Annotated in this window: 169 protein-coding genes, 6 tRNA genes and 1 pseudogene; 67 read left to right on the plus strand and 109 right to left on the minus strand. The window is 69.7% G+C overall.

The window, feature by feature from the left end:
- On the plus strand, nt 1–1,240 hold a 1,240-nt coding region (locus OV207_RS28170), incomplete at its 5' end, for a fibronectin type III domain-containing protein (RefSeq protein ID WP_267558156.1).
- Between the two features lie 372 nt (nt 1,241–1,612).
- On the opposite strand, the gene OV207_RS28175 is transcribed toward OV207_RS28170, so the two are convergent.
- Nucleotides 1,613–2,572 (minus strand): DUF4394 domain-containing protein, encoded by a 960-nt coding sequence (locus OV207_RS28175; protein WP_267558157.1) that lies wholly within the window; start codon nt 2,570–2,572, stop codon nt 1,613–1,615.
- A gap of 553 nt (nt 2,573–3,125) precedes the next feature.
- On the opposite strand from OV207_RS28175, the gene OV207_RS28180 reads away from it, so the two are divergent.
- On the plus strand, nt 3,126–4,298 hold the full coding sequence (locus OV207_RS28180) for a hypothetical protein (RefSeq protein WP_267558158.1): 1,173 nt from the start codon (nt 3,126–3,128) through the stop codon (nt 4,296–4,298).
- 115 nt (nt 4,299–4,413) lie between these two features.
- Entirely contained in the window at nt 4,414–4,893 is a 480-nt protein-coding gene (locus OV207_RS28185; RefSeq protein WP_267558159.1) for an STAS/SEC14 domain-containing protein, read from the plus strand.
- A gap of 105 nt (nt 4,894–4,998) precedes the next feature.
- On the opposite strand, the gene OV207_RS28190 is transcribed toward OV207_RS28185, so the two are convergent.
- The 6 genes from OV207_RS28190 to OV207_RS28215 all read right to left on the minus strand — a co-directional run bounded on the left by OV207_RS28190 (nt 4,999) and on the right by OV207_RS28215 (nt 9,206).
- Nucleotides 4,999–5,259 (minus strand): hypothetical protein, encoded by a 261-nt coding sequence (locus tag OV207_RS28190; RefSeq protein ID WP_193428602.1) that lies wholly within the window; start codon nt 5,257–5,259, stop codon nt 4,999–5,001.
- 163 nt (nt 5,260–5,422) lie between these two features.
- Complete coding sequence (locus OV207_RS28195) at nt 5,423–6,022, minus strand: DMT family transporter (RefSeq protein ID WP_267558160.1); 600 nt, start codon at nt 6,020–6,022, stop codon at nt 5,423–5,425.
- Complete coding sequence (locus OV207_RS28200; RefSeq protein WP_267558161.1) at nt 5,952–6,296, minus strand: hypothetical protein; 345 nt, start codon at nt 6,294–6,296, stop codon at nt 5,952–5,954. Before OV207_RS28200 ends, OV207_RS28195 begins: the two co-directional genes overlap by 71 nt.
- 508 nt (nt 6,297–6,804) lie before the next feature.
- Nucleotides 6,805–7,341 (minus strand): DUF4833 domain-containing protein, encoded by a 537-nt coding sequence (locus OV207_RS28205; protein WP_267558162.1) that lies wholly within the window; start codon nt 7,339–7,341, stop codon nt 6,805–6,807.
- A 288-nt stretch (nt 7,342–7,629) separates the two neighbouring features.
- On the minus strand, nt 7,630–8,436 hold the full coding sequence (locus OV207_RS28210) for a hypothetical protein (protein WP_267558163.1): 807 nt from the start codon (nt 8,434–8,436) through the stop codon (nt 7,630–7,632).
- Between the two features lie 71 nt (nt 8,437–8,507).
- Nucleotides 8,508–9,206, minus strand: coding sequence for a hypothetical protein (locus OV207_RS28215; protein ID WP_267558164.1), 699 nt, complete (start codon nt 9,204–9,206; stop codon nt 8,508–8,510).
- A gap of 335 nt (nt 9,207–9,541) precedes the next feature.
- Here OV207_RS28215 and OV207_RS28220 point away from each other — a divergent pair, with 335 nt between their 5' ends.
- Nucleotides 9,542–10,948 carry a serine hydrolase domain-containing protein gene (locus tag OV207_RS28220; RefSeq protein WP_267558165.1) on the plus strand — a complete coding sequence of 469 codons (1,407 nt, stop codon included), beginning with the start codon at nt 9,542–9,544 and terminating at the stop codon, nt 10,946–10,948.
- 76 nt (nt 10,949–11,024) lie between these two features.
- Here the strand turns inward: OV207_RS28220 and OV207_RS28225 are convergent, their stop codons facing one another.
- From OV207_RS28225 to OV207_RS28255, 7 genes are all read right to left on the minus strand, one after another.
- The gene (locus OV207_RS28225; protein WP_267558166.1) at nt 11,025–13,406 is read right to left on the minus strand and encodes an RCC1 domain-containing protein; all 2,382 of its coding nucleotides are present in this window, start codon (nt 13,404–13,406) and stop codon (nt 11,025–11,027) included.
- Nucleotides 13,407–13,633: 227 nt separating this feature from the next.
- Entirely contained in the window at nt 13,634–14,038 is a 405-nt protein-coding gene (locus OV207_RS28230) for a hypothetical protein (protein ID WP_267558167.1), read from the minus strand.
- 82 nt (nt 14,039–14,120) lie between these two features.
- Entirely contained in the window at nt 14,121–14,855 is a 735-nt protein-coding gene (locus OV207_RS28235) for an SDR family oxidoreductase (protein ID WP_267558168.1), read from the minus strand.
- Nucleotides 14,852–15,454, minus strand: coding sequence for an antibiotic biosynthesis monooxygenase family protein (locus OV207_RS28240; protein WP_267558169.1), 603 nt, complete (start codon nt 15,452–15,454; stop codon nt 14,852–14,854). The genes OV207_RS28235 and OV207_RS28240 overlap by 4 nt, the downstream gene beginning before the upstream one ends.
- Nucleotides 15,451–16,101 (minus strand): antibiotic biosynthesis monooxygenase family protein, encoded by a 651-nt coding sequence (locus OV207_RS28245; protein ID WP_267558170.1) that lies wholly within the window; start codon nt 16,099–16,101, stop codon nt 15,451–15,453. The genes OV207_RS28240 and OV207_RS28245 overlap by 4 nt, the downstream gene beginning before the upstream one ends.
- Nucleotides 16,101–16,712 (minus strand): antibiotic biosynthesis monooxygenase family protein, encoded by a 612-nt coding sequence (locus OV207_RS28250; protein ID WP_267558171.1) that lies wholly within the window; start codon nt 16,710–16,712, stop codon nt 16,101–16,103. The genes OV207_RS28245 and OV207_RS28250 overlap by 1 nt, the downstream gene beginning before the upstream one ends.
- A complete protein-coding gene (locus OV207_RS28255; RefSeq protein ID WP_267558172.1) occupies nt 16,696–17,319 on the minus strand; it encodes an antibiotic biosynthesis monooxygenase family protein in 624 nt (207 codons plus the stop codon). The genes OV207_RS28250 and OV207_RS28255 overlap by 17 nt, the downstream gene beginning before the upstream one ends.
- A gap of 256 nt (nt 17,320–17,575) precedes the next feature.
- Between OV207_RS28255 and OV207_RS28260 the strand changes: the two genes are divergently transcribed.
- The 8 genes from OV207_RS28260 (at nt 17,576) to OV207_RS28295 (ending at nt 25,503) form a co-directional block, all read left to right on the plus strand.
- Nucleotides 17,576–19,717 (plus strand): sensor histidine kinase, encoded by a 2,142-nt coding sequence (locus tag OV207_RS28260; protein WP_267558173.1) that lies wholly within the window; start codon nt 17,576–17,578, stop codon nt 19,715–19,717.
- Nucleotides 19,714–20,331, plus strand: coding sequence for a response regulator transcription factor (locus OV207_RS28265; protein WP_267558174.1), 618 nt, complete (start codon nt 19,714–19,716; stop codon nt 20,329–20,331). Before OV207_RS28260 ends, OV207_RS28265 begins: the two co-directional genes overlap by 4 nt.
- Before the next feature lie 152 nt (nt 20,332–20,483).
- Nucleotides 20,484–21,443 carry an aromatase/cyclase gene (locus tag OV207_RS28270; RefSeq protein WP_267558175.1) on the plus strand — a complete coding sequence of 320 codons (960 nt, stop codon included), beginning with the start codon at nt 20,484–20,486 and terminating at the stop codon, nt 21,441–21,443.
- A gap of 47 nt (nt 21,444–21,490) precedes the next feature.
- On the plus strand, nt 21,491–22,282 hold the full coding sequence (locus OV207_RS28275) for an SDR family NAD(P)-dependent oxidoreductase (protein WP_267558176.1): 792 nt from the start codon (nt 21,491–21,493) through the stop codon (nt 22,280–22,282).
- Nucleotides 22,282–23,577, plus strand: a complete 1,296-nt coding sequence (locus OV207_RS28280) for a beta-ketoacyl-[acyl-carrier-protein] synthase family protein (RefSeq protein WP_267558177.1) — start codon at nt 22,282–22,284, stop codon at nt 23,575–23,577. Before OV207_RS28275 ends, OV207_RS28280 begins: the two co-directional genes overlap by 1 nt.
- Nucleotides 23,574–24,824 carry a beta-ketoacyl-[acyl-carrier-protein] synthase family protein gene (locus tag OV207_RS28285; RefSeq protein WP_267558178.1) on the plus strand — a complete coding sequence of 417 codons (1,251 nt, stop codon included), beginning with the start codon at nt 23,574–23,576 and terminating at the stop codon, nt 24,822–24,824. The genes OV207_RS28280 and OV207_RS28285 overlap by 4 nt, the downstream gene beginning before the upstream one ends.
- 37 nt (nt 24,825–24,861) lie before the next feature.
- A complete protein-coding gene (locus OV207_RS28290) occupies nt 24,862–25,098 on the plus strand; it encodes an acyl carrier protein (protein ID WP_267558179.1) in 237 nt (78 codons plus the stop codon).
- A gap of 12 nt (nt 25,099–25,110) precedes the next feature.
- Complete coding sequence (locus OV207_RS28295; protein ID WP_267558180.1) at nt 25,111–25,503, plus strand: holo-ACP synthase; 393 nt, start codon at nt 25,111–25,113, stop codon at nt 25,501–25,503.
- A 64-nt stretch (nt 25,504–25,567) separates the two neighbouring features.
- Here OV207_RS28295 and OV207_RS28300 read toward each other — a convergent pair whose 3' ends face one another.
- Complete coding sequence (locus OV207_RS28300; protein ID WP_267558181.1) at nt 25,568–26,455, minus strand: PhzF family phenazine biosynthesis protein; 888 nt, start codon at nt 26,453–26,455, stop codon at nt 25,568–25,570.
- A gap of 104 nt (nt 26,456–26,559) precedes the next feature.
- The gene (locus OV207_RS28305) at nt 26,560–27,258 is read right to left on the minus strand and encodes an Hsp20/alpha crystallin family protein (protein ID WP_267558182.1); all 699 of its coding nucleotides are present in this window, start codon (nt 27,256–27,258) and stop codon (nt 26,560–26,562) included.
- Nucleotides 27,259–27,518: 260 nt separating this feature from the next.
- Between OV207_RS28305 and OV207_RS28310 the strand changes: the two genes are divergently transcribed.
- Nucleotides 27,519–28,295, plus strand: coding sequence for a DUF481 domain-containing protein (locus OV207_RS28310; protein ID WP_267558183.1), 777 nt, complete (start codon nt 27,519–27,521; stop codon nt 28,293–28,295).
- Here OV207_RS28310 and OV207_RS28315 read toward each other — a convergent pair.
- Complete coding sequence (locus OV207_RS28315) at nt 28,292–28,978, minus strand: ArsR/SmtB family transcription factor (RefSeq protein ID WP_267558184.1); 687 nt, start codon at nt 28,976–28,978, stop codon at nt 28,292–28,294. The two genes, OV207_RS28310 and OV207_RS28315, sit on opposite strands and share 4 nt — an antisense overlap.
- A 62-nt stretch (nt 28,979–29,040) precedes the next feature.
- On the opposite strand from OV207_RS28315, the gene OV207_RS28320 reads away from it, so the two are divergent.
- The 5 genes from OV207_RS28320 to OV207_RS28340 all read left to right on the plus strand — a co-directional run bounded on the left by OV207_RS28320 (nt 29,041) and on the right by OV207_RS28340 (nt 32,039).
- Nucleotides 29,041–30,186 carry a cytochrome P450 gene (locus OV207_RS28320; RefSeq protein ID WP_267558185.1) on the plus strand — a complete coding sequence of 382 codons (1,146 nt, stop codon included), beginning with the start codon at nt 29,041–29,043 and terminating at the stop codon, nt 30,184–30,186.
- A complete protein-coding gene (locus OV207_RS28325; RefSeq protein WP_267558186.1) occupies nt 30,183–30,452 on the plus strand; it encodes an antibiotic biosynthesis monooxygenase family protein in 270 nt (89 codons plus the stop codon). The genes OV207_RS28320 and OV207_RS28325 overlap by 4 nt, the downstream gene beginning before the upstream one ends.
- 221 nt (nt 30,453–30,673) lie before the next feature.
- Nucleotides 30,674–30,934 carry a hypothetical protein gene (locus OV207_RS28330; RefSeq protein ID WP_227027679.1) on the plus strand — a complete coding sequence of 87 codons (261 nt, stop codon included), beginning with the start codon at nt 30,674–30,676 and terminating at the stop codon, nt 30,932–30,934.
- A 150-nt stretch (nt 30,935–31,084) separates the two neighbouring features.
- Complete coding sequence (locus OV207_RS28335) at nt 31,085–31,558, plus strand: ArsR/SmtB family transcription factor (protein ID WP_267558187.1); 474 nt, start codon at nt 31,085–31,087, stop codon at nt 31,556–31,558.
- Nucleotides 31,559–31,562: 4 nt separating this feature from the next.
- A complete protein-coding gene (locus tag OV207_RS28340) occupies nt 31,563–32,039 on the plus strand; it encodes an SRPBCC family protein (protein ID WP_267558188.1) in 477 nt (158 codons plus the stop codon).
- Nucleotides 32,040–32,175: 136 nt separating this feature from the next.
- On the opposite strand, the gene OV207_RS28345 is transcribed toward OV207_RS28340, so the two are convergent.
- A complete protein-coding gene (locus OV207_RS28345) occupies nt 32,176–34,860 on the minus strand; it encodes a M1 family metallopeptidase (protein WP_267558189.1) in 2,685 nt (894 codons plus the stop codon).
- A 252-nt stretch (nt 34,861–35,112) separates the two neighbouring features.
- On the opposite strand from OV207_RS28345, the gene OV207_RS28350 reads away from it, so the two are divergent.
- From OV207_RS28350 to OV207_RS28365, 4 genes are all read left to right on the plus strand, one after another.
- The gene (locus OV207_RS28350) at nt 35,113–35,313 is read left to right on the plus strand and encodes a hypothetical protein (protein ID WP_267558190.1); all 201 of its coding nucleotides are present in this window, start codon (nt 35,113–35,115) and stop codon (nt 35,311–35,313) included.
- A gap of 112 nt (nt 35,314–35,425) precedes the next feature.
- Nucleotides 35,426–36,247: an SDR family oxidoreductase gene (locus OV207_RS28355; RefSeq protein WP_267558191.1), complete on the plus strand. Its 822-nt coding sequence runs from the start codon at nt 35,426–35,428 to the stop codon at nt 36,245–36,247.
- Nucleotides 36,248–36,296: 49 nt separating this feature from the next.
- Nucleotides 36,297–37,217, plus strand: coding sequence for a LysR family transcriptional regulator (locus tag OV207_RS28360; RefSeq protein WP_267558192.1), 921 nt, complete (start codon nt 36,297–36,299; stop codon nt 37,215–37,217).
- 92 nt (nt 37,218–37,309) lie between these two features.
- Nucleotides 37,310–38,905 (plus strand): aromatic amino acid hydroxylase, encoded by a 1,596-nt coding sequence (locus tag OV207_RS28365; RefSeq protein WP_267558193.1) that lies wholly within the window; start codon nt 37,310–37,312, stop codon nt 38,903–38,905.
- 147 nt (nt 38,906–39,052) lie between these two features.
- On the opposite strand, the gene OV207_RS28370 is transcribed toward OV207_RS28365, so the two are convergent.
- From OV207_RS28370 to rdgC, 6 genes are all read right to left on the minus strand, one after another.
- The gene (locus OV207_RS28370; RefSeq protein WP_267558194.1) at nt 39,053–40,666 is read right to left on the minus strand and encodes an MXAN_6640 family putative metalloprotease; all 1,614 of its coding nucleotides are present in this window, start codon (nt 40,664–40,666) and stop codon (nt 39,053–39,055) included.
- Nucleotides 40,666–41,709: an HmuY family protein gene (locus tag OV207_RS28375; protein ID WP_267558195.1), complete on the minus strand. Its 1,044-nt coding sequence runs from the start codon at nt 41,707–41,709 to the stop codon at nt 40,666–40,668. Before OV207_RS28375 ends, OV207_RS28370 begins: the two co-directional genes overlap by 1 nt.
- A 104-nt stretch (nt 41,710–41,813) precedes the next feature.
- Nucleotides 41,814–44,096, minus strand: a complete 2,283-nt coding sequence (locus OV207_RS28380; RefSeq protein ID WP_267558196.1) for a hypothetical protein — start codon at nt 44,094–44,096, stop codon at nt 41,814–41,816.
- 158 nt (nt 44,097–44,254) lie between these two features.
- Nucleotides 44,255–45,166: an SGNH/GDSL hydrolase family protein gene (locus OV207_RS28385; protein ID WP_267558197.1), complete on the minus strand. Its 912-nt coding sequence runs from the start codon at nt 45,164–45,166 to the stop codon at nt 44,255–44,257.
- A 110-nt stretch (nt 45,167–45,276) separates the two neighbouring features.
- Nucleotides 45,277–45,966: a hypothetical protein gene (locus tag OV207_RS28390; protein ID WP_267558198.1), complete on the minus strand. Its 690-nt coding sequence runs from the start codon at nt 45,964–45,966 to the stop codon at nt 45,277–45,279.
- The gene (gene rdgC / locus OV207_RS28395) at nt 45,953–46,603 is read right to left on the minus strand and encodes a recombination-associated protein RdgC (protein ID WP_267558199.1); all 651 of its coding nucleotides are present in this window, start codon (nt 46,601–46,603) and stop codon (nt 45,953–45,955) included. Before rdgC ends, OV207_RS28390 begins: the two co-directional genes overlap by 14 nt.
- 204 nt (nt 46,604–46,807) lie before the next feature.
- Between rdgC and dacB the strand changes: the two genes are divergently transcribed.
- The 7 genes from dacB to OV207_RS28430 all read left to right on the plus strand — a co-directional run bounded on the left by dacB (nt 46,808) and on the right by OV207_RS28430 (nt 53,156).
- Nucleotides 46,808–48,301: a D-alanyl-D-alanine carboxypeptidase/D-alanyl-D-alanine-endopeptidase gene (dacB, locus tag OV207_RS28400; protein WP_267558200.1), complete on the plus strand. Its 1,494-nt coding sequence runs from the start codon at nt 46,808–46,810 to the stop codon at nt 48,299–48,301.
- 43 nt (nt 48,302–48,344) lie between these two features.
- Nucleotides 48,345–50,525 (plus strand): prolyl oligopeptidase family serine peptidase, encoded by a 2,181-nt coding sequence (locus OV207_RS28405; RefSeq protein WP_267558201.1) that lies wholly within the window; start codon nt 48,345–48,347, stop codon nt 50,523–50,525.
- 79 nt (nt 50,526–50,604) lie between these two features.
- Nucleotides 50,605–51,027 (plus strand): hypothetical protein, encoded by a 423-nt coding sequence (locus tag OV207_RS28410; RefSeq protein WP_267558202.1) that lies wholly within the window; start codon nt 50,605–50,607, stop codon nt 51,025–51,027.
- A gap of 55 nt (nt 51,028–51,082) precedes the next feature.
- A complete protein-coding gene (locus OV207_RS28415; RefSeq protein ID WP_267558203.1) occupies nt 51,083–51,502 on the plus strand; it encodes a DUF488 domain-containing protein in 420 nt (139 codons plus the stop codon).
- Nucleotides 51,499–51,627, plus strand: coding sequence for a hypothetical protein (locus OV207_RS28420; RefSeq protein WP_267558204.1), 129 nt, complete (start codon nt 51,499–51,501; stop codon nt 51,625–51,627). The genes OV207_RS28415 and OV207_RS28420 overlap by 4 nt, the downstream gene beginning before the upstream one ends.
- Nucleotides 51,628–51,705: 78 nt before the next feature.
- Nucleotides 51,706–51,981 carry a hypothetical protein gene (locus OV207_RS28425; protein WP_267558205.1) on the plus strand — a complete coding sequence of 92 codons (276 nt, stop codon included), beginning with the start codon at nt 51,706–51,708 and terminating at the stop codon, nt 51,979–51,981.
- A 95-nt stretch (nt 51,982–52,076) separates the two neighbouring features.
- Nucleotides 52,077–53,156 carry an alanine racemase gene (locus OV207_RS28430; protein WP_267558206.1) on the plus strand — a complete coding sequence of 360 codons (1,080 nt, stop codon included), beginning with the start codon at nt 52,077–52,079 and terminating at the stop codon, nt 53,154–53,156.
- Nucleotides 53,157–53,158: 2 nt separating this feature from the next.
- On the opposite strand, the gene OV207_RS28435 is transcribed toward OV207_RS28430, so the two are convergent.
- Both OV207_RS28435 and OV207_RS28440 read right to left on the minus strand, forming a co-directional pair.
- A complete protein-coding gene (locus OV207_RS28435) occupies nt 53,159–54,175 on the minus strand; it encodes a hypothetical protein (protein WP_267558207.1) in 1,017 nt (338 codons plus the stop codon).
- Between the two features lie 126 nt (nt 54,176–54,301).
- Nucleotides 54,302–55,297, minus strand: a complete 996-nt coding sequence (locus OV207_RS28440) for a hypothetical protein (protein ID WP_267558208.1) — start codon at nt 55,295–55,297, stop codon at nt 54,302–54,304.
- A gap of 249 nt (nt 55,298–55,546) precedes the next feature.
- On the opposite strand from OV207_RS28440, the gene OV207_RS28445 reads away from it, so the two are divergent.
- Nucleotides 55,547–56,440 carry a cyclic nucleotide-binding domain-containing protein gene (locus OV207_RS28445; protein ID WP_267558209.1) on the plus strand — a complete coding sequence of 298 codons (894 nt, stop codon included), beginning with the start codon at nt 55,547–55,549 and terminating at the stop codon, nt 56,438–56,440.
- On the opposite strand, the gene OV207_RS28450 is transcribed toward OV207_RS28445, so the two are convergent.
- Entirely contained in the window at nt 56,441–57,022 is a 582-nt protein-coding gene (locus OV207_RS28450; RefSeq protein WP_267558210.1) for a YdeI/OmpD-associated family protein, read from the minus strand.
- A gap of 109 nt (nt 57,023–57,131) precedes the next feature.
- Here OV207_RS28450 and OV207_RS28455 point away from each other — a divergent pair, with 109 nt between their 5' ends.
- Nucleotides 57,132–57,866 (plus strand): hypothetical protein, encoded by a 735-nt coding sequence (locus OV207_RS28455; RefSeq protein WP_267558212.1) that lies wholly within the window; start codon nt 57,132–57,134, stop codon nt 57,864–57,866.
- 18 nt (nt 57,867–57,884) lie between these two features.
- Here the strand turns inward: OV207_RS28455 and OV207_RS28460 are convergent, their stop codons facing one another.
- Nucleotides 57,885–58,892 carry a DUF4105 domain-containing protein gene (locus tag OV207_RS28460; RefSeq protein WP_267558213.1) on the minus strand — a complete coding sequence of 336 codons (1,008 nt, stop codon included), beginning with the start codon at nt 58,890–58,892 and terminating at the stop codon, nt 57,885–57,887.
- Nucleotides 58,893–59,072: 180 nt separating this feature from the next.
- Between OV207_RS28460 and OV207_RS28465 the strand changes: the two genes are divergently transcribed.
- The gene (locus OV207_RS28465; protein ID WP_193428563.1) at nt 59,073–59,294 is read left to right on the plus strand and encodes an MbtH family protein; all 222 of its coding nucleotides are present in this window, start codon (nt 59,073–59,075) and stop codon (nt 59,292–59,294) included.
- A gap of 74 nt (nt 59,295–59,368) precedes the next feature.
- On the opposite strand, the gene fruA is transcribed toward OV207_RS28465, so the two are convergent.
- On the minus strand, nt 59,369–60,055 hold the full coding sequence (gene fruA / locus OV207_RS28470; protein ID WP_120537371.1) for a response regulator transcription factor FruA: 687 nt from the start codon (nt 60,053–60,055) through the stop codon (nt 59,369–59,371).
- Between the two features lie 481 nt (nt 60,056–60,536).
- On the opposite strand from fruA, the gene OV207_RS28475 reads away from it, so the two are divergent.
- On the plus strand, nt 60,537–61,310 hold the full coding sequence (locus tag OV207_RS28475; protein WP_193428562.1) for an RDD family protein: 774 nt from the start codon (nt 60,537–60,539) through the stop codon (nt 61,308–61,310).
- Nucleotide 61,311: 1 nt separating this feature from the next.
- A complete protein-coding gene (locus OV207_RS28480) occupies nt 61,312–62,322 on the plus strand; it encodes a stage II sporulation protein M (RefSeq protein ID WP_267558214.1) in 1,011 nt (336 codons plus the stop codon).
- Here OV207_RS28480 and OV207_RS28485 read toward each other — a convergent pair.
- The gene (locus tag OV207_RS28485; RefSeq protein WP_193428560.1) at nt 62,238–62,753 is read right to left on the minus strand and encodes a J domain-containing protein; all 516 of its coding nucleotides are present in this window, start codon (nt 62,751–62,753) and stop codon (nt 62,238–62,240) included. The genes OV207_RS28480 and OV207_RS28485 overlap by 85 nt on opposite strands.
- A 147-nt stretch (nt 62,754–62,900) precedes the next feature.
- On the opposite strand from OV207_RS28485, the gene OV207_RS28490 reads away from it, so the two are divergent.
- From OV207_RS28490 to OV207_RS28510, 5 genes are all read left to right on the plus strand, one after another.
- Entirely contained in the window at nt 62,901–63,485 is a 585-nt protein-coding gene (locus tag OV207_RS28490; RefSeq protein WP_193428559.1) for a HEAT repeat domain-containing protein, read from the plus strand.
- A gap of 81 nt (nt 63,486–63,566) precedes the next feature.
- Nucleotides 63,567–64,094: a DivIVA domain-containing protein gene (locus tag OV207_RS28495; RefSeq protein WP_193428558.1), complete on the plus strand. Its 528-nt coding sequence runs from the start codon at nt 63,567–63,569 to the stop codon at nt 64,092–64,094.
- A 6-nt stretch (nt 64,095–64,100) separates the two neighbouring features.
- On the plus strand, nt 64,101–64,400 hold the full coding sequence (locus OV207_RS28500) for a DUF167 domain-containing protein (protein WP_193428557.1): 300 nt from the start codon (nt 64,101–64,103) through the stop codon (nt 64,398–64,400).
- Nucleotides 64,401–64,408: 8 nt separating this feature from the next.
- Nucleotides 64,409–65,683, plus strand: coding sequence for a peptidase MA family metallohydrolase (locus tag OV207_RS28505; protein WP_267558215.1), 1,275 nt, complete (start codon nt 64,409–64,411; stop codon nt 65,681–65,683).
- Nucleotides 65,684–65,867: 184 nt separating this feature from the next.
- Entirely contained in the window at nt 65,868–66,410 is a 543-nt protein-coding gene (locus OV207_RS28510) for a hypothetical protein (protein ID WP_267558216.1), read from the plus strand.
- A 325-nt stretch (nt 66,411–66,735) separates the two neighbouring features.
- Here the strand turns inward: OV207_RS28510 and polA are convergent, their stop codons facing one another.
- The 42 genes from polA to OV207_RS28720 all read right to left on the minus strand — a co-directional run bounded on the left by polA (nt 66,736) and on the right by OV207_RS28720 (nt 113,340).
- Complete coding sequence (gene polA / locus OV207_RS28515; protein WP_267558217.1) at nt 66,736–69,438, minus strand: DNA polymerase I; 2,703 nt, start codon at nt 69,436–69,438, stop codon at nt 66,736–66,738.
- A gap of 59 nt (nt 69,439–69,497) precedes the next feature.
- A complete protein-coding gene (locus tag OV207_RS28520; protein ID WP_267558218.1) occupies nt 69,498–71,702 on the minus strand; it encodes an FHA domain-containing protein in 2,205 nt (734 codons plus the stop codon).
- Nucleotides 71,703–71,709: 7 nt separating this feature from the next.
- On the minus strand, nt 71,710–73,479 hold the full coding sequence (locus tag OV207_RS28525) for an ATPase, T2SS/T4P/T4SS family (protein ID WP_267558219.1): 1,770 nt from the start codon (nt 73,477–73,479) through the stop codon (nt 71,710–71,712).
- A 165-nt stretch (nt 73,480–73,644) separates the two neighbouring features.
- A complete protein-coding gene (locus OV207_RS28530) occupies nt 73,645–75,093 on the minus strand; it encodes a type II and III secretion system protein family protein (RefSeq protein ID WP_193428551.1) in 1,449 nt (482 codons plus the stop codon).
- Between the two features lie 45 nt (nt 75,094–75,138).
- Nucleotides 75,139–75,675: an A24 family peptidase gene (locus OV207_RS28535; protein ID WP_193428550.1), complete on the minus strand. Its 537-nt coding sequence runs from the start codon at nt 75,673–75,675 to the stop codon at nt 75,139–75,141.
- A gap of 104 nt (nt 75,676–75,779) precedes the next feature.
- Nucleotides 75,780–76,637, minus strand: a complete 858-nt coding sequence (locus tag OV207_RS28540; protein WP_193428549.1) for an FHA domain-containing protein — start codon at nt 76,635–76,637, stop codon at nt 75,780–75,782.
- Nucleotides 76,638–76,700: 63 nt separating this feature from the next.
- Nucleotides 76,701–78,860 carry a hypothetical protein gene (locus tag OV207_RS28545; RefSeq protein ID WP_267558220.1) on the minus strand — a complete coding sequence of 720 codons (2,160 nt, stop codon included), beginning with the start codon at nt 78,858–78,860 and terminating at the stop codon, nt 76,701–76,703.
- Nucleotides 78,857–80,392: a hypothetical protein gene (locus OV207_RS28550; RefSeq protein WP_193428547.1), complete on the minus strand. Its 1,536-nt coding sequence runs from the start codon at nt 80,390–80,392 to the stop codon at nt 78,857–78,859. The genes OV207_RS28545 and OV207_RS28550 overlap by 4 nt, the downstream gene beginning before the upstream one ends.
- 170 nt (nt 80,393–80,562) lie before the next feature.
- Nucleotides 80,563–82,671, minus strand: coding sequence for a glycine--tRNA ligase subunit beta (gene glyS / locus OV207_RS28555; RefSeq protein WP_267558221.1), 2,109 nt, complete (start codon nt 82,669–82,671; stop codon nt 80,563–80,565).
- Nucleotides 82,661–83,653, minus strand: a complete 993-nt coding sequence (gene glyQ, locus OV207_RS28560) for a glycine--tRNA ligase subunit alpha (RefSeq protein ID WP_227027676.1) — start codon at nt 83,651–83,653, stop codon at nt 82,661–82,663. Before glyQ ends, glyS begins: the two co-directional genes overlap by 11 nt.
- Before the next feature lie 84 nt (nt 83,654–83,737).
- Nucleotides 83,738–86,002 carry a protein kinase domain-containing protein gene (locus tag OV207_RS28565; RefSeq protein WP_267558223.1) on the minus strand — a complete coding sequence of 755 codons (2,265 nt, stop codon included), beginning with the start codon at nt 86,000–86,002 and terminating at the stop codon, nt 83,738–83,740.
- 104 nt (nt 86,003–86,106) lie between these two features.
- Nucleotides 86,107–86,895: a DNA polymerase beta superfamily protein gene (locus OV207_RS28570; protein WP_267558225.1), complete on the minus strand. Its 789-nt coding sequence runs from the start codon at nt 86,893–86,895 to the stop codon at nt 86,107–86,109.
- Nucleotides 86,892–88,184 carry a DNA polymerase beta superfamily protein gene (locus tag OV207_RS28575; protein ID WP_267558226.1) on the minus strand — a complete coding sequence of 431 codons (1,293 nt, stop codon included), beginning with the start codon at nt 88,182–88,184 and terminating at the stop codon, nt 86,892–86,894. The genes OV207_RS28570 and OV207_RS28575 overlap by 4 nt, the downstream gene beginning before the upstream one ends.
- An 87-nt stretch (nt 88,185–88,271) precedes the next feature.
- Nucleotides 88,272–89,282, minus strand: a complete 1,011-nt coding sequence (locus OV207_RS28580) for a carbohydrate kinase family protein (protein ID WP_267558227.1) — start codon at nt 89,280–89,282, stop codon at nt 88,272–88,274.
- Nucleotides 89,283–89,317: 35 nt separating this feature from the next.
- Nucleotides 89,318–90,052: a DNA repair protein RecO gene (gene recO / locus OV207_RS28585; protein ID WP_193428541.1), complete on the minus strand. Its 735-nt coding sequence runs from the start codon at nt 90,050–90,052 to the stop codon at nt 89,318–89,320.
- Nucleotides 90,053–90,061: 9 nt separating this feature from the next.
- Nucleotides 90,062–90,448, minus strand: a complete 387-nt coding sequence (locus OV207_RS28590) for a helix-turn-helix domain-containing protein (RefSeq protein ID WP_193428540.1) — start codon at nt 90,446–90,448, stop codon at nt 90,062–90,064.
- Nucleotides 90,449–90,466: 18 nt separating this feature from the next.
- Nucleotides 90,467–91,225: a social motility TPR repeat lipoprotein Tgl gene (gene tgl / locus OV207_RS28595; RefSeq protein ID WP_193428539.1), complete on the minus strand. Its 759-nt coding sequence runs from the start codon at nt 91,223–91,225 to the stop codon at nt 90,467–90,469.
- A gap of 23 nt (nt 91,226–91,248) precedes the next feature.
- The gene (locus OV207_RS28600) at nt 91,249–91,713 is read right to left on the minus strand and encodes a social motility and stimulation tgl protein (RefSeq protein ID WP_267558228.1); all 465 of its coding nucleotides are present in this window, start codon (nt 91,711–91,713) and stop codon (nt 91,249–91,251) included.
- Nucleotides 91,714–91,743: 30 nt separating this feature from the next.
- A complete protein-coding gene (locus OV207_RS28605; RefSeq protein WP_267558229.1) occupies nt 91,744–92,433 on the minus strand; it encodes a hypothetical protein in 690 nt (229 codons plus the stop codon).
- 145 nt (nt 92,434–92,578) lie between these two features.
- A complete protein-coding gene (locus OV207_RS28610) occupies nt 92,579–93,340 on the minus strand; it encodes a lytic transglycosylase domain-containing protein (RefSeq protein WP_267558230.1) in 762 nt (253 codons plus the stop codon).
- Complete coding sequence (locus OV207_RS28615; RefSeq protein WP_193428535.1) at nt 93,337–93,687, minus strand: phasin family protein; 351 nt, start codon at nt 93,685–93,687, stop codon at nt 93,337–93,339. Before OV207_RS28615 ends, OV207_RS28610 begins: the two co-directional genes overlap by 4 nt.
- A gap of 103 nt (nt 93,688–93,790) precedes the next feature.
- Entirely contained in the window at nt 93,791–94,246 is a 456-nt protein-coding gene (locus tag OV207_RS28620; protein WP_193428534.1) for a hypothetical protein, read from the minus strand.
- A gap of 178 nt (nt 94,247–94,424) precedes the next feature.
- On the minus strand, nt 94,425–98,633 hold the full coding sequence (gene rpoC / locus OV207_RS28625; protein WP_193428533.1) for a DNA-directed RNA polymerase subunit beta': 4,209 nt from the start codon (nt 98,631–98,633) through the stop codon (nt 94,425–94,427).
- Nucleotides 98,634–98,765: 132 nt separating this feature from the next.
- A complete protein-coding gene (gene rpoB / locus OV207_RS28630; protein ID WP_193428532.1) occupies nt 98,766–102,992 on the minus strand; it encodes a DNA-directed RNA polymerase subunit beta in 4,227 nt (1,408 codons plus the stop codon).
- A 180-nt stretch (nt 102,993–103,172) separates the two neighbouring features.
- Nucleotides 103,173–103,541 (minus strand): 50S ribosomal protein L7/L12, encoded by a 369-nt coding sequence (gene rplL / locus OV207_RS28635; RefSeq protein ID WP_193428531.1) that lies wholly within the window; start codon nt 103,539–103,541, stop codon nt 103,173–103,175.
- A gap of 92 nt (nt 103,542–103,633) precedes the next feature.
- Nucleotides 103,634–104,155, minus strand: a complete 522-nt coding sequence (gene rplJ, locus OV207_RS28640) for a 50S ribosomal protein L10 (protein ID WP_193428530.1) — start codon at nt 104,153–104,155, stop codon at nt 103,634–103,636.
- Nucleotides 104,156–104,553: 398 nt separating this feature from the next.
- Nucleotides 104,554–105,267 carry a 50S ribosomal protein L1 gene (rplA, locus tag OV207_RS28645; RefSeq protein WP_120533437.1) on the minus strand — a complete coding sequence of 238 codons (714 nt, stop codon included), beginning with the start codon at nt 105,265–105,267 and terminating at the stop codon, nt 104,554–104,556.
- Nucleotides 105,268–105,296: 29 nt separating this feature from the next.
- Complete coding sequence (gene rplK / locus OV207_RS28650) at nt 105,297–105,743, minus strand: 50S ribosomal protein L11 (RefSeq protein ID WP_120533438.1); 447 nt, start codon at nt 105,741–105,743, stop codon at nt 105,297–105,299.
- A 103-nt stretch (nt 105,744–105,846) separates the two neighbouring features.
- Entirely contained in the window at nt 105,847–106,395 is a 549-nt protein-coding gene (nusG, locus tag OV207_RS28655) for a transcription termination/antitermination protein NusG (protein WP_120540998.1), read from the minus strand.
- Nucleotides 106,395–106,838, minus strand: coding sequence for a preprotein translocase subunit SecE (gene secE, locus OV207_RS28660; protein ID WP_267558233.1), 444 nt, complete (start codon nt 106,836–106,838; stop codon nt 106,395–106,397). The genes nusG and secE overlap by 1 nt, the downstream gene beginning before the upstream one ends.
- Nucleotides 106,839–106,926: 88 nt before the next feature.
- Nucleotides 106,927–107,002, minus strand: a tRNA-Trp gene (locus tag OV207_RS28665).
- Nucleotides 107,003–107,024: 22 nt separating this feature from the next.
- Nucleotides 107,025–107,189: a 50S ribosomal protein L33 gene (rpmG, locus tag OV207_RS28670; protein ID WP_002617522.1), complete on the minus strand. Its 165-nt coding sequence runs from the start codon at nt 107,187–107,189 to the stop codon at nt 107,025–107,027.
- A gap of 94 nt (nt 107,190–107,283) precedes the next feature.
- Nucleotides 107,284–108,474 carry an elongation factor Tu gene (tuf, locus tag OV207_RS28675; RefSeq protein ID WP_267555691.1) on the minus strand — a complete coding sequence of 397 codons (1,191 nt, stop codon included), beginning with the start codon at nt 108,472–108,474 and terminating at the stop codon, nt 107,284–107,286.
- Between the two features lie 16 nt (nt 108,475–108,490).
- Nucleotides 108,491–108,566: transfer RNA gene (locus OV207_RS28680), tRNA-Thr, on the minus strand.
- Between the two features lie 21 nt (nt 108,567–108,587).
- Nucleotides 108,588–108,663 (minus strand) — tRNA-Gly (locus OV207_RS28685).
- A gap of 9 nt (nt 108,664–108,672) precedes the next feature.
- Nucleotides 108,673–108,756 (minus strand) — tRNA-Tyr (locus OV207_RS28690).
- A 93-nt stretch (nt 108,757–108,849) separates the two neighbouring features.
- Nucleotides 108,850–108,922 (minus strand) — tRNA-Thr (locus OV207_RS28695).
- 126 nt (nt 108,923–109,048) lie between these two features.
- Entirely contained in the window at nt 109,049–109,852 is an 804-nt protein-coding gene (gene rlmB / locus OV207_RS28700) for a 23S rRNA (guanosine(2251)-2'-O)-methyltransferase RlmB (protein ID WP_193429265.1), read from the minus strand.
- 5 nt (nt 109,853–109,857) lie between these two features.
- Entirely contained in the window at nt 109,858–110,304 is a 447-nt protein-coding gene (locus OV207_RS28705) for a hypothetical protein (protein ID WP_267558236.1), read from the minus strand.
- 66 nt (nt 110,305–110,370) lie between these two features.
- Complete coding sequence (locus OV207_RS28710) at nt 110,371–111,348, minus strand: ATP-grasp domain-containing protein (protein WP_193429263.1); 978 nt, start codon at nt 111,346–111,348, stop codon at nt 110,371–110,373.
- Between the two features lie 76 nt (nt 111,349–111,424).
- Complete coding sequence (gene cglB, locus OV207_RS28715) at nt 111,425–112,735, minus strand: adventurous gliding motility lipoprotein CglB (protein ID WP_267558237.1); 1,311 nt, start codon at nt 112,733–112,735, stop codon at nt 111,425–111,427.
- 212 nt (nt 112,736–112,947) lie between these two features.
- Nucleotides 112,948–113,340, minus strand: coding sequence for a DsrE family protein (locus OV207_RS28720; protein ID WP_193429261.1), 393 nt, complete (start codon nt 113,338–113,340; stop codon nt 112,948–112,950).
- Between the two features lie 281 nt (nt 113,341–113,621).
- Here OV207_RS28720 and OV207_RS28725 point away from each other — a divergent pair, with 281 nt between their 5' ends.
- The 4 genes from OV207_RS28725 (at nt 113,622) to hrpB (ending at nt 118,696) form a co-directional block, all read left to right on the plus strand.
- Nucleotides 113,622–114,080: a HEAT repeat domain-containing protein gene (locus OV207_RS28725; protein WP_267558240.1), complete on the plus strand. Its 459-nt coding sequence runs from the start codon at nt 113,622–113,624 to the stop codon at nt 114,078–114,080.
- 61 nt (nt 114,081–114,141) lie between these two features.
- Nucleotides 114,142–114,837, plus strand: coding sequence for an HAD family hydrolase (locus OV207_RS28730; protein WP_267558243.1), 696 nt, complete (start codon nt 114,142–114,144; stop codon nt 114,835–114,837).
- Between the two features lie 40 nt (nt 114,838–114,877).
- Entirely contained in the window at nt 114,878–116,086 is a 1,209-nt protein-coding gene (locus tag OV207_RS28735) for a hypothetical protein (RefSeq protein ID WP_267558245.1), read from the plus strand.
- 45 nt (nt 116,087–116,131) lie between these two features.
- A complete protein-coding gene (gene hrpB, locus OV207_RS28740; protein ID WP_267558246.1) occupies nt 116,132–118,696 on the plus strand; it encodes an ATP-dependent helicase HrpB in 2,565 nt (854 codons plus the stop codon).
- 12 nt (nt 118,697–118,708) lie between these two features.
- Here hrpB and OV207_RS28745 read toward each other — a convergent pair whose 3' ends face one another.
- Nucleotides 118,709–119,188: a GNAT family N-acetyltransferase gene (locus OV207_RS28745; protein WP_267558247.1), complete on the minus strand. Its 480-nt coding sequence runs from the start codon at nt 119,186–119,188 to the stop codon at nt 118,709–118,711.
- A gap of 297 nt (nt 119,189–119,485) precedes the next feature.
- Here OV207_RS28745 and OV207_RS28750 point away from each other — a divergent pair, with 297 nt between their 5' ends.
- Together OV207_RS28750 and OV207_RS28755 are read left to right on the plus strand one after the other, a co-directional pair.
- Nucleotides 119,486–120,538: a hypothetical protein gene (locus OV207_RS28750; protein ID WP_267558248.1), complete on the plus strand. Its 1,053-nt coding sequence runs from the start codon at nt 119,486–119,488 to the stop codon at nt 120,536–120,538.
- A 145-nt stretch (nt 120,539–120,683) separates the two neighbouring features.
- Nucleotides 120,684–121,502: a hypothetical protein gene (locus tag OV207_RS28755; RefSeq protein WP_267558250.1), complete on the plus strand. Its 819-nt coding sequence runs from the start codon at nt 120,684–120,686 to the stop codon at nt 121,500–121,502.
- 102 nt (nt 121,503–121,604) lie between these two features.
- Here OV207_RS28755 and fdxA read toward each other — a convergent pair whose 3' ends face one another.
- The 4 genes from fdxA to OV207_RS28775 form a co-directional block, all read right to left on the minus strand.
- The gene (gene fdxA / locus OV207_RS28760; RefSeq protein WP_193429253.1) at nt 121,605–121,946 is read right to left on the minus strand and encodes a ferredoxin FdxA; all 342 of its coding nucleotides are present in this window, start codon (nt 121,944–121,946) and stop codon (nt 121,605–121,607) included.
- 108 nt (nt 121,947–122,054) lie between these two features.
- Nucleotides 122,055–123,143 carry an aspartate-semialdehyde dehydrogenase gene (gene asd, locus OV207_RS28765; protein ID WP_267558251.1) on the minus strand — a complete coding sequence of 363 codons (1,089 nt, stop codon included), beginning with the start codon at nt 123,141–123,143 and terminating at the stop codon, nt 122,055–122,057.
- A gap of 69 nt (nt 123,144–123,212) precedes the next feature.
- Nucleotides 123,213–123,563, minus strand: coding sequence for a rhodanese-like domain-containing protein (locus OV207_RS28770; RefSeq protein WP_267558252.1), 351 nt, complete (start codon nt 123,561–123,563; stop codon nt 123,213–123,215).
- Nucleotides 123,564–123,675: 112 nt separating this feature from the next.
- Nucleotides 123,676–124,827, minus strand: coding sequence for an acyl-CoA dehydrogenase family protein (locus tag OV207_RS28775; RefSeq protein ID WP_267558253.1), 1,152 nt, complete (start codon nt 124,825–124,827; stop codon nt 123,676–123,678).
- 154 nt (nt 124,828–124,981) lie between these two features.
- On the opposite strand from OV207_RS28775, the gene OV207_RS28780 reads away from it, so the two are divergent.
- Nucleotides 124,982–125,053 (plus strand) — tRNA-Cys (locus OV207_RS28780).
- A gap of 82 nt (nt 125,054–125,135) precedes the next feature.
- On the opposite strand, the gene OV207_RS28785 is transcribed toward OV207_RS28780, so the two are convergent.
- Nucleotides 125,136–126,806, minus strand: a complete 1,671-nt coding sequence (locus OV207_RS28785; protein ID WP_420715270.1) for a right-handed parallel beta-helix repeat-containing protein — start codon at nt 126,804–126,806, stop codon at nt 125,136–125,138.
- Between OV207_RS28785 and OV207_RS28790 the strand changes: the two genes are divergently transcribed.
- From OV207_RS28790 to OV207_RS28800, 3 genes are all read left to right on the plus strand, one after another.
- Nucleotides 126,805–128,679 (plus strand): SpoIID/LytB domain-containing protein, encoded by a 1,875-nt coding sequence (locus OV207_RS28790; RefSeq protein ID WP_267558256.1) that lies wholly within the window; start codon nt 126,805–126,807, stop codon nt 128,677–128,679. The two genes, OV207_RS28785 and OV207_RS28790, sit on opposite strands and share 2 nt — an antisense overlap.
- Before the next feature lie 119 nt (nt 128,680–128,798).
- Entirely contained in the window at nt 128,799–130,037 is a 1,239-nt protein-coding gene (locus OV207_RS28795) for an energy transducer TonB family protein (RefSeq protein ID WP_267558257.1), read from the plus strand.
- Nucleotides 130,038–130,099: 62 nt separating this feature from the next.
- Entirely contained in the window at nt 130,100–130,999 is a 900-nt protein-coding gene (locus tag OV207_RS28800) for a cation diffusion facilitator family transporter (RefSeq protein WP_267558258.1), read from the plus strand.
- Between the two features lie 107 nt (nt 131,000–131,106).
- Here OV207_RS28800 and gcvP read toward each other — a convergent pair whose 3' ends face one another.
- From gcvP to gcvT, 3 genes are all read right to left on the minus strand, one after another.
- On the minus strand, nt 131,107–134,013 hold the full coding sequence (gcvP, locus tag OV207_RS28805) for an aminomethyl-transferring glycine dehydrogenase (RefSeq protein ID WP_267558260.1): 2,907 nt from the start codon (nt 134,011–134,013) through the stop codon (nt 131,107–131,109).
- Nucleotides 134,014–134,120: 107 nt separating this feature from the next.
- On the minus strand, nt 134,121–134,504 hold the full coding sequence (gene gcvH / locus OV207_RS28810) for a glycine cleavage system protein GcvH (RefSeq protein ID WP_193429244.1): 384 nt from the start codon (nt 134,502–134,504) through the stop codon (nt 134,121–134,123).
- Nucleotides 134,505–134,545: 41 nt separating this feature from the next.
- A complete protein-coding gene (gene gcvT, locus OV207_RS28815; protein ID WP_193429243.1) occupies nt 134,546–135,631 on the minus strand; it encodes a glycine cleavage system aminomethyltransferase GcvT in 1,086 nt (361 codons plus the stop codon).
- Between the two features lie 107 nt (nt 135,632–135,738).
- Here gcvT and metF point away from each other — a divergent pair, with 107 nt between their 5' ends.
- The 3 genes from metF to OV207_RS28830 are packed head-to-tail and all read left to right on the plus strand — an operon-like array spanning nt 135,739 to nt 138,082.
- A complete protein-coding gene (gene metF, locus OV207_RS28820) occupies nt 135,739–136,611 on the plus strand; it encodes a methylenetetrahydrofolate reductase [NAD(P)H] (RefSeq protein ID WP_193429242.1) in 873 nt (290 codons plus the stop codon).
- Complete coding sequence (locus tag OV207_RS28825; RefSeq protein WP_267558261.1) at nt 136,608–137,030, plus strand: hypothetical protein; 423 nt, start codon at nt 136,608–136,610, stop codon at nt 137,028–137,030. The genes metF and OV207_RS28825 overlap by 4 nt, the downstream gene beginning before the upstream one ends.
- Nucleotides 137,027–138,082 carry a hypothetical protein gene (locus OV207_RS28830; protein WP_267558262.1) on the plus strand — a complete coding sequence of 352 codons (1,056 nt, stop codon included), beginning with the start codon at nt 137,027–137,029 and terminating at the stop codon, nt 138,080–138,082. The genes OV207_RS28825 and OV207_RS28830 overlap by 4 nt, the downstream gene beginning before the upstream one ends.
- A gap of 9 nt (nt 138,083–138,091) precedes the next feature.
- On the opposite strand, the pseudogene OV207_RS28835 reads toward OV207_RS28830, so the two are convergent.
- Nucleotides 138,092–139,027 (minus strand): annotated as a pseudogene (locus OV207_RS28835) (ADP-ribosylglycohydrolase family protein).
- A gap of 315 nt (nt 139,028–139,342) precedes the next feature.
- On the opposite strand from OV207_RS28835, the gene OV207_RS28840 reads away from it, so the two are divergent.
- Nucleotides 139,343–139,864 (plus strand): hypothetical protein, encoded by a 522-nt coding sequence (locus OV207_RS28840; protein ID WP_267558263.1) that lies wholly within the window; start codon nt 139,343–139,345, stop codon nt 139,862–139,864.
- A gap of 142 nt (nt 139,865–140,006) precedes the next feature.
- Here the strand turns inward: OV207_RS28840 and folD are convergent, their stop codons facing one another.
- Entirely contained in the window at nt 140,007–140,858 is an 852-nt protein-coding gene (gene folD, locus OV207_RS28845; RefSeq protein ID WP_267558264.1) for a bifunctional methylenetetrahydrofolate dehydrogenase/methenyltetrahydrofolate cyclohydrolase FolD, read from the minus strand.
- Between the two features lie 90 nt (nt 140,859–140,948).
- Between folD and OV207_RS28850 the strand changes: the two genes are divergently transcribed.
- The 6 genes from OV207_RS28850 (at nt 140,949) to OV207_RS28875 (ending at nt 147,384) form a co-directional block, all read left to right on the plus strand.
- A complete protein-coding gene (locus OV207_RS28850) occupies nt 140,949–141,743 on the plus strand; it encodes a TerB family tellurite resistance protein (protein ID WP_324291574.1) in 795 nt (264 codons plus the stop codon).
- Between the two features lie 24 nt (nt 141,744–141,767).
- On the plus strand, nt 141,768–142,469 hold the full coding sequence (locus tag OV207_RS28855; protein ID WP_267558265.1) for a Smr/MutS family protein: 702 nt from the start codon (nt 141,768–141,770) through the stop codon (nt 142,467–142,469).
- A gap of 36 nt (nt 142,470–142,505) precedes the next feature.
- Complete coding sequence (gene add / locus OV207_RS28860; protein WP_193429234.1) at nt 142,506–143,498, plus strand: adenosine deaminase; 993 nt, start codon at nt 142,506–142,508, stop codon at nt 143,496–143,498.
- A gap of 5 nt (nt 143,499–143,503) precedes the next feature.
- Nucleotides 143,504–144,604, plus strand: a complete 1,101-nt coding sequence (locus OV207_RS28865) for a quinone-dependent dihydroorotate dehydrogenase (RefSeq protein ID WP_267558266.1) — start codon at nt 143,504–143,506, stop codon at nt 144,602–144,604.
- Between the two features lie 174 nt (nt 144,605–144,778).
- The gene (locus OV207_RS28870; protein ID WP_267558267.1) at nt 144,779–146,275 is read left to right on the plus strand and encodes a hypothetical protein; all 1,497 of its coding nucleotides are present in this window, start codon (nt 144,779–144,781) and stop codon (nt 146,273–146,275) included.
- Nucleotides 146,276–146,421: 146 nt separating this feature from the next.
- On the plus strand, nt 146,422–147,384 hold the full coding sequence (locus OV207_RS28875; RefSeq protein ID WP_267558268.1) for an ornithine cyclodeaminase family protein: 963 nt from the start codon (nt 146,422–146,424) through the stop codon (nt 147,382–147,384).
- A 541-nt stretch (nt 147,385–147,925) separates the two neighbouring features.
- On the opposite strand, the gene OV207_RS28880 is transcribed toward OV207_RS28875, so the two are convergent.
- From OV207_RS28880 to OV207_RS28900, 5 genes are all read right to left on the minus strand, one after another.
- The gene (locus OV207_RS28880; RefSeq protein WP_267558269.1) at nt 147,926–149,077 is read right to left on the minus strand and encodes a glycosyltransferase; all 1,152 of its coding nucleotides are present in this window, start codon (nt 149,075–149,077) and stop codon (nt 147,926–147,928) included.
- The gene (locus OV207_RS28885) at nt 149,067–150,350 is read right to left on the minus strand and encodes an O-antigen ligase family protein (RefSeq protein ID WP_193429280.1); all 1,284 of its coding nucleotides are present in this window, start codon (nt 150,348–150,350) and stop codon (nt 149,067–149,069) included. The genes OV207_RS28880 and OV207_RS28885 overlap by 11 nt, the downstream gene beginning before the upstream one ends.
- Nucleotides 150,351–150,596: 246 nt before the next feature.
- Entirely contained in the window at nt 150,597–152,258 is a 1,662-nt protein-coding gene (locus tag OV207_RS28890; RefSeq protein ID WP_267558270.1) for a DUF6178 family protein, read from the minus strand.
- Nucleotides 152,259–152,297: 39 nt separating this feature from the next.
- Entirely contained in the window at nt 152,298–152,918 is a 621-nt protein-coding gene (yihA, locus tag OV207_RS28895; protein ID WP_193429228.1) for a ribosome biogenesis GTP-binding protein YihA/YsxC, read from the minus strand.
- A 7-nt stretch (nt 152,919–152,925) separates the two neighbouring features.
- Nucleotides 152,926–153,309, minus strand: a complete 384-nt coding sequence (locus OV207_RS28900) for a multiheme c-type cytochrome (protein ID WP_255525149.1) — start codon at nt 153,307–153,309, stop codon at nt 152,926–152,928.
- Nucleotides 153,310–153,573: 264 nt separating this feature from the next.
- Between OV207_RS28900 and OV207_RS28905 the strand changes: the two genes are divergently transcribed.
- From OV207_RS28905 to OV207_RS28930, 6 genes are all read left to right on the plus strand, one after another.
- Nucleotides 153,574–154,056 carry a hypothetical protein gene (locus OV207_RS28905; RefSeq protein ID WP_267558271.1) on the plus strand — a complete coding sequence of 161 codons (483 nt, stop codon included), beginning with the start codon at nt 153,574–153,576 and terminating at the stop codon, nt 154,054–154,056.
- A gap of 8 nt (nt 154,057–154,064) precedes the next feature.
- Nucleotides 154,065–154,661, plus strand: coding sequence for a dephospho-CoA kinase (coaE, locus tag OV207_RS28910; RefSeq protein WP_193429225.1), 597 nt, complete (start codon nt 154,065–154,067; stop codon nt 154,659–154,661).
- 26 nt (nt 154,662–154,687) lie between these two features.
- The gene (locus OV207_RS28915; RefSeq protein WP_267558273.1) at nt 154,688–155,851 is read left to right on the plus strand and encodes an SDR family oxidoreductase; all 1,164 of its coding nucleotides are present in this window, start codon (nt 154,688–154,690) and stop codon (nt 155,849–155,851) included.
- 560 nt (nt 155,852–156,411) lie between these two features.
- The gene (locus tag OV207_RS28920) at nt 156,412–161,571 is read left to right on the plus strand and encodes a myxosortase-dependent M36 family metallopeptidase (RefSeq protein WP_267558275.1); all 5,160 of its coding nucleotides are present in this window, start codon (nt 156,412–156,414) and stop codon (nt 161,569–161,571) included.
- 126 nt (nt 161,572–161,697) lie between these two features.
- Nucleotides 161,698–162,093: a MaoC family dehydratase gene (locus tag OV207_RS28925; RefSeq protein WP_193429222.1), complete on the plus strand. Its 396-nt coding sequence runs from the start codon at nt 161,698–161,700 to the stop codon at nt 162,091–162,093.
- Between the two features lie 2 nt (nt 162,094–162,095).
- Complete coding sequence (locus tag OV207_RS28930; protein WP_267558276.1) at nt 162,096–162,578, plus strand: FAS1-like dehydratase domain-containing protein; 483 nt, start codon at nt 162,096–162,098, stop codon at nt 162,576–162,578.
- Here the strand turns inward: OV207_RS28930 and OV207_RS28935 are convergent.
- The 11 genes from OV207_RS28935 to trmFO form a co-directional block, all read right to left on the minus strand.
- Nucleotides 162,562–163,347: a hypothetical protein gene (locus tag OV207_RS28935; protein ID WP_193429220.1), complete on the minus strand. Its 786-nt coding sequence runs from the start codon at nt 163,345–163,347 to the stop codon at nt 162,562–162,564. The genes OV207_RS28930 and OV207_RS28935 overlap by 17 nt on opposite strands.
- A 74-nt stretch (nt 163,348–163,421) precedes the next feature.
- Nucleotides 163,422–165,266 carry a molecular chaperone DnaK gene (dnaK, locus tag OV207_RS28940; protein ID WP_193429219.1) on the minus strand — a complete coding sequence of 615 codons (1,845 nt, stop codon included), beginning with the start codon at nt 165,264–165,266 and terminating at the stop codon, nt 163,422–163,424.
- Between the two features lie 15 nt (nt 165,267–165,281).
- Complete coding sequence (locus tag OV207_RS28945) at nt 165,282–166,595, minus strand: DnaJ domain-containing protein (RefSeq protein ID WP_267558278.1); 1,314 nt, start codon at nt 166,593–166,595, stop codon at nt 165,282–165,284.
- 78 nt (nt 166,596–166,673) lie between these two features.
- Entirely contained in the window at nt 166,674–167,852 is a 1,179-nt protein-coding gene (locus OV207_RS28950; protein ID WP_267558300.1) for an aspartate aminotransferase family protein, read from the minus strand.
- A 110-nt stretch (nt 167,853–167,962) separates the two neighbouring features.
- The gene (gene hslU, locus OV207_RS28955) at nt 167,963–169,360 is read right to left on the minus strand and encodes an ATP-dependent protease ATPase subunit HslU (protein ID WP_267558279.1); all 1,398 of its coding nucleotides are present in this window, start codon (nt 169,358–169,360) and stop codon (nt 167,963–167,965) included.
- Nucleotides 169,361–169,372: 12 nt separating this feature from the next.
- Nucleotides 169,373–169,900 carry an ATP-dependent protease subunit HslV gene (gene hslV, locus OV207_RS28960; RefSeq protein ID WP_120536022.1) on the minus strand — a complete coding sequence of 176 codons (528 nt, stop codon included), beginning with the start codon at nt 169,898–169,900 and terminating at the stop codon, nt 169,373–169,375.
- Nucleotides 169,901–169,981: 81 nt separating this feature from the next.
- The gene (locus OV207_RS28965; RefSeq protein WP_267558281.1) at nt 169,982–170,371 is read right to left on the minus strand and encodes a DUF1801 domain-containing protein; all 390 of its coding nucleotides are present in this window, start codon (nt 170,369–170,371) and stop codon (nt 169,982–169,984) included.
- 21 nt (nt 170,372–170,392) lie between these two features.
- Entirely contained in the window at nt 170,393–171,295 is a 903-nt protein-coding gene (locus OV207_RS28970; RefSeq protein ID WP_267558283.1) for a tyrosine recombinase XerC, read from the minus strand.
- A gap of 71 nt (nt 171,296–171,366) precedes the next feature.
- Nucleotides 171,367–173,631, minus strand: coding sequence for a kinesin (locus OV207_RS28975; protein WP_267558285.1), 2,265 nt, complete (start codon nt 173,629–173,631; stop codon nt 171,367–171,369).
- 107 nt (nt 173,632–173,738) lie between these two features.
- Nucleotides 173,739–175,364: a gliding motility protein gene (locus OV207_RS28980; RefSeq protein ID WP_193429212.1), complete on the minus strand. Its 1,626-nt coding sequence runs from the start codon at nt 175,362–175,364 to the stop codon at nt 173,739–173,741.
- Nucleotides 175,361–176,737, minus strand: a complete 1,377-nt coding sequence (trmFO, locus tag OV207_RS28985) for a methylenetetrahydrofolate--tRNA-(uracil(54)-C(5))-methyltransferase (FADH(2)-oxidizing) TrmFO (RefSeq protein WP_193429211.1) — start codon at nt 176,735–176,737, stop codon at nt 175,361–175,363. The genes OV207_RS28980 and trmFO overlap by 4 nt, the downstream gene beginning before the upstream one ends.
- Nucleotides 176,738–177,033: 296 nt before the next feature.
- On the opposite strand from trmFO, the gene OV207_RS28990 reads away from it, so the two are divergent.
- On the plus strand, nt 177,034–177,426 hold the full coding sequence (locus OV207_RS28990) for a TraR/DksA family transcriptional regulator (RefSeq protein WP_193429210.1): 393 nt from the start codon (nt 177,034–177,036) through the stop codon (nt 177,424–177,426).
- A gap of 69 nt (nt 177,427–177,495) precedes the next feature.
- Here the strand turns inward: OV207_RS28990 and OV207_RS28995 are convergent, their stop codons facing one another.
- From OV207_RS28995 to pgeF, 8 genes are all read right to left on the minus strand, one after another.
- A complete protein-coding gene (locus tag OV207_RS28995) occupies nt 177,496–178,080 on the minus strand; it encodes an ExbD/TolR family protein (protein ID WP_267558287.1) in 585 nt (194 codons plus the stop codon).
- Between the two features lie 2 nt (nt 178,081–178,082).
- Nucleotides 178,083–178,613 carry an ExbD/TolR family protein gene (locus OV207_RS29000; RefSeq protein WP_267558288.1) on the minus strand — a complete coding sequence of 177 codons (531 nt, stop codon included), beginning with the start codon at nt 178,611–178,613 and terminating at the stop codon, nt 178,083–178,085.
- Nucleotides 178,614–178,638: 25 nt separating this feature from the next.
- Nucleotides 178,639–179,391, minus strand: coding sequence for a MotA/TolQ/ExbB proton channel family protein (locus tag OV207_RS29005; protein ID WP_193429207.1), 753 nt, complete (start codon nt 179,389–179,391; stop codon nt 178,639–178,641).
- 164 nt (nt 179,392–179,555) lie between these two features.
- Complete coding sequence (topA, locus tag OV207_RS29015; RefSeq protein WP_420715271.1) at nt 179,556–182,198, minus strand: type I DNA topoisomerase; 2,643 nt, start codon at nt 182,196–182,198, stop codon at nt 179,556–179,558.
- A 23-nt stretch (nt 182,199–182,221) separates the two neighbouring features.
- Nucleotides 182,222–183,346: a DNA-processing protein DprA gene (locus OV207_RS29020; RefSeq protein WP_267558291.1), complete on the minus strand. Its 1,125-nt coding sequence runs from the start codon at nt 183,344–183,346 to the stop codon at nt 182,222–182,224.
- A gap of 143 nt (nt 183,347–183,489) precedes the next feature.
- Nucleotides 183,490–184,713 carry a LysM peptidoglycan-binding domain-containing protein gene (locus OV207_RS29025; RefSeq protein WP_267558293.1) on the minus strand — a complete coding sequence of 408 codons (1,224 nt, stop codon included), beginning with the start codon at nt 184,711–184,713 and terminating at the stop codon, nt 183,490–183,492.
- A gap of 27 nt (nt 184,714–184,740) precedes the next feature.
- Nucleotides 184,741–185,583, minus strand: coding sequence for a tetratricopeptide repeat protein (locus OV207_RS29030; protein ID WP_420715272.1), 843 nt, complete (start codon nt 185,581–185,583; stop codon nt 184,741–184,743).
- 54 nt (nt 185,584–185,637) lie between these two features.
- On the minus strand, nt 185,638–186,426 hold the full coding sequence (gene pgeF / locus OV207_RS29035) for a peptidoglycan editing factor PgeF (RefSeq protein ID WP_267558296.1): 789 nt from the start codon (nt 186,424–186,426) through the stop codon (nt 185,638–185,640).
- A gap of 192 nt (nt 186,427–186,618) precedes the next feature.
- Here pgeF and OV207_RS29040 point away from each other — a divergent pair, with 192 nt between their 5' ends.
- On the plus strand, nt 186,619–188,544 hold the full coding sequence (locus OV207_RS29040) for a sensor domain-containing diguanylate cyclase (protein WP_193429201.1): 1,926 nt from the start codon (nt 186,619–186,621) through the stop codon (nt 188,542–188,544).
- An 18-nt stretch (nt 188,545–188,562) separates the two neighbouring features.
- Here the strand turns inward: OV207_RS29040 and OV207_RS29045 are convergent, their stop codons facing one another.
- Nucleotides 188,563–189,156 carry an SGNH/GDSL hydrolase family protein gene (locus OV207_RS29045; RefSeq protein ID WP_193429200.1) on the minus strand — a complete coding sequence of 198 codons (594 nt, stop codon included), beginning with the start codon at nt 189,154–189,156 and terminating at the stop codon, nt 188,563–188,565.
- 52 nt (nt 189,157–189,208) lie between these two features.
- On the minus strand, nt 189,209–189,607 hold a 399-nt coding region (locus OV207_RS29050), incomplete at its 5' end, for a PDZ domain-containing protein (protein WP_267558299.1).

Genomic DNA, 189,607 nt, shown 5'->3' on the forward strand with positions numbered 1-189,607 from the left:
CCACCTCCGCGCGACCTACGATGATGGGCAACCCGTCGCGGATGCCGCCGTGAAGCTGAACGGGACCGACGCGGGCCGGACGGACTCCGCGGGCGAGCTGACCCTTGAACTCGCCCTGGGGCAGCACCAGCTCGAGCTTCAGCTGGGCTCGGGTGACGGCACGTTCTCCCGGCTCGTGCAGACCCTGGAGAAGAGCACGGACGCCCAGGAGGTAACGGTCCGCCTGCCGAGGCCGGTCCGCATGCTCGAGCCGCGCGAGGTGACGACATCGAGTGTCCACCTCGCCTGGGAGAGGAGCAACGACAGGAAGTTCCGGGAGTACAAGGTCTACGCCAGCCACACCTCGCCCGCCTTCGACGAGACGAACGGCCTGCTCATCCATGTGGGAACCGAGGCCTCCCAGACGGACTTTGAGTTGACGGGCTGGTACCTCGGGGGCGGCCCGCTCGTCTCGGCCGACACCGACCTCTACTTTCGCGTCTTCGTCCTCGGGGAGGACGGCACGCTCGCTGGGAGCAACGTCCTGCATGTCAGGACGCCCAGGTGGGCCAACGAAGCCCACTTCACGCGCTCCTACCAGCTGACCCCCGAGCGCGAATTCGCGGGCGCCTGGCCCATCTTCGGAATGGCCTACGACGGCAGCTCGCTCTGGTTCCTGTATCGGGAGGAGGTGGGGGGCTACTACGACCCTGACACGCTCACGCTGGTGCAGCACGCGCCCGACACCCTGGCGGTGCTCAATGAATTCGTCTTCGAGGACCACCGGGTGCCCACGGGCGTGACCTGGGACGGCGCCTCGCTCTGGGTGAGCCTTGGCGGTAGCAACAACCGACAGCTCGTGAGCATCAACCCCACCACGGGGGTTCGCGAGCAGGCCTTCGTGACGACGGAGGGAACGGAATCCCTGGCCTGGACGGGCAGCCACCTCTTGCAGAGCAAGGGCTACATCAACGGGCCCATCGAGCGCGTCGACCTGGCAACGGGTGGAGTCCTGGGGACCTTCGTCAATCCCATCACCCAGCGGAGAGTGCACCGCGCGGCTGGCATTGCCTACCGGCCCGGGGAGATCTGGGGGAGCGACAGGTTCAAACCCGATCTCGTCATCCTCGATGACACCGGGGTGCATATCGGGGTCGTGGCCAGCGCCTTCCTCTACAAGCACATGACCTTCATGGGTGACAGGCTGGTGGGCGTCACCGGCGACGCCCAGGTCCATGTCCTGAAGGTCGAGCCGCGGTAGCGGACGGACGCCAGGGCCTGGGCCTGGGCCGTGCTCGGGATCCGTTATCGCGGCTCCGCCAACCCGGTTGGTGACAAACGGGCCCAACACCCGGGCTCACTCCTGGGAGTCATTGCCCCTCTCGCGAAGGCCTGCCCGTGCGCGCGTCACGCGCCACCACGGAGGGCGTCACCCCGAGGACCCGCCGCATCTGTGCAAGGAGCGCGGGATCCACCGCGCGGTGCCCGAAGCCTTTGATCAGCTCTTCCAGGCAGCCATCCGGACGGGGAATGGCCAGGATGACTTCGCCGCGCTGACACGGTTCATGCGCTGAGCCGTGCGGGGGATGCTGGCCGGGTCCAGAGCTTCGGACCCGACCGGGAGCCTCCTGGCTCAGTAGACGATGGCGATGTCGCACAGCTCGGGGCCGGAGGCGCCCCCGATGGAGGCCATCTCCGCCGTGGTCGCGGTCCGCGGGAAGAACGTGGCCGCGCCGGTCAGCAGGTTCACCTGGTACAGGACATGGGGCCCGCTGTTCGCCGTGCGTCCCGCCACCAGCGGCAGGCCATTGTCACCGCCAGCGATGTCGAAGCCCGCCGCGCCGACGAACGTCACGCCCAGCGCGCCCACGTTGACCAGCGTGCCGTTGTTGGGCGGGTCCTGCCGGGCCAGCACGTTGCTGTTGCGCTCCAGGTCGAACAGCGCCGTCGCGGTGGTGCCCATCACGCTGTTCGTGTACGCCGCGCCGAAGACGACCGGGGCCGGCGAGCGGTTGATGGCGCCGTCCGTGGTGGTGGCGCCGCTGTCGACGTTGATGCGCAGGTTCTGCCCGGTGTCGCTCACCACGCGCAGGCGATCCGCCACCGGATTGAAGTCCACGGCGAAGTCGGTGCCCGACAGCGCGGTGAACGGGTTGTCGTCTCCCGCCATGGCGACCAGGGTGGACTTCACGGTGGCGACACCGGTGTCCGGCGCCAGCGTGACGATGCGCCCCGCGCTCGTGAGGCCATAGAGCTGCGAGTCCGCGGGGCGGTAGTCGATGCCCAGCAGCGACTCGCCCGAGTCCAGGCCCGTCACGTCGACGGAGCCCACCAAGGTGCCAGGCGTCGCGCGTTCAAAGGACACGAGCTTGTTCGAAGCGGTCAGGGCGATGACCTCACCCACCATGACCGGAGTCGACCCGCCGTCCGTGCCGGCGTCGGCGCTGGTGCCCGCGTCGGTGCCGGCGTCCATGCCGGTGCCCGCGTCCGGGCGGGGCGTGGGGTTGTCATCGTCGTCGTCTCCGCAGGCCGTGAGCATGAGGGCGGTGGCGAGCGCGGCGAAGATTCTGCTCTGATTCCTGATGAGCGACATGGGCCCCCTTGTGGCTGTATCGAATCGGCGTTCCCGATGCCTTACGCGGGGGCTCCGGAACTGGATTCAATCGCTTGTCGAAGCGCCTCCAAGCTCCCCCAAAGGGACCCCATCCGTTCAATTCCCTAAAGGTGTTCACGCTCGGCGGCTGACTTGGTGCAGGTGAACGCCTGCGGCCTGCCGGACTTCCCACCCACGGGCGACCCCAAGCCCAGACGGCGCAGTATCAACTCCGCGGCGGCTGCTTCAGCAACACGAGCTGCAGCGGTACGGCCGCCTACGTCCTCTACTGACCGGCGACCGGAGCGGGCTGGCCGAGAGACGTCAGCCCCCGGAGGACAACCGGCGCGGGCGCCATGGTGACTGGCGCCATCCTCCTGGTGACCGCGGTCATCAGCCCCCCTCACCGCCCCCACGAGCCCCGGCCCGCCAACCGCCTGAAACCACAGGCGGGCATGGGCCACACCGCGCCACATGGGCATGGCATGTCGGATGCAATCGGAGGGGACATCGCTGTTCAGTCCCCTTCGCTGTACCTCCTGAGGCGCCTCCCATGCCTGTTCGCCGCGTTGGTTCGACCCTTCCCCGCTCCTCCACCCTGCCGACCTCCACGGTGTCCCAGCCCAAGCCGCCGGCGCGCGCATCGACGCTGCCCGCCGCGACGTCGGCCGTGAAGCCCGCGGTGACGACGCCCGCCGCGACGGCCAACAAGCCCACGGCCACGACATTGCCCGCCGCGAGCACGCCGACGGCCGTGGAGCCCAAGCCGGTGAAGCACGCGGGCGCGCCGGAGGGGGCGCCTTCCTACAGCCCCTGGGAGCGGACCACGGGCCAGGCTTCGGACGTGGCGGTGAGCGGTGGTGACAACAAGCTCACGGCGCCCCCGACCGCGAAGCAGAACATGTTCGTCGACAAGCCGGGCCGCCCCTTCCAGAAGGACACCTTCGGCGGTGGCCGGCTGAGCGGCAACGTGGGCTCGATGCAGGCCTCCACCACCAGCCACAGCGGCAATGGCGTGCACCACTACTCGGCCCAGGCCGAGGTGCAGGGGCCCCACGCCTCCTACGAGCTGCAGAAGACGCACGCGGGCCGCTTCGGCGTGTCGAGCGCCCAGCTCACCGGCGAGGCCAACACCTTCAAGGGCCAGGCCCAGGCCGGGGTGTCGCTCGACAGGAACGAGCACGCATACACCGCCGCGTTGACGGCCAAGGCGGAGACGGGCGTGGGCGTCACGGCGAGCGCGAACCATGACTTCAACCGGCACGTGGGCGGCTACGTGAAGGGTGAAGCGAAGGCCTCCGCCTCCGCCTTCGCGGAGGGCGTCGCCACCCTGGACCCGAAGACGGCCACGGCGATGCTCTCAGGGCAGGTGGGCGCGGGCGCCACGGCGGGGGCGTACGCCACGGCGGGCGGGCACGTGGGCCGGCTGCACGGCTCGGTCACCGCGGGCGCGGTGGCGGGCGCGGCGGCCCAGGCGGGCGGCAAGGTGGGCCTGGAGAACGGCTTCCTCAAGCACTCCGCGGACGTGAACACCGCCCTGGGCGTGGGCACCCACGTGAAGTCCGACGTGGCGCTCGACCTGCGTCACCACGTCAAGCCGGGCATCGCGTCGGGTCTGCGTCCCGCACTCTCCGGCGCCATGGGCGCGCCCGCACCGTCGCTCGCCATCGAGCCCGAGAAGTCAGGCGTCGAGAAGTTCTTCGCCAAGGCCTTCCACAGGTCGTGACGTGCATGCCCCGGGCGGCGGCGGCTTTGATTCCCGCCGCTCGCGCATTCACTGACGCGGAGGCGCACTGGCGGTGAGTGGTGACACTCGCGGCTTCCAGGTGAGCATTCCCCGCATGACCCCATCTCCTGGGCCGGGTGACTCCGTGGCGGCGCTCCGCGCGCCGGATGTGCAGGGCGCCTTCAAGGGCCGCACGATGGGCACGGCCATGGTGGGCACCGTGCTGGTGGTGGCGCACAACTCGCTGCCTCCCGCCCAGGACGAGTGGGAGCACTACTGCGCGCTCATCGCCGCCTTCCAGGACACCGGCACCGCGCAGCTCGTGCTGGCGGAGGGGCCCGGCCCCAATGCCGCCCAGCGCCAGCAGGCGCTCAACAAGGTGCCCAAGGGCTTCGCCATTCCGCCCACGGCCGTGTTCACCCGCTCGGCCCTGGTGCGTGGCATCGTCACCCTCTTCAACTGGTTCACCCCGCGCTCCATGCGCGCCTTTCCGCCCGAGGACGTCGCCGTCGCGGCCGTGCACCTGAAGATGACGGAGGCGCAGCTCCAGCACGTCCTGGACGTTGCCCGTGCGCTGCTGCCGCCGGACCCGTAGGCCCCGCGGATGCCCAACCCCCTCCGGTGGCACTGCGGCAGGGAGGCGGGCGACACGCCGCCTCTCACAGGGCATTCCCAGCCAGGGGCGGTTGCCGCGGGGACCTCAGTTGCTCAAGCAGACCCACTTGTTGGCGGGGATCTCCTGGCAGAAGCACTCGCCATAGGTGCCATTGGCCCACTGGCAGCCCGTCTCCGCCCCGGGGCTACAGCGGCGCGTCTGGAGCGTCTCACAGCTGTTGGCGAGCTCCGCGGAGACCTGACCGGGCTGCACACCGCTCTCGGCACCGTCCGTCACCTCAGCGCCACCACAGCCCATTCCAAAGACAGAGACGACGGCGAACATCGCGATCCCACGAAGAGACATATGACACTCCTTTTCGCTGGTGAGGCACTGATGCAACAGCGGACGAGGGTGCCGGTCAAGGCTTACCTGGGAAACCGCGATGTCACTGAAAATCTCCGTATGGAGCGGTCTCAGCGTTTGAGATCAGGGCCACTGCCGGGCCCAGCCAAGGCTGGCGTGCCCGTCAGCGTTTCGCCGGAGCAGGACGCTGCTTCGCACGCAGGCTCAGCAGAACGCCCGCGAGCAGCGCGGCGCCCCCCAGGAGCAACCGCTGGGTGAGGGGCTCTCCGAGCAGCAGCACCGCGCCCACCGCCGCGATGACCGGGACGCACAGCTGCACCACCGCCGCGCGCGCGCTGCTCAGGTGGGGCAGCGCTGCGTACCAGAGGCTGTAGCCCACGCCCGAGGCGAGCGCGCCTGACGCAACCGCGAGCAGCAGCCCCTTCGACGACGGGTGTGGGGCCACGTCCAGAGCGCGGGCCAACATCACGAGCGCCAGGGCCAGCGGAACGCTGCGCACGAAGTTGCCGGCCGTCGCCGCGAGGGGGTCCGTGCTCCCACGCCCCCGCAGGCTGTAGATGCCCCACGCCACGCCCGCCACGGCCATGAGCCCCGCGCCGAGCGCATCCGGCGCGCTCGCTCCAGGGAGCGTGAGCCCCGTGAGCCCCACGAGCGCCACCGCGAGCCCTACCCATTCAAGCGTGCTCGGCCGCTCACCGCGCGCGAGCCCTGCCGCGAGCATGGTGAGCTGCACGCAGCCGAAGAGCAGCAGGGCGCCCCACACCCGCCCCGATGCGCACGTACGCGAAGCTGAAGCCGGCCGCATACGCGAAGAGCGCGAGCGCCGAGGCCCAGCTCCCGTGCCCCGTCGCCCCGCGGCCGCCCCGTCGGAGCCGCAGCAGCAGCGCGAGCACCAGCGCTCCCGACGCAAGCCGCACCAGCGTGAACGAACCCGCGTCGATGCTGCGCGCCGCGCCACCCGAGAGGGCCGCGCGGCACAGCAGCGAGTTCGCGGCGAAGCCCAGGAGGGCCAGCAGGGTGAGGAGGGGGGTGCTCACGCGGCAGGGACTCTGCGGGCCGCGCGACGCGCGTCACGTCCCCCGGGCATCACAACGCGCTGCAGGCCCAGGTGCCAAGGGGCGTACAGAAGCAATTGGGATTGGGGTGGCCCGTCAGACAGCAACTCCGCGTCGCGCCAACGGGCGAACACGGGGTCCCCGAGATCTTGCTGCAGCGATTGTTCAGCCCACAGATGGGGGTGGATGGGAGACAGATCCTGTAGAAGCCATCGCACTCGACGGAGTTCGACTGCACCGAACAGGTGTTCCCCTCACAAGACACGGTCGAGCCATTCGGACAGGTCTGTGAGCACGTGACGAGGGCGCTCGACTGCTGCTCCAGCTCCGGCGCCTCGACAGGCTCCAATCCACCACAGGCCACCAGCACCGGGACCACGAGCACCGTCAGCACACCCAGGAAGCTCTTCATGACGTGTCTCTCCTTGAGGAGTTGAGCGGCATCGAATCACAAGACGGGCTCGGTTCGCCATGGGCGGGGAACCTCACATTACTCGCGAATCAGCTCCTGGACTGGCTGCCCTTCCGGTCCCACACCATCCAACCGCACGAAATCGACCGAGAAGGGCCAGGACGTCTTCACGAAGACGTGCTCCAGTCGGCAGACGCTGTTGCCCAGCTTCGTCCACGCCTGGACCTGACAATTGCCGCCGACGCGCGCGGTGGTGATGTCGATGGGGCGCGAGGGAAAGGCCCGCAGGCGCACCCGCACCCGCCAGCCCTCCGCGGTGGCTTCGACCGGCTGCGGGTCCTCCAGCCCATACACGGGTTGCTCGACCCCCAGCAGCTCCTCCACCTCCGACGTCCCGCGCTCCAACATCCGCCAGTACACCTGCACGGGACGCGTCCCCACGGGGCGGCAGTCCTCGTCCAGGCGCAGGGCGTAGTGGACCTGGTTCCGGTTCTCGCTGCGGGACAGGAAGAAGGCGGACTGCGATGGGAGGGGTGCCCCGGCCGCGGAGGCCAGGGTCGCGACGGTCGTCAGCGCGACGGCAGCGAGGCTGCCGAGCCCGGATTGAGGAAACATGGGGGGTCGCCCTTTCATGGCGGAGTGACGGCGGTCGCCCGCGGGGCCTTATCGGAAGGACGAACACCCCTGCCACCTGAAACTGTCACTCGCCCTGCACCCTTTTCACCAAAAACGACGCAGGCGGCTCCGGGCACCTCCACCTGGACGCCTACAACGTCAGCACAACATGACCACGCCCCATGAAGGCACGCTCGACTGGAGCGAGGTCCTGGAGGACGTGAAGGCCCCTCCTCCATCTACAAACCGAGGCGCGGTCCCCCACATGCCGCTGAAGGCCGGCCCGGGCTACTTCACGCCCTGCTGCTGCTTGCTCTTCTCCACCAGCTCCGCGGCCTTGGCGTGGATGTTGTCGAACTGGGCGCGATACACGTCCGAGTGGCTCTTGCCCGTCTTGGTATCCTTGTCGTTCTGGCGCTTCCAGTAGCTGTCGAAGCTGGGGTCCGCGCCCTCCAGCCGCTTGCCGAACCGGTCCATCTCCTTGGGCCAGCCCTGGTTCTGGATGCCGTCCTTCATCACCTCGTGGTGGCGCTGGATGCCGTTGTATTCAATGCGCTCCATGCTCTTGGCGAAGTTCTCCCGCCGGGCGTTCAGGTCACCGCCCACGACGTTCTTTCCCAGCGCCGCGTTGATCTCCGTCTGGAAGGCATCCTCCCTCACCTTCTTGAACTTGCTCTGCTGGGCGACGTTGGTCAGCTCGAAGGCCATGACGCTGGCGCGCTTGGGGCCCGTGAAGTCCGGTCGCAATCCTACCTGCCCCTTCCCTGGATAGAACATACCGCCCTGGACCTGGGTCATCGTGCTGACGTTGACGGGCTTGTCCTGGGCCGCGGCCGCGTCATCCGCCAGTTGCTTGTACTTGGGATTCTTCAGCATCTCCTCGTGCGCCATCTTGTCGTAGGCGGCATGCATCGAGGGATCCGTGGGCGGCTTCTGCACGGTGGGCTGCGGCCCGGCGGCGGGCCCCTGGGTGCGCTGCTTCTTTTGCGCGGGCCCCTCCTGCACGGGGCCCGGCGTGGAAGGGGTGATGCTGTCGTGCTTGCGCTTGGGCGGAAGCGAAGGACCCGAACCGGCTCGGAAGATGCTCTTGGGCATGGGGGCTCCTGTGGGATGGCGAAGCAGGATAGCGCTCTGCCGGAAAGAACACCCGGGGGCGCCGGTCTGCATCACTTCGCGGGGGGGCGGGCGTCACGAAGGGCACGCTCCAGCAGCGCCCAGGGCACCGTCTTCCGGGGGCCGGCCTCTTCCCCGTCGACGGGTTCGAGCAGCAAACCCTCCCGCGTCACCTCTCGCGGCAGGTACGCATCAGGGTCGAACGTGTCCGTGCGTTCCAGGCCCAGATGCCACGCGGCCCCCGACTCCAGGTCGATGGCCAACAGGGAGAAGCCCGGGTCCATGAAGACGGGCACATTCAGCCAGGCCCGGCCCCGGTGCATTCCCAGCAGCTTCAGGCCACTCCCGGACGCCGCGAGCCATGCCGAGCGGTGGCGCTTCGGCTGCTCCAGCACCACGTGCGCGAGTGCTGGAGCGCTGGCGGACTGATGCTCAGGCTTCTTCGGATCGAGTCGGGCCCCGCCCAGCCATGACAGCAGCAGTTCGCGCTCCGGGTTCGTGGGCGGCTGGCCCGGACGGTGGATGAACATGGCCGAGCAATCCGGGTTGCCCCCCGCGCACTCCATCTGGAGCGCCACGGTCCGACACGTCTTCGGGACGATGAGCCACAGCCGCTGCGTCACGTACTTGCCGGAGCCCGAGGGACCATGCGTCTCGCGGAGGCGGACGGCCCGGCCGGCGGGGGTCTCCACGAGCTCCGCCGTCGTCCCAGAGGCTTCCTCCAGGAAGGAAGGCAGCGTGCACGAGGCCACCGCCGCGCGAGCTTCGGCCCCGGACGTTGCTCCTGCGTCCGGCGCTGACACGACGACTGAGACCGCAAGGAAGAGAAAGAGGCCCATCCCCCGGCCTAGCGCCCCGGATGTCGACGCGTCAATCCTCCGACCAGACCGTGCGGCAGGTGAACCGCACCGGATTGTCGAGCCCCCAGATGGGTCGTGTTCGAACCGCTTGCTTCAGCACCGCCGTTTGCCCTCAGCCCGAGAACGAAGAACGGACGGATTGTCTCGTATTGCCTTCACGCGGTGGGGACCAGGGTGCTCTCCTGGGGGCGCCGTGGACAATGGCTGTCCAGGCGCTAGGAGTCCTCATGCGCGGTTCCCTGCAATCCTTTTCATTGCTGGCGGTCTTCATCCTGGGCCTGCTCACGGGTCGTCCCGCCGTGGCGCACGACTCGCTCCGAGACAAAATCGACTCCTACGTCCGCGCGGAGCAGAAGCGGCAGGGCGTGCCCGGTCTCGCCGTGGGCGTCGTGCACCGCGGCCGGGTCGTGCTGGTGAAGGGGTACGGTTCCGCGAACCTGGAGCATCAGGTCCCTGCCGGGACGGACACCCTCTTCCAGGCGGGCTCCCTGGGGAAGATGTTCACCGCGACGGCGGTGATGCTCCAGGTGGAGGCGGGCCGTGTGTCGCTGTCCGACAGCATCACGAAGTACTTCCCCGACGCGCCCGCCACCTGGGCTCCCATCACGGTGCGCCACCTGCTGACGCACACGTCGGGCATCCAGGACCTGGACGGACAGATCGACAACCGGAAGGACTACTCGGACGACGATTTCGCGAAGTTCATCTACGGCCTGCCGCTGGAATTCCCCGCGGGCCTGCGGTTCAGCTACAGCAACTCCGGCTACGTGCTGCTGGGCATCCTGGCGAACCGTGTCACCCACTCCACGTATCAGGAGGTCCTGGGCCGTCAGGTGTTCAAGCCCGCGGGCATGAAGACGGCGCGTGGCATCAGCGAGGAGGACGTCATCCCGAACCGCGCGGCCGGCTACCAGATGATCGGCGGCGTGGTGAAGAACCAGTGGTGGGTTTCGCCTTCGCTCAACACGACGGGGGACGGGTCGCTCTACTTCTCCGTGAAGGACCTGCTGGCCTGGGAGGAGGTCGTGGATGAGCGAGCCATCCTGACGCGAGCGAGCTGGAGGGAGATGCTGTCACCCGCGAAGCTCAACAGCGGGGCCTCGTACCCCTATGGCTTCGGGTGGGAGGTGAAGGAGCGAAACGGCAAGCCGATGCATGCGCACACGGGAGCGTGGCAGGGCTTCAAGTCGGCCTACTCCCGGTTCCTGGGCGATGAGCTGTCCATCATCGTGCTGGCCAACCTGAGCCAGGCAAACCCCGGGGCCGTCGTGGAAGGCATCGCGAAGATCGTCAATCCCGCGCTCGCCGTGCCACCGCTGAAGCCCATTCCGGACCTGGAGCCGCAGGTCACCGCGCGGCTGACGACGCTGCTCGAGCAGACCCGGGCCGGAGCGTGGGATCCGACCATGTTCGCGTACGTCCCCTGGTGGTTCGTGGCGGAGGCCGGGCCGTACTACCAGGGCATCCTGCAAAGCCTGGGACCGGCGGGACCGCTGGTGCTGGCGAAGCGGGAGATGCGAGGCGATGACCGCTACTACACGTACCTGGTGCCGTTCGGTTCCGCGACCTGGCGCTACACGGTGGCATTCGTGCCGGATGGCCGCGTGTCCGCGTTCAGCCTGGCTGAGAACTGACCCTGGGCTCGTGTGATGGCTGATTGAAGCCTTCGACAGGCCGGGCGCCTGTCTTCCACAGGCGCCCGGCGGTACGTCAGTTCCCCAATCCCTTCACCTGGACCGGCGTGGATCGACCCGTCTTGGTCCCGTCTCCGAGCTGGCCGTTGCCGTTGGAGCCCCAGGCCCACAAGGTGCCATCCTGCTTCGAGGCGAACATGCCGTAGCCCCCTGAAGTCAGGGGCGTGAGGCCCTGCAATCCCAGCAGCCGCACGGGCGTGAGCCGGTTCGTGGTGGTGCCATCCCCGAGCTGGCCCTGGCTGTTGGAGCCCCAGGCCCACACGGAGCCGTCCTGCGCCAGGGCGAGCGTGTGATTCAGGCCCGTGAAGATGGCGGTCACCCCGGTCAATCCCGGGACCTGACCCGGGATGAGCCGATCCGTGGTGGTCCCGTCCCCGAGCTGCCCGAAATCGTTGCGGCCCCAGGTCCACACGGTGCCGTCTTCCTTCAAGGCGAGCGAGTGCTCGTAGCCGCCGCCGAGGGCCTTGACCCCAGCCAATCCCGGAACCTGCACCGGCGCGAAGCGCAGGGTCGTCGTCCCATCCCCGAGTTGACCATGCGCATTGCGGCCCCAGGTCCACACGGTGCCGTCCTGTTTCAGGGCGAGTGAGTGGAACTGGCCCGCCGCGAGAGCCGCGCCCCCCGTCAGGCCCTGGACCCGCACCGGGAATAGGCTGTTCGTCCTCGGCCCCTCGCCAAGCTGGCCGTACTCATTATGGCCCCAGGACCACACGGTGCCGTCCTGCTTCAAGGCCAGCGAGTGGAGCCCCCCCGCGACGATGGCCGTCACTCCCGTCAGGGCATTCAAGTGAATCGGCGTGAGCGCGTTCGTGCCATGCCCGCTCGTCCCGTTCCCCATCTGCCTCGCGTAGTTTCCGCCCCAGCCCCACACGGTGCCGTCCTGCTTCAGGGCGAGCGCGTGATCTTCGCCAATGGCAAGGCCCACCACCCCCGACAGGCCATGCACCGGCCCTGGCGTGAGGCGTTCGGTGGTCGTCCCATCACCAACCTGGCCGTAGTAGTTGCGGCCCCAGGACAACACGGTGCCGTCCTCCCTCAGGGCCACGGTGCAGAACGAGCCCGCGGCGATCCGCGCGAGGTGCCCCGCAGCGCAGGCCGTGCCGCCCTGCAGGCTCAAGGAGGCACGGGTGGACAGGCCCAACGCGTTGGTGACGTGCACGGTCACCACGGGCGGAGCACCGGAGGGCAGGCACAGAGGCGCCGTCCAGAGGACCTCGCTCGTCACCGCTCCACGGTTGGCCGTCCCCAACGCCCCCACGTTGGACTCCCACGCGAAGGAGAGCGCGCTGCCCTGTGGGTCACGCGCCCTCACCCGGAAGGTGACGGCGTCGCCCGGCGCGGGCACGCTGGCGATGGACTGGAACGTCTCCACGACCTCCGGCGGGAAGCGCGCCGTGGCCGCCGTGCCCACGCAGATGCCCAGCGCTCCTGTCGTCTGCCCTCCCCTGCCATCGGTCACCACCACCGACAGCCGGCACCGGGCGCACGGGTTGCCCGAGGGAGGCTGAGCGCTTGGCGTGAAGCTCGCGTCGGCTGACGCGGCGTCGGTCCAGGTTCCCTGGCAATCCGCCGACCACTGGTAGCCCAGACCGTCCCCGTCGGCGTCGCTCGCCAGGGCCGTCACCTCGGTGGTCTGCCCTACCGCCACGGTGGAAGGCATGGCCGTCATCACCGCCACCCGAGGCCACGTATTCATCACCACATTGACGGCCGCGCTCCCCGTTCCATGCGTCACCGTGATGGAGACGCTGATGACGACCGAGGCCCCCTTCGTGTCCGTGACCGTCAACGTCAGCACCACCACGCCGGGCGAGGAGGGAGCCACCCACGTCGTGTCGGGACTGCCGGGAGCACCGAAGAGGCCCGCGTCCGCGGTCCAGGCGTAGGTGAGGCCATCCCCCGCGTCCGCATCCTCCGCGCTCGCCAGGAGCGCCACCTCTCCCCCCGGTCCCACCGTCGAAGGACTGGCCACCAGCGAGGTGATGACGGGCGCCGCGTTGTCGAAGGGCGCGGGCGCGTTCACCTCCTGGAGCACCAGCGCGACCGCGGTCGTCTGTCCCGCGTGGATGCTGACGCTCGTCGCATCCCCCACGTAGCGCAGCGTGCCTTGCGCGTCGAAGGCCTCTCCGTGGAAGGTCCGGCCCGTGCCCTCGGGAAGCTTGCCCAGCACCCCACCCCACCGCCCGCCTGTCTTGACCAGCGCGTCGGTGCGGGAGGTCATCCCCTCCCCGCTCACCGTCAGGTCGACTCGCACCACGTCGCTGGCACTCAACCCCTGCGGCAACATCACCACCGCCTGCACGGCGCCAGCGGCGCTCTCGTCGGCGCGACACCCGACCAGCGCGACCACCAGGCCGATGGCCAGGCAGAACAACCTGCTGCTTCTCTTCTGATGCATGGATTCTCCACCAGCGGGAAGCCGTCGCCCGGTCCGGCGGCCTCTCTGGGGCACGCGTGCTGAATCCAGACACGACAGCAAGGGTGCGCCACTTTACGGGAATGGCGCCTGCGTCCGCGCCTGAGTCGGACGGACACCATGGAGGTCGGCATGGACCGTGCCACCGTAGGACTCCCAAACATGACCGCGGAGCCCGTGCGCATCCACGTCGACCGTGGAACGAGGGCTCATGCCCCGGCCGGCTTGAATCGACCCGAAAGCCGGAGGCCATCGCGCACCATGAGGCCCAGAAGAAAGAGGTTCATCGCGCCCGCGGCGAACTCAATCCCCTGGAGCGTCATGAACAGAGCGCCGAACGAACCGGCGCTCGCGAGCCGGTGGAGTCCGAGCGCGCAGGGAACCAGAACGAGCAGGCCATTCGCGGCGATGAACTTCATCCGCCGCCGCTTCCCATCCACCAGCTCCCCGCCGCGTGCCGTGCCCATCACATTGCCTGTCCCTCCTGCGATGGCCATCGCAGGGACCAGCACGCCAAGTCCGTACGCGATGATCCGTTTCACGGACAGGACGGCGCCATGGCTTCCCATCCCCTCCACGAGCAAGGTGGAGGTGAGGAAGGTGGCCACTGTCATGAACGCGATCACACCTGTGACAGCATGGATCCTCCGCGTGAGACTACCTGCCCTTGTCGGGGTCATCATGGGTTCACGCCGCCTATCCCTCCGCACGCACGGTGCCGAGCACCGGTTTGCACCCGATCACCAGGGATTCGACGAACGCCGCCGGGGACAATGCCAGGATGAACTCGACGGCCCGCCCGACATCCCCGGGAGCGATCATCTGGTCCTGCCGCAGGCCTGAACCCGCGGACATGCCGGTGTCGACCACGTCCGGACAGAGCGCGGTGACCTTGATGCCCCGGGGCTGGAGTTCGCGCGCCAGGGACCGGGTGTAGCCGACCAGGGCGTGCTTGCTGGTCGCATAGCCTCCGACGGCGGCGAAGGGCTCCACGCCGGTGATCGAAGCGATGTTGAAGACGTGCGCGGAACCCGCCGCCTCCAGTGAATCCATGCAGGCCGCGCAGACGTTGTGGATCGCCTTCACGTTGATCGTCAGGAGCGCATCGAGGTCCTCCAGGCTCATCGCGCTGGTGCCGAACCGGAAGATGCCCGCCGAGTTCACCAGTACTTCCAGGCGCCCCCAGGGCCGGAGCGCGGCCTGGATGGCGACGCGAGCTTCGGAGAAGTCTTGAACGTCGACCACGACACAGCTCGCCTGGACGCCAAACTCCCGGCGGAGCTCCGCCGCGTTCTCCTCAAGCTTCTCCGCGTCCCGGGCGACAAGGATGAGATGGAAACCAAGCCGCGCAAGACTCCGGCTGATTTCACGGCCAATGCCACGGCTGGCCCCGGTCACGAGCGCGACCCGGAACGCATGCGCTTCTGTCATTCGAACCTCAAGCCGTGCACCTGCACGCACAGCGATGGATGAAGCCGGTAGTTCATGGAGCGTTCGCGGTGCCGGTCGTACGCCTTGTCTCCCAGGGACTTCTTGAAGTCCTCCGCACCGCGCCACTGCGCCACGTTGAAAAGGTTGTATTTGTTCGACGGCGATGTCGCCCGGAACAACCGAGCGTTGAGGAAGCCGTCGCTCGCCGCCATGTGGTCCCTGGCCCGACCCCACATGTCGAGCACCCCGGGAATCTCCTGCTCGGAGATCTCGAAGGGGTTGATCAGCCAGGCATGACCCGGAAGCGTTGGCGTCAACTCCGACAGCGCGACCTCCAGGTGGCACACCGTGCGCTCAACCCCACCCACCGCCACGATGCGCGCAGACGCGGAGCCTGGCACCGCTTCAATGGTGGCGGCGCTGTCGAAGCCATGAACCGACAGCAGGGCATAGGTCACGTCGCGAATCGGCTCCGTGACCCTGAACAATTCGGCCGTGCGCAGCGCACCATCCACCGCGAGCCTGCGCACCTCGTCCCGCCAGCGGGCGGCATAGTCTGACGCCGCATCGGCGTCGACGACGTCAATCACGTACTTCATCTCGTGGCCGCCTCCAGCGCACGGACCGGCGCCGGGGTGCGCAAGAGGATGCGGCGGGTCAGAAACAGGGAGAAGTCGGTCTTGAACGCGTCGACAATCTCCATGAAACGGTCGGTGTGAACCGCGTGGAAGAGGGCTTCGGCGCTCTCCCACTCCGCGATGTTGATGAACTGGATGGAGTCCGCGAGGTGGGTGTTCTGGAACAGACTCGCGTTGAGGTAGCCGGGCTGCTGGGCCATGTGGCGCGCCGCCTCGGCCCACATGGCGGCGTAGGCCGCCATCCGCTCCTCCGGCAGGTAGATGATGTCCAGCAGGACCATGCGATCAGAGGACGGGGCGAAGCGGTACTCGGCACCATCGACGAGGTTCATCTTGAACCCCGTGAACCGGGTCCCCGCCGCATTCAGCCGGGAGACGAGGTCGGGCTGGCTCCGGACCGCCGCGCGGGCACGCTCCCAGTCCTCCGCCGAGTCCCACGCGCACAGGCTCGCGAGCTTCCAGTCCGTGCGAGGCATGAGCGTCTGGAAGGTCTCTACGAGTTGACCGCCCCGGAAGCCGGGCTGCGTGGACAGGAAGGCACAGACGGCCTCCCAGGAGCTGGTGGCGAGGGCGCGGTCCGACGTTTCGAGAAGATCGATGACCATCATCAGGGTGTGTCCTTCTTCGTGATCTCTTCGATCACGTTCGAAAAGCAGATCTGGAAGGTCCCCGAAAAGGGGGAGACGATCTGCTGGTAGTCCCTGCCTTCGAACTGCGTCATGAAGGCCGCCTCCGTCTCCCACTCCGCGCGACTCACGAAATAGAAGGTGTCTTCACCGGGGTGGAAGGTCTGGAAGAGCTCCGCGCCAATGAAGCCTTCGCGCCGCGCCATGAGCCTCCGGGTCGCGTTCCACATCCGCGCGTTATCGGCCGCCTGGGGACGCCGGATGCGGTAGGGATTGAGGATCACCAGATTCGAATCCCGGGCGGGTTGCGAGATGAAATCGCTCTGATCGACACACCCGTAGAGGTTGATGCCGCGTACGCCCTCGACAGGGAGCGTTGCGCCGGTCGCCTCGGCGGAATGGTAGGCGGCGAGATCGTTCCACCGGGCAATGCTGACCAGATCGTACCCGGTGGCGTTCATGCGCCTGTAGACACGGTGGATGCGCGTGCTCAAGAACCCTGGTTGGGCTGCCAGCTCCCGGGAGGCCCTCACCCAGGCGCGCTCCAGGGAAGTGACTTCCGCGGATTCGGCGATATCAATCCGTGCAATCATGCGACCTCGCGTCGTGCGTGCAGCCCTGGAGACGGGCGACCAGGATCTGACTTCTCGGCTGGAAGCCGCCGGTGATGAGTTGTTGGAAGGCGGTGCTCGCGAACGCGGCCTGGAACGCGGGGGCGTCCTGCCAACGTGCGACGTTCACGAAAGCGCAGCCACTGTCAGAGGCCATGGATTCAAACAGGTGCGCGCGGATGAACCCCCGCTGCATCTCCATGAACCGCGCGGCCCGGATGAACTGCGCCAGGAAACGCTCGCGCTCCCCAGCAGCCAGCGCGCACATGGTGATGAGCAGGATGCCGCCCGGGAGCACCGGACCCCGCTTTCGGCGACGCGCGCGAAAGACAGTCCGCGTGTCGAGGACGAGGCCGGTGCCTGACAGGGGGGCATTGACACTTCGATGTCCGGGGCGCCGCTCGGGGATCGTCGAAACTTCCATCCGCGTGTAACCGGCCTGCCCGTAGCCGGCGCGGTCCAGTTCATCCTGCGCGATGGCGACGGAAAAGCGGACGCGCCCCCTTCCGAAGCGCTGGAAGAGTACGCCCGCTGTGTCGTCGCAAGTCTCCTGCGGAGACTGCGCGGAGAAATCGAACCGGATGATCATGACGACGTCTCAATAGCCATTCATCCCCAAGCGACACCATGAGCTCTTTGTTGAATTGACACAGAGGCCGGACTGTGACCGAGCCCCCACGAATGGATTCTCAAACGGAGGGACAGTGGACTAGAACGCCCTCAAGGATGAACAGGGGGCCGACGGGCTTGCCTTGACTCCATGGCCCTGCCGTATGCGCGTTCTCGCCTTCCTCCTCGTCTGGCTCCTGGCCTTCCCCCTCTGGGCCGCTGAACGAGAAAAGCGCTTGCTCGTCTTCGTCCCGGAGAGCACCACGGTGCCGGCCATCGCTGACTTCACCCAGAGCCTCCGGCGGACGGTGCTGGCCGAGCAACACGGCGGGGTCACCGTCGACGTCGAGTCCCTGGACATGGCTTGGTTCGGCGGAGCCGAGTACGAGCGCGCGCTGCGCGACTTCTACCTCGTCAAATACCGCCAGCAGCGGCCTGATGCCCTGGTCTCCTTCGTGGACGCGACGCCCTTCGCGGCATACCTCCAACAACAACTGTGGCCTGACATGCCCCTGCTCTGCGTCTTCAATGACGACTTCCTTATCGCGACGGTGACCCAGGGCCCCTACCTCCGGGCGAACTGGGCGGACCTCGACGTGACTGGCACCGTCCAGCTGGCGCTGCGGCTGTTGCCGGACACGCGCCACGTGGCGCTCATCGTCGGATCCAGCCAGCGAGAGCTGGCCGCCTGGTCCTTCCTGTCGCGGGAGGTCCGCGCCGCGGCGCCGGGACGCGACTTCATCAACCTGACCAACCTGACGCTGGAGCAGTTGCGACAGCGTGTCCGCACCCTTCCCGAGGACACCGTCGTCATCATCGTGGGCTACATGCAGGACGCTGCGGGCCGGAGCCTCATCACCCGGGACGTCACTCACTTGCTGCACACCGAAGGGAGCCCGCCCCTCTTCAGCGTCCACAAGACCATGCTGGGCAGCGGCATCGTTGGCGGAATGCTCCTGGACTACGAACTGCTGGGGCAGAAGGTCGCGCGACGCGCCCTGCGACTGCTCGAAGGGGAGCGAGCCTCGGACCTGCCTCCAGGCGATCTCAAGGCCAACGTGGCCGCCTTCGACGAGCGGGAGTTGAAGCGCTGGAGCATTCCCGAAAGCAGACTTCCTGCCGGCAGCAGGGTGATGTTCCACGAACCCGGGCTCTGGGAGCGCTACCGCTGGCAGATGACTTCCATCCTGGCAGCGGGCCTGATGAAGGGGGCACTCATCATCGTGCTACTGCTGGAGCGCAGACGACGGTGGAAGGCCCAGAGACTGAACTTGGCCGTGCTGGACTCGCTTCCAGGTGCCGTCGCCATCCTCGACCCGAGCGGGGTGGTGCTCCGGAGCAATCCCCTTCCTGGTCCCGGCAGGGAGCCCGGCGGCCTCCCCGCGCACAAGCTGCTGGCCGCGGGTGGGTCCTATGTGGCCGCACTCCGGGAAGCGGCGCGCGAGGGCCCCCCGGAGATGAAGGGTGCGGTGTCACTGCTCCAGGAGGTGCTCTCGAAGCGCTCCTGGGAAGGCGTCGCGGAGTCCCGGGGGCTCGCCCCCGGCACATGGTTCGAGCTGCGCGCCCACCAGTTGGAGCTGCCTGAAGGCGGCGCCTTCGTGTCACTGGTGGACGTCACGCCCCGCAGACGCGCGGAGTTGGAGGCCCGGCAGGCCAGGGACGAACGGGCGCACCTGGAGCGGGTGGCCGCCGTGGGAGAGCTGGGGGTTTCCATCGCCCATGAATTGAACCAGCCGCTGGCCGCCATCCTCACCAACGCGGAGACAGCTCAGCGGCTCCTGCGGCGCACGCCCACGGACCTCTCACTGCTGGCGGAAGTCCTCCAGGACATCGTCGCCGACGACAAGCGCGCTGGAGGCATCATCCGTCACATGCGCGCGCTGCTGAAGAAGGGCGAGGCGCGACACGCCAACCACGATCTCAACGAACTGGTGCGCGAGGTGCTTCGACTGGTGGCCTCCGATGCCCTGGTGCGCGGAGCCGAATTGTTCCTCCATCTCGCCGAGGCCCACCTGCCCGTCCATGGCGACAGCGTGCAGTTGCAGCAGGTGGTGCTCAACCTGACCCTCAACGCACTGGACGCGGTCAGCCACCAACCCGCCGGCCTGCGTCAAGTTTGGGTCCACACGCGAAGATTGGAGGGACACGTGGAGTTGGTAGTAGAGGACACGGGCGTGGGCATGACGGATGAAACGCTCCAGCGCCTGTTCGAACCCTTCTTCACCACCAAACGCGAGGGACTGGGCATGGGCCTGTCCATCAGCCTCTCCATCCTCGAAGTCCACCAGGGCAGACTCCAGGCCGAGCGCCGCGAGGGAGGGGGCAGCCTCCTGCGCTGCCTCCTGCCGGTGAGTCCCTCCCAGGAAGGCGATTCATGAAGACGGATTCCCCCACGGTTTTCGTCGTGGACGATGACCCTTCGGTCCTGCGCAGCCTGGAGCGCATGTTCCAGACGGAAGGCTACAAGGTCCAGGGGTTCGCCCACCCCCGGCAGATGCTGGAGCGCGAGCCCTGGCCGGGTCCGGGCTGCGTGGTCATGGACCTGCGCATGCCGGAGTTCAACGGACTGGAGCTCCAGGAGCGGCTGGGACAGGCGGGTTGGACCCACCCCATCGTCTTCATCAGCGGGCACGGCGACGTCACCACCGCCGTGCGAGCCATGAAGGCCGGGGCGCTGGACTTCCTGCCCAAACCCTTCAGCTCGGAGGACCTGCTGGCAGCCGTGACCCAGGCGCTCGCGAAGGATCAAGCGGCCCGGGCCCACGAGGCGGACCATGCGCTGTTGCAGGCCCGCTTCGCCACGCTGTCCCCTCGTGAGTGGGAGGTTTGCCGAGGGGTGGCGCGAGGACTGCTCAGCAAGCAGATCGCGGCGGAGTTGGGCACCGCCGAGCAGACCGTACGTCTTCAGCGGGGCCGGGTGATGGCCAAGCTGTCCGTGGGCTCCGTGGCGGAATTGGTCCGACTGCTGGAGCGGCTGGATTCAAAGCCCTGAAACAGGCGCACCACACATCTCACTGGATGTGTCAATTCAACAAAGAGCTGAATAGGCCCTCCCCGGATTCATGGCTATAGGGAATGGACAACGCGCCAACGCGGCCGGATGCCGCTTGGTTGCCCTTGTCCAGGCCCACCGGGGAGACCTCCATGCAGCTGATGGAACATCACATTGAAGTCGACGCCGACGTCGCAGCCGCCTACCAGGTGTGTTTCGACGTCGAGCGTTGGCCGCGAATCTTCCCACCCTGTCAAGCGGCCAGGGTCCTGGAGCAGGACGGGCAATCCCAGCTCATTGAAGTCACCGCCCTGGCCAATGGCCAGTCCCTGCACTGGCGCTCCCATCGGGAGTTCTTCCCCGAGGCGCACGTCATCACCTTCCGGCAGGTCCAGCCCTCCCCGCTGCTGAAATGGATGGAGGGCGTCTGGCGCTTCTTTCCCTTGCGCCAGGGCACCCTGGTGGTGCTGGAGCACCGCTTCGACATCAAGGAGCGGATCACCGACGACCACGGCGTGCAGGGCGTCACCACACCCCTCCAGGCCCTGGAGTTCATGAAGCGCTCGGTGGACACCAACAGCCAGCGCGAACTGGCCGCCCTCAAGGAGTACCTCGAAGGCGGCGCGACCCGGAGCGCTCCTTCCGAGTGGCGGCGGCGGTTCGAGGAGCAACTTGTCATCGCCGCCCGCCCCGAGGCCGTCTTCGAGCTGTTGAAGCGGGCGGACCGGTGGCCCGGGCTGCTGCCCCACTGCCACGCGGTCGAGATGGTCTACGACGATGATCACCACCAGGAGTTCGTCATGACGGTGTCCACCCAGGCGGGCGTGGAGCGCATCCGCACCGTCCGCCAGTGCACCGCGGCGTCCCGCGTCTCCTACTTCCAGTCCGAACCCCCTCCCCTCATCCGCATCCACACCGGGGAGTGGCTCTTGGAGCCCACCTCCGGCGGCGTGCGCGTCACGTCCCGTCACGAGGTCGAGCTCAAGCCCGACAAGGTGAAACAACTCTGGGGAGACGTCTCCCCCGACGAGGCGATGGGACGCGTCGAGCAAGCCATCAACGCCAACAGTCGAGGAACCCTCCAGGCCCTCCAGCAAAGGCTCGCGGTCTGATTGGCCTCGTCGCAAGCACAACACCTTTCCAAGGAACAAAAGCCTTCATGCCACAGCAGGATGAGAACAAGGCCCCCCCCCGGAAGCGGGCGCTGGTGACAGGGGCGAGCCGAGGCATTGGCCGCGCGACGGCATTGCGGCTCGCGAAGGACGGCTTCGACGTCGCCATTACGGCGCGGACGCGCGAGCCGCTGGACGCGGTGGCTTGCGAACTTCGACAGCTTGGGGCGCGGTCGTTCGTCGCCCTGTGCGACGTGCGCTCACCGGACTCCATCCACGCGATGGTGAACGACGTGGTCTCCGCGATGGGCGGTGTCGAGGTGCTCGTCAACAACGCGGGCCGCCCGGGTGGTGGAGTCACCCGGGAGGTGGAGGACGAACAGTGGCGGGAGGTCATCGAGACCAACCTCCACAGCGTCTTCTACGCCACCAAGGCGATGCTCAAGATCAGCCCCATGCTCCAGAGCATCATCAACATCGCCTCCACGGGCGGAAAACAGGGGGTGCTGCACGGGGCGCCCTACAGTGCCTCGAAGCACGGCGTGGTGGGCTTCACGAAGTCGCTCGGCCTGGAGCTGGCGGGCCAGGGCATCACGGTCAACGCGGTGTGTCCGGGATTCGTGGAGACGGGCATGGCCGAGAAGGTCCGTGGCAACTACGCGCGCATCTGGGGCGTGCCCGTGGAGGACGCCAAGAAGCGCATCGAACAGCGCGTGCCCATCGGCCGCTACATCTCGCCCGACGAGGTGGCCGACATGGTGGCCTACCTCGCCTCGGAGCGCGCCCGGGGAATTACCGCGCAGGCCCTCAACGTCTGCGGCGGTCTGGGGAACTACTGATGAAGACCCACAAGTCCAGGGAGCGGCGTGTCGTCGTGACGGGAATGGGGATCGTCGCGCCCAACGGCGTGGGCCTGAAGGACTTCTGGCGAAACACGCTGGAAGGTCGCTCCGGCATCTTCGAGGTGGATCGCTTCCGGCTCGATGGCCTGAAGGCACGGATCGCCGGGCTGGTGAAGGACTTCCGCCCCCGGGAGCTGGGGCTGCGTGAGGAGCAGGTGCGACGCCTGGACCGCTACGCCCAGTTCGCGCTGGCGGCGGCGCGCATGGCCACGGAGGACGCGAGGTTCAACCTTCCCGGGATGGCACCCGAGCGGCTGGGCGTGTGCGTGGCCAATGCCATCTGCGGCACCCGCTTCATGGAGGAGGAGTTCCTGGCCCTGACCGAACGGGGCACCGTGCCCCTGGAAGGGGCGTGGGTCCAGCGATGGCTCTACCAGGGCGCGACCTTCAACACCGCCTCGGCGGAGCTGGCGCGGGAGTACAGGGCCTTGGGTCCCTGCTTCACCGTGAGCACCGGCTGCACCGCCGGGCTGGATGCCATCGGGTTCGCCCTGGACCGGATCCGCTCGAACGAGGCGGACGTGATGATCTGCGGCGCCTCCGAGGCCCCCATCACCCCCATCGCCATGGGCGCCTTCGACGTTGTCGGCGCGCTCTCCAGCAAACGCAACCACGCGCCGCACCAGGCCTCGCGCCCATTCGACGCCGACCGTGACGGCTTCGTGCTCGGAGAGGGGGCCGGCATCCTCGTCCTGGAGGAGCTCCAGCACGCGCGGCGGCGCGGCGTCCCCATCTACGCCGAGGTGCGGGGGTTTGGCTCCTGCAACAACGCCTTCCACATGACCGACCTTCCACCGGACGGCCATGACCTGGCGCGGGCCCTGAAGGCCGCGCTCCACGACGCGAGCGTCCGCCCCGAGGAGGTCCACTACGTCTCCGCGCACGGAAGCTCTACCCGCCAGAATGACGTCAACGAGACGACGGCCCTCAAGGAGATCCTGGGCGCGCACGCCTACTCGGTGCCGGTCAGCTCCCTGAAGTCCATGGTCGGCCACCCCCTGGCCGCGGCCAACGCGCTCGAAAGCATCTCCGCCCTGCTCGCGCTGCATACCGGAACGCTGCCTCCGACGATCAACTACGAGACGCCCGACCCGGCCTGCGACCTGAACTACGTGCCCAACACGAGCGTCGCACGGAAGATCGACGTCGTCCTCAAGGAGGCCAGCGGCTTCTCCGGCATTCACAGCGCCCTGATCTTCTCCCATCCCGAGTTCGTAGGAGTTCTGCGATGAGCCGCCGCGTCGTCATGACGGGCCTGGGGATGATCACCCCGGGCGGGTTGGGTAAACGTGACACATGGGCCAGCACCCTGGCCGCGAAGCCGTGCATCCGGCCCCTCACCGGCCATCCGTTGACGGAGCGCTCGGGTTGGCAGGGAGGCACGCTGGAGGGCTTCACCCCTGCGGACTTCATGCCCAAGCGGCTTGCCCGCAAGCTCGACCCATACACCCAATACGCCGTGGCAGCGTCGCGGCTCGCCCTGGAGGATGGCGCCATCGACCTGGAGAAGGTCGACCGGGAGCGCTTTGGCGTCTTCGTGGGCAACTGTCTGGGAGGCTGGGATTACACCGACCGGGAGCTGCGCAAGCTGCACACCCAGGGCTACAAGGCGCTCAGCCCGTTCCAGGCGACGGCCTGGTTTCCCGCCGCGCCCCAGGGACAGATCTCCATCCTCTTCGGGCTCCGGGGCCACAGCAAGACGCTGGTCTGCGACCGCGCCAGCGGGCTGGTGAGCCTGGGGTATGCGGCGCGCACCATTGCCCAGGGAACAGCGGACCTCATCCTCGCGGGTGGCGCGGAGGCCCCGCTCACGCCCTTCGCCTACCTGGCCTGCACGACTGAGGGCGTGGTCGCAGAAGGGCATGCCTCGGGCGCGGAGCCCCGGGCCTACCGTCCGTTTGACAGCTCACGAACGGGGCTGCTGCCAGGGGAAGGCGCTGTCTTCGTCGTGCTCGAGGAGCGCGAACACGCCTTGCGGCGGGGCGCCCATGTCTACGCGGAGGTGGACGGCTTCGCGCTGTCGAGCGACGCCTGCCATCCCGCCACACTCCCCCCGGAAGAGGGGGGACTGTCACGCGCCATGAACGGAGCGATGAGCGATGCCGGGCTCACCCCCCGTGACATCCACCTGTTGCTGGCGGATGGGCTCGCCACACCGGAGGGAGATCGGCAGGAGGCCATTGCCATCCAGAAGGTGTTTGGTGACCACGGCCCGCGCCTGCCGGTGACGGCGCCCAAGTCCATGACCGGGCACCTGTACGGTGCGGCCGGGGCACTGGATGCGGCCTGGGGCGCCCTCGCCATCGAGCACCGCCAGCTTCCTCCGACGGTGGGGATCCAGCACCTGGATCCAGCGCTGGGGCTGGCCGTGGTGACCCGAACCGAACCAGCCCGTCAGCTGGAGACCGTCCTGATCAACTCACGGGGGGCCGGCGGCATGAATGCGTCGCTGGTGCTCCGGCGAGACCCGGGCTGCTAGCCCGCCCCCCATCCCACGACCCATCGAGTCCATCACCATGCATCCAGAGAACGAATTGAAGCTCAAGACGATCCTCTCCGACCTGTTGGAGCGAAAGGCCGACGAACTCAAGGCCACGAGCCTCCTCAAGGAGGACCTCGGCGTGGACTCGACCGAGATGGTCGAGCTCTGCGGGGCGCTGGAGAAGGCGTTTGGCATCCAGATCGATGACGCGGTCGAGAAGCGGCTGAAGACCGTGGGCGATCTCTACTCGCTCCTGTCGGCGAAGGCCTGACAGGAGCGCTCCATGGTCATTGGCATCGGGGTCGATCTCTGTGAGATCGACCGCCTGTCCAGGGCACTGCAGCGGGATGAGGGCCGCTTCGAGGCGCGCGTCTTCACCCCGGCGGAGCGCGCCTATTGCCGCAAGCATGCCCAGCCCGGTCAACACTTCGCGGCACGCTTCGCGGCGAAGGAGGCGGTCATCAAGGCGCTGGGGGCCCCCGAAGGGCTGCGCTGGCATGAGATGGAGGTGCTCAACAGCACCGAAGGCAAACCCGAGCTCAAGCTGTCCGGGGCCACCCATCTGCTCGCGGCACGTCTTGGCATCCGGTGTTTCCACGTCAGCCTGAGCCACACTGCGGGATTCGCTATCGCGATGGTGGTCGCCGAGGATGTGCTGCCGACTGCGGGGGCATGACGCCTGCTGTCCCTCCTGAACGCAGAACACCGGCAGTGCTTTGCTGGCGCGCCCAGCCTCCGCCCTACGCGATGATCGTGGCGTCCATCACGGTGAGGGCCACGCCGCCGACACGGGCCCGCACGATGTGGCCCGGCCTGCCGGTGACTTCGATGTCGATGCGGCCCGGCTTGCCCAGGGTGTCTCCCTGTTCGATGCGACCACTCACCGTGCCGCCCTGCTCCGGCAGGCGCAGGACGCCGTGCTCGGCGAGCCAGGCCGCGAGCGGGCCCGCCGCGGAGCCCGTCACCGGATCCTCCAGGATGCCGAAGCCCGGGACGAAGTAGCGCGCCTGCGCCACGCTGCCCTGCTCCTTCGCGTCCAGCGTGAAGAGGTACACGCCCCGCACGCCGTGCGGCATCAGCAGGGCATTCATCACCGCGCCTCGCGGGACCAGCGACTCCAGGTCCTCCCGCCGCTTCAAGGGAACCACCAGGCGATGCCCCTGGCGGATCACCGGCAACGCCGGATCCACCTGCTCCACCCTGCCCCCCAGCGTGGGCATCAGCGCCTCCAGCGTCACGGGGCTTTGCTGCGTCTCCGGTTGGGGCGTGGCGATCCAGACCTGCGTCCCCTGCGCGCCCCGCGACTCCAGTTCGACGTCGAACGTGCCTGCGGGGCACTCCAGGCGGTAGGTGCCCGGGCTTCGCAGGAGTCCCTTCTCCGCGAGCAGGTGGAAGGTGGCGACGGTGGCGTGGCCACAGAAGGGAATCTCATCCACGGGCGTGAAGTAGCGCAGGCGCACCGCCGGGGCCTCCGGCCGGGACAGGACGAAGGCCGTCTCGGAGGCGCCCACCACCGCGGCAACCCGCTGCATCGTGGGCGCATCGAGCGAGGACGCGTCGAGCATCACGCCCGCCCGGTTGCCCGCGCCGGGGCTCCGGGTGAACGCGTCGATGATCCGAACCTGCATGGAGGACTCCGGACGAAGGGGTGGCTGAAGGGCACAGCCATGCTCCGCCCTTCAGCCACCGTCAAGCACCGGAGTCTGCCTTTGAACAGCGAGCGAGTGGTCCGTCAGTGGATGGGCTTCTTCGGGGTGCCCGTGGCGGCCTTCTCACTGGCGCCGCCCTTCACCTCGATGCGGCGGCCCTGGGACTTCGTTTGCGGCAGCTTCATGGAGACCTCCAGGACGCCGTTCTCGAACCGGGCCTGGGCGTTGTCCGTGTCGATGCCCTCCGGGAGCGGAATGGCTCGCTGGAAAGAGCCGGAGCCGCGCTCCAGCCGCCAGATGCCGCCGCGCTCCTCCTCGTGCTCGAAGTTCCGCTCGCCTTCGAGGATGAGCAGGTCCTCCAGCACCTCGACGCGGATGTCCTCCTGTTTCATTCCCGGCAGGTCGGCCCGCACCACGAGGTTGCCGTCCTGCTCCAGCACGTCCACCTGCGGCGACCAGGGCACGGCCTCAACGTCTCCGCCGCTCCGGAGCAGGCCCCCCATGGAGGGGAAGCCGCGTCCCGGACCGAAGTCCATGAAGAGCTGATCCATGTCCTCCATCATGCGGCGCATCAGACCGAACGGGCTCTGGATGGCCCCGCCTCGCTGGAAGGCTGGAACCTGGCTTTCACGGCGCGAGATGCCCGAGCCCCTGGAGGTCTCCTGGCGTGTGGCCACGTCCTTCTGGGTCTCCGCCTGCCTGGACGACTCCGGCTCCTTGTTCACCCCCGGTGCGGTGGATGAGGCTCCCAGTCCCCCTGCGTTCACTTTCTCCGTTGCCATGACGTCCTCCCCGGGAGCCGTCCGGCCGGCGCACGGCCCGTCGGGCAGCCCCCTCAAGTCGAAGCGGGACGAAGCCCGTCCCACGCTGAAAGCTGGCGGTGGGCACCGGCCCCATCAAGTGACTGTCGCGGGCACACCGGCCCGGCGTGGGCACGGACGTGCTGTCGCAGGGACCTTCACCGTCGGGCACTGAAGGTCCCTCGCACGCTCATGCACAACGGGGTTGAACAGGAGCGCCCGAGCAGGCACAGCAGGAGGGCATGGGTTCTTCGAAACGCTACGGGTGGGTGGTGCTGGCGGTGTTGCTCCAGGCGGGCAGCGCGTCAGCGCAGATCGTCAATGTGCAGGCGCTCTTCGACGAGAAGGCGGAGCCGGGGCCCGCCGCCGCGATCGAGCTGGGGGGTGACTGGCGCACGGGCAGTACGGAGCTCTTCTCCGTGCGCGGGTCGCTGGTGGGGCAGCTGCGCTCCGAGCGCAACCTGTGGCTGGGGGTCATCCGGGGTGAGTACTCGTTCGCCAGCGGCGAGCGCATCGTGAGCCAGGTGCTGGAGCACGTCCGCTACCGTCGGCGCTTCACCGACCGCGTGTCCGGCGAGGTGTTCCTCCAGCACGAGTACAACGAGTTCCGTCGGCTCCAGCTGCGAGCCCTCCTGGGCGCCGGCCCACGCTTCGTGCTGTTCAACGAGGAGGCCACGGGGCTCACGTTCGGCGTCGCGCTGATGGTGGAGCACGAGCGGCTGCGCAAGGACGGCGAGGCGGACGCGGGAGACCGCTACACGGATCCGCGCATGTCCAGCTACCTGCTGGGCCGGGTGAAGCTGATGGAGAACATCCAGCTCGTGGAGACGGTGTACTTCCAGCCGCGCGTCACCCGCCCGTCCGACCTGCGCGTGCTCAACGAGACCCTGTTCGCGGTGACGCCCAACCCCCGCGTCACCGTGGGCATCGGCTTCAACATCACCTACGACAGCGCGCCGCCCGCGACAGTGCCGGCCCTGGACACGCAGCTGCGCACCACCGTGGGCGTGAAGCTCTAGGGCGTGATGCCGAAGTGACGGCGCAGGCCGCGCTGGCCCGAGGGCGTGACCCGGAGCCCGCGCGAGTCGGGTTGACGTTCGACCCAGCCCAGCGAGAACACGCGTGAGGCGAGCGCGGCCCCCAGCGCTCCGGCGAGGTGGTCGCGCCGCTCGCTCCAGTCGAGGCAGCGGTGCGCGAACTGGCGACGCTGGTCCCGCAAGGGGGCCAGCTCGATGCCGAAGGCCTCGAACCAACCCTCACCGCTCGGCGTCAGCGCGAAGGCACGGCGCCGGAGGGCGAGGTGCCCGTCGCGCACGAGCGCATCGGTGATGCCCATGCCGAGCCTTCCCGCCAGGTGGTCGTAGCAGTAGCGGGCGGCCCGGAGGGGCTCGGGTGTGGCCGAGGCGCGGGGTCCCCGCACCGCCACCGTCATCAGCGCCTCCACCATGCGCACGACGGTGGGCGTGGCGAGCCGGAACACCTTGTTGCGTCCCTGGCGGGTGGAGCGGATCAACCGGGCCTGCTCCAGGCGCTTGAGGTGCACCGTGGCCGTCGCGGGGCTGACGCCCGTGCCGAAGGCCAGCTCCTTGGCGACGAGCGACCGGCCCTCCATGAGCAACTCCAGCATGCGGATCCGCGTGGCATCCCCCACGGCGCCCGCCAGCGTGGCGAGGTCCGGCCCTGCATCCACCGTTCGTTCCATGACGAACCATTTCCTAGCACAGGCGGGGGCCTGGAGGAGGAGAGTGCCCGGAGCGAGGAACGATGACACCGCCCACCGACCCGTATCAGGCCGTCACCCACCCCGACCCCTACCCGTACTACGCCGGCCTGTGCGCGCGGGGAGGTCTGCAACGCATCCCGGGGTTCGAGCCGTGGGTGGCGGCGGATGCCGCCACGGTGCAGGCCGTCCTCGCCCATGGGCAGCTTCGGGTGCGGCCCCAGGCGGAGCCCGTCCCATCGCACCTGGTGGGCTCCGCCGCGGGGGCCCTCTTCGGGCGGCTCGTGCGGATGAACGATGCGGCGCCCTACCCCCTCGTGAAGCAGGCGCTGTCCGACACGCTCCCCTTGCTGGTGCAGGCAGTGCATGTGGCAAGCCGCCTCCAGGCGGCACGGCTCTTTTCAGGGCTTCGGCTGTCACGCCTGCCAGAGACGGCGCTCCAGTTCCCCGTGTTCGTGCTCGGGTCCCTCCTCGGCCTTCCCGAGACGTCCCTGGAGGAGAGCGTGCGGGACGTGGAGGCCTATGTCCGCTCCGTTGCCCATCCGGCATCAAGCCCGGAGGGCGCTGCGGGGGCCGCACGTCTGGTCGAACGCATGGCCACATGCCTTCACTCAAGCCCTCGCCTCCCGGACGTGTTGGCGGCCTTCGCGGCGAGGCTGCGACACGGCGGAGCCCCCGAGGAGGCGCTGATTCCCAACGCCGTGGGGCTGATCACACAAGCCTACGAGGCCACTGCGGGCCTTGTCGGCGCGTCACTGCTCGCCATCGCGCGGATGCCCCAGTTGCGGGAGGAGGTGGCCCGGGGCGAATGCACCCTGGAGGACATCATCCACGAGGCCGCCCGTCACGACGCTCCGGTCCAGAACACCCGACGCTTCCTGCATGCACGCGCGACGCTGGGGGAGCAGGAGCTGGAGGCGGGCGCGACCGTGGTCGTCGTGCTCGCGGCCGCGAACCGCGATCCCCGGGTGAACCCCCAGCCCGAGCGCTTCCTCCCGCATCGCCACGACCGACGGACCTTCACCTTCGGAGCGGGAGCCCATGCATGTCCAGGGCAGACGCTCGCGGTGACGATGGCCACCGCGGCGGTGGAGCAGGTGCTCGCGAGCGACCTGGACCTCACCCCGCTGTCACGCTCCGTCACCTGGCGCCCGTCCACCAACGCTCGCATCCTGGGAGGTTTTTCATGATCGCCGTCATCTTCGAAGTCCAGCCCCACGAAGAGCACCGTCAGCGGTATCTGGATCTCGCCGCGACGTTGCGGCCCCTCTTGGCGGACATTGATGGCTTCATCTCCATCGAGCGGTTCCAGAGCCTCGCGGAGCCGGGCAGTGAGGGACTACGGCATGAAGGACCGGGCAGCCGTGCCCGCCGACAGTCGCACCGTGCACGGCTGAGCCAGGGCGCGGACGCCAGGCTCCCGAAAGCCCCTTCTCCCGAACGTCCCCGCGTGTGACCGCGCCTCCAGTCACATGCCGGCAATGACTCCCCACCTTCTTTCAGGGGTGCATGATGAAGAGTGGGTTCTGGAATGCACGGCTCCTATTGCAGGGAACAGGAGCCTTGGGGCTGGCTGCCCTGTTGCTTGGATTTCCCGCACGGGGACAGACAAGGGAGTTTCTCGAAGGGTCGCCGCAGTATTCCTGCTTCGAGGCGACCCGCGCGGGAGGCGGCGCGGTGAGCGAAACCCTGGCGGCCCAGCTCTGCCAGGGCGCCCGCTCCGACGCACCGGCGCAATGTTTCCGCCGCGTCCAGGCCGGAGGCTTCCTGTCGGATCCCCAGGCGCTCCAGCTCTGTCAGTACGCCATGCCGTCGGATGATCCGGCGTCATGCTTTCTCAAGGCACGGACGTCCTCATTCCTGGATGAGTCACAGCTCGTCCAGCTTTGCCGTCCGCCCATCGCGGAGATGCTGAAGATGTGTCCCTACGGGCCCTGATTCGCCCACGGGTCACGGAAGCTGAGTGCTCCAAGGCCAGCCGGCTGGAAGGACTTCCATGCGCCGTCGAACCTTGTTGGAAGCTCGCGTACCGTCGCGTCCGGCTTCTGAGCCACCAGCCGCCTGAGCGCGGGGGCCACCTTGCCCCGAATGGGCGAGAAGGCGCCGCCGCCTTGGGGCCACGGCACGACGTCCCCTGTCCCCAGAGAAGATCAAGCCTCGACGATCGCGCCAAATCGCGCGACAATACTGCACCACATGGTTCAGCATTCAGGTGCCCGCCTCAATGCCTCGTTCGCCGCGCTCTCGGACGCGACCCGACGCGGCATCCTGGAGCAGCTCGGACGTTCAGACGCTTCGATCACGGACCTCGCCGAGAAGTTCCGCATGACCCTCACGGGCATGAAGAAGCACGTCGGCGTCTTGGAGCAGGCCGGGCTCGTCGTCACCCAGAAGGTCGGGCGCGTGCGGACCTGCAAGCTCGGGCCACTCCAACTGGAAGAAGAGACGGCGTGGCTCGAGAGGTACCGCCAGCTCTGGGCCTCACGCTTCGATGAGTTGGACAAAATTGTCGAGGAACTGAAACAAAAGGAGAAGGTCAATGGACGCAAGAAGAGAGAGTGAACCCGTGAAGAACGTCACAACGGCGGAACGGAAATCCGAGCGCGAGTTCGTCGTCACGCGAACCGTCAACGGCCCGGCGCGCATCATTTTCGAGGCGTGGACCAAGCCCGAGCTGCTCAAGCGGTGGTGGGCACCGAAGTCGTTTGGGATTTCCTTCATCTCCTGCGAGGCCGATGTTCGTGTCGGGGGCACGTACCGCTTCGTGTTCGGCCACCCTGCCTCGGAGCAGCCGATGGCGTTCTTCGGTAGGTACATCGAAGTGACGCCGCACTCGCGCCTCGCCTGGACGAATGAGGAAAGTGCTGAGGGGGCCGTCACCACGGTGACCTTCGAAGAGAATGGCGGCAAGACGCGGGTCGTCGTGCACGACCTCTATCCCTCGAAGGAAGCTCTCGACGGCGCCATCGCCTCCGGGAGCACCTGTGGGATGGGCGAGACGCTCGATCAGTTGGACGAGCTACTCGTGGCCCTGGGCGTCTAACGCCGGGATCAGTTGAGTTGAAGGAAGGAGAGGCAGTGGCGGAACCAGGCCGCGAGCTTCGCGAGCGGAGTGGCCGCACGTAACTGCCTCACCGTCCGCGGAACCTGTCAACGTGAGGGCCCTGGGTTGATCTGTCTCACCGGGCCCGGAGGAAGTCCCGGACGCTCTGCTGCTGGAGCTTCGCGGATTCGATGCACAGCCGGATGGACTCCACCGCCCGGGCCAGCGCGCGCGGTCCTCCCTCCACGCGCGTCACCCGGGGCGTGAGGAAGGACTCCGCCTCCGCGAGCTGGCGCTCATCACAGAGATTGCCCACCTGGTTGATGAGCCCGCCCTGCTCATCCGAGCGCAGGCGCTGGGTGAGCACGTCGAACCGCGCGCGGTAGAACTCCCAGGCCAGGGCCTGCGTCTCCGGCATGTTCAGCGACGTCTTGAGGATGATCAGCGCATCCCGCGTGTCGAAGTCCGGCCCCACCACCAGTTCCAGCGCCCGCCGCGTCAGCTCCGGCGTCCGGAAGTAGCCCAGCGCCGACAACAGCCGGGCGCGTTCGTTGCGGTCCTGCTCCTTCTTCGCCGCCTCCAGCAACGCGTTGAACAGGTCCGCGTCGCCATGCGCCGCCGCGCGGGGCAGTGCGCTGCTCAGCGCCTCCGGGTCCACGGACTTGCGGTCCGCGAGCCACGCGCGCACCAGCGGCCCGGCGTCCTTCACCAGCGCCGGGTCCTCGCCCAGCCCGGCGGCGAGCCGCAGGAACAGCGACCGGGATTGCTTCACGCCATCGTCATCGCCGGCCTTCGACACCCAGCCCAGGGCCCGCGCGCGCGGTGCGTAGAGCGACGCCACCCAGGCGCGAAAGCGCTTGCGCTCCTCCGCGGAGAGCCTGTCCAACCGCACCTGTGAAAGCAGCGCGGCCCCGCTCTCCACCACCAGCCGCTCCGGTGAACGCACCGAGGCCGGAACGGCCTTCAAGGCCTCCCCGAGCGGCAGGTCCCCGCGCTCCACCGCCGCGTCCACGTCCGCCCAGAGGGCCACCTGCTCGCCCGTCGTGAAGGCCGAAGGCGGAGTCGCCAGCAGCGCCGTGAGCTGTTCGCGCGTGTAGCCGCCACGGTAGTAGCCCGTGCCCCCCGCGTTGAGCAGCACCCACGCCGGGCACTGCTTCGTGGGCAGCGCCACCTCCGCCGTGGGGCCCTTCAGCATCGAGCACACCCGGGACGACTTCGTCCCCGTCCCCGCGAGAAGACAGACAGGCACCTGCCACTCCTGCCGCGCGTTCGCCCGGGAGCCCGCGGGCAGGTAGCGCTCCTGCGACAGCTTCACCGTCGGCACGCCCCCCGCCGGGCACGTCACCCGCGCGGACACCCGGGGCGCCCCGCCCTTTTCGATGAAGCCCTTGAAGGAGTTCGCCACCTCCGGCCCCGCCGCCTGGGACACCTCCGCCAGGAAGTCCTCCGTCGTCGCCACGCCCCACGCGTGCTTGCGGACATAGCCTCGCATCACATCGCGGAAGCGCTCCGCGCCCAGCCACGCTTCGAACATGGCGATGACGGAGGAGCCCTTGTCATACGTCGTCCCATTGTCGAACGAGCCCACGATGTCGTCGTTGCTCGCCACCGGCTTGCGCACCGGCAACGCGGCCTCCAACGCATCCGACGACAGCGCCGAGCGCGTCGCATACATGGCCCGCTCCTGCTGGTAGTCCCACGACGGCTCCAGCCGGTCCACCGTCTGCCGGTCCAGCCACGCCGTGAAGGACTCGTTCAGCCAGATGTCGTTCCACCAGGCGTTGGTGACGACGGCGCTGAACCAGTAGTGCCCCAGCTCGTGATTGGCGATGACCGCATAGTGCTTGCGCCGGGCCAGCGTCTCCTCTGCCGGGGGGATGAGGGTCAGCGGCTGCCCGAGCGCCACGAGGCCCGGGTGCTCCATCGTGCCCCAGTAGCGGGGCACCACCGCCACATCCAGCTTCTCGTAGGGGTACGTCTGGTCGAAGAAGTCCTCCAGGCCCTTCACGATGCGCGGCGTGACACTGGCGGCGTAGCGCGTCTCCCCTCCCCGCCCCTTCGGAACGATGAAGCGCAGCGGCACGCTGGCGCGCCCCACGGTGCCCGCCTCCACCACGTCGAACGGGCCCACGATGAAGGCCACGAGGTAGCTGGGCATGGGCTTGCTCTGCGCGAACGTGACGCGCTCCAGCCCGCCCGCCAGGGACTCCCGTGAGACCTCCGGGTGGTTGGCCAGGGCCACGTGCCCCGCCTTCACCGTCAAGCGCAGCCGCCAGGGCACCTTGAAGGTCGGCTCGTCGAAGCACGGGAAGGCGCGCCGCGCGTCGATGGGCTCGAAGAACGTGTAGAGGTAGGACTCGCCGCCCTCCGCCTGTCCATAGAGGCCCTGGCTGCGCTCGCGGTCCACCTTGCCGGTGAAGTCCAGGGTGAGCGTCGCCGTGCCCACGGGCAGCTCCTCCGGCAACAGCAATCCCAGGCGCCCCTCGCTTTCGGAGACGGGCTTCGCGTCGAAGGTGCGGCCTCCCACCGTCACCGTGGCGCGCTTCACCTCCAGGTCCTGGCCATGCAGCCACACCTGACGCACCGGCTTGAGCACCTCCACGTCGATGCTGACGCTGCCCGGGTAGGTGGCCTCCGCGGGCAGCAGCTTCAGGTCCAACGCATAGCGGAGCGGACGCACCGTGTCCGGCAGCCGCAGCGCGGGCGGCTGGGGCTCCGGCCACGCGACGGCGGCGGGCGCGACGGCCTGCGTCACGGCCTCCGGCGAATGGGCACAGCGGACGGTCACCGCGACGACGAGCAACAGGAGGAGGCGGTTCATGGGTGCTGGAGCGTAGCGCCCCCCCACCCGACGTCCAGGGTAATCACCGACCCTGAAAGGGTTTGGACAGACTCCGAAAGCTGGCGGACCCATCTACAAACATCTCAGCATTCTGATAAACTCATCATCCACTCCCAACCCCTTTCCTGAATCCTCGCTTCAGTCCCCAGGCCTCGGCTGGCGACGAAGTGAGCCGGGTGACCGTCACGTTGACCGCCAGTGGCGTTCCGACCTCCACCACGGTGCTGACTGATGATGGTCGCGGGGACGCTCATCGCCGTCCATGACCCGGCGCTCAATGTGCAGACCCCGCTGGGCGCCTTCACCCATGCGCGCAGCTCCGCATCCCTCATCCAGCTGCCTTCAGGCAAGCTCCTGGTGACGGGCGGGTCGTCGAGCATCGGTTTGACGGCCGAACTCTTCGTGAACGCGGCGCTCCTCTACACGCCCTGATGGCGGCACCACGCCAGCGCGCCAGCCTTGCGCGCGGACGTGGTTGTCCGGTGGTCCCACGCCAGCGACGACGGGCATTGCGGCCTGCCTCGAATCAGCGAGGATGCGGCCCATGTCCACCCTCAAAGGCAAGACCCTCTTCATCTCCGGCGCCAGCCGCGGCATCGGCCTGGCCATCGCGCTGCGCGCGGCCCGGGACGGCGCCAACATCATCATCGCGGCGAAGACCACCGACCCGCACCCCAAGCTGCCCGGCACCATCTACACGGCCGCGAAGGAGATTGAAGCGGCCGGCGGCAAGGCGCTGCCCTGCGTGGTGGACATCCGCGACGAGGCGCAGATCCACGCGGCCGTGGCCAAGGCGGTGGAGACCTTCGGCGGCATCGACATCCTGGTGAACAACGCCAGCGCCATCAGCCTCACCGGCACGCTGGAGACGCCGCTCAAGCGCTTCGACCTGATGCACGGCATCAACACGCGCGGCACCTTCGCGTGCTCGCAGGCGTGCCTGCCGTACCTCAAGAAGTCCTCCAACCCGCACATCCTCAACAACTCGCCGCCGCTCAACATGGAGGCGCGCTGGTTCGGCCCGCACGTCGCCTACACCATGGCGAAGTTCGGCATGAGCATGTGCGTGCTCGGCATGGCGGAGGAGTTCAAGGACGAGGGCATCGCCGTCAACGCCCTCTGGCCCCGCACCGTCATCGCCACCGCCGCCGTGCAGAACCTGCTGGGCGGCGATGAGACCATCAAGGGCAGCCGCTCGCCGGAGATCATGGCGGACGCGGCCCACGCCATCCTCACCAAGCCCAGCCGCTCCTTCACCGGCAACTTCTGCATCGACGAGGACGTGCTGCGCGGCGTGGGCGTCACGAACTTCGACAAGTACCAGTCCGTGCCCGGCGCGGAGCTGTTCCCCGACTACTTCATCTGACCGTCGGACCCACCCCGGGGCGCATGGGTGCGCCAGGAACAAGGCCCTCATGCCCCCGCGCAAGCTGCTGCGACACCTGGTCTGGCTGGAGTCCTTCACCGCCGCCGTGGAGGCGGGCAGCATCGACGCCGCCGCGGAGCACCTGGGCGTCGCCCGCTCCGTGGTGAGCGAACACATCCGCGCCCTGGAGGAGGCCCTGGCGGATGGCGCCGCCCTGCTGGAGCGCGGCCCGGGGCGCAGGCTGCAACTGTCCGCGCGCGGCGAGCGCCTCTACGCGGGCACCCAGACGCCGCTGCACCAGTTGGACATGAAGCGGCTCATGGACCTGGCCCGCGTGGAGCCCACCCTGCGCCTGGGGCTCAACCCCACCCTGTCCATGTCGCTGCTGGGCGGCATCGCGCAGGACGCGGCCGCCACCGACCTCAAGCTGGTGGTGGGCTTCGGCGGCTCGCACGAGCTGGTGCGGCAGGTGCAGACGCGGCAGCAGGACCTGGTGCTGGACTTCACCCCCCTGCCCCCGCACGACGGCGTGGATTCAGAATCCCTGCTGCGCATGTCCTTCGTGGTGCTGGCCGGCCCGGACTCCGCGCTGGTGCGCGAACAGGCGTCCCGGCGCGCGCTGGATGTGAAGGACCTGCAGGGTCAACGCTTCGTGGACTGGTTGCGAGACGACCCGTACGGCGGCGCCAACAGCGCGCGCTTCGCCGCCCAGGGGGTCAAGGTGGACGAGGTGGGTCGCGTGGAGAGCTTCCTCCACCTCTACGAGTTGCTGCGCGCCTACCGCGCCTGCGCCATCGCCCCCGACGTACGCCCCACCCAGCCGTTCCCCTCCGACATCCACGTCTGGCCCCTGCGCGAGGCGGAACCCCAGGTCGTGGAGGTGGTCGCCCTGTGGCCCTCCGGTGGCCTCAGCCCCGGCGCCCACACCGTCCTGGACGGCCTGCGACGTCGCCTCCGCAAACGACGATAATCCGTCGAAGACGTCGATTTCTGCCGGATTTCCGTCCGCCGCTGACGTGGGTATCTTCCAGGTGTCCTGTTTCTCTTGAAGGAGCCTCCGAGATGACCCCCACGGAACGGACGATTGCCCGCCTGCCCGCCCACCTGCGCCGCTACGTGGTGTCGCAGGACTACGCGGCCTACACGCCCCGCGACCAGGCGGTGTGGCGGCACATCCTGGGGCAGCTCCGGGACCACCTGCGGGACAAGGCGCACCCCGTGTACCTGGAGGGCCTGGAGGCCACGGGCATCGGCGCGGAGGCCATCCCCAGCCTGGATGAGATGAACGAGAAGCTGTCGAAGCTGGGCTGGTCCTGCGTGGCGGTGCGCGGCTTCATCCCCCCGGCGGTCTTCACGGAGCTGCAGGCGCTGGGCGTGCTGGCCATCGCGGCGGACATCCGCACGCACGAGCACATCCAGTACACGCCCGCGCCGGACATCGTCCATGAGAGCGCGGGGCACGCGCCCATCATCGCGAACCGCCGGTACGCGGAGTACCTCAAGGCGGTGGGGCTGGTGGGGTTCAAGGCCATCGCGAGCGTGGAGGACCAGGCCGTCTTCGAGGCCATCCGCAACCTGTCGGTGGTGAAGGAGGACCCCACGGCGAGCGAGGAGGAGATCGCGCACGCCCAGGCCCGCCTGGAGGCCGCCAACGCCAGCCACCGCTACATCAGCGAGAGCACCCGCGCGAGCCGCCTGTACTGGTGGACGGCGGAGTACGGGCTCGTGGGTGACCTGGAGCGTCCGCGCATCTACGGCGCGGGCCTGCTGTCCAGCATCGGCGAGGCGAAGCACTGCCTGACGTCCGCGGTGCACAAGCTGCCCCTGGGCGTGGCGTGCGCGGACATGGACTACGACATCACCCGCATGCAGCCGCAGCTCTTCGTGGCGCGCGACTTCGAGCACCTGTTCGAGGTGCTGGCGGAGTTCGAGTCCACGCTCGCGTGGAAGCGCGGCGGGGACCTGGGCCTGAACGAGGCGCTGCGCGCGCGCACGGTGAACCACCTGGTGCTCGCGGACGGTCGCGAGGTGACGGGCAAGGTGGTGGAGCTGCTGCCGGCCGCCGGCGAGGTGGCCCCCGGGCTGTCCACCGCGTTGGCGCGGCTGGAGGGCCCCATCCTCACGTCGCGTGACGGGCAGGCGCTGGACAAGCCGTTCAGCGGCGCGGCGCTGGTGGCCTTTGGGAAGGGCGCCCTGCCGGAGCGCGGGAACTTCCGGCTGGCCCTGGACAGCGGGCTGGTGCTGGAGGGCTTCGCGGTGGGCGGCGGTGAGGTGATTGCCCTGAGCGGGACGCTCGCGGGCCAGCCGCTGGAGCTGCCGTCGATGGCGCGGCTGTACCTGACGGAGCGGCTGCCGTCGGTGGCGGGCGGCCCCGCGGATCCGGGCGCGTGGGACAAGTGGTTCGGGGAGATGAATGCCTTCACCGCAGGCGACGGCGAGGCGCAGGCCCGCGAGCGCAAGGCGCAGGCGCTGCATCCGTCCCTGGCGGCGCTCTACACGGAGGTGCGCCGCCTCCGTGAGACGGGGCAGCTCGCGGCGGAGCGGCTGGAGCAGATTGCTCGCGCGTCCTCCGACTTCCCGTCGGACTGGCTCCTGCGCGCGGAGGTGGCGGAGCTGCGCGGGGAAGCACCTTCACCGCGCAACGCGGCCCACGCGTAGAGGGCCCTGCTCTCCCACTTCATGGAAGGGCCCGGTGCGGCCCTGGGCTGAAGGTGCGTGCCCTGCTCACGAACCCTTCGCAGGACGGCGCACCTTCGCGAGCCTATTGGACAGTCGGACAGGTTCGCGGGCTCTTGAAAGGGAGCGCTACATCAGCCGCGGGCTGGGCCGCGACCGGCGCCGCCCTCGAAGCGCCCGCCCCAGCAACAGCGCGATGAGCGCACCCGACAAAGGCCCCCCCGCCGCCTGACATCCGCCATCCGACTCTGACGGTTCCTGCGGCTCATCAATGGGCTCCTGGGGCCTTCCGGCATCGCAGGAACCTGCGTCCACGGTGCCCGCGTCTTGCGTCCCGGCGTCCACGGTGCCGGCGTCCTGCGTCCCGGCGTCCGTGCCGGCATCGGGTGGTGGAGGCAGCACGGGCGCACAGGCAGCGTCCTGGCCGGTGGCCGCGATGCACAATTGGCCATAGCGCCCCAGGCCCTGGGGCCTTCCGTCCACGACGGCGACCAGGACCCGCGTCGCGTCGTGCGCGGCCACCTGTGCCTTCAGGGGCTCCGGACCTGTTACCTGGACCACCCTCAGCACCGCGTCATCCGTGACGGCCGCCACGAGCAGCGACAGCGCCGCGAGGTCCGTGGCGGTCTCGGGCTCGAACGTGGCGGAGACGAAGGACGCGCCCCCCGCGACCTCGAAGATGCGTGACGACGCTCCGGCCACCCGCATGGAGGCGAGCGACGCGGGCAAGCCCGTGGCGGTCGTCACCAGCGGTGCATATCCCTCCGCTCGCGCGTAGCCGTAACCGGGCGTCGCGCGCGCGCCGGTGCCCAGGTTCCACGCGGAGAACTGTGCGAAGGCCGCGTCGAAGGACGACGCGAAGTCACGGCGCAGAACCGTATCCAGCAACAGGGGCCAGCGCGCCTCTGGCTGCCGCACGGACTCCTCCAGCAGCGCGACCAGGAGGGCGTCCCCGTAGCGCTCGCCCGCGAACTGGAAGAAGAGCCCCGCGCCGTAGCTGAAGCCCACGCTGGGGCCGCTTGGATCCGTCAGCAGGCCGCGATCCGGGCTCTCCAGGTAGTAGCGGGTGAAGCCCTCCAGATCATCGAGCGCGGGCTCGAAGCGCTCCGTGGCCCAGACGGCGGTGCCCTCGGATGCAATGCCGCCCAGGTTCGGCCGGTAGGCGGCCTGCACCGCGTGGAAGAACTCGTGGCTCGCCAGGATCTCCACGGCCTCCTGGTCGGACGGGTAGCCGTAGCCCGCGAAGTCGTTCTCCTGGAGCATGTAGCCCGTGCAGCGCGTGGCGCCGTCCAGACACGTCTCCATCCGGAAGGCGCCGTCGCCTCGGCGGGCGAAGTCCACCAGGTACACGTCGAAGCGACCATCGCCGCCGTTGTCTCCAGGCGTGGTCGCGTCGTCGGGCGGCAGGCGGAAGCCCAGGTCCACGTAGAACGTGGCCACCCGTTCGTAGGTGCGCCCGACAAGCTCCACCAAGTCGGGCACGCCATTGCCATCCACGTCCGCCAGCGGCACCGCGTTCGGCCCCTGGCGGGTGAAGTGGACGCGGAAGCGATGGCCCTCGGAGACGGCGGACTCCACCGTCTCCGTCGGCTCGAAGCGTGGCGCGGGCGCGGTGGCCGAGGTGGGCCGCCCGGACTCGGCGACCACCCCCGGCACGGGCGCCACCGCCTCCTCGTGGAGGAGGCGGTGCGGAGTCCCCGCGCCGGTCAGCAGCAGGAGCAGCGCGGGAACCCCGGGGGCCATCACGGCAGGTACGCCCACTTGATGCGGTACTGGCCCGAGCCGGTCACCGCCGGCAGCGTACCGGAGGCGTTGCACTGCGCCTGTGCGGCGGGCTCGTAGTACGACACCACCTGCAACTTCACGTGACGTCCGTCCGCCAGTTGCAACACGAAGACCTTGTCGGTCATCACGAGGCAGTTGTTGTATCTCCAGAACGTGGACAATGCCGTGCCCGGGGAGTTGATGCCCGAGCCGTCCAGGATGAGCTCGCAGGTGTTGGGGGTGAAGTACGCCTCCGCGAGGAAGGTCGCGGTCGGCTCCACTTGGGTGACCGCGTCGAACGTGGAGCCCTCGGCCGTCTGGGCCACCGTCACGCAGGACGGCCCGGACACGCCGCTGTTCACGCGGATGACGCTGCGGCGCACCGCGATGTCCCACGCCGTCGACGCGAGCGCGGACTGATCATCAATGTCCACCTTCACCAGCCCCGTCGGCGTGAAGCGCGCATAGGTGTACGACTGCGTCGCGGACAAGCCACCGGCCCGCCCATCCATGTACGTGAAGAACTGCCCCGACGTGGTGCCCTCCTCCACGAGGGTGCCCGTCGCGATGTTCGTGCGCAGGGTCAGCTCCTCGATGCTCTGCTCACGGCACGCCACCGGGCCACCGCACACCTGCGTGCCGCCGTCCGTCTCGGTGCCCGCGTCCGTCGTCGTACCGGCGTCCGTCTCGGTGCCTGCATCCGTCGTCGTACCGGCGTCCGTCCCGGTGCCGGCATCCGTCCCGGTGCCTGCATCCGTCGTCGAGCCACCATCCGTCCCGGTGCCGGCGTCCGTCGTACCGGCATCCGTCGTCGTGCCCGCGTCCTCCTCGGGCTCCGGGGTCAGCGCGCGCAGCTCGCACGTCTTGTCAGCGGTGCAGACATACGCCTGCCCCTCCGGCGCCGCGCCCTGATCACGGCAATCGAACGCATCGACGCACTCATCGCCGCTGCATCCCGGCGCCACCAGCGCCAGCGCGAGGACCACCAGGCCGTACCGACCTGCACCACGCGTCCGGACCACCCCTCCAGGAAAGCCCATCGTCGTCACCTTTCGATGCGGAACACCGCCATCCGCGAAGGCGCCGATCCATATCGATAACGATTCTCATTTTCAATATCGTTTTCTCACCTCCCTGCGGAGGTGTCGTCGGGCTTGGGGGCATTGAGGGTGGACAGGCGGGGCGCGCTGCCCGGCCCCAGGAGGCCCTGCATGGCGTCGAAGAGGTTGAGGTTGGAGCCGGTGGGGAGGAAGACGACCTTCTCCAGGCCTCCCACGACGGCGGCCTGGGCCTGCGCCGCGACGACGCGGACGAAGTTCTCTCCTCCGCCCAGGGCCTCCACGCGCTGGCGGAACTGCGAGGCCTCCACCTCCGCGAGCCGGGACTGGCGCTCCACCTCCAGGTCGTTGAGGCGCTGCTGGCGCTCCAGGGCCATCTGGACGGTGAGCCGTTCGCGCTCCAGCTCCGCCTCGGAGCGGATGCGGGAGGCGCGGGCGTCGGACTCGGCGCGGGCCAGGGCCTCCTCGCTCTCCACGCGGGCCTTCTCCAGCTGCGCCTCCGCCTCCACCTTCGCGCGGCTGAGCGTTTCGAGCTGGTGGTTGCGGTTCTGCAATTCGATGAGCGACTGGCGCTCCGCCTCCGACTTGCGGTGGCTGGAGATGTCCGCCAGCTGCTTCTCCTCCTCACTGCGGATGCGCTTCAGCTCCGCGGCGGCCTGCGCTTCCTGGCGCGAGGCGTCCAGTTGGATCTGGATGTTGGTGTCGATGGCCTCGCGCAGCTTCAGGGCCGTCTTCTCGTCGACGGGGGCGATGTCCTTGATGTCGATGTCGATGATGCGCAGCTGGTTCTCGGAGAAGAGCCGGTCCTTGCGCGCGCGGCCCGCGTCGTCCATGCCGAAGATGGCCCGGCGGATGAGCACGCTGGCGTTCTTGTGGAACGTCTCGAACTCGTTCTCCGCGGCCACCTGGCGGATGCGTGACGCGAGGTTCTCACACACGTAGCCGATGAAGTCGTTCACCCGGAAGATGGCCTTGTCCTTCTCCGGGTCGCCCTGCACGTCGAACTGCCACTTGTAGGAGAGCTTGATGCGCAGCCGCGCGTGGTCGCGGGTGGCCACCTCGAACAGGTCCGTGGCGAAGTCCGGCCCCAGCCGCAGCATCAGCACCTTGAGCTGCCGGGGGCGCTTGGGCGTGCTGCCGGACAAGTCCAGCACGGTGACGTCCTCGTACGGGCGCAGCATCACCTTCGCCGGGCCGAACTCCACCCGCGCGTGGTTGCTCTCGAAGTCGTTGATGAGCACCGCCGTGTTGTCCTCGATGCGCAGCACGATGGCGCGCGTACGGTCCCCCTTCTCCGGCGCCGACGTGGGGCGCGGCGCGCGGGCGTCCTTCGTCTCCCCGGACGCGGACGGCGGGGCCAGCCCCAGCAGGGACTCGGCCTCCGGCGACAGGCGCTTCTCGTGCAGCTCCTGGTGCGCCTCCGGCATGAACTGGCAGGGCCCCTGCACGAGCGTCACCTTGCCGGAGCGCAGGTCCCTCACGTAGAGGCCCTCCCCCTGCCCCAGCGACAGCGCGGCAATCTCCTTGTGGATGAGGACCTTCTCGCTGGGCACGTAGGTGCGAGGCCCCCGGACGATCCACGTATCGCCGGCCTTGCGCAGGCGGGGCTCCCCACCCTCCTCCTCGGTGAGGTCGTCCAGGGCCTGGAGCTTCAGTCCCTGGAGCTCCGACAGGACGTGCTTGCGGCGCACGTCGCCCTCCAGCGCTTCCCCGGGCTCCAGGAAGAAGACGTCCGGGCCGGAGACGACCTTGCGGCGGCCCTCCTGGATGCGGCCGGTGGCGCGGTCCACCGGGTTGAGGATGACGCAGTACTCGGTCTCCTTGAGGACGCGGGCCTTCTCCAGCGACTCGACGGACACGGCCTCGCCGGGCACGTAGCGGCCGGGGCCGCGCATCAGCCACTCGTCACCGGCCTCGCGGCGGCGGGGCGCGTCCTTCGCGCGGTCGTCCGTGAAGGCGGTGAGCGCGCGCAGGCGCAGCGCCTCCGACACGCCCAGCACGTACTCCGGGACGATGTCGCCCTCCAGCTCCTCGCCGGGGTACAGCGGGAACACCTTGGGTCCCACGCGGACCTCGCGGTCGCCCACCGCCACCCGCGCCTGGCCGAAGTCGTCCAGCGCCACCTGGCCGGCCTCGCGCACCACGGGGTTGCGCACGACGCACCAGCTGCCGGCGCCCACTTCAATCATCCGCTCCTTGGCGACGAGCGTGAGGTGCGCCTCCAGGGTCAGCACCCGGGGCCCCACCTCCATCAGCACCACGCCCCGGTTGGCGTCCTCGATGTAGGCGTACTCGCGGTTCTTCAGGGAGATGCGCTGGATGGCTTCGGTGCTGGGGAGGGCGGAAGGCACGGGACACCTGCTCACGAAGGTGGAGGGTTCGCCCGTGTGTCATTGCCAGCCGCGTGCCGCCCCTCCCTGCCCCGGAACGGCTCTGCCAACGCACCAACCTGGAGCAACCGCCCGCTCCAATGCGGCGCGGGCGGCGGTCCAGACTGGGGCGGTGCGGCCTACAGCGACTGCGACTGCGACTCCGCGCCCCACGCCTCCACGGTCCACTCGTCGGCGGAGAGGCCGGCGCTGAAGCCGAAGGCGTCGGAGACGAGGTCGTAGCCGTAGTCCGCGAAGATGCGGTGGGCGTAGCTCGTGGGGTGGATCTCATCCCAGAACAGGTACTTGTCCGGGTTGACCGCCTTGCCCTTGGCGGTGCCGGTGACGTTCGTCAGGGAATAGGCGGAGGGCGCCGCGATGATGGCGTTGAACTGGTTGAAGGCGTTCATCCCGATGAAGGTGACGGACGGGAAGTCCCTGCGCAGCTGCGTCAGGTGCGAGCTCCACAGCGTGTTGAACTGGGTGACGGGGGGCGCGAGCACCGTGTTGCCAAGGCCGCCCGGCACGGACAGCGCCGCCGGCGTCTTGTTCAGGGGCGGCATGTTGACCCACAGGATGCGCTTCGCGCCGGCGGCGACGAGCTTGCGGACCTGCGCGTTGATGTTGTTCGCGGCCGTCGTGGCGGCGGCCTTGATGCCCGCCGAGTCGAACGGGTTCGCCTGGGCCTTGTAGTTGATGTCATTGCCGCCGCCCCAGAGGACGTACAGCGCGGTGGCGGACGCCGTCGGGTGGGCGGCCAGGTAGTTGTTCACCTGGGCGGACATGCCGCTGGTGACGGCGCCACCCCGGGCGTAGTTCGTGCCGCCATTGTCGGAGGCCGTCAGGGGCAGGCCCAGTTGGTTCGCGAGCTGCTTCACCCAGGTGCCGGCAATCTGGCTGGAGGGGTTCGTCGTGGGGCCACTGGTGGCGGTGCCGTTGTTGCCGTTGTCACTCAGGCTGTCGCCAAACGCGACGATGCTGCTCTGGGCGCTGGCATGCAGCGGAAGGAGGAAGGCCAGCGCGGCCACCAACGACAGGAAGGGATGCTTCATCGAAAGAACTCCAGGAGGGGGACAAACCGCTTTTCACAGCGTGTCACCCCTCCCAGAGATTTCAAAGAGTCCAACTCTTCCCTGTTTTAATCCAGATGTTTCAAGCCGCGTCAGCCGCGAGCGGCCCGGGCGTCGCGGCCCTTGGCGCGGGCGGCCTTGGAGAGCAGGTCGGAGCCCTTCTCCTCGCCCTTCATCCACGCCTTCATGGCGGGGACCACGCTCTTGCTCCAGGCCATGCCGCCGCGCACGACGAGGAAGTCGTTCACCAGCGCGTCCACCAGGGTGGAGAGCTGCTCGGTCAGCTCCAGGCGCTCGGAGAGCTGATCATCCTCCTCCTCGGTCATGAGGGCGGGCAGCTTGGCGGCGCGGATGTCCAGGAACTCCGCATCCAGGGTGAGCTCGAACTCGCGCTCGCCGTGGGAGATGCGCAGCCGTGCCTGGGACACGAGCAGGCCCCGGTCCAGCGAGTGCCGCACGTTCTCCGAATACGGCGCCAGCGTGCCGCGCGCGCTCAGCTCCGTGACGTCGCCCGCCACGCCGCGCAGCACCACCTTGCCCAGGTAGAGGGCCGTGATGCCCGCGCCGTCGTGCTCCACCAGCGGGTCGCCGGACTCCGAGCGCCACAGCAGCCACGTCAGGAACTCGCGGCCCAGGTAGGCCCGGCCGCGCAGCAATTGCTCGCGCGCCTTGCCCTGCTCAATCTCCGCCTCGTCCTTCACCTCTTCGGTGGAGGCCCCGTCAATGCCCACGTCGCCCCGGGCGAACGCCGCCTCGATCCGCGCCTGCTCACCCTTCGCCATGGCTGTCCTCCACCGAAGCCGTCGCCGGCAGGTCCATTCCGATGAGCTCCGCCGTGGGGCCCAGGGCCTTGTCGTCGATGCCCGCGCGCTGCGCCATCGACGCGGGCGTGATGCCAATCACCTTCACCGCCAGGGCGCCCTCCAGCGCGACGGAGATCTCATCCACCGTCTTGCGGGACGCGGCCCAGATCTGCACCTGCTGCGTCTTCAGGTTCCACGTCACGTCCAGCACGCTGGTGCGGGGCACGGCGCGCTGACGCAAGAGCTGCTTCAGCTCCAGCTTCTGCTTGTTCTTCTCCGCGCGCGCGGGCGGGCGGCCGTTCTCCTTGGTGAAGGCGGACGTCCACTTGTCCAGCTCCGCCTTCATCATCGACCCGGGCACCTTCAGCGTGTCGATGCGGAAGGAGAACAGGGCGTACTCGCCATAGAAGAGGTTGCTGGTGGAGAAGTCGGAGGCCTCCGCGTTCTCCAGCTCCACGAAACCGGCCGCGCGCTCATCTTCGGAGCGACGGTCGATGGGTTCGAACGCATGGGACTTGAGTCCCTTGGTCAGCCAGCGCTTGACGTCGGACGGAGCTTCCTTGGAAGGCTCGGTCCGGAAGCGCGAAAAGGTCACGGCACCACGTAGGACAGGCATGGGGCGCGGCAGGATGGGCGTCCGGTGCCGTGGCGTCAAGGCACTCGGCGTGGCTGGACGAAGCGCGCCGGGAATAGCCGGCCACCCCGGCCGTTGCGCGCCCCGGGCTCCCCTGCCGGGCGTCCACCCGTGCACGCCTCCGCCCTTCCCCGCCGGCCGGAAACGATGACACTCCCAGGAGCGCGACATACGGTGGCCGCCCCCATGCGCCGCGCCCTCCTGTTCGCCAGCGTCTCCACCGCCTCCGTCCTCCTGTCCGCCTGCGCCCACGGGCCGCCCACGCCGGAGGCCTCCCCGGGCAACACCCTGGGCGGGGTGACGAAGGCCCTGCTACAGACCCTGGAGGCCGACGGGGCGCTCGCGGGCGCGTACGTGGTGGACGCGCGCACCGGCGAGCCGCTCTTCACGCACCGGGAGAACGTGCGGCTCTTGCCCGCGTCCACGATGAAGGTGGTGTCCACGTCCGCGGTGCTGTCCGCGCTGGGGGCGGACTTCCGCTTCGTGACGCCGGTGTCCCTGGAGGGCTCGCAGGTGGGGGGCCTGTTCCTGGGCGACGTGGTGGCGCAGGCGTCCGGCGACCCGTCCCTGGGCTCCTGGCGCTTCCCGGAGACGGCGCTCGCGTGCGACCGCATCGCGGAGGCCTTCCAGGCGCGCGGCATCCACCAGTGGCGCGGCAGCGTGCGCATCGCCGGCACGGACGGCGTGGACGGCCTGATGGGGCCCGGGTGGGCGTGGGACGACGCCGCGTATGCCTACAGCGCGGCGCCCACCCCCTTCGTCTTCCGTGAGAACGTGGTGGACCTGGCCCTCACGCGCGCGCCCGGCGCCGCCTGCGCGGACGCGCCCACCGTGCAGCTCACCCCCACCTTCGCCACGCTGGCCGCGGTGGTGCGCGTGGACGCCAACGCGGAGCGCACGAACCTCTCCTGCATGCGCGGAGGCGGCGGGGTGCGCTGCACCTGGCGCTCGCCCCAGGGCGGCCCCTGCCCCCAGTCCGCCGGCGTGAAGCTGTCCGTGGACGCGCCGCAGGAGCTCTTCGCCGCGTGCGTGGACGACGCGCTGGCCCGCAAGGGCGTGACGCGCCTGCCGCTCACGCTGGAGGCCCCCACGTCCCCCATGCCACCCGTGCCGCTGCCCCTGGTGGAGCTGACGAGCCCGCCCCTGTCGGAGCTGGTGCGCGTGACGAACAAGGAGAGCCTCAACCTGTACGCGGAGCGGCTGGGCATGCGCTTCGCGCGCGAGCGCACCGGCCAGGAGGGCTTCGCCGCGCTGCGCACGGCCCTGGCCGCGGAGCTGGTGCGCCGGGGCGTGCCCTCCAAGGACCTGCGGCCGGTGGATGGCAGCGGCCTGTCCCGCTACAACCTGGCCACTCCCCGGGGCATGGCGCGGGTCATCCTCACCAGCCTCCAGGAGCCGTATGGCCCGGCGCTGGTGGACAGCCTGCCGGTGCTGGGCGTGGACGGGACGCTGGCGGGACGGCCCACCACGCAGGCCACCGCGGGCCGCGTCCGCGCGAAGACGGGCACGCTGACGGGCCAGAAGTGCTTCGTGGGCGTGGCCGAGCGCCCCCACGACGCGGAGCACCCGCGCGTCGTCTTCGCGCTGATGCTCGGCAACATGGACGAGGGCACGAAGCCCAGCGCCAACGAAACCTTCGATCTCTTCTCCACCGCCCTGGTGGAGCTGCCCCTGCGATGAGCCGGCAGGGCGCTTTGCCAGGGCACAACATGCGAGGTGAACCGTGAAGCTGAAGACCGCAGTCGCCACCGCCGCGCTGCTCCTGCCGCTCGTGTCCGGAGCCGCGGGCAAGCCGCCCCCGAAGCCCGCCGCCACGCAGAAGCAGCCCGTGGAGACCACCTACCACGGCACCACGGTGGTGGATCCCTACCAGTGGATGGAGTCCGCCACCGACCCCAAGGTGCAGCAGTGGACCGACACCCAGAACGCGTACACCCGCGCGACGCTGGACAAGCTGCCGGGACGCGAGGGCCTGCGCCAGCGCATCACCGAGCTGCTGTCGTGGAAGTCCCCCGCGTACGGGGGCCTGGAGGAGAAGGGCGGCGTCATCCTGGCGATGAAGTTCCAGCCGCCGAAGCAGCAGCCGACGCTCGTCGTCCTGGGCTCGCTGGACGACACGTCGAAGGAGCGCGTGCTGTTGGATCCCACGCAGGTGGACCCGTCCGGCAAGACGACCATCGACTGGTTCCAGCTCACGCACGACGGCAAGAAGGTGGCGGTGTCGCTGTCCAAGAGCGGCACGGAGAGCGGTGACGTGTCGGTGTACGACGTGGCCACGGCGAAGGCGCTGGGCAACGACGTCGTCCCGCGCGTCAACGGCGGCACGGCGGGCGGCAGCCTCGCGTGGAACGCGCAGGGCACGGGCTTCTTCTACACGCGCTACCCGCGCGGCGAGGAGCGTCCCGCCATCGACCGCGAGGTGTACCAGCAGGTGTACTTCCACGCGCTGGGCACGCCCACGGAGAAGGACGCGTACGCGCTGGGCAAGGACTTCCCGCGCATCGCGATGACGGACCTGGAGGCCAGCGACGACGGCAAGTACACGTTCGCGCGCGTGGCCAACGGGGACGGCGGCGAGTTCGAGCTGTACCTGCACGGCCCCACCGGCAAGTGGGCGCAGGTGGCGAAGTTCACGGACAAGGTGGTGTCGGCGCGCTTCGGCAGCGACGGCGCGGCGTACCTGCTCAGCCGCAAGGACGCCTCCCGGGGCAAGGTGCTGCGCCTGCCGCTGGCCACGCCGACGCTGGACAAGGCGACGGTCATCGTCCCGGAGGGCGAGGCCACGGTGCAGTCCATCCTCCCCACGAAGAGCCGGCTGTACCTGATGGAGCAGCTGGGCGGGCCGTCGCAGATGCGCATCGTGGACCTGGCGGGCAAGCCGCTGGGGCTGGTGCCCACGCTGCCGGTGTCGTCGGTGGGCGGCGCGGTGCGCCAGGGCGCGGACGACGTGCTGTTCGCCAACACCAGCTTCACGACGCCGGCCGCGTGGTACCGCTACTCCGCGGCGGACGGCAAGGTGACGAAGACGGCGCTGGCGCGCACGGCGGCCATCGACATGAGCGACGTGGAGGTGGTGCGCACGGAGGCCACGTCCAAGGACGGCACCAAGGTGCCGCTGACCATCCTGAAGAAGAAGGGCACGAAGCTGAACGGGAAGAACCCGGCGTGGCTCACGGGCTACGGCGGCTTCAACATCTCCATCGCGCCCGGCTACAACCCCATGGCGGGGCTGTGGCTGGAGCAGGGCGGCGTGTACGCGGTGGCGAACCTGCGCGGCGGCTCGGAGTTCGGTGAGGCCTGGCACCAGGCCGGCTCGCTCACGAAGAAGCAGAACGTGTTCGACGACTTCTACGCGTGCGCGAAGCTGCTGGTGGACCAGAAGTACACGCAGCCGAAGAAGCTGGCCATCCAGGGCGGCAGCAACGGCGGCCTGCTGATGGGCGCGGCCGTGACGCAGCACCCGGAGCAGTACGGCGCGGTGGTGGCGCGCGTGGGCATCTACGACATGCTGCGCACGGAGCTGACGCCCAACGGCCAGTTCAACGTGACGGAGTACGGCAGCGTGAAGGACCCGGAGCAGTTCAAGGCGTTGTATGCCTATTCGCCGGTGCACCAGGTGAAGGACGGCACGAAGTACCCGTCCGTGCTCTTCACCTCCGGGGCCAATGACCCGCGCGTGGATCCGTTCCACTCGCGCAAGATGGTGGCCCGGATGCAGGCGGCCACCAGCGCCCCGAAGCCCATCCTCCTGCGGGCCAACGCGGAGACGGGCCACGGCGCCGGCACGCCGCTGAACGCGCGCATCGAGGAGGAGGTGGACGTCTACTCCTTCGTCTTCAACGAGCTGGGCATGACGTACAAGCCCAACGCGACGAAGAAGCCCACCGCGCCCGCGCCGCAGTAGTCGGATTCATCCGCCCGTCCTTCCCCGAGTGGAAGGACGGGCATCTTCTTTCCTGCTTTTCGTGGCACCCTGCCGCCCCATGAACCAGCTCATCCCCTTCCTCATCCTCTCGCCCATCCTCGCGGGCGGCCTTGCCTGGTTCACGCTCACCCGCCTGGGGAAGCGGCGGAATGAACGCGCGAAGGGGTCGCTGGACGCGGTGGTGGCGAAGCTGCGCGGGCAGAAGGTGCTGGGCGCGGTGGACCTGTTCGTCCAGGACGTGTCCTGGTCCGGGGAGACGGAGCTGTCGCCGCAGAACTGTCAGGTCCGCGTGGTGATGGGCGGCCAGGAAGCCAACTCCATTCCGGCCCGCTTCGAGGTGGAGAGCGCGCCGGGTGCGCCCCGTCCCCCGGCGGCGGTGCTGGCGGCGCTGCGAGAGCTGGATGCGCAGGCGATGGCCACGCTGAAGGCGGGCGGCTGGGCATGGCAGCGCCCGCGCATCAGCTTCGAGCGGGCGGCGTAGCGTTTCAGCAGCGGGCGGCTTGGGCGAAGCTCGTGACCCGCGATACGAAGAAGGCATGACGGCGCCCGCACTCTTCACCCTCGGCTACGCGGGCCTCACGCTCCTCGCCGATGTTCGCCGCAACCCGTTCAGCCGCGAGAAGGGATTCTCGCAGAACATGCTGGCCCAGAGCCGCGCGGTCGTCGGCATCCGTGACGAGCACCTGCCCGGGCTCGGCATCGCCTCCGTGAAGCGGAAGGGGCTCGCCACGCAGGCCGACGTCAACGCACGCTTCGCGAAGACCGAAGCCTTCTTGGGCTGTCGCTGCACCGGGCCCGAGCTGCCGTTCGGGGGAAGCTGCTCCCGAACGCCGCGCCATCCGAACCCGTACGCTGGAAGCGGGATGGCTTCGCAAGTCGCGAAGGTCTCTGCGCCGGAGCAGGCGAAAGCTGATGCGCCGCGGAGGCCTCAGCGGCCACGGGGAGCGCGGAAGTGATTGAGTCCCTCTTCGCCCGCGTGGGCTTCTCGCCGAACGACAACCCGCGCCAGGCCATCGAGCACCTCGACGGCCCGCTCTTCCTCGTCGCTGGTCCAGGCTCGGGCAAGCCGCGCGGCGTCTGATGCGCGATCAAAAGCGCGGCGCTCACGCTCCACACCGTCGAGTTTGGCCTCTACCACCTGCTGGACTCAGCCCACCTCGTGCGCTCCATCTGGCGCGGTCGTCGTGCGCCGCACTATCGTTGGTGGATGGCGATCTTCTGGTACTTGGTGGTCACGCTGCTCGGCGCGCTGGGAACCCTCGCTTCGCTGCGCGTGCTCGAGCGGCTCGTGTACGGCGGTGGCAGCGGCTCTCTCCTCCTGCAGGCCGGCATGGGGCTCGGCCTCCTGATGCTGGCGAACAAGGCTCTGGGCAAGGCGCGCGCGCAGGGACGCTCGGCCCCGCCCACCGGGAGCAGTAAGCCAAATCCTTCCTAGAGCGGGGCGGACCGGTAGCATCCCGGCTCACGCTTCCTGGCTCGCCCGCCGCAGGATGCTGGAGGGCATCCGCGCCCGGTGCCAACATGGGCCGCATGCCCTCCTTCGACTCGCTCGACACGCCCGCCGCCCTCGTCGACCTGGACCGCGTCGAGCGGAACCTCCAGCGCGTCGCGACCTATGCGCGCGAGCACGGGCTGCGCTGGCGGCCCCACACGAAGACCCACAAGACGGCGGAGCTGGGCGCGCTCCAGGTGGCGGCCGGAGCGTCGGGCGTCACGGTGTCCACGGTCCTGGAAGCCGAGGTCATGGCGGCGGTGTCCGACGACGTGCTGCTCGCGTACCCGCCCGTGGGGGCCCGCCGCCTCGCGCGGTTGCTGGCCCTCCCCTCCCACGTGCGCATCACCGTGGCGCTCGACGCCGTGGAGGTGCTGGACGGACTGGCGCGTGCGGCCCGGGACGCGGGGCGCACCGTGGGCGTGCTGGTGGAGCTGGACCTGGGCATGCGCCGGGTGGGGCTGAAGACGCCTGACGAGGCCGTCGCCCTGGCCCGCGCGGCGGCCTCCACGCCCGGCGTGTCCTTTCGCGGGGTGACGTTCTATTCCGGCCACCTCCGGATGCCCCAGGCGGAGCTGCCCGCCGCGATGCAGGCGCAATCCCAGACACTGGCGTCGTTCGTGGACGCACTGCGCGGCGCGGGCCTGCCTCCCGAGGTCGTGAGCGGCGGCTCCACCCCCACCCTCTGGCAATCCCACACGGTGCAAGGGCTCACGGAGATCCGCCCGGGCCTCAACGCGCTGAATGATCGCAACAGCACCGTCATTGGCGCCAACGACTGGACGGAGTGCGCCTATTCGGTCCTGGCCACCGTGGTGAGCACCGCCGTGGCCGGGCAGGTGGTCATCGACGCGGGGGCCAAGGCGCTCGCCAAGGAGGAGGGGCTGGCCCCGGGGTACGGCGTCCTCCTGGAGCGGCCGGAGATCGTGGTGAAGAACCTGTCGGAGGAGCACGGCCTGCTGGACGTGTCCGCGACGACGTGGCGGCCGCGCATCGGGGACCGGGTGCGCGTGGTGCCGAACCATGTCTGTGTTTCCGTCCCCCTGCACCCGCGCCTGCACGTCGTCCGTGAAGATCAGGGCGTGGCCACCTGGGAGGTCACGGCGCGCGGCTGGTAGGGCTACATGCTCAGCCGCGGATCCCTCGCCTCGCCCCAGTCCTTCACGCCCACCTGTGCCATCGCGGAGGCGAGCTCCTCCGCGAGCTTCGGCTTCGTCTTGCGGACGGCCTTGATGTCCTCGAAGTCGAGCTTCGGGTAGATGAGGCCCGCGAACACGTAATCCGTCACGTTGATGTCCAGGCCTCCCAGGATGGGGTGACCATCGCGGGTGATGGAGCTGGGCAACTGGTAGCACATGATGGACGTCTGGTCGGCCGGGGTGGCGAAGATGGACTGGTCATCCAGCGGCGTGAGCACCTGCTGGTCCACCGTGGTCTTGTCCCAGCCCTGCGTCGCGAGGAAGTACGCGTAGGCCTTGTCGGGATCGATTCGCGCCACCAGCTCGCGCCGCATGTGCTCGTGCGGGAAGCCGAGCGTGTGCCCTGCCTCATGCCGGATGACGCGGCTGTATTCGGACTCCGGGGTGCGCATCGTGAACCCTTCCAGGTTCATCGTCGGCTCGTCGGTGGGGATGAGCTTGACGTCCGTCCCCAGGTACGACCAGTAGCCGCCCGGCTCGCGGGAGATCCTCACCACGCCCGTCCCGCTCGTTTCGACGAAGGAGACACCGGAGCTCATCGCCCAGGCGTTCAGGTGCTCCACGATGCGGGCGCGGAGGTCGGAGGGTGCGGACTCCATGAAGCTGACGGTCAACTGGCGGGTGGCCGGCCCCCAGTACTTCGACGTCAGGAGCGCGATGCGCATCGGATCCAACGGGAACTCCGCGCCCACGGCGGCCATGGGACCCGGCAGCGGCGCATTGACCGGGTTGATCCTCCTGGCCACCTCCGCCGCCTTCACCAGCAGGCGGCTGGGGAGGAGCTTCAGCGTGCAGCCGCCCTGGCTCGCGGGCGTGAGCTGCGCGCGTCCGTGACCATTCCCGTGCTCATGCGCTGTTGGACTGTCTTCCTGTGTCGCCTTGTGGACCACGTCGGCAATCCGTAGCAAGGCTTCACGGTATTTCTCTGCGTCACTCATGGCTCCTCCTCCACCCGTCCCTGGGGCACTCGTCCCAAAGGGAAAGGTGGAGACGGCCCCTGCGGCAACAAGGCCGCGAGGAGGCTTCAGGCCTTGCGTCCACCGGAGCGTTCCCGTGGACGGGTGTCAGAGGAGCCGCTGAAGTTCCAGGGTGAGCACCTCTTCCAGGTGCCGGATGTTGCGATAGACGAGGCAGCGGTAGCTGGACACGTCGAAGCGCAGCTCCCGCACGTCCCGCACCAGCAGGAGCGTGGGCTTGCCCCGCCCCCAGGCGTAGCCCACTTCCAGATACACGTTGGGGTTTGCCAGGGACAGGTCCGCGATGACGACCTTCGCGGTGTCGATGCGGTCCCGGATGCGCTGGATGATGGGGCCGTCGAAGGTGGCCTGATCCACCCGCTCGCAGAGCAGCCCGGCGGCCTTCACCGGCCCCAGGATGCCGTAGTGGTAGGTGTCCTCCAGCTCCTGGGCGAAGGGCATGGCCACGAAGGCATGGGGCTTCTCGTTGGAGTTCGCGCCCGCGCTGGCCATGGGGGCCGCCGCGACGAACCGGGGCGTGCGCCGGACGCGGAACCCCATGCCGCCGGGCAGTGGCTCCACCCCCGCGGTGGCGCCCAGGCCTGTCGCCAGGGCCTTGCGCATCCGCTCCATGCGCTTGGGGTTGAGCTCCACCACCGTGACGCGCTCCAGGTCGCGCGGCCCCACGCCCCGCTGGAAGGCCTCCACGAAGCCGCCCACCAGGGCCAGCACGGCCTCGTCCTCGTCCAGCCCGTAGTTGGGGCCGTGCACCGTGCACGCGAGGTGGCGGAGGGTTGGTCGGGGCTCCAGGAGCTGGAGCGCGCGGACGGAGAACTGGCGGATCTCGTGGTAGCCGAACTGGCGCAGGCGCACCGTGCCCAGGAAGAGCACCCAGGGCGAACCCAGGCCCCCACGGGTCTCGATGAGGCGGTGGTCGCCGGGGAGCACCGTGAGGGTGTCCGTGGCGATGCCCACCCCCTCCAGCCGCCGGGCCACCGCGCCGTCCGCCCCGTGGAAGCCCTGCGCGTACTTCAGCAGCACGGCGTCCGCGGCCGTCTCCCCCACGTCCCCCAGGTCCACGACGACGTCCAGCGTGTCTCCCATGGGGACGCAACTGTAGTCAGTCAGCCCGTCCGGCTCCAGCCGCGGGGATGCGTTCTCCTGGCCGCAGCCACCCCCTGGAAACAGCTCCACAATGCCTTTCAGGCTCCGGGGCCCAACACGACACGCAAGATTTCCGCAAGGCTTTGCAGGAACCTGCCCACCCGCCCGGCAGGCTTTTCGGCCCCCCGCCAGATGGGTGTGAACCATTTCACAGTTTCCGCCAGACCCAGTCGCTAGCGTCGCGGTACCATGTCCCTGTTCGCGCGCCTCCAGGCCCTGCTGTCCGCCCACCCCGCCGCCCCGGAAGCTCGCGCCGGACAGGCGCCCGCGACCGCCGCCTCACCCTCCGCCCCCACGGCGGCGACGGAGGCGGAAGCGGCGGCCCCCGCGCCCCCCGTCTGCACGCGCTACCTCCAGGCGGGCCAGGTGGTGGTGCGCGAGGGCGACCCCGGCCACTCGATGTTCGTCGTGCTGGAGGGCCGCGTCGCCGTGCTGCGCGGCAACGACGGCGCCGCGAACACGGAGGTGGGCCGCCTGGGCGCGGGGGAGTTCTTCGGGGAGCTGGCGCTGCTCACCGGCACCAAGCGCACCGCCACGGTGGTGACGGTGGAGGACGTGGTGCTGCTGGAGCTGACCCAGGCCGGCGTCCGGGAGCTGGGCAAGGACTACGGCGTGAAGGGCGACGAGATGCAGCTGGCCGCGAAGGAGCGCCTGCTCGCGGACACCCTGCGCAGCAACCCGCTCATCGCCGCCCTGCCCCAGGAGGTGCAGCACGAGCTGGGGGATGCCTTCGTGCCCTGCACCGTCCCCGCGGGCACGACCCTGCTCACCCGGGGCCAACCGGGCGACGCGCTCTACGTCCTGCTGCGGGGCAGGTGCGAGGTCTTCCACACGCACGGCGATGGACGCCAGTCGCCCTACCCGCTGCTGGAGGAAGGCGCCCTCTTCGGGGAGATCTCCCTGCTGCGCAGCCGGCTGGCCACCGCCACCGTGCGCACGGTGACGCCGTGCACGCTGCTCAAGCTGGAGCGCGAGGTGTTCCGCAAGGCGTTCCTGGGCCAGCCCGACCTGCGGGGCGCCCTGGTGCGCCTGGGCCTGGAGCGGCTCAAGAACACCATCGAGGTCATGGGCGACGCGAAGTAGTCAGCCGTGGAGCGTCTCGCCGGCTTCGAGCATGGCGACGAACTTCTCCAGCCGGCGCACGCGGGTCTCCGGCTTCTTCGCGCCGTGGAGCCGGTACAGGATGGCGTAGCGGTTGGCGCTCTTGAGCGTGGCGAAGAACGCCTTCGCCTTGGGGTTCGCGTCCAGCGCGCGCAGGAGGTCCTCCGGGACGACGATGTCCTTCGCCCCCGCGTACGCCGCCTCCCACCGGCCATCCGCCCGGGCCGCCTCCACCTCGCGCAGGCCCGCGGACCGCATCCGCCCGGCGGCGACGAGCACGTCCACCTTGCCGCAGTTGATCTTCGACCACCGGCTCCGGGGACCCCGGGGCGTGAAGCGCTGGAGCCAGTACTGCGCGTCGAACGCGTCCTTCTGCCCGTCGATCCAGCCGTAGCAGAGCGCCACGTCCAGGGCCTGGGCATACGTCACGGACGCGATGCCCGAGTCCACCTTCGCGAGCTTCATCCACAGCCCGGGCGCGTCAGTGTGGTGCTTCTCCAGCCACGTCTCCCACGCCTGCTGCGACGCGAACGGTACGACGGGCAGCTCCTGCTTCGCCTTCATCCGGCCATCCCTCCACGGGGCGGGGTTCAGGACACTCCCGCCGACAAAAGCCTGCCCGGCACTCTACCGGCGGAAGGCAGCCGGAGCGGAAGCGGTTATGAACAGCGCCATGGCCGACTCCACCTCCCGTGCCCCGCCCCCGCCGAACGCCGTGCCGCCCTCGCTCGCCCGCGTGGCCTTCCACGCCGTGGCGGCCGGCCTCACGCCGCTCATCCCCGTGCCCTTCCTGGACGACTACGCCCTGCGCCAGGTGCGCGAGCAGGCCGTGCGCGACCAGCTCAAGGAGCGGGGCCTCAAGGCCCCGGACAAGACCGTGGAGCTGCTGGCCGGCTCCAACGAGGCCCGCGGCCTGGGCGGACGGCTCATGTCCTATCTGAAAGCCGTGGCCCTGTTCCCGGTGCGCAAGGTGTTCCGCAAGGTCTTCTTCGTCCTCTGGGTGAAGGACTGCGTGGACCTCACCTCCGCGTGCCTGCACCACGGCTACCTGCTGCACCACGCCCTGGAGCGCGGCGACCTGGACGCCACCTCCCTCCAGGGGGACGCGCCCCGGAAGGTGCAGGCCGCCATCCTCGCCGCCTGCCAGCAGGTGGATGCCCGCCCCATCAACCAGGCCCTGCGCCGCCTCTTCCGCAGCAGCCGGCTGCTGATGGCCGAGGCCACCCGCGCCCTGCTGGATCCGAAGAAGGGCCCCCGCGTGCCCGACCGCGAGGGCGAGAGCGCGGAGGTGAAGTCCCTCACCGACCGGCTCCTCCAGGAGCTGTGGGAGGAGCGCGGCTACTTCACCGCGCTGGAGGGCCACTACGAGCGCTTCCTCCAGAGCAACCTGAAGACCACCGGCACCTGAGACGGCGGGCCCGCGCCCTCACGGCGCCGGGCCGGTGGCGGTGGCCAGGGGCGCGCGGATGCGCTGGGAGAAGTCGTCCTGCCCCTGCGCCGCCAGGGCGCGCGCGTTGATGTGGTAGCGCGCGCGGACCTGCTCCAGCGGCACGTCCGTGTCGATGATGCCCAGCTCGTACGCGAGCGCGTCCGCGAACGCGGGCATCAGCGTGCGGTGATCATACGGCACGTCCTTCGTGGCCACCTTCTCGAAGTGGCGCACCAGGTTGGTGGTGCAGTTGCTGGTGAGCGTGTCGTAGAACTCCGGCGCCGCGTGCAGCCCGTTCATCCGCTGCACCATGTCCAGGAAGAACGCGGTGATGCGCTCCTTCGACGCCTGCACCGGGTACAGGTACACGTCGTCGTGGCGGAAGTTGGAGCGCAGTTGGATGAGGTCCCGCTCGTCGCCCACGACGTAGGCCAGCTCGAAGCGGCGGAACAGGCCACCCACCGCGGAGAACGTCTCCCCCTTCTCCCGGCGCACCTCCACGGAGAACACCACGTGGCGGCCGTCCTGGAAGCTGAAGGACACCATGGTGTGCGCCGCACCGTAGAACCCGGAGAAGGGCTCCACGATGAACGACGCCCCCGTGAGCGCCTCCGTGTCGTAGGTGGCCGTGTACCAGGCGGGGTCCCAGTCCGTGGTGCTGCGGTAGCGGAAGTCGCGCACCTCGTGGAGCGTCACCCGCGAGCCCGCGATTTCCGCCCACGGCGCCCGCGCCAGGTCCGGGGCCCAGTCCCGCGTGTTGGAGGGCTGCTCCATGCGCACCCAGCCATACACGGCCGCGCAGCCCGCCAGCACCACCGCCACGCCCCAGCGCCGCGAACGCCACCACCAGGCGGCCACCCCAGCGCCCACCAGGGCCACGGCCAGGAGGGCCCGGAGCGGGTGGGCCCCTTCCGGTCCCGCCCCCGTGAGGGCCAGCGCCAGCGCGGCCCAGGCGCCTCCGACGAGGAGCAGGACACCGGCGATACCGTTCTTCATGAAGCGCATGTGGCCGAGTATCCGTGCCACCCACCCCATGTGTCACGGCCCCGGATTCCGGGCGGGCCCCCGGCGGGCGGGCGGGCACGCCCCCCCTCCCCGGGAGGTCGTGTGAAACATGACCTCGCCCGACCTTGACCGCTTTTCCCCGGGTGTGCGACGAAAGGGGTCCCCTGGAGGAGTCACCCCATGAGCGACGAGCGCGAAGACACGACCGTTTACAAGGTCGTCGTGAACCACGAAGAGCAGTACTCCATCTGGCCGGCCGACCGCGAGAACGCGCTGGGCTGGAAGGACGCCGGCAAGCAGGGCCTCAAGGCCGAGTGCCTGGAGTACATCAAGGAGGTCTGGACGGACATGCGTCCGCTGAGCCTCCGCAAGAAGATGGAAGAAGCGGCCCGCAAGAACTGAAGGCCGCCCCTGTCCGACCGCCGTACTCCCTCCCCGTTGTGTCGGGGAGGGTGGGCCGTCCCTCTGTCTGAAGCCTAGAGGTCCGGCGGAGGCCTGACGCCCAGGTGGCAGGCGCGCAGGGCAAGCTGGGTGCGATTCTCCGCCCCGAGTTTGCGGTAGAGCTGCGTGACGTGTGACTTCACGGTGCGTTCGGCGATCTGCAGGTGCGCGGCGATCTTCAGGTTGTCCGCGCCTCCCGCCACGTACGCGAGCACCTCGCGCTCCCGCTGCGTGAGCAGCAGCAGCACGCTCGCCGTGGGTGACGTCACCGGCGGATGCTCGAAGTCATTGCGCAGCAGTTGCACGGGGAAGAGGCGCTCGCCCCTCACCAGCGACTGGACCGCGGAAGAGACGGCATTGACGCCCAGACCCGCGCGGAAGAGGTAGCCCGAGGCCCCCTCGTCGAAGCACTGGGAGATGACCTCCGGCGTGCTCACCGCGGACAGGAGCAGCATGCGGACTTCCAGTCTGCGCTTGCGGGCTTCGCGCAGCAGGTTGAGCCCTTCCGTCACGGAGCAGCCGATGGCGGCTTCGCCATCACTCTCCACGTCCAGAATGGCCACCTGCGGCGGATCCGTACCAAGCCCGTCCAGGAAGCCGCGCACGTCGCGCGTCACCGAAGTGGAATGACCCTCACCTCGAAGCCCATCGGAAAGGCCCTGCCAGGCCGCCCAAGGTCCTTCGAGAATCGAAATACGAACTGCGGATTGATTCGCTGCCATGCGATGGCCCCCCAGCCGTCGTGGCGAATTGCTTTCAAGACTACCTGTCGACTGCAACCTGCCCCGGAGTCGGTGGAACCGCGGCGGAACTTCCGCCAGTGCTGAGCGTGCGAGAACCGCGCTTCAACTCCATCCGGGGGTCTTGTCCGTGCTGCACTGCGGACTGCGCTTGCGACTGTCGAACGGGCCCCGTGGGGCCGTTCCTCCTTTTTCACTTCAGGCAATTCCAGCCAACCAAGACCCTAACACCATCCGCCGTCACATGCGAACCGGCTTTGTCGGGACTGTCAATTGCGCACGAGTTGAACCGAAATCCAGGGCCTCGTCCGTCAGGTCGTGATCGCTGTCCTCTCCGGGACAGGCCCTTGCGTCCACCATTTGATGTTTCGCGCGCTGTTTTGGCTCCGGGACGTTGGCGGAACACATCGCGACGAGGACACGACCTGGACGCAGATGCGCGTATGCTGTGCGTCCCACGCGCATGACTCCCTCCGCTCCCGCACCCCATGTCGACGTCGCCACGCCTGAACGGGTGGCCCTCTCCCTGCCCGTGGCCGGCATCGGCTACCGCTGCCTGGCGTGGGCGGTGGACGCCAGTCTGCTGTTCTTCTTCTGGGTGGCGCTCTACTTCGTCGTCACGCTGCTCGTCTCCGACGTGCTGGGCGCGTTCCAGGCCCTGTCGGGGCTGGTGCAGACGCTGCTGGCGGTGGGCCTCTTCGCCACGCAATGGCTGTATTGGACGCTGGCGGAGGTCTTCTTCCATGGACAGACACCGGGCAAACGCGCGCTGCGGATCCGCGTGGTGCGCGAGGATGGCTCGCCGGTGGGCTTCTTTGAAAGCGCCGTGCGCAACCTGTGCCGGGCCGTGGACTTCCTGCCGGTGATGTATGCGACCGGGTGCATCACCATGCTGCTGGACGCGCGGCACCGCCGGCTGGGGGACCTGCTCGCGGGCACCGTGCTGGTGCGCGAGGAGGCCATCGACCTGGACAAGTACACGCAGGGCCCCGGGCCCGCCGGACCCGCGCGGGAGCCCGCCTCCGTGCAGCGCCCGCTGGGCGCGGAGGACGTTGAGCTGGTGCTGGCCTTCCTGGCGCGCGCGCCCGGGCTGGAGAAGGACGTGCGCCAGCGGCTGGGGGCGCGGCTGGTGGACCGGGTGGGCGCCGCGCTGACGGAGGAGGAGCGCGCGCGGGTGCTTGAGTCCCCCGAGGCCACGGAGGCCTTCCTGCGCCACCGCGCCCAGGCGGCCCACTGACATGGCCAGCCCCCTGCCCGCCTTCGTCTCCCGCCGCCGTCCGGACTGGGACGCGCTCCAGGCCCTGCTGACGCGCCAGCGCTCAGGCCGGCTGCGGCTGGAGGAGCTGCGGCGGTTGGACACGCTGTACCGGCGCGCGGCGGCGGACCTGGCGCAGGCGCAGACGTTCTACCCGGGCACGGACGCGCACCGCTTCCTCAACCAGCTCTGCGGGCAGGCCTACGGCGCCATCTACCAGCCGCCCCGCGAGCGCTGGGCCTCCACGCGCGACTTCTTCCGGCGCGACTTCCCGGCCACCCTGCGCAGGGAGGCGCGCTTCGTGGGGGTGAGCGCGGGGCTGCTGGTGCTGGGGCTGGTGCTGGGCGCGCTGGTGGTGCTGCTGGAGCCGCGCGGCGCGGAGCTGCTGGTGCCGGAGGGCGTGCGGCGCTACGTGGCGCAGGGGCGCATGTGGACGGACGACCTGTTGTCGGTGGCGCCGCCCAACGCGGTGGCCTCCGGCATCGCGACCAACAACCTCACCGTCACGCTGTTCGCGTTCGCGTCCGGCATCCTGCTGGGCGTGGGGCCCGTCTTCACGCTCGTGAACAACGGGGTGCTCATTGGCGCGGTGGGCGCGCTGTGCTTCCGCGAGGGCATGGCGGTGGGCTTCCTGGACTTCATCGCCGCGCACGGGCCCGTGGAGCTGTCCATCATCGTCATCTCCGGCGGAGCGGGCCTGATGGTGGGCCAGGCGCTCATCGACCCGGGAGAGCTGCCGCGCACGCAGGCGCTCCAGATGCGGGGGCGCGAGGCGGTGAAGCTGGTGGTGGGCTGCGCGCCCTTCCTCGCCGGCATCGGCGTGGTGGAGGGCTTCATCTCCCCGGGCGACTTCTTCCCCACCTGGGCCAAGGTGGGGCTGGGCCTCTCACTGGGAGCGCTCTTCTGGCTCTACCTGCTGCGCGCGGGCAGGACGGACGTGGGGGCCGCGCGCGTGGACGTGCCCGACGACAGCGCCTCCAGCCGCTTGCGCTGACGGTGCTTGAGGATGCGCTCGTAGGCCGCGTTGAGCTCCCGCATCTGCTCCGCGGAGCCGCCCCGGTCCGGGTGCCGCTCCAGGGCCAGCGCGTGGAAGCGCGCGCGCACCACGTCCGGCGGATCCAACGGCGAGACGCCCATCGTCTGGTACGGGCACTGCTCCTGGACGGCGCTGAGCCACTTGTCCAGGCGGTCCTTCACCTCCACGAAGCGCGCGTCCGCGTCCGCGGTGTCCTTCACCGGGTGCGTGCGCATCTTCGCGTCCGCGCGGAACACCTCGCTGTAGGTGCTGGACACCCAGCGGTGGCATGAGCCGCACCGGAAGTACTTCACCCGGTTGCCCGGCTGAAGGGTCATCATGACGCCGCAGTGGGTGCACTCCACTTCGACATTCTCCAGCGTCTGCCAGCTCGCGACCGCCGCACCCATGATGTCTTCGCTCTCCGTTTCGCAACACGCCTGTAGCAGCGGCAACCTCCCACGTCCGGCGATCCCGTCAAGAAAATGTCGCCGCCGACCCAGGGGGGGGGCGCCGCCGCGCTGCCGGGATGTCGGGATTCGGGTAGAACACGGGCCATGCGTCCGCTCCTCGCCGCCGCCGCCCTGCTGCTGCTGCCCCCCGTCGCGCATGCCCAGGCCCCGTCCCGGGCGCCCCTGAAACAGGGCTCGGAGAAGCAAGGCTCGGAGAAGCAGGGCGTGGAGAAGCCCGCGTCCGCCCGGCCCGCTCCGGCGTCCGCGAACGCGAGCCCCGCCGACGCCGCCCTCCTGCGGGGACTGCTGTGGGCCGCGGAGCCGGCGCCGGAGGAGCTCAGGACGCTCGCCATCGAGGACTTGGCGCTCCTGGGAGATGCGCGCGCCCTGGATCCGCTGGCCGCGCTCATCTGGGACCCCAACCCCCGCATCCAGCAGGCGGCGCTGCGCGCGGTGGCGCTCTTCCAGCACCGCCGCGCGGAGGAGATCCTGGGCAACGTCGTGCGCCACCCGCGCCTGCCGGATGCGCTGAAGATCCAGGCGCTGGGGGGACTGCTCTACCAGCGCACCCCCACCGCCCGGCGCGCCGTGCAGGACGTGGCCGCCGACAGCCGCGTGGGCTACGCGGTGCAGAACGCCGCGCGCTCCGTGGCGTCGCAGTGGGAAGCCCCCGCGGCCGCGACGCCCTGAGACACGCCTGCCTGCTCGCCTGCCCTCCCACGGGCGGGCCGATTCCTGGAGTGCGCGCGTGTATGGGTTAGACTGGCGCGCATGAAGATCACCCCGCTCGACATCCGGCAGAAGCGCTTCGAGACGGTGATGCGCGGCTTCGCGCGTCCCGAAGTGAGCGCGTACCTGGAATTGATTGCCGGTGAGTTCGAGGAGGTGGTGAAGGAGAACATCGCGCTCAAGGAGGAGCTGAAGCGCACGCAACACAAGCTCGAGCAGCACCAGGAGCGCGAGCGCACCCTCCAGGAGACGATGGTCACCGCGCAGCGCATCAGCGAGGACCTGAAGGACGCCGCGAAGAAGGAAGCGGAGATCGTCATCGCGGACGCGGAGCACCAGGCGGAGAAGATCGTCCACGGTGCCCACCAGCGGCTGGTGCAGGTGGTGGAGGACATCAACGAGCTCAAGCGCCAGCGCACCCAGTTCGAATCCCAGGTGCGCTCCGTGGTGGAGGCCCACCGCAAGCTGCTGGAGACGTTCGCCGCGCCCTCCTTCGCGGACCGCGACTACGCGCGCGTCGAGGACAACGTCGCGTTCCTGACCCAGAAGAAGGCCACCTCCAACGACTAGCCCTCCGTGACCGCCCCCTGGTTGAAAACCATACCGGAGGGCGTGGAGCTGACGGTGCTCGTCCAACCCCGTGCATCGCGCACGAAGGTGGTGGGCGAACACGACGGCCAGTTGAAGATCCAGCTCGCGGCCCCCCCGGTGGATGGCGAAGCAAATGCCGCCCTGTTGGAATTCATCGCCAAGAAGCTGGGTGTGCCCAAGCGGCAGGTGACCCTCACGGCCGGTGACACGTCGCGCCGTAAGCGATTGAAGGTGCAGGGGGTTGATGCGCCGGCGGTGGAGGCTGTTATCTCTGGTGGACCGTGAGGCCACGCATGCTCCGCCTGTTCGCTGTCCTGATGATGCTGCTGGCCTCGCCCCAGGCGCTCGCGCAAGGAGAGGGTCCGCGCGGAATCCACACCCAGGAGGCCGTCGTCACCGACGCCGCGCTCGTGCCCCATGCCCGGCCCGCGCTGGCCACCGGGGAGCTGCGCACGAAGCGCTTCGTCATCGTGCACACGGAGAAGGCGGCGGGCGCGGCCCGGGCGCTGGCCCAGCAGATTGAGGGCGTGCGGGACGGCTTCGGCGCGATGCTCGGGCGCGACTGGCCGGGCACCACGGAGATCCGCCTGGGCGTGGGCCGCCAGGAGTTCGAGGCCCTGGCCCTCCCCGGCGGAAAGCCCCCGGGCTGGGCGGTGGCGCTCGCCTACCCCGGCCATCAAATCATCCTCCTGGACGCGCTCAGCCTGAGCGACACGCAGGGCCCCACCACGCTGCGGCACGAGCTGGCGCACGTGGCGCTGGGGCAACTGGCGAAGGAGTGGCCCCGCTGGTTCCAGGAGGGCGTGGCGCAGAACCTCACCGACGAGCGCTACTCCGTCGCCCACTACACCGCCCTCTTCCGCGCCGTGACGCAGGAGCGCGTCTTCCACTTCGAGGACCTGGCCGAGGACTGGCCGGACGTGCCCGCGGACGTGGAGATCGCCTACGCGCAGAGCGCCGCCTTCGTGGCCTACCTCACCGGGAAGCACGGCCCCCAGGCCATGGGCCTGCTGGTGGACGGCGTGCGCGCGGGTGAGCCCTTCGAGCAGGCCTTCGGCAAGGCCTTCCGCACGTCGCTGCTGCTGGAGGAGCAGGACTGGCGTGAAGGCCTGGCGGCCCGGTACGGCTGGCTGCCGCTCACCACCAGCTCCGCGCTCCTGTGGCTGGCCGCCTCCGCCCTGTGCGTGGCCGCCTTCGCGCGCCGGATGTGGCAGAAGTCCGCGCGGATGACGGAGCTGGCCGCGGAGGACGCCGCCGAGGACGCCGCGCTGCGCCTGCTCGCCGCCGCCCGCGCCGCCGGGCCGGTGTCCCCGGACGGCAGCGAGCCCGGCTCCCCCTCCGCCCTCACCTGGCCGGAGTGGCCCGGCGCCACGCCCAACCCGGCCGCCCCCTCCTCCCGCCCCGAAGCCCTGGAAGGTGCCCCGGAGGCGCTGGAGTCCAGCACCGGCGCGCCGGAGGTGTCCGAGTCCTTCGAACCCGGCGACGAGGAGCCGGAGTCCGCCAGCGGCGAGCAGGAAGTGGACGCCGAGCACCTGGCAGGCCGCCCCCCCAAGCCGACGCTCCACTGACGGGCGCCCCCCTGCCCAGGCTGGGAAGGAACTTCCCCTGGCCCCCCTGCTTTCAACACCCGCCCCGTAGGATTTACGCCCTCGGGCCTCCCTTCAGGGCAGGGGCATTGCCCAAGTGGCTGGATTCATTGGCCACTGGCCCACGTCTGGCGTTGGCAAAGCGCTTGCTATGTCTCCGTTCGCGATGCGGACGACAACGGACATGGCGGCGGAGCGGGGACGGAAGAAGGCCGGAGCAGCCCGGGTCTTCAGCAGGCAGCCGGAGCGCATCGCGGCGTTGTGGCGCCGGATGCGGCTGGCGGCGCACGAGGGCCAGGGCGTGCCGGGCCCCAGCCTGCTGGACGGACTGGTGGAGCCCTTCGTCCGGGAGCTGGGGCTGACGCTGGAGGGCGCGGAGACGAGCCCCTGGAGTCGCACCCGCGCGGTGCTGCGCCTGGCGCCGGAGCGCGGCGCGCGGGCCCTGCACGACGAGTTCGCACTGCTGCGGCGGTGCCTGGTGGATGCCCTGGAAGTCCTGGGCGGTGGCGACGCGGAGCGCCTGCGCATCAACCGTGCCCTGGACGAGGCCGTGGACAGCGCGGTGGCGCTGCTGCAGCGGCTGGCGGACCCCAAGGCGGACGGTCCGCGGGTGCCCTTCGGTGGGTTGGTGGTGGAGTACTTCGAGCGGCCGTCCCACGCGAAGCGGGCCCCGGTGGGCCGTCGCGACGAGCGGTCCGCCATGCACTGAGCCGAAGCGGGCTCTGACTTTTTGCAGCAACGGTTTGCCGATCCGTCCGGCTTGACGCTTCTCCCCACAAGGGAGGGTCCGGGGGCTGGCGGGAGGGTGCGCTGTCGTGGATGGGGGTCCGCGACGCGCCTTGGGGAGCGTGTTCCTGCTCGGGGGAGCGGTGAGCGCGCACACAGGTTCGAACGCCGGAACGCGTGGATGGGGGTCCGCGCGCTCCGCCGGTCGGACGGATCGGCATGTTTTGTCGGGGGCAGTGGGACGGGGCAGACGCGGGAGGGCGCCTACGGGGGTGGGCGCTCTCCCGCATTTTTTTTGTCCGGAAGGCCTAGTGCGCGTCCGCCCAGCTCGTGCCGGCGCCCACGTCCACCTTGAGCGGCACCTTCAGCTCCGCGACGGAGGCCATGCACCGCACGGCCAGGGCCTTCACCGCCTCCACCTCCGCGTCCGGCGCTTCGATGAGCAGTTCGTCGTGCACCTGCAACAGCACGCGGGCCTTCAGCTTCTGCTCCCGCAGCGCCGCGTCCACGGACAGCATCGCCTTCTTCATCAGGTCCGCGGCGGTGCCCTGGATGGGCATGTTGATGGCGGCGCGCTCGGCGGCCTGGGCCACGCCCCGGTTCTTGGAGAGCAGGTCGCCCATCAGGCGGCGGCGGCCGTAGAGCGTCTCCACGTAGCCCACCTTGCGCGCCTTCTCCACGGTGTCCTCCAGGTACTGGCGGATGCCCGCGTACCGGGTGAAGTACCGCTCGATGACGTCGCGGGCGCTCTCCTGGGAGATGCCCAGCCGCGTGGACAGGCCGTGCGCGGACAGGCCGTACGCGATGCCGAAGTTCACCGTCTTCGCCACGCGGCGCTGCTCGCGGTCCACGGTCTTCGGATCCACGCTGAAGATCTCCGCCGCCGTGCGGCTGTGGATGTCCTCGTCGTCCAGGAACGCCTGGATGAGGACCGGGTCCTCCGCGATGTGGGCCAGGAGGCGCAGCTCCACCTGCGAGTAGTCCGCGCTCACCAGCTGGTGCCCCGCGTCCGCCACGAAGGCGCGGCGGATCTCCCGGCCCAGCTCCGTGCGGATGGGGATGTTCTGGAGGTTCGGGTCGGACGACGACAGCCGGCCCGTGGCGGTGGCCGCCTGGTGGTACGTCGTATGGATGCGCCCGTCCTTCGCCACCAGCGACGGCAGCGTGTCCAGGTACGTGCTCTTGAGCTTGGACAGGCCCCGGTACTCGATGAGGGCCCGCGCCAGGACGCTGCCGTGCTCCTCGGCCAGCTTCTCCAGCACCTCCTGATCCGTGGACGGGCCCGTCTTGCCGCGCTTGAGGATGGGCAGCTTCTGCTCTTCGTAGAGCACCTGCGCCAGCTGCGGGTTGGAGCCCAGGTTGAAGACGTGGCCCGCGGCCGTGTGGCACTCGGCCTCCTTCGCCTTCACCTCCACGTCCACGCGCTCGGAGATGCGGCCCAGCTCCTTCACGTCCAGCTTGACGCCCTCGCGCTCCATGCGCGCCAGGATGGGCAGCAGCGGCAATTCCAGCGTGCGCGCCAGCTCCGCGAGCCCCCCCAGCTCCAGCTCCCGCCACAGCTCCGGCGCCAGCCGGCGCGCCGCGTCCGCGCGCACCGCGTACGCCGCGGCCACCTCCTCCGGCCCGTGGTCCGACAGCGCCCGCCCCTTCTTGCCCTCCACCGACGCCGGCAGCGCGGGCAGCTCCGAGCGCAGCCGCTCCCGCGCCAGGTCCGCCAGCGCGTGCTCACGGCGCGACGGGTTGAGCAGGTAGCTCAGCAGCTCCACGTCGTCGTGCGCGCCCTCCAGCGCCAGCCCGTCGTTGGCCAGCACCAGCGTGAGCGCCTTGAGGTCATGCCCGCCCTTCTTCACGCCCGCGTCCGCCAGCAGGTCCTTCATGGCCGCCACGAACGCGGGCACCGGCACCTGGGACGCGCCCAGCTGCTGGTGCCGCAGGGGCACGTAGCGCGTGGTGCCGTCCGGCAGCGCCACGCCCAGGCCCACCAGGGGCGCCGCGAAGGGCATGCCCTCGAAGGCGGGCACCAGCGTGACGGCCTGGGCGGCGCGCGCCGCGTCCACCAGCGACTGGAGCTCCGCCTCCGTGGTGACCACCGTGGTGGTGGCGACGAGCGGCGCCACGTCCGGACGCGGCGTCTGCTCCGCCGGCAGGTCGCGCAGCAGCGCGAAGAACTCCAGCTCCGTGAACAGATCTCTCGCGCGCGTGCCGTCCGGCGCCTTTCGCACCAGGTCGTCCAGCTTCACGCCCAGGGGCAGCGTGGTGTTGAACGTCACCAACTGCTTGGCGCGCACCAGGCTGTCGCGGTGGGACTCCAGCGCCGCGCGGATCTTCGGCTTCTTCACTTCCTCCAGCCGCGACAGCAGCGTCTCCACGTCGCCAAACTGGTGCAGCAGCTCCACCGCCGTCTTGTCGCCCACGCCGGGCACCTTGGCGACGTTGTCCACCGCGTCGCCCACCAGGGCCAGGAAGTCGCGCACCTGCCGGGGCAGGATGCCCATCTTCTCCTGCACGTCCGCGACGGCCATGCGCTTGTTCTTCTGCGGGTCGAAGAGGGTGATGTCCTCGTCGACGATCTGCATGAAGTCCTTGTCGCTGGTGACGACGAGGACCTGGAAGCCCTCGGCCTTGGCCTGCATCGCCAGCGTGCCGATGACGTCGTCCGCCTCCCAGCCCTCCGCGTCCAGGGACGGGAGGTTGAGCACGTCGCCCACCTTGCGGATGAGCGGGAACTGGGGCGTCAAATCCTCTGGCGGCGCCTTGCGGTTCGCCTTGTACTGCGGGTCGATCTTCTGGCGCTCCACGCGCCCTGACTTGTCGAACGCCAGGGCCACGTGCGTGGGCTTCAGCTCCTGCAGGGCCTTGAGCACCATGCGGGTGAAGCCCAGCACCGCGTTGGTGGGCACCCCCTTGCTCGTCGTGAGCGGGGGGATGGCGTGGTAGGCGCGGAAGATGAAGCCAGAGGCGTCGAAGAGGGCCAGGCGGCGCTCGGTGCGCGGGGGGCTGGTGTCGGCCATCCCCCGTGCCTAGCGCGCCTCCCGCTCCCTGTCCACGAAGCCCCTCGCGGGGGCTCCGCTCAACGGCACTTCAGCTCCTGCTTCTTCGCCGCCACCAGCTCCGCGATGCCGTCACCCGGCACCGCGTAGTCCTCCACCGCGCTCAGGTCCGGGCAGCCCGCCGCGTTGTTGAGCACCTGCTGCGCGAGCGTCGAACAGTAGGCCACCGTGCGGTTGAGGTCCGTGTTGCCCTTGTAGAAGTCGAAGCCCAGCTTCCAGATGCGGCAGCCGCGGCGCTTGTCGTCGCGATCCGCGAAGTGCTTGCCGCGCAGGTACGACGCCGCCGCCATGTCCTGGAGGATGTTCTTCCGGTAGAACGACAGGTGCGTCTCCGCCAGTTCGCCCATCAGGCGCTTGTCCGTCGCCAGCGCTTCCTTGAAGGGCTCCACCGCGCGCTCCGGGTCCTCGCGCGTGAGCGCGCTCTCGCCCGCTTTGAAGAGCTGGTCCACGTTGGACACGTCCCGCATCAGCTCGTCCGCCGGGGCGTGGTACTGCGCGGAGTCCACCTTCGAGCGCAGCTTCTGCAACGTCGCCAGCGACTCGCTGCCGCGCCCCGCCCAGTAGTCCATCATCGCCGCCTGCATCAGCTTCGCGCTGTAGCGGCTGTTCATCATGTTGCGCACCTGGCTGGCCTGATCCGGCCCGGACTCGTCCTCCGCCAGGATGTCCGACACCGGGCACGTCCACGGCGCCGCGTTGCGATCCAGCTTGAGGCGGGCCACCAGGAACTTCACGAACATGGCGTCCTTGGGGCGCCACTCGTTGCGCCGCAGCGCGCCCTCCAGGCGCAGCGTCTGGCCCAGCGGCGGCGACAGCTCCTCCCGGTTCTGCTTCTGGCACCACACTTCCATGTAGTCCTGGCAGCGGGGCACCGCGGCGCTCCACTGCGAGTTGCCCAGGTAGCGCTTGCAGTCGTCCTTCGCGCGCGACACGAAGCGGTCCGCGGACTCGCGCGCCTTCGCGCGGGCGCGGCGGAAGTACTCGCTCTCCTTCGGAATCTTGCGCAGCGCGATGAGGGCGTCCTTCTCGCGGTTCAGCTCCACGGACTTCTTCGCGAACTCCAGGTTCTCGAAGGCCTCCCGCTCCAGCTTGATGCGCCGGATGAGGGTGTTCGCCTCCGCGTTGATGGGGTCCTGGTCCAGCGCCTTCTCACAGGCCGTCTCGGCCCGGGCCCAGTCCGGCTGCCCCATCTCGTTGGACGCGTACGTGCGACACTCGCTGAGCAGCTCCTGCACCTGCTGCGCGGGATCATTCACCGCGGCCTGGGTGGGCGGCGGCGGGGGCGCCACGAGGGTCCCCTTCACGACCGCCACCACCGCCAGGAGCGCCATCGCGCCTCCGGCCACCACCAGCATCGTGCGCCGGTTGTTGCTCACCTCCGGCTGGCCCCGGCCTCCTCCGCGCCGCGCGGGGATGCCCGAGCCCGGACGCCGCGAGGGCGTGTCGGAGGCCTCGTAGGCCATCTCCACCACGCCGAACTGGAGGACGTCGCCCGCCTGGAGTTCGACGAACTCCTGCCCCAGCAGCTCGCCGTTGAGCAGCGTGCCGTTCGCGCTGCCCAGGTCGCGGGCGCGCGCGACGTTGCCCGCGAGTTCGACCTCCGCGTGCTTGCGGCTCACCGAGTCGTCGTCGAGCAGCACCACCGCCGGCGGCGCACGGCCCACCAGCACCACCCCGTTGAGGGGGTAGGACCTGCCGGCCCACGGCCCCGTCATGCCCTTGAGCACCGGCCCCGAACCCGGCCCCGCGGGCGTGCTCAGGGCCCGCGAGGGCCGCTTCGCCAGCGCCGCGCCAGGGGGCTTCGCGGCCCCGTTCGCGGTGGCCCTGGCCCGGATGCTGGGCATGGCGCGCGTGCCCCGCACGGGGACGTCCGCGAGCGCCGGAGGCTCCTCGTCCACCGCGGTGTCCACCGCGGCCTTGCGCCCGCTGGAGCGCTTCGCGCCGCCCTTGAGCTTCAGCTCGTAGTCGCCCAGCAGCACCTGCGAGCCGGGCATCAGCGCCGTGGGGCCGTCGATGCGCTGTCCGTCGATGAAGGTGCCGTTCTGGCTGCCGCCATCCTCGACGTAGACCGTGCCGCCCTCCACGTAGATGCGCGCGTGCTGCCGCGACACGCCGCCCTCCGTGAGGACGAGGTCATTGCCCTGCTGGCGGCCAATCTTCAGCTCGCCAGCGATTTCGTGCTCGTGCTCAGTGCCGTCGGGGTGACGGACGACCAGGATTGCCATGGGCGCGTCAGTCCTCGCGGAAGATGCTCATGTTCACCGGAAGGCCCTTGCGCTGAAGTTCGTCATAGAACTTCGGCACGAAGCCCGAAGCCACGTAGCGCCCGCGCACCTTGTGGTCTTCGGTGAAGCCATCCTGCTTGTAATAGAAGATGTCCTGCAGGGTCACGATGTCGACCTCCATGCCGGACACCTCCGTGATGTAGCAAATCTTGCGAGAGCCGTCGGAGAAGCGCGTCTGCTGCACGATGAGGTGCACGGCGCTGGCGATCTGCTCGCGGATGGCCTTCACCGGCAGCTCCATGCCGGACATGAGCACCATCGTCTCCAGCCGCGCGATGGCGTCACGCGGCGTGTTCGCGTGCAGCGTGGTGAGCGAACCGTCGTGGCCCGTATTCATCGCCTGGAGCATGTCCAGCGTCTCGCCGGAGCGGCACTCGCCCACGACGATGCGGTCGGGCCGCATGCGCAGGCAGTTCTTCACCAGTTCGCGGATGGTGATGGCGCCCTTGCCTTCCAGGTTGGGCGGGCGGCTCTCCAACTGCACCCAGTGGTCCTGCGGAAGCTGCAGCTCCGCGGCGTCCTCCACCGTGATGATGCGCTCGCCCTCCGGGATGAAGGAGCTGATGATGTTCAGCGTCGTCGTCTTGCCGGAGCCGGTGCCGCCGGAGATGACGATGTTGCGACGCGCCGTCACGCACATCTCCAGGAACTCCGCCATCTGCGCGGTGACGGTCTTGTACTTGATGAGATCCTGGATCTTCAGCGCGTCCTTCTTGAACTTGCGGATGGTGATGCAGGGGCCCTTGAGGGCCAGCGGCGGGATGATGGCGTTGACGCGGCTGCCGTCCTTCAAGCGCGCGTCCACCAGCGGGCTGGACTCGTCGATGCGCCGGCCAATGGGCGCCACGATGCGCTCGATGACGCCGAGCACCGCCTGGTTGGAGGAGAAGGTCTTCTCCGACAGCGTCAGCTTGCCCCGCCGCTCGATGTAGATCTGGTTGGCGTGGTTCACCATGATCTCGCTGATCTCCTCCGACGCGAGGAACGCTTCGAGGGGCCCCAGGCCCAGCGCCTCGTTGATGACGTCGGTGAGCAGCTCCTCGCGGTCCACGTCCGTGGGCAGCTCTCCGTCCGCTTCCATCTGGTCGATGATGTCGCGGATGGCCTTCTCGGTGCGGCGCCACAGCTCCTCGTCCCCGAGCCGGTCCATGTCCATGCGACGCAGGTCCAGGTACTCGATGAGCCGGTCGTGGATCTCCTTCTGCAGGCGCGAGTAGCGCTCCAGCCGGGGGTCCACCTTCTTCTTGTTCTTCGCCATGGCCGCGGCCATGGACGCGGGCATGCGGCTGGGCGCGGCGGGAGCCGGAGCCTCCTCCTCCTCCTCGTAGGGCTCCTCCTCCTCGTAGGCCTCTTCCTCCTCGTAGGGCTCCTCGCCCTGCTCGTCGTCGTAGGCCTCTTCGCCCTGCGCGTCGTCCTGAGGCGCGTCCTCCAGCGCTTCGACGTTGAGGATGTAGTCTCCAATGGAGACCTGGTCCGTGGGCTTCAGCACCATGGGCCCGGCAATCTTCTTGCCGTTCACGAAGGTGCCATTCGTGGACTTCATGTCCACGATGATGAAGCGACCGTCCTTCTCGACGATGCGGGAGTGGTACTTGGAGACATTCCCCTTCGCCAGAACGATGTCATTGCCGGCGAGCCGGCCAATGGTGACCTCGTTCTTGGGGTATTCCCGCTGCTCCGTCCCGCCGCCCTTCTCCGCCAGGGTGATGAGAAACATGGGTCGGGATGCTACCAAGCCCTCCTGCCACCTCAAAGACTCCTGCGCACGCGCTCGCCTGCCCGCAAGCTCTCGGGCCGGCACCCTCCCCCCTTCTGGAGGGGAGCGGGGCCGGCCCGGAGGACACGCGCCAGTCGCTGTCGGGGCCCGTGACGGGCGCCCGCGTCAGTCGAAGATGTTGAAGTTCACCTCGGAGCGGGCCTGCTTGTAGCGGGTCTTCACGTCCTCGATGATGCTGCGGACCTTGTCGGAGTCCGGGTTCACGATGCGCGGGGTGACGAAGATCACCAGCTCGCGCTTGGTGGAGTCGAACGCGCGGTTCTTGAACAGCTCGCCCACGATGGGGATGTTGCCCAGGCCCGGCAGCTTCGCGACGGCCTTCTGCTCGTCGTGGCTGAACACGCCCGACAGCACGATGGTCTCACCGTGGCGCACGGTGACGTTCGTCTTCACCTTGCGGGTGCGGAAGCCGGGGATGGCGGACGAACCACCGAAGGACACCGACACGGACGTGTCGATTTCAGAGGCCTCCGCCTCCACCTCCGTCTGGATGTTGCCGTTGCGGTCCGCGGTGGGGCGGATGTTCAGGATGACGCCGTAGGGCTTGTACTCCACCGTGAACTGCGTGTTGGTGATGAGCGGGATGGGCACCTCGCCGCCGGCCAGGAACTCCGCCTTCTCACCGCTCGCGCACACCAGCTTGGGCTGCGCCAGCAGGCGGCCGTAACCGTCGTTGGCCTGGAAGCCGATGGACAGGTCCGACCCGCCCGTCGCGCCCAGGATGAGGTTGGAGGCCGCGTCACCCGACGGGATGAGCGCCTTGGTGAGGTTCGCCGTCGCGCTGAGCGTGCCGGTGATGTCGGTGGGGTACTTGATGCCGTAGCGGTCGCGGCTGTTGCGGCGGATTTCGACGAACTGCACCTCGGAGAGGATCATCCGCTTGATGCCGACGACGAGCAGGTTCTCCACCTTCTCGCCAATGGCCTTGGTGATGAGCTCCGCCTTCTGCAGGTCCTGCTGGCTCTCCACGGAGCCCTCCAGGAAGATGGTCGCGCCCACCACGTTGGCCTGCACGTTCTTCAGGCCCGCCTTCTGGAAGGCCGCGTTCAGGTTCTGCGCGACGAGCTTCTTGGCGTTGGGGGCGATCTTCACGAACGACTTCACGTTCGGGTAGAGGCTCACCACCTGCTCGATGCGGTCCGCGTCCTGCGTGGTGTAGGCCTGACCGTCCAGGTAGATGCGATCACCCACCATGCGGACGGAGACGCCTTCGATTTCGCCCAGCAGGCGCTTGATTTCGGAGATGACCTCGTTGGGGTCCTGCTTGCGGACCGTCACCAGGTAGCTGATGCGCTGCCCCGACGACTTCCAGACGAGCAGCGTCGTCTTGCCTTCCGTCTGGCCGGTGACGAGCAGCTGCCCGGTGCCCAGCGTCTTCACCTCGGCGATGGACGGGTCGCCCAGCGCGACGCGGCTCAGGCCGGGGATGGTGAGGACCTTCTGCGTGCCCACCCCGAGGCTGACGGTGCTGCCCTCCTGGGCCAGGGCGGGGGCGCTGGCCACCAGGGTGACGAGGGCGCCAAGCGCTACGGCGTGCGTGAAGCGAGTGGACATCGTGTGAATCCCCTTCTTGCGTGCGTGCGCGCTGACGGCTGCGCGCTATCCCAGATGTTGTTGCTGCCACCACATGGCCCAGAAAGTCCCGAGCGCGATGGAGACGCCGTAGGGGATGTGTCGCGCGGGCGCGGGCAAGGTTTCCTCGCGCATCCATTTCGCCCGCACCGCCCAGCGACGGGCCACCGCCGCCAGCGTGTCCCAGACGGCGCCCTGCCACAGCAGCGTGACGACCGCCTGCAGCGCGCCCACCAACGAGATGAAGGCCGCCGCCGCGAGCACCGCCGGGAACCCCAGCACACAGCCCACGCCCGCCATCAGCTTGACGTCACCCCACCCCATGCGCCCGCGCAGCGCGCCGGGAACCAGCAGCAGCGCCAGCCCCGCGCCCGCGACCGCCCCGCTCACCACCCCCGAATGCAGCCCGCCCCACCCCTCCGCCCAGCCCCGCACCCCGAGCCCCAGCACGACGAGCGGATAGGTCACGACGTTGGGGATGATCCGGCGCAGCACGTCGGTCACCACCGCCATCACCAGGGCCACTCCCAGAATCGTCCACAGCACGGGCTGAACAGGTGTCATCAGGCACCTGGCCCCAAGGCGGGCAGGCGACCCCTATCAAACCAGGGAGGCCCGGAGCCCGTCAAATGCTGAACACGGTCATCGAACCGGGGGGCAGTGCGTCATCAGTGGATGACCAGGCGGATCTTCTCGCTGCAGATGAAGTACTCGTCCCCGTCTTCGACCTTGCGGCGCTTGATGCGCTGCTTGTTGAACCAGGTCCCGTTCGAGGAGCCGAGGTCTTCAATGTAGAAGTCGCCGCCGTCGCGGGCGATGACGGCGTGCTCGCGCGACACCTTGCCGGAGTTGATGACGAAGTCGCAGTGCTTGCCGCGGCCGATGACGTAGCGGTCCTTGATGATCTTCTCCTGCTCACCGGACTCGGTGACCAGGTAGAGCGACGCGCCCTCCTCCTCGTCGGCCTCCTCCGCGGGCTCTTCCTCGGCCTCCTCCGCGGGCTCGTCCTCCAGCTCATCCTCGAGCGGCGGATCCTCCTGCTCGGGCAGGGGCTCCTCCTCGTCCTCGATCATGTCGTCGGCGGAGGGCGGGGGCGGCTCGTTCTTGCCCTTGATGAGCCGCTCCAGCTCGGCGGCCGTCTCCAGGACGCGCTCGGCCACCTCGCGGCGCACCGGATCGTTGTCCAGGCCGTTGGAGGACGGGCGGTCCTCCACGGGGCGCGCGGAGGCGCGGGCGGGTTCGGCCCGCGCGGGCGCGAGCACCGGCGGCGCCCCCTTGGACGCGGCCGCCGCGGGAGGCGGAGCGACCGGACGCGGCGCGGGCGTAGGCGACGGCACGGCGGCGATGGCCGGCTCCGCCTTCGCCCTCACCTCGATGAAGCCGTTGAGGCGCGCGAACATGAAGAGCGCCTGGTTGATCAGCGCGTCGCGATCCGACCCCATCTGCTGGGCCATCTCTTCGTACGTCTCCCACAGGTGATCAGCGATGCCGACCTTGCGTGCGGGATGGGAGTTCTGATCGATCATCGGTCTTGGCTCGGGAAATGCTGAACGTGGGGAACGATAGCAGAGCCGCCCAGGCCCGCCCAATTACTGGAAGGCCCGGAGGTACTGGAGGTTGTTCGCGTTGTCGGTGATCTGCTCCAGCGCCACCTGGAGCACGCCGTCCGCGGAGGGATAGGCGATGTAGGCCAGGCTGGAGCCCGCCACGTCCGTGGCCACCACGGAGCCAGGCAGGGTGTAGGCCCCCAGGTTGGTCTGCGAGCCGCCTTCGCCGGTGTCCACGCCGAAGACGAAGCGGCGGAAGCGCGGCAGCAGCGTCACCACGTAGCGGTCACCGGCGTTCAACCGCGAGGGGTCTCCGAACGTCGCCGTCAGGGTGAGCGACAGCGGCGCAGGGGCGAAGGTCGGCTGCGCCTTGGGCGGGTCCAGGCCCAGGTCGAAGCCATTCGCGTGGTAGTAGTAATCCAGCAGGTTGGACACCGTGTAGGCCTCACCGACGTCCAGCCGCAGCAGGTAGGAGTCCGCGGTCTCCAGGCCCGAATAGAGCACGAAGGGCTTCGTGGTCGGCCCGGCGCGCACGGAGAAGCTGGAGTACGTGGCGCACGTCTCCAGCGCGCTGACGGTGGCCGCGTCCGACAGGTCCGGGAACAGCCGGGTGAGGCCATCGCCCTGGTCCTCCAGGCGGAGGATGCGGACGATCTGCGGGCAGGCGCTCACGTTGTTCGCCAGCACGATGGAGTCGCCCGGAATCACGGCGCGGGACGTGGCCAGGGCGGTCTCCACCAGCAGGGGGGGATCCTCCACGGACAGGTCGCGCGTCAGGTTGACGAGGCCCGGCAGGATGCCCTGGAAGACGAAGCGGTAGGTCCCGCCGGGCAGCGTCCCGTCACACAGGAAGGCCGTGGCGTTGGTCACCTCCGCGTTCTGCGGGCAGCCCGGCTGCTCCACCCGGATGCTCTGGAACTGGTCGGCCCGGATGAGCTCCGAGCCGTCGCGCAGCTCCACCGCCACCGAGGCGCGCAGCGCGCCGGCGGTGGGGTCGCGGTCCAGGTTGAACGCACGGCGCTCGTCCGCGCGGAACAGGGTCACCTTCCCGTCCGACGACGGCATGATGCCCAGCAGCGGAATGGGAGACGTGTAGGCCGCGCCATCCGCCAGGACCTCGCGGACCTCCAGGCCCGCGCGCAGCGTCAGCCCCGTGGGCAGGCCCGCCGGCGGCGTCAGCGTCAGCATGGGCGCGCCGGTGACGTCGCGGGCGAGCACCGGCGCCGGGGACGGCACCAGGGGATCCGGGCCGTTGTCGAGCGCGATGACGCCCTCGCAGTCCGTCGAGACGCAGGTGAGCTCGTCGAGCAGCACGTAGATGTAGCGGCCCGCCGGCACGCGGGCCGTGTCCGGACCGAAGGCCGGGTGCGTGGCGACGAGCCGCGCGGGGATGTCCACCAGGTCCGTGTACGTCGGCACCGTGTAGGGCGCCGGACGCGGACGCTTGTAGGCGACCTCCACGGACGCCCCGTCCGCGACGACGCGCACCAGCCGGCTGGTGCCCGTCACGTTGCGGATGGCGACCACCAGCGAGTCCGTCACGTCCGGACGCGAGGGCATCACGATCATGGACAGCACGGTGTCCGACGGGCGCAGGCAGAAGACGGGCAGCGCGGGAGGAAGGGCCGCGGCGTCGAAGGCGTCGGGGGCCGGCAGGTCCTGGCGCATCACCACCCCGCCGCCGAAGGGACCGCAGAGCTGCTCGGCGGCCTCCGGGCGGGTCTGGAGCGCGTAGTACAGGACGCTCGGCGCGCCCTCGGCCACCGGGGCGTGCGCGGCGAAGGCGGTGATGAGCTGGCCGGTGGACAGCCGCGTCACCTCGTTGAGGCGCGCGCGGTCGGCGGCCACCACGGAGATGCTGCGGCCGCCAGAGCTGCGCGCGTAGATGTAGGGGCCGGACACGTCATCGCCCTTGGCGTCGTAGCCCACGTCGCGGGTGAGCGCGTCGGGCCGCTCGACGACGGGGATGGCCAGGGACTCCAGCGGGTTGGGCGCGGGGATGAACTCGCGGGGCGTGCGCGTGAGGTCCAGCACGCGCAGCTCGTCCCGGTCCTGGGAGGTGACGAAGACGAGCTGGTTGGAGAGCACCACGTCGTACGTGCCCGTGAGGCCCGCGGCACCCGCCGTGGAGGTGGTGTCGGAGCAGGCGCCCGTGAGGCCCGAGGCGCCCAGCAACAGGGCAGCGAGGATGCCGCGCTTCAAGGTTGGTTCTCCTGGCACACGCTGGTGCCCTGGTTCGGATCCCGCTGCTGCTGCGTGCCGAGCCGTGCCACCAGTTTCGCGTCCTGCGGACGGGTGAGGTCGGGGATGTCCACGATGGACACCTGCCCGTCTCCGAAGTTGGTCACGAACAGCCGCGCCGCGTTCACACCGGCCGGGTTGTCCACCGTCAGCCCGAAGGCCTGCGACGGGTTGCTGGTCTGGTTCTGCGAGTTGACGAGCGGCACCTGGACGACGACCTGCCCGAGCGCCTCGTCGTAGAGGGACACCGCGCTGTCGCCGGTGCTCGTCACCGCGAGGATGTTCGTGTCGGTGTTGGTCGGCGCCCCCTGCCGGCTGACGATCTGCATGTCGCTGACGCCGTCGGGCATGGGCACCGCGGAGATGACCCGGAAGGTGGGGTCCGTCGCCTGCGCGCCTGGAGCGGCGTCGTATTCGAAGTCGAGCGTGAGCAGCGTGTCCGGGCCGCGCGCCAGCACGTACAGCCGCTCGCGCACGAAGTAGGGCCGGGCCGCGAGCTCCGCGGCCGTCACCGGCCGGGACACCACCTGGACCGCGCGCGCCTCGCGGATGCGGTAGACCGAGAACAGGACGGGCTCCAGGACGCGCGTGGACACGTTCTTGTCCACCAGCCGCAGCACGAAGTTCCCGGCCACCGTGCCGCGGTCGCCGGCCACGAAGTTGCGGCCCGACACGTAGACGAACCCCGCCCCCACCGTCGTCGAATCCGAGCCGCCGTAGATGTAGCCCTCCGGCGACAGCGGGATGAAGCCCAGCGTGTCGCGGGTGGGGTTGTCCGTCTTCAGCGTGACCAGGTAGTTCTCGAAGTTGGTGCTGGAGTTGGCGGGCGAATCCGCCGCTTCCGAGTGCGTCACGTACAGCGTGCCGCTGGCGGCATCCACCGTCACGCCAATGGGCGACGGCGCGCGGGGCAGGCCCGGACGGGCCGCGTCCTGCAGCGACGACGGGATGTCGTCCGTGAGCGACAGCGCCCCCGTCCGGCAGTCCACGCCGCCCTGCACGCAGGCGAGCACCGGCGCGCCATCCCCCGAAAGGCTGACGTCCACCGCGTGCAGGTTGTTGCCCTCCGCGCGCGAGGGCACGAACAGGCGCGGCAACCCGTTGGCGGGGTTGACCCACATGGCCATGTCACCCGCGAAGCTGCGGATCTGCACGAGCGAGTCCGCCGACGAGGACAGGTTCTCGAAGGTGAGGAGGCTCGCGGGCTCGGCCGAGCCCAGCCGGGGCACCGGGACGGACTGGCCCTCCGCCTGGGTGCTCAGCGCATCCAGGTTGAGCGCAATCACCGAACCGGAGTCGAAGCAGTTGTCGAAGTTCGCGTTCGCGACGAAGAGGTAGCCGTTGCTCGCCGACGGGCCACCCGCCGAGGGAGGGCGCCAGAACGCCACCCCGCTGGGGTACACGAAGCGGGTGGACGGGGGCGGGTTCGGTTCGGATTCAATCGAACACGCCGTGACGAACAACAGCGCGGAGGTCAGGAAAGGGAGGCGCATCAGAGGGGGGCGGAGTGTAGGAACGGCGCCCTGCCCCGGGCAACTGAATAGGGCGGAGGCTATTCCCAGCCTGCCCTCCCGACGACACCCACCCACGCCCCAGGCCGCAAAGCCCGGAAACGCGTGCCGCTCCCCTGGCGGGGGAGCGGGCACGCTCCGGCGGTAAAGCTTCAGCTCGCGGCGACTTCCGCCTGGATCTTGGAGAAGTCCGCGACCTGGTTGAACAGGGCGCCAATCTCCGTGAGGAACCGGATGCGGTTTTCCCGCAGGTCCTTGTCCTCGGCCATCACCATCACCTTGTCGAAGAAGGTGTCCACGGCGGGCTTCAGGCCGGTGATTTCGCGCAGGGCCCCGGCGAAGTCGTCCGCGCGCACGCGCTCGCCCACCTTGTCGCGCGCCTGGGTGAAGGCGGTGTGGAGGTGCTTCTCCGGCTCGTCGGTGAAGCGCTGCGGGTTGGTCTGCCCGCCCGCCACGTCCTTGCCCTGCTTCTCCACGATGTTGACCACGCGCTTGAAGGCCGCGGCCAGCGGCTGGAAGTCCGAGTGGCCCACCAGCGGGCTCAGCGCCTCCAGGCGCTTCTTCGCGGCCACCAGGTCGTCGAAGCCCACGGCCAGCACCGCCTCCACCACGTCCGTGCGGTGCTGCTCGCCCCACAGCGCCTTGAGGCGGCCGCGGAAGAACTCCAGCACCTGCTCGCGCGGCGCGGCCTCACCCGGCTTGCGCTTCACGTTGGCCAGCTTCGGCGCCAGCAGCTTGAGCGCTTCGTCCACCGCGGCCGACAGGCTGAAGCGGTAGCCGCGCCCCAGCACGATGCGGATGATGGCCAGGCACGCCCGGCGCAGCGCGAACGGATCCGCCGCGCCCGACGGCGCCTTGCCGATGGCGAAGATGCCGCACAGCGAGTCCAGCCGGTCCGCGAGGCCGATGAGCGCGCCCGCGTCCTGGGACGGCAGCGCGTCCTCGGAACCCCGGGGCAGGTAGTGCTCGGCGATGGCCAGGACCACCGCGTCCGGCTCGCCGCCGGCGCGCGCGTACTCGCGGCCCATCACGCCCTGCAGCTCCGGGAACTCGCCCACCATGCCGGTGACGAGGTCCGCCTTGGACAGCGTGGCGGCGCGCTCCACCGTGGCCGCCTCCCCTGCCTTGCCCGTGGCTTGCGCGAGCCAGCCCGCGAGCGAGCGGAAGCGCTCCACCTTCTCCAGGTAGGTGCCCAGCTGGTTCTGCCACATCACGCGGCCCAGCTTCTCCACGCGGTCGCCCAGCGGCGTCTTGCGGTCCTCGTCGAAGAAGAAGCGCCCGTCCGCGAGCCGCGCGCGCAGCACGCGCTCGTAGCCCCGGAGCGACAGCCCCTCGTCGCGCACCGGCGTGTTGGACACGGCGATGAAGCGCGGCAGCAGCTTCCCCTGCCCGTCCAGCAGCGAGAAGTAGCGCTGGTGGCTCTTCATCTCCTGCACCAGCACCTCCGGCGGCAGGTCCAGGTGGCGCTCGTCGAAGCTGCCCACCACGGGGCTCGGCAGCTCCACCAGGTTCGTCACCTGGTCCACCAGCGCCTCGTCCTCCAGCAGCTGGCCACCGGCCGCCTTCGCCGCGGCGGTCACCTTCTGCACGAGCGACGCGCGGCGCTTGCCGATGTCCGCCAGCACGTGCGCCTTCTCCAGCACGGACTCGTAGTCCGCGGGCGCCTTGAGCACGATGGGGCCGGGCGCGAGGAAGCGGTGGCCCTGGGTGGTCCGCCCGCTCTTCACGTCGCCGAGCACCACCGGCAGCTCCGTGTCGCCCAGGAGCACCACCAGCCACTGCACCGGGCGCGCGAAGGACGTGTCCACGTCCCCCCAGCGCATGGACTTGCGGAAGTTGATGCCGTGCACCGCGGCGTGCGCCGCGTCCTGGAGGATGGCGTCCGCCGGGCGGCCCTTCTCCTCCACGCGCGCGGAGACGTACTCGCCCTTGGCGGTTGTCGTGCGGCCGAGCGCGTCCACCGACAGCTTGAGCCCTTCGGCGAACTTCTCCGCCGCCTTGGTGGGCTTGCCCTGCGCGTCGAAGGCGGCCTTGGCGCTGGGCCCCAGCACCTCCTTCGTCACGTCCTCGCCCGCTTCCGCCACGTCGCGCACCAGCACCGCGAGCCTGCGCGGCGTGCCGAAGGTGCGCACCTCGCCGTGCTTCAGGCGCGCGTCCGCCATGCGCTCGGTGAGCACGCGCTTCAAGTCCTCCAGCGCGGGGACGATGAACGACGCCGGGATCTCCTCGGCACCGACTTCCAGGAGCAGATCACGCGCCACGGGACACCTCCGACTTCTCCTTCTTCTCCACGGGCTTGTTGAGCGTCACCGTCTTCCAGTAGTCGCTGGCGGGCTTGCCCTCCAGCACCGGCGGCTGCTCGCCCACGGTCCACGGCGTCTTCGTCAGCGGGAAGCCCAGCCGCTCGCGCATCTGCAGGTAGCCCTCCGCGCACAGGCGCGCGTTGTCGCGCACGCGCTTGATGAAGTTGGCGCGCTCCGTGACGGAGATGGCGCCCCGGGCGTCCAGCAGGTTGAACGCGTGGCTGCACTTGAGCGCGTAGTCGTACGCGGGCAGCGGCAGGTGGCGCTCGATGAGGCGCTTGCACTCCTTCTCGTATGCGTCGAACAGCGAGAAGAGCATCTGCGGATCCGACTCGTGGAGGGCGTACTTGCTCATCTCCACTTCGTTCGCGTGGAACACCTCGCGGTACTTCACGCCCTTGACCCACTCGATGTCGAAGACATTCTCCACGTTCTGCAGGTACATGGCCAGGCGCTCCAGCCCGTACGTCAGCTCCGCGGCCACGGGGCGGCAGTCGAAGCCGCCGCACTGCTGGAAGTAGGTGAACTGGGTGACCTCCATGCCGTCACACCACACCTCCCAGCCCAGGCCCCAGGCGCCCAGCGTGGGCGACTCCCAGTCGTCCTCCACGAAGCGGATGTCGTGCTCCAGCGGATCCATGCCGATCTTCCGCAGGGACTCCAGGTACAGCTCCTGGACGTTCTTGGGCGCGGGCTTGAGGATGACCTGGAACTGGTGGTGCTGGAACAGGCGGTTCGGGTTCTCACCGAAGCGGCCGTCGGCCGGGCGCCGCGTGGGCTGCACGTAGGCGACGTTCCACGGCTCGGGCCCGAGCGCGTGGAGGAACGTGTAGGGGGCCATCGTGCCCGCGCCGACCTCGAGGTCGTACGACTGGGTCACGATGCATCCCTGGTCGGCCCAGTGCTTCTGGAGCGTGAGGATGAGGTCCTGGAAGTACATGGCTGGCGAGTCCTTCTCGCAGTGCGTCGAAGGCGGAACGCGGCGGACCCTAGTGAGGGGGTCCAGGAGCGTCAAGGACGGCCGTCACTCCGTGTAGGGCGGGAGGTCGGCCAGTCGAATCTGCAGCTTGGTGACCTCGCCGGGACGGATGGGAACGGACAACAGCTTGCTCGTCCCTCCCGGGTCCTGCGGATCCACCACGCGCAGACGGTAGGTGCCCACGGGGGTGGCGACCTTGATCAACGGCGACGTGCCCAGCTGGGTCGAGCCGTCGAACACGGCCGCGTTCCTGGGCACCGTGTAGAGCGTCAACCAGCCCAGGCCCGCCTTCGCGGCGCCCTTGGCGGTGGACGTGTCCAGCACCTCCGCGACCTCCGGCTCCTGCGTCACGGTGGTGACGGGCTCCGGGGGGCGCTCCGAGGGTTCCGCCTTGGGCTTCACGGGCGCGGCCGGCGTCTTCGCCGCGACGGTCGTGGGCGTTTCGGCCGCGGGGCTCCCCTTCGGCTTGCGGGCGCCCTTGCCGACAGGCTTCTTCGACTCCTCGGCTGGCGGGGCCTCCGCGACGACCGGCTCGGGCGTGGGGGCCGGTTCCGGGGCCTTCTCCGGTTCGGTCTTCTGCACGAAGCCCGGCGGTGGACCGGAGGGCTTCGGCGGCCACGTGCCGTCCTTCGCGGGGTCCGCGGGCGGCGGCGGATCCAGCTCCGCCTTCACCCACAGCTTCGCGGACTCGAACGCCGGCATGAACAGGCGGCGCACCGGCTCGAGCGTCGCCAGGTAGCCCACGCCGCCCAGGATGAGCAGCAGCACCACCTTGCCCAGCCAGCCGGAACCCTCCCGCGCCGGGGCGGACTCCGACGCGTCCTCTCCAGAGCGCGAGGAGCGTCCAGGGCCGGCTCCGGAGCGCGCCGGCCGGGCACGGAAGCGCTGCGTCTGGAGATCGCTGGGTGGATCCAGCAACGCATCGTCGGAGGGCGCGGCCCGGGCCTCGGCGGCCTCCGGGCGGGCAACGGGCCGGGGACGGTTCGCGCGCGCGGCGTCGGTGGGAGGACGGACCGGGCGGGCGACGGCGGCCGCGTCCGCGGGGCGCTGCGCGCGCGGCGTCATCGGCGGCGTGTCGCTGCGCGGGGGCCGGGCCTCCGCGGCTTCGGCGGGAGGACGCGGGGTCGCGCCCGCGCGGGGCGGGGTCGTCGGCTCAGCGCTCGTGCGCCGCACGGGCGTGGGGCGGAACGAAGGCGCCAGCTCCTGGGAGGAAGCCTCCGCGCGCGGCGACTTCACCTGCGCGGTGGCCGCGGCGGCGGCCGTGTCGCTGCCCTCTTCGGACTGCAGCGCTCCGGCGGCCTCGCTGACGCGGGCGTCCTCGGCGCGGCTGGCCAGTTCCAGGAGGGTGCGCGTCTTCTGGCGCTTCTCCTCGAAGAGCTCGCCCATGACGGCGGTCATCTGGTCTTCGTCGTACAGCTCGGTGCCCAGCGAGGCTTCGATGGCGCGCGCCATCTCCCGGCAGGTCCCGAAGCGCTGCGCGGCATCCCGTGACAGGGACTTGAGCACCACGGCTTCCAGGGCCTCGGGGATCGCCGCGTTGAGCGAGCGCGGCACGGGGATCTCCCCGTCCACGATCTGCATCATCACGGCGGCCTCGCCCGGCGCGTTGAACAGGCGCTGGCCCACGAGCAGTTCATGCAGCATCACGCCCGTGGAGAACTGGTCGCTGCGGCCGTCCAGCCCCTTGTCGCGAACCTGCTCCGGGGACATGTAGCCGCTGGTCCCCTTCACGGTGCCCACCTGCGTGCGGCCCAGCTTGCCGCGCGCCTTGGCGATGCCGAAGTCGATCACCTTCACGACGCCGTCGTAGGTGATCATCACGTTCTTCGGAGACACGTCCCGGTGCACCACCGCCACCGGACGGCCGGACGGATCCATGAAGTGGTGGGCGTAGTGCAGGCCCAGGCAGGTGTCGCGCACCACGCGGGCACTGAAGCCCAGCGGCAGCGCGTAGTCGCGCTTGGCCGCCATCTTCACCACCTGCTCCAGGTTCTGGCCGGGCAGGAACTCCATGGCGAGGTACAGCTCGCCGTCCTCTTCGCCCAGGTCGAAGACCTGCCCGATGTTCGCGTGCGAGAAGGCGGCCGTGATGCGCGCCTCGTCGAGGAACATCTTGACGAACTGATCGTCCTTCTTGATGTCGGGGAGGATCTGCTTCACCGCGACGAACTTGCGGAAGCCACCGGGGCCGGAGGTGAACGCGAGGAACAGCTCCGCCATCCCTCCCATCGAGAGTCGGGTGAGGATCTCGTATTTTCCGATGCGCCGCCCCCGGTCGGGATCTTCTCCGGCGCCACCCTGCATGCTCATGGCGCCGGGGATGTTACCTGTCGGACTTCCCCAGGTCGATGATCCTCTTCAGGGACGGGCACTCCCGCCCTAAAAGGGTGCCCCCAGAACGCCGGGAAGGCGGCTTAGGCGCCGAACCGCTGCCGCCGCACGTCGAGCAGCCACCCTTCGAGGGCGGCCACGGCGGGGGCAGGCGGCTCCAGGGGCAGACAGGAGTCCGCGTCCGCCGCGTCGAGCACCCCGAAGGCACGCGTCACCTCCGCCTGCCACCTCTCGCTGAGCGCCTCGGGCAGCTCGCTGCGCTCCCCCCGGAGCTTCTGCTCCACCAGCGCGTGCGCGTCGCCGAATCCATACGGCTCCAGGAGGACGGTGACGTCCGTCTCCACTTCCCCGGTGCGCAGCGCATGCGTCCCGGTGAGCGTGGTGCGCAGCACGTACAGCAGCTTCTTCGCGGAGCGGAAGCCACCCTTCTCCCACTCGCGGAGCTGGCCGGACGCGAAGCCCCGGTAGTGCCGGTGGATGCGGCGCGACAGCACGGCCCGCACGTGGGGGCGCAGCGTCTCCAGCTCCGGAAGGGTCCGGAGGGGAATGGCCCCCAGCACCCGCTCGATGTAGTTGCCGTTGCCCTGGAGGATGCCGAGCAGCACGGGCTGCAGCTCGTTGGACGAGTAGTCCACCTCCACCCCTTCCAGCACCTCCAGCCGCTCGGCGTTCACATGCCGGGGCTGGAGGGCCAGGAGCGCGCCGGTGGGCGCGATGTGGATGGACTTGAGGTCCAGGTCGCTGTCCGGCGAAGGGAAGCCGTACGCATGGGCGCCGGAGAGCGCCACCACCAGGTGATCGCGCTTGCGCGACTCCTCGTCCAGCACCCGGTCCGCCATGCGCTGCTGGTGCTCCGTCATCGTGCCCTTCATTCCGTCCCTCCTTCCAGCGCCGGTGCCTCCGGTGCGTCACGTCCCAGGGGCCCGGGCGTCTTCAGCACCCAGCGCCGCGCCACCTCGTCCCCCACCCGCCGCAGCAGCCGGTCCGCGCGCGCGTAGTCCGGATGCTCCGGCAGCCGGCTCTCGCGGTGCGCGGCCTCCAGCGCGGGCGCCATCGCCTCCGCGTCGCGCAGGACGTCCTCCAGCGCCACCTGCCCGCCCTTGATGTCGAGCAGCCTCGCCTTCAATGCCCCCGTGGCCTCGAAGGTGGGGACCCCGTCGCGCAGCCAGCCTGTCGCCAGCGCCACCAGCCGCAGCAGGTTGTAGGCGTTCTTCGGTCGCAGCTCCCGAGCGGACGGAGGCCGCTGACCGCCGCCGCGCGCGTACGCCGTCAGCGCCGCGAAGTCGTTGGCCGCCAGCAGGCCCTGGTCCCAGAGCGAGCGGTAGAGCTGCTTGACGTACGTCTTCGCCGCCAGCACCCCGTCCTCGGGCGTGGGCGCGCTCCGGGGAGACACGGCGGCCAGCCTCCGCGCCACCTCGTCCAGGTCCGGCGTGGGCTCCTCGCACAGCCACGCGAGGAGCAGGTCGCGGTGCTCGGCCAGGCGCTGGCTGCGGGTGAGCTTGTCGAGCTGACTCATCGCATAGCGGCCGAAGCTGCCGAAGATGGCCTTGGAGACGAACGCCTCGCGCTCCTCCAGCACCCATTCGCCCAGGACGTCCGAGGCCTTCGCGCCGGGGACGAACAGCGTTTCGAGCGTGTTCGGATCCGCGCGCAGGGCCTGCTCCACCGTCTTGCGGACCTCCCAGTAGGTGGTGCTGCCATCCGCGCTCACCAGGTCCTGCGGCGCCTGCCCCAGGCCCCAGGTCCACGACAGGGGCAGCGCGAACACGCCGCGCACGTCCACGTCGGAGCGCTCGTCCGCGAGTCCCCACGCATGGCTGCCCACGCGCGTCTCCAGCACCACGCACGGTCGCAGCGCGCCCCAGGCCGCCTCGCGCCGCTGCGCGAACTGGACCTGTCCCACGCGCCGGGGCACCAGCTCGTCGCGCGCGAACCACACCTCGCCCACGCCGACGATCTGCACGTCGAAGCCACCGTCATGGGCGCGCACGACACGGCCCACCACGCCCTGCGGGATGCGGCGCCCGGCGGAGGCCACGCGCTCCACGCGCGTCGTCACCTCGGTGCCGTGCGGCAGGGGCACGGACAGCCGATCGATCTGCTCCAGGCCCCGGACCCGCGAGGCGGTGGGGGACGTCGCTTCAGGCTTCGGGTCGCTCATCGGTCCCTCCCAGGTGGGATGGCGCTGGACGCAGTGAAGCACGGGAGCCTGACCCGGCACGGCGCCCGGGTTCAACGCTCGACACGCCTAGACGGAGTCCTGCCGCGGGGGGCGCCTGGGCAGCAGCCCCTCCACTTCGGAGGCCAGGGGCAGCGCCGCCACCGCGCCCAGCTTCGTCACGACGCGGGCTCCCACGTCGGCCGCGAACGTCATCAGCGCGACCAGCTCCTCGCGCGTCGCGTCCGCGAGCGAGCCCGCATCGCCGTACCAGCGCACCAGTCCGTGCAGCAGCGCCGACACGAAGCCATCCCCCGCGCCCGTCGTGTCCACCACCGTCACCCGGGGCGCGGGGACATGGAGCACTTCGCCCCGCCAGAGGAACACCGCGCCCTGCTCGCCCAGCGTCACCACCGGCAGCAGCACGCCCAGGCCCGCCAGATGCCGCAGGGCCTCCTCGGGCGTCCGCGCGCCCGTCGCGAAGAGGAGCTCCTCCTCCGACAGCTTCACCACCGTGCATAGGGGCAGCATGCGCCCCAGGAGGACCCGCAGCTCGTCAGGCTCCGGCCAGACGTGGAGCCGCAGGTTCGGGTCGCAGCTCACGATCATCCCGGCGTCGCGCGCCAGCGAGAGCATGCGCACCACGGCCTCGCGCGCCGGCGTCAACACCAGGGAGTTGGAGCCCGAGTGCAGCACCTTCGCGCGCCGCACGAAGTCCCCGTCCACGTCCGAGTCCTCCAGCAGGAACTCCGCCGAGCGCGTCCGGAAGAACGTGAAGCTGCGCTCGCCCCGCGCATCCAGCGAGACGAAGAGCAGGCCCGTGCGCGCATGGTCCACCTGGCGCAGGCGGCTGACGTCCACGCCCTCCCCCGCCAGCCGGTCGCGCAGGAAGTGGCCGAACTCGTCCGAGCCCACCACGCCCACCATCGCCGAGCGCAGGCCCAGCCGCGCAAGCCCCACGGAGACGTTCGCCGGCGAGCCGCCCGTCGAAGGCCGCCACGCGTCCACGTCCCGCACGCGCGAAGCGCCACCGGCCACGGGGAGGAAGTCCACCAGCGTCTCGCCGACACACACCACGTCCAGCGGCCCGGCCTCGTGCATGACGCTCCCCGCCCGCGGACGCGCGAGCCCGCGCTTCAGTCCAGGCCCACCTGGGCCATGAAGTCCACGCTCTTGAGCCGCCGGCCCAGGTGGTGCGAGATGAAGACGTTGAGCAGCCCGCGCGCCCGCGCCCGGAGGTCGGGAGGCAGGGGCGTGCGTCCGCCCTCCTGCAGCGAGCGCAGCCCGGACAGCAGCGCCACCGGCACCGCGACCGAGTCGCGCGCCCGTCCGCCGCAAGGCTCGCACACCGCGCCGCCGTGCCCCTGGTCGAACCGGGGCCGCTCCCCGGGCGCGCCACCGCACAGCGCACAGGAATCAAAGCGGGGCATCAGCCCGGCCTGCGCCAGCGCCGCCAGTTCGAAGGCCAGGAGCGACGTGGGGCCCGCCTCCTTCGCGTCCAGGCGATGGAGGTAGCCCTCCATCAGGAGGAACAGCTCCGGCTGGGGTTCATGGTCGCGGGTGAGCTCGCGGCACAGCTCCACCGCGTACAGCGCCCGGGCGATGAGCGACAGGTCCTCGCGCGCCGCATAGAACCCCGAGACGATGTCCGCGGAGTCCAGCCGCACCGTGCTGCCCCGCGTCTCCACCAGTTGGACGCGCAGCCGCATGAACGGCTCCAGCGCTCCGGCGAACCGTCGCTTGCTCTTGCGCGCCCCCGCGGCGAACGCGGTCAGCTTGCCGTGCTCGCGCGTCAGCAGCGTCACCATCCGGTCGGACTCACCATAGTCGACCGTGGACAGCACGAACGCGTCGTCGGCGTACCGCTCCATGATCCCCCTTCAACGCGCCAGGGGCGAAGGAAGCTTCCCGGTCAGCACCAGGAACAGGGCCGCGCCCAGGAGCAGCGCCGCCAGCACCGCGGCCAGGATGACGTACGCCCGCTTGCGCCGCTCCTTCTCAAGCTGCACCGGCGAGGGCGCGGGCACCGCCCGGTCCACCTCCTCGTAGCGCAGCGCCGCTTCCTCCGGCGACAGCCCGATGACCTGGGCGTACGCGCGGATGTAGTTCAGCACGAAGATGCGCTCGGGCAGCCGCTCCACCTGCCCCGCCTCCAGCGCCGCGACGAGGCTGGGGGGGATCTTCGTCTCCCGAGAGACGTCCTCGCGTGACAGCCCGCGCAGCTCGCGTTGCTGACTGAGGTATTTGCCGAAGTCGACGTGATCCACGGTCCCCCGGGCCCCAGGCTAGAGGTGTTCCAGCAGTGAGCGGCAGTCGTCCTTGAGCACCTGCTCGGTGGGCTGCGCCTTGGCCTCGCAGCCCGCGAAGGCAGCCTTCGCCGCCTCCACGTTCCCGAGCTTCGCCTGGCACACGCCCTCGCGGCGGTAGGCCTCCGCCACGTCCGGGCACTTCTCGCGGTAGTGGGCGAACTGCTGGCAGGCCTCCTGCGTCTTGCCCGTCTCGTCGTAGATGATGCCCAGGTTCCGGAAGCCCATGCAGAACTCCGGGTTGGTCGTCACGGCCGCCTTGATGTTCTGCAGCGCGTTCGCGACGTCGCCCTTCTTGTAGAGCGCCCACCCCATGTTCCCCTGCGCGGAGAAGCCGAAGCGGTACTGCATGTCGTTGAGCGCCGCCTCGTACAGCTGGATGGCCTCGTCGTAGCGTCCCTGGTCCAGGCGCAGGTTGCCCAGGTTGTTGCGCACGTCGGCGAACGTCGGCCGCAGCTCCAGGGCCTTCTCGTAGTGGGCCGCGGCCTCATCAAGCCGCCGGAAGGACAGGTGCAGCAGGATGCCCATCGCGTTGTGGGCTTCCGGGTTGCCCGGATTCTGCTTCAGGGCCTTCTGGTACTCCGCGAGCGCGTCCTGCACGTGGCCGTGCTGCTGGGCCTGCACGCCCAGGTCGTAGTGGATCTCCGAACTCTCGATCTCCTTCTGCGTGGGGACGTGCGCACAGCCCGCTGAGGCGAGCACGAACGCGAGGCAACAGGCGGAAGGGATGCGGAACATGGGAGGCAATCCGGGGTGGAGGTTCAGAACGCGGCCAGGAAACGGCCCAGGGTGGTGGCGACGTTGCGCTTCTCTTCGGCGCGGGCCTTCACGGCGGGCACGAGCGTGGGCTCCTTGAAGAAGACGGGCAGCGTCTTGAGCCACTCGTCCTGCTGCGCGGGAGCGACCGCGCGCCAGTTCGCGTTGTCCATCATGAAGCCCAGCGACTCCACGAACCCGAGCGCGTCGTCCTCGTCTTCCCGCAGCTCGTCCGCGGACTGGACGCGTCGCCCGGACACGTACACCGCGCAGTCACCGGCCTCCACCAGGTACAGGTACACGAAGACGCCCGCGCCCTGCCCTCCACGAAGCCCCACCACGAAGGCCTGCGCCGGTCCGGCCTGCTTGCCGGGGATGGCCACGTGCGGCGTGTTGAGAGACAGGTGCAGCGCGAGCACCTGGTCGCGGCTGGCGGGCAGCCCCCGGTAACGCTCGTCGATGGTGAACACCGTCGTCTCCCTTCCCCGCGCCGGCCCGGTTCAGCGGGTGGTGAGGGTGAACTCCTCGGTCGCGTCCTGCGCGTCCGCAGCCGTCTTCTGGAAGCGGATGAGGGGCGTGTCAATCATCACGTTGCCGCCGCCCTCATTGCCTTCCCCGATGATCACCTTGAAGACGTTGCTGGCGGACGTGCTGCGGCGGCTGCCCGGATTCGTCTTGCGGGCGATGAGCGTCACCGCGTTCGGCCCGGGACGCAACTGACCGGTGACTTCCAGGACCACCTGATCCTCGTTGTTGCGCAAACGACGCACCCAGCGCGAGTTCACGTACACGTCGATGTCGAAGTCCGTCATGCCCGGCGTCGTCTGCTCCGTCACCAGCCAGTAGCGCTGGGTGATGCGCCCCGGCACGGAGGGCGTGGAAGTAGGCGGAACGGCGGCCGCGACCCCGGCATCCGCGGGGGCTCCGGCGGGGGCGGGGCCCGGCGACGACGTCGAAGGGGCCTTGGCCGGAGCCGGCGTGGGCGTCACGGTCGTCACGCGGGCGGCATACCCCGGCGCGTCGATGTGGACGTTCCCCTCCGCGTCGACGCGGACGGTGGCCTTCTCGAAGCGCTGGTTCCTCACGCCGTCGATGTTGACGCCGTTGAGGAAGACCGAGCCGGCCAGGGCCAACATGGGCACGAGCGTGGCCGCGACGGTGAGCGCGATGCGGGCAGACGGACGAGGCATGGGGGAATCCCTCCTGGGAATCCTCAACAGTCCCAAGGGTTTGCAACGACTTAGCGCACCCGGGGGATCGGGACAAGGCGAGTGTGGCGCGGGTTGGAACCCACCACGGGCCCGAACATTCACCAGGACGTCGACAAACGGCCCGTCAGGGCGCCGCGGTCGTCGTCGCGCCGGGAGGCTCGGGCGGCAGCTCCCGCTGCGCGAGCGCCCAGTCTCCGCCCAGGCCATGGCCCTCGCGGAAGCGGCGGAAGTCGCGCCGCACGGCCCGGGGGTAGCGGCGGAACTTCTCCAGCTCTCCGGCCCTCACTGCGTCCCGGATGCGCGTGGGGCCGGCGTTGTACGCCATCAGCGCCATGTCCAGGTCGCCGCCAAACCGGCTCTGCAGCGAGCGCAGGTAGCGGATGCCCAGACGCACACAGACGGCGGGGTCGGCCACCACCTCCTCGCGCGACAGCCGCAGGCCCTCCTTCTCCGCCAGGAAGTGCAGCGTGCTGGGCTTGATCTGCATCAGGCCCCGGGCGCCCTTGTCGGAGACGGACTCCTCCTCGAAGTCGGACTCCACGTCGATGAGCGCCAGCACCAGCAGCGGGTCATACCCGGTGCGGCGGGACTCCTCGTCGATGGCCTGCCCCAGGCGCCGGCGCAGCGTGAGCCCCAGGTCCGGAGCGCGCTTGGCCAGCACCGCGTCGATGAGCATCGCCTCCGCGGAGACGGACTCCTGCGACACGTGCTCCGGAACGCCAGCGGGAGGGGTGGGCTCCTCCAGCAGGGGCACCACCCGCGCGGACACCACGAGCGCCACGCCCGCGAGCAACGGGAGCCGGGAGCACCCGCTGCTCAGGGCATGCAGCCCCGCGAAGAACCGCGTTCCCAACGACCTGCCGCCCGAGGCGGCGGGTCCACTCACTTGCGGTGCTCCAGGGCCTGGATGCGCTCGGAGAGGCGCTCCAATCGGCTGCCAAACGCCTGCAACTCCTCGCGGCGCGGCAGCTTCAACAGCGAGAGGGCCGTGCGGACCCGCTCCTCCACGTTGTGCTCCAGATCCCGGCGGTGCCCCGTCAGGCGCTCCGCGAACTCCCGGGCCTGGCGCTTCACTTCGTCCTGGCTCCACCCGGCAACGGACGCCACGCGCTGCACCGCGCGCGAAGCCTCCTCCTCCGCCGTGTTCACCGCCAGGAGCGCCTGGCTCCAGATGCGCTCGAAGGCTTCCGCCACGGACGGCTTCTCCCGGGGGGCCTCGGTGTTGTTGTCCATGAAGTCGCTCCGGGAGTCCCCCAGCCTTCCCTCATGGGAAACCCGGGGCTCGAACAAAGGGGGCGGCCACCTAAGCACACCCCCCAGGTTATGAAAACGCTGCTCAGGCTCGCGGAGAAGACGCCGCGCCGCCCGAATTCTTGGTCGCGCCGTGGGCCCGACGGGTGGGCTTCAGCAGTACATCCAGCTTCTTCGACAGGCGGCCCAGCTCGTGGGTGATCTGCTCCACCTGGGACTGGCTGGCGACGCCCACCGCCTCCACGACCCTCGCCTGCAGCCCGTCCAGCCGCTTGCGCAGCTCCACGCTGGCGGCGTCCACCTTCTTGCTCAGCTCCTGCACCCGGGGGTCCGTGCGCAGCTCACCGGCCTGCACCTTCACCCACAGGGCCTGGACCTCCTTCGCCGCTTCCTGGCTCCGGGTCTCCAGTACCTTGAAGGCCTTGTTGGCCTCCCCTTCCAGCCCCTCGAACCGCTTCTGGGCCTGGGAGAACTGCCCCTTGAGGAAGTTCTCCACGTTCTGCGTCACGGCCGTCACCTTCGCGTTCGTCGTCGTCGTCATGTCCTGCTCCCCCGCCCGGCTTCCCGGGCTCAGATAACGTGATGCGTCAACATAACGCACCGCGACATGCTGTCAAGACAACAGGCGACGAACTGTGCAAAACAAGAAAGCCGCCGCCCCGGCATGACCCAGGACGGCGGCTGACTCGAGGAGCGTCAGGGACGCTCCTCAGGAAGCACTAGGCGACGTCGGTGGACCGGGTGTCCGGCCGCGACGGCGGAGGGGCCAGCGGGCTGTCGCCGTGGGTGGCGGCCAGGGCGGCCTCCATCTCGTTGACTTCGTCCGTGGGGCTCTCCACCTCGATGTCGAGGTGCTTGTAGTTCGGCAGGCCCGTGCCGGCGGGGATGAGCCGGCCCATGATGACGTTCTCCTTGAGGCCGCGCAGGTAGTCCACCTTGCCGTTGATGGCGGCCTCGGTGAGCACCTTGGTGGTCTCCTGGAACGACGCCGAGGAGATGAACGACTCGGTGGAGAGCGAGGCCTTGGTGATGCCGAGCAGCAGCGGCTCACCCACGGCCGGGCGCTTGCCCTCGGCCATGACCTTCTCGTTCTCCTCCTCGAACACCCACTTCTCGACCTGCTCGTCGACCAGGAAGTTGGTGTCGCCCACGTCGGTGACGCGCACCCGGCGCAGCATCTGCCGGACGATCGTCTCGATGTGCTTGTCGTTGATCTTCACGCCCTGCAGTCGGTAGACCTCCTGCACTTCGTCCACCAGGTAGCGCGCGAGTTCCTTCTCGCCCAGCACCTTGAGGATGTCGTGCGGGTTGGCCGCGCCGTCCATCATCGCCTCGCCGGCCTTCACGCGGTCGCCGGAGTGGACGTTGATGCTCTTGCCCTTGGAGATCAGGTACTCCTTGGCCAGGTCCGCGCGCTGCTCGCCGCTCACCTCGGGGGTGATGATGAGCTTGCGCTTGCCCTTGGTGTCCTTGCCGAAGGACACCACGCCGTCGATCTCCGCGATCGCCGCCGCGTCCTTGGGCTTGCGCGCCTCGAAGAGCTCGGCCACGCGGGGCAGACCGCCCGTGATGTCCTTGGTCTTCGTCGTCTCGCGCGGCACCTTGGCGATGACCTCGCCCGCGGAGATCTCATCCGTGTCGTTCACGGTGATGATCGCGCCCTGGGGCAGGAAGTAGCTCGCCTGGTTGCGGGAGGACGGCAGGTCCTTCACGTTGCCCTGCGCGTCGCGGATGGTGACGCGCGGACGCGCCTCCGGGTCCTTGGACTCGATGACCGTCTTGCGAGACAGACCGGTCACTTCGTCCAGCGTCTCGGACATCGTCACGCCTTCGATGATGTCCTCGTAGCGCACGACACCGCCCACTTCCGTGAGCAGGGGAATCGCGAACGGGTCCCACTCGGCCAGGAGCACGCCCGGCTCCAGCTTCTGGTGTTCCTTCACCAGGATGCGGGCGCCGTAGATGATCTGGTAGCGCTCGCGCTCGCGGCCCGACTCGTCGACGACGACGAGTTCGCCGTTGCGGTTCATGGCCACCAGCGTGCCGTCCGCCTTCTGCACCGTGTTCAGGCCCGCGAACTTCACGGAGCCCGCGTAGCGGTTCTCCAGGCTGGACTGCTCCGCGCGCCGCGTCGCCGCACCACCGATGTGGAAGGTGCGCATCGTGAGCTGGGTACCCGGCTCGCCGATGGACTGCGCCGCGATGACGCCCACGGCCTCGCCGACGGACACCTTGCGGCCACGCGCCAGGTCACGGCCGTAGCACTCCACGCAGATGCCGCGCTTGGCCTGGCAGGTGAGCACCGAGCGGATCTTCACCCGGTCCAGGCCGCTGTTCTCGATGCGGCGGACGCGCTCCTCGTCGATCTCCTCGTTGGCGCGCACCAGCACCTCGCCCGTCACGGGGTCGAGGATGTCGTCCAGGGCCACGCGGCCCAGGATGCGCTCACCCAGCGGCTCGATGATCTCGCCGCCCTCGACCAGCGCGCCGATGAACAGACCGTCCATGGTGCCGCAGTCGTACTCGTTGATGATGGCGTCCTGCGCCACGTCGACGAGACGGCGGGTGAGGTAACCGGAGTTGGCCGTCTTGAGCGCCGTGTCCGCCAGACCCTTGCGGGCGCCGTGCGTGGAGATGAAGTACTGGAGCACGGAGAGGCCTTCACGGAAGTTGGCCGTGATGGGCGTCTCGATGATTTCGCCGGAGGGCTTGGCCATCAGGCCGCGCATACCGGCCAGCTGACGGATCTGCTGGGCGCTGCCGCGCGCGCCCGAGTCGGCCATGATGTAGATGGGGTTGAACGACGGCTGCTTGCGCGAGATGCGCTTGCCGTCCACGTCCCCGGTGGCCTCGTCGGTGGAGATCTGCTGCATCATCTCCTGGGCGACCTTCTCGGTGATCTCCGCCCAGATATCGATGACCTTGTTGTAGCGCTCACCGTCGGTGATGAGGCCCTCGAGGTACTGGTTCTCGATCTCCGCCACTTCCTTGCGCGCGTAGTCCAGGAACTCCTGCTTCTTCGCAGGGATGATCATGTCCTTGAGCGCGATGGAGATGCCGGCGCGGGTCGCGTGGAAGTAGCCCAGGCTGCGGATGCGGTCGGCCAGCAGCACCGTCTCCTTCTCGCCCGTGAGGCGGTAGCAGAGGTCGATGAGGTTACCGAGCGACTTCTTGTCGAGCACCTTGTTGATGGCGTCGAAGCCCACGCGGCGCGGAACCACTTCCCACAGCAGCACGCGGCCGACCGTGGTCTCCTTGCGCTTGGCGTCGATGCGGCACACCACCTTGGCCTGCAGGTGCACCTCGCCGTGGTCGTACGCGGCGCGCACCTCCTCCGGCGACGCGAACACGCGGCCTTCGCCGTTGGCGAACTCGCGGGCGCGGGTCATGTAGTAGATGCCAAGCACCATGTCCTGCGTCGGGACGATGATGGGCTTGCCGTTCGCGGGGCTGAGGATGTTGTTCGTCGACATCATCAGGACGCGCGCTTCCATCTGCGCTTCGATGGAGAGCGGCACGTGCACGGCCATCTGGTCGCCGTCGAAGTCGGCGTTGAACGCGGCGCAGACCAGCGGGTGCAGCTGGATGGCCTTGCCCTCGATGAGGACGGGCTCGAAGGCCTGCATGCCCAGGCGGTGCAGCGTGGGGGCGCGGTTGAGGAGCACCGGGTGCTCGCGGATCACGTCCTCGAGGATGTCCCAGACCTCCGGACGCTCCTTCTCCACCATCTTCTTCGCCGACTTGATGGTGGTGACGTAGCCCTTCTCTTCGAGCTTGTTGTAGATGAACGGCTTGAAGAGCTCGAGCGCCATGATCTTCGGCAGGCCGCACTGGTGCAGGCGCAGCTCGGGACCCACGACGATGACGGAGCGGCCCGAGTAGTCCACGCGCTTGCCGAGCAGGTTCTGACGGAACCTGCCCTGCTTGCCCTTGAGCATGTCGGACAGCGACTTCAGCGGCCGCTTGTTCGGGCCGGTGATGGTCTTGCCGCGGCGGCCGTTGTCGAACAGCGCGTCCACGGCCTCCTGGAGCATCCGCTTCTCGTTGCGGATGATGATGTCCGGCGCGTTGAGTTCCTGGAGCCGCTTGAGGCGGTTGTTCCGGTTGATGACGCGGCGGTACAGGTCGTTCAGGTCGGAGGTCGCGAAGCGGCCACCGTCCAGGGGAACCAGGGGACGCAGGTCGGGCGGGATGACGGGGATGACGTCCAGCATCATCCACTCGGGCTTGTTGCCGGAGACGCGGAACGCCTCGGCCACCTTCAGGCGCTTGGCGTACTTCTTCCGCTTCGCCTCGCTGGTGGTCTCGCGCATGTCCTTGCGCAGTTCCTCGGACAGCTTCTCCACGTCCAGGGACTTGAGCATCTCACGGACGGCCTCGCCGCCCATGCCCGCGGTGAACGAGTCCTCGCCGTGCTCCTGGAAGAGCCGGTGCATCTTCTCCTCGGAGACGAGCTCGCCACGCTGCAGCGGCGTCGCCTTCGGGTCGATGACCATGTAGCTCTCGCAGTACAGCACCTTCTCCATCTCCTTGAGGGTGATGTCGAGCAGGTTGCCGATGCGGCTGGGCAGCGACTTGAGGAACCAGATGTGGGCCACGGGCGTGGCGAGCGTGATGTGTCCCAGGCGCTCACGGCGCACCTTGGACTGGATGACCTCCACGCCGCACTTCTCACACACGACGCCGCGGTGCTTCATGCGCTTGTACTTGCCGCAGTTGCACTCGTAGTCCTTCACCGGCCCGAAGATGCGCGCGCAGAACAGGCCGTCCCGCTCCGGCTTGAACGTGCGGTAGTTGATGGTCTCCGGCTTCTTCACCTCGCCGTGCGACCACTGCCGAATCTTGTCGGGCGACGCCAGCGCGATGCGGATGGCGTTGAACGACAGCGGGTCCTTCGGCTTCTCGAAGAAGTTGAAAATGTCCTTCACGTTGCCTCCGAAAACTTATGAGCGCTCAAGGCGCCAAACGTTTCGGGCCCCCGCCCTGCACCCGGTCGGCCGCTCCCTCCACGAGGAAGCGATACCGACCGGTCAGGCGGGCGCACCGGCTGCTAAAAAGGCCTAGGCTTCGGTCCCGGACTTCCGGTCCTCGCCGTCGCCACCACCCAGGAAGTCGCCGCCGAAGCTGCGCTGGCGCTCCGGGGGCGCGCTCTCCAGCAACTCCACGTCCAGGGCCAGCGACTGGAGCTCCTTGAGGAGCACGTTGAACGACTCGGGCAGGCCGCTCTCCAGGACGTTGTCGCCCTTGACGATCGCCTCGTACATGCGCGTGCGGCCCACCACGTCGTCCGACTTGACGGTGAGGAACTCCTGCAGCGTGTACGCCGCGCCGTAGGCCTCCATCGCCCAGACTTCCATCTCTCCCAGACGCTGACCGCCGAACTGGGCCTTGCCGCCCAGGGGCTGCTGCGTGACGAGCGAGTAGGGCCCGATGGAACGGGCGTGGATCTTCTCGTCCACCAGGTGGTGCAGCTTGAGCATGTACATCACGCCCACGGTGACGTTCTGGTCGAACGGCTCACCCGTGCGGCCGTCGAAGAGCACCATCTGGCCCGAGCGGGGCAGACGGCCCTCGTCGAAGAGGGCGTGCAGCTCCGTCTCGCGGGCACCGTCGAACACCGGCGTCGCCACATGGATGCCCTTCTTCAGGCGGCGGCAGAGATCCTGGACCTCCTGGTCGGACAGGCCGTCCACGAAGTCGCCGAAGGCCTTGTCGTCGTACACGGTCTTCAGCTGCTTCTTGAGCTGCTCACCGCTGAAGTTCTCGTCGAGGTAGCGCTGCAGCTGCTCGCCGACGCCCTTCGCGGCCCAGCCCAGGTGGACCTCGAGGATCTGCCCGATGTTCATGCGGCTGGGGACGCCGAGCGGGTTGAGGACGATGTCCACCGGACGCCCGTCCTCCAGGTACGGCATGTCCTCCTCGGGGAGGACGCGGGACACGACGCCCTTGTTGCCGTGGCGACCGGCCATCTTGTCGCCCACCGCCAGCTTGCGCTTGATGGCGACGTACACCTTCACCATCTTGATGACGCCCGGAGGAAGCTCGTCGCCCTTCTTGATGCGGGCGATCTTCTCGCCGAAGGCCAGCTTCACGGCCTCCTTCGTGTCTTCCAGGCTGCGCAGGATGTCGCGCAGGCGCGCGTCCAGCGGCTCACCGACGGAGATCTCGCCCCAGTACTTGTAGGGCACCGTGGTCAGCAGCTCGTCGTTGAGGATGTCCCCCTTCTTCAGGAGGATCTTCCCCTTGTCGTCCACGAGCTTGCCCTGGACCTCCTTGCCGCGAACCAGGCCGCGGAGGCGGCTGTAGGCAGAGTCCTGGAGGACCTTGATCTCGTCGTTCTGGTCCTTGAGGAGCTTCGCCTCCTCCATGGACTCGATCTGCTTGGCGCGCTCGTCCTTCTCCACGCCCTTGCGGCTGAACACCTTGGCGTTGATGACGGTGCCCACGACGCCCGGGGGCACGCGCAGGGAGCTGTCGCGCACGTCGCCGGCCTTCTCACCGAAGATGGCGCGCAGCAGCTTCTCTTCGGGGGAGAGCTGGGTCTCGCCCTTCGGAGTGATCTTGCCCACCAGCACGTCGCCGGGCTTCACCTCCGCACCGATGCGGATGATGCCGCTCTCGTCCAGGTCCTTGAGGGCTTCCTCACCCACGTTCGGGATGTCGCGGGTGATCTCCTCCTTGCCCAGCTTGGTGTCACGCGCGATGCACTCGAACTCCTCGATGTGGATGGACGTGAAGACGTCCTCCTTGAGGATGCGCTCGCTCAGCAGGATGGAGTCTTCGAAGTTGTAGCCCTGCCACGGCATGAACGCGACGACGATGTTCTGCCCCAGCGCCAGCTCACCGGTCTCGGTGGCCGGTCCGTCCGCGATCACGTCGCCCTTCTTCACCCGGTCACCCTTGCGGATGATGGGCTTCTGGTTGAGGCACGTGTTCTGGTTGGAGCGCTGGTACTTGAGCAGGTTGTAGATGTCCACCTCGCTGGACACGTCGCTCAGGGCCGCGTTGGAGTCCGCCTTGACCACGATGCGGCTGGCGTCCACCGACTCCACGATGCCGTCGCGGCGCGCCACGCAGGTGACGCCCGAGTCGCGGGCCACGATGGCCTCGATGCCCGTGCCCACGAGCGGCGCCGCCGTGCGCAGCAGCGGCACGGCCTGGCGCTGCATGTTGGAGCCCATGAGCGCGCGGTTCGCGTCGTCGTTCTCCAGGAACGGGATGAGGGAGGCGGCCACCGACACCAGCTGGTTCGGGGACACGTCCATCAGGTCCACGTCCTCGGCCTTGACCTGGACGAACTCGCCGCTGCGGCGGCTCTGCACCAGCGCGTTGACGAACTTGCCCTTCTTGTCCGTCTCCGCGTTCGCCTGGGCGATGGTGTGCTTCTCCTCCTCGAGCGCCGAGTAGAAGGCCACGTCCGCCGTCACGCTGCCCGCGTCCACCTTGCGGTACGGCGTCTCCACGAAGCCGAACTCGTTGACGCGCGCATAGGTCGACAGCGACGCGATGAGGCCGATGTTCGGGCCTTCCGGCGTCTCGATGGGGCAGATGCGGCCGTAGTGCGTCGGGTGCACGTCGCGCACTTCGAAGCCCGCGCGCTCACGCGTCAGACCGCCAGGCCCGAGCGCGGACAGACGGCGCTTGTGCGTGACTTCCGAGAGCGGGTTCGTCTGGTCCATGAACTGCGACAGCTGGCTGGAGCCGAAGAACTCCTTGATGACCGCCGTCACGGGCTTGGCGTTGATGAGATCGTGCGGCATGAGCGTCTCGATCTCCTGGAGGCTCATGCGCTCCTTGATCGCCCGCTCCATGCGAACCAGACCGATGCGGTACTGGTTCTCCAGCAGCTCACCCACCGCGCGCACGCGCCGGTTGCCCAGGTGGTCGATGTCGTCGATCGTCCCCTTGCCGTTCTTGAGGTCGATCAGGTAGCGGATGACCTCCAGGATGTCGCGCTTGGTGAGGATCTGGCCGTCCAGGGGCTCCTCGAGGCTGAACTTGAAGTTCAGCTTGAGGCGGCCGACCTTGGACAGGTCGTAGCGCTCCGGGTTGAAGAACAGGTTGCTGAACAGGTTCGTCGCCGTCTCCGGCGTCGGGGGATCACCCGGGCGCAGGCGCCGGTAGATCTCCATGATGGCCTGCTCGGGCGACTCGATCTTGTCCAGCATCAACGTCTCACGCAGGTACGGCCCCACGTTGAGGTTGTCGATGAAGAGGACCTTGAACTCCTTGATGTCGCGCTTGAGGAGCTCGTCCACCTTCTCCTGCGAGACCTCCTCGTTGCACTCGAGGATGACCTCACCGGTGTTCTCGTCCACGACGTCGTAGGCGGACACCTTCGTGAAGAGCTCGTCCGCGTCGATGGGCAGCTTCGTCATCTTCGCCGCTTCGAGCTTCTTGATGGCGGCGCGCGTGAACTTGCGGTTCTTCTTGACGATCAGGTCACCGGACTTGGTCTTGATGTCGCGCGTGGCGCGCTGACCCGGCAGCAGCTCCAGCTCGACGCTCTTCTCGAAGTCGGCGGCGCTCTGCAAATAGATTGTCTCGGTGGCGTAGTAGTAGTTGAGGATCTCCTCGGTGGAGCCCTTGAAGTCGAGCGGGTTCTTCTTCGCCGTGTCACCGACGGCGCCCAGGGCGCGGATGAGCACGGTGGCCGGCAGCTTGCGGCGCCGGTCGATGCGCACGTACAGCAGGTCCTTGTGGTCGAACTCGAAGTCGATCCACGAGCCGCGGTACGGGATGATGCGGGCGTTGTAGAGCAGCTTGCCCGACGAGTGGCTCTTGCCCTTGTCGTGGTCGAAGAACGCACCGGGGCTGCGGTGCAACTGGCTCACGACGACGCGCTCGGTGCCGTTGATGATGAACGTACCGTTCTGGGTCATCAGCGGGATTTCGCCGAAATAGACTTCCTGCTCCTTCACATCGCGGATCGACTGGGCGCCGGTCTCCTCGTCCTTGTCCCAAACGACCAGGCGCACGACGACCTTGATGGGCGCCGAGTAGGTCATTCCACGCTGGTGGCACTCATCGACGTCGTACTTCGGCTTTTCCAGGTGATAGCTGACAAACTCCAGCGAGGAGGTCTCGTTGAAGTCCCGGATCGGGAAGACGGACTTGAAGACACCCTGAAGGCCAAGGTCCTCGCGCTTCTCCGGGGCAATGTCGGCCTGGAGGAACTTTTCGTAGGACTGCTTCTGGATGTTGATGAGATTGGGAATGTCGATGATCTTCGCGATTTTGGCGAAGGTCTTCCGCACGCGGAAATTGTTCTGGATCTGCGTCGGCATTCGGTCTCCGGAGACGGCTGCTCGGGCGGGGCAAACTTCAGTAACGCGCGGCGGCGCCGGGAAATTTGGCAAATGTCAAATGGGCAAAGCCGGCGCCCCAGCAAAGGGGACGCCGGCCTGCTCATCCGGTCAGGAGGCTGCCCGGGATTTCCCGGAAGAACAGGACAGCCCCTGTCAGAACTACTTCACTTCGACGGTGGCGCCAGCCGCGGTGAGCTGGTCCTTGATCTTCTTGGCGTCGTCCTTGTTGACGCCTTCCTTGACCGTCTTGGGCGCGCCCTCGACCAGGTCCTTGGCCTCCTTCAGGCCCAGGCCGGTGATGGCGCGGATCTCCTTGATGACGTTGATCTTGTTCGCGCCCGCGTTCGCGAGAACGACGTTGAACTCCGTCTTCTCCTCGACAGGAGCGGCGGCGACGGCGGGACCCGCGGCAACGGCAACGGCCGCGGCGGAAACGCCCCACTTGGTCTCGAGGGCCTTCACGAGCTCAGCGGCCTCCAGGATGGTCAGGGAGGAGAGGTCTTCGGCAATCTTGTTCAGGTCAGCCATGGAACTGTGTCCTTCTGGTGTTGACTAACGGCCGGCGACCCAGTGGGTCAGCCCAGCCGTGGGGGTGTCGGTAGAAAAACTTCTCGGGACGATTACTCGGGCTTCGACTTGTCCGCGTTGGCCTGGATGACCCGCGCGAGCTGCGACCCGGGGGCCGCGATGGTCCGAACCAGCTTGCCAGCAGGCTGGTTGAGCATTCCGAGCAGCTGCCCTCGGAGCTCGTTGAGGCCCGGCAGCTTCGCCAGCGCCTTCACGCCGTTGACGTCGACCTTGCGGCCGTCCACCACGGCGCTGCGGACCTTGATGGTCTCCATGTCCTTGATGAAATCCATCAGGATCTTGGCAGGAGCCACCACGTCGTCGTAGCTGATGCACAGGGCCACCGGCCCCGTGAAGTCATCCGAAATCACGGACAACGGCGTGCCTTCAGCAGCACGGCGCGCCAGCGTGTTCTTGATGACCTTGTATTCGACCTTGCCCTCGCGGAACTTGCGACGAAGCTTGGTCACCGTCTCCACATCCACCTTGGAGAACTCGGCGACCACCGCGGACTTGGTCCGGGCGAACTTCTCGTTGAGTTCCTTGATCATCACTTCCTTCTCGCTCTTCAGCACCTTGACTCACCTCCTTTATGGCCCGGCCTGACGGTCGGGCGTGATGCCTGGGCCAAAGTGGCAGAGCGAGGGAGGAGCCTCCGAGAGGCACCACACCGCACCTCCAGTCTCGGCAGGGCTGACCTTGCGGCCGTTTGAACCAGGAGTGGAATCAACGGCCCGACCGGTTGCCCGGTTCCCAACGGACGCGTCTTCTTCCCTTCCAGGTCCCTGCTGTCATGAACCAGGTCGGAACACCGTGTCTCTCGACATGGCGCTCCAATTGCAAAAGCCGGGGGCCTATACCCCCGGCTTTCGCAAAGATCCAGCACTTTCTATGCGACCAGCGTCCAGCAGGCGACAGGACGGGCGCTCCCCGTCAGGGAGTGCACCTTTTCCGGCCCGCTTCGCCCCGCGAATTAACGGTGACGCGCCAGGATTTCGGTGGTGTCGAGCTTGATGCCCGGCCCCATCGTCGTCGAGATGGCGATGCCCTGCAGGTAGACGCCCTTCGCGGTGGCCGGCTTGAGCTTCATCACCAGGTCCACCAGCGCGTTGAAGTTCGCCTCCAGCTTGGCCGTTTCGAAGGAGGCCTTGCCCATCTTCGCGTGGACGATGCCCGCCTTCTCCGCGCGGAAGTCGACCTTACCGCCCTTGGAGTCACGGATGGCCTTGGCCACGTCCATCGTGACCGTGCCGACCTTCGGGTTGGGCATGAGGCCGCGGGGACCGAGCACCTTACCGAGGCGACCGACCACGCCCATCATGTCCGGCGTCGCGATGACGGTGTCGAAGTCGAGGAAGCCCTCCTCGATGCGCTTCTGGAGGTCCTCCGCGCCCACGATGTCGGCGCCGGCGTTGGCCGCCTCGGTGGCGCGCTCGCCCTTGGCGAACACGGCCACGCGCACGGTGGCGCCAGTGCCGTGCGGGAGCACCACGGCGCCACGGACCATCTGGTCCGCGTGCTTCGGGTCCACGCCCAGGTTGATGGCGACATCCACCGTCTGGTCGTACTTCGTCGCACGCGACTCGACCGTCTTCTTCAGCAGCGCGAAGCCCTCGGCGACGGGATAGCGCTTGTTGCGGTCCACCAGCTCGGAGGACGCGCGGAACTTCTTTCCATTGGTAGCCATGGCAGGAATCCTTGAAAGATGGGGGCGGGCTAGCCGACGACTTCAATGCCCATGGAGCGCGCGGTGCCAGCAATGGTGTTCATGCAGGCTTCGAGGGACGCGGCGGTGGTGTCCTGGATCTTCTTGTTGGCGATCTCCTCGAGCTGCTTCCGGGTGATCTGCCCCACCTTCTCCTTGCCCGGCTTCTTCGCGCCCGAACCCTTCTTCTTCTCCGTGTGGAGACCCGCGGCCTTCTTGATGAGGATGGCGGCGGGAGGCGTCTTCATGATGAAGGTGAAGGAGCGGTCCGCATACACGGTGATGATCACCGGGATGATGAGACCTTCCTTCGCCTCTGCCTGCGTCTTGGCGTTGAACTGCTTGCAGAACTCCATGATGTTCACGCCCTGCTGACCGAGGGCGGGACCAATCGGCGGGGCGGGGTTCGCCTTGCCGGCGGGGATCTGCAACTTGACCTGACCTGTGATCTTCTTCATCGGCGGACTGCTGCCTTTCGATGGGGTGGTTCCAGCGGGTCGCCAGACGGGACGACCCTCCCACCCGTTGATCCGCGCCCGTCATCCGGACGCGGAAGCCTGATTAGCCGGTGGTCTTCTCCACCTGCATGAAATCGAGTTCCACGGGGGTCGCGCGACCGAAGATGCTGACGAGCACGCGGACGCGGCCCTTCTCCGGGTTGACCTCTTCCACCGTGCCATTGAAGTTCGCGAACGGACCGTCGATGACGCGCACGGTGTCGCTCGTCTCGAACTGGACCTTGGGCTTGGTCTTGTGGGCGCCCTCGGTCACCTGAGCGGTGAGCCGGGCGACCTCCGCGTCCGACATGGGCCGGGGCTGCTCGTTCTGCCCCACGCCCGGGAAGCCGGTCACCTTGGAGGTGTTCTTCACCAGGTGCAGGGTGGTGTCGCTGAGTTCCATCTGGACGAAGATGTAGCCCGGGAAGAGCTTGCGGCGGGTGGTCTTCTTCTCGCCGTTCACCATCTCCACGACCTGCTCCATGGGGATGAGGATCTCACCGATCAAGTCCTGGTCCTGAAGGCCCTTGAGGCGCACCTGCTCCTCCAGGTTCTTCTTCGCCTGGTTCTCGTAGTTCGAGTAGGTCTGGACCGTGAACCATTTCTTCGCCATTACAGCTTCCCCCACAGGGCAGGCAGCCACTCCACCATCAAGTTGTAGGCGACGGTGTCGATGCAGAAGAGGAGCACCGCCGCCACGAGCGAAGCGACGACCACGGCCATGGTCGAAGCCCGGGTCTCCGACCAGGTGGGCCAGGTGACCTTCATCAGCTCGGACGCCACGTCGATGGACAGGGCGTGTGTGCGGGGGTGGAAGTAGGCTGCCAGCGCCAACCCGAGGGCCACGCCGTAGCCCACCAGGGTCGATACACGCCAGCCCAGGCCTTCGAAGAGTTCGACGTCGCTCCAACCGAACCGGCTCCAGAGCAACCCGAAGACATGCTCCAGGAAGAGGGCCAGGACGATGCCGGCGACGAGATAGAAGATGACCACGAGCCGCTTGGGGTCGATGCCCGAGCGGTTAGCCTGCTGGCTGGCCTCAGTTGCCGTCGCCATGGTGCCTCACGAGGGACTGCGGAAGCTGGACTGCGAAAAGACAGGGACCCCCGGCACCGCTCGGTACCGGGGGTCCCTGTACTGAAGCTGGCAGGCCAGGAGGGATTCGAACCCCCAACACGCGGATTTGGAGACCGCTGCTCTACCGTTGGAGCTACTGGCCTAAACCTTCATGGAACCCGCGACCTAGACCTTGCCTTCCTTGTGGTCCGTATGCTTGCGGCACCGAGGACAGAACTTGCTCAGTTCGAGCTTGTCCTGGCTCTTCCGCTTGTTCTTCGTGGTCGTGTAGTTCCGCTCTTTGCACGTGGTGCATTCGAGCGAGATGATGGAACGGTTACCCTTCGGCATGGCTCATTTCACCAGATGCGAGAGGGGAAGGCTACAAAAGCAGCCCTCCCCTCGGCAACTCAGTGCCCGTGGAAGCTGGTCGGCGTGAAGCCGATCAGGCGATGATCTCCGCAACGACGCCCGCGCCCACCGTACGGCCGCCCTCACGAACGGCGAACCGCAGCTCCTTCTCCATGGCCACCGGGGTGATGAGTTCCACCTCGATCGCGATGTTGTCGCCCGGCATCACCATCTCGACGTTGTCCGGCAGCTTCACCGTCCCCGTCACGTCCGTCGTGCGGAAGTAGAACTGCGGGCGGTAGCCCTTGAAGAACGGGGTGTGGCGCCCACCCTCTTCCTTCGACAGCACGTAGATCTGCGCCTTGAACTTCGTGTGCGGCGTGATGGAGCCCGGCTTCGCCAGCACCTGGCCACGCTCCATGTCCTCGCGCTTGAGGCCGCGGACCAGCGCGCCGATGTTGTCGCCCGCGCGGCCCTCGTCCAGCAGCTTGCGGAACATCTCCACGCCCGTCACCACCGTCTTCTGCGTCGCGCGCAGGCCGACGACTTCGACTTCCTCGCCCACCTTGATGATGCCGCGCTCGACGCGGCCCGTCGCCACCGTGCCACGGCCGGCGATGGAGAAGACGTCTTCCACCGGCATCAGGAAGGGCTTGTCCGTCGCGCGCTGCGGCGTCGGGATGTAGCTGTCCACCGCCTCCATCAGCTTCAGGATGGCCGGCTCGCCGATGTCGCTGGTGTCACCCTCGAGCGCCTTGAGCGCCGAGCCGGGGATGATGGGGATGCTGTCGCCGGGGAACTCGTACTTCTTGAGCAGGTCCCGCACTTCCATCTCCACGAGCTCGCGCAGCTCGGGGTCGTCCAGCATGTCCACCTTGTTCAGGAAGACGACGATGTAGGGCACGCCGACCTGGCGCGCCAGCAGGATGTGCTCGCGCGTCTGCGGCATCGGGCCGTCCGCCGCGGAGACCACCAGGATGGCGCCGTCCATCTGCGCCGCTCCGGTAATCATGTTCTTCACGTAGTCCGCGTGCCCCGGACAGTCGACGTGCGCGTAGTGGCGGTTCTTCGTCTTGTACTCCACGTGCGCCGTGGAGATGGTGATGCCGCGCTCCCGCTCTTCCGGCGCCTTGTCAATCTGGTCGTACGCCATGAACGTGGCGCCGCCCGTCTTGGCGAGCACCTTCGTGATGGCGGCGGTCAGCGACGTCTTGCCGTGGTCCACGTGCCCAATCGTTCCGATGTTCACGTGGGGCAGGCTGCGATCGAACTTTTCCTTGGACATGACACTCCTCGAAAAATGGAGCCCTGAACCAGGATTGAACTGGTGACCTCGTCCTTACCAAGGACGCGCTCTGCCAACTGAGCTATCAGGGCTTGGCGATGCACTACAACGGTTGGAGCGGGAAATGGGATTCGAACCCACGACATTCAGCTTGGAAGGCTGACGCTCTACCAACTGAGCTATTCCCGCATTGCCGAGTGGAGGGAGATGGATTCGAACCATCGAAGGCGTAGAGCCGGCAGATTTACAGTCTGCTCCCTTTGGCCGCTTGGGTATCCCTCCAGATATTCGATTGTGGTGCTGCGGCCGCTTCCTACACACAAACTGCCAAACCGACTTCGTGTCCCGGGCCCTACTCCGCGGCCCGTCCTACCTGGCCGGCGGCGGGACTTGAACCCGCGACCTACTGATTACAAATCAGTTGCTCTACCGACTGAGCTACACCGGCATCACTCCAGCAACTGCCCCGCCCTACCTCATCCCTGGCGGACCGTCAACCACCCGGCAGCGACTTGAGAGGCGCGACCTTTTAGAAGTCCCCACTCTCCAAGTCAAGGAGATTGATCCGGGGTCGTCAGCGGGCCGGACGGCCCCGTTGACGGGCGACCTCGTATAGCAGAATCGCGGCGGAAACAGACGCATTCAATGAACCGACCTGACCGCCCATCGGAATCCGGAGGCGGAAGTCGCAGTGCTTGAGGACGCCTTCCCTCACGCCCGCCCCCTCGGCGCCCACGACGAGTGCCAGGGGACCGTCCAGCCGGGCGCTCCACAGGGGCTCGGAACCTTCGATGTCCGCGGCCGCGATCCAGAGTCCCGCTTCCTTCAGCTGCTCGATGGCGCGGGAGATGTTGGTGACGCGGGCGATGGCGCAATACTCAACAGCTCCGGCGGAGGCCTTGGCCACCGTTCCCGTCACCTGGACCGCGCGGTCCTTGGCCAGGACGACTCCGTGGGCCCCGAGTGCGTGGGCCGAGCGGATGATGGCCCCCAGGTTGTGGGGATCCTGGATGCCGTCGAGCACGACGACCAGGGCCGGTTGGGACCGCGCCTTCGCCACGGCGAGCACGTCCTCCAGGTCGACGTACTGGAAGCCCCGGAGTTCGGCGACGACGCCCTGGTGCACGCCTCCCTCCGCCATGGCGGACAGCCGCTCCTTGCCGACCTTCTCCACGCGGACCCCGGCATCGCGCGCGCGGCTGAGCAGCTCGCCCGCGGCCTTGGCGCCCACCTGTCCGTCGACGATGAAGATGCGCTCCATGGCGTCGGGATGGGCGCGCAGGGCCTCCAGCACGGGATTGACGCCATAGACGTAGCGTGGCGCTTCGGTGCCACCGCGCTCGCGCTCGCTGCCTGCCTTGGGTGAACGCTCTCGCATGGGGACTACTGGACCTCGACGGGCAGCGAGAAGGTCTTCTTCTGACGGGCGCAGATCTTCTCCGTGCAGATGAAGAAGGTCAGCGTCGCATCCAGTGTTCCCTTGCCGGCGGTGGCCGCGGTGAACGGGACCTCGAAGCGCGGATCCACGTACGGCTGCCCCTGGGCCTTCTTCGCCACGGATTGTTCGAGGGTCAGCGTCTTCTGCGCGGGCGTCAGCTGGGTGCCCTTGAGCTCCAGCTTCAGGGGGGCCTCGTCGGAGACGTGCGCCCCGGCCTTCGACTTGATGGCCAGCACGAAGGTGCCCTGCCCTCCCGCCTTCACCTGCGTCGACGTGCCCTCGGTGGTCACTTCATAGAGGGTGGCGGGATCCACGTCCTGGGCCAGCACCGGGGCGCTGACGAGGGTCAGCAGCAGGGTGGCCAGGTGCGGGAATCGGCGGGGGCTCGGCATGGGTCGTCTCCTGGAAGGCGGCGCTCGTATATCGGGGCTTGGGACGCGCGGGGAGCCCTTTCTCTTCTAACTCCGGGGCACTCCCACCTTCACTTGGGACTTGCGCGGTGGCGGCGGTGGGAGCAGCGCCTGGGGTGTCTCCAGCGCGGCACTCCATACGGGAGTGGCTCCAGCGACCAGGGCCTCCGCGCGCAGGATGATGGGGGTGGCCAGGTCCATGCCCGTCGCGGCTTCCATCTCCAGCAACGCGGGAGAGCTGTTCACCTCGAAGACCTTGGGCTGCCCCTGGACATCCAGGATGTCCACCGCGGCCACCTCCAGGCCCACCAACCGGGCGACCTTCTCCGCCGTGGCACGGTGGCTGGGGGACAGCTCCAGGGCCTCCAGCCGGGCCCCGCGGTTCAGGGTGTGCGAGAGGCGGCCGGGGCGCGGCTTGCGCAGCACCGCCGCGACCGCCTCGCCTCCTACCACCAGCACCCGGACGTCCTGCCCGGTGCTTCGCACGTACTCCTGCATGACGATGTTGTGGCCCAGGCCCAGCACCGCTTCCAGCGCGGCCTCCAGCGATTGGAGGCTCTCGCACACCATCACGCCGTGCTTCTCCTGGCCCTGGAGGAGCTTGACCAGCACGGGCACCCCCCCCACGAGCCCGACCATCTCCTTGAGGTGGGCGGCGTCGCGGGCCATCACCGTGGCCGGGATGTCGATGCCGTGGGCGGACAGGAGTTGGAGCGCGCGCATCTTGTTGCGCGACTGCGCGATGGCCTGGGCATGGTTCACCAGGGGCACACGCGCCAGGCCGAACTGGTTCACCACCGCGAGCCCGTAGGTGCTGATGGACAGGGCGATGCGCGGGATGACGACGTCGGTGGGCGTCAGCTTCTTGCGGTCGTAGAAGAGAGTCGCCCGGCTGCCCCCGTCCAGATGCATCTGCACCCGGAGCGGGTTGAGCACGCGCACCCGGTGCCCCCTGGCGCGACCTGCGTCGACGATCCGCCGCGTGGACGAAATGGAGGCGGAGCGCGAGAGGACAGTGATTTTCATGGCGGAGGCGACCGGCCCGGCGAGGTCCTATAACCCCCGCCATGGCCCGGGTAAAGCCGCCTCCGCCCGCCGCGCTCTAGAGTTCGCGGATGGCGCGCACTTCGACGCTGATCGGGTCCTCGGGACGCGACGCTTCAAGGCGGGTGCAGGTGCTGCCCGTGAACCGCACGCCAGCCTCGCCCACCGCCCAGGTGTCCGGGCCCGCGAGCGTGCGCTCGCCGTTGATGTAGACGACGATGAGCGCAGGGTCGGACGGGAGCTGGCTGGGGTCGAGCGGGATGAAGCAGGGCTCGCCGGGCTGGAGCCGCTCGCTGATCGACTTCAGCGCGGCCGCCAGTTCCACCTGGTTTCCCGCCTGATAGAAGGCACGGCCGCAGAGCTGGGTGGTCACGTCGCAGGTATCACCCGCGCCGCAGTCGATGTCCGCCCGGCACGTGCGCGCGAAGCCGCCCGCGCCCGCCATCTCGTTGAGCACCTGGGGGCCGGCGCCCGCCGACGTCTCCGCGCCGAAGCCGATGACGATGGTGGAGATATTGCGCGCCTTCAGGGCCTCCACCTCCGCGACCGAGGCGTTCTTGTCGAGGCAGCCGCGCCTTTCGTACGGGCTGTCCTCCGCGGAGCAGAGGCTCGACGGGGTCACCGTGCAAGCGCACTCCTGGGGATTCTCACGACCGTTGTACCCGTTCAGGTCGTTGCAGTTCGGCAGACCGTCGGTCAGCAGGATGATGATCTGCGGGCGATCCGCGGAGTCCGACGTCAGCAGCGAGCCCGTGAACTTCAGGCTTCCGCTCGTGGGCGTACCACCGCGGGGGCGATTGGCGCCGCCGTTGGGGATGGCCTGGAGGACCGTGTTGAGGTTGGTCGCGTAGGCCTGCAGTTCCTCGTCCGAGTCCAGATTGGTCGGGATGGTGACGCGAACGCTCTCACCCGCGGCGGCCGGTGCGCAGAGTTGGGCCACGCTCGGAGAGGCGACCGTGATGGGGGCCGGATACGTCGTGAGGCCGAAGCGGACCAGCTTGCCGCTCTCCGCGAGGAACGGGCCCATGGCGGCCTGGAGCTCCGACCAGCGCGTGGGGCACACGGACGTGTCGCAGGGCAGGCTCTCGCCACAGACGTAGTCCCGGCCCTGGTCATCCTTGCCGTGACAGACCTTCACGCCATTCACGGTCTTCTCGGGCTCCACGGGCAGCGTCATGGAGCCAGAGGTGTCCACCAACAGCATGACGTCCGGCTTGCTTCCGCGCGCCGTGATCACCGTTTCCTTGGTCGTCTGGGCGATCGCGAGCGGATCCACCGGCTCGAAGTCATACGTTTGACAGCCAGCCATCATGGCACTGCCGATGATGCCGGCCAGTAGAGCGCTCAGGGGGGGCGACTTGGCGCGCATAGGCTTTGGGAATTTCCTTCCAGGGGGGAACAGCGGACCACGAATGGGCCCAGCGTAACGCGTCAGCGCCCAGCGAGGCTACAGCGACTCGCAGCAGGCAGGCCCCATTCAGGTGAAGCTGCGAAGTTGCAACAATGGGCGATCCCTCGGGGTCCGTGGCCCACCTGGAGTGAATACCTACATCCATCCAGGAGGCAGTTGAGCCCCCCTGCTTACAGGGTGAGGACGCGTGCGCCCTCGGTCAGGCGCCAGATGGAGGCGAGGCCCATGACTTCATCCAGGGTGCCCTGCAGTTCCTGGGGCGTCAGGCCGCAGATGCGCACCGTGGTGTCACAGGCCACGAGCCTGGCGCCCAGGGCCCGGGCCTCCTCGAGCATGCGGGCCGGTGTGGGGACGTTGAGCCCCTCAGCGCGGGCCGCTTCCGTGCGCTCGCGCTCGCTGTGCGCCAGACCGAAGCCGCCCCGGACCAGCTGGCGCAGGGCCTCGAAGGCGAAGACGAAGTAGACGTCGTCCCCCATCGCGGCGGCGGTGATGCCCATGGAGCCCGCCTGGAACGCAGGCTCGTACGTGGCGTGCTGGAGGAAGAAGAAAACGCGTCCGGCCATGGTCACCGACCTTAGCGGATCGAGTCCGGACCGGCAGCCGTCGTATAACGGGGACCTCACTCCACCGGGAGTCCCGCATGCCGAGCCCGTCGTCCCGCCCTCGCGGCGTTCGTCCCTCGCCGGCTCCTTCACGTCCTGCCCTGTCCCGCTGGGTGGGCCTGTTCGGCCTTGCCGTGCTCGCGGGCGCGGGGCCCGTGTCCGAAGCGGCTCCGGTCCGCCCGAACGTCAGGACGGCCCAGCCCTCCCCTCCCCCACCCCCAGGTGCTCCCGTTCCCGGCCCCATGCGTGACGAGGCCCTGCGCCTGCTTACGCAATCCCAGGTCGCGGGGAGCTCCTGGCGCAGGCTGGGGCCGGAGGTCGTGCCCGTGCTCGCGGCGCTCTCGGAGGATCCCAGCGTCCCCGACGCGCAACGCCTGCGGGCCGTGACGGCGCTGGCGCTGGTGGAAGTCCCCCAGGCGGGTCAGACACTCCAGGCGATGATGGAGGATCCGCGCAGGCCCGCGGACGTCCGCACCCGCGCCGCCGCGGCCCTGGGGCAATGCCTGGGGTTCGAGGCCGTGACGGCGCTGCGGGCCCGGCTGGAGGACCGGGACGTGCGGATCCGCGAGGCGGTGGCCCGGGCGCTCGGTCGTCTGGGAGGCCAACGGGTCCGGGAGGCGCTGGAGGAACGACTCCCCCTGGAGGACGTTCCCCAGGTGCGTGAGGCCCTCCAGCAGGGCCTCACGCTGGCCGAGCCCTGAAGCCCGACGGTGGCCTTCTCCGGGCTCGCGTCGGGCGGGGCCTTCCGTTAGATGAGGGGCCATGCGCCCCACCGTCCTCCTCTTCGACATCGATGGCACCCTCGTCACCACTGGCGGCGCGGGGCGTCGCTCCATGGCCCTGGCCTTCGAGCGGCTCCACCGGCGCCGCGACGCGTGCGACAGCTTCAGCATGTCCGGCATGACGGACCGGGCCATCGTCCGCAAGGCGCTGGGCATCATCGGCGTGCCGGTCTCCGAGGAGACCATCAGCGCGGTCGTCGACGCGTACGTCGCCCACCTGGCCGAGGAGGTTCCGAAGGTCGATGAGCGCGAGTACCGCGTGCACCCCGGCATGCGCGAGGCCGTGCTGGAGGCGCGCTCCCGGTCGGGCTTCGCCGTGGGGCTGGGCACCGGCAACGTGCGCGCGGGCGCCCGGGTGAAGCTGGAGCGCGTGCGCATCCATGATCAGTTCGCCTTCGGCGGCTTCGGGTGCGACTTCGAGGACCGCGTGGCCCTCATCCGTCACGGCGCCCAGGCCGGGGCGGCGCAGTTGGGCCAGCCCCTGGAGGCGTGCCGGGTGGTGATCATCGGCGACACGCCCAAGGACGTCGAGGCCGCCAAGGGCATTGGCGCGGAGACGATTGGCGTCGGCACGGGCAACTTCACGCCCCAGGCGCTGCGCGATGCCGGCGCCGAGTGGGCCTTCGCGGATTTCTCCGCCCCCGAAGCCATGGAGGCCCTGCTCGTCGGCCGGTGAAGGTGTGCTATCTCCCGCCGCCCCTCCGAGGAGTCCACGCATGTCGTCCACGCTCGAATCCTATGAGCTGATCCGCTTCGCCGAGGCCTTCGAGGCCCGACTCGCCACGGCGGAGGAGATGGTCGTCGGCAGGCCGGGGCTGGAGGCCGAGAAGCAGTGGCTTGCCTCCGCGCTGGAGCGGCTGCGCGAGGCCCGGGAGCCGGCGCCCCGTCTGTTGGAGCAGGTGAAGGACCTGCCCGAACTGGACGAGGCCCGCGAGGAGTTCTCGTTCGATCAGCAGGGCCGGTGGGTGGATGCGCTGGAGAAGCTGCACGCCGGCATCACCTTCACCGCCAGCAGCCGGGCCCCGGTCATCGAGGCCCTCTTCCCGCACCTCAAGTTCCCCCAGCTGCGGCGGGCCCCCGTCGAGCTCGTGAACGAGTACGCGTCCTCCTACGAGCGCCGGTTCAAGAGCTCCTACGTCACCCGCATCTTCTCCCGCGACGACTTCGCGATGGTGCGCCCCGTCGTGGAGCTGGTGGCTTCGACGTTCGCCGCGTGGAACGCGAGCCTGTCCCCCACCCCGCTGCCCCCGGAGGAAGAGGCCGCGCTGCGCGAGTCCCTGGTGGCGCTGGGGCGGCGACTGGACGTGGCGTTGCGGCAGGGACGGCTGCTCGCCGAGGCCGCGCTCGTCCCCGTGCCGGGGGTCTTCGAGGCCGCGGGCCTCACCCTCAAGCCCCGGAAGCGCGCGGGCCGTTCGCTCGCCCTCTCCGCCGAGGACGGGTTTGATCCGTACGGGGACGAAGTGGACTCCGCGCAGGACGACTCGATCGATAGTCCGGAGGACGCGGCGCCCGGGGAAGATGACGCGGCGGCGGATGACACGGAGGCGGCCGAAGCGCAGGGGGACCACACGCCCGAGGAAGCCGAAGCGCCCTCTGCTCCGCCAGCGACACGCAGGGGTCGGCGGAATGCTCAGGCCGCGGCATCCGAGGAGGAAGTTCCGGCCCAGGGTGGCGCGGAGGAGGCTTCCGCGGACCCGACGCTGGAGACCACCGCCCCGGCCCCCGGCGCGGAGGACCTTCCGGATGCGGAGCCCGTCGCGGCGCGGCCCCCCGCGCGTCGAGGCCGGCCTCCGAAGAACAGCGGGGCCGTGGCCTCTCCGGCGGAGAGCCCTCCGGTTCCGGAGCAGGATGCTTCCGGAGCACCGGAGGCCGTCCGCCCCCGCCGCCGCAAGAAGACCGACCCGTCCGAGACAGGGACGCCCTGAAACCCGACGCGCGGTGAGTCCCCCGCCGTGAAGAGGAACCCGGACATGGCGGACGTCGCCCTCCCTATCGATCCCCTCCTGCCCGACATCGTCTCCACGCTTCGGAGCGCGCGGTCGCTCGTGCTGGAAGCCCCTCCCGGCGCGGGAAAGACGACGCGCGTGCCCCGGGCGCTCCTGGAGGCCGGCCTGGGTCAGGGAAAGGAGATCGTCGTGCTCCAGCCCCGGCGGCTTCCCACCCGGCTCGCCGCGCAGCGCGTGTCCGAGGAGCTTGGCGAGCGCGTGGGCGAGACCGTTGGCTACCAGGTCCGCTTCGAGGACGTGCGCGGCCCCAAGACGCGCATGTCCTTCGTCACCGAGGGCGTGCTCGGACGACGGCTGCTCACCGACCCCACCCTGCGCGACGTGGGCATCGTCGTGCTCGACGAGTTCCACGAGCGGCACCTGTCCGCGGACATCTCGCTCGCGCTCTTGCGCAGGCTCCAGGAGACGGCCCGACCCGACCTCAAGCTCGTCGTCATGTCCGCCACCCTGGAGGCCGAGCCCGTCCGCGCGTACCTGGGCGGCGCGCCTTCGCTGCGCTCCGAGGGGCGCCGGTTCGACGTGAGCGTCGAATACCTCTCCGCCCCGGACGAGCGGCACCTGGATCAACAGGTGCTCTCCGCGCTCAAGCGCCTGTTCACCCAGGGCGTCGACGGCGACGTGCTCGTGTTCCTTCCCGGCGCGGGGGAGATCCGCCGCGCGCGCGACACCTGCGCGGAGTTCGCCGAACGCCACGACGCCGACGTGCTGCCCCTGCATGGCGACCTGTCCCCCGCCGAGCAGGACCGCGCCGTGCGCCGCAGCTCGCGGCGGAAGATCATCCTGTCCACCAACGTCGCGGAGACCTCCGTCACCATCGACGGGGTCGCGGTCGTCATCGACAGCGGCCTTGCGCGCGTGGCGTCCCATTCGCCCTGGTCCGGACTGCCGCAGCTCAAGCTGGGCAAGGTGAGCCGGGCCTCCGCCACCCAGCGCGCCGGTCGAGCGGGCCGCACGCGCGCGGGCCACTGCGTGCGCCTCTACACCCAGCACGACTTCGACGGGCGGCCGGATCAGGAAGCCCCGGAGATCCGCCGCACCGACCTGGCAGAGACCGTGCTGTCGCTGCGCGCCTCGGGCGTGAAGGACCTGGCCGCGTTCCCCTTCTTCGAAGCGCCGCCCGCGCCCGCGATGGAGGCCGCGGAGACACTGCTGCGCCGGCTGGGCGCCGTGGACGCCCAGGGCAAGGTGACGGACGTGGGCCAGCGGCTGCTGCGCTTCCCCGTCCACCCGCGACAGGCCCGCGTCATCGTCGAAGGTGAACGCCGGGGCGTGGGCGCGGATGCCGCGCTGCTCGCGGCCCTCATGGGTGAGCGGGACATCCGCCGCGAGGCCCGCGCCAACCTGGGAGGCGGAGGACGCGCGGCCGCCATCGTCAGCGGCCCCTCCGACCTGCTGGAGCTGCTGGAGCGCTTCCGCGAAGCCGGACGTTCGGGCTTCTCCTCCGGCCGCATGCAGTCGCTCTCCCTGGACGCGGGCGCGGTGCAGTCCGTGGAGCGCGTGCAGAAGCAGCTGCGGCGCAACGTGCGGGAGCAGGGCTCGCGTCCCGGGCGCCCGGAGGACGTGGAGCAGGCCCTGATGCTCAGCGTGCTCGCCGGCTACCCGGACCGCGTGGCCCGCAGGCGGCGGCCCCGCTCCCCCGAGCTGCTCATGTTCGGCGGCGGCACCACCAGCCTGTCCGAGTTCAGCGTCGTCCAGGACGCGGAGCTGATGGTCGCCGTGGACGCCGAGGAGCGCCCCGGCCGAGGCGCCGTCGTGCGGCTGGCCAGCGCGGTGGAGGCCGAGTGGCTGTTGGACCTCTACCCCGACGCGCTGGAGGAGGTGGACACCCTCCAGTGGAACCCGGACGCGCGCCGCGTGGAGCGCCTCACCCGGTTGGCGTACGGCAACCTCATGCTGGAGGAGACGCGCACCCCCGCCCCGCCCTCCGAGGCAGCCGCGCGCGTGCTGGCAGAGGCGGCGCTCGCCGCGGGCCCGGAGCGCTTCGCGGAGCCCGAGGCGCTGGAGCAATGGCGCACCCGCGTGGCGCTGCTGGCCAAGGCCTTCCCCGAAGCGGGCTTCCCCACCGTGGACGCCCCCTTCCTGCGCGATGCGCTGGCGTCCCTGTGCGTGGGCGCGCGCAGCTTCTCCGACCTGGAGGGCGTGTCGCTGCTGGACGCGCTCTACACGCGCCTCACGCAGGAGCAGCAACGCCTGCTGTCGAACCACGCCCCTGAGCGCGTCACCCTGCCCGGCGGGCGCGGCGTGAAGGTGCACTACGAGCCGGGCAAGCCGCCCTGGGTGGAGTCACGGCTGCAGGACTTCTTCGGGATGGCGCAGGGGCCCAGCGTGGGCGCGGGCCGCGTGCCGCTGGTGCTGCACCTGCTGGCCCCCAACATGCGCGCCGTGCAGGTGACGACCGACCTGGCGGGCTTCTGGGAGCGTCACTACCCGGCGATCCGCAAGGAGCTGTGCCGCAAGTACCCCCGGCACTCGTGGCCCGAGGATCCGCGCCACGCCGAGCCGCCCGCGCCCCGTCCTCCCAGGCGCTGACAGCCCCCGCGACTACAGCCGCTTGTGCATCTCCAGGTGGTCGATGCCGGCCTCGTCGAAGACGGCGCCCACCGGCTGGTAGCCGTGCTTCTTGTAGAAGTCGAGCGCGTAGAGCTGCGCGTGCAGCATGATGCCGGTCACGTTGCGGCGGCGCGCCTCGTCCTCCAGCGTCGTCAGCAGCAGCGAGCCCACGCGCGACTTTCGGTGCGCCTGGAGCACCGCCATGCGGCCAATCTGACCCCACGTCCCGGTCTGTCCCGCGGGAGGCTCCGGCAGCTTCACCAGCCGGCCGGTGCCAATGGCGTGGCCGCCCTGGTACGCGAGGACGTGGTACGCCTGCGCGTCCTCGGCGTCGCGCTCGATGCCTTCGGGAACGTGCTGTTCCTCGATGAACACCACCTCGCGGATGGCGAGGGCCTGCATGAGCTCCGCCTCGCCCTTGATCTGGGCGATGGTGACGGGTGCCGGGGTGGTCTCGGGAGGCGTCGGCATATCGCCGGGCAAGGTACACAAAAGGCCGCGCCGCCAACAGGCGGAAAAAGACGCGGTCCCACGAGAAGTCCGCGCCCTGGGACAAGGTCGACTCCGCCCCGGCACGCCTCCCGCGCGGCCGCTCCGTCCCCTGCCCCCTGGGAGCGGACGCCGCAAGTCACGGAAGCCCCGCCGCGTCGGGTCATCCGGTTGCAATACCCCCTGCGTCGGATGGCGCTCCGCGACCTTCACGCGGAGCATGCGCGGACGCGCTCGGGGGAGGATCACACCGGGGAGGGCGTGGTAGGGTCCAGGACGATGCGTTCTCAAGCCCTCCTCGCCCTGTCCCTGAGCCTGCTGTCGACTCCCGCTCTCGCCCAGAAGGAGTTCTTCTTCGGAACGGGTGAGCCGCCCGTGTTCCGCGAAGCGGACATGGACAAGCGGTTCCTCCGCTCGCGCGTGTACCAGGCCCTCAACACCGGCACGCCCGACGCGGGCTGCGCGCAGCTCGTGGGCGCGCTGCTCACCATCGTGGGCGAATCCGGGCCGTTCCTGCACAAGCGCGACGAGAACTTCTTCGTGGATCCGGCGCTGATCCAGACCCTGAACACGCAGCTGTCCACCCCGCGCTTCCCGGCCAGCATGTTCCTGGTGTCGATGATGCGCCGGGTGCTCATCGACAAGAAGCTGCCGGCGGAGTGGCTGCAGACCGCGGTGGCGCTTGCGCCGTACTACCCGCCGCTCGACGTGGGCAAGCTGCGCTTCATCGCGGATGGCGTGAAGCCCGTGGACAGCTTCTTCTTCACGCTGCCCGCCATCCTGGAGCGCTACGACGTGGAGGTCCTCAAGGCCAACACCATGGCCGCCAGCGTGGCGGATGCGAAGTTCCGCGACGACTACCTGGACAAGGAAGTGGGCTTCGGAGGGCTGGAGTTCATCGACGCGAAGCTGGAGAAGCCCAAGAAGAAGAAGGGCCGCAACGCCCCGCCTCCGGAGCCGCCCGCGCTCGTCGCCCGGCTCGTCTACTACCTGCCGGATCCCACCCATGACGGTCCGCTCAGCGGGCTGACCTACGGCAAGCCCAAGGTGCGCCCGGCGGTGACCATCACGGCGCGGCTGAAGGAGTCGCAGTACCTGGACCTGGCGCAGCTTCCGAAGGGCTCGCGCGTGCTGCTGCGCGGCCGCTTCTGGGAGTACCGCAAGGCGCTCAAGGAGCTGGAGGTGCGCGACGCGCTCCTGTTCCAGGACCGGGACTGGACCCAGAATGCCGCGCTGGCGGACCCCGCCGCCGTGGCGGCCTGCCCGCTCGCGTTCAACGACCTGACGGGCACCGCGCCCGTCCAGCCGGGCGGCTTCGGCGGCAAGCGCTGAGCAGGCGTCCCGCGCCCCGCACGCCCATCCCGGAGGCGGCACCCTCCGGGCCCCCGCCCTGAAGGTCCGCCCCTCGTGACGGGGCCCCGCCAGGGTGGCACGGCCGCTGCTCCTGCCCGCGCACCCCTGTCGCGCGAGGCACGCCATGAAGGTCGAAGGTCAGGACGCCCCTTCCGGACACGAGAAGGTCCCCCCGGAGAAGGAGGCGTTCCAGCAGGTCCTCCAGCAGACGTCCCAACGCCGCGGTCCCCGGGGTCCTCCCGGGTCCCTCCCCCCGCCCGGAACGGTGGCCGTGGGCAGGCCGCCAGGCTCCCGCCCCACCCTTCCTCCAGGCACCACGGGCCTGACGGCGCGCATCCCGTCCGCCCGGGCCCTGGCCTCCGTCGTCTCGACCGCCCGCAGCGCGCTCGGAAGCCCGGAGACCCTCCGCCAGGCGCGCCAGGGCATGCACATGGAGACCCAGCGACTGGGCACCGTGCGCCACGAGGCCCAGGTCGAGGGCCGGGAGCAGGCCTCGCACCGGGCCTCGGAGTTGATTGCCCGCGAGCTGGAGCGCTCGTTCCGCGCCGAACCCCGCCCCGCCCCGCCCCCCGTTCCGCCCTCCCACGCGCGCGCGGACAGCCCCGGCGAGGGCGCCGCGCGAACCGCTTCCACCGAGGCCCGGAACCTGACGGCAGGGCCCTCCGGGAGCGCCGGTGCGTCCGACACGCCCGTCGCGCAGGTCGAGTCCACGCTGGCCCTCATCGAGAAGATCGAGGTCTTCGTGAAGTCGCAGCGACCGGCGCTGGGCCTGAGCCTGCGGGGCGCGCTGGAGGCCACCGTGGAGGTGGAGCGCACCGGCCCCCGCGAGGTGGCGCTGCGCATCCAGGGGCGCCACGGCCCCCTGCCCACGGAGGATGTCACGCGGCTGCGGGACGCGCTGGAGGCCCGGGGCCTGCGACTCAGCGTCCTCCGGGCGGAGTGAGCGCGCGGCATGTCCCGGCCGGTCGCCACGAATGACGAAGGCCCTCACGCCGGGGGCGCAAGGGCCTTCACCGCCACGGGCGCACTCGAGCGGGGTGGCGCCCTACTTCTTCGCGCCGGGAGCCGTGCTCAGTTCGGCGCGCTTGCCCGTCTTGTCCTTGTACTCCTCGGCCTCGGGCAGGGGCGCCTTCTTCTCCGCGATGTTCGGCCACTTGCCGGAGAGGTCCGTGTTGAGCGCCTGGTACTCCTTCCACTGGGCGGGCAGCTCCGACTCGGGGAAGATCGCCTTGGTCGGGCAGACGGGCTCGCAAGCGCCGCAGTCGATGCACTCGTCCGGGTGGATCACCAGGAAGTTCGCACCCTCATAGAAACAGTTGACCGGGCACACCTCGACACAGTCGGTGTACTTGCACTTGATGCAAGGCTCGGCGACGACGTAGGCCATTTAAAACTCCTCAGTGCGGATTTCCGCGCGTCCGTGGCCGCGCACAGTAGATGGTTGCGGCCGGGGTGGCATCCTGAATTTAGGGCTCTCCCCGGCCACCTTCCCCTGTCAGCCCAGCAAGCCCTGCGCTTGCAGCAACTCCGCCACGAGGATGGCGCCCTTCGCGGCCCCCATCTTCGTGTTGTGGGAGACGAGCACGTACTTGAAGCCGTTCTCCAGCACCCCATCCTCGCGGATGCGGCCCACCGTGGTGGCCATACCCCCGTGGGTATCCCGGTCCATGCGGGGCTGGGGACGGAAGGGGTCGTCCAGCACTTCAATCCACCGGGGCGGAGCGGACGGCAGGGCGCTCGCAACCTCGGCCCCCTTCCACTCGCGCATGGCCTGGGCGACCTCCGCCACGGTGGCCTTCTTGCCGAGCGACACGAAGACGGACTCGGTGTGGCCTTCCAGGACGGCCACCCGGGTGCAGGTGCAGGAGACGCGCACGTCGTGCGGGGTGAGCGCCGCGCCCGCGGCATCCAGCGACCCGAGGATCTTCTTCGTCTCGACCTCGACCTTGTGCTCCTCCTTGGGGATGTAGGGCACGACGTTGTCGAGGATGTCCAGACCGATGACGCCGGGCGAGCGGCCCGCGCCGGACATGGCCTGGAGGCTGGTCATCAGCACGGCCTTCACGCCGAAGCGTTCCGCCAGGGGGGCCAGCGTCACGGCGAGGCCGGTGGTGGTGCAGTTGGGGATGGGGACGATGAAGCCCTTCCAGCCGCGCTGCTTGCGCTGCGCCTGGATGAGCGGCGCGTGGCCCGCGTTGACGGGGGGGATGAGCAGGGGCACGTCGTCGTCGTAGCGGAAGGCGCTCGCGGCGGAGAACACCGGGATGTCGCGGGCGAGCCGGGGCTCCAGCTCCCGCGCCACGTCCGCCTCCACGGCGGAGAAGGCGATGTCGTAGTCCCTCGCCTGCACCGCGTCCCCGCTGAGCACGGTCATCCGGGCGATGGCTTCCGGCAGCGGCTCCGGGACGAACCAGGCCTGCATGCCGTTGGAGGCGCGCAGGGCCTCCCCGTAGGTCTTGCCGGCGGAGCGGGGCGAGGCCGCGAGCCCCGTCAGCGCGATGAGCGGGTGGTCCTTCAGGGCCGCGATGAACTGCTGGCCCGCGAGTCCGGTGGCGCCAATGAGTACCGCGCGAAGCTTGGCCATCGTGGAGGGTCTCCGGTGGGGGCGGAAGGCCGCTCCTTACACCGTTTCACGACGCACCGCATCCACCGCTCAGCGGTGGGCGTGGTGCTGGGGGCGCGTGTGGCGTTCGGTGGGATAGCCCCCCGTCACCCAGGCGTGGAGCCCCCCGGTGAGACAGACGGCGTTGCGCCCCCGGAGTCTCAGCACGCGGCAGATGCGGCGGATGTCGGCACAGTCCTGGGTGGTGCCGCACAGGACGATGAGTTCGTCGTCCGGCAGCATCGCCAGGTCGCGGGCGATCTCCGAGGCCGTCATGCGCAGCGCACCGGGGATGTGGACCTCGAACCGCTCCCAGTCCATCGCGTCCCGACAATCCAGGACGAGCACATCCTCGTCCCCCAGGCGCATGAACAACTCATCGCAAATGATGGTGGGCTCCACCGGGGCCTCCCCGAGGCGACATGTTCCTTCGAACATGAACCTTCGGGGTGGGGCCCCCTCTTCCCGCCTGCCTGCCCGCCTGCCCCCGCGGGCCATGCCGGGGGCTCCGGGTTCAGAGCCCGAGCTGCTTGGCGATGATCTCGTTCATCACCTCGCTGGTGCCGCCGCCAATGGGGCCCAGCCGCGCGTCACGCCAGTGGCGCTGGATGTCGTACTCCATCATGTAGCCGGCGCCCCCGTGGAGCTGGAGGCACTCGTCGGCCACGCGGCAGCACGTCTCGGTGGCCACCTTCTTGGCCATGGAGGTCTGCGCGACGGCGTACTCGCCCGCCACGTGCAGGCGCAGCGCGTGGTAGGTGAGCTGACGCGCGCATTCGCGGGCCGTGTAGAGGTCCGCGAGCTTGTGGCGGATGACCTGGAACTGCCCCAGCGTCTGGCCGAAGGCGCGGCGCGACTTCACGTGCTCGAGCACCGTCTCCAGCATGTCGTCCATGGCGCCCACCGCGCCCAGGGCGAGCGACAGGCGCTCCCACTGGAAGTTGCCCATGATCTGCGAGAAGCCCTGCCCCTCCACTCCCAGCAGGTTCTCCGCCGGCACGCGGCAGTCCTCGAAGAAGAGCTCCGCCGTGTCCGACGCGCGCCAGCCCACCTTCTGGAGCTTGCGGCCCACGCTGAAGCCGGGGGTGCCCCGCTCCACGACGAGCATGGACAGGCCCTTGTGGCCCCGGGTGGGGTCGGTCTTCACCGCCAGCACCACGAAGTCCGCGCGCACGCCGTTGGTGATGTACGTCTTGGAGCCGTTGACGACGTAGTGGTCGCCCTCGCGCCGGGCCGTGGTCCGCAGGCCCGCGACGTCCGAGCCGGCGTCGGGTTCGCTGATGCCCAGGGCGCCAATCTTCTCCCCCCGGGTGGCCGGGGCCAGCCAGCGCTGCTTCTGGGCCTCCGTGCCGAACAGGTGCAGGGGCCCGGTGGAGATGGTGAACTGCGCCGCCAGGCCGGCCGCCACGCCGCCGGAGCCGCACCGGCCCAGCTCCTCCAGGAGCACCGCCTCGTAGAGCTCACCGGCGGCCGTGCCCCCGAAGGCCTCCGGGTACTTCAGGCCCAGGAAGCCCAGCTCGCCAAAGCGGCGGAAGATTTCACGGGGGAACTCCTCACGGTCCTCCCACTCCGCCGCGAAGGGGCGCAGCTCCTTGTCCACCACCGCCCGCACCGTGCGGCGGAAGGCTTCGTGCTCCTCCAGGAAGACTCCGTGACCATGAAGCATCGTGTTTTCCGTCCCCTTGGGTTTCCCGGGCTACGCCCGGCAGGGCCTGACGCCCCGCGCCGCATGCTACCGGGACGAGAAGCGAGGCTGGGCCGTGTTGCTTCCTTGACCGAATCCTCCGGGGCTGCGTATAAACCCGGCCCCAATCACTTCCGGCGCCATAGCCAAGTGGTAAGGCAAAGGTCTGCAAAACCTTCATTCCCCGGTTCGAATCCGGGTGGCGCCTCAACAGACAAAGGCCCGATGCGGAAGCCACTTCCGCATCGGGCCTTCTGTTTTTCCCGTCCGGGGGCGCGCTGGGGGTGGGCCTAGCAGCCCAGCTCCACCGCGCCGATGTCCGGGGCCGCGCCGCAGAAGGGCTGGCCCACGTCCAGGCCCTTGTCCTGGGCGGCGGGCGACGGGGCGAACACGTCCGACACGGCCACGTCCCCTCCCGTGGAGGTCGCGTCCCCGGTGGCGGCCTTGAAGGCGTCCAGGGCCACGAGCTGCCCGTTGTGCTTGAACTGGGCACCCGCCGGGTAGAGGTTGGAGCCCATCTTCAGGCCGGGGGCCTGGCCGCCCACGTCCACGGCGATGGGGGCGTCCACGAGGTTGTTCTCCACGCGGAGCGACTCGGTGGGGCCTCCGGTGCCGTGGCCCAGCATGATGGCGGACTTCGCGCGGGTGACGGTGTTGTTCGCCACCACCGTGCCCTTGGAGTTCTCCAGGCGGATGGCGGTGCCCTCGCCGCCGCCCGCGTCGGTGATGTCGTGCACGCGGTTGCCACGCACGACGATGGCCTGGGGCACCGGGCCCTCGTGGTTGCCGCCCACGGCGATGCCCTTGGAGGCGTCGTACACCTCGTTGTCCTCCACCAGCACGTTCTTCGCGGAGTAGTGGATGACCAGCGCTTCGCCCCGGGCCGTGGCGGACTGCACGAAGCCGTGCATCCGGTTGTTGCGGATGGTGACGTCGTGGCACGTCTTGATGTCCACGGCGTTCTCGCGGTTGCCGAACAGGTGGTTGTTCTCCACCAGGAGGCCCGTGGCGGGCGGCAGCGCGCTGACGCCCTCCGGCCCCAGGCACTGCACGGAGTCACCGGAGTTGCCGTGGATGTCGTTGTTGCGCACCGTCACGTCGTAGGACGCCGCCTGCACGACGATGCCGTGCGAGTCCTGGTTGCCGGTGGTCCGCACGAAGTCGTGGATGTTGTTGTTCTCGATGGTGGCGCCCCGGGCGTTGTTGAACGTCGTGATGCCCGCCCCACCCGTCCCGTGGTGCAGCTCCGAATTGGCCAGCACCGTGCCCTGCACGTCACCTTCGAAGGCGACGCCGAAGATGGGCTGCGACTGCACGTCGATGTCGAAGCCGTCGAGGATCCAGTGGGGCCGGCGCACCTGCACGAGCGCGCCCGAGCCGCTGCCCGGCGTGAGCTTCGGGCGGCCCTCGCCCTGGAGGGTGATCTTCGCCTCCGGGGTGCCCGCCTTGACGTTCTCCCCCAGGACGACGCGTTCGGCGTAGGTGCCCGCCAGCACGCGGATGCGGTCGCCAGGAGCCGCCTTGCCCACCGCCATGGCGATGGTGCGCAGCGGCGCGGCCTCCGTCCCCTCGGCGCTGTCGTTGCCGTTGGGGGACACCACCCACTCGTGGCGGGGGGCCGCCGGCTCGGTGGCGGTCATCGCCTTGGCGTTGACTGCGGGCTGGGGGCCGGGCTCCGCGATGGGGGCATGGTCCGGGTGCGCCGGCATCTGGGCGGCAGGCGTGTTGGCCACCGGCTGCACGCCGATGGGGGGTGCCTTGCCCGGGGCCGTGGGCGTCTTCTCGATGGTGGGACCCTTGGCGTTGGGGGCAGGCGTCTGAGAGGAGCCCGAGCCCGAAGGGTCGGAGGAGCCGCCCGAGCCGCCACCGCAGGCGCCGAGGGTCAGGGCCAGGGCGCAGGCAGCCAGGGAGGTCACCAGGGTGTTTCGCTTCGTCAAGCCGTTGCCTCCGTGAATTCGCATGAACAGGGGCAACGCACGGCGTCGGCCGTTCTATTCACTGCCGGTCATCCCGGGCCAGACGCGCCGCAGGGGAAGGGAGGACCGTGACGCCCGACCGCGCGGCGGCTACGGTGCCGCCGCCGTGTCCAAAGCCGTCCTCCTCCTGACCGCCCTGCTGCTCGCCTCCTGTGCCACGTCGGCGCCCACCCCGCTTCCCGAGCCCCGGACCCAGGGACTGGGCGAGCCAGAGGTCTCCACGAGCGCGAGCCCCGCCGACGCGGGCGTGGCGCTCCCGGACGCGGGCGCCCCGCTGCTGGATCCGCTCACCTCCGGGCTGCCCGGGCCGCAGGACCTGAAGCGCCTGGACTTCCGCAACGGCGAGCCCCAGCTGCCCATCAAGCTCATGGAGGGGCGGGACGTGGTGACGTTCTCGCCGCGCGGCCGGATGCGCCTGCGCTTCGGCGGGCCGGGCGACAAGATGCTGGATGCGCCCGCGGGCTCCCGGTGGACGGTGCGGGTGACGCAGGGCGAACCCGCGCAGTGGAGCGCGCGGCTGCAGTTGGGGGAGTTCCGGTTCGCGGACAAGGCGGGCCTCCAGGAGGCGCAGGAGACGTGGCGCGCGCGGGGCGTGGCGGTGCGCACGCACACGCTGGGCTCGGTGTACGGCATCGCGGGGAAGGTCATCGACAACCGGCGCTACCTGCTGCTGACCGAAGAGGCGCTCACGCCCGAGGCGGCGGCGCGGGAGCAGGCGGAGTTGCTGCGCCGCTTCGGCCTGCGCACCACCCTCTTCGAGGAGGTCCGCAAGCCGTCGAGCGCCATCCTCGAGGTGAAGGACGAAAACGACGCGGTGGTGGGCCTGGCCCAGGACCGGCTGGACGCGGAGACGCCGGACGGCAGCGGCTTCGACGTGCGGCAGGTGGAGTACGGCGTGGGCTACGACTTCCACGCCTTCGAGGACCGCGCCTTCCGGGGCGCGCTCCAGTTCGCGGCGGACCGGAGCGGCAAGCTCGCGGTGGTGAACGTCGTGCCGCTGGAGGACCTGCTCAAGGGCCTGGTGCCCTCCGAAATCTTCGCGCGCGCGCACCCGGAGGCGCTCAAGGCGCAGGCCGTCACCGCGCGGGGCGAGGTGCTGGCGAAGGTGGGCATCAAGCACCTGGCGGACCCCTACCTGCTGTGCTCGGAGCAGCACTGCGCCGTGTACCGGGGCCGCACCGGCGAAGCGGCCAGCACCACCGCCGCGGTGGAGGCCACCCGGGGCGAGGCCCTGTTCAGCAAGGACGGGCGGCTGGTGGACTCCGTCTACAGCGCCGTGTGCGGCGGCCACACGGAGGACAACGACGTGGTGTGGGGCGGCCCGCCCGACCCCAGCCTGCGCGGCCGGCCCGACCTGCTGGAGGCCGCGCCGGGCGTGCCGGGGCCGTCCTCCCTCAAGGCGTGGCTGGCCACCCCGGACGTGCCCGCCGCGTGCCGGCTGTCCAGCTTCGCCCAGCCGACGAAGTTCCGGTGGGAGAAGCGCTTCACGCAAGCGCAGGTGGACGCGCTCACGCAGAAGCTGGGCGTGGGGCCCATCCAGGCCCTGAGCCTGTCCGAGCGCGGGGTCTCCGGCCGGGCGAAGCTGCTCACGCTGGCCGGCCTGAAGGGCGCCACCCAGGTCCGGGGAGAGCTGAACATCCGGCGACTCTTCGGGATGCTCAACAGCAGCATGGCCACGGTGGAAGTCGAGCGGGACGCCGAGGGCCGCCTCACCGGGTGGCTGTTCCGGGGCGGAGGCTGGGGCCACGGCGTGGGCATGTGTCAGACAGGCGCCATTGGCCGGGCGGAAGCCGGACACCGCTACCCGGAGATCCTGCGCTACTACTTCAACGGCGCGGAGGTCGCGCCCATCTATTGAGACGAAGCGGACAATTCGTGCGCACCGGGTGCCGTGCACGCGAATCTCTTCGTGGCTCCCGGTGTTGTGGGCCGCACGTTCGGGACTGAAGGGGCGGTCCGGAGGTTTATCATCAGGCCGTGGGCAAGGGTTCCTCGACAGACTGGCGGGAGCGGCGCAAGCAGCGCGCGCCGTGGCGCTATCTGGTGGCGGCCGTCCTGGCGCTCCTGGGCCAGGCAGCCATCGTGGGCATCGTGCTCCTGGCGTCCCTGCTCCAGACGAACCTTGCCGGCGAGAAGCGCCCCGTGCCCCGCCCCACGTCCGTGGCGGTGCGCCCCCTCACGTCGGACCAGTGGGCGAAGAACCGGGGCCCCACGTCCCCGCAGGTGAAGAACCGCCCCACCGAGAAGCGCGATCCGAAGGAGGAGAAGAAGCCGGAGGAGACGAAGCCCCAGGGCCAGGTGGTGGACGTGGCGCCGGGGAATGATCAGGTGTCCCCGGACGCGAAGTACCTGGCGGAGAGCAACAACACCGCCCAGAAGGAGACGCGCGCCAGGGACCAGACGGCCTTCTACCGCAACGCCATGCCCCAGAAGACGGCGCCCCAGAAGCAGGAGGGCGCGCCCACGGAGCAGGTGCAGCCGCCGCGCGTGTCCGGCAACAACGGCCAGGGCGCGGACGACAAGCCGAAGACGCAGGGTGGCCAGAAGCCCTCCTTCGAGATGCCGGAGACGCGCCGCAAGCAGGAGATCGCCATGAAGACGGATCCGCGCGAGCGCGGCCCGGGCATGGCGGTGAAGAACCAGTCGGAGAGCCACGCCACCCCGGGCAACGCGAAGCGCCTGCGCATCCAGCCCGGCGAGGGCGACGACAGCGAGGAGGACGGCTCCACCGGCCGCACCGGCTCGCCGGGGCTGGCCACGCTGATGCCCTCGCAGGCGGCGATGGACCGGGTGGTGGGCGCGGCGCCCAACGACATGCTCCAGGACCAGGAGGAAGGCGACGGCACCTTCCTCAACACGCGCGAGTGGAAGTACGCGAGCTTCTTCAACCGCGTGAAGCAGAGCGTGGGGATGCACTGGAACCCCAACGAGCAGCTGCGCGTGCGCGACCCGACGGGCAACATCTACTCCGGGCGCGACCGTCAGACGCTGCTCACCATCACCCTGGATGACCGCGGGCAGGTGAAGGACATCCGGGTGGAGAAGAGCAGCGGCCTGGACTTCCTGGACATGGAGGCCGTGTCGTCGTTCAAGCGCGCCCAGCCCTTCCCCAACCCGCCCTCCGGGCTCCTGAGCCAGGACGCGACGGTGCGCTTCCAGTTCGGCTTCTTCCTGGAGATGGGCGGCGGCCCGAGGATGCGGCTCTTCCGTCAGTAGCCGGGCATCCGTCCCAACGGGTGCTCGCGAAAGGGGAGGCAGGGGCACTACCCTGCCCCGCCGTGGAAGCCACCCTCGTCGACCGAAACACCGCGCTCCAGGAGCGCAACCGGAAGGTCCGCTCCGTCCTCCTGGCCATCCTCGTGGCCAACTGGGTCGTCGCGGTCGCGAAGCTCGTCTTCGGGCTGCTCGCCCAGTCCGCGTCGGTGACGGCGGACGGGCTGCACTCCTTCATCGACGGCGGCTCCAACGTGCTGGGGCTGGTCGCCATGGGCGTCGCGTCCCAGCCGGCGGACGCCGACCACCCCTACGGCCACGGCAAGTTCGAGGCGCTCGCGTCGCTGGGCATCGGCGCGATGATTGGCGTGGGCATGCTGGAGCTGGGGCGCATGGCGTTCGACTCGCTCCTGCACGACAAGCACCCCACGGTGTCCGTGACGATGGCGGGGGTGATGGTGCTCACGCTTTGCATCAACCTCGTCGTCACGCGCGTGGAGCGGCACTACGGGGAGAAGTACAAGAGCTCGCTGCTGCTCGCGGACGCGAAGCACACGCTGTCGGACGTGTTCGTGAGCGTCGCGGTGCTGGCCTCCATCGGCCTGGTGGCGCTGGGCTTCCCTCGCGCGGACGGGCTCATCGCGCTGGGCGTCATGCTCTTCGTCGCCTGGGTGGCCTACGGCATCATCCGGCAGGCGGTGGGCATCCTCTCCGACACGGCGCGCCTGGACCCGGCGCAGGTGTCCCAGCACACGCTCGCGGTGGCCGGCGTGCGCTCGTGCCGCGCCGTGCGCAGCCGGGGCATGGAGGAGAGCGTCTACGTGGACCTGAAGATTGAAGTGGACCCCCAGCTCACCACCGCGCAGGCCCACGAGGTCGCGGACAAGGTGGAGCAGACGCTGCACGGCGCCTACCCGCAGGTGGTGGACGTCGTCGTGCACGTGGAGCCGTCCGGGCACTCCTGAAGCGCGAGGAGGGCCACACCCCAGGGCCCTTCCGGAAAAGACGAGGGCCGCCTTCCCGACGAAGCAGGAAGACGGCCCCGGTGCGAACCGCGAGAGGAAGCCGAGCGCTACGCGACCTGCTGCGCGGGCGACGCGTAGTCCTCAATCGGCGGGCACGAGCACACGAGCTTCCGGTCCCCGAGCACGTTGTTGAGGCGTCCCACGGAGGGCCAGAACTTGTTGTCGCGCACCCACGGCGTGGGGAACACGGCCTGCTCGCGGGTGTAGGGGCGGTTCCACTCCGGCGCGGTGAGCGTGCGCGCGGTGTGCGGCGCGTTCTTGAGGACGTTGTTGTCCTTCGGGGCGCGGCCTTCCTCCACGTCGCGGATCTCCTGGCGGATGGCGATCATCGCGTCGCAGAAGCGATCCAGCTCCGCCTTGGACTCGCTCTCCGTGGGTTCAATCATCAGCGTGCCCGCCACCGGGAACGACACGGTGGGCGCGTGGAAGCCGTAGTCCATGAGGCGCTTGGCCACGTCCTCCACCTCCACGCCCGCGGTCTTCTTGAGCGGCCGCAGGTCCAGGATGCACTCGTGGGCCACCCGGCCGCGCTTGCCCCGGTAGAGCACCGGGTAGTGGGGCTGGAGCCGCTCGGCGACGTAGTTGGCGTTGAGGATGGCCAGCTTCGTCGCCTCCGTGAGGCCCTCGCCGCCCATCATCTGCATGTACATCCAGGAGATGAGCAGGATGCTGGCGCTGCCCCACGGCGCCGCGGAGATGGCGCCGATGGCGTCCGCCCCGCCCGTCTGGATGACCGGGTGTCCGGGCAGGAACTTCACCAGGTGGCTGGCCACGCAGATGGGGCCCATGCCCGGTCCGCCGCCGCCGTGCGGGATGCAGAACGTCTTGTGCAGGTTGATGTGGCACACGTCCGCGCCAATCAGGCCCGGCGCGGTGAGGCCCACCTGCGCGTTGAGGTTGGCGCCGTCCATGTACACCTGACCGCCGCGCTCGTGGATGGTCGCGCAGATTTCGCGGATCTCCTCCTCGAACACGCCGTGCGTGGACGGGTACGTCACCATCAGCGCGGCCAGCCGGTCCTTGTACTCGTCCGCGCGGGCGGCCAGGTCCTTGAGGTCGATGTTGCCGTTCTCGTCGCACTTCGTGACGACGACCTGGTAGCCGGCCATCACCGCGGAGGCCGGGTTGGTGCCGTGCGCGGAGGACGGGATGAGGCACACGTCGCGGTGCCCCTGCCCGCGCGCCTGGTGGTACGCGCGGATGACGAGCAGGCCCGCGTACTCACCCTGGCTGCCCGCGTTGGGCTGGAGCGAGCACCCGGCGAAGCCCGTCACCTGCGACAGCGCGTGCTCCAGCTGCTCGAAGATGACCTTGTAGCCGGCCGCCTGCGAGGTGGGCGCGAACGGGTGCAGCTTGCTGAACTGCGGCCACGTCACCGGGATCATCTCCGCGGTGGCGTTGAGCTTCATGGTGCAGCTGCCCAGCGGAATCATGGAGTGCGTGAGCGACAGGTCCTTCGCCTCCAGCCGCCGCACGTACCGCAGCATCTCCGTCTCGGAGTGGTAGCGGTTGAAGATGGGGTGCGTGAGGAACGCGCTCGTGCGGCGGACCTCCGGCGCCAGCGGGCTCTCCAGGTTGGCGGCCACGTCCTCCAGCACCACCGGCTGCGCGGACTTGTTCGCGCCCTGGATGAAGGCCGTGAGGATGTCCTCCACGTCCTTCGCGCGCGTCGTCTCATCCAGCGCCAGGCCCAGCGTCTTGTCGTCGATGCGGCGGAAGTTCATCTTCGCGCCTTCCGCGGCGGCCAGCACGCCGCGCACCTGCGCCGTGGTCAGCTCCACGCGCAGCGTGTCGAAGAACTGCTCGTGGCGCGGCTTGAAGCCCAGCTTCGCCAGGCCCCGCGACAGCACGACGGTGAGGCCGTGCACGCGCTCCGCGATGGCCTTGAGGCCGTCCGGCCCGTGGTAGACGGCGTACATGCCGGCCATCACCGCCAGCAGCACCTGCGCGGTGCAGATGTTGCTCGTCGCCTTCTCACGGCGGATGTGCTGCTCGCGCGTCTGGAGCGCCATGCGCAGCGCGGGCAGGCCCTGCGAGTCCTCGGACACGCCGATGAGGCGGCCCGGCATCACGCGGGTGTAGGCGTTCTTCGTCGCGAAGTAGGCCGCGTGCGGGCCGCCGTAGCCCAGCGGCACGCCGAAGCGCTGCGCGGTGCCCACCGCCACGTCCGCGCCGAACTCGCCGGGGGGCGTGAGCAGCGTGAGGCTCAGGAGGTCCGCCGCGACGATGAGCAGGCCGCCCGCCGCGTGCACCTTCTCGCCGAAGGCGCGGTAGTCGTGCACCACGCCGTCGGTGGCCGGGTACTGCACCAGGGCGCCGAAGAACTTCTTCGCGGACAGGTCCACCGTGCGGTGGTCGCCCACGACGACCTCCACGCCCAGCGGCAGCGCGCGCGTGCGCACCACGTCCAGCGTCTGCGGATGGCAGCCCTCCGCCACGAAGAACGCCGCGCCCGTGGTGTCGCCCCTGGCCGCGTGCAGCGCGAGGCCCATGGCCTCCGCCGCGGCGGTGCCTTCATCCAGCATGGAGGCGTTGGCCACCTCCATGCCGGTGAGGTCCGTCACCATCGTCTGGAAGTTGAGCAGCGCCTCCAGCCGGCCCTGGGCGATCTCCGCCTGGTAGGGCGTGTACTGCGTGTACCAGCCCGGGTTCTGGAAGACGTTGCGCAGGATGACGTTGGGGACGTGGGTGTCGTGGTAGCCCATGCCGATGAAGGACCGGAACACCTGGTTCTTCGCCGCGATGGCCTCCAGCTGCGACAGCACCTCCATCTCACCGCGGCCGGCGGGCAGGCGCAGCGGCTCCTGCGAGCGGATGGCGGGCGGCACGGTGCGCTCGATGAACGCGTCGAGCGAGTCCACGCCCAGCGTGGACAGCATCTGTTTCACTTCGGGGGCCTCCGGGCCGATGTGCCGGCCGGCGAAGGACTCCTGGTACTTCCAGTTCAAGGACATGGTCGGGAGGGCTCGCGTGAGGTGCGGAAGGAGTCGGCGTCCGAACGGGGTCGGAGCCTCGTGGAGCGTCTCTAACAATCCGGACGCTCCACTTCTTGCGCGAAGGGCTACTTCAGGAGCGCGCCGTACGCGGCGGCGTCCAGGAGCTTGCCCACCTGCTCGCCGTCCAGGGGCTCAAGCTCCACGATCCAGCCCTGCCCATACGGGTCGGTGTTGATGATGGAGGGGTTGCCGGTGAGCGCGTCGTTCACCGCCACCACGGTGCCGCTGATGGGCGCGTACAGGTCCGACACCGCCTTGGTGGACTCGATGACGCCGAACTGCTTGCCCTCCACCAGCTGGGTGCCGAGCTTCGGCAGCTCCACGTAGACCACGTCACCCAGCGCTTCCTGGGCGTGGGCGGTGACACCCACCACCACGGTCTTGGTCCCGACGCGGGCCCACTCGTGTTCCTTCGTGTACTTCAGGTCCTGCGGGATGGAATCGGACATGGAGACGGCTCCTCGCGTGCGTGCGGAGGGATGGAAGGGAATCAGGACTTCTTGAGGAAGGGGGTCTTCACGACGACGGCGGGCACGGCCCGGCCGCGGATCTCCACGTCGAAGGTGGAGCCCTCGGTGGCGAGCGCCGCGGGCACGTAGCCCATGCCGATGGGCTTCTTCACGGTGGGGCCCTGCGTGCCGCTGGTGACTTCGCCCACGCGGGCGCCGTCCTTGAGGATGGGGTAGCCGTGGCGGGGGATGCCCGCGCCGGTGACTTCGAAGCCCACGAGCTTGCGCTGCACGCCCGCGGCCTTCTGCGCGACGAGCGCGTCCTTGCCGATGAAGCCGCCCGGCTTGTCCAGCTTGACGATCCACCCCAGGCCCGCCTCCAGGGCGGTGTGCGCATCGTCGATGTCGTTGCCGTACAGCGCGTACTTCATCTCCGTGCGCAGCGAGTCGCGCGCGCCCAGGCCGCAGGGCTTCACGCCGTCCGGCTGGCCGGCCTCCAGGAGCGCGTCCCAGAGCTTCACCGCGTCGTCGGCGGGGCAGTACAGCTCGAAGCCGTCCTCGCCCGTGTAGCCCGTGCGGGAGATGATGGACTTCACGCCCGCGACCTCCCCTTCGGCGAAGCGGTAGGTACCGATCTTCGACAGGTCCGCCTTCGTCAGCCGCTGCACCAGGCCCACGGCCTTGGGGCCCTGGACGGCGATCTGCGCGAACTCGTCCCCCCGGTCCACCGGCGAGACGCCCTCCGCGCGCGCCTTCATCCAGGTGAAGTCCTTCTCGCGGTTGCTGGAGTTGACGCAGATGAGGATGCGCTCCGGGCTGAAGCGGTAGGCGACGACGTCGTCCACGAAACCGCCCAGGTCGTTGAGCAGGCCCGCGTAGACGGCCTGGCCGTCCTGGATGCGCGACAGGTCGTTGGAGATGAGCCGGTTCACCGTCTCCAGCGCGCCGGGGCCCAAGAACTCCACCTCCCCCATGTGCGAGACGTCGAAGAGGCCGACGGCGGTGCGCACGGCCTCATGCTCGGCGATGACGGAGCTGTACTGCACCGGCATGTCCCAACCGACGAAGTCGACCATCCGGGCCCCCAGCTTTCGGTGGGCCTCGTTGAGGGGCGTGCGCCGGGTCATTGACTTCTCCATGGCAGGGGTATGGCAGGGGTGGCGAAACGGCGCGGACTATAGCGGCGCACCTTCTCCGATCAAGGACGACGCGGAAGGTCTAAACTGCTCCGGCCATGAAGATCCGCAACTGCCTCAATCCCTCCCAGCCGTGCTTCTCCTTCGAGTTTTTTCCTCCCAAGACGGACGCGGGCGTGGCCTCGCTCCTGCGCACGGTGGAGGAGCTGGCGCCGTTGAATCCGGGGTTCGTGTCGGTGACGTACGGCGCGGGCGGCAGCACGCGGGACCGGACGGTGGACCTGGTGACGCACATCAAGGAGCACACCGGCATCGAGGCCATGGCGCACCTGACGTGCGTGGGCCACACCCGGGACGACCTTCGTGACGTGCTGCGCCGGCTCGCCGCGGCACGCATCGAGAACCTGCTCCTGCTGCGCGGGGATCCGCCCCAGGGGCAGCAGTCCTTCGAGCCGGTGCCGGGCGGGTTCCGCTACGCGGAGGAGTTGGTGAGATTCGTCCGAGAAGAGGATTTCAACTTCTGCCTGGGGGGTGCGTGCTATCCGGAGGGGCACATGGAGACGGCGTCGCGCGAGGACGACCTCAAGCACCTGAAGGCCAAGGTGGATGCGGGGATGGACTTCGTGGTGACGCAGCTCTTCTTCGACAACGCCTTCTATTTCGACTTCGTGGAGCGGGCGCGACGGGCCGGCATCAACGTGCCCATCGTCCCCGGCATCATGCCCATCACCAACTATGAGCAGGTCCAGCGCTTCACGCGCATGTGCGGCGCCACGGTGCCCATGCGGCTGGCGCTACAGATGGAGCGCGTGAAGGACCAGCCGGACGCGGTGGTGCAGCTGGGGGTCGCGCACGCCACGGTGCAGTGCATGGAGCTGCTGGCGCGCGGCGTGCCGGGCATCCACTTCTACACACTCAACAAGTCCCCGGCGACGCGGATGATCGTCAGCGCGTTGAGGGCCCGCTCATGAGCGGCCCGGGACCGCAGCTGCCGCCGGGCGACCCGCGCATCCGGATCTTCCAGATGGTGCGCTTCCCGGCGTTCTTCCAGCTCATCGTGGGCGTGCTGCACGTCACCTTCAGCCTGCTGGCGGCGGTGCTCGCGGCGCTCAAGGTGGCCTCGCCCTTCTCCGCCCCGGGCCAGGCGCCCGCGGTGCTGGAGTTCACGCTGGGCTTCACGCTGGCCATCGTGGTCGGGGTGGTCTGCGGGGTGCTGGCCACCTGGGGCGCCTGGAGCGCGATGAACCTCAAGGGGTACGGGCTCGCCATGGTGGGGGCCATCTGCGCCATGTACACGCTGACGCCCGGGTGCTTCGTGGGGGTGCCGGTGGCGACGTGGATGCTCTTCACCCTGCGCCGGGACGGGGTGCGGGAAGCGTTCTCGCCATGAACCCCCGCGCCGTGCGCACGGTGCGCTTCCTGCTGACGGGCCTGGGGAACGTGGGCGTGCCGCTGCTGGAGATCCTCCAGTCGCGCGCGTCGCTGCTGATGGAGCGCTACCGGCTGGAGCTGCTGCCGGTGGGCGTGGCGGACTCCGGCGGGGCGGCGGTGTCGCCGCACGGGCTGGACGTGGCGGCGGTGCTGGCGGCGAAGCGGGCGAAGTGTTCGGTGGCGTCGCTGCCGGTGGTGGGCCGTCCGGGGATGAGCGGACAGGCGCTGGTGCGCGAGGTGAAGGCGGACCTGCTGCTGGAGGCCACGCCCACCAGCCTGAAGGACGGGCAGCCCGGGCTGGACATCACGCGGGACGCGCTGCTGCGGGGGATGCCGGCGGTGCTCGCGAGCAAGGGCCCCCTGGTGCTGGGGTATCAGGAGCTGGCGGCGATGAGCGACCTGGAGTCACCGGGCCGCCCTCCCCTGCGCTTCAGTGGCGCGGCGGGCGCGGCGATGCCGCTGGTGTCGCTGGGCCGCCGCGACCTGGCGCTGGGCAGGCTGGGCCGGTTCGAGGGCGTGCTCAACAACACCAGCCACCTGTTGCTGTGCCGCATGGCGGAGGGCCGGACGTACGAGGCGGCGCTGGCGGAGGCGCAGGCGCTGGGCATCGCGGAGGCGGACCCCTCGCTGGACGTGGACGGCTGGGACACGGCGAGCAAGCTGGTCATCCTGGCCAACGCGGTGATGCGCGTGCCCACGACGCTGAAGGACGTGGCGGTGACGGGGATGCGCGGCGTCACGCGCGCGGAGCTGGACGCGGCGCGGGCGAAGGGCGGTCAGGTGCTGCTGCTGGCGCGCGCGGAGCCGCTGGCCGACGGACGCTGGGAGTGGAGCGTGCGGCCCACCGCCGTGGACGCGGCCCACCCCCTGGCCCGGCTGGGCGCGATGGAGATGGGCGCGGTGTTCCGCAGCGACCTGCACGGCGTGAACACGATCATCAACGCGGAGCAGGGCGCCCGGGGCACGGGCGCCGCGATGCTGAAGGACGTGCTGGAGATCTTCCCGGACTGAGGTTCCCAGTCAGGATTGGGGATTCAGCAGGCGGTCGAGGAGCGGCGCCACCAGTTCCTCATCGCGCAGCATCGAGCGCCAGCGGTGCGGAATCCCCTTCAGGCCGTACTGGAGGCCCGCGATGCCGCCCGCCACCGCGGCCGTGGTGTCCGTGTCGTGGCCCAGCCGGATGGCCGCCTTGACGACCTCCTCATAGGTGCGGCCCTTCGCCACGCAGTCGCGGGCGGAGCGCAGGCAGTCCACCACGTAGCCACTCCCCTTCCCCGGCGTCAGGTCCTCCGGGCGGACGTGCGTCTCCCATTCCGCCCTCGCGGGGTGCTCCTCCGGGTACAGCGCGCGGAAGGTGGCCACGGCCTCCGCCCACGGGTCCGCCGCGCCTTCCAACATCCGCCGCGCCCAGAGGCAATACACCGCGCAGCACACCTGGGAGCGCAGGTGCCCATGCGTGACGCGCGACTGCGCCATCGCATCCGAGGCCAGCGCCGCGTCCGTGCCCCGGTGCCACAGCGCCAGGGGCAGCACGCGCATCAGCGAGCCATTGCCGTTGTCCTTCTCTCCATCCGGCCCGGCGAGCAGCGCGGGCGTGCCGTCCCGGAGCCGTCCCAGCGCGTTGCGCGTCTGGATGCCCACGTCGAACACCTGGCCCTCCACCGCGAGCTAACCCCAGTCGTACCAGTTCACCAGACGCCGACCCAGGTCCTCACAGTCGAGCCCCTTCTGGTACGTCAGCGAATCCAGCAGACACAGCGCATGGGCGCCATCATCCGACCAGGTGCCCGGCGGCACGCCTTCGTGCGCGCGGTGGAAGCCAGGGGGCGGTGTGTATTCAATGGCCTCCGGCGCTGGAATCAATTCAGGACCGTGAAACTCATACGGGACACCCAGGGCATCCCCGATGAGCAGCCCATACAAACCTCCCGACATGCGCTCTTCGCGATTCACCATTCCTCCCTTGTAGTCCAGCGGTCATCCTTTTCAAAACCACCCTGACCACGAATCTTTCGCCATACACATACCCTCCAAAGCCATGTCCTCGTGGGTGGCGATGAATCAGAAAGCCAGGCGTAATCATTCACGGGGTGGTGTTTGCCTGAGGGGTCAGGGTTCACGCTCGCGACCACGGGCCGCAGTGAACGCTGACCCTGGACTTGTCCCAACCGCTTCGCTCCAGGTACCTTGCAAACCAGCTGAGCCGGATTGTCATGAAGAGCAGTTTTCCGGCTCCATGTGTCCCCCAACCCTGATTGAGTCGAGGTCTGCATGTCCGCCATCCGCCGTGTCCTTCCCTTGCTGGCTCTTGCCTTCGCCATCGCTCCGGTCGCGAGCTGGGCCTACAAGGTCGAATGCCAGAACGACTTCCTGGTCTATGTCTGCGGCGATGGCACGGTCATCCGCTGCCTGTACGACATGAATCATCAGACCGACTGCGATGATGACCCCGTCATCGCGACCATCGCCTGCGCTGGGAATGGCGGCTTCGTGCGCTTTGACCACTCCCCTGGCACGACGACGGTCGCCGAGTACATGGGGAACCTGGACCTGGCGGAGCTCCAGTGCACGGACTGTGACAACGGTGGGAATCCCATCCCCATCGTGACCGGTAGCTGGACGGGCATGTGTCAGGACAACACGGAGGCCTCCTGCAATGAGATTGAGGAGAGCTGCTTCGTGAAGGCCATGCAGTTCGAGTCGGAGTGTGAGTCCAGGGGCGGAGTGAAGGCATCGTTCTGGCACCTCGACTTCCCATTCCTCACGCAGGGCGCCCAGAGCACCCAGCCGTGAAGCAGGGGCCGCGCGCCGCAGTGGGACCGGCTTCCTCCTGGTGATGAAGTCCGTGGCGGGGGTGCCCCTCTTGGTCGCAGGCTGGACCTGAGGGGGCCGGGCCTCCCTGCCATCCCGGGCAGGGAGGTCCTTGTCGCGCGTGCTACTTCCCGGCGCGCTGCGCCGCTTCCAGCGTGTTCATCATCAGCATGGCGATGGTCATCGGGCCCACGCCGCCGGGCACCGGGGTGATGAACGAAGCCCTCTCGGCCGCCGCGGCGAACTCCACGTCGCCCACCAGCTTGCCGTCCGCCTTGCGGTTCATCCCCACGTCGATGACGACCGCGCCGGGCTTGATCCACGCGCCCTTCACCAGCTCCGGCACGCCCACGGCGACCACCAGGATGTCCGCCTGCGCCACCTCCGCCGGCAGGTCGCTCTTGCGGTGGCATACCGTCACCGTCGCGTCCTTCTGGAGCAGCATCAGCGCCTGGGGCTTGCCCACGATGTTGCTGCGGCCCACCACCACCGCCCGCTTGCCCGCCGGGTTGCACCCCACCTCCTCCAGCAGCCGCATCACGCCCCAGGGCGTGCACGCGCGCGTCGCCGGCCGGCCCAGCAGCAGGTTGCCCGCGTTCATCGGGTGGAAGCCGTCCGCGTCCTTCTCCGGCTTCACCGCGGAGATGATGGCGTCCGCGTCCAGGTGCTTGGGCAGCGGCAGCTGCACCAGGATGCCGTGCACCGCCGGGTCCTCGTTGAGCTGGTGCACCAGCGCCAGGAGTTCGTCCTGGGTGATGGACGCGTCCGGGTGGTGCTCCCAGGAGTTGAAGCCCACCTCCTCGGCGGCCTTCTTCTTCCCCGTCACGTAGATTTTCGAGGCGGGATCCTCACCTACACGCACCACCGCGAGCCCGGGGGTGATGCCGCGCTCCGCCTTCAGCCGCGCCACCTCCTCCTTGATTTCCGCCCGCACGCGCGCCGCCACTGCCTTGCCGTCGATCAACTGGGCCGTCATGCGGCGCACCTTATGCAAAACTGGGTGGATTCAAGGGAGCGAAGCGAACCCATGGGCGCAGGAAAAGTTCTCGGGGCGATGGTTGGACTCATGCTCGGCCTCCTCATTGGCGGGCCCTGGGCCATCGTGCTCGCCCTCATCGCGGGCGTGGCGCTGGGCCACTACTTCGACGAACAGAACGCCCCGCCCCCCCAGTCCCCCGAGCTGTTCTCCGACTTCCCCACCGCGCCCGAGCGCCCCCCGCCCCGCCGCACCGGCCCCATGCCCGGGGAGCACCGCGCCGTGGAGGCGCCGGAGGAGGATCCGCTCGACCACGCCATCGTCGCCCTCTTCATGGACGTGGCCCGCGCGGACGGCGAGCTGCGCCGCGAGGAGGTCCGGGAGATCCGCCGCTACTTCGAGGAGGTCCTCCACGCCGACGCCTTCACCGTCCAGTCCGTGGGCCGGTACCTGAAGCAGTTCATCGCCCGGCCCGCCTCCCTGAAGGCCGCCGAGGCGCTCGCCGCCTGCCAGGAAGCCCTGCCGGCGGACGAGCGGCTGCGCCTGCTGGACGCCCTCTATGAGATGGCGCTGGCGGACGGGCATATGCAGCGCTCGGAGACGGAGGTCCTGCGCCGCATGGCGGACGGCCTGGGCATCCCGGACGAGAAGATCCAGGCCCTGGCCCGCCAGCACCTGGGCGACGCCACCCCCCACTTCGAGAGCCTGGGCCTGAAGCCGGACGCCACCAACGCGGAGGTGAAGGCCGCCTTCCGCAAGCTCGCCGCCGCCCACCACCCGGACAAGTCCGCCGGCCTGGGCCCCAAGGCCACCGAGAAGGCCGCCCGCCGCTTCCAGGAGATCCGCGACGCCTACGAGACAATCAGGAAGCTGCGCGACCTGTAGTCCGGGTTAGAGAATGGGAACCCCATGAGCAAGCAGCCCCCGAAGAAGAAGGAAGCGGCCTTCCAGAACAACCCCTTCAAGTCCGCCATCAAGACGCTCCAGGACCAGGAGAAGCAGGAACAGCAGAAGGCCGCCGCGGAGGCCGCCGCGAAGAAGAAGGTCGTCGCCAGGCCCGTGAAGGCCGCCAAGGCCCGGCCGGAGGACGACGACGTGGGCCTCTTCTTCTCCGCCATGGACGGCGTGCAGCAGATGACGAACCGGGGCGAGGCCCCCAAGGTGAACCCGCGCCTGCCGGAGCTCATCGACGACAACGCGGAGGCCCTGGCCCAGCTGTCGGAGCTGGTCGCCGGCGAGGGCGGCTTCGACGTCGCGGACTCGAACGAGTTCATCGAGGGCGCCGCCCCCGGCGTGGACCGCAACCTGCTGCGCTCGCTGCGCCGGGGCGACTTCTCCGTGCAGGACACGTTGGACCTGCACGGCAAGACGGCCGCCGAGGCCCGGGGCGCCGTGGAGCGCTTCCTGTCCGACAGCCAGCGCTCCAAGAAGCGCTGCGTCCTCATTATCCACGGGCGCGGTTTGAACTCCAAGGAGCAGGTGCCGGTGCTGAAGGAGGGGATGAAGGTGTGGCTTGGGCAGAAGCGGATGGAGCGGCTGGTGCTCGCGTTCGCCAGCGCACGCCCGCAGGACGGAGGAACGGGCGCGGTGTACGTGCTGCTTCGCCGATAGCTTTACGCGTGGCCGTGGCTGTGCATACATGCCGCCATGGTTCGCGACCTCATTGACCTCCACATCCACGTGGGTGGCGCGGTAGCCCCGCACATCCTGTGGTCCATTGCCCACCAGCAGGGCTTCAAGCTCCCGGTCAAAAACTACTTCGACTTCGTCGAGCTCATCACCTCCCGTCCGGGCAAGGTGGGCAGCCTCGACGACTACCTGAAGATCCTCCACACCTGGACGGAGAAGATCCAATCCTCTCCCAGCGCCATCGAGCGCTCCGTCTACGAGGTGATTGGCAAGGAGTACCGGGGCAGCCGCGTCACGCAGATCGAGCTGCGCTTCAACCCGATGAAGCGCAACCTGTCCTCCGAGCTGGACCTGGACCACATCATCCACGCCGCGCTCCGGGGCATGGACCGCGCGGTGCTGGAGTACGGCGTGAAGGTGGGCTTCATCTTCTGCCTGGCCCGCGAGTTCGACCACAAGCTCAACAGCATCATCGTGGAGAAGGCCATCAAGTACCGCAACCGCGGCGTGTACGGCATCGACCTGGCCGGCACGGAGCGCGACGCCATGGAGCACAAGCCCGCGCTCGCGGAATACGAGGACCTGTACGCCCGCGCGCGCAAGGGCGGCCTCAAGTGCACCGTGCACACCGGCGAGACGGCCGGCACGGGCTCCGAGGGCCTGATGGCGGCGGTGGAGAAGCTCAAGCCGAACCGCATCGGCCATGGCATCCGCGCCGCCTACGACGAGTCCGCGATGAAGGTCCTGCGCGAGAACAACATCACGCTGGAGCTGTGCCCCACGTCCAACATCCACACCCGCGCGGTGGCGGACCTGGCCGAACTCAAGCACATCATGCAGACGTTCTGGGACCGCAAGGTGAAGTTCACCATCAACACGGACGGCCCCTACCTGCTGGAGACGGACATGCAGCGGGAGATCGAGATCGTCGAGTCCAACGGCCTGCTCACCCCGGAGCAGGTGGACCAGGCACTCGCGTGGGCGCGCGAGGCGTCCTTCATCCCCGCCTGAGCGCCATGTACGGCCTCACGCGCTCGCTGCTCTTCACCCTCCCGCCGGAGCCCGCGCACCGGCTGGGGATGTCCGGGCTCGCGGCCCTGGGGCGGATGCCGTCCCTGTGCCAGTCCATGCGCGAGCGCACCCTGGCCCAGGCCCCCATGGACCTGGGCGTGGAGCTGGCCGGGCTGCGCTTCGCCCATCCGGTGGCGCTCGCCGCCGGCCTGGACAAGGACGCGGAGGCCGTGGACGGGCTGTTCGCGTGCGGCTTCTCCGCCGTGGAGGTGGGCACCGTCACGCCGAAGCCCCAGCCCGGCAACCCGAAGCCGCGCCTGTTCCGGCTGCCGGAGCACCGCGCGGTCATCAACCGCATGGGCTTCAACAACCACGGCGCCGCCACCGCCCGGGCCCACCTGACGGGCCGGACGTGGAAGCCCGGCCCGCTGGGCGTGAACATCGGCAAGAACAAGGACACGCCGCTGGAGCGCGCGGTGGACGACTACGTGGCGTGCGTGGACGCGCTCGCGCCGCTGGGGGACTATGTGGTCGTCAACGCGTCCTCACCCAACACGCCCGGCCTGCGCACGCTCCAGGAGCCGGAGCAGCTCTCCGCCCTGCTGCGCGCCGTGCAGGAGCGCATGGGCCAGGTGGCGCCGGGCACGCCGCTGTTCCTGAAGATCGCCCCGGACCTCACCCCGGAGGCCGTGGACGAGGTGGTGGACGTGGCCCTGGAGCGCGGGCTGTCCGGCCTCATCGCCACCAACACCACCATCACCCGCCCCTTCGAGCACAGGCACGCCAAGGAGGCCGGGGGACTCTCCGGCGCCCCCGTGCGCGAGCTGTCCAACGCCGTCATCCGCCGCGCCTACCAGCGCGGCCGGGGCACCCTGCCCCTCATCGGCGTGGGCGGCGTATTCACCGCCCAGGACGTCTACGAGAAGCTGCGCGCGGGCGCCACCGTGGTGCAGGTGTACACGGGTTTCATCTACGAGGGCCCGGGCATGGTGGGCCGCATCCTGCGCGACCTGGGTGCGCTGCTGGCCCGCGATGGCTTCACCTCCGTGCGCGACGTGATTGGCGTGGACGCCCATCCGGGCACACCTGTCACGGCTTCCCCCTAGCCGCGTCGCGCCGGGGGACGCTGCCCCGCGCCATCCGCCACCGGACGGTCGCCGGCACTCCGGTGGCGGGCTTCAATGTCACGAGGGCGGCACCCACATGCCCCCGAGGACGGGTGTCCGTCCACCCCCAGGCTCCCCAACGTCCGTCGGCTTTCGTGAAGCCAAGGAGCGGACATGCGCGTGAAGGCCTGGTGGGCCGTGGTCGGTGTGGGGCTGGCGGGATGTGGTGGCGTCGAACCCGAGACGGTGGGCGAGCCGCGCTTGGGCGAAGCACCGGTCCAGGCCCAGGCGTGCGCCCCCGGGGTGGCCGTGAAGGTGAAGGACGTCATCGCTCCGGGGACTCCGCCGCCGCCGCCCTGGCGTCCCAGTCCCTACGGCCTGTCGGCGCTCCAGGGCACGCTCTACTTCGCGACGGACGTCGTCGGCGGGCAGTCCACGTTGTGGAAGAGCGACGGGACGACCGCGGGCACCGTCGTGGTGAAGGAGTTCCCTGACCAGGGCACCACCGGCTACCGGGCGCTGAGCGGCTTCACCGCCGTGGGCTCCCAGCTCTTCTTCAGCGTCGATGACGCGGTGCTGGGGCGGGAGCTGTGGGTCACCGACGGCACGGAGGCGGGCACGCGGCCCGTCGTGGACCTGACGCCGGGGCCCGCGAGCACGCAGTTCGCGGGCCCCGCCCAGGTGGGCAGCGCGCTGGGCTTCTTCCGCATCGTGCCGGTGGCGTCCTCGGGGAGCCGGCTGGAGCTGTGGAGGTCGGATGGCACGGCGGCCGGGACGGTCCGGACGGTCGACCTCGGCACGCAGTCGTCCCTCGTTGGGAACGTCATGCTGGCCGGCGGTCAGCGGCTGTTCTTCCTCCAGGACGCGGTGAACGGCACGCGGCTGTGGCGCTCGGATGGCACGGCGGCGGGCACCTCCGTCATCAAGGCGCTGGACGCGGGTGAGCCCCTGCTGAGCGACGTCCGGGCCACGACGGGCGGCATCGTGTTCGCGCTGCGGGATGGGGGCGACACGGAGATCTGGAAGTCGGATGGCACGGCGGCGGGCACCGTGCGGCTGGAGACGTTCGGCCACGTCTCGAGCCTGCTCGGCGTCCTGGGCTCCCACGTCTACGTCTCCTATGTCTCCTACGGCACGACGGAGGACCGGCTGAGACTGGCGCGCGTGTCCCTGTCGGGTGGAGGGAAGACGACCGTGACCACCCTGCCCAACCCCTTCGCGGGACAGCCCGGCGCGCAGCCGTACCTCCAGGTCGCGACGACGGCGGGCAGCAAGCTCTACCTGTCGGTCGCCATCGGCTCGCCGGGGCCCGCGCCCCGCATGGTGGAGCTCTGGGTAACGGATGGCACGGCGGCGGGGACGCTGCGGTTGAGCACGGGGCTGAGCACGTCGGATGAGAACGGGTCGCCCCTCTTCAATACCGGCAGCGGCACCCTCCTCTTCGGCAGCAGGTCCCCCGACGACGGCCAGGAGCCCTGGGTGACGGACGGCACGGTCGCCAACACGGGCCGCGTCGCGGACATCGGTCCGGAGGGAGGCTCCTCTCCCCAGTCGTTCACCCGCCTTGGGGATCGCATCTTCTTCGTCGCCAACGGTGGGCCCCCAGGCAACGCCCTGTGGGCCATGCCCGCCAGCGTCACCTGCCCTGCCCTGGCCCCCGAAGCCCGGTAGCAGCGCGAAGGCCCCTTCGGGGGCGCGGTGCGCCAATCCCAGACACGCCGGGCTCCTGGGCAGCCAGGGGTCTGCCCGCGACAGTCCCTCCCCGGCCGTCGCCGTGGGGCGTGCGTGGCCACTCGCGGTTGGTTAAAGCGGCGCCCATGCCCACCCTCCTCCTCAGTGCGAAAGAGCTGCGCGGCCTCTACACCGTCGAACTCGGACTGGAAGCCGTGGAGCGCGCCTTCCTGGCCCATGGCCGTAACGACGCGCTCATGCCCCCCAAGGTGTACCTGTCCCTGCCGAAGTACGACGGCGACTTCCGCGCCATGCCCGCGTTCCTGGACGGGGCCGCGGGCGTGAAGTGGGTCAACGCGCATCCGCGCAACCCGCAGAAGCACGGCCTGCCCACCGTGCGCGCCGTCTACATCCTCAGCGACCCGGACACCGCCTCACCGCTGGCCATCCTGGACGGCACGCTGCTCACCGCGTGGCGCACCGGCGCCGCGGGCGGCATCGCGTCCAAGTACCTGGCGAAGAAGCAGCCGCGCACGCTGGGACTCGTGGGCTGCGGCGTGCAGGCGCGGGTGCTCATCGACTCGCACCGCGCCCTCTTCGGCGGCCTGGAGCTGCTGCTGGCGGACGTGTCCGACGCCGCCGCCCAGGCCCTCCAGAAGGAGAAGGGAGGCCGGGTGGTGAGCCTCCAGGAGGCCTCCGGCGCGGACATCGTGTGCTCCGCCACGCCCGCCCGCGCTCCCGTGGTCCGCCGGGAATGGGTCCAGTCCGGCGCCCACATCAACGCCATGGGCGCGGACGCCCCGGGCAAGCAGGAGCTGGATCCGCGCCTGCTCGTCGAAGGGCGCGTCTTCATCGACGACGCGGAGCAGGCGCTGCACTCCGGCGAGGTCAACGTGCCCCTGCATGACGGCGTGCTCAAGGAGGAGCAGCTCGCCGGCACCCTGGGCCAGGTCGTCGCGGGTCGCAAGCCGGGGCGGACCGGAGACGAGGTCACCGTCTTCGACTCCACCGGCCTGGCCGTGCAGGACGTGGCCCTGGCCCGCGCGCTCTACGACGTGGCCCGCGCGAAGGGCGTCGGGCAGATGTTCGACCTGGTCGGGGACGCCTGAGCCATCCCACCCGGAGCGTCTGGGCGGGACAGGCGACCTGTCAGGACACCTGCCCCGAGGACAAAAAAGAGAGCGCTCGCCGGCACCTTGGAGTTTTACCGGCGAGCGCCCCGGGCCGCGTGCCGACTGGCAGGGCCTCGTAAAGTCGCGGCGGATGCGGATGCGGGCCTTACGCCCTCTCCGCGCCACCTTCATGTTCCGCGTCCGCCCCGCGTCCCGTATCTCCGGGCCCCGCGCTCGACGTCCGCTCCCTTCAAAACCCCGTCAGGTCCGCGGCGATTCCTGCACCGCCTGATCCGACGCCCACCACGGTGGGCACGGCGCGCTCGGGTCGCAACGCCTGTCGCGCCATTACCACAGGCTTCCTACCAATCTCCACGAAAAACGAGCTATTCCCATCTATAAATTAAACACACAGGGTGCGACGCTGCTGGAAGCCCCCGCCACCATACGAACGCGCCCGCCCCCAATTGCTTGAGGACGGGCTCGGATTATCCAGATCGGTCTGACATTTCCCGGCCCTGGAGGGCCGGTTCCACTCTCAGGGAAGCTGTGCGACCTGGCGGTACAGGGCGTCATGCTGACGCACCATCTTCTCCAGGGACAGCTCGCGGGCGACGAAGCCCCGGGCGGCCTTGCCCATCTTCCGGGCCTCCTCCGGGTGGTTCACGAGCCGCCGGAAGGCCTGGGCCAGCTGGGCGGGCCGCTCCGGGTCCACCAGGAGGCCCCGCTCGCCGTCCACGATGAGGTCCGGGTTGCCGCCCACCCGGGTGACGACCATGGGGAGGCCCGCGGCCATGCCCTCCATCACCGCGTTGGACATGCCCTCCGCGGAGGAGCACAGGACGCCGAAGGTGGCCCGGCCATAGAGCGCCGGCACGTCCGTGCGGTGCTTGAGGAAGTGCACCCCGTCCGCCACCCCCAGCTCCCGCGCCATCTTCTCCAGGCCGGACCGGCGCGGACCATCCCCCACGAGCCAGGCGTTCAGCCGGACGCCCTCATGACGCAGCATGGCGAGCGCGAGGAGCAGGTCTTCCTGCCGCTTCACGGGGTGGCTCATGTTGGCCACGTGGATGACGGTGGGGACGCCCGGGGTCTCCGGCGGCAGCGGCGCCTTGACGCCCTCCGCGGCGCGGGCGTCGAAGCGGGCCAGGTCCAGGCCGTTGTGGATGACGGAGATGCGCTCCGCGGGCAGGCCCTCCTCTTCCATGAGCAGGGTGCGGATGGCCCCCGCGTTGGCGATGACGTGGTCCGCCATGCGCGTCACCTGCGCGTGCAGCAGGCGGCGGGCCTTGCCCTGCCAGTGGGACAGGTCCAGGCGCCCGATGATGACCTTCGCGCCGGCGAGCTTCGCGGCCGGCACCGCGAGGATGCTGGAGTAGAAGTCGTGCACGTGCACCAGCTGCACGCGGTGCTGCTTGAGCCAGCGTGACAGCCGGTAGAGCTGCACGAGCGTGTTCGGCTGCGCGAGCGTGCCCTTGAGGGAGAAGACCTCCGGCGCGTGGCCCAGCTTCCACACCGAGCCCATCAGGGGCCCTTCCTCCTCCAGCACCGACACCTGCAACCGGTAGCTGGGCGGCAGGCCGCGCAGCAACTCCAGCACCTGCACTTCGGTGCCACCAATGTGGAACGACCGGGTGAACTGCACCAAACGGAGGGGCTCCCGCCCCATCCGTGCTTCCTCACGCCGCATGCCCAGACCCCTCCCACGTGGCCGCCGGCGCCTGCTGCACGGCCGGCTGCCTCCCCACCGCCAGGGCCCGCTCCCGTGCCTGCGCGATGCGGTGCGCGCTCGCGGCCAGGCCGAAGAGCACGTAGCAATGCGCGGACAGGATGTAGCCCGAGAACAAGTCACAGACGAGGTAGCCCGCCACCGACGCGAACAGCGCCCGCGCGAGCCACCCTGACTCTGGATCCGCGGAGGCCGCCGCCGCGCCGCCGACGGAGCCCCCCACGAACACCAGGAAGAACAGCAGGCCCACCCAGCCCATCTCCCCGATGACGTCCAGGAAGATGTTGTGCGCCACGTAGGCGCGGTGCGCTTCCGGCGGGGCGTATTCGAACCACGCGTAGCGGAAGCCGCCCGCGCCCACGCCCAGCAGCGGCTTGTCCAGGCTCATGCGGCTGGCCACCTGCCACGCGTACACACGGCCCATGGCGGACGCGTCCTCGTGGAACGTCGCCACCGTCTCGTTGCGCTGCCAGAAGCTCTTGGGCGCGAACACCACCAGGCCCAGCACGAACACGCTGCCCAGCACGATGGCCTGCATGCGGCGCTTCTCGCGGATGGCCCACAGCGCCATCGCCACCGACAGGCCGATGAAGCCACCGCGCGAGTGCGACAACACGATGGCCACCACCGACAGCACCGCGGACAGGCCGCACAGCACGCGGAAGAACCACGGGGTGCGCTTGCGCGCCAGGAAGGCCACCGCGAGCGGCACCACCACCACCATGTTCATGGCCATGTGGTTGGGGTCCGCGTACACGCCGACCCAGCGCGAACGGAAGCCCTCCACCATGTTCTCGCCGACGATGTACCAGTTGATGACGCCAATGGACGTCACGATGGCGCCCAGCACCATGGCCGCGCACATCGCCGCCAGCCGCTTGCCGGTGGTGATGACGTTGACGAGCGTCAGGTAGATGGCCGTGAGCTTCAAGAGCTCCACGCCCTGGAAGCGCGTCACGTCCGGGTTGACGGACCACGCCACCGAGCAGAACGCCAGCGACGAGAACGCCAGCAGCGCGATGCCCCGCGCGCCGTCGAAATAGACGGGCTCCGCCTTGCCCAGCCGCCGCAGCACCATCAGTCCGGCCGCCAGGCCCGACGTCAGGAGCGCCAGCCGCAGCGGCGCCAGCGCGGGGATCCACTCACCCGGCACCGCGTACATCACCGCCGCGAACCCCACGAGCAGGAAGAAAGCCAGCACGTCGCGACGCTGCCCCTGCGCGCCCGGTCCCATGAACTCCACCCCTTCGCTGTCGGTCGCTCGTCCCGTCACACGCGTGCCCCTGGCCCTCTTGGAAAGCCGTTGGCCGGCCACTCACGCCGCGGGCAGCTCGCGAAGGTGCGAGCCGACCGACGACACAAGGCCAGCGGGCGGTGGGCAAAGCAGCGGGCGTGCCAGGGGCTGGGGGCGAGCGAGGCCTGTGTCTACGGGCAGTTGCGTGATCGCCCCCGACCGGCGGGCCGGGCAAGGCTGAAAAAGCTACGGGACCGGCGCGCTCTCCATCGGAAGGACCGCGGAGGCGATGAGGTCCAGGCGCCCCTCGCGCAGCCACGGCGTGCCCAGCTCCGACAGCAGCCGCGTCAGCGTGACGTTCACCACCCGACGCAGCTCCTCCCGGGCGTCGTCCGGCACCGCGGGCCCCAGCACCGCCAGCGCGCGCTCCACCGCGCTCGGGCGCAGGCGCGGGGACTCCGGGCTGCCTTCGAACAGGCGCTGCCCCAGCTCCACCGTGCGGCCCAGCGGCACGGGGCGCACGTCCACGCGCTCCTCCAGGACGGCCATGGCCACCACCGCCGCCCACAGCCGCTCCACGCCCAGCACGTCCAGGGACACGCCGAAGCGCGCCAGCACGGTGTGGGCCGGGCCCTCCGCGCCGCCCAGCAGCGCGCCCAGCGCGGACACCTGGCCTTCGGCGCGCGCCAGCAGCACCTCCGACGAGGCCACCTCCCGCAGCGAGCGGAACGGCACCGCCTCCGCGCCCGGCACGCGCAGCGCGCGGCGGGGGCGCTTGCGGCGCAGGGCCTCCAGCGCCGCGGCCTCTTCGGGCAGCACCAGCGGCACGTCATCCAGCTTCATGAACTCCTGCTTGAAGAGCCGGTCCGCGCGGTACTTGAGCTGGAGCGTCAGCGTGAAGCCCACCTGGAAGACGCGGCGCAGGGGCGTGTCGCGCAGCGCATCCGGCGCCCGGGCCGGGTCCCCGCCCGTCAGGTGCTCCAGGCCCAGCGACAGGTAGTCGCGCACCCATTCGCCCACGCGGCGCACGGCGTCCAGGTCCCCCGGGTCCCCCAGCTCCGCGACGAGCACCGCGTTGGCCACCTCGCGCAGCTCGTCCTCCGCGTTCATCCGCTCCACGTCGGACAAGTCGCGGAAGGCCGCCTCCACGTAGTCCAGGTGCCCGCCCGTGGTGGTGAGCGCCGGGGCCGCGTGGCCCGCGGGCCGGGGCGGCACGTCCACGCGGCTGAAGAGCGCCAGGGCGTCCTCCAGCGAGGGGAAGCCCAGGTCGGCCAGGCGCGCGCGGCGGAACTGGAACGCCGTCTCCTCCAGCTCGGAGGGGATCTCCCAGCGCACCGCTTCAAAGAGGCGCACCGACTCGAAGGGGTTCTCCGCGATGAGGTCGTTCACGATGGCGCGCATGGCGGACATCTCCACGCCCTCCAGCTTGATTTCGACCAGGTAGCGGCCCTCCGGCGTCTCCACCGCCATGCCCTGGGGGTTGGCGTCCGGGTCCTCCTCCAGGTCGTACACGGTGGTGAACTCCTTGAGGAGCGTCTCCACCACCTCCAGGTCCACCGCGTGCAGCTTGCGCATGAAGTCTTCGGGTTCGTCCCCGCGCGCGGCCCGCAGCCACGTCAGCACCGCGTGGGGATCCACCTTGTCCTTCACCCACCCGCCCAGGTCCACGAAGGTGCGGAACTGCGCGGGGGACGCCAGTTGCACCAGCTCCGTGGAGTCCGCGAGGCCGACTTCCTGGATGGTGACGTACAGGTCCTCCGCGGGCAGCGAGCGCACCAGCGCGGCCGTGTCCTGCGCGTCGAAGAGGGCCTCCACGCGCCTGCGGGGGCTCAGCTGCATCAACCGCTGACGCACCTCGCGAGGAGCGAGGGGCGCAGCACCACCGTTCGTCTTGCCGTTCTGGGACACGCCGGGGGTGCTACCACAGCGTGCCCGGACCCGGGAGACTCAGACGCGGGTGGCCTTGCCGAAGGTGTCCAGCAGCGTGCCCCACACCTCCTCCACGCCCAGCTTTTCGGTGGAGGAGAACGGAACCAGCGCCTCGCGGGGCAGCTCCAGCTGCGCGCAGAGGGCGTTGAGCCGGGGCTTGCGCTGGGCCTTGGTCAGCCGGTCGATCTTCGTGGCCACCACGAGGATGCGGCGGTTGTGCTCCTGGAGATAGTCGAGCGTGCGCAGGTCCTCCGGAGACGGCCCCACCTCCGCGTCGATGATGCTCACCACCACCTCCAGCCGGTGACGGTGCTTCAGGTAGGAGGTGATCATCTCCTGCCACTGGGCCTTGTCCGTCTTGCTCGCCTTGGCGAAGCCGTAGCCGGGCAGGTCCGCCAGCCGCACCGTGTGGCGCTGGCCGTCGCGGTCCAGGTCCACGTCGAAGAAGTTGAGCGTGCGGGTGCGCCCGGGCGTGTTGGACACGCGCACCAGCTTCCGCCGGTTCGTCAGGGCGTTGATCATGGACGACTTGCCCACGTTGGAGCGGCCGACGAAGGCGACCTCCGCGGCGTGGTCCGTGGGCAGGCCCTTGAGTTCCACGGCGGTGGTGACGAAGCGGGAGTCGAGGATCTTGATCAAGAAGGGGTCACTTCTTCGCCGTGGCGGGTGCCGGCGTGGAGGGGGCCGCGTCCGCGCGCGGCTGCTGCTTGCGGGCGCGTTCGGCGGACCAGTGGTCGATGGCCTTCAGCGCTTCCTTGAAGTCGAACGGGCGCAGGGAGGGAGACGAGGCGTCATGGCAGGTGCGGCACTGCTTCTCCGACGGGTCCACCAGCCCCACCAGCCGCGCCAGCTCCGGGTCCTTCATCACGTAGGACGGGGAGTAGTACTGCCCGCCGCCGTGGCACGTCTCGCAGGTGACGCCGGTGAGCGTCTGCTCGCCCTGGTCCGGCGCGTGGCAGGACAGGCAGCGCGCGTCCTTCTTCTGCCCCTCCGCCAGCGTGTCCGTGGCCCGGGCGTGCTTGGACTTCATCCACGCGTCGTACGCCTCCGGGTGACACCCCTTGCAGCTGTCGGGACCCGTGAAGTCCGCAGCCCCGGCAAGACCGCTCGAAGCGGCGAGCAGGAGGGCGGAAAAGACCCGGAAGGCACGAGAACGCATGGCCCGAGCACGTAGCAGAGCCCCCCGGAGGGGGCAAGGCGTCTCGTTCGTGATTGAATGCCGGGTGGACACGCCCGTCGCTTCAGGACACGGACCTTGAGGCGCGGCCGCCTGATCCGCTAGGGAGGAGTCGAGATGCGCACCCCCGTCATTGCCGTCCTTTTCGCCGTCGCCGCCATCGCCGTCTCCCTGCCTGCTTCCGCCAAGCCCTGGCAGGGCATCGAGCCCGGGTCCTCCAAGAAGGAGGACATCGTGAAGAAGTTCGGCGAGCCGTCCCGGACCATGTCCCAGGACGGCAAGGAGATCCTCGCCTACTTCGCCAAGGAGGCCATCAAGGGCACCACCCAGGCCCAGTTCAAGGTGGACCCGGCCACCCAGATGGTGGAGCGCATCGACGTGTTCCCCGCGCCCGTCATCGAGAAGGACACCATCGAGAACAGCTACGGCCCCGCGTGCCCCGGGGGGGCGGCGCCCAGCACGCCCTGCTACCTGCGCAAGCTGACGGACGACTTCCGCACCTACTTCCTCTACGTGAAGCTGGGCGTGGCCATCTTCTTCAACGAGGACGGCAAGACGGTGCAGTCCTTCGTCTTCACCACGCCCAAGGCCGCGAAGTAGCCCGCCCCGTGCACGTCTTCGGGCTGACGGGGGGCATCGCCTCAGGCAAGAGCACGGTGAGCCGCATGCTGCGCGAGCTGGGGGCGCGCGTGCTGGACGCGGACGTCATCGCCCGCGAGGTGGTGGAGCCCGGCACGCCCGGCCTCCAGCGCATCCGCGAGCGCTTCCCCGGCGTGGTGGGCCCCGACGGCCGCCTGGACCGGGTGAGGCTGGGCGCCCACATCTTCGCGGACCCCCAGGAGCGCGCCGCCCTCAACGCCATCGTGCACCCCCAGGTGCGCGCCGCCTTCCTGGAGAAGCTCCAGGCGCTGGAGGCGGAGGGCCTCACCCACGTCGTGTACGACGTGCCGCTCCTCATCGAGACGGGCCTGCACGCCGCCATGGAGGGCGTGGCCGTGGTGTGGGTGCCCCGGGACGTGCAGAAGGCGCGGCTGATGGCGCGCGACGGGCTGGACGCCGACGCGGCGGAGGCGCGGCTCGCCGCGCAGATGGCCCTGGACGACAAGCGCGCGCACGCCACCTGGGTCATCGACAACAGTGGCGCGCCGGAGTCCACCCGTCCCCAGGTGGAGGCGGTGTGGCGGGCGATGCTCGCGCACGGCTGACACCGGGCGGGTATGCTGCGCCGCGAATGAGCGCCACGCCCAGGAAGAGTCCCGCAGGCACCTACTTCATCACCGGCTACCCGGGCTTCATCGGCAAGCGGCTGGTGGAGCACATCGCGAAGGAGGACCCCCAGGGGCACATCTACGCGCTGGTGCAGCCCAAGGCCTTCAAGGAGGCCCAGGCCCTGGCGGCGAAGGTGCAGGGCGCCAAGGTGGAGCTGCTCACCGGCGACGCGGTGGACATGCACCTGGGCCTGTCCGGCGAGGAGTACCAGCGCCTGTGCGAGCGGGTGACGGACATCTTCCACCTGGCGGCGGTGGCGCAGCTGGGCGTGCCCAAGGAGACCGCGTGGCGGGTGAACGTGGACGGCACCCGCAACCTGCTGGAGCTGGCGCGCGACTGCGAGAACCTGTCGCGCTTCAGCCACTTCTCCACCTGCTACGTGTCCGGCGACCGGGTGGGCGTCATCGCCGAGGACGAGCTGGACCGGGGCCAGTCCTTCCGCAACGCCTACGAGGAGACGAAGTTCCAGGCGGAGCGGCTGGTGCAGCGCGCCTCCGCCACCCTCCCCGTCACCATCTTCCGCCCCTCCAGCGTGGTGGGCGATTCACGCACGGGGGCGATCGATCGCTTCGAGGGCCCCTACTACCTGGGCATCCTGCTCGTCACGTCGCCGCTGGTGGTGCCGCTGCCGCTGCCGGGCAACGGCGTGGCGCCCCTCAACGTCGTGCCGGTGGACTTCGTGGTGGAGGCGGTGTGGCGGCTGTCGCGGGATGAGCGCGCGAAGGGCCGCACCTTCCACCTGGTGGACCCCAACCCCATGAGCGCCCGGCGCGTGTACGAGCTCATCGCGGAGAAGTCCCACAAGAAGCTGCCGCGCTTCAACCTGTCCGCGCGCGCCGCGGACGTGATGCTGCGGCTGCCGCTGCTGGAGAAGCTGGCCCGGCCCCAGCGCGCGGCCATCAGCTACGTGAACCACCTGGCCATCTACAACTGCCACAACACGCTGGAGCTGCTGGATGGCACCGGCGTGCGGTGTCCGCCGCTGTCCACGTACCTGGATCAGCTCGTGGCCTACGTGCGCGAACAGTACAAGCAGCGGCGGGAGGGCGCGGAGGTGGAGGATCCGCTCGACCACGCGCCCCCGCCTCCGCAGGACGAGGGCGCCGCGCCCCGCACGCGCCGCTGAGCAGCGTTGCACGCGGGAAGCAAGGGGCGGCGCGGCGCGGCCCCTCCGCCCGCGCTCACCCGGCTGCTGGGCGACTTCCTCCTCGGGCACGGCTTATTCCAGACTGACAATTGTTACTGGATTGCTAACGCAAGGATGTTGGGGACCCCCTCTTTTCAACGATCCAGTGTCCTGGTTAGCATGCGCTCCCACTTGAATCCGATCCGGTGAAGACAACCGCGTTCGGAACGGTGGGTTGGAGAGCGGCTTTTGCCAGGAATTGTTGACACGGAATTCGCATCAGCCACCCCTGACGTGGGTGTGGCGTTCCGCCTGTCCGGCTCCGAGGAGCGCTTCGCGCCCTCCGCGCGCGCCCCCTCTCCCCTGACTTCCTCCACCGCGTCCCGCTGTCGCCTCCATGCGACCCCGGGCGTTGGGATGCGTTCTCAATTGGGCTGTCCACCCGCGGTCCTCCAGCCGTAGCCGTAGGGGAGCCGCCGCCCCCGGCGCGCTCCCGCAACCGTCGTCGTCTCTCGCAGTCCCCTCGTCCGGCAGTTCATTACCCCCAAGAAGGAAGGCGCATGCGTCTCAGGGAAAAGCTTTTGACCAGCCTGCTGCTGGTGCCCATGGCGGGCACCAGTGCGTGGGCCAAGGAGCGGTCGAACTACGACGCGTTCCTGGAGCAGAAGGAGTCGCGCTCGCTGGCCGTGGACCCCACCACGGCGGTGTCGCGCGGTCTTCGCGTCGAGCAGACCGAGCAGCGGCTCGGCGTGCCCACGTTCGCGTGGGCGACGCAGGATGGCGCGCAGTCCAAGTCCGTCATCCGCAACGGCATGACGGCGGAAGGCGCGGCGCGCGCGCACCTGCAGACGGTGGCGGACAGCTACCGCCTGACCCGCGATGACGTCGCCAGCGCCACGCTGCGCGCGGTGCACAACACGGGCAAGGGCCCGATCATCGCCACCTTCCACCAGACGGTGGGCGGCATCCCGGTCTTCCGCAACGAGATCAAGGTCATCATGGGCCAGGACCTGCGCCTGGTGGCCGTCAGCGGCTACCTGGCCCCGTCCGAAATGACGCTCAACGCGCGCCTGAAGGCCCGCGGCGCGGGTTCCTTCCGCCTGGGCGCCTCGGAGGCCGTCTCCGGTGCGTTCAAGGACCTGACGGGCACCGGCGCGCAGGCCGCGTCGTTCGTCAACACCGGCACGCAGGGCGAGTACACCTTCTTCGAGCTGGCCCCGTCCGCGCAGGCGTCCCTGTCGCAGGGCCTGACCACCCCGGCCCGCGCCCGGCAGGTGTTCTTCACGCTGTCCGGCGCGCTCGAGCCCGCCTGGTACGTGGAGGTCAACGCCGGCCCGAAGGCCGCGCGCTCCAGCCAGTACTTCGGCTACGTGGTGTCGGCGACCACCGGCCAGGTGCTCTTCCGCAACGACCTGACGGCGGACGTGGGCGGCACGCCCTTCACCTACAAGGTCTGGGCGGACACGACGTCTCCGTTCATCCCGGAGGACGGTCCCCAGGGCAACGACGCGACCCCGCACCCCACGGGCCTGCGCGACGGCTTCCAGCTGCCCCTGAACCGCCCGCAGAGCGACATCACCATCGCCAACACGCCGTTCACCAAGAACGACCCGTGGCTGCCGGCGAACGCGACGCAGACCACCGGTAACAACGTGGACGCGTACGCGGACCTCGCGGCGCCGGACGGCTTCACGCCCGGCACCGCGGACCTGCGCCCGGAGACGACGGCGGCCAACACCTTCGGCCACGTCTTCGACCAGAACCTGGCTCCGAACGCCAACGCCACGCAGATCAAGGCGGCGGTCGTGAACCTGTTCTACGTGAACAACTTCCTTCACGACTGGTTCTACGACGCCGGCTTCGACGAGGCCGCCGGCAACGCCCAGTCGTTCAACTTCGGCCGTGGCGGCGCGGAAGGCGACCCGCTCCAGGCCCAGGGCCAGGACTACGGCGGCCGCAACAACGCGAACATGAGCACGCCGGCCGACGGTGCGTCGCCGCGCATGCAGATGTACGTGTTCGACGGCACGCCCGAGCTGAACGTGACGGCGCCGGCGTCGCTCGCGGGCAACTACGACTCCGGTTCGGCGTCGTTCGGTGCCCAGGTGTTCGACGTGACGGGGGACGTCGTCGCGGCCCCCAACAACGGCTGCGCGCCCTTCGAGGCAGGTGCCTTCCAGGGGAAGATTGCCCTCATCGACCGCGGTGCCTGCGACTTCTCCGCCAAGGCGCTGAACGCGCAGAACGCGGGCGCCATCGCGGCGGTCATCGGCAACAACGCGCCGGGCGAGGCTCCCGGACTGGGCGGCGCGAACCCCGCGGTGACCATCGCCACGCAGTCCATCACCCAGGCCGCCGCCATCGAGTGGAAGGCGGCGCTGGCGACGGACACCGTCACGGTGAAGATGCGCCGCGTGGCGGCGCTGGACCGCGACGGCACGCTCGACAACGGCATCATCGCCCACGAGTGGGGCCACTACATCAGCAACCGCCTCATCGGTAACGCCGCGGGCCTCAGCAACAACCAGGGCCGCGCGATGGGCGAGGGCTGGGGCGACTTCCACGCGCAGATCATGCAGGTGCGTGAGAGCGACCGGACCAAGCCCGGCAACGCCCAGTACCAGGGCGTCTACACCAACGCCGGCTACACCTCCAGCGGTGGCAAGAACAACGGCTACTACTTCGGCATCCGTCGCATCCCCTATTCGACGGACCTCACGAAGAACGCCCTGACGTTCAAGCACATCCAGAACTTCACCGCGCTGCCGGCCGAGCAGATGTCGGGCACGGTGACGGGTGAGATCAACAGCCAGGTCCACAACAGCGGTGAGATCTGGGCCACGATGCTGTGGGAGGCCTACGCGAGCCTGCTGAACGCGCACCCCTTCCAGGAGGCCCAGGACCGCATGAAGCGGTACCTGGTCGCCGCCTACAAGGCGACGCCGAACGCGCCCACCTACATTGAAGCGCGTGACGCGCTGTGGGCCGTGGCCCTGGCGTCGGACCCGGCGGACTACCAGCGCTTCGTGGCGGCGTTCGCCAAGCGCGGCGCGGGTCACGGCGCCAAGGCGCCGGACCGCAACTCCTTCGACCACATCGGCGTGACGGAGAGCTTCTCGGCGGGCGGCAACCTGGAGGTCGTCAGCATCAAGCTGGATGACAGCCAGCTGGGCTGCGACCACGACGGCGTCCTCGACGTCGACGAGCAGGGTCAGCTCAAGGTCACCGTGCGCAACGTGGGCGGTGGCGGACTGAGCGCCTTCAGCGGCACGGTCAGCACCTCCAGCACCACGGCCACCCTGGGCTTCCCCAGCGGCAACCAGATCAACGTCCCCGCGCTGTCGCGCGGCGCGCAGGCCACCGTCACCCTGCCGGTGGTCCTCACGGCGACGTCCGACGACCTCGCCCGCGCGGGCCTGAAGATCGTCTTCGACTCCCCGGAGATCCCGCCGGCGGCGAAGACGGTGACGTTCGACCCTCGCGTCAACTACGACGACGTGCCCGCGGTCAGCAACACGGAGGCCTTCGAGTCCGGCCTGGCGTCCTGGACGCTGTCGCAGAACCTGTCCTCGTCGGGTGACTTCACGCTCGAGGGGCCGGTGGAGAACCGGTACGCGCACGGCACCAACCCCGCCGCGGCGACGGAGATCACCCTCACCAGCCCCTGGATGTCGGTGGACGATGCCGCGGACTTCACCATCAGCTACAAGTACCGTCACTCCTTCGAGGAGGACTACTCCACGGGCGCGGCCTACGACGGCGCGGTGCTGGAGTTCACGGTCGACGGCATCGACTGGATCGACCCCTGGGATCTGTACCCGGTGGTGGACGCGGATCCGGGCTACACGGCGTACATCTCCGAAGGCGGCCTGAACCCCATCGAGGGTCGCGCGGCCATGGCGCTGGCGAGCGCGGGCTTCCCGGCCTTCACGTCCGCGAGCATCAACTTCGGGACGTTCTTCCCGGACCTGGGCCTCAAGAACGTGCGCTTCCGCTTCCGCGTCGCCGGCGACATCGCGGTGGGTGCGTACGGTCTGGACGTGGATGACGTGGCGTTCACCGGCGCGACGCCGGTGTTCGCGTCGCAGGCGCCGCAGGCGGCGTCGGGCGGCACCTGCAACCTCCGCCCCATCGCCAACCCGGGCCCGTCGCGGGTGGCGCTGCAGGCGGTCCCCGAGGCCAGCATCGTCGGTGGGGTGTACACGCGCACCACCATCCCCCTGAACGGCACGGGCAGCTTCGACCCGGACGCCGCCGCCGGTGACACGCTCACCTACGCCTGGACCCAGGTCGGTGGCGCCACGCCCGTGACGCTGACGGGCGCGGACACCGCGACGCCCAGCTTCGTGGCGGACGTGGACTACAGCGACACCCTCGCCTTCCAGCTCGTCGTCACCGACGCGGCCGGCAAGACGAGCGCCCCGAAGACGGTGCAGATCGAGATCATCGACGTGAACCAGCCGCCGGTCGCCGTGGCCACCGCGCCCGCGACGGTGAACGAGCGTGACACCACGCCCGTGACGCTGGACGCGTCGGGCTCCTCGGACGCGGACCGCGTGGACGCGGCGTCCCTGGGCTTCACCTGGACGCAGACGGGCGGCACGCCCAAGGTGACGCTGACCAACGCCAACCGCGCCAAGGCCACGTTCCTGGCGCCCGAGGTGACGGCGGACACGCAGCTCACCTTCACGGTGAGCGTGACGGACGGCACCGCGACGGTGTCCAAGGCCGTCTCCGTGACGGTGAAGAACGTGGACCGCGCTCCGGTGGCCAACGCCGGCGCGGACTTCGACGCGGACGCCCGCTCCACCGTGACCCTGGCCGGCTCCGGCTCGGACGCGGATGGCACGGCGGTGACGTACCTCTGGGAGCAGACCGCGGGCGCGGCGGTGACCCTGACGGGCGCTGACACGGCCACGGCGGGCTTCACGGCGCCGGACGTCAACACCGCCACCGAGCTGACCTTCCAGCTCACGGTGACGTCGGGCGGCCAGTCCACCACGGACCTGGTCAACGTCACGGTGCGCAAGCTGAACCGTCACCCGGTGGGCGAGGCTCCGGCCGCGATCTCCGCGGACGAGGGCAGCAACGTGGAGCTGGACGCTTCCGGCATCACGGATCCGGACGGTGACGCGCTCACCTACGCCTGGACCCAGGTCGGTGGCCCCGCGGCGCTCAACGTCACGGGCACGGACGCGGCCACGCTGAAGTTCACCGCGCCGCAGGTCCAGGCCGACACGGCCCTGGCCTTCAGCCTGTTGGTGAAGGACGTGGAAGGCGCGACGGTCGGTCCGTTCGTCCACACGGTGACGGTGAAGCAGGTGAACCAGGCGCCGGTCGCCAAGGCCCGGGTCATCTCGGGCGTGCGTGGCGGTGAGCTGGTGCGGGTGGACGCCTCGACGTCCTCCGACCCGGACAACGAGACGCTGACGTACGCGTGGACGCAGACGGCGGGCTCCTCCGTGAGCCTGACGGGGGCGAACAGCGCCGAAGCCAGCTTCACGCCGGCGAAGAAGAAGACCGCGGAGACCTACGCCTTCACCGTGACGGTGACGGACGCGGCCGGTGCCAGCAGCACCGCCGACGTGCAGGTCAACGTGCCGAAGTTCGAGGAAGAGGGCGGCGGCTGCTCGTCCGCCGGCGGCTCCGTGGGCGGGATGGCTCCGCTGATGGCGCTGTTCGCGGCCATGGGCCTGCTGCGCCGTCGCAGGTCGGCGTAAGGCACCCAACGGCTTCGGCAATCTGAAGCCCTGAAGTGAACGAGGGGCGGTTCCCGACACGGGAGCCGCCCCTCTCTTCTTTCCACCGGACACCCGCGCGCGGGGGGCGGTAGGCTTGGCCGCCTCATGGCACGCACGTTCCAGGTGGGAGACACCTTCACGCACGTCCGCCAGTGCGACCGGCTGCGGCCGGTGTATTACGCGGGCGCTTCCGGGGACTACAACCCCATCCACATCGACCCGGAGGTGGGCAAGCTCGCCGGCTTCGACGGCGTCATCCTCCAGGGCCTCTGCACGCTGGGCTGGGCCGTGGAGGCCGTGGCCGTCTTCGTGGGGGACCCGGGCCTGGTGCGCCGCGTGCGGGTGCGCTTCTCCCGGCCGGTGCTGCCCGAGGACACCGTCACCTTCCAGGGCCGCGTCGTCGCCATCGCGGATGGCCGGCTGCGCACGGAAGTCACCGCCACCAACCAGCGCGGCGAGCCCGTCCTCCGGGGCGCCGTCGTCGAAACCTCGCTCGGATAGCCATGGCCCTGGACCCGAAGTTCGTCGGCCGCTCCTACGGCCCCTTCACGTATGAAATCGGCCGGGAGAAGCTGCGCGAGTTCTCCCTCATCCTCGCGGGCTCCGTGCCCTCCGCGGGCACCTTCGGCGAGCCGCCCGCCCACGTCAGTCCCCTGCTCTACGCGGACGACGCGGCGAAGGCGGGGCCCTACGGCGACGTCATCGCCTTTCCCAGCTTCGCGGTGGTGTTCGCCATCCGCCCCTTCAGCGCCGCCATCGCGGATCCGGAGCTGGGCGTGGACCGCGTGCGGCTGGTGCACGGCGAGCAGGAGCTGGAGTTCCTGGGCGTGATGCGCCCCGGGGACGTGCTCACCACCACGGGCCACATCCGCGAGCTGTACCGCAAGGCCGGGATGGACTTCCTCGTCGTCGCCACGGAGACGCTCAACGCGCGCGGCGAGCCGGTGGTGCGCGGCGTGTGGACGGCCGTCATCCGCCCCGCGTAGGCACGGGCGGCTCGCCGGGGGCGATGATGCCCTCGTCGAGCAGCTGCGCGAGGATGCGCGCGGTGTCCAGCCGCGACATCCCCGACAGCGCGAACAGGTCGTCGAAGCTCACCGCGCCGTCAATCTGCGCGAGCACGAAGCCCGCGCGGTGGTCCAGGTTGAGCCAGATGATGTCGTCCGGCTGCAACCGCACGCGCGGCATCCGGTTCAGGTCCCCCAGGCGGGCCTCCAGCATGCCCACCAGGATGCGCTCGCTGCGGTCGCGCAGCGCCTCCACGCGCGGGTCCTCCGGGGCCAGCGACTGGGCCCGGCGCAGCAGGTCCACCGCGCCCGAGTGGTCATCCAGCGTCAGGAGGTCCTCCGCCCCCTGGAGCAGGCACTCCACCTCCGAGCCCTGGGGGAGCGGCCCCATCCCGGAGCACGTCTCCGGGAGGCCGAACTCCTGCGTGCGGTGCGCCTCCGCGATGAGGTCCAACGCGTCCCCCGGCGCCCCCGTGCCCTCCGGGAGGCTCACCGACTCCGGCAGCGGCTCCGCGGGGCCGGGGCTGGCGGCTTCGGCCCAGGCGCCCCAGTCCCCTTCCAGGTCGGGCGCCGCGGCGTTCACCGGCGACGCGGAGCCGGGCCCCTGCGCCAGCAGCTGGCGCGCGCGCGCGTTCGCGGGATCCAGCTCCAGCGCCCGGACGAAGAGCCGCTCCGCGCCCGGCACGTCACCACTCAGCCGCAACAGCAACCCGGCTTCCACCAGTTGCCTGGCCCGGAGCGTGTTCATGGGTGACTCCGTCGCGGCGCGGGACGCGGCCGGGGGGCACGGCGGGAGCGGACGGGGAGGCCGGGCATGCGTGGCTACCTTCCCGGCGTCCCGCGCGGACTGGCCGAGCGCAAGAGCGGCAGGCTCTGGGAGAGCGCCTCGCAGGCCCGCGTGAGCGCGCCCACGTCCTCGCCTCCGCGCACCTGCCGGGCGTGGTCCAGGGCCAGCTCCGCGCGGGCGACGACGTCCGGGGAGAGGCCCCCGGCGCCGGGCAGGAGCCGCACGCGGGAGAGCGCGTCCACCAGGTCGCGGGCGAGGGTGTCCAGCTCCACGCGCCGGGTCTTCAGCTCCTCCGAGGCCCGGGCGGTGACGAGCCAGTCGCGCTGCTCGTCCATGATGCGGCGCAGCTCGTCTTCCGTGAGGCCGCTGGACGCGGTGACGGTGATGGACTGGCGCAGGCCCGTGTCCCGGTCCCTGGCGGACACGGACACGATGCCCTCCGCGTTGATGTCGAACGTCACCTCTATCTCCACCTGGCCGCGCGGCGCTTCGCGCAGGCCGGTGAGGAGGAACTCGCCCAGCAGCTCGTTGTGGTGCGCCAGTTCGTGCTCGCCCTGGAGCACCATGATCTTCACCGTGCGCTGGAAGTCCTTGGACGTGGCGAACACCTCCGTCGCGGACGTGGGCACGGTGGTGTTGCGCGGAATCAGCCGGCGCACGTAGCCGCCCGCGATGGCCACGCCCATGCTCTGCGGCGTGACGTCCAGCAGCAGCAGCTCACCCTCCTGCGCCACCAGCGCGTGCGCCTGGATGGCGGCGCCCAGGGCCACCACCTCCTCCGCGTGCACGCCCTTGCAGGGCTCGCGGCGGAAGTACTGGCGCACCTGCTCCACGATGCGGGGCATGCGCGACATGCCCCCCACGAGGACGACCTCCTTGAGCTCCGAGGGGCGCACGTTCGCCTCGCCCAGCACCTCGGACGTGATGCCCACCAGGCGCTCGCCCAGGTCCGCCGTCAGGTCCTCCAGCTTCTCGCGGGTGAGCGTGGACTGCAGGTGCAGCGCGGCGCCTCCGCCCGGCGGCGTGCAGATGAAGGGCAGGTGCACCTGCGTCTCCTTCACCGACGACAGCTCCACCTTGGCCTTCTCCGCGGCGTCCTTCAGCCGCTGCAAGGCCATGCGGTCCTTGCGCAGGTCGATGCCGTGCTCCTTCGCGAAGCCGAACACCATCCATTCGATGATGCGGTGGTCCCAGTCCTCGCCGCCCAGGAAGGTGTCGCCGCCCGTCGCCACCACGTCGAAGATGCCGTTGTTGATCTCCAGCACCGACACGTCGAAGGTGCCGCCGCCCAGGTCCAGCACGGCGATCTTCCCGTTCACCGTGCGCCCGAAGCCGTACGCCAGCGCCGCCGCCGTGGGCTCGTTGATGATGCGCAGCACGTCCAGCCCGGCGATGCGGCCCGCGTCCTTGGTGGCCTGGCGCTGGCCGTCGTTGAAGTAGGCCGGCACGGTGATGACGGCCTGGGTGACGGGCCGGCCGAAGTGGGCCTCCGCGTCCGCCTTCAGCTCGGCCAGTATCATCGCGCTGACCTCCGGCACGGCCAGGTCGCGGCCGGCCAGGCGGATGCGCACGTCGTCGTGCGCGCCGCACACCACCTGGTACGTCAGGGCGCGCATCGCGTCCTGCACCGGGCGCGAGGAGAACTTGCGCCCGATGAGGCGCTTGGCCGCGGACACCGTCTCCTGCGGGTTGGTGATGGCCTGCCGCTTGGCGATGCCGCCCACCAGCCGCTTGCCGTTCTTCGACACCGCCACCACGGACGGGGTGAGGGGCACGCCGGTGCGGTTCTTGATGATGAGGGGCTGACCGTCCTGCACGGTGGCGACGAGGCTGTTCGTCGTCCCCAGGTCGATGCCAATGAGCGGTTCGGACTCAGCCATGGGGGAGCATGCACCTCACGAGAACGTCCAACGCAACTTCTTGAGGGCCGCACGGGCCTCTGCGTTGTCCGGATCCAGGCGCACGACCTCCTCGTAGTGGTGCTTGGCCGGCTTCTTCTGCCCCAGCGCCAGCAGCACGTGGGCCAGCAGCAGTTGATAATCCGCGCGGCCGGGCTTCAATTCCACCGCCCGCTGGGCGAGCGCCCGCACCTCCTGGACGTCATGCGCCAGCTCGCGGCCCACGCGCGCGGCCTGGTAGGCCGCCTCCGGGTTGTCGCCGTTGAGCGACACGGCCAGCTTGTAGGCCGCGTGCGCTCCGGCGAAGTCCCCGCGCATCTCCAGCTCCTGGCCCCGCGCCACCTCCGCCTGCGCGCGGTGCAGGTCGTGCTTGCGGCGCGCGTCGACGAGCAGCGCGGCGACCTCGCGGTTCTTTGGGTCCAGGCCCAGCACGTGGTTGAAGTCCTGGTAGGCCCGCTCGAAGTCGCCGCGCGCCGTGGCCGCCCTGCCCCGGGCGATGAGCTCCGTGAGCTTGTGGGTGCGCGCCATGTACGGGTGGCGCGCCAGCCGGGCCTGACGCTCCGCGCGGCGGGCCTCCGACTCCGGATCCACGGGCTCGGCGGGGGCCGCCGTGGGCTGGACCGACGCGAAGGCGCCCGAGGGTGGCCGCGCCTGGGGCTGCACCGACGCGAAGGCGCCCGAGGGCGGCCGCACCGGGGCCGGGGACGCGGGGACCGGCCGGGGCGCGGAGGACGACGTCGCGGGGGGCGCCGCCGCGGCGGGGCGCGGCTCCGCGCGGCTGAGCGCGTTCTGGGCGTCGGTGAGGCGCTTGAAGATGCGCTCCAGCCGGGCGCGGAAGCTGCCCAGGTTCTTGCCGAAGTAGCGGTCCGGGTGGAAGCGCCGCGACGCGTTGTAGTAGGCCTGCTTCACCTCCGCGGCGGTGGCCCCCCGGGACACGCCCAGCACGGCGTGGTGGTCCATCCCGTCCAGCGAGCGCTCCAGCTCGATGATCTCCCGCTTCTGTTCGGGATCCAGGTCCACCTCCTCCGCCATGGAGGCGTCCACGGCCGGGGCGGCGGGCGTCGTGCGCGGCACCACGCGCGCGGGGACGATGGCGCCCTTGGCGCGCAGCGACAGCAGCACGGCGATGGTCCGGGCCTCGCCCAGCGCGGAGCGCGACAGCACCGCGTCGATGCGCTCGACACGGCCCACCAGCCCCAGCACCGTCCCCTCCTCTGGACTGAGCTGGAGGCGGGACAGGTCCAGGTGGGGCACCGTGGCGATGTGGTCGGTCCGGCCCCCCAGGCCGACGATGGGGTTGGGCGCGCTCAAGCGAATCCCCGAGTGTAGGTGTCTGGGACGCAGGGCGTCAAACGCCCCCATCCAACGGGCTGCTCCCCGGAAAAACGGCTAGAGGGAAGCCAGCACACGCTGGAGGATGCCCAGGGCTTCGTCCAGTTCCTGCCGGGTGATGGTGAGCGCGGGGGCGAATCTCAGCGTCGTCTCCCCCGCGGAGTTCACCAGCAGTCCGGCGTCGCGCAGCTTCGCGATGACGGGCGCGACCTCGCGGTCCAGCTCGACGCCCAGCAGCATCCCCCGCCCTCGCACGGCCTGGATGCGCCCTTGGGGCAGCGCCGCCTGGAGCGTCCGCGCGCCCGCGAGGAAGTGCTCGCCCTTCGCCTGCACGTCCGGCAGCAGGCCGGGCTGGCGCAGGAGCCGCAGGACGACGTTGGCCGCGGCGGCGGACACCAGGTTGCCGCCGAAGGTGGAGCCGTGGGTGCCGGGGGTGAGGCTCTTCGCCAGCTCCTCGCGGCAGAGCATGGCGCCCATGGGCAGGCCGTTGCCCAGGGCCTTGGCGACGCTGATGGCGTCCGGCTGGATGCCGTCGTGCATGAAGCCGAAGGGCAGGCCCGTGCGGCCCATGCCCGTCTGGACCTCGTCCACGAGCAGCAGCAGGCCCTGCGCGTCACACAGCTCCCGCAGGCCCTTGAGGAATCCGGGGGGCGCCATGCGCACCCCGCCCTCGCCCTGGATGGGCTCCACGAGGATGGCGGCGGTGGCGGGCCCCACGGCGCGGCGCACCGCCTCCAGGTCCCCGTACGGGACGTGCCGGAAGCCCGCGGGCAGCGGCTCGAAGCCCGCGTGGTACTTCGGCTGGCCGGTGGCGGTGACGGTGGCCAGGGTGCGGCCGTGGAAGCTCTTGTCGAAGGTGATGAGCTCGAAGCGCTCCGGCGTGCCCCGGTCCTTCATCACCTTGCGGGTGAGCTTGATGAGCGCCTCGTTCGCCTCCGCGCCGGAGTTGCAGAAGAACGCGCGCGGCAGGCCCGCCCAGTCCGTCAGCTGTTCGGCCAGGTCGATCTGCGGCTGCGAATAGAAGACGTTGGAGACGTGCCACAGCAGATCCAACTGCGCCTTCGCCGCCGCGACGACCTCCGGGTGGCAGTGGCCCAGCGCGCACACGGCGATGCCGCCGATGCAGTCCAGGTACGCCTTGCCATCCGCGTCCCACACCCGCGTGCCCTGCCCCCGCACCAGGGCGATGGGTTGCTGCTTGTAGTTCTGCAGCAGGTGCTGCTTCGCCTTCTGCATGAGGGCGTCGTTGCCAGGGGCGGCGGCGGGGGATGGCGACGGATGCGGCAAGGCGGTCTTCCTCACGATTCGTGCGGCTTCAGGGGGACAACGGCGGGGACGCTAGCGCGCTAGAGGATGTAGCGCGACAGGTCCTCGTCCTGGACGATGGCGGACAGGCGCTCGCGCACGTACGCGCCATCCACCTGGAAGTCGCGCGGTCCCAGCTCGCTGGCGGTGAAGGACACGTCGTCCAGCAGCCGCTCCAGCACGGTGTGCAGGCGCCGCGCGCCAATGTTCTGCGTCCGGTCGTTGGCCTGCTGCGCGATGCGCGCCAGCTCCGACACCGCGTCGTCCGTGAAAGTCAGGCGCACGCCCTCCGTGGCGAGCAGCGCGGTGTACTGGCGCAGGAGCGAGTTCTTCGGCTCGCGCAGGATGCGCACCAGGTCCTCGCCGGACAGCGCCTCCAGCTCCACGCGGATGGGGAAGCGGCCCTGCAGCTCCGGGATGAGGTCCGACGGCTTGGAGACGTGGAACGCGCCCGCGGCGATGAAGAGCATGTGGTCCGTCTTCACCTGCCCGTACTTCGTGTTGACGGAGGAGCCCTCCACGATGGGCAGGATGTCGCGCTGAACGCCCTCGCGCGACACGTCCGGCCCTCCGCCGCCCTTGCCGCCCTCGCGGCTGGCGATCTTGTCGATCTCATCGATGAAGACGATGCCGCTCGACTCCGCGCGCAGCACCGCTTCGCGCTGGACGCGCTCCGGATCCACCAGCTTCTGCGCCTCTTCCGCGCGCAGCATCTGGAGCGCCTCCGGCACGCGCACGCGGCGCTTCCGGGTGTTCTTCATGCCCGGCATGTTCTTGAACAGGTCCTGGAGGTTGACGCCGATCTCCTCCATGCCCTGGCCGCTGAAGTTGCGCATGAACGTGGGCGAGCTTTCGCTGGTCTCCACCTCCACCTGCTGATCATCCAGCGTGCCGGCGCGCAGCTGGGCGCGCAGCTTCTCCCGCTCGCTGTCGCCCAGGGGGGACGGCGCGCTGGGCGGCGGGGGCGTGAAGCCGAAGGGCGGCGACGCGGCCGGGCGGGACGCGCCGCCGTTCTTGATGAGCTCCATCAGCCGGTCCTCGGCCAGCTCCTCCGCGCGCGGCTTGACCTTCTCCGTCTCCTCCTCGCGCACGAGCGCGATGGCCGCCTCCACCAGGTCGCGGATCATCGACTCCACGTCGCGGCCCACGTAGCCGACCTCCGTGAACTTGGAGGCCTCCACCTTCACGAATGGCGCCTGGGACAGCTTCGCCAGCCGGCGGGCGATCTCCGTCTTCCCCACGCCGGTGGGGCCGATCATGATGATGTTCTTCGGGTGGATCTCATCCCGCAGGTCGTCGGAGACCTGCTGGCGGCGCCAGCGGTTGCGCAGCGCGATGGCCACGGCGCGCTTGGCGTCGTTCTGGCCGACGATGTAGCGATCCAGCTCGCTGACGACCTCGCGAGGCGTGAAGGCGGACAACTTGCGCGGTTCGGCCACGGGGCGGTCCTCTCAGAGCTCTTCGTAGGTGACGTTGGAGTTCGTGTAGACGCAGATGTCCGCGGCGATGGCCATGGACTGCGTGCAGATGTCGCGGGCCGACATCTGGGTGTTCGCCTGGAGCGCTCTCGCGGCGGACAGCGCGTAGGAGCCACCGCTGCCCACCGCGGCGATGCCGTGGTCGGGTTCGATGACGTCCCCCGCGCCGGAGAGGATGAAGGTCTTCTCCCGGTCCGCGACGATGAGCAGCGCCTCCAGGCGGCGCAGGAAGCGGTCGGTGCGCCAGTCCTTGCCCAGCTCCACGCAGGCGCGGGTCAGGTTCTTCTGGTGCTCCTTGAACTTGGCCTCGAAGCGCTCGAAGAGCGTGAAGGCGTCCGCGGTGCTGCCCGCGAAGCCGGCGAGCACCTGCCCGTCGCCAATGCGGCGCACCTTGCGCGCCGTGTTCTTCATGATGGTCTTGTCGAGGCTGACCTGGCCGTCGCCCGCGATGACGACCTTCTGGTCGCGGCGGACGCAGAGGATGGTGGTGCCGTGGAACATGGCGGGAGGTTTAACAAGCCCGCCCCGCCCCCACCAGCAAACACGGCCCGGCTGTCCGCTCCCTCACCGTAAGAGGGCCCTTCAGGCCACGGTGGCCCGGATCCACCGGCCCACCAGCTTCACCAGGGCCTCCTTCTTCGCCTTCACGTCCTTCGCGTCCTGGAGCGTGACGATGCCCCGGTCCACCGCGGCCCACTTCACCAGACCCGAGTCGTCCTCGAAGGCGAAGCCCGCCGTGTCCTTCACCTTCGCGCCCCGGTGGAGGATGACCTGGAAGATGCCCTTGGGGGCCAGCCGGAACGTCGCCCGGTCATCGCCGCCGGAGCAGAAGCTGGGGGCATTCCACTTGATGCGCTCGGTGAGCGTCTTGTCGGAGGCCAGGATGGCGCTGCGCACGGATTGAATCTCCGCCTTGAGCGGATGTTCGAGCTCCGCCATGAACGCTTCGACCTCGTCACCCTGCTTCGACATGGCCCAGTCCTTTCAACCGCGTCACGCGCGCGGGTGCGCGGCGTCGTAGACCTCTTGCAGCTGTTCAAAGGTCACGTGGGTGTACTTCTGCGTGGTGGACAGGCTCGCGTGGCCCAGCAGCTCCTGGATGCTGCGGATGTCCGCGCCGCCGCCCAGCAGGTGCGTGGCGAACGAGTGGCGCATCGCGTGCGGGCTCACCTTGCGCGCCAGCGCGAGCTGGAGCACGTATGCGTCCAAGTGCCTCGCGATGCTCCGGGGCGTCAGCCGGCCGCCGCGGAAGTTGAGGAACAGCGCGTCCGGATCCTGTCCCGCGTAGACCGTGGCCAGCAGCTCGCCGCGCCGCGCGAGGTACGCCTCCAGCGCGCGGATGGACTTGGCGTTGAGCGGGATGAGGCGCTCCTTGCTGCCCTTGCCCATCACCCGGACGATGCGGCTGCTCCGGTCCACGCCCAGCAGCGACAGGCCACACAGCTCGCTGATGCGCAGGCCGCCGCCGTAGAGCATCTCCAGGATGGCCTTGTCCCGAAGCCCCAGCACCGTGCTCTCGTCCGGCATGTCGAGGATGGCGAACACCTCCTCCACCGGCAGCACCTTGGGCAGCGTCTTGGGCAGCTTGGGGCTCTTCACCAGCTTCGCGGGGCTGGCGGACAGGAGCTTCTGGCGCACCAGGTACTTGTAGAACGACTTGATGCTCGCCAGCCGCCGCGCGCGGCTTGCGGGGGCGTGGTCCACGCTGAGCGTGCCCAGGTAGCCCCGGATGGCCGCGTGCGTGCCGGCCAGCAGCGACGACTTCATCCGCTCCACGAGGTAGCGCTCATAGTCCACCAGGTCGATGAGGTAGTTGCGCACCGTGTGCGGTGACGCGTCCTTCTCGTCTTCCAGGTGGGCGCGGAACTTCTCGAGGAGCGGGGACAGGGTCGACATGGTCGGGGAAGCCTAGGGGCCTCCCCGAGCCTCGCAAGATTCGCGTCGGTGCGCGAGCACGCTCCGCCCGCCTACTTCGCGGGCGCAGGGGCCGGAGCGGCGGGGGCCGGCGCACCCGGCAGTTCAGAAGGCACCAGTTGGGGCAGGAACACCCGGCAGCTGTCTCCGGACAGCCACTGATGCGTGCACAGCCACTCCGTGATGGGCACGCGCACCTGCCACAGCAGGATGAACAGCACCAGCAGCGTGAGCCCGATACGGGCCCCCGCGGACATGCCGTCGCTCTCGTCGTCGTCCTGCGTGTGGCGCAGCGCCCCGCGCACCAGGTCCGCGTGGTCCACGCGCGCGTTCTTCGGCAGCTTCGGGCGGCGGGTGATGAGCGTCGCCACGCCCCGGGTGAGCATCAGCCGGTCGTTGAGCGCCCAGCCGGAGCCCTCCAGGAGCAGCGCCAGGTTGCGCCGCCGCAGCTTCAGCCACCCGAGCAGCCCCGCGGGCGCCATCACCACGATGGCCAGGATGGTCGCCGCGGTGATGACGTCCACCAGCGTCAGCGACTTGACCTGCGTGAGGATGAACGCCAGCGACGAGCCCAGCGCCGCGAACGCGATGCCGCCCGCCGCCAGCATGCCGGCGAGGCCTCCTCCCGCGGGTGCCGCCGCGGGCGCCGCCGCCGGGGGCCCCGCCTTGGCCGCGCCCACCGGGGGCGCCGTCACCGTCTGCGTGTAGCCGCGCTCCAGCGTCGAATCGAAGTCCTTCTCACCCGACGCCGCCAGCGCCTCCACCTTGCCGGAGATGAACGCGCCGATGCGCATGAAGGGCATCGTCATGGATTCCCACAGCGACACCGGCTGGCGGACCACCTGCGTGACGATGGCGTCGCTCTCCACGCCGTCCACGTCGTAGAACACGCCGCGCTTGCCCACGACGAGCTCCGTGCTGCGGCCCGCCGTGACGGGCACCGCCACCTCGTAGCCCTCCGCGCCGTCCTTGGGCAGCACCTTCACGTAGAGGATGCAGGTGGTGCCCTGCCCCGTCAGCGCCGAGTGCCCCGCCCGGTCCTTCACCAGCACCGACAGCGTGTACTTGCGTCCGGCCAGGATGAGCGTGCCCCGCTCCATCAGCGCCCGCCGCTTGGGCAGGTACAGGCTGGGCATGCTGATGAAGTTGTTGGCGAACACCAGGAGCCAGCGCTGGTACAGCACCAGCCGCTCCAGCTCCGCGATGACGTCCAGCGTGCCCTTGAGCGACAGGTCCTCGCGGCTCGCGGACTCCAGCGCGTCCAGCTCCTCGTCCGACACGGCGCCCAGCGTGTCCACCACCGCGTGCAGCGCGTGGCCGTCCCGCGTCGCCTGCCAGGCGAGGATGGCCTCCGCCTTCGCGGACAGGTCCTTCCACGCCGTGTCCGTCAGCTTCACGCCGTCGCCCAGCAGCGGCGTCGCCACCTCCTGGTGGAAGGACTCCAGCCGCTCGTAGCCGGCGCCACGGAACAGCCGCGCCCACACCAGCACGCCTGACGCATCCGGCGGCGCGATGGGCAGCTCCCCGGCGGCCTTCCCCATGGCGCCCGGGTCGCCCAGGGCCCCCTCCACCCGCTCCGCGCGCAGGCGCATGCTGGCGGCCGCCTCCGGCTGCGCGGCCACCAGCCGGCACTGCGCGAAGTAGCCGTCCAGCAGGGGCGCCACGTCGTGCACGCGCTTCGCCTGCTCCAGGCTCGCCGCGCCCCAGGTGAACACCGCGTCCCTTCCGGCCAGGTGCGCGAGCAGCGCCGCCCGCTCCTCGCGGAAGCGCTTCACCAGCGCCACGTCCACGCCCGCCAGGCCCGCGCGGTTCGTCACCGCCGGGAAGGCCGTGATGATGGCCTGCGCCAGGGGCCGCAGCCGCTCCGGCAGGGAGGTGGGCGCGATGATGCCGTCGCCGTTGGTGCCCGCGTCACGCAGCGCCTTGTCGCTGGTGCGCAGCTGCTCCAGGGACAGGCGCGTGGTGTCCGGCGCCTGGAGCGTGCGCAGCACCAGCTCCGCCGCGCCCCGCAGGTTGTTCGCCGTGTCGGAGAGCGCCGCCAGCTCCAGCACGTCGCTGCCCGCGTCCGCGCCCTTGCGATCCGTCAGCCGCGCCGCCGTCCAGTCCACCGCGGCGCGCAGCTCCTCCACGCGGATGCGCTGGTTGCCGTCCGAGTCCATCAGCGTGAGGAAGCGCGGATCACACGCGATGCCCTCCAGCGGACACGCGAGCGCCATCCACTGCGTCGCGGGGATGCGCACCGCTTCGGTGAGCGTGTTGAAGTCGGGGATGTCGACCTGGAGGGAGCCGCCGTAGCGCCGATAGACGAGTTGTGCCATTCGGCGCGGCAAGACAGCACACCCGCCCCCACGGTGCACGCCTCAACCGCCAGCGGGGGCCCGAAGGGGCGGACGGGCGCGGGCGCCCTCCCCCCCTGGGTCCGCCCCTACTGCGCTGAGGCGATGGCGCTGTACACGCCGGGGTTCTGCCCCTGGCCGATGATGTAGACGGCCCGGGTGTCGTCCTTGCCGGCGAAGTACGTGGGCACCTGCACGCCCTGGTCGAGCGTCTTCCGGGCCCCCGTCTTCACGTCGTAGACGGCCACGTCGTAGGTGTCCGAGTCCATGCGCGCGTACGTCGCCAGGATGCGGGCCCCGTCGTTGGAGATCTTGTAGCTGAAGATGCCCTGCATCCACGTCTTCGCCTCGGCCTGCTTCTCACCCAGGTCCAGCGCCTTGAAGTCGCACGCGCGGCCGTTGCGGATGCAGTTGGTGCGGAACACCACCGCGCCGTTGTTCGGCGTGAAGCCGTAGCCGAACACGCCCGGCTGCACCTTCTCCGCCTTCTCCTGGCCCAGCGAGTACAGCATCAGGTCCACGGAGAACACCGGCCGCACGAAGCGCGACAGGAACGCCACGTAGCGGCTGTCCGAGCCCCACACGAAGTTGGGCACCCGGTCCCCCACGCGCTTGGGCGCGCCGTCCGGCAGCGCCGCCACGCTCATCGCGCCCGCGCGCGACGGCTGGTCGTACTTCTCCAGGAAGCCCACCGCCTTGGAGTCCGGCGCGAACGCCATCTCCTCCACGGCTTCGCCCACCTTGCGGCCGGGCCCGCCGGAGGCCGGCCCCACGTACAGGTCCCCCAGCTGCTCCGGCTTGCCGTTCTCCGTGCGCGCCAGCCACTGGCCGTCCGGCGAGAAGCCGAACACCTTCGAGCCCACCGCGAGCCGCTGGCCCTTCAGCGCCGGCACCTCCGCGAGGTACAGGTCATACATGCCGCGCACGGCCTCGCTGCGCACCTGGTACGCCACGCGCTTGCCGTCCGGGGACACCTGGTAGTCGCCCACCTGATCCGCCAGCTTGCGCGGCGGCTCGTTGGCGCCCACCGTCACCGCCGCCAGCCCGCTCGCGGCCGACAGCCGGCGCTTGAAGAGCAGCGTCTTGCCGTCCGGCGTGAACTGCGCGGTGCTCACCTCCGCCGCCACGTCCTGGAACGGCCCCGAGGGCAGCGGCCCCAGCTTCAGCACGCCGCCGTCCACGAAGGCCGCGCTGGCGCCGTCGGGCGAGGGCAGCAGGTAGCTCACCGCCGCGCCCAGCTTCACCGGCTCCGCCGCGGCGTCCGTCAGGGCCAGCGCGTGCAGCTCGCCCGACTGCGAGGCCGGGTTGTAGCCCGTCACGTACAGCAGGTGCTTGGAGTCCGCGGAGAACAGCAGGCTGCCCGGCACGTTCGTCACGCCGTCCCCCAGCTCGCGCGGCTTGCCGCCCGCCACCGGCACCACGTACAGCGTGCCCACCAGCATCTGCGGCGGGATGCCGTCCAGCCGGGGCTTCTGGCCGTTGAGCAGGTACGTGGCGAACTGCCCGTCCGGAGACAGGCGCAGGTCCGCGGCGCGCCCCGCCGCCAGCTGCTGCCCCTGCCCGCCCACCACCGCCGCGCCCTTGGCCGCGCTGCGGACGGTGTCGCCCTTCGCTGCGCTGCGCTGCGACGGCGCGGACGGCGCGGCGTCCTCGCCCTTCTTGCACCCCACCACCGCCAGCAGGGCCACGAGGCCCCAGATTCCAGGTCGCTTCATGCGCTCCTCTGTTCGTCCGTCGCTTGGGGGGCGCCCGAGTCCGGGGCGCCCGCATGTGGCAGCCAGGCCGCCAGGTCCTGCTTCGCCCGCGCCGAGTAGGCCGCGCGCTTGTCCGCCTTCTTCATCCGCCCCGACAGGGGCGGGAACAGGCCGAAGATGACGTTGGTGGGCTGGTGCGGGTGGTCCGGCGGGTGCGCCTCGCCGGTGACGTGCCGGTACAGCGACCCCAGCGCCGTCGTCGCCGGAGGCGGCACGAACGTGCCCCCCGTGAGGCGCGCATGCACCGCCAGCGCCACCAGGTAGCCGCACGCCGCGCTCTCCACGTAGCCCTCCACCCCCGTCACCTGCCCCGCGAAGAACACCCGCCGCTCTGTCTTCAGCGACAGGTCCTCCGCCAGCAGGCGCGGCGAGTCGATGAACGTGTTGCGGTGGATCTGCCCCATCCGCAGGAACTCCGCGTTCTGGAGGCCCGGGATGCAGGACATGAAGATGCGCTTCTGCTCGCCCCACGTCAGGCGCGTCTGGAAGCCCACCATGTTCCACGCCGTGCCGGCCTTGTCCTCCATGCGCAGCTGCACCACCGCGTAGGGATCCTTCCCCGTGCGCGGGTCCTTCAGCCCCACTGGCTTGAGCGGCCCGAAGGCCAGCGTGTCGTCCCCGCGCTCGGCCATCACTTCGATGGGCAGACACCCTTCGAAGTATTTCGGTTCCTCGAAGCTGTGCGGCACCAGCTTCTGGCCCGCCTTCACCTCGTTGACGAAGCGGTAGTACTCGTCGCGCGTCATCGGCAGGTTGAGGTAGTCATCCCCGCCGCCCTTGCCGTAGCGGCTCTGGCGGAAGGCCACGTCCATGTCGATGGAGTCCCCGGACAGGATGGGCGCGATGGAGTCGTAGAAGTAGAGCTTCGTGCCCACGTGGCGCTCCAGCTCCGCCGTGAGCGCGTCCGACGTCAGCGGCCCCGTCGCCACCACCACCACGCCCTCGTCCGGGATCCGCTCCACCTCCCCGCCGACAACCTCCACGCCCACGCCGGACTGGAGCCGGGTGGTGATTTCACGGGAGAAGCCCTCGCGCTCCACCGCCAGCGCGTCCCCCGCCGGCACCCGGTGCAGGTCCGCGCTGCCCAGCACCAGCGAGCCCAGCGCGCGCAGCTCCGCGTGCAGCAGGCCAATGGCGCTCTCCGGGTTGTCCGAGCGCAGCGAGTTGCTGCACACCAGCTCCGCGAGCGAGTCCGACTTGTGCGCGGGGGAGCGCTTGTGCGGCTTCATCTCGCGCAGCACCACCGGCACGCCGCGCCGCGCGAGCTGGTACGCGCACTCGGTGCCCGCCAGGCCCCCGCCAATCACCGTCACCCGCTGCTTCACGTCCGACATGCAACCTCCACCCACCCGGCGCGCCCGTGTTTCAGGCCACCCGGGCGTCCCTGTTAGCAGGAAGGTCGCGCCCTTTCCCAGCCGTGAAAGCAGCGCGGCAACCCCGCGTTCTCTTTCCACTTCCCACCCGGCCCACGGCTGGCCGCCTGCCCTGCGTCCCGCCATGCGTGCCGACAGGGAGGCGAGGTTTCCCCACCTGGGATCCAACCCTAGGTTTCTCGCGGTCTTCGCGCCGGGATGACACCGCCGGCCGCGAGCGCCGTTCAACCGTGAACCGGGATGGGAGTGACGCAGCCATGAGCCGAGCCAAGGACCTGGTGGGAATCCGTGAGCTTCTCCAGAAGCGCCGCAAGACGACCGAGGAGGCCCAGGCGGGCGCTCGCCGGGAGCTGATGGCGCTGAAGGACCAGGAGCGCGACCCCGAATACGAGGAGCAGGCGCAGGCGGAGCTGGCGGACTACACGCTCTCCACGCTCATCGAGGCCCAGCGCCGGGAGATCATGCTCATTGACGCCGCGCTGCGCCGCATGGACACGGACGTGTTCGGCGAGTGCGTGGACTGCGGGAACGAGATCTCCATGGACCGGCTGGAGGCCATGCCCTTCGCCATCCGCTGCGAAGAGGACGCCGCCCTCCACGAGCAGGAGACGCGGGACGCCGCCCGGCATGTGGGCAGCCTGTCCCTCTAGCGAAGACGTCAGGCCCTCCCCCGTGTGTCCATCCCGCGCGGGGGAGTCGTGTGTCCGGCGGGCCGGCCCCTATTCGGGGTTACCCTGGAGCACGATGAAGCGGTAGTTCTCCAGCTCGTTCTGGCCCGCCGTGTAGAGCACGCTGACGAGCAGATCGTACGGCACGGCCTTGTCCGCGATGACGGACAGCTCGTGGCTGAACGGCGCCGTCGGGTTTCGCTCGGCGATGTACTTGAGCTTCTTCACTTCCTTCTTCAGCTGCTCATCCAGCCCCAGGATCAGCCGCTTGTCCGGGCCGAGCTGGGCCTCCGGGATGGCCTGGTTCGTCAGCTGCACCACCTTGCGCTCGCCCACCATGATGTGGCTCGCGGTGATGGTGACGGCCACCGTGTCCTTGGGCGTCGCGCGCGTGGAGGAGATGGGCGGGCGGACGTCGTCGGACGCGGTGATGGACGCGGAGGATGACGCGAAGGACTTCAGCAGGAACACCAGGATGATGGTCATCATGTCCATCATCGCGGTGATGTTGAGCTCCCTCACTTCCGACGCGGCCTCGCGCTCCTTGCGCTTCTTGCGCGCGAGGGCACGGCGGTAGCGCATGCGCGCGAGCTGATCGGCTTCGGCGGGGATCGGGGGCGCGGCGGGCTCGGACATGGCTACAGGGTGCCCAGGGTGACGTCGGGGAACAGCAGCTTGCGCTCGGTGGGGCCCGCCGTCTCGCGCAGGGCGTCCATCGTGTGGATGAGGGCCTCGTAGTGAACGCCTGGATCCGCCACCAAGATGACCTTCGTCTCCTGGGGGAACTCCGCCTTGATCTTCACCAGCTGCGCGTTGAGCGCCGCGTAGTCATAGGCGCCGCTCGCGAGCTTCGGCAGCGTGGGCGCCCCCCCCTCCGGGGCCGCGGCCTCCTTGCCGTTGCCCCGGACGTAGAGGCCGTTCGTGGAGATGAGCACCTGCAGGTTCAGCTTGGGCGCCTCCCCTTCCGCCTGTCCCGCGCTGGCGGAAGCACCGCCGCCGTACGTGGGCGCGGACACGTTGAGCGCGCCAAAGGCCGTCAGGCCCGTGATGGACAGCAGCATGAAGATGATGAGGTTCATGAGGATGTCGAGGTACGGGACGATGTTCAGCTCGCCCCCCTCTTCCTCTTCCCTCGGCTTCAGCTTGCGGCGGGAGTAGTAGAGCGCCATGCGTGGCTCCGGAAGCCAGCGGAGACTACGACGCCGCCCGGACGTCGTCGTCCTTGGGGACCACTTCCAGCGAGCCGCGGCGCGACAGCAGGTTCTCCAGCTTGAGCGCGTTCAGCTCCACCGTCTCCACCATGTTCTTCGCGTACGTGTGGAAGAACAGGTGCGCCACGATGCAGATGACGGCGATGGAGAGCCCGAAGCCCGTGTTGTACATGGCCTCCGAGATGCCGTTGGAGAGCAGCGCCTGCTTCTGGTCCGCCGGCACGTTGCCCAGCGCGCGGAAGGTGCCGATGAGGCCCACGATGGTGCCGACGAGTCCCACCAGCGTCGCGATGTTCGCGAGCGACCACAGCCACTGCACCCGGCGGGTGACGTGCGGCGTGTACTCCGCCAGCGCCTCCTCCACGGACTTGGCCACCTCCACTTCACCCCGGTTCGCGTTGATGAGCCCCGCGCGGATGACGCGGGCCAGCGGCGAGCGCGGCGCCATGCCGCAGAACTTCACCGCGCGGTCCAGGTTGCCGCTGCGCACCATCTTGTGGACCTGCTCGATGAACGCGCTCGCGTTGAGGCGGTAGCGGAACAGCAGCGTCACCGCGCGCTCGCCGATGACGGCCAGCGAGGCGAACAGCCAGAACAGGTTCACCAGCATGAAGTGGCCGCCGGCCTCGAACGCGGTGAAGACGAAGTCCACCAGACCTCCAGAGGGGGGCTGGCTGGCCGCGGGAGCCGCCTCGGCCAGGACCATGCTCAACAACGCGTTCACGGAGGGATTCATCGCGGAGTGCGTCCTTTCGCTGCCCCCCGCGCGCACCCCTGCCGCGAACGGGCAGGAGGCTTGCGATCACGGGCCGGGAGCAATCCGGACTTGTAGGGCTTCGCCCGCGAGGGTGTCAAGCCAGGGGGGTCCACCCAGCCCCCTGGAATGACTCAGCTTTCCGCTCAGGCCGCCGAAGGGGGCAGAGGAGCGGCTGCTGCCTCGGCAGGCGCACCCGCGGAGGCCTCCCCGGGAGCGCCGGGGACGCCCTGCTCCACCACCTCGCGGCGGTAGTCGCATTCCTTGTTCGGGCAGGAGATGTAGGCGCCGTCCCGCTTGGAGTACTTCTGCAGGAGGTACGGCGACGCGCACTGGGGGCACGCCTCCGGGAGCGGCCGATCCCACGCGGCGAACTTGCAGTCCGGGTAGCGGTTGCAGCCGAAGAAGATCTTCCCCCGTCCGCTGCGGCGCTCGGTGAGGTAGCCCACCTTGCACTCCGGGCACGACACGCCGATGGAGATGGGCTTGGACGTCTTGCAGTCCGGGTAGCCCGAGCACGCCATGAAGCGCCCGAACCGGCCGCGCTTGATGACCATGGGCTTGGCGCACTTCTCGCATTTCTCGTCCGTGGTCTCCTCCTCCACGATGACGATCTTCCCCTCGGCGTCCCGCTTGAAGTCCTTGGTGTTCTTGCAGTCGGGGTAGTTCGAGCAGGCGAGGAAGTGGCCCATCTTCCCGAACTTGATGACGAACGGGTTGCCGCACTTCTCGCAGGCGATGTCGGTCTTGATCTCCTCGCGCTTGACGTCGCGCATCTCCGCTTCGGCCTTCTCCAGGGTCTCCTTGAAGGGCCCGTAGAAGTCGTGGAGCACGGTCTTCCAGCTGGCGCCGCCGTCGGAGATCTGGTCCAGCTTCTCCTCCATGCTGGCCGTGAACGTCACGTCCAGCTCATGGGGGAAGTGCTTCACCAGCAGCTCGTTGGTCATCTGCCCCAGGTCCGTGGGGCGGAAGCGGCTCTCCAGCTTCTCCACGTACTTCTTGTCCTGGATGTTGGAGAGGATGGCCGCGTACGTGGACGGACGGCCGATGCCGCGCTCCTCCAGCTCCTTCACCAGCGTGGCCTCGCTGAAGCGCGGGGGCGGCTGGGTGAAGTGCTGCTCGTTGAGCAGCTTGTGCAGGGCCAGCACCTCGCCCTCGTTGAGGGGCGGCAGCTCGCCCACCACGTCCTCGGCGCCGTCCTCACCGGCGGCCTTGGCCTTGTCGCGCTCGGACTCCTCTTCCGGCGTGAGGCCGGCGCCGTACACGCCCAGGTAGCCGGGGAACTTCAGCGTGCTGCCGGACGCGCGGAAGGTGGCGCGGCCCGCGGTGATGTCCGCGGCCGTCTGGTCATACACGGCGGGCTTCATCTGGCACGCGACGAAGCGGTTCCAGATGAGCTCGTAGAGGCGGAACATGTCCGACTCGTCCATCGCGTCGAAGAAGGGACGCACGCGCTCGGGCGGGTACTCCAGGGACGTGGGCCGGATGGCCTCGTGCGCGTCCTGGGCGCTCTTGCGGCTCTTGTAGACCATGGGCTCCGGCGGCAGGTAGTCCGCGCCGTACTTCTGGCCAATGAACTCGCGCACCTGCGTGACGGCGTCGTCCGACAGGCGCGTGGAGTCCGTGCGCATGTACGTGATGAGCGCCGTCTGGCCCTCCTCACCCAGCGGCACGCCTTCGTACAGCTTCTGCGCCAGCGTCATCGTCTTCTTGGCGGTGAAGTGCAGCCGGTTCGCCGCCTCCTGCTGGAGCTTGGAGGTGATGAAGGGCGCGGGCGCGTTGCGGCGGCGCTCCTTGCGGTCCACCTTGGTGACGGTGAAGGGCGCGTCCTTCAGCTCCGCGACGAGCCCGTCCGTGGTGGCGCGGTCCTTCAGCTCCACCTTCTTGCCGTCCACGCGGGACAGCTTCGCCTTGAAGGGCGGCGGCCCCTGCGGGCCCTGCACCAGCGCGTCCAGCGTCCAGTACTCCTCGGGCGTGAAGGCCTTGATCTCCGCCTCGCGCTCCACGATGAGGCGCACCGCCACGGACTGCACGCGGCCGGCGGACAGGCCCCGGCGGATCTTCTTCCAGAGCAGCGGCGAGATTTGATAGCCGACGAGCCGGTCCAGGATGCGCCGCGTCTGCTGCGAGTCGTAGTTGTCCTGGTTGAGCTCGCGCGGGTTGGCGATGGCTTCCTGCACCGCCTTCTTGGTGATCTCGTTGAAGGTCACCCGGAGGGAGTCCGGGTGGGCCAGCTCCTCCTTGATGTGCCAGGCGATGGCCTCGCCCTCGCGGTCGGGGTCTGTCGCGAGGAACACGCGGTCCACCGTCTTGGCCGTCTTCTTCAGCTCGTTGAGGACCTTCTCCTTGCCCTTGATGACCGTGTACTCGGGCTTGAAGTCGTCCTCCACGTCGACGCCAATCTTGCTCTTGGGCAGATCCTTCACGTGCCCCACGGAGGCCTTCACCGTGTAGCCAGAGCCCAGGTACTTCTTGATGGTCTTGGCCTTGGCGGGAGACTCCACCACCACCAGGTAGTGCGGGCCCTTGCCACGACGCTCGGGGACTTCTTCCTCGGCCTCCTCCGCGTCCGCGTCCACGGTGGGAAGCTCCTCGCCGTCCGCGCCACGGCGACGGGCCGCCGTCTTCTTCTTGGCCGAGGCCTTCTTCGCCGCCGTCTTCTTCTTGGCGGGCGCCTTCTTGGCGGGCGCCTTCTTGGCCGCCGGCTTCTTGGAGGCCGCCTTCTTGGGCGTCGTCTCCTCCGTCGCCGCTTCCGTCTGCGCCGCCTGTGTCTTCTTCCGCGTGGCCATGGCTCTCCTACCTCGGACTGCCTTCAAACCTTCTCGTACCGTTTACCCGGGTGCTGGACCACCAGCCCCGACAATTCCAACTCCACCAGGGCGCTCGTGAGCGCGGCGGGGGACAGCGGACTGTGGGCGAGCACCTCGTCGAAAGACCGGGGAACCCTGTCCAACAGCCCATAAGCCCCGCGCGCTTCCACGGACAGCGCCTCCCACCAACCTCCTTCACGCCCCGCCGGCACCGCCCGGGCGGGGTGAACGCCCACCACCGCGCAGATTGCTTCCGCCGACGTACAGGCCCGGGCCCGCCCGTCCGCCAGCAGGGCGTTGCAGCCCGCCGCCGCCGGCTGCCACACGTCCCCGGGCAGGGCGAACACCGGACGGCCCTGGGTGCGGGCCGCGTCCGCCGTGTACAGGCTCCCGGACTCCAGTCCGGCCCGCATCACCAGCACCGCGTCCGACGCTCCGGCGATGAGTCGGTTGCGCCGGGGGAAGGTCGTCGTGCTCGCCCGGACACCGGGCGGCAGCTCGCTGAAGAACACCCCGCCCCGGGAGAGGAAGTGGGGCAGCAGCCGGGCCTGGGCCGGATCCAACGCATCCAGGGCCGACCCCAGGAACGCCCACGTCTCCCCGCTCGCGTCCAGGGCGCCCCAGTGGCACGCCCGGTCCACCCCCTCCGCCGCGCCCGACACCACCCCCACGCCGGCCTCCGCCACCTGCCGGGCGAACGTGCGCGCGAACGGCAGGAAGCCCTGGTCGGGGTGCCGGCTGCCCACCATGGCCAGCCGGCGCCGGGGAGGGCCGGGCTCGCCCCGGTAGAAGAGCAGCGGCGGCGCGTCCTCCAGCCCCACCAACCGGCCGGGATGGGCGGGCATGCCCGCGAAGGCCACCCGGATGCCCGCCACGGCGCAGGCGGACTGCACCCGCGACGCCAGGTCGTCCAGGGATGCGACGGCCGCCAGGCGCTGCCGGACGGCGGTGGGCACCGGGACGTCGGACACCCAGTCCCGCACCGGGGCGGACGCCAGACGGGACAGCGCCCCGCCGGCGAACGCACGCACCGCGTCCAACGTCCGGGGCCCCAGGCCAGGGATGGCCCAGAGCGCCAGGCAGGCGCGGTGTTCTGCGGTGAGTGTGCCCGTGTCCGTGTCCGCCATACCCGTCCCCCGCCTGTTTCCCACCTATATAGAGGTGGACCCGGGAGGGGCGTGACACATAACACCGGAACATCGGTGGTCAAGCGGCCCGCCCCTCCAGGGCGGGCCGGAATGCAGCTTTCCTGCCGTTCCGGAGCCCGGGACTACCGGCTGGCGGTGGGGGCCCCGTCCTTGCGCATGGTGGCGCGATCCCCCGGGGAGATCTCCACCAGGGAGCGGGTGATGAGGCAGTTGGAGGTGCGCTCGCGGACCTCGGTGACCATGCACTGGGCCACGGCCTCCCACGGGTAGGCGCGCTCGCCCTTCTTGATCTCGCTCGGGTTGGTCTTGCGGCGCCCGAGCACGTTCAGGCTGGGGTCACCCTTGCGATCAATGGTGAAGACGTTGCCCACCTGCACGCCGTCCGCGGTGCCGCGGTCGACGATGATGAAGTGGTGCTCGCTCATCACCGTCTGGCCCGCCGTCATCGGCGTCAGCACGTAGCCGGGGATCTCCTTGGCGTTCGGCTTGGGGGCGACGCGCTCCGACAGCCGCTCGCTGGAGGGGCCCACGTAGTTGCCACGCTCGATGGGGTCCCAGGTCTCCATGATGCGCGCGGTGACCACGTCGTCGTTGATGGCGGTGACCTGCACCGTGCCCAGCAGCTCCGTGAGGAAGCCCGCCTTGGCGCCCGTCACCGGGTGCTTCACCGGCTCCACGGTGTGGTAGACGACGTAGCTCTCCCCGACCTTGGCGGCGCCGCGCTTCTTGAAGCGCAGGTACACGCGCGACGGGGCCGACAGCATCAGCGCCTCGGAGGGCGAACCGTCGATGCGGCCCGCCTCGTCCAGCTCACGCGCCGTCACGAAGCCCTTGGTCGTCACCGGCCGGGCCGCGGACGGGTCGTAGCCGATCTTCCCCACCACCGTCACCAGGCTGGCGCCGCTCACGTCCTGGGGCGCCTCCATGTCGTCGGTAGGAAGGTTGCCCGCCTCCACGCGCGAGGGGACCTCCTCGCCGCCCGGGTAGAACTTCACGTTGTTGCCCGGGTAGATCCAGTGCGGGTTGGCGATCTGCGGGTTGTAGGACCAGACCTTGGGCCAGTACCAGGGGCTGCCCAGGTAGCGCTGGGACAGATCCCACAGCGTGTCGCCGCCCTCCACCGTGTGCACCTGGCCGGGGGCGCTCTCGCGGCCCTGGGGGGCGCCGGGAGGCAGCGTGACGGAGGTGGGACGCTCCGGGGCTTCGTCGGAGATGTCCTGGCCTTCCGTCTCACCTCCGGCCGACTGCGATTCCTCCTCTTGCGCGTCCTGCTGCTGGGCATGGGCCGTCCACGCCGGGGCGACGGCGAGGGGCACGAGCAGGGAGGCGAGGATCCGGGAGCGCATCGGACGACGTCCTTTCACGAAAAGGGCTTACGGCGAGAGCGCGGCGAGCCGCTGCTCCGCCTGCGTGGCGGCGGCCGTCCCCGGGAACTGGGTGACGACGCGAGTATAGAGGGCCCTGGCATCCACGGCCTGATTGAGCCGCACCCGGCACTCCGCGAGCCGGAGCATGCCGTCCAGGATGGCATCCCCGGCGGGGTAGGTCTTGATGAGCCGTTCGAACGTCTTGGCGGCGCTGGCCGGGTCCTGGAGGCCCATCTGCCCCAGCCCGGTGAAGTACAGCGCGTTGTCCGCGCGGGGGTGGCGGGGGTTGGTCTCCGCGAAGCGCGTGAGCTGATCCACGCCCCCCTCCACGTTGCCGGTGCGCAGCAGCGACACGGCGTGCTCGTACTCGGCTTCCAGGATGGCCGGATCCTTGTCCGGCGGCTCCGCGCGGCCGGGCGACGCGGAAGCGGTCCCCGACGAGCCCTCCGCCGGGCTGATGAACATCTCCATCTGGTCCTGATCCGGCTCCACCACCGCGACCGCCGTGGCGATGCGCGGGGCGGGTTCCTTCTTCGGCTTGAGCCGCACCACCGCCAGCTCCGACGGGGGCAGGCCCAGCGCTTCGCTGCCGGTGGGCTCGTCGGAGGCCCTGGCGCTGCTCACCGGCGCGGGCGTGGCCGGGGCCACGGAGCGGGCGCGGGAGACGGCGTCGCGGGTCTCCAGCCGCTCCAGGCGCTCCACGAGCTTCGCCTGGGAGGAGCGCAGCGTGCGCAGCTCCGCTTCCAGCCGCCCCACTTCCGCCTGGGAGGCGGCGGTGGTGGCGCAGGCGGTGGGCGCGCACAGCGCCACGACGGCAAACAGGCGGAAGAAGAAGGGGCGCACCGGCACGAGCCTGGACGGAGGGGATTCCGCGTCGAGGATAGGAAGGCCGGACAGAGACCGTCAAGAAAACGGCCGGCCTGGCACGGGACGCTCGAAGCGGTGTAGCACGAAATTGAGGTGCCGGCCCGTGAGCCCCGCGTCCCGGCGGTGGGAGAAGAACCGCTCGCGATCACACGCCGTACACACCTGTAGCACATCCACGTGCCCGGCCTGGAGGCCCGCCTTGAGCAGCGACGCCCTCACCGCGCGGGGCAGGTCCAGGTGGGGCTTCACGCCCTCGCGCACCACGTCCGGGCCGAAGCGCGCGCGGAAGCGCTCCCCCAGCTCCACGGACACCTCATAGCAGCACGCCTGGATGCAGGGCCCCACCGCCGCCAGCAGCCGCTCCGGCCGCGAGCCCTTCGCCACCAGCGCCTCCACCGTGCGCGCGCTGATCTCCAGATCCGTGCCCTTCCAGCCCGAGTGCACCGCCGCCACCCGGCGCCCTTCCGGATCCACCAGCAGCACCGGCACGCAGTCCGCGGTGCCCACCGCCACCCAGCTGCCCTCCTCCTGTGTCCAGAGCGCGTCCGCCTCGCCCAGCGTCGGGCGCAGCACGTCGTCCGGTTCGCCCCGCACCTCCAGCACCCGGTCGCCGTGCACCTGCGACACCCGGCCCAGCGCGCCCAGCTTCGCGCCCACCGCCAGGGCCAGCCGCCGGTGGTTCTCCTCCACGCGAGCGCGCTCGTCCCCCACCGAGAACCCCAGGTTCAGCGACGCGTAGGGCCCCTGCGACACCCCACCCTCACGGGTGGCGAAGCCGTGCGGCACCGGCAACAGCGCGGACGTGAGGAACGCGGGCGTGGACATGGGGCCTCCCTCGGGGATTCCGCCGCACCGTGGGCGCAGCCCCTGAAAACAGGAACTCGCAGGTAACAGCAGTCCAGGTTCAATATTTCCGCATGAGTACGTTTGACAGGGCGTGTCACCACCCTGACAATTTCTGAACACTCCGGGTTCACGCGCAGAAGGCGCGGGCTTCGGAGACACTGCGCTGCGCACATGGCCCTGGGTTCCGAGACGATTGGCAGGAAGCTGCTCTGGAGCATCGGCCTGCCGGGTCTGGTGGTGGCGTTGCTGGGCGTGGGGCACTTCTCACGCGAGGCGCGGCAGGCGGTGCGCGAGGGCACGCACCTGGAGGCGCTGGCGCTGGCGGAGTTCGTGGCCTCCACGTTCACCCTGCCGCAGGCGCCGGGCGCGGCGCCGCACGGGGCGGTGGCGGAGGTGCTGGCGTCGGACACGCGGCTGTTCCGTTCGGTGGAGGACCTGCGGGTGCTGACGCCGGAGGGGCGCATCCGCTGGAGCCGGCGTCCGGCCGAGCAGGGCCACCCGCACCCGGAGGCCTCGCGGCTGTCGGCGGCGGGGCCGGAGACGGCGCGCTCCAGCGAGCGCGGCACGGAGGTGGTGCGTCCCCTGGGCGGCCCCGAGTGCTCCGGCTGTCACACCGGCGAGGCCGCGCAGCGCATGGGCGTGCTGCAGGTGCGCCTGGGCGAGCCCGCGCTGCACCGTCAGTTGCAGACGGTGTTCCGGGACGCGCTGGGGGCGATGGTGCTTTTCGTCGTCATCCTGGCGCTCGTCACCTGGCTGAGCCTGCGCTTCGTGCTCACGCGTCCGCTCAAGCGGCTGAGCGAGGCCATGGGGCGCGCGGAGTCCGGGGACCTGCTGGTGCGCGCGGACGCCCGGGGCACGGATGAGATTTCGCGGCTGGGCGCGGCCTTCAACCAGATGCTCGCGCGGCTGACCTCCATGAAGGTGGAGGAGATCGACACGCACCGCGACCTGGAGCTGGTGAAGGAGAAGCTGGCGCTGAAGGACGAGTTGGAGGAGCGCCTGCGGGAGCTGTCGCTGCTGTTCGACGTGGCGCGCTCGCTCAACACCACGCTGGAGCTGGACGAGCTGCTGTCGCGCATCACCCGGATGGTGGTGGAGCGGCTGCACATCCCCGACTTCTCCATCATGCTCCTCAACGAGGACGGCATGCTGGAGGTGAAGCACGCGTGGCCGCAGGGCCGGGGCCTGGAGGGCCACACCTTCGCCGTGGGCGAGGGCGCGTGCGGCCGGGCCGCCCAGACGCGCAAGGCGGTGTACCTGCCGGACCTCACCGACGGCACCAGCATCTTCGCCCGGCGCGGCCTGCGCGGCGGTTCGGAGCAGGGCTCGCTGCTGGCGGTGCCCATGGTGCACGCGGAGACGCTCCTGGGCGTCATCAACTTCCAGCGGCCGGAGACGGCGTGCTTCGCCGCGGAGGAGATTGAACTCTTCACGGCGGTGGCGGATCAGGCGGCCACGGCGGTGACGAACGCGCGCCTGCACGCGGAGACGGTGAAGCTCACGCTGACGGACGCGCTCACGGGCGTGCCCAACCGGCGCCACCTCTTCCAGCGGTTGGACCTGGAGCTGGCGCGGGCCCAGCGCTTCGGCGTGCCGCTGGCGCTGCTGATGGTGGACGTGGACCACTTCAAGCGCCTCAACGACCTGGCCGGACACCGCGCGGGGGACGAGACGCTGCGCCGGGTCTCCGAGGTGCTGCGCACCCGCGCCCGCAAGGTGGACACGCTGGGGCGCTATGGCGGCGAGGAGTTCGTGCTGCTGCTGCCCCAGGTCTCCAAGTCGACGGCGTTCGAGGTCGCGGAGACGCTGCGCCGCGCGGTGGCGGAGTCCGGCACGCTGGGGCGTCCGGGCCTGCCCGGCAACCACGTCACGGTGTCCATCGGCGTCGCGCACTTCCCCACGGACGCGAACTCGCAGGAGGCGCTGGTGGATTGCGCGGACTCGGCGCTCTATTGCAGCAAGCGCACGGGCCGCAACCGCGTGACGACCTTCGAGCCCGGCATGGAGATGCACCCCGGCCGCGAGCGCAGCATCACCGCCCCGCCCACCGACGCGCCGACCACGCCCCCGGCGCCCTCGGGCATCGCCAAGGCGTGAGGCGCGGGCGCCCCCGGCTCAGCGCTGGATGAGCGTGCGCACCGTGGGCAGCATCAGGTCCGCCCACTCCTCGTAGCCCTCCGCGGACGGGTGGAAGCCGTCCGAGCTGAAGAAGTCCCGCCGCCGGGGGATCAGCTCGCGGCTGGCCGTGTACAGGTCCACCAGGTGGAGCCCGTGCGCGCGCGCCACCGTGGCGATGGCTTCGTTGAAGGGCTCGATGCGCCCTTCGTACAGCGCGCTGGGCACCAGCTTCGCGATGGGCGCGAGCGCCATGTCGGCCAGGTTCACCACCACCATGGACGCGCCGGTCTGCTTCAACCGGCGGGCGATGCGGTCCAGGTCGTCCTGGTACTCCGCCACCTCGGTGCCGCGCCAGAGGTCGTTGGTGCCCACGCCCAGGGTGATGAGCGTGGGCTGCAGGGCCACGACGCGCTTGAGGGCGCTGTTGACGACGTCGCGCACGCGCGCGCCGCTCTGCCCCAGGTTGGTGTGGCCCACCGGCAGGCCGGCCTGCCGCAGGCGGGAGGCGAGCCGGTCGGGATAGCCCCCACCCTGCGACGCCCCCACCCCCACCGCCGTGCTGTCACCCAGCGAGACGTAGTTGACGCTCATGCCGCGCGCTCACCCTCCGAGACGGGAAAACCCCCTCCAGGCCCCCACGACCTCAAGGCATCTTCAACGCGCGCAGCAGCCGTCCGCCGCCCGGGCCCGCCACGCGCAACAACAGGGTGCTGCCCGCGGGCGCGGCGCGGATGACCGCGGCCAGCTCCTTCGCGCTCGTGATGGGCTTGCGGTTCGCCTCCACCACCAGCATGCCCGGGGCCAGCTGCGCGCGGTCCGCGGGGGAGCCGGGGACGATGTCCGTGACGAGCGCGCCGGTGCGCTCCGTGAAGCCCGCCTGGGACGCGGTGCGCGCATCCAGGTCCTGCAGGGACACGCCCACGCGGCGCGAGGAGTCCTGGTCCCCGTTGGCCTCGGGCTTCTTCTTGGACAGGCCCTCCAGGTCCGGCCGGGTGCCCATGGTCACCTTGACGTCCTGGGCCTTGCCGTCGCGGTAGATGCT

The organism is Corallococcus sp. BB11-1 (assembly GCF_026626625.1).
Taxonomy (GTDB): Bacteria; Myxococcota; Myxococcia; order Myxococcales; family Myxococcaceae; genus Corallococcus; species Corallococcus soli.

What these genes read in the sequence shown, in the direction of transcription:
- OV207_RS28270 (WP_267558175.1), top strand. Translation starts at nt 20,484, where the DNA reads ATGCAGCTGATGGAACATCACATTGAAGTCGACGCCGACGTCGCAGCC.
- secE (WP_267558233.1), bottom strand. Translation starts at nt 106,838, where the DNA reads ATGGCGACGGCAACTGAGGCCAGCCAGCAGGCTAACCGCTCGGGCATC.
- OV207_RS28435 (WP_267558207.1), bottom strand. Translation starts at nt 54,175, where the DNA reads ATGAGTGACGCAGAGAAATACCGTGAAGCCTTGCTACGGATTGCCGAC.
- OV207_RS28735 (WP_267558245.1), top strand. Translation starts at nt 114,878, where the DNA reads ATGTCGTCCACGCTCGAATCCTATGAGCTGATCCGCTTCGCCGAGGCC.
- rpoB (WP_193428532.1), bottom strand. Translation starts at nt 102,992, where the DNA reads ATGCCGACGCAGATCCAGAACAATTTCCGCGTGCGGAAGACCTTCGCC.
- fdxA (WP_193429253.1), bottom strand. Translation starts at nt 121,946, where the DNA reads ATGGCCTACGTCGTCGCCGAGCCTTGCATCAAGTGCAAGTACACCGAC.
- OV207_RS28505 (WP_267558215.1), top strand. Translation starts at nt 64,409, where the DNA reads ATGCTCCGCCTGTTCGCTGTCCTGATGATGCTGCTGGCCTCGCCCCAG.
- polA (WP_267558217.1), bottom strand. Translation starts at nt 69,438, where the DNA reads ATGGCCGACACCAGCCCCCCGCGCACCGAGCGCCGCCTGGCCCTCTTC.
- OV207_RS28265 (WP_267558174.1), top strand. Translation starts at nt 19,714, where the DNA reads ATGAAGACGGATTCCCCCACGGTTTTCGTCGTGGACGATGACCCTTCG.
- OV207_RS28280 (WP_267558177.1), top strand. Translation starts at nt 22,282, where the DNA reads ATGAAGACCCACAAGTCCAGGGAGCGGCGTGTCGTCGTGACGGGAATG.
- pgeF (WP_267558296.1), bottom strand. Translation starts at nt 186,426, where the DNA reads ATGTCCACGCCCGCGTTCCTCACGTCCGCGCTGTTGCCGGTGCCGCAC.
- OV207_RS28565 (WP_267558223.1), bottom strand. Translation starts at nt 86,002, where the DNA reads ATGAGCATGCAGGGTGGCGCCGGAGAAGATCCCGACCGGGGGCGGCGC.
- OV207_RS28605 (WP_267558229.1), bottom strand. Translation starts at nt 92,433, where the DNA reads ATGCCTCGTCCGTCTGCCCGCATCGCGCTCACCGTCGCGGCCACGCTC.
- OV207_RS28775 (WP_267558253.1), bottom strand. Translation starts at nt 124,827, where the DNA reads ATGCTTCATGGTCACGGAGTCTTCCTGGAGGAGCACGAAGCCTTCCGC.
- OV207_RS28950 (WP_267558300.1), bottom strand. Translation starts at nt 167,852, where the DNA reads ATGCAGAAGGCGAAGCAGCACCTGCTGCAGAACTACAAGCAGCAACCC.
- recO (WP_193428541.1), bottom strand. Translation starts at nt 90,052, where the DNA reads ATGGAGCGGTACGCCGACGACGCGTTCGTGCTGTCCACGGTCGACTAT.
- OV207_RS28415 (WP_267558203.1), top strand. Translation starts at nt 51,083, where the DNA reads ATGACGGCGCCCGCACTCTTCACCCTCGGCTACGCGGGCCTCACGCTC.
- OV207_RS28920 (WP_267558275.1), top strand. Translation starts at nt 156,412, where the DNA reads ATGCGTCTCAGGGAAAAGCTTTTGACCAGCCTGCTGCTGGTGCCCATG.
- OV207_RS28175 (WP_267558157.1), bottom strand. Translation starts at nt 2,572, where the DNA reads ATGTCGCTCATCAGGAATCAGAGCAGAATCTTCGCCGCGCTCGCCACC.
- tuf (WP_267555691.1), bottom strand. Translation starts at nt 108,474, where the DNA reads ATGTCCAAGGAAAAGTTCGATCGCAGCCTGCCCCACGTGAACATCGGA.
- OV207_RS28485 (WP_193428560.1), bottom strand. Translation starts at nt 62,753, where the DNA reads ATGGGTGCGGCGGTCGCGAGCTGGCAGACGCTGGAGAATGTCGAAGTG.
- OV207_RS28915 (WP_267558273.1), top strand. Translation starts at nt 154,688, where the DNA reads ATGAGCGCCACGCCCAGGAAGAGTCCCGCAGGCACCTACTTCATCACC.
- OV207_RS29020 (WP_267558291.1), bottom strand. Translation starts at nt 183,346, where the DNA reads ATGGCGGACACGGACACGGGCACACTCACCGCAGAACACCGCGCCTGC.
- dacB (WP_267558200.1), top strand. Translation starts at nt 46,808, where the DNA reads ATGCGCCGCGCCCTCCTGTTCGCCAGCGTCTCCACCGCCTCCGTCCTC.
- OV207_RS28865 (WP_267558266.1), top strand. Translation starts at nt 143,504, where the DNA reads ATGTACGGCCTCACGCGCTCGCTGCTCTTCACCCTCCCGCCGGAGCCC.
- OV207_RS28550 (WP_193428547.1), bottom strand. Translation starts at nt 80,392, where the DNA reads ATGCGCCTCCCTTTCCTGACCTCCGCGCTGTTGTTCGTCACGGCGTGT.
- OV207_RS28980 (WP_193429212.1), bottom strand. Translation starts at nt 175,364, where the DNA reads ATGAAGCGACCTGGAATCTGGGGCCTCGTGGCCCTGCTGGCGGTGGTG.
- OV207_RS28245 (WP_267558170.1), bottom strand. Translation starts at nt 16,101, where the DNA reads ATGATGGTCATCGATCTTCTCGAAACGTCGGACCGCGCCCTCGCCACC.
- OV207_RS28875 (WP_267558268.1), top strand. Translation starts at nt 146,422, where the DNA reads ATGCCCACCCTCCTCCTCAGTGCGAAAGAGCTGCGCGGCCTCTACACC.
- gcvT (WP_193429243.1), bottom strand. Translation starts at nt 135,631, where the DNA reads ATGACCCGGCGCACGCCCCTCAACGAGGCCCACCGAAAGCTGGGGGCC.
- OV207_RS28825 (WP_267558261.1), top strand. Translation starts at nt 136,608, where the DNA reads ATGAGCGGCCCGGGACCGCAGCTGCCGCCGGGCGACCCGCGCATCCGG.
- trmFO (WP_193429211.1), bottom strand. Translation starts at nt 176,737, where the DNA reads ATGTCGGACGTGAAGCAGCGGGTGACGGTGATTGGCGGGGGCCTGGCG.
- gcvP (WP_267558260.1), bottom strand. Translation starts at nt 134,013, where the DNA reads ATGTCCTTGAACTGGAAGTACCAGGAGTCCTTCGCCGGCCGGCACATC.
- OV207_RS28235 (WP_267558168.1), bottom strand. Translation starts at nt 14,855, where the DNA reads ATGACAGAAGCGCATGCGTTCCGGGTCGCGCTCGTGACCGGGGCCAGC.
- OV207_RS28440 (WP_267558208.1), bottom strand. Translation starts at nt 55,297, where the DNA reads ATGGGAGACACGCTGGACGTCGTCGTGGACCTGGGGGACGTGGGGGAG.
- OV207_RS28315 (WP_267558184.1), bottom strand. Translation starts at nt 28,978, where the DNA reads ATGGAACGAACGGTGGATGCAGGGCCGGACCTCGCCACGCTGGCGGGC.
- OV207_RS28750 (WP_267558248.1), top strand. Translation starts at nt 119,486, where the DNA reads ATGCGTTCTCAAGCCCTCCTCGCCCTGTCCCTGAGCCTGCTGTCGACT.
- dnaK (WP_193429219.1), bottom strand. Translation starts at nt 165,266, where the DNA reads ATGGCTGAGTCCGAACCGCTCATTGGCATCGACCTGGGGACGACGAAC.
- OV207_RS28720 (WP_193429261.1), bottom strand. Translation starts at nt 113,340, where the DNA reads ATGGCCGGACGCGTTTTCTTCTTCCTCCAGCACGCCACGTACGAGCCT.
- OV207_RS28755 (WP_267558250.1), top strand. Translation starts at nt 120,684, where the DNA reads ATGAAGGTCGAAGGTCAGGACGCCCCTTCCGGACACGAGAAGGTCCCC.
- OV207_RS29000 (WP_267558288.1), bottom strand. Translation starts at nt 178,613, where the DNA reads ATGGCGCTCTACTACTCCCGCCGCAAGCTGAAGCCGAGGGAAGAGGAA.
- topA (WP_420715271.1), bottom strand. Translation starts at nt 182,198, where the DNA reads ATGGCCACGCGGAAGAAGACACAGGCGGCGCAGACGGAAGCGGCGACG.
- OV207_RS28255 (WP_267558172.1), bottom strand. Translation starts at nt 17,319, where the DNA reads ATGATCATCCGGTTCGATTTCTCCGCGCAGTCTCCGCAGGAGACTTGC.
- OV207_RS28530 (WP_193428551.1), bottom strand. Translation starts at nt 75,093, where the DNA reads ATGTCCACTCGCTTCACGCACGCCGTAGCGCTTGGCGCCCTCGTCACC.
- OV207_RS28365 (WP_267558193.1), top strand. Translation starts at nt 37,310, where the DNA reads ATGACCCCCACGGAACGGACGATTGCCCGCCTGCCCGCCCACCTGCGC.
- OV207_RS28325 (WP_267558186.1), top strand. Translation starts at nt 30,183, where the DNA reads ATGATCGCCGTCATCTTCGAAGTCCAGCCCCACGAAGAGCACCGTCAG.
- OV207_RS28935 (WP_193429220.1), bottom strand. Translation starts at nt 163,347, where the DNA reads ATGAACACGCTCCGGGCCAGGCAACTGGTGGAAGCCGGGTTGCTGTTG.
- OV207_RS28185 (WP_267558159.1), top strand. Translation starts at nt 4,414, where the DNA reads ATGACCCCATCTCCTGGGCCGGGTGACTCCGTGGCGGCGCTCCGCGCG.
- OV207_RS28410 (WP_267558202.1), top strand. Translation starts at nt 50,605, where the DNA reads ATGAACCAGCTCATCCCCTTCCTCATCCTCTCGCCCATCCTCGCGGGC.
- OV207_RS28995 (WP_267558287.1), bottom strand. Translation starts at nt 178,080, where the DNA reads ATGTCCGAGCCCGCCGCGCCCCCGATCCCCGCCGAAGCCGATCAGCTC.
- OV207_RS28455 (WP_267558212.1), top strand. Translation starts at nt 57,132, where the DNA reads ATGGCCGACTCCACCTCCCGTGCCCCGCCCCCGCCGAACGCCGTGCCG.
- cglB (WP_267558237.1), bottom strand. Translation starts at nt 112,735, where the DNA reads ATGCGCGCCAAGTCGCCCCCCCTGAGCGCTCTACTGGCCGGCATCATC.
- OV207_RS28320 (WP_267558185.1), top strand. Translation starts at nt 29,041, where the DNA reads ATGACACCGCCCACCGACCCGTATCAGGCCGTCACCCACCCCGACCCC.
- OV207_RS28460 (WP_267558213.1), bottom strand. Translation starts at nt 58,892, where the DNA reads ATGCGCTTCATGAAGAACGGTATCGCCGGTGTCCTGCTCCTCGTCGGA.
- OV207_RS28620 (WP_193428534.1), bottom strand. Translation starts at nt 94,246, where the DNA reads ATGACGACGACGACGAACGCGAAGGTGACGGCCGTGACGCAGAACGTG.
- OV207_RS28490 (WP_193428559.1), top strand. Translation starts at nt 62,901, where the DNA reads ATGCGTCCGCTCCTCGCCGCCGCCGCCCTGCTGCTGCTGCCCCCCGTC.
- OV207_RS29025 (WP_267558293.1), bottom strand. Translation starts at nt 184,713, where the DNA reads ATGCGCTCCCGGATCCTCGCCTCCCTGCTCGTGCCCCTCGCCGTCGCC.
- metF (WP_193429242.1), top strand. Translation starts at nt 135,739, where the DNA reads ATGAAGATCCGCAACTGCCTCAATCCCTCCCAGCCGTGCTTCTCCTTC.
- OV207_RS28300 (WP_267558181.1), bottom strand. Translation starts at nt 26,455, where the DNA reads ATGCAGGTTCGGATCATCGACGCGTTCACCCGGAGCCCCGGCGCGGGC.
- OV207_RS28905 (WP_267558271.1), top strand. Translation starts at nt 153,574, where the DNA reads ATGCGCACCCCCGTCATTGCCGTCCTTTTCGCCGTCGCCGCCATCGCC.
- tgl (WP_193428539.1), bottom strand. Translation starts at nt 91,225, where the DNA reads ATGTTCCGCATCCCTTCCGCCTGTTGCCTCGCGTTCGTGCTCGCCTCA.
- OV207_RS28480 (WP_267558214.1), top strand. Translation starts at nt 61,312, where the DNA reads ATGGCCAGCCCCCTGCCCGCCTTCGTCTCCCGCCGCCGTCCGGACTGG.
- OV207_RS28495 (WP_193428558.1), top strand. Translation starts at nt 63,567, where the DNA reads ATGAAGATCACCCCGCTCGACATCCGGCAGAAGCGCTTCGAGACGGTG.
- OV207_RS28970 (WP_267558283.1), bottom strand. Translation starts at nt 171,295, where the DNA reads ATGTCGACCCTGTCCCCGCTCCTCGAGAAGTTCCGCGCCCACCTGGAA.
- OV207_RS28830 (WP_267558262.1), top strand. Translation starts at nt 137,027, where the DNA reads ATGAACCCCCGCGCCGTGCGCACGGTGCGCTTCCTGCTGACGGGCCTG.
- OV207_RS28305 (WP_267558182.1), bottom strand. Translation starts at nt 27,258, where the DNA reads ATGGCAACGGAGAAAGTGAACGCAGGGGGACTGGGAGCCTCATCCACC.
- OV207_RS28345 (WP_267558189.1), bottom strand. Translation starts at nt 34,860, where the DNA reads ATGAACCGCCTCCTCCTGTTGCTCGTCGTCGCGGTGACCGTCCGCTGT.
- OV207_RS29045 (WP_193429200.1), bottom strand. Translation starts at nt 189,156, where the DNA reads ATGAGCGTCAACTACGTCTCGCTGGGTGACAGCACGGCGGTGGGGGTG.
- OV207_RS28385 (WP_267558197.1), bottom strand. Translation starts at nt 45,166, where the DNA reads ATGAAGCATCCCTTCCTGTCGTTGGTGGCCGCGCTGGCCTTCCTCCTT.
- OV207_RS28570 (WP_267558225.1), bottom strand. Translation starts at nt 86,895, where the DNA reads ATGAAGGGCACGATGACGGAGCACCAGCAGCGCATGGCGGACCGGGTG.
- OV207_RS28880 (WP_267558269.1), bottom strand. Translation starts at nt 149,077, where the DNA reads ATGCGGCGTGAGGAAGCACGGATGGGGCGGGAGCCCCTCCGTTTGGTG.
- OV207_RS28295 (WP_267558180.1), top strand. Translation starts at nt 25,111, where the DNA reads ATGGTCATTGGCATCGGGGTCGATCTCTGTGAGATCGACCGCCTGTCC.
- OV207_RS28510 (WP_267558216.1), top strand. Translation starts at nt 65,868, where the DNA reads ATGCGGACGACAACGGACATGGCGGCGGAGCGGGGACGGAAGAAGGCC.
- OV207_RS28475 (WP_193428562.1), top strand. Translation starts at nt 60,537, where the DNA reads ATGACTCCCTCCGCTCCCGCACCCCATGTCGACGTCGCCACGCCTGAA.
- OV207_RS28990 (WP_193429210.1), top strand. Translation starts at nt 177,034, where the DNA reads ATGAGCCGAGCCAAGGACCTGGTGGGAATCCGTGAGCTTCTCCAGAAG.
- OV207_RS28900 (WP_255525149.1), bottom strand. Translation starts at nt 153,309, where the DNA reads ATGAAGTCCAAGCACGCCCGGGCCACGGACACGCTGGCGGAGGGGCAG.
- hslV (WP_120536022.1), bottom strand. Translation starts at nt 169,900, where the DNA reads ATGTTCCACGGCACCACCATCCTCTGCGTCCGCCGCGACCAGAAGGTC.
- OV207_RS28240 (WP_267558169.1), bottom strand. Translation starts at nt 15,454, where the DNA reads ATGAAGTACGTGATTGACGTCGTCGACGCCGATGCGGCGTCAGACTAT.
- OV207_RS28785 (WP_420715270.1), bottom strand. Translation starts at nt 126,806, where the DNA reads ATGCGAATTCACGGAGGCAACGGCTTGACGAAGCGAAACACCCTGGTG.
- OV207_RS28580 (WP_267558227.1), bottom strand. Translation starts at nt 89,282, where the DNA reads ATGCACGAGGCCGGGCCGCTGGACGTGGTGTGTGTCGGCGAGACGCTG.
- glyQ (WP_227027676.1), bottom strand. Translation starts at nt 83,653, where the DNA reads ATGTACTTCCAGGACCTCATCCTCACGCTCCAGAAGCACTGGGCCGAC.
- asd (WP_267558251.1), bottom strand. Translation starts at nt 123,143, where the DNA reads ATGGCCAAGCTTCGCGCGGTACTCATTGGCGCCACCGGACTCGCGGGC.
- OV207_RS28285 (WP_267558178.1), top strand. Translation starts at nt 23,574, where the DNA reads ATGAGCCGCCGCGTCGTCATGACGGGCCTGGGGATGATCACCCCGGGC.
- OV207_RS28535 (WP_193428550.1), bottom strand. Translation starts at nt 75,675, where the DNA reads ATGACACCTGTTCAGCCCGTGCTGTGGACGATTCTGGGAGTGGCCCTG.
- OV207_RS28975 (WP_267558285.1), bottom strand. Translation starts at nt 173,631, where the DNA reads ATGGCACAACTCGTCTATCGGCGCTACGGCGGCTCCCTCCAGGTCGAC.
- OV207_RS28850 (WP_324291574.1), top strand. Translation starts at nt 140,949, where the DNA reads ATGCTCGGCCTCCTCATTGGCGGGCCCTGGGCCATCGTGCTCGCCCTC.
- OV207_RS28430 (WP_267558206.1), top strand. Translation starts at nt 52,077, where the DNA reads ATGCCCTCCTTCGACTCGCTCGACACGCCCGCCGCCCTCGTCGACCTG.
- OV207_RS28290 (WP_267558179.1), top strand. Translation starts at nt 24,862, where the DNA reads ATGCATCCAGAGAACGAATTGAAGCTCAAGACGATCCTCTCCGACCTG.
- fruA (WP_120537371.1), bottom strand. Translation starts at nt 60,055, where the DNA reads ATGGCAGCGAATCAATCCGCAGTTCGTATTTCGATTCTCGAAGGACCT.
- OV207_RS28855 (WP_267558265.1), top strand. Translation starts at nt 141,768, where the DNA reads ATGAGCAAGCAGCCCCCGAAGAAGAAGGAAGCGGCCTTCCAGAACAAC.
- OV207_RS28870 (WP_267558267.1), top strand. Translation starts at nt 144,779, where the DNA reads ATGCGCGTGAAGGCCTGGTGGGCCGTGGTCGGTGTGGGGCTGGCGGGA.
- OV207_RS28230 (WP_267558167.1), bottom strand. Translation starts at nt 14,038, where the DNA reads ATGACAGTGGCCACCTTCCTCACCTCCACCTTGCTCGTGGAGGGGATG.
- rlmB (WP_193429265.1), bottom strand. Translation starts at nt 109,852, where the DNA reads ATGCGAGAGCGTTCACCCAAGGCAGGCAGCGAGCGCGAGCGCGGTGGC.
- OV207_RS28615 (WP_193428535.1), bottom strand. Translation starts at nt 93,687, where the DNA reads ATGGACAACAACACCGAGGCCCCCCGGGAGAAGCCGTCCGTGGCGGAA.
- OV207_RS28350 (WP_267558190.1), top strand. Translation starts at nt 35,113, where the DNA reads ATGATGGTCGCGGGGACGCTCATCGCCGTCCATGACCCGGCGCTCAAT.
- OV207_RS28575 (WP_267558226.1), bottom strand. Translation starts at nt 88,184, where the DNA reads ATGAGCGACCCGAAGCCTGAAGCGACGTCCCCCACCGCCTCGCGGGTC.
- OV207_RS28520 (WP_267558218.1), bottom strand. Translation starts at nt 71,702, where the DNA reads ATGGCAATCCTGGTCGTCCGTCACCCCGACGGCACTGAGCACGAGCAC.
- OV207_RS28840 (WP_267558263.1), top strand. Translation starts at nt 139,343, where the DNA reads ATGTCCGCCATCCGCCGTGTCCTTCCCTTGCTGGCTCTTGCCTTCGCC.
- hrpB (WP_267558246.1), top strand. Translation starts at nt 116,132, where the DNA reads ATGGCGGACGTCGCCCTCCCTATCGATCCCCTCCTGCCCGACATCGTC.
- folD (WP_267558264.1), bottom strand. Translation starts at nt 140,858, where the DNA reads ATGACGGCCCAGTTGATCGACGGCAAGGCAGTGGCGGCGCGCGTGCGG.
- OV207_RS29005 (WP_193429207.1), bottom strand. Translation starts at nt 179,391, where the DNA reads ATGAATCCCTCCGTGAACGCGTTGTTGAGCATGGTCCTGGCCGAGGCG.
- OV207_RS28205 (WP_267558162.1), bottom strand. Translation starts at nt 7,341, where the DNA reads ATGTTTCCTCAATCCGGGCTCGGCAGCCTCGCTGCCGTCGCGCTGACG.
- OV207_RS28210 (WP_267558163.1), bottom strand. Translation starts at nt 8,436, where the DNA reads ATGCCCAAGAGCATCTTCCGAGCCGGTTCGGGTCCTTCGCTTCCGCCC.
- rdgC (WP_267558199.1), bottom strand. Translation starts at nt 46,603, where the DNA reads ATGCCTGTCCTACGTGGTGCCGTGACCTTTTCGCGCTTCCGGACCGAG.
- OV207_RS28725 (WP_267558240.1), top strand. Translation starts at nt 113,622, where the DNA reads ATGCGTGACGAGGCCCTGCGCCTGCTTACGCAATCCCAGGTCGCGGGG.
- OV207_RS28450 (WP_267558210.1), bottom strand. Translation starts at nt 57,022, where the DNA reads ATGAAGGCGAAGCAGGAGCTGCCCGTCGTACCGTTCGCGTCGCAGCAG.
- add (WP_193429234.1), top strand. Translation starts at nt 142,506, where the DNA reads ATGGTTCGCGACCTCATTGACCTCCACATCCACGTGGGTGGCGCGGTA.
- rplK (WP_120533438.1), bottom strand. Translation starts at nt 105,743, where the DNA reads ATGAAGAAGATCACAGGTCAGGTCAAGTTGCAGATCCCCGCCGGCAAG.
- OV207_RS28790 (WP_267558256.1), top strand. Translation starts at nt 126,805, where the DNA reads ATGAACAGGGGCAACGCACGGCGTCGGCCGTTCTATTCACTGCCGGTC.
- OV207_RS28310 (WP_267558183.1), top strand. Translation starts at nt 27,519, where the DNA reads ATGGGTTCTTCGAAACGCTACGGGTGGGTGGTGCTGGCGGTGTTGCTC.
- OV207_RS28540 (WP_193428549.1), bottom strand. Translation starts at nt 76,637, where the DNA reads ATGATCGATCAGAACTCCCATCCCGCACGCAAGGTCGGCATCGCTGAT.
- OV207_RS29040 (WP_193429201.1), top strand. Translation starts at nt 186,619, where the DNA reads ATGGCCCTGGGTTCCGAGACGATTGGCAGGAAGCTGCTCTGGAGCATC.
- OV207_RS28275 (WP_267558176.1), top strand. Translation starts at nt 21,491, where the DNA reads ATGCCACAGCAGGATGAGAACAAGGCCCCCCCCCGGAAGCGGGCGCTG.
- OV207_RS28360 (WP_267558192.1), top strand. Translation starts at nt 36,297, where the DNA reads ATGCCCCCGCGCAAGCTGCTGCGACACCTGGTCTGGCTGGAGTCCTTC.
- OV207_RS28885 (WP_193429280.1), bottom strand. Translation starts at nt 150,350, where the DNA reads ATGGGACCGGGCGCGCAGGGGCAGCGTCGCGACGTGCTGGCTTTCTTC.
- OV207_RS28445 (WP_267558209.1), top strand. Translation starts at nt 55,547, where the DNA reads ATGTCCCTGTTCGCGCGCCTCCAGGCCCTGCTGTCCGCCCACCCCGCC.
- OV207_RS28745 (WP_267558247.1), bottom strand. Translation starts at nt 119,188, where the DNA reads ATGCCGACGCCTCCCGAGACCACCCCGGCACCCGTCACCATCGCCCAG.
- OV207_RS28965 (WP_267558281.1), bottom strand. Translation starts at nt 170,371, where the DNA reads ATGTCGAAGCAGGGTGACGAGGTCGAAGCGTTCATGGCGGAGCTCGAA.
- OV207_RS28220 (WP_267558165.1), top strand. Translation starts at nt 9,542, where the DNA reads ATGCGCGGTTCCCTGCAATCCTTTTCATTGCTGGCGGTCTTCATCCTG.
- OV207_RS28180 (WP_267558158.1), top strand. Translation starts at nt 3,126, where the DNA reads ATGCCTGTTCGCCGCGTTGGTTCGACCCTTCCCCGCTCCTCCACCCTG.
- gcvH (WP_193429244.1), bottom strand. Translation starts at nt 134,504, where the DNA reads ATGTCCGATTCCATCCCGCAGGACCTGAAGTACACGAAGGAACACGAG.
- OV207_RS28730 (WP_267558243.1), top strand. Translation starts at nt 114,142, where the DNA reads ATGCGCCCCACCGTCCTCCTCTTCGACATCGATGGCACCCTCGTCACC.
- OV207_RS28190 (WP_193428602.1), bottom strand. Translation starts at nt 5,259, where the DNA reads ATGTCTCTTCGTGGGATCGCGATGTTCGCCGTCGTCTCTGTCTTTGGA.
- nusG (WP_120540998.1), bottom strand. Translation starts at nt 106,395, where the DNA reads ATGGCGAAGAAATGGTTCACGGTCCAGACCTACTCGAACTACGAGAAC.
- rpmG (WP_002617522.1), bottom strand. Translation starts at nt 107,189, where the DNA reads ATGCCGAAGGGTAACCGTTCCATCATCTCGCTCGAATGCACCACGTGC.
- OV207_RS28250 (WP_267558171.1), bottom strand. Translation starts at nt 16,712, where the DNA reads ATGATTGCACGGATTGATATCGCCGAATCCGCGGAAGTCACTTCCCTG.
- OV207_RS28930 (WP_267558276.1), top strand. Translation starts at nt 162,096, where the DNA reads ATGGCCCTGGACCCGAAGTTCGTCGGCCGCTCCTACGGCCCCTTCACG.
- rplL (WP_193428531.1), bottom strand. Translation starts at nt 103,541, where the DNA reads ATGGCTGACCTGAACAAGATTGCCGAAGACCTCTCCTCCCTGACCATC.
- OV207_RS28465 (WP_193428563.1), top strand. Translation starts at nt 59,073, where the DNA reads ATGAGCGACGAGCGCGAAGACACGACCGTTTACAAGGTCGTCGTGAAC.
- OV207_RS28705 (WP_267558236.1), bottom strand. Translation starts at nt 110,304, where the DNA reads ATGCCGAGCCCCCGCCGATTCCCGCACCTGGCCACCCTGCTGCTGACC.
- OV207_RS28390 (WP_267558198.1), bottom strand. Translation starts at nt 45,966, where the DNA reads ATGGCGAAGGGTGAGCAGGCGCGGATCGAGGCGGCGTTCGCCCGGGGC.
- rplA (WP_120533437.1), bottom strand. Translation starts at nt 105,267, where the DNA reads ATGGCTACCAATGGAAAGAAGTTCCGCGCGTCCTCCGAGCTGGTGGAC.
- OV207_RS28525 (WP_267558219.1), bottom strand. Translation starts at nt 73,479, where the DNA reads ATGTTTCTCATCACCCTGGCGGAGAAGGGCGGCGGGACGGAGCAGCGG.
- OV207_RS28225 (WP_267558166.1), bottom strand. Translation starts at nt 13,406, where the DNA reads ATGCATCAGAAGAGAAGCAGCAGGTTGTTCTGCCTGGCCATCGGCCTG.
- OV207_RS28370 (WP_267558194.1), bottom strand. Translation starts at nt 40,666, where the DNA reads ATGGCCCCCGGGGTTCCCGCGCTGCTCCTGCTGCTGACCGGCGCGGGG.
- OV207_RS28925 (WP_193429222.1), top strand. Translation starts at nt 161,698, where the DNA reads ATGGCACGCACGTTCCAGGTGGGAGACACCTTCACGCACGTCCGCCAG.
- OV207_RS28355 (WP_267558191.1), top strand. Translation starts at nt 35,426, where the DNA reads ATGTCCACCCTCAAAGGCAAGACCCTCTTCATCTCCGGCGCCAGCCGC.
- OV207_RS28710 (WP_193429263.1), bottom strand. Translation starts at nt 111,348, where the DNA reads ATGAAAATCACTGTCCTCTCGCGCTCCGCCTCCATTTCGTCCACGCGG.
- OV207_RS28335 (WP_267558187.1), top strand. Translation starts at nt 31,085, where the DNA reads ATGGGCGAGAAGGCGCCGCCGCCTTGGGGCCACGGCACGACGTCCCCT.